At 45.5% G+C, this 228390-nt stretch carries 237 protein-coding genes, 2 rRNA genes, 1 pseudogene and 2 riboswitches (1 of these 242 running past the window's edge); of the genes and pseudogenes, 158 read left to right on the top strand and 82 right to left on the bottom strand.

The window, feature by feature from the left end; genetic code table 11:
• Positions 1-429, bottom strand: the 5' portion of a protein-coding gene (locus DMO16_RS13290; RefSeq protein WP_129477973.1) for a hypothetical protein. It extends 108 nt beyond the left edge of the window; the window shows 429 of its 537 coding nt (coding positions 1-429); its start codon is at positions 427-429; its stop codon lies beyond the left edge, outside the window.
• Positions 430-779: 350 nt separating this feature from the next.
• Between DMO16_RS13290 and DMO16_RS13285 the strand changes: the two genes are divergently transcribed.
• Together DMO16_RS13285 and DMO16_RS13280 are read left to right on the top strand one after the other, a co-directional pair.
• Complete coding sequence (locus DMO16_RS13285) at positions 780-1229, top strand: hypothetical protein (RefSeq protein WP_129477971.1); 450 nt, start codon at positions 780-782, stop codon at positions 1227-1229.
• Positions 1217-1513: a YxcD family protein gene (locus tag DMO16_RS13280; RefSeq protein WP_129477969.1), complete on the top strand. Its 297-nt coding sequence runs from the start codon at positions 1217-1219 to the stop codon at positions 1511-1513. The genes DMO16_RS13285 and DMO16_RS13280 overlap by 13 nt, the downstream gene beginning before the upstream one ends.
• A 15-nt stretch (positions 1514-1528) precedes the next feature.
• Here the strand turns inward: DMO16_RS13280 and DMO16_RS13275 are convergent, their stop codons facing one another.
• Positions 1529-2026, bottom strand: a complete 498-nt coding sequence (locus tag DMO16_RS13275; RefSeq protein WP_129477967.1) for a PaaI family thioesterase — start codon at positions 2024-2026, stop codon at positions 1529-1531.
• Positions 2027-2192: 166 nt separating this feature from the next.
• Positions 2193-3158: a helix-turn-helix transcriptional regulator gene (locus DMO16_RS13270; protein ID WP_129477965.1), complete on the bottom strand. Its 966-nt coding sequence runs from the start codon at positions 3156-3158 to the stop codon at positions 2193-2195.
• Positions 3159-3256: 98 nt separating this feature from the next.
• On the opposite strand from DMO16_RS13270, the gene DMO16_RS13265 reads away from it, so the two are divergent.
• The gene (locus tag DMO16_RS13265; protein ID WP_129477963.1) at positions 3257-3784 is read left to right on the top strand and encodes a dihydrofolate reductase family protein; all 528 of its coding nucleotides are present in this window, start codon (positions 3257-3259) and stop codon (positions 3782-3784) included.
• Positions 3785-4035: 251 nt separating this feature from the next.
• Positions 4036-4641, top strand: coding sequence for a class I SAM-dependent methyltransferase (locus DMO16_RS13260; RefSeq protein WP_129477961.1), 606 nt, complete (start codon positions 4036-4038; stop codon positions 4639-4641).
• Between the two features lie 39 nt (positions 4642-4680).
• Here DMO16_RS13260 and DMO16_RS13255 read toward each other — a convergent pair whose 3' ends face one another.
• Positions 4681-6183 carry an NCS1 family nucleobase:cation symporter-1 gene (locus DMO16_RS13255; protein ID WP_061974677.1) on the bottom strand — a complete coding sequence of 501 codons (1503 nt, stop codon included), beginning with the start codon at positions 6181-6183 and terminating at the stop codon, positions 4681-4683.
• Between the two features lie 219 nt (positions 6184-6402).
• On the opposite strand from DMO16_RS13255, the gene DMO16_RS13250 reads away from it, so the two are divergent.
• Positions 6403-7473 carry a threonine aldolase family protein gene (locus DMO16_RS13250; RefSeq protein WP_129477959.1) on the top strand — a complete coding sequence of 357 codons (1071 nt, stop codon included), beginning with the start codon at positions 6403-6405 and terminating at the stop codon, positions 7471-7473.
• A gap of 47 nt (positions 7474-7520) precedes the next feature.
• Here the strand turns inward: DMO16_RS13250 and DMO16_RS13245 are convergent, their stop codons facing one another.
• Entirely contained in the window at positions 7521-7676 is a 156-nt protein-coding gene (locus tag DMO16_RS13245; protein WP_074440614.1) for a DUF1540 domain-containing protein, read from the bottom strand.
• A 410-nt stretch (positions 7677-8086) separates the two neighbouring features.
• On the opposite strand from DMO16_RS13245, the gene ypfJ reads away from it, so the two are divergent.
• A complete protein-coding gene (gene ypfJ, locus DMO16_RS13240; protein WP_129477957.1) occupies positions 8087-8926 on the top strand; it encodes a KPN_02809 family neutral zinc metallopeptidase in 840 nt (279 codons plus the stop codon).
• 40 nt (positions 8927-8966) lie between these two features.
• On the opposite strand, the gene DMO16_RS13235 is transcribed toward ypfJ, so the two are convergent.
• The 5 genes from DMO16_RS13235 to DMO16_RS13215 all read right to left on the bottom strand — a co-directional run bounded on the left by DMO16_RS13235 (position 8967) and on the right by DMO16_RS13215 (position 13753).
• The gene (locus DMO16_RS13235) at positions 8967-10466 is read right to left on the bottom strand and encodes a sodium:solute symporter family protein (protein ID WP_129477955.1); all 1500 of its coding nucleotides are present in this window, start codon (positions 10464-10466) and stop codon (positions 8967-8969) included.
• A 1-nt stretch (position 10467) separates the two neighbouring features.
• Complete coding sequence (locus DMO16_RS13230) at positions 10468-10668, bottom strand: DUF3311 domain-containing protein (RefSeq protein ID WP_425590038.1); 201 nt, start codon at positions 10666-10668, stop codon at positions 10468-10470.
• A 403-nt stretch (positions 10669-11071) separates the two neighbouring features.
• Positions 11072-11611, bottom strand: coding sequence for a histidine phosphatase family protein (locus tag DMO16_RS13225; RefSeq protein WP_129477951.1), 540 nt, complete (start codon positions 11609-11611; stop codon positions 11072-11074).
• Between the two features lie 24 nt (positions 11612-11635).
• Positions 11636-12229, bottom strand: coding sequence for a TetR/AcrR family transcriptional regulator (locus DMO16_RS13220; protein WP_061974649.1), 594 nt, complete (start codon positions 12227-12229; stop codon positions 11636-11638).
• Positions 12230-12271: 42 nt separating this feature from the next.
• A complete protein-coding gene (locus DMO16_RS13215) occupies positions 12272-13753 on the bottom strand; it encodes an FAD-dependent oxidoreductase (protein WP_129477949.1) in 1482 nt (493 codons plus the stop codon).
• Positions 13754-13933: 180 nt separating this feature from the next.
• Between DMO16_RS13215 and DMO16_RS13210 the strand changes: the two genes are divergently transcribed.
• From DMO16_RS13210 to DMO16_RS13170, 9 genes are all read left to right on the top strand, one after another.
• Positions 13934-14875, top strand: a complete 942-nt coding sequence (locus DMO16_RS13210; protein WP_164988918.1) for a sugar-binding transcriptional regulator — start codon at positions 13934-13936, stop codon at positions 14873-14875.
• 157 nt (positions 14876-15032) lie between these two features.
• Positions 15033-15710 carry a deoxyribose-phosphate aldolase gene (deoC, locus tag DMO16_RS13205; RefSeq protein ID WP_129480391.1) on the top strand — a complete coding sequence of 226 codons (678 nt, stop codon included), beginning with the start codon at positions 15033-15035 and terminating at the stop codon, positions 15708-15710.
• Between the two features lie 39 nt (positions 15711-15749).
• On the top strand, positions 15750-16145 hold the full coding sequence (locus DMO16_RS13200) for a cytidine deaminase (protein WP_129477947.1): 396 nt from the start codon (positions 15750-15752) through the stop codon (positions 16143-16145).
• A gap of 45 nt (positions 16146-16190) precedes the next feature.
• Positions 16191-17372 (top strand): NupC/NupG family nucleoside CNT transporter, encoded by a 1182-nt coding sequence (locus DMO16_RS13195; protein WP_129477945.1) that lies wholly within the window; start codon positions 16191-16193, stop codon positions 17370-17372.
• A 126-nt stretch (positions 17373-17498) separates the two neighbouring features.
• Positions 17499-18131, top strand: a complete 633-nt coding sequence (locus tag DMO16_RS13190) for an AmiS/UreI family transporter (RefSeq protein ID WP_129477943.1) — start codon at positions 17499-17501, stop codon at positions 18129-18131.
• A gap of 91 nt (positions 18132-18222) precedes the next feature.
• Entirely contained in the window at positions 18223-18801 is a 579-nt protein-coding gene (locus tag DMO16_RS13185; RefSeq protein ID WP_129477941.1) for a YdeI/OmpD-associated family protein, read from the top strand.
• A gap of 25 nt (positions 18802-18826) precedes the next feature.
• The gene (locus DMO16_RS13180) at positions 18827-19519 is read left to right on the top strand and encodes a pseudouridine synthase (protein WP_129477939.1); all 693 of its coding nucleotides are present in this window, start codon (positions 18827-18829) and stop codon (positions 19517-19519) included.
• Between the two features lie 17 nt (positions 19520-19536).
• Entirely contained in the window at positions 19537-20406 is an 870-nt protein-coding gene (locus tag DMO16_RS13175; RefSeq protein ID WP_129477937.1) for an SPL family radical SAM protein, read from the top strand.
• A 154-nt stretch (positions 20407-20560) separates the two neighbouring features.
• Positions 20561-21499 (top strand): transporter substrate-binding domain-containing protein, encoded by a 939-nt coding sequence (locus DMO16_RS13170; RefSeq protein WP_241840568.1) that lies wholly within the window; start codon positions 20561-20563, stop codon positions 21497-21499.
• A 341-nt stretch (positions 21500-21840) separates the two neighbouring features.
• Here DMO16_RS13170 and DMO16_RS13165 read toward each other — a convergent pair whose 3' ends face one another.
• A complete protein-coding gene (locus DMO16_RS13165; protein ID WP_061974627.1) occupies positions 21841-22632 on the bottom strand; it encodes a peptidoglycan-binding protein in 792 nt (263 codons plus the stop codon).
• A gap of 388 nt (positions 22633-23020) precedes the next feature.
• Between DMO16_RS13165 and DMO16_RS13160 the strand changes: the two genes are divergently transcribed.
• From DMO16_RS13160 to DMO16_RS13145, 4 genes and pseudogenes are all read left to right on the top strand, one after another.
• Positions 23021-23683: a 5-bromo-4-chloroindolyl phosphate hydrolysis family protein gene (locus DMO16_RS13160; protein ID WP_061974625.1), complete on the top strand. Its 663-nt coding sequence runs from the start codon at positions 23021-23023 to the stop codon at positions 23681-23683.
• On the top strand, positions 23673-24851 hold the full coding sequence (locus DMO16_RS13155; protein ID WP_129477935.1) for a toxic anion resistance protein: 1179 nt from the start codon (positions 23673-23675) through the stop codon (positions 24849-24851). Before DMO16_RS13160 ends, DMO16_RS13155 begins: the two co-directional genes overlap by 11 nt.
• Positions 24852-24973: 122 nt before the next feature.
• Positions 24974-25165 (top strand): annotated as a pseudogene (locus tag DMO16_RS13150) (cupin domain-containing protein); the annotation flags it as partial.
• Between the two features lie 276 nt (positions 25166-25441).
• Entirely contained in the window at positions 25442-26314 is an 873-nt protein-coding gene (locus tag DMO16_RS13145) for a cation diffusion facilitator family transporter (RefSeq protein ID WP_129477933.1), read from the top strand.
• A gap of 42 nt (positions 26315-26356) precedes the next feature.
• On the opposite strand, the gene DMO16_RS13140 is transcribed toward DMO16_RS13145, so the two are convergent.
• A complete protein-coding gene (locus DMO16_RS13140) occupies positions 26357-28807 on the bottom strand; it encodes an SH3 domain-containing protein (protein ID WP_129477931.1) in 2451 nt (816 codons plus the stop codon).
• A gap of 240 nt (positions 28808-29047) precedes the next feature.
• On the opposite strand from DMO16_RS13140, the gene DMO16_RS13135 reads away from it, so the two are divergent.
• On the top strand, positions 29048-30607 hold the full coding sequence (locus DMO16_RS13135; protein ID WP_129477929.1) for a fatty acid--CoA ligase: 1560 nt from the start codon (positions 29048-29050) through the stop codon (positions 30605-30607).
• A 37-nt stretch (positions 30608-30644) separates the two neighbouring features.
• On the opposite strand, the gene DMO16_RS13130 is transcribed toward DMO16_RS13135, so the two are convergent.
• The 5 genes from DMO16_RS13130 to DMO16_RS13110 are packed head-to-tail and all read right to left on the bottom strand — an operon-like array spanning position 30645 to position 34455.
• A complete protein-coding gene (locus DMO16_RS13130; protein WP_061974618.1) occupies positions 30645-31109 on the bottom strand; it encodes a CBS domain-containing protein in 465 nt (154 codons plus the stop codon).
• Positions 31110-31164: 55 nt separating this feature from the next.
• Positions 31165-31584, bottom strand: a complete 420-nt coding sequence (locus DMO16_RS13125) for a hypothetical protein (RefSeq protein ID WP_129477927.1) — start codon at positions 31582-31584, stop codon at positions 31165-31167.
• 10 nt (positions 31585-31594) lie between these two features.
• Positions 31595-32122 carry an NAD(P)H-dependent oxidoreductase gene (locus DMO16_RS13120; RefSeq protein WP_129477925.1) on the bottom strand — a complete coding sequence of 176 codons (528 nt, stop codon included), beginning with the start codon at positions 32120-32122 and terminating at the stop codon, positions 31595-31597.
• A gap of 31 nt (positions 32123-32153) precedes the next feature.
• Positions 32154-33773 (bottom strand): DHA2 family efflux MFS transporter permease subunit, encoded by a 1620-nt coding sequence (locus DMO16_RS13115; protein ID WP_129477923.1) that lies wholly within the window; start codon positions 33771-33773, stop codon positions 32154-32156.
• 43 nt (positions 33774-33816) lie between these two features.
• On the bottom strand, positions 33817-34455 hold the full coding sequence (locus DMO16_RS13110) for an efflux RND transporter periplasmic adaptor subunit (protein ID WP_129477921.1): 639 nt from the start codon (positions 34453-34455) through the stop codon (positions 33817-33819).
• A 232-nt stretch (positions 34456-34687) separates the two neighbouring features.
• On the opposite strand from DMO16_RS13110, the gene DMO16_RS13105 reads away from it, so the two are divergent.
• From DMO16_RS13105 to pssA, 3 genes are all read left to right on the top strand, one after another.
• Positions 34688-35140, top strand: a complete 453-nt coding sequence (locus DMO16_RS13105) for a MarR family winged helix-turn-helix transcriptional regulator (protein WP_129477919.1) — start codon at positions 34688-34690, stop codon at positions 35138-35140.
• A gap of 48 nt (positions 35141-35188) precedes the next feature.
• Entirely contained in the window at positions 35189-35608 is a 420-nt protein-coding gene (locus DMO16_RS13100) for a MarR family winged helix-turn-helix transcriptional regulator (protein WP_061974606.1), read from the top strand.
• 102 nt (positions 35609-35710) lie between these two features.
• A complete protein-coding gene (gene pssA, locus DMO16_RS13095; RefSeq protein ID WP_061974604.1) occupies positions 35711-36418 on the top strand; it encodes a CDP-diacylglycerol--serine O-phosphatidyltransferase in 708 nt (235 codons plus the stop codon).
• An 18-nt stretch (positions 36419-36436) separates the two neighbouring features.
• Here the strand turns inward: pssA and DMO16_RS24595 are convergent, their stop codons facing one another.
• Positions 36437-36697 (bottom strand): hypothetical protein, encoded by a 261-nt coding sequence (locus DMO16_RS24595; protein WP_206738102.1) that lies wholly within the window; start codon positions 36695-36697, stop codon positions 36437-36439.
• Positions 36698-36886: 189 nt separating this feature from the next.
• Between DMO16_RS24595 and DMO16_RS13090 the strand changes: the two genes are divergently transcribed.
• The 18 genes from DMO16_RS13090 (at position 36887) to DMO16_RS25190 (ending at position 51340) form a co-directional block, all read left to right on the top strand.
• Positions 36887-37525 carry a TetR/AcrR family transcriptional regulator gene (locus tag DMO16_RS13090; protein WP_241840567.1) on the top strand — a complete coding sequence of 213 codons (639 nt, stop codon included), beginning with the start codon at positions 36887-36889 and terminating at the stop codon, positions 37523-37525.
• Positions 37526-37540: 15 nt separating this feature from the next.
• A complete protein-coding gene (locus DMO16_RS13085) occupies positions 37541-38458 on the top strand; it encodes an ABC transporter ATP-binding protein (RefSeq protein ID WP_129477915.1) in 918 nt (305 codons plus the stop codon).
• A complete protein-coding gene (locus DMO16_RS13080) occupies positions 38439-39230 on the top strand; it encodes an ABC transporter permease subunit (RefSeq protein WP_241840675.1) in 792 nt (263 codons plus the stop codon). Before DMO16_RS13085 ends, DMO16_RS13080 begins: the two co-directional genes overlap by 20 nt.
• 24 nt (positions 39231-39254) lie before the next feature.
• Positions 39255-40049 carry an ABC transporter permease subunit gene (locus DMO16_RS13075; protein WP_129477911.1) on the top strand — a complete coding sequence of 265 codons (795 nt, stop codon included), beginning with the start codon at positions 39255-39257 and terminating at the stop codon, positions 40047-40049.
• 293 nt (positions 40050-40342) lie between these two features.
• Entirely contained in the window at positions 40343-40576 is a 234-nt protein-coding gene (gene gvpJ, locus DMO16_RS13070; protein WP_061974594.1) for a gas vesicle protein GvpJ, read from the top strand.
• A 74-nt stretch (positions 40577-40650) separates the two neighbouring features.
• The gene (gene gvpN, locus DMO16_RS13065) at positions 40651-41538 is read left to right on the top strand and encodes a gas vesicle protein GvpN (RefSeq protein ID WP_129477908.1); all 888 of its coding nucleotides are present in this window, start codon (positions 40651-40653) and stop codon (positions 41536-41538) included.
• Positions 41535-42293, top strand: coding sequence for a GvpL/GvpF family gas vesicle protein (locus DMO16_RS13060; protein WP_129477906.1), 759 nt, complete (start codon positions 41535-41537; stop codon positions 42291-42293). Before gvpN ends, DMO16_RS13060 begins: the two co-directional genes overlap by 4 nt.
• Positions 42290-42520: a gas vesicle protein GvpG gene (locus DMO16_RS13055; protein WP_061974588.1), complete on the top strand. Its 231-nt coding sequence runs from the start codon at positions 42290-42292 to the stop codon at positions 42518-42520. The genes DMO16_RS13060 and DMO16_RS13055 overlap by 4 nt, the downstream gene beginning before the upstream one ends.
• Positions 42521-42548: 28 nt before the next feature.
• On the top strand, positions 42549-43376 hold the full coding sequence (locus tag DMO16_RS13050; protein ID WP_129477904.1) for a GvpL/GvpF family gas vesicle protein: 828 nt from the start codon (positions 42549-42551) through the stop codon (positions 43374-43376).
• Complete coding sequence (locus DMO16_RS13045) at positions 43373-43606, top strand: gas vesicle protein (protein WP_129477902.1); 234 nt, start codon at positions 43373-43375, stop codon at positions 43604-43606. The genes DMO16_RS13050 and DMO16_RS13045 overlap by 4 nt, the downstream gene beginning before the upstream one ends.
• Positions 43584-43847, top strand: a complete 264-nt coding sequence (locus tag DMO16_RS13040; RefSeq protein WP_240482413.1) for a gas vesicle protein K — start codon at positions 43584-43586, stop codon at positions 43845-43847. Before DMO16_RS13045 ends, DMO16_RS13040 begins: the two co-directional genes overlap by 23 nt.
• Before the next feature lie 23 nt (positions 43848-43870).
• Positions 43871-44218, top strand: coding sequence for a gas vesicle protein (locus DMO16_RS13035; RefSeq protein ID WP_129477898.1), 348 nt, complete (start codon positions 43871-43873; stop codon positions 44216-44218).
• A gap of 124 nt (positions 44219-44342) precedes the next feature.
• Positions 44343-45299 carry a 3-hydroxyacyl-CoA dehydrogenase family protein gene (locus DMO16_RS13030; RefSeq protein WP_129477896.1) on the top strand — a complete coding sequence of 319 codons (957 nt, stop codon included), beginning with the start codon at positions 44343-44345 and terminating at the stop codon, positions 45297-45299.
• Positions 45296-46057: an SDR family NAD(P)-dependent oxidoreductase gene (locus tag DMO16_RS13025; protein ID WP_129477894.1), complete on the top strand. Its 762-nt coding sequence runs from the start codon at positions 45296-45298 to the stop codon at positions 46055-46057. Before DMO16_RS13030 ends, DMO16_RS13025 begins: the two co-directional genes overlap by 4 nt.
• 44 nt (positions 46058-46101) lie before the next feature.
• Positions 46102-47391 carry a histidinol dehydrogenase gene (gene hisD / locus DMO16_RS13020; RefSeq protein ID WP_129477892.1) on the top strand — a complete coding sequence of 430 codons (1290 nt, stop codon included), beginning with the start codon at positions 46102-46104 and terminating at the stop codon, positions 47389-47391.
• Between the two features lie 40 nt (positions 47392-47431).
• Positions 47432-48433, top strand: coding sequence for a LacI family DNA-binding transcriptional regulator (locus DMO16_RS13015; RefSeq protein WP_241840565.1), 1002 nt, complete (start codon positions 47432-47434; stop codon positions 48431-48433).
• A gap of 28 nt (positions 48434-48461) precedes the next feature.
• Positions 48462-49772 (top strand): GntP family permease, encoded by a 1311-nt coding sequence (locus DMO16_RS13010; protein WP_061974572.1) that lies wholly within the window; start codon positions 48462-48464, stop codon positions 49770-49772.
• 110 nt (positions 49773-49882) lie between these two features.
• Entirely contained in the window at positions 49883-51340 is a 1458-nt protein-coding gene (locus DMO16_RS25190) for a glycoside hydrolase family 32 protein (protein WP_129477888.1), read from the top strand.
• A 318-nt stretch (positions 51341-51658) separates the two neighbouring features.
• Here DMO16_RS25190 and DMO16_RS13000 read toward each other — a convergent pair whose 3' ends face one another.
• On the bottom strand, positions 51659-51958 hold the full coding sequence (locus DMO16_RS13000; RefSeq protein WP_129477886.1) for a nucleotide pyrophosphohydrolase: 300 nt from the start codon (positions 51956-51958) through the stop codon (positions 51659-51661).
• A gap of 120 nt (positions 51959-52078) precedes the next feature.
• Between DMO16_RS13000 and DMO16_RS12995 the strand changes: the two genes are divergently transcribed.
• The 5 genes from DMO16_RS12995 (at position 52079) to fdhD (ending at position 58644) form a co-directional block, all read left to right on the top strand.
• Positions 52079-53272 carry a class I SAM-dependent rRNA methyltransferase gene (locus DMO16_RS12995; protein WP_425590072.1) on the top strand — a complete coding sequence of 398 codons (1194 nt, stop codon included), beginning with the start codon at positions 52079-52081 and terminating at the stop codon, positions 53270-53272.
• Between the two features lie 336 nt (positions 53273-53608).
• On the top strand, positions 53609-54880 hold the full coding sequence (locus DMO16_RS12990) for an L-lactate MFS transporter (RefSeq protein WP_061974566.1): 1272 nt from the start codon (positions 53609-53611) through the stop codon (positions 54878-54880).
• Between the two features lie 44 nt (positions 54881-54924).
• Positions 54925-55287: a DUF2294 domain-containing protein gene (locus tag DMO16_RS12985; protein WP_061974564.1), complete on the top strand. Its 363-nt coding sequence runs from the start codon at positions 54925-54927 to the stop codon at positions 55285-55287.
• A 200-nt stretch (positions 55288-55487) separates the two neighbouring features.
• Positions 55488-57845 carry an FdhF/YdeP family oxidoreductase gene (locus tag DMO16_RS12980; protein WP_129477882.1) on the top strand — a complete coding sequence of 786 codons (2358 nt, stop codon included), beginning with the start codon at positions 55488-55490 and terminating at the stop codon, positions 57843-57845.
• Positions 57846-57873: 28 nt separating this feature from the next.
• Positions 57874-58644 (top strand): formate dehydrogenase accessory sulfurtransferase FdhD, encoded by a 771-nt coding sequence (gene fdhD / locus DMO16_RS12975; RefSeq protein WP_241840564.1) that lies wholly within the window; start codon positions 57874-57876, stop codon positions 58642-58644.
• 185 nt (positions 58645-58829) lie between these two features.
• Here the strand turns inward: fdhD and DMO16_RS12970 are convergent, their stop codons facing one another.
• The 3 genes from DMO16_RS12970 to DMO16_RS12960 form a co-directional block, all read right to left on the bottom strand.
• A complete protein-coding gene (locus DMO16_RS12970; protein WP_129476419.1) occupies positions 58830-60047 on the bottom strand; it encodes an IS110 family transposase in 1218 nt (405 codons plus the stop codon).
• Between the two features lie 419 nt (positions 60048-60466).
• Complete coding sequence (locus DMO16_RS24320; RefSeq protein WP_164988917.1) at positions 60467-60664, bottom strand: hypothetical protein; 198 nt, start codon at positions 60662-60664, stop codon at positions 60467-60469.
• A gap of 49 nt (positions 60665-60713) precedes the next feature.
• Entirely contained in the window at positions 60714-61130 is a 417-nt protein-coding gene (locus DMO16_RS12960; protein WP_061974554.1) for a ferritin-like domain-containing protein, read from the bottom strand.
• A 275-nt stretch (positions 61131-61405) separates the two neighbouring features.
• Here DMO16_RS12960 and DMO16_RS12955 point away from each other — a divergent pair, with 275 nt between their 5' ends.
• A complete protein-coding gene (locus DMO16_RS12955) occupies positions 61406-62338 on the top strand; it encodes an aldo/keto reductase (protein ID WP_129477876.1) in 933 nt (310 codons plus the stop codon).
• A gap of 92 nt (positions 62339-62430) precedes the next feature.
• Positions 62431-62661: an excisionase family DNA-binding protein gene (locus DMO16_RS12950; RefSeq protein WP_061974550.1), complete on the top strand. Its 231-nt coding sequence runs from the start codon at positions 62431-62433 to the stop codon at positions 62659-62661.
• Positions 62662-62712: 51 nt separating this feature from the next.
• Here DMO16_RS12950 and DMO16_RS12945 read toward each other — a convergent pair whose 3' ends face one another.
• The 3 genes from DMO16_RS12945 to cidR form a co-directional block, all read right to left on the bottom strand.
• Complete coding sequence (locus DMO16_RS12945; RefSeq protein ID WP_241840563.1) at positions 62713-63111, bottom strand: hypothetical protein; 399 nt, start codon at positions 63109-63111, stop codon at positions 62713-62715.
• Positions 63084-63617 carry an acyl-CoA thioesterase gene (locus tag DMO16_RS12940; protein ID WP_164988916.1) on the bottom strand — a complete coding sequence of 178 codons (534 nt, stop codon included), beginning with the start codon at positions 63615-63617 and terminating at the stop codon, positions 63084-63086. The genes DMO16_RS12945 and DMO16_RS12940 overlap by 28 nt, the downstream gene beginning before the upstream one ends.
• Positions 63618-63852: 235 nt before the next feature.
• Entirely contained in the window at positions 63853-64740 is an 888-nt protein-coding gene (gene cidR, locus DMO16_RS12935; RefSeq protein ID WP_129477872.1) for a cidABC operon transcriptional activator CidR, read from the bottom strand.
• 77 nt (positions 64741-64817) lie between these two features.
• Between cidR and DMO16_RS12930 the strand changes: the two genes are divergently transcribed.
• From DMO16_RS12930 to DMO16_RS12890, 9 genes are all read left to right on the top strand, one after another.
• Positions 64818-65486 (top strand): hypothetical protein, encoded by a 669-nt coding sequence (locus DMO16_RS12930; protein ID WP_241840562.1) that lies wholly within the window; start codon positions 64818-64820, stop codon positions 65484-65486.
• A 278-nt stretch (positions 65487-65764) separates the two neighbouring features.
• A riboswitch (SAM riboswitch) is annotated at positions 65765-65875 on the top strand.
• Between the two features lie 124 nt (positions 65876-65999).
• Positions 66000-67115: a sugar ABC transporter substrate-binding protein gene (locus DMO16_RS12925; RefSeq protein ID WP_129477870.1), complete on the top strand. Its 1116-nt coding sequence runs from the start codon at positions 66000-66002 to the stop codon at positions 67113-67115.
• A gap of 64 nt (positions 67116-67179) precedes the next feature.
• A complete protein-coding gene (locus DMO16_RS12920; RefSeq protein ID WP_241840561.1) occupies positions 67180-68679 on the top strand; it encodes a sugar ABC transporter ATP-binding protein in 1500 nt (499 codons plus the stop codon).
• On the top strand, positions 68680-69684 hold the full coding sequence (locus DMO16_RS12915) for an ABC transporter permease (RefSeq protein ID WP_129477868.1): 1005 nt from the start codon (positions 68680-68682) through the stop codon (positions 69682-69684).
• A 151-nt stretch (positions 69685-69835) separates the two neighbouring features.
• Positions 69836-71191 (top strand): FAD-dependent oxidoreductase, encoded by a 1356-nt coding sequence (locus DMO16_RS12910; RefSeq protein WP_061974535.1) that lies wholly within the window; start codon positions 69836-69838, stop codon positions 71189-71191.
• A gap of 98 nt (positions 71192-71289) precedes the next feature.
• Positions 71290-71766 carry a DinB family protein gene (locus tag DMO16_RS12905; protein WP_129477866.1) on the top strand — a complete coding sequence of 159 codons (477 nt, stop codon included), beginning with the start codon at positions 71290-71292 and terminating at the stop codon, positions 71764-71766.
• Positions 71767-71782: 16 nt separating this feature from the next.
• Positions 71783-72844: an SDR family oxidoreductase gene (locus tag DMO16_RS12900; RefSeq protein ID WP_129477864.1), complete on the top strand. Its 1062-nt coding sequence runs from the start codon at positions 71783-71785 to the stop codon at positions 72842-72844.
• A gap of 9 nt (positions 72845-72853) precedes the next feature.
• Entirely contained in the window at positions 72854-73348 is a 495-nt protein-coding gene (locus DMO16_RS12895; RefSeq protein WP_129477862.1) for a DUF4442 domain-containing protein, read from the top strand.
• Positions 73349-73360: 12 nt separating this feature from the next.
• Positions 73361-73732: an SCP2 sterol-binding domain-containing protein gene (locus tag DMO16_RS12890; RefSeq protein ID WP_129477859.1), complete on the top strand. Its 372-nt coding sequence runs from the start codon at positions 73361-73363 to the stop codon at positions 73730-73732.
• 197 nt (positions 73733-73929) lie between these two features.
• Here the strand turns inward: DMO16_RS12890 and DMO16_RS12885 are convergent, their stop codons facing one another.
• Positions 73930-74952: an NAD-dependent epimerase/dehydratase family protein gene (locus DMO16_RS12885; RefSeq protein ID WP_206738101.1), complete on the bottom strand. Its 1023-nt coding sequence runs from the start codon at positions 74950-74952 to the stop codon at positions 73930-73932.
• Positions 74953-75142: 190 nt separating this feature from the next.
• On the opposite strand from DMO16_RS12885, the gene DMO16_RS12880 reads away from it, so the two are divergent.
• The 3 genes from DMO16_RS12880 to DMO16_RS12870 all read left to right on the top strand — a co-directional run bounded on the left by DMO16_RS12880 (position 75143) and on the right by DMO16_RS12870 (position 76692).
• Positions 75143-75553 (top strand): hypothetical protein, encoded by a 411-nt coding sequence (locus DMO16_RS12880; protein ID WP_129477855.1) that lies wholly within the window; start codon positions 75143-75145, stop codon positions 75551-75553.
• Between the two features lie 134 nt (positions 75554-75687).
• On the top strand, positions 75688-76242 hold the full coding sequence (locus tag DMO16_RS12875) for a M15 family metallopeptidase (protein WP_129477853.1): 555 nt from the start codon (positions 75688-75690) through the stop codon (positions 76240-76242).
• 15 nt (positions 76243-76257) lie between these two features.
• Complete coding sequence (locus DMO16_RS12870) at positions 76258-76692, top strand: SRPBCC domain-containing protein (RefSeq protein ID WP_061974518.1); 435 nt, start codon at positions 76258-76260, stop codon at positions 76690-76692.
• 53 nt (positions 76693-76745) lie between these two features.
• Here DMO16_RS12870 and DMO16_RS12865 read toward each other — a convergent pair whose 3' ends face one another.
• Complete coding sequence (locus tag DMO16_RS12865; RefSeq protein ID WP_061974516.1) at positions 76746-77390, bottom strand: SDR family oxidoreductase; 645 nt, start codon at positions 77388-77390, stop codon at positions 76746-76748.
• A 249-nt stretch (positions 77391-77639) separates the two neighbouring features.
• Between DMO16_RS12865 and DMO16_RS12860 the strand changes: the two genes are divergently transcribed.
• The 4 genes from DMO16_RS12860 to DMO16_RS12845 all read left to right on the top strand — a co-directional run bounded on the left by DMO16_RS12860 (position 77640) and on the right by DMO16_RS12845 (position 80848).
• Complete coding sequence (locus DMO16_RS12860) at positions 77640-78293, top strand: SIMPL domain-containing protein (RefSeq protein ID WP_164988914.1); 654 nt, start codon at positions 77640-77642, stop codon at positions 78291-78293.
• 78 nt (positions 78294-78371) lie between these two features.
• Positions 78372-79298 carry an ABC transporter ATP-binding protein gene (locus tag DMO16_RS12855; protein WP_241840560.1) on the top strand — a complete coding sequence of 309 codons (927 nt, stop codon included), beginning with the start codon at positions 78372-78374 and terminating at the stop codon, positions 79296-79298.
• Positions 79295-80395 carry an ABC transporter permease gene (locus tag DMO16_RS12850; RefSeq protein ID WP_129477847.1) on the top strand — a complete coding sequence of 367 codons (1101 nt, stop codon included), beginning with the start codon at positions 79295-79297 and terminating at the stop codon, positions 80393-80395. The genes DMO16_RS12855 and DMO16_RS12850 overlap by 4 nt, the downstream gene beginning before the upstream one ends.
• Positions 80396-80413: 18 nt before the next feature.
• Positions 80414-80848, top strand: a complete 435-nt coding sequence (locus DMO16_RS12845) for a DUF6526 family protein (protein ID WP_129477845.1) — start codon at positions 80414-80416, stop codon at positions 80846-80848.
• Between the two features lie 195 nt (positions 80849-81043).
• On the opposite strand, the gene DMO16_RS12840 is transcribed toward DMO16_RS12845, so the two are convergent.
• From DMO16_RS12840 to DMO16_RS12825, 4 genes are all read right to left on the bottom strand, one after another.
• Entirely contained in the window at positions 81044-82342 is a 1299-nt protein-coding gene (locus DMO16_RS12840) for a CitMHS family transporter (RefSeq protein ID WP_061974506.1), read from the bottom strand.
• Positions 82343-82498: 156 nt separating this feature from the next.
• Positions 82499-83182, bottom strand: a complete 684-nt coding sequence (locus tag DMO16_RS12835; protein WP_129477843.1) for a response regulator — start codon at positions 83180-83182, stop codon at positions 82499-82501.
• Positions 83182-84732 (bottom strand): sensor histidine kinase, encoded by a 1551-nt coding sequence (locus DMO16_RS12830; protein WP_347232833.1) that lies wholly within the window; start codon positions 84730-84732, stop codon positions 83182-83184. The genes DMO16_RS12835 and DMO16_RS12830 overlap by 1 nt, the downstream gene beginning before the upstream one ends.
• Before the next feature lie 313 nt (positions 84733-85045).
• The gene (locus DMO16_RS12825) at positions 85046-86704 is read right to left on the bottom strand and encodes a glutamine--tRNA ligase/YqeY domain fusion protein (RefSeq protein ID WP_129477840.1); all 1659 of its coding nucleotides are present in this window, start codon (positions 86702-86704) and stop codon (positions 85046-85048) included.
• A gap of 303 nt (positions 86705-87007) precedes the next feature.
• On the opposite strand from DMO16_RS12825, the gene DMO16_RS12820 reads away from it, so the two are divergent.
• The 6 genes from DMO16_RS12820 to DMO16_RS12795 all read left to right on the top strand — a co-directional run bounded on the left by DMO16_RS12820 (position 87008) and on the right by DMO16_RS12795 (position 93973).
• Positions 87008-88180, top strand: coding sequence for an ABC transporter substrate-binding protein (locus DMO16_RS12820; protein ID WP_061974498.1), 1173 nt, complete (start codon positions 87008-87010; stop codon positions 88178-88180).
• Between the two features lie 114 nt (positions 88181-88294).
• Positions 88295-89173 carry a branched-chain amino acid ABC transporter permease gene (locus DMO16_RS12815; protein ID WP_061974496.1) on the top strand — a complete coding sequence of 293 codons (879 nt, stop codon included), beginning with the start codon at positions 88295-88297 and terminating at the stop codon, positions 89171-89173.
• Between the two features lie 12 nt (positions 89174-89185).
• The gene (locus tag DMO16_RS12810; protein WP_061974494.1) at positions 89186-90160 is read left to right on the top strand and encodes a branched-chain amino acid ABC transporter permease; all 975 of its coding nucleotides are present in this window, start codon (positions 89186-89188) and stop codon (positions 90158-90160) included.
• Positions 90135-90914 carry an ABC transporter ATP-binding protein gene (locus DMO16_RS12805; RefSeq protein WP_129477838.1) on the top strand — a complete coding sequence of 260 codons (780 nt, stop codon included), beginning with the start codon at positions 90135-90137 and terminating at the stop codon, positions 90912-90914. The genes DMO16_RS12810 and DMO16_RS12805 overlap by 26 nt, the downstream gene beginning before the upstream one ends.
• Entirely contained in the window at positions 90914-91621 is a 708-nt protein-coding gene (locus DMO16_RS12800) for an ABC transporter ATP-binding protein (RefSeq protein ID WP_061974490.1), read from the top strand. Before DMO16_RS12805 ends, DMO16_RS12800 begins: the two co-directional genes overlap by 1 nt.
• Before the next feature lie 153 nt (positions 91622-91774).
• Complete coding sequence (locus DMO16_RS12795) at positions 91775-93973, top strand: FUSC family protein (protein ID WP_129477836.1); 2199 nt, start codon at positions 91775-91777, stop codon at positions 93971-93973.
• Here DMO16_RS12795 and DMO16_RS12790 read toward each other — a convergent pair.
• Complete coding sequence (locus DMO16_RS12790; RefSeq protein WP_129477834.1) at positions 93934-94371, bottom strand: hypothetical protein; 438 nt, start codon at positions 94369-94371, stop codon at positions 93934-93936. The two genes, DMO16_RS12795 and DMO16_RS12790, sit on opposite strands and share 40 nt — an antisense overlap.
• A 194-nt stretch (positions 94372-94565) precedes the next feature.
• On the opposite strand from DMO16_RS12790, the gene DMO16_RS12785 reads away from it, so the two are divergent.
• From DMO16_RS12785 to DMO16_RS12770, 4 genes are all read left to right on the top strand, one after another.
• Positions 94566-95513 carry a dipeptidase gene (locus DMO16_RS12785; protein ID WP_129477832.1) on the top strand — a complete coding sequence of 316 codons (948 nt, stop codon included), beginning with the start codon at positions 94566-94568 and terminating at the stop codon, positions 95511-95513.
• 57 nt (positions 95514-95570) lie between these two features.
• A complete protein-coding gene (locus DMO16_RS12780; RefSeq protein ID WP_241840559.1) occupies positions 95571-96338 on the top strand; it encodes an alpha/beta hydrolase in 768 nt (255 codons plus the stop codon).
• A 393-nt stretch (positions 96339-96731) separates the two neighbouring features.
• Positions 96732-97904 (top strand): beta-aspartyl-peptidase, encoded by a 1173-nt coding sequence (gene iadA, locus DMO16_RS12775; RefSeq protein WP_129477827.1) that lies wholly within the window; start codon positions 96732-96734, stop codon positions 97902-97904.
• Between the two features lie 264 nt (positions 97905-98168).
• Positions 98169-99530, top strand: a complete 1362-nt coding sequence (locus tag DMO16_RS12770; RefSeq protein WP_129477825.1) for an aspartate kinase — start codon at positions 98169-98171, stop codon at positions 99528-99530.
• 42 nt (positions 99531-99572) lie between these two features.
• Here the strand turns inward: DMO16_RS12770 and DMO16_RS12765 are convergent, their stop codons facing one another.
• Genes DMO16_RS12765 through DMO16_RS12755 form a run of 3 tightly spaced genes read right to left on the bottom strand, consistent with a single transcriptional unit; the run spans position 99573 to position 100588 of the window.
• On the bottom strand, positions 99573-100016 hold the full coding sequence (locus DMO16_RS12765) for a hypothetical protein (protein WP_129477823.1): 444 nt from the start codon (positions 100014-100016) through the stop codon (positions 99573-99575).
• A 9-nt stretch (positions 100017-100025) separates the two neighbouring features.
• Positions 100026-100379: an ASCH domain-containing protein gene (locus DMO16_RS12760; protein ID WP_061974476.1), complete on the bottom strand. Its 354-nt coding sequence runs from the start codon at positions 100377-100379 to the stop codon at positions 100026-100028.
• On the bottom strand, positions 100376-100588 hold the full coding sequence (locus DMO16_RS12755) for a YwbE family protein (protein ID WP_129477821.1): 213 nt from the start codon (positions 100586-100588) through the stop codon (positions 100376-100378). Before DMO16_RS12755 ends, DMO16_RS12760 begins: the two co-directional genes overlap by 4 nt.
• A gap of 301 nt (positions 100589-100889) precedes the next feature.
• Between DMO16_RS12755 and DMO16_RS12750 the strand changes: the two genes are divergently transcribed.
• The 5 genes from DMO16_RS12750 to DMO16_RS12730 all read left to right on the top strand — a co-directional run bounded on the left by DMO16_RS12750 (position 100890) and on the right by DMO16_RS12730 (position 107676).
• Entirely contained in the window at positions 100890-101585 is a 696-nt protein-coding gene (locus DMO16_RS12750) for a Na-translocating system protein MpsC family protein (RefSeq protein WP_129477819.1), read from the top strand.
• Between the two features lie 128 nt (positions 101586-101713).
• A complete protein-coding gene (locus DMO16_RS12745; RefSeq protein WP_129477817.1) occupies positions 101714-102388 on the top strand; it encodes a Na-translocating system protein MpsC family protein in 675 nt (224 codons plus the stop codon).
• Positions 102389-102565: 177 nt separating this feature from the next.
• Entirely contained in the window at positions 102566-104305 is a 1740-nt protein-coding gene (locus DMO16_RS12740) for an ABC transporter ATP-binding protein (protein WP_276203872.1), read from the top strand.
• On the top strand, positions 104286-106124 hold the full coding sequence (locus DMO16_RS12735) for an ABC transporter ATP-binding protein (RefSeq protein ID WP_129477815.1): 1839 nt from the start codon (positions 104286-104288) through the stop codon (positions 106122-106124). The genes DMO16_RS12740 and DMO16_RS12735 overlap by 20 nt, the downstream gene beginning before the upstream one ends.
• 166 nt (positions 106125-106290) lie before the next feature.
• Positions 106291-107676 carry an aldehyde dehydrogenase gene (locus DMO16_RS12730; protein WP_129477813.1) on the top strand — a complete coding sequence of 462 codons (1386 nt, stop codon included), beginning with the start codon at positions 106291-106293 and terminating at the stop codon, positions 107674-107676.
• A gap of 35 nt (positions 107677-107711) precedes the next feature.
• Here DMO16_RS12730 and DMO16_RS24315 read toward each other — a convergent pair whose 3' ends face one another.
• On the bottom strand, positions 107712-107852 hold the full coding sequence (locus DMO16_RS24315) for a hypothetical protein (RefSeq protein WP_164988913.1): 141 nt from the start codon (positions 107850-107852) through the stop codon (positions 107712-107714).
• Between the two features lie 235 nt (positions 107853-108087).
• Positions 108088-108558, bottom strand: a complete 471-nt coding sequence (locus DMO16_RS12725; protein ID WP_129477811.1) for an NUDIX hydrolase — start codon at positions 108556-108558, stop codon at positions 108088-108090.
• A gap of 407 nt (positions 108559-108965) precedes the next feature.
• Here DMO16_RS12725 and DMO16_RS12720 point away from each other — a divergent pair, with 407 nt between their 5' ends.
• From DMO16_RS12720 to DMO16_RS12705, 4 genes are all read left to right on the top strand, one after another.
• Positions 108966-110375 carry an alanine/glycine:cation symporter family protein gene (locus DMO16_RS12720; RefSeq protein ID WP_129480388.1) on the top strand — a complete coding sequence of 470 codons (1410 nt, stop codon included), beginning with the start codon at positions 108966-108968 and terminating at the stop codon, positions 110373-110375.
• A 147-nt stretch (positions 110376-110522) separates the two neighbouring features.
• On the top strand, positions 110523-112982 hold the full coding sequence (locus tag DMO16_RS12715) for an alpha-amylase family glycosyl hydrolase (RefSeq protein ID WP_129477809.1): 2460 nt from the start codon (positions 110523-110525) through the stop codon (positions 112980-112982).
• A 154-nt stretch (positions 112983-113136) separates the two neighbouring features.
• Entirely contained in the window at positions 113137-114405 is a 1269-nt protein-coding gene (locus tag DMO16_RS12710) for a sensor histidine kinase (RefSeq protein WP_129477806.1), read from the top strand.
• 52 nt (positions 114406-114457) lie between these two features.
• Complete coding sequence (locus tag DMO16_RS12705) at positions 114458-116746, top strand: ATP-dependent DNA helicase (protein WP_129477804.1); 2289 nt, start codon at positions 114458-114460, stop codon at positions 116744-116746.
• Positions 116747-116801: 55 nt separating this feature from the next.
• Here the strand turns inward: DMO16_RS12705 and DMO16_RS12700 are convergent, their stop codons facing one another.
• Positions 116802-118478, bottom strand: coding sequence for a M14 family metallopeptidase (locus DMO16_RS12700; protein ID WP_129477802.1), 1677 nt, complete (start codon positions 118476-118478; stop codon positions 116802-116804).
• A 277-nt stretch (positions 118479-118755) separates the two neighbouring features.
• Between DMO16_RS12700 and pheA the strand changes: the two genes are divergently transcribed.
• The 4 genes from pheA to DMO16_RS12680 all read left to right on the top strand — a co-directional run bounded on the left by pheA (position 118756) and on the right by DMO16_RS12680 (position 124019).
• Positions 118756-119580: a prephenate dehydratase gene (gene pheA, locus DMO16_RS12695; RefSeq protein ID WP_129477800.1), complete on the top strand. Its 825-nt coding sequence runs from the start codon at positions 118756-118758 to the stop codon at positions 119578-119580.
• A 9-nt stretch (positions 119581-119589) separates the two neighbouring features.
• Complete coding sequence (locus tag DMO16_RS12690) at positions 119590-120543, top strand: DUF1835 domain-containing protein (RefSeq protein ID WP_129477798.1); 954 nt, start codon at positions 119590-119592, stop codon at positions 120541-120543.
• A gap of 315 nt (positions 120544-120858) precedes the next feature.
• Positions 120859-122031, top strand: coding sequence for an endonuclease (locus DMO16_RS12685; RefSeq protein WP_129477796.1), 1173 nt, complete (start codon positions 120859-120861; stop codon positions 122029-122031).
• Between the two features lie 239 nt (positions 122032-122270).
• Entirely contained in the window at positions 122271-124019 is a 1749-nt protein-coding gene (locus DMO16_RS12680; protein ID WP_425590071.1) for a Xaa-Pro dipeptidyl-peptidase, read from the top strand.
• 286 nt (positions 124020-124305) lie between these two features.
• Here DMO16_RS12680 and DMO16_RS12675 read toward each other — a convergent pair whose 3' ends face one another.
• A complete protein-coding gene (locus tag DMO16_RS12675) occupies positions 124306-125862 on the bottom strand; it encodes an ABC-F family ATP-binding cassette domain-containing protein (RefSeq protein WP_129477792.1) in 1557 nt (518 codons plus the stop codon).
• A 69-nt stretch (positions 125863-125931) separates the two neighbouring features.
• Between DMO16_RS12675 and DMO16_RS12670 the strand changes: the two genes are divergently transcribed.
• Positions 125932-126189, top strand: a complete 258-nt coding sequence (locus DMO16_RS12670) for a hypothetical protein (protein WP_129477790.1) — start codon at positions 125932-125934, stop codon at positions 126187-126189.
• An 801-nt stretch (positions 126190-126990) separates the two neighbouring features.
• Here DMO16_RS12670 and DMO16_RS12665 read toward each other — a convergent pair.
• From DMO16_RS12665 to DMO16_RS12650, 4 genes are all read right to left on the bottom strand, one after another.
• Complete coding sequence (locus DMO16_RS12665) at positions 126991-127599, bottom strand: class I SAM-dependent methyltransferase (protein WP_164988912.1); 609 nt, start codon at positions 127597-127599, stop codon at positions 126991-126993.
• Positions 127600-127681: 82 nt separating this feature from the next.
• Positions 127682-128332 carry an SdpI family protein gene (locus DMO16_RS12660; RefSeq protein ID WP_129477786.1) on the bottom strand — a complete coding sequence of 217 codons (651 nt, stop codon included), beginning with the start codon at positions 128330-128332 and terminating at the stop codon, positions 127682-127684.
• Positions 128329-128616 (bottom strand): autorepressor SdpR family transcription factor, encoded by a 288-nt coding sequence (locus tag DMO16_RS12655; RefSeq protein ID WP_129477784.1) that lies wholly within the window; start codon positions 128614-128616, stop codon positions 128329-128331. Before DMO16_RS12655 ends, DMO16_RS12660 begins: the two co-directional genes overlap by 4 nt.
• A 131-nt stretch (positions 128617-128747) precedes the next feature.
• Complete coding sequence (locus DMO16_RS12650) at positions 128748-130352, bottom strand: FMN-binding glutamate synthase family protein (protein ID WP_129477782.1); 1605 nt, start codon at positions 130350-130352, stop codon at positions 128748-128750.
• Positions 130353-130473: 121 nt separating this feature from the next.
• On the opposite strand from DMO16_RS12650, the gene DMO16_RS12645 reads away from it, so the two are divergent.
• Positions 130474-131208 (top strand): hypothetical protein, encoded by a 735-nt coding sequence (locus DMO16_RS12645; RefSeq protein WP_129477780.1) that lies wholly within the window; start codon positions 130474-130476, stop codon positions 131206-131208.
• 33 nt (positions 131209-131241) lie between these two features.
• Here the strand turns inward: DMO16_RS12645 and DMO16_RS24310 are convergent, their stop codons facing one another.
• Both DMO16_RS24310 and DMO16_RS12640 read right to left on the bottom strand, forming a co-directional pair.
• Positions 131242-131397 (bottom strand): hypothetical protein, encoded by a 156-nt coding sequence (locus tag DMO16_RS24310; protein WP_164988911.1) that lies wholly within the window; start codon positions 131395-131397, stop codon positions 131242-131244.
• Between the two features lie 65 nt (positions 131398-131462).
• Positions 131463-131747 carry a hypothetical protein gene (locus tag DMO16_RS12640; RefSeq protein ID WP_129477778.1) on the bottom strand — a complete coding sequence of 95 codons (285 nt, stop codon included), beginning with the start codon at positions 131745-131747 and terminating at the stop codon, positions 131463-131465.
• A 131-nt stretch (positions 131748-131878) separates the two neighbouring features.
• Between DMO16_RS12640 and DMO16_RS12635 the strand changes: the two genes are divergently transcribed.
• Positions 131879-132049 carry a hypothetical protein gene (locus DMO16_RS12635; protein WP_164988819.1) on the top strand — a complete coding sequence of 57 codons (171 nt, stop codon included), beginning with the start codon at positions 131879-131881 and terminating at the stop codon, positions 132047-132049.
• Between the two features lie 36 nt (positions 132050-132085).
• Here DMO16_RS12635 and DMO16_RS12630 read toward each other — a convergent pair whose 3' ends face one another.
• Entirely contained in the window at positions 132086-132490 is a 405-nt protein-coding gene (locus DMO16_RS12630) for a hypothetical protein (RefSeq protein ID WP_061974425.1), read from the bottom strand.
• Between the two features lie 108 nt (positions 132491-132598).
• Here DMO16_RS12630 and DMO16_RS12625 point away from each other — a divergent pair, with 108 nt between their 5' ends.
• A complete protein-coding gene (locus tag DMO16_RS12625) occupies positions 132599-132967 on the top strand; it encodes a DUF1992 domain-containing protein (protein ID WP_425590037.1) in 369 nt (122 codons plus the stop codon).
• Between the two features lie 85 nt (positions 132968-133052).
• Here DMO16_RS12625 and bshB2 read toward each other — a convergent pair whose 3' ends face one another.
• From bshB2 to pdxK, 4 genes are all read right to left on the bottom strand, one after another.
• Positions 133053-133715, bottom strand: a complete 663-nt coding sequence (bshB2, locus tag DMO16_RS12620; RefSeq protein ID WP_061974421.1) for a bacillithiol biosynthesis deacetylase BshB2 — start codon at positions 133713-133715, stop codon at positions 133053-133055.
• A gap of 11 nt (positions 133716-133726) precedes the next feature.
• Positions 133727-134077 carry a YojF family protein gene (locus DMO16_RS12615; protein WP_129477774.1) on the bottom strand — a complete coding sequence of 117 codons (351 nt, stop codon included), beginning with the start codon at positions 134075-134077 and terminating at the stop codon, positions 133727-133729.
• Positions 134078-134219: 142 nt separating this feature from the next.
• The gene (locus tag DMO16_RS12610) at positions 134220-134417 is read right to left on the bottom strand and encodes a YfhD family protein (RefSeq protein WP_061974417.1); all 198 of its coding nucleotides are present in this window, start codon (positions 134415-134417) and stop codon (positions 134220-134222) included.
• Positions 134418-134529: 112 nt separating this feature from the next.
• Positions 134530-135342 (bottom strand): pyridoxine/pyridoxal/pyridoxamine kinase, encoded by an 813-nt coding sequence (pdxK, locus tag DMO16_RS12605; RefSeq protein ID WP_061974414.1) that lies wholly within the window; start codon positions 135340-135342, stop codon positions 134530-134532.
• A gap of 225 nt (positions 135343-135567) precedes the next feature.
• On the opposite strand from pdxK, the gene DMO16_RS12600 reads away from it, so the two are divergent.
• On the top strand, positions 135568-136074 hold the full coding sequence (locus DMO16_RS12600; RefSeq protein WP_129477772.1) for a PTS sugar transporter subunit IIA: 507 nt from the start codon (positions 135568-135570) through the stop codon (positions 136072-136074).
• A 36-nt stretch (positions 136075-136110) separates the two neighbouring features.
• Here the strand turns inward: DMO16_RS12600 and metH are convergent, their stop codons facing one another.
• Both metH and DMO16_RS12590 read right to left on the bottom strand, forming a co-directional pair.
• A complete protein-coding gene (gene metH / locus DMO16_RS12595; protein WP_129477770.1) occupies positions 136111-139554 on the bottom strand; it encodes a methionine synthase in 3444 nt (1147 codons plus the stop codon).
• Entirely contained in the window at positions 139547-141394 is a 1848-nt protein-coding gene (locus tag DMO16_RS12590; RefSeq protein WP_129477768.1) for a bifunctional homocysteine S-methyltransferase/methylenetetrahydrofolate reductase, read from the bottom strand. The genes metH and DMO16_RS12590 overlap by 8 nt, the downstream gene beginning before the upstream one ends.
• A 95-nt stretch (positions 141395-141489) precedes the next feature.
• Positions 141490-141606: riboswitch (SAM riboswitch) on the bottom strand.
• Between the two features lie 100 nt (positions 141607-141706).
• Between DMO16_RS12590 and DMO16_RS12585 the strand changes: the two genes are divergently transcribed.
• From DMO16_RS12585 to DMO16_RS12535, 12 genes are all read left to right on the top strand, one after another.
• Positions 141707-142636 carry an MBL fold metallo-hydrolase gene (locus DMO16_RS12585; protein ID WP_129477766.1) on the top strand — a complete coding sequence of 310 codons (930 nt, stop codon included), beginning with the start codon at positions 141707-141709 and terminating at the stop codon, positions 142634-142636.
• 79 nt (positions 142637-142715) lie between these two features.
• On the top strand, positions 142716-142964 hold the full coding sequence (locus DMO16_RS12580) for a spore germination protein (protein WP_061974405.1): 249 nt from the start codon (positions 142716-142718) through the stop codon (positions 142962-142964).
• Positions 142965-143004: 40 nt separating this feature from the next.
• On the top strand, positions 143005-143247 hold the full coding sequence (locus DMO16_RS12575) for a spore germination protein (protein ID WP_061974403.1): 243 nt from the start codon (positions 143005-143007) through the stop codon (positions 143245-143247).
• Positions 143248-143346: 99 nt separating this feature from the next.
• Entirely contained in the window at positions 143347-143580 is a 234-nt protein-coding gene (locus DMO16_RS24930; RefSeq protein ID WP_074440609.1) for a spore germination protein, read from the top strand.
• Positions 143581-143794: 214 nt separating this feature from the next.
• Positions 143795-144589 (top strand): serine hydrolase, encoded by a 795-nt coding sequence (locus tag DMO16_RS12565; protein WP_129477764.1) that lies wholly within the window; start codon positions 143795-143797, stop codon positions 144587-144589.
• 77 nt (positions 144590-144666) lie between these two features.
• Positions 144667-146073 carry an amino acid permease gene (locus tag DMO16_RS12560; protein ID WP_061974399.1) on the top strand — a complete coding sequence of 469 codons (1407 nt, stop codon included), beginning with the start codon at positions 144667-144669 and terminating at the stop codon, positions 146071-146073.
• Positions 146074-146262: 189 nt separating this feature from the next.
• The gene (nhaC, locus tag DMO16_RS12555) at positions 146263-147660 is read left to right on the top strand and encodes a Na+/H+ antiporter NhaC (protein WP_129477762.1); all 1398 of its coding nucleotides are present in this window, start codon (positions 146263-146265) and stop codon (positions 147658-147660) included.
• A 112-nt stretch (positions 147661-147772) separates the two neighbouring features.
• Entirely contained in the window at positions 147773-148819 is a 1047-nt protein-coding gene (locus tag DMO16_RS12550) for a phosphotransferase (RefSeq protein ID WP_061974395.1), read from the top strand.
• Positions 148816-149448, top strand: coding sequence for a phosphatase PAP2 family protein (locus DMO16_RS12545; protein ID WP_061974393.1), 633 nt, complete (start codon positions 148816-148818; stop codon positions 149446-149448). Before DMO16_RS12550 ends, DMO16_RS12545 begins: the two co-directional genes overlap by 4 nt.
• Positions 149449-149542: 94 nt before the next feature.
• Positions 149543-149770, top strand: a complete 228-nt coding sequence (locus DMO16_RS12540) for a hypothetical protein (protein WP_129477760.1) — start codon at positions 149543-149545, stop codon at positions 149768-149770.
• A gap of 119 nt (positions 149771-149889) precedes the next feature.
• Entirely contained in the window at positions 149890-150027 is a 138-nt protein-coding gene (locus tag DMO16_RS24305; RefSeq protein WP_164988910.1) for a hypothetical protein, read from the top strand.
• Between the two features lie 97 nt (positions 150028-150124).
• A complete protein-coding gene (locus DMO16_RS12535) occupies positions 150125-151135 on the top strand; it encodes a LacI family DNA-binding transcriptional regulator (protein ID WP_129477758.1) in 1011 nt (336 codons plus the stop codon).
• A gap of 311 nt (positions 151136-151446) precedes the next feature.
• Here DMO16_RS12535 and DMO16_RS24925 read toward each other — a convergent pair whose 3' ends face one another.
• Positions 151447-152088: a peroxiredoxin gene (locus tag DMO16_RS24925; RefSeq protein ID WP_240482421.1), complete on the bottom strand. Its 642-nt coding sequence runs from the start codon at positions 152086-152088 to the stop codon at positions 151447-151449.
• Positions 152089-152156: 68 nt separating this feature from the next.
• On the opposite strand from DMO16_RS24925, the gene DMO16_RS12520 reads away from it, so the two are divergent.
• Entirely contained in the window at positions 152157-152966 is an 810-nt protein-coding gene (locus DMO16_RS12520; RefSeq protein ID WP_241840555.1) for an aminoglycoside N(3)-acetyltransferase, read from the top strand.
• A 37-nt stretch (positions 152967-153003) separates the two neighbouring features.
• Here the strand turns inward: DMO16_RS12520 and DMO16_RS12515 are convergent, their stop codons facing one another.
• The 3 genes from DMO16_RS12515 to DMO16_RS12505 all read right to left on the bottom strand — a co-directional run bounded on the left by DMO16_RS12515 (position 153004) and on the right by DMO16_RS12505 (position 154127).
• Positions 153004-153291: a hypothetical protein gene (locus tag DMO16_RS12515; RefSeq protein ID WP_129477756.1), complete on the bottom strand. Its 288-nt coding sequence runs from the start codon at positions 153289-153291 to the stop codon at positions 153004-153006.
• Positions 153292-153416: 125 nt separating this feature from the next.
• Positions 153417-153878, bottom strand: coding sequence for an Hsp20/alpha crystallin family protein (locus DMO16_RS12510; RefSeq protein WP_061974381.1), 462 nt, complete (start codon positions 153876-153878; stop codon positions 153417-153419).
• Between the two features lie 24 nt (positions 153879-153902).
• Positions 153903-154127, bottom strand: coding sequence for a spore germination protein (locus tag DMO16_RS12505; RefSeq protein ID WP_061974379.1), 225 nt, complete (start codon positions 154125-154127; stop codon positions 153903-153905).
• A gap of 152 nt (positions 154128-154279) precedes the next feature.
• On the opposite strand from DMO16_RS12505, the gene DMO16_RS12500 reads away from it, so the two are divergent.
• From DMO16_RS12500 to abc-f, 7 genes are all read left to right on the top strand, one after another.
• Positions 154280-154501, top strand: coding sequence for a spore germination protein (locus DMO16_RS12500; RefSeq protein WP_129477754.1), 222 nt, complete (start codon positions 154280-154282; stop codon positions 154499-154501).
• 65 nt (positions 154502-154566) lie between these two features.
• A complete protein-coding gene (gerPC, locus tag DMO16_RS12495; protein ID WP_129477752.1) occupies positions 154567-155208 on the top strand; it encodes a spore germination protein GerPC in 642 nt (213 codons plus the stop codon).
• Complete coding sequence (locus DMO16_RS12490; RefSeq protein ID WP_061974373.1) at positions 155183-155362, top strand: hypothetical protein; 180 nt, start codon at positions 155183-155185, stop codon at positions 155360-155362. The genes gerPC and DMO16_RS12490 overlap by 26 nt, the downstream gene beginning before the upstream one ends.
• Before the next feature lie 3 nt (positions 155363-155365).
• Positions 155366-155821 carry a spore germination protein GerPE gene (locus tag DMO16_RS12485; protein WP_129477750.1) on the top strand — a complete coding sequence of 152 codons (456 nt, stop codon included), beginning with the start codon at positions 155366-155368 and terminating at the stop codon, positions 155819-155821.
• Positions 155822-155823: 2 nt separating this feature from the next.
• Positions 155824-156018: a spore germination protein GerPB gene (locus DMO16_RS12480; protein ID WP_061974369.1), complete on the top strand. Its 195-nt coding sequence runs from the start codon at positions 155824-155826 to the stop codon at positions 156016-156018.
• Between the two features lie 40 nt (positions 156019-156058).
• Positions 156059-156526, top strand: coding sequence for an Hsp20/alpha crystallin family protein (locus DMO16_RS12475; protein WP_061974367.1), 468 nt, complete (start codon positions 156059-156061; stop codon positions 156524-156526).
• 242 nt (positions 156527-156768) lie between these two features.
• Entirely contained in the window at positions 156769-158421 is a 1653-nt protein-coding gene (gene abc-f / locus DMO16_RS12470; RefSeq protein ID WP_129477748.1) for a ribosomal protection-like ABC-F family protein, read from the top strand.
• Positions 158422-158459: 38 nt separating this feature from the next.
• Here abc-f and DMO16_RS12465 read toward each other — a convergent pair whose 3' ends face one another.
• Positions 158460-158645, bottom strand: coding sequence for a hypothetical protein (locus tag DMO16_RS12465; protein WP_061974363.1), 186 nt, complete (start codon positions 158643-158645; stop codon positions 158460-158462).
• 116 nt (positions 158646-158761) lie between these two features.
• On the opposite strand from DMO16_RS12465, the gene DMO16_RS24300 reads away from it, so the two are divergent.
• Together DMO16_RS24300 and DMO16_RS12460 are read left to right on the top strand one after the other, a co-directional pair.
• On the top strand, positions 158762-158929 hold the full coding sequence (locus tag DMO16_RS24300) for a hypothetical protein (RefSeq protein ID WP_156412591.1): 168 nt from the start codon (positions 158762-158764) through the stop codon (positions 158927-158929).
• Positions 158930-159092: 163 nt separating this feature from the next.
• Complete coding sequence (locus DMO16_RS12460; protein ID WP_129477746.1) at positions 159093-159872, top strand: TIGR00266 family protein; 780 nt, start codon at positions 159093-159095, stop codon at positions 159870-159872.
• 54 nt (positions 159873-159926) lie between these two features.
• Here the strand turns inward: DMO16_RS12460 and DMO16_RS12455 are convergent, their stop codons facing one another.
• Entirely contained in the window at positions 159927-160175 is a 249-nt protein-coding gene (locus DMO16_RS12455; RefSeq protein WP_061974359.1) for a hypothetical protein, read from the bottom strand.
• Between the two features lie 192 nt (positions 160176-160367).
• Between DMO16_RS12455 and DMO16_RS12450 the strand changes: the two genes are divergently transcribed.
• On the top strand, positions 160368-162269 hold the full coding sequence (locus tag DMO16_RS12450; protein ID WP_129477744.1) for an ABC-F family ATP-binding cassette domain-containing protein: 1902 nt from the start codon (positions 160368-160370) through the stop codon (positions 162267-162269).
• A 60-nt stretch (positions 162270-162329) separates the two neighbouring features.
• On the opposite strand, the gene DMO16_RS12445 is transcribed toward DMO16_RS12450, so the two are convergent.
• Positions 162330-162638: an Mpo1-like protein gene (locus DMO16_RS12445; protein ID WP_129477742.1), complete on the bottom strand. Its 309-nt coding sequence runs from the start codon at positions 162636-162638 to the stop codon at positions 162330-162332.
• 512 nt (positions 162639-163150) lie between these two features.
• Here DMO16_RS12445 and DMO16_RS12440 point away from each other — a divergent pair.
• The gene (locus DMO16_RS12440; RefSeq protein WP_425590036.1) at positions 163151-165571 is read left to right on the top strand and encodes an immune inhibitor A domain-containing protein; all 2421 of its coding nucleotides are present in this window, start codon (positions 163151-163153) and stop codon (positions 165569-165571) included.
• Positions 165572-165956: 385 nt separating this feature from the next.
• Positions 165957-167018 carry a ribosome small subunit-dependent GTPase A gene (rsgA, locus tag DMO16_RS12435; RefSeq protein WP_129477738.1) on the top strand — a complete coding sequence of 354 codons (1062 nt, stop codon included), beginning with the start codon at positions 165957-165959 and terminating at the stop codon, positions 167016-167018.
• Between the two features lie 36 nt (positions 167019-167054).
• On the opposite strand, the gene DMO16_RS12430 is transcribed toward rsgA, so the two are convergent.
• Positions 167055-167822: a DUF3050 domain-containing protein gene (locus tag DMO16_RS12430; protein WP_061974347.1), complete on the bottom strand. Its 768-nt coding sequence runs from the start codon at positions 167820-167822 to the stop codon at positions 167055-167057.
• Positions 167823-167914: 92 nt separating this feature from the next.
• On the opposite strand from DMO16_RS12430, the gene DMO16_RS12425 reads away from it, so the two are divergent.
• Entirely contained in the window at positions 167915-168316 is a 402-nt protein-coding gene (locus DMO16_RS12425) for a secondary thiamine-phosphate synthase enzyme YjbQ (RefSeq protein WP_129477736.1), read from the top strand.
• 39 nt (positions 168317-168355) lie between these two features.
• Here DMO16_RS12425 and DMO16_RS12420 read toward each other — a convergent pair whose 3' ends face one another.
• Positions 168356-169081, bottom strand: a complete 726-nt coding sequence (locus DMO16_RS12420) for an SIR2 family NAD-dependent protein deacylase (protein WP_129477734.1) — start codon at positions 169079-169081, stop codon at positions 168356-168358.
• Between the two features lie 113 nt (positions 169082-169194).
• Between DMO16_RS12420 and DMO16_RS12415 the strand changes: the two genes are divergently transcribed.
• Together DMO16_RS12415 and DMO16_RS12410 are read left to right on the top strand one after the other, a co-directional pair.
• Positions 169195-169665 carry a low molecular weight protein-tyrosine-phosphatase gene (locus DMO16_RS12415; protein WP_129477732.1) on the top strand — a complete coding sequence of 157 codons (471 nt, stop codon included), beginning with the start codon at positions 169195-169197 and terminating at the stop codon, positions 169663-169665.
• 11 nt (positions 169666-169676) lie between these two features.
• Entirely contained in the window at positions 169677-170108 is a 432-nt protein-coding gene (locus tag DMO16_RS12410) for a GNAT family N-acetyltransferase (RefSeq protein ID WP_129477730.1), read from the top strand.
• A 47-nt stretch (positions 170109-170155) separates the two neighbouring features.
• On the opposite strand, the gene DMO16_RS12405 is transcribed toward DMO16_RS12410, so the two are convergent.
• Positions 170156-170410, bottom strand: a complete 255-nt coding sequence (locus DMO16_RS12405; protein ID WP_061974337.1) for a GlsB/YeaQ/YmgE family stress response membrane protein — start codon at positions 170408-170410, stop codon at positions 170156-170158.
• A gap of 163 nt (positions 170411-170573) precedes the next feature.
• Between DMO16_RS12405 and DMO16_RS12400 the strand changes: the two genes are divergently transcribed.
• The 3 genes from DMO16_RS12400 to DMO16_RS12390 all read left to right on the top strand — a co-directional run bounded on the left by DMO16_RS12400 (position 170574) and on the right by DMO16_RS12390 (position 172672).
• Positions 170574-171095, top strand: a complete 522-nt coding sequence (locus tag DMO16_RS12400) for a YtxH domain-containing protein (protein WP_129477728.1) — start codon at positions 170574-170576, stop codon at positions 171093-171095.
• 46 nt (positions 171096-171141) lie between these two features.
• Positions 171142-172017, top strand: coding sequence for a YihY/virulence factor BrkB family protein (locus DMO16_RS12395; RefSeq protein WP_129477726.1), 876 nt, complete (start codon positions 171142-171144; stop codon positions 172015-172017).
• Between the two features lie 172 nt (positions 172018-172189).
• Positions 172190-172672, top strand: a complete 483-nt coding sequence (locus tag DMO16_RS12390; protein ID WP_082635888.1) for a VanZ family protein — start codon at positions 172190-172192, stop codon at positions 172670-172672.
• A 410-nt stretch (positions 172673-173082) separates the two neighbouring features.
• On the opposite strand, the gene DMO16_RS12385 is transcribed toward DMO16_RS12390, so the two are convergent.
• Both DMO16_RS12385 and DMO16_RS12380 read right to left on the bottom strand, forming a co-directional pair.
• Entirely contained in the window at positions 173083-173532 is a 450-nt protein-coding gene (locus DMO16_RS12385; RefSeq protein ID WP_061974329.1) for a TlpA disulfide reductase family protein, read from the bottom strand.
• Positions 173533-173672: 140 nt separating this feature from the next.
• Complete coding sequence (locus DMO16_RS12380) at positions 173673-174857, bottom strand: MFS transporter (protein ID WP_129477724.1); 1185 nt, start codon at positions 174855-174857, stop codon at positions 173673-173675.
• A gap of 131 nt (positions 174858-174988) precedes the next feature.
• On the opposite strand from DMO16_RS12380, the gene DMO16_RS12375 reads away from it, so the two are divergent.
• Positions 174989-175372 carry an OsmC family protein gene (locus tag DMO16_RS12375; protein ID WP_129480385.1) on the top strand — a complete coding sequence of 128 codons (384 nt, stop codon included), beginning with the start codon at positions 174989-174991 and terminating at the stop codon, positions 175370-175372.
• A gap of 39 nt (positions 175373-175411) precedes the next feature.
• Here the strand turns inward: DMO16_RS12375 and DMO16_RS12370 are convergent, their stop codons facing one another.
• A complete protein-coding gene (locus tag DMO16_RS12370; RefSeq protein ID WP_129477722.1) occupies positions 175412-175828 on the bottom strand; it encodes a pyridoxamine 5'-phosphate oxidase family protein in 417 nt (138 codons plus the stop codon).
• A 102-nt stretch (positions 175829-175930) separates the two neighbouring features.
• On the opposite strand from DMO16_RS12370, the gene DMO16_RS12365 reads away from it, so the two are divergent.
• Positions 175931-177286 carry an MATE family efflux transporter gene (locus tag DMO16_RS12365; RefSeq protein WP_129477720.1) on the top strand — a complete coding sequence of 452 codons (1356 nt, stop codon included), beginning with the start codon at positions 175931-175933 and terminating at the stop codon, positions 177284-177286.
• 100 nt (positions 177287-177386) lie between these two features.
• Positions 177387-178202 (top strand): YfkD family protein, encoded by an 816-nt coding sequence (locus DMO16_RS12360; RefSeq protein ID WP_425590035.1) that lies wholly within the window; start codon positions 177387-177389, stop codon positions 178200-178202.
• Positions 178203-178235: 33 nt separating this feature from the next.
• Here DMO16_RS12360 and DMO16_RS12355 read toward each other — a convergent pair whose 3' ends face one another.
• Together DMO16_RS12355 and yfkAB are read right to left on the bottom strand one after the other, a co-directional pair.
• The gene (locus DMO16_RS12355) at positions 178236-178565 is read right to left on the bottom strand and encodes a winged helix-turn-helix transcriptional regulator (RefSeq protein WP_061974317.1); all 330 of its coding nucleotides are present in this window, start codon (positions 178563-178565) and stop codon (positions 178236-178238) included.
• A gap of 103 nt (positions 178566-178668) precedes the next feature.
• Complete coding sequence (yfkAB, locus tag DMO16_RS12350; protein WP_129477718.1) at positions 178669-179778, bottom strand: radical SAM/CxCxxxxC motif protein YfkAB; 1110 nt, start codon at positions 179776-179778, stop codon at positions 178669-178671.
• A gap of 163 nt (positions 179779-179941) precedes the next feature.
• Between yfkAB and DMO16_RS12345 the strand changes: the two genes are divergently transcribed.
• From DMO16_RS12345 to rlmD, 4 genes are all read left to right on the top strand, one after another.
• Positions 179942-180133 (top strand): SE1561 family protein, encoded by a 192-nt coding sequence (locus tag DMO16_RS12345; RefSeq protein WP_061974313.1) that lies wholly within the window; start codon positions 179942-179944, stop codon positions 180131-180133.
• 98 nt (positions 180134-180231) lie between these two features.
• Positions 180232-181776, top strand: a complete 1545-nt coding sequence (locus DMO16_RS12340; protein ID WP_061974311.1) for a fumarate hydratase — start codon at positions 180232-180234, stop codon at positions 181774-181776.
• 126 nt (positions 181777-181902) lie between these two features.
• Complete coding sequence (gene pdaA / locus DMO16_RS12335) at positions 181903-182706, top strand: delta-lactam-biosynthetic de-N-acetylase (protein ID WP_129477716.1); 804 nt, start codon at positions 181903-181905, stop codon at positions 182704-182706.
• Positions 182707-182816: 110 nt separating this feature from the next.
• Entirely contained in the window at positions 182817-184223 is a 1407-nt protein-coding gene (gene rlmD / locus DMO16_RS12330; protein ID WP_129480383.1) for a 23S rRNA (uracil(1939)-C(5))-methyltransferase RlmD, read from the top strand.
• Between the two features lie 52 nt (positions 184224-184275).
• Here the strand turns inward: rlmD and DMO16_RS12325 are convergent, their stop codons facing one another.
• The 6 genes from DMO16_RS12325 to DMO16_RS12300 form a co-directional block, all read right to left on the bottom strand.
• Entirely contained in the window at positions 184276-184503 is a 228-nt protein-coding gene (locus tag DMO16_RS12325) for a hypothetical protein (protein ID WP_129477714.1), read from the bottom strand.
• Positions 184504-184913: 410 nt separating this feature from the next.
• A complete protein-coding gene (locus tag DMO16_RS12320; RefSeq protein WP_129477712.1) occupies positions 184914-185084 on the bottom strand; it encodes a YfhD family protein in 171 nt (56 codons plus the stop codon).
• 68 nt (positions 185085-185152) lie between these two features.
• Entirely contained in the window at positions 185153-185296 is a 144-nt protein-coding gene (locus tag DMO16_RS12315) for a YfhE family protein (protein WP_129477710.1), read from the bottom strand.
• Positions 185297-185402: 106 nt separating this feature from the next.
• Positions 185403-185969, bottom strand: a complete 567-nt coding sequence (locus tag DMO16_RS12310; RefSeq protein WP_129477708.1) for a GNAT family N-acetyltransferase — start codon at positions 185967-185969, stop codon at positions 185403-185405.
• Positions 185970-186159: 190 nt separating this feature from the next.
• The gene (locus DMO16_RS12305; RefSeq protein ID WP_129477706.1) at positions 186160-187302 is read right to left on the bottom strand and encodes an amidohydrolase; all 1143 of its coding nucleotides are present in this window, start codon (positions 187300-187302) and stop codon (positions 186160-186162) included.
• 41 nt (positions 187303-187343) lie between these two features.
• The gene (locus DMO16_RS12300) at positions 187344-188240 is read right to left on the bottom strand and encodes a TIGR01777 family oxidoreductase (protein WP_061974301.1); all 897 of its coding nucleotides are present in this window, start codon (positions 188238-188240) and stop codon (positions 187344-187346) included.
• 101 nt (positions 188241-188341) lie between these two features.
• Here DMO16_RS12300 and DMO16_RS12295 point away from each other — a divergent pair, with 101 nt between their 5' ends.
• The 3 genes from DMO16_RS12295 (at position 188342) to recX (ending at position 191542) form a co-directional block, all read left to right on the top strand.
• Positions 188342-190444, top strand: a complete 2103-nt coding sequence (locus DMO16_RS12295) for a carbon starvation CstA family protein (RefSeq protein WP_061974299.1) — start codon at positions 188342-188344, stop codon at positions 190442-190444.
• Positions 190444-190647, top strand: a complete 204-nt coding sequence (locus DMO16_RS25435; RefSeq protein ID WP_061974297.1) for a YbdD/YjiX family protein — start codon at positions 190444-190446, stop codon at positions 190645-190647. The genes DMO16_RS12295 and DMO16_RS25435 overlap by 1 nt, the downstream gene beginning before the upstream one ends.
• An 82-nt stretch (positions 190648-190729) precedes the next feature.
• Complete coding sequence (gene recX, locus DMO16_RS12285; protein ID WP_129477704.1) at positions 190730-191542, top strand: recombination regulator RecX; 813 nt, start codon at positions 190730-190732, stop codon at positions 191540-191542.
• On the opposite strand, the gene DMO16_RS12280 is transcribed toward recX, so the two are convergent.
• The gene (locus DMO16_RS12280; protein WP_129477702.1) at positions 191529-192197 is read right to left on the bottom strand and encodes an SDR family NAD(P)-dependent oxidoreductase; all 669 of its coding nucleotides are present in this window, start codon (positions 192195-192197) and stop codon (positions 191529-191531) included. The two genes, recX and DMO16_RS12280, sit on opposite strands and share 14 nt — an antisense overlap.
• A 75-nt stretch (positions 192198-192272) precedes the next feature.
• Between DMO16_RS12280 and DMO16_RS12275 the strand changes: the two genes are divergently transcribed.
• Positions 192273-192590, top strand: a complete 318-nt coding sequence (locus DMO16_RS12275) for a YfhH family protein (protein WP_061974292.1) — start codon at positions 192273-192275, stop codon at positions 192588-192590.
• 116 nt (positions 192591-192706) lie between these two features.
• Here DMO16_RS12275 and sspK read toward each other — a convergent pair whose 3' ends face one another.
• Complete coding sequence (gene sspK, locus DMO16_RS12270) at positions 192707-192862, bottom strand: small, acid-soluble spore protein K (protein ID WP_061974290.1); 156 nt, start codon at positions 192860-192862, stop codon at positions 192707-192709.
• Positions 192863-192963: 101 nt separating this feature from the next.
• Between sspK and DMO16_RS12265 the strand changes: the two genes are divergently transcribed.
• The gene (locus tag DMO16_RS12265) at positions 192964-193218 is read left to right on the top strand and encodes a YfhJ family protein (protein WP_129477700.1); all 255 of its coding nucleotides are present in this window, start codon (positions 192964-192966) and stop codon (positions 193216-193218) included.
• Between the two features lie 17 nt (positions 193219-193235).
• On the opposite strand, the gene DMO16_RS12260 is transcribed toward DMO16_RS12265, so the two are convergent.
• A complete protein-coding gene (locus DMO16_RS12260; RefSeq protein ID WP_129477698.1) occupies positions 193236-194231 on the bottom strand; it encodes a metal-dependent hydrolase in 996 nt (331 codons plus the stop codon).
• A 47-nt stretch (positions 194232-194278) separates the two neighbouring features.
• Here DMO16_RS12260 and DMO16_RS12255 point away from each other — a divergent pair, with 47 nt between their 5' ends.
• Genes DMO16_RS12255 through DMO16_RS12245 form a run of 3 tightly spaced genes read left to right on the top strand, consistent with a single transcriptional unit; the run spans position 194279 to position 196445 of the window.
• Positions 194279-194590 (top strand): hypothetical protein, encoded by a 312-nt coding sequence (locus tag DMO16_RS12255; protein WP_061974284.1) that lies wholly within the window; start codon positions 194279-194281, stop codon positions 194588-194590.
• Between the two features lie 5 nt (positions 194591-194595).
• On the top strand, positions 194596-195687 hold the full coding sequence (gene mutY, locus DMO16_RS12250) for an A/G-specific adenine glycosylase (RefSeq protein ID WP_129477696.1): 1092 nt from the start codon (positions 194596-194598) through the stop codon (positions 195685-195687).
• Positions 195684-196445, top strand: coding sequence for an SDR family NAD(P)-dependent oxidoreductase (locus DMO16_RS12245; protein WP_129477694.1), 762 nt, complete (start codon positions 195684-195686; stop codon positions 196443-196445). The genes mutY and DMO16_RS12245 overlap by 4 nt, the downstream gene beginning before the upstream one ends.
• Before the next feature lie 43 nt (positions 196446-196488).
• Here the strand turns inward: DMO16_RS12245 and DMO16_RS12240 are convergent, their stop codons facing one another.
• Complete coding sequence (locus tag DMO16_RS12240; protein WP_061974278.1) at positions 196489-196713, bottom strand: hypothetical protein; 225 nt, start codon at positions 196711-196713, stop codon at positions 196489-196491.
• Positions 196714-196901: 188 nt separating this feature from the next.
• On the opposite strand from DMO16_RS12240, the gene DMO16_RS12235 reads away from it, so the two are divergent.
• From DMO16_RS12235 to DMO16_RS12200, 8 genes are all read left to right on the top strand, one after another.
• Positions 196902-197078: a gamma-type small acid-soluble spore protein gene (locus tag DMO16_RS12235; RefSeq protein WP_090237575.1), complete on the top strand. Its 177-nt coding sequence runs from the start codon at positions 196902-196904 to the stop codon at positions 197076-197078.
• A gap of 368 nt (positions 197079-197446) precedes the next feature.
• The gene (ntdP, locus tag DMO16_RS12230) at positions 197447-197974 is read left to right on the top strand and encodes a nucleoside tri-diphosphate phosphatase (protein WP_061974274.1); all 528 of its coding nucleotides are present in this window, start codon (positions 197447-197449) and stop codon (positions 197972-197974) included.
• A gap of 766 nt (positions 197975-198740) precedes the next feature.
• On the top strand, positions 198741-200489 hold the full coding sequence (locus tag DMO16_RS12225; protein WP_129477689.1) for an ABC transporter ATP-binding protein: 1749 nt from the start codon (positions 198741-198743) through the stop codon (positions 200487-200489).
• Between the two features lie 251 nt (positions 200490-200740).
• Positions 200741-201745 (top strand): ABC transporter ATP-binding protein, encoded by a 1005-nt coding sequence (locus tag DMO16_RS12220; RefSeq protein WP_241840552.1) that lies wholly within the window; start codon positions 200741-200743, stop codon positions 201743-201745.
• Positions 201726-202694 carry an ABC transporter ATP-binding protein gene (locus tag DMO16_RS12215; RefSeq protein ID WP_061974268.1) on the top strand — a complete coding sequence of 323 codons (969 nt, stop codon included), beginning with the start codon at positions 201726-201728 and terminating at the stop codon, positions 202692-202694. Before DMO16_RS12220 ends, DMO16_RS12215 begins: the two co-directional genes overlap by 20 nt.
• A 55-nt stretch (positions 202695-202749) precedes the next feature.
• Positions 202750-204351, top strand: a complete 1602-nt coding sequence (locus DMO16_RS12210; protein WP_129477687.1) for an ABC transporter substrate-binding protein — start codon at positions 202750-202752, stop codon at positions 204349-204351.
• 92 nt (positions 204352-204443) lie between these two features.
• Positions 204444-205445: an ABC transporter permease gene (locus tag DMO16_RS12205; protein WP_061974264.1), complete on the top strand. Its 1002-nt coding sequence runs from the start codon at positions 204444-204446 to the stop codon at positions 205443-205445.
• A 15-nt stretch (positions 205446-205460) separates the two neighbouring features.
• The gene (locus tag DMO16_RS12200; protein ID WP_061974262.1) at positions 205461-206372 is read left to right on the top strand and encodes an ABC transporter permease; all 912 of its coding nucleotides are present in this window, start codon (positions 205461-205463) and stop codon (positions 206370-206372) included.
• A gap of 44 nt (positions 206373-206416) precedes the next feature.
• On the opposite strand, the gene DMO16_RS12195 is transcribed toward DMO16_RS12200, so the two are convergent.
• The 3 genes from DMO16_RS12195 to DMO16_RS12185 all read right to left on the bottom strand — a co-directional run bounded on the left by DMO16_RS12195 (position 206417) and on the right by DMO16_RS12185 (position 213704).
• Positions 206417-207493: an FUSC family protein gene (locus DMO16_RS12195; RefSeq protein ID WP_129477685.1), complete on the bottom strand. Its 1077-nt coding sequence runs from the start codon at positions 207491-207493 to the stop codon at positions 206417-206419.
• Between the two features lie 178 nt (positions 207494-207671).
• Positions 207672-212132 (bottom strand): glutamate synthase-related protein, encoded by a 4461-nt coding sequence (locus tag DMO16_RS12190; protein ID WP_129477683.1) that lies wholly within the window; start codon positions 212130-212132, stop codon positions 207672-207674.
• A gap of 276 nt (positions 212133-212408) precedes the next feature.
• On the bottom strand, positions 212409-213704 hold the full coding sequence (locus DMO16_RS12185; RefSeq protein ID WP_129477681.1) for a glutamate-1-semialdehyde 2,1-aminomutase: 1296 nt from the start codon (positions 213702-213704) through the stop codon (positions 212409-212411).
• 182 nt (positions 213705-213886) lie between these two features.
• Here DMO16_RS12185 and DMO16_RS12180 point away from each other — a divergent pair, with 182 nt between their 5' ends.
• The 6 genes from DMO16_RS12180 to bcp all read left to right on the top strand — a co-directional run bounded on the left by DMO16_RS12180 (position 213887) and on the right by bcp (position 218961).
• Positions 213887-214903 carry an ABC transporter ATP-binding protein gene (locus DMO16_RS12180; RefSeq protein ID WP_129477679.1) on the top strand — a complete coding sequence of 339 codons (1017 nt, stop codon included), beginning with the start codon at positions 213887-213889 and terminating at the stop codon, positions 214901-214903.
• Complete coding sequence (locus tag DMO16_RS12175; protein WP_061974252.1) at positions 214896-215687, top strand: ABC transporter permease; 792 nt, start codon at positions 214896-214898, stop codon at positions 215685-215687. Before DMO16_RS12180 ends, DMO16_RS12175 begins: the two co-directional genes overlap by 8 nt.
• A 7-nt stretch (positions 215688-215694) precedes the next feature.
• Positions 215695-216480 (top strand): ABC transporter permease, encoded by a 786-nt coding sequence (locus DMO16_RS12170; protein ID WP_129477677.1) that lies wholly within the window; start codon positions 215695-215697, stop codon positions 216478-216480.
• 244 nt (positions 216481-216724) lie between these two features.
• Complete coding sequence (locus DMO16_RS12165; protein WP_241840550.1) at positions 216725-217894, top strand: S8 family peptidase; 1170 nt, start codon at positions 216725-216727, stop codon at positions 217892-217894.
• Between the two features lie 117 nt (positions 217895-218011).
• A complete protein-coding gene (locus DMO16_RS12160) occupies positions 218012-218431 on the top strand; it encodes a potassium channel family protein (RefSeq protein WP_061974249.1) in 420 nt (139 codons plus the stop codon).
• A gap of 59 nt (positions 218432-218490) precedes the next feature.
• Positions 218491-218961: a thioredoxin-dependent thiol peroxidase gene (bcp, locus tag DMO16_RS12155; RefSeq protein ID WP_129477675.1), complete on the top strand. Its 471-nt coding sequence runs from the start codon at positions 218491-218493 to the stop codon at positions 218959-218961.
• A gap of 33 nt (positions 218962-218994) precedes the next feature.
• Here the strand turns inward: bcp and DMO16_RS12150 are convergent, their stop codons facing one another.
• Positions 218995-219174: an H-type small acid-soluble spore protein gene (locus DMO16_RS12150; protein WP_061974245.1), complete on the bottom strand. Its 180-nt coding sequence runs from the start codon at positions 219172-219174 to the stop codon at positions 218995-218997.
• Positions 219175-219318: 144 nt separating this feature from the next.
• Between DMO16_RS12150 and DMO16_RS12145 the strand changes: the two genes are divergently transcribed.
• From DMO16_RS12145 to perR, 3 genes are all read left to right on the top strand, one after another.
• Entirely contained in the window at positions 219319-220428 is a 1110-nt protein-coding gene (locus DMO16_RS12145; protein ID WP_129477673.1) for an aminopeptidase, read from the top strand.
• 133 nt (positions 220429-220561) lie between these two features.
• Complete coding sequence (locus tag DMO16_RS12140) at positions 220562-221515, top strand: D-2-hydroxyacid dehydrogenase (protein WP_129477671.1); 954 nt, start codon at positions 220562-220564, stop codon at positions 221513-221515.
• Positions 221516-221597: 82 nt separating this feature from the next.
• Positions 221598-222041: a peroxide-responsive transcriptional repressor PerR gene (gene perR / locus DMO16_RS12135; protein WP_061974238.1), complete on the top strand. Its 444-nt coding sequence runs from the start codon at positions 221598-221600 to the stop codon at positions 222039-222041.
• Between the two features lie 21 nt (positions 222042-222062).
• On the opposite strand, the gene DMO16_RS12130 is transcribed toward perR, so the two are convergent.
• On the bottom strand, positions 222063-222431 hold the full coding sequence (locus tag DMO16_RS12130; protein ID WP_061974236.1) for a YgzB family protein: 369 nt from the start codon (positions 222429-222431) through the stop codon (positions 222063-222065).
• Positions 222432-222539: 108 nt separating this feature from the next.
• On the opposite strand from DMO16_RS12130, the gene DMO16_RS12125 reads away from it, so the two are divergent.
• The 3 genes from DMO16_RS12125 (at position 222540) to DMO16_RS12115 (ending at position 228384) form a co-directional block, all read left to right on the top strand.
• On the top strand, positions 222540-223406 hold the full coding sequence (locus tag DMO16_RS12125) for a nucleotidyltransferase-like protein (protein WP_129477669.1): 867 nt from the start codon (positions 222540-222542) through the stop codon (positions 223404-223406).
• A 275-nt stretch (positions 223407-223681) separates the two neighbouring features.
• Positions 223682-225229 (top strand): 16S ribosomal RNA (locus DMO16_RS12120).
• Positions 225230-225445: 216 nt separating this feature from the next.
• Positions 225446-228384: ribosomal RNA gene (locus DMO16_RS12115) — 23S ribosomal RNA — on the top strand.
• Together the 16S and 23S rRNA genes form the textbook arrangement of a ribosomal RNA operon.
• Positions 228385-228390 lie beyond the last annotated feature (6 nt).

Here is a 228390-nt window from a genome sequence, read left to right as displayed (position 1 = left end):
GTTTTGTTTGCCGTTATAAAAACAGATGTACCAAATTTTCACCATTTGATAAAATTCATAGTAGGCTCTGTCAGACAGGGACAAGTCCCTTGGAAAGCCGATTTCATACAGGCACTCCATGAAAAAGGCTTCAGCGATTTGATCGGTTTCTTCGGAGATTTTTCCCCGTTCTACGTGGTACCCTCGTTTCTCCAGAAAGTGGCTGAATCCATTCAGTGTATTTCCACGGCACAGGAGAAGTTTTTCATCCTTTCGCACGTTTAATTTTTCCAAAAGAGACATGATGTGCTCTTCTTTGGATGTTCTGTCTGCCGTTTCCTGTGGAAGCGGGATATAAACGGCTGCATGCTCTCCTGTTTCCATCCGTCTTGCCGCAAATACTTCTCCCAGAATCGGACACCCGTTTCCGGCGTCATCAACTTCAATCATTAAAAACTCTCCCGTTGTCAGAATATCGTTGTTAGTTGGACTCAACTCCATTATACATAATACGTTGATTAAAAAAATAAACCGGACTAAAAACACTTGAAAAAAATTCCAAAGTTAAGGGGTTAACCATGAAAAAAGCCTCTTCTAGATAGTATAGTTAAATGGATCACATTTTAGAATGGAGGACATCCATGGAACCATTAAATGACAAGGTATCCTTCGTTATTCGGTGATTTGTCTCGAAAACAAATTTTAAAATTTTGGATTAAAATGAAACTTTTTGTTATCCTTACCGTATATGATAGAGGACAAGTTTTTTAGACTATAAAATGGAAGAGGGAATATAGAACATGTTAAAAAAGATGATTGCGGCTACCTTGGTCATGACGTTTGTATTGATGCCTGTAAAAGACATTGTTTTTCATGATCATGCCCAGACTGTAAGTGCGAAAGGCTATCGCTCGGGGGTTAAATCGTTCAATTCGAACAAAGGAAGCGGAAATTCATTTTTCCAAAACAAAAGTACCCAAAACAAACAGCAAAACAGCATTTTCAGCAAAAATAAAAGCACAGCTGCAAAATCCCAAAAAGGCGGATTCTTAAAAGGCATGATGTTCGGTGGTATTGCGGGTATGCTGTTTGGCGGATTGCTTGGTAATATGGGCGGACTTGGTTCGTTGCTTGGCCTCTTTATTAACGTGATCGCCATTCTGGTCATTATTTCTCTGATTACTCGTATCTTCTCAAACATAAAAAACAGCCGCCGCAAGCGTGAGGAGTATGATCGATGGAAACGATAATGCTCTCTGAGCAGGACATTATCAACGCCCTTTGTCTGCACCTTGCCAATAAAAAGGAAGCAGCTCCAGAAGACGTTGAGGTAGAACTGCTCTTTGATGATGATTATGGGTTTTCGGCTGAAGCTTACGTTGGAGGCAGAAAACAAGTGCTGATCGAAGCGAACATTATTGAAGCACTTCGTTTTTATCTGGATACACAGATGAATATTGATCCGATTTCCGCTGGTCTGGAATTGGTGCTGGACGACGAGGAAGGCATTGTTGCCAACGTCAGGGCCCGATAAATAAAACCACCACCCCTATGAAGGGTTGGTGGTTTTTGTTTGTTTCAGGAAGGAATCGGGCATCACGACTGCCGTCACTTCTCCTTTTACACAAAGAGTCTCACCTGCAAATACCTCAGTATGTACTTTCCACTTTTTCGGATGAACTTCTTCAAGTGTCCCCACAGCTTTTAAAGGAGTGCCATGAGGGGTAGGTTTCATAAAGTCCACCTTCAGCGAGGCTGTCACAAACCGCGGCGGTTCATGGCCATCACCAGGTTCATGTCCATTTTTCCGGTGCAGGCCAAGCGAGGCAGATCCTGTTCCATGGCAATCAATTAATGAAGCAATCAGTCCTCCATAGACAAACCCGGGAACAGCCGTATGTTCCGGCTGTGGAGTATAGATCGTCTCGGTCTTATCTCCATGCCATCTTGTTTTCAATTGATGGCCCTTATCATTTAGTTTTCCGCATCCATAACACCACGAATAATCATCGGGATACACATCCTGTACGGCCGTTTTTTCTGTCATCTGTGGTCACTCACTTTCTCTCAATTAGTCAGTATCCCTTTCCACAAAAGCGATTGAAAACCTTTATGTATTTATAAAAATAACAGAAGTAGATGTAGAATAACTTGCAGCCTCTGTCACAGTGGAACTGAACCCGTCTGGAATGAATTTCAGGCGGGTTTTTGGTTTATTGGTCATTTTCCAGCATTTCGATCAAAGATTTTGCCCTCGAATAAACGATCTCTTTTAGACGCATTGGCGATACAATTCTGATTTGGTTGCCAAATCCCAAACTATATTGAGCAGCTTCTTCTTCGGTATCAAAGCAAAACGAGGCGGGAATCCATCCATTTGGAAGTGAATCCTCCAGGTGGATTTGTTGCACAAAGCGCCCGGTAAACTTGATCCGGGAGAGGATCGAGGGAGAAAGCTCTGCCTCCACCTCGTAGGTAGGCAGGGACTGAATGAATTGCTGTGATGATTGTTCCCAAAATGTGGCGAGTCTAAAGTCTGCCGGCCGTTCAAACGTTTCATCAGTGAATTGGGCAGACAAGATTCTGGACGCACGGTAGGTTCGAATATCCCGGCCGACACCTGCGATGAAATACCATGTGCTGCTTTTGGCAACCAAACCAAGAGGAGAAACTATCCGTTCCCGCTGTTCACCATCGACCCGTTCATACTGGATGAGAAGCCTTTTGTCCTGCCAAAGCGATTCTTGCAGAATGGTAAAGGCGGTAACCTTCTCGGGTGATTGCCTCCATGAATTTGTATCGATATGGATCCGGTCCCAGACATCCTGGGCTTGTCCATGAAAAGAGGCAGGAAGCGAAGCCAGCAGTTTCTCTCGGGCCGAATGCCAGTCTTCACTAATTCCAAGGTCCTTCATCAGGTGGAGAGAAGGCAGGAGAAATAACGTTTTGATTTCTTCTGCTTTTAACCCTGTCAAATTGGTCTTGTAAGATTCAAGCAGCCGCCATCCGCCGGAGGTTCCTCGATCAGCGATCACCGGAAAGCCGGCAGAACTCAGGGCATCCATGTCACGGGAGATCGTCCGCGGATTGACTTCAAGTTCATTTGCCAGTTCCTTTGTAGTCATTTTCCCCCTGTTTTGCAGCAATAAGAGTATGGAAATCAGCCGGTCAGCGCGCATTATTTACCCTCTCTTCATTCATAATAAATATGACAAAGGATGTCATTATTCATTAGTATACTCGGATTGAACAAAAAATAGTGAAAGGGGAAAAACTAATGGATCAAAAAAGAAAAGTTGTGCTCTATATAGCGACGAGCCTCGATGGATTTATTGCGGGGAAAGATGATGATCTCAGCTGGCTTTCCAGTGTGGAACGGCCGGGAGAGGACTATGGCTATGCGGAATTTGTAAAAAACGTGGATACGGTCATTATGGGAAGGAAGACATATGATGTCGTGCTTTCCTTTGGAATCGAATTTTCTCACAAGGATAGAAAATGCTATGTCCTGTCCCGGTCAAAAAGTGGAAGTGATGGCCAGGTAGATTTCTACAATGGGGATGTTCGGGAACTCATTGATCAACTGAAGAAAGAGGAAGGAAAAAATATCTTTATTGATGGCGGCGCTGAAGCGGTCAAGGTATTGAGAGAACATGATCTCATTGATGAATATGTGATCTCCATTATTCCGGTTTTCCTTGGGAGCGGTATTCGTTTGTTTCAGGAAATGGACCACGGAAAAAAACTGACATTGGAATCGTGCGAAACCTTTGAATCGGGATTAGTTCAGTTAAGATATACGTAAATAGTTAATGGGGTTTATGAAACCATACAGTGGGTAAATCATAGCTATAATGGAAAAAGGAGGATAAACAGGGGATCATTTGAAATCTCTTATCTTAAAGTTTGTCATGGTTGAAGTGATGGTTTATATTGTTCTTGGAGCCGCCATGAAAGTTTCAATTGGAGACACACAGTCCCAACCTTTAATCAATCCGCCCTCTGCTATAGCAGCCGGGGGTTTTTCTATGTACAGTAACAGATAGGAGCAGCCAGATGAATGAAAAGGATTATGATCAATTGCTGAATATCACCACAAAAGGTGAGCAAAAGGTGTATAGTGTCACTTCCCATTATCACCGATACGAGCCTACCCCTTATGAAGCGCTGGAAGGTTTATTTCGTGAATACCGATTGGAGCAGGGTGACCGGGTGGTGGACTTTGGCTGCGGAAAGGGAAGAATCAGTTTTTACATCAACCATTTCTATCAGAATGCGGTGACTGGTGTAGAGGTGAATGAGGAATTTTATAAGGATGCGATGAATAACCTGGATGCTTATGTGAAAAAACACCAAAAGAGCAGAGATCGTATCCATTTTTATTGTGCTCTGGCGCAAGAATATCCCATTCACCCGGAGGATAACCGCTTCTACTTTTTTAACCCGTTTACGATGCCAATTTTCATGAAGGTCATCAACAATATTTTGCTATCCGTGGAACACTTCCCGCGTGAGGTGGAACTGATCTTATATTATGCGACAGAAGAGTATACCTATTTTTTGGACGACCAGACAGCCTTTGAATTGAAAGAGGAAGTAAGACTGCCGGGGCTTTATGACAGCAATCCGTACGAGAAGTTTTTAATCTACGTTTTAAAATAAAACAGGACCTGTCCCGGTGGACACGTCCTGTTTTTTCTTTTATTTGGCAAGACGCTCCATGGGGTCTGGAGCCTGAATCTGGGTAATGGCTTCGTATTCTCCAGGGCTCAGTACGCTTTGATCGTTTTTCATTAAATAGGCATAAGCGAACATGGAAATAAAAAGGCCGAATGTCCAGGCGTTATCCCACAGGAATCGAAGACCCGGCACGAGAAGTCCGAGAACGGGCACGGCTACTCCGATAATAAGCGCATATACACCATTTTTATTAAATCCAGAGGAATAATTGTACCTTCCGGCTGGTTCATACAGTTCTTTCAGGGCCATTTTTCTCCGGCGGACGAGCCAATAGTCGGCAATGGCAATCCCATCAATAGGGCCGAGGAGGGCCGCATATGTACCCAGCCAGCCAAAAATGTAATTTCCGAAATTGGACATGATGAACCACGGCTGCATGAGAATGGCGAACACTCCGGTTATCAGTGCACCAATGCCAAAGGTAATGCGCTTCGGATACAAGTTCTCAATGGCACGGGCTGGCGCGACTATGTTTGCGCCAACATTGATGGTTAGAGAAGCCATGGCGATGATAATGGTTCCTAAAAAGATGATGAACGGCGGGAACTTGGCAAGCAATTGAACAGGATCCCAAATGGCTGTACCAAAAATAACAACAGTTGCTGAAGTAACGGCGATGCCGATGAAGGAGAAAATGCTCATGGTGAGGGGAAGAGAGAAGCTTTGGGCGATCATTTGTGATTTCTGGTTTTTTGCATAGCGGCAAAAGTCCGGAATATTTAAGGCCAGTGTAGCCCAGAAGGCGATGACTCCGGTCAGTGTCGGGAAGAATACTTTAAGGAACTCACCGGTTGTTGTGAACTTGGATGGTGTGGACAAAATAGGCCCCCAACCGGCGTTGGTAAATGCCCAGATCATAAGAATTAAAGCTGATAACCCGACCACGGGCGCTGCAATTAAGCTGAGAACCTTAATCGCCTGAGGCCCTTTATAGGCTACACCCACGTTTAAAGCCCAAAATAAAGCAAAGATAATAGCTGTGTGCCCGGTCAGGTTTTTCCAGGCAGGGAAGGAAGCGGATAACAGAACATCAATAGCAGTCGTACCAATCCACGTGTTGATGCCAAACCAGCCAGCGGCAACAACGGCACGGGCCATGGAAGGAATATGAGCCCCTTTTGACCCGAACCATAACCTGGCGAACACAGGATAAGGAATGCCGAATTTTGTGCCGGCATGAGAGTTTAATAGAATCGGAATAAGAACAATCACGTTTCCAAGAAAAATGGTTCCAATCGCCTGCCACCAATTCATACCGAGCGAAATCATTCCGCTGGCCATGGTGTAGGCGGGAATACAAAGGCACATCCCAATCCACAGCGTGGCAAAGTTCAAGCCGGTCCAGGTATGTTCTTTTTCGGTTGTGGGCCGGAGGTCATCATTCCATAATTCACTGTCACTTACACTCTTGGTTGCTTCATCAGTCAGGGTTACAATACCATTTTGCTCAATTTGAGTTTTCATAGCGTACCTCCCTTTTTATGGCAAACCAAATCAACTGCATAAAACCTTCGTTGAAAAAAAGCAGCGTGCAGTCCTGAATCTCCCCTTTCCGCAAATAGTTCCAAACTTCGTTAAAATTTCGCCATATGTACAATAAAAACCTTCTTAAGTAAAATGAAAGAAGGGAAGAAAATCTACCAACCGGTCATGGGGAGGATTTATTCAGTGGGAGATATCTTTATGAAAGCTTTTAAACAGGCAGACTATCATGTGAACGGCCACGGGCCAAGAAACCTTCAAGTGCTGAAGGATGCCATAGAGGATTTGAATGGCGAACTGGAAAGCGATATGTATGGCAGGGGAAAAGTAATTGAAGAATTTCAGGAAAAGATGGCCGGCGTGTTGGGGAAGGAAGCAGCGGTGTTTTTTCCAAGCGGGACGATGGCCCAGCAGATTGCACTTAGGATTTGGTGTGATGAAAAAGAGTTGAAGACGGTAGCTTATCATCCGTTATGCCACCTTGAGATCCATGAAGAAGACGGGCTTAAGGAATTGCATCACATCATGCCAATTTTGCTGGCAGACGAGCACAGGGTGATCACTCTGGATGATGTGATGAATATAAAAGAAGAGGTTGCCTGTATATTGCTTGAGCTGCCGCAGCGTGAAATCGGCGGTCAGTTGCCGGACTACCATACTCTGGAGGAAATCTCGGCGTATTGCAGGGAAAAGGGCATCTTGTTGCATCTTGATGGAGCCCGGCTGTTTGAAGTGCTTCCCTATTATAAAAAATCAGCACAAGAAGTTTGCGCTTTGTTTGATTCCGTATATATCTCGGTATATAAAGGGATCGGCGGAATGGCCGGGGCGGTTTTGGCGGGAAGCGGGGAGTTTACCGAGAAATCAAAGGTATGGAAACGCCGGCACGGGGGGGACTTAATTAGTCTTTATCCTTACATTTTGAGTGCGGATTATTACTTTGATCAGCATATACATAAGATGAACCAATATTATGAAGAAGCAAAAGAACTCGCTGAATTTTACAACCATTGTTCTGGAATCACCACTCTTCCGAAGGTGCCGGTTTCTAATATGTTTCATGTCCATATTGAGGCCCGTAAGGAAGATATGGAAGCCATACTTGCACCGCTTTATGAGGAAACCGGGATCGGACTTACCGGGCATGTCAGAGAAAATGGAGAAAACGGCAGTAGCTTTGAGGTGAGTCTGGGGGATTTGTACAGCAGAGTGCCCAAGAACAGGCTGAAAGAAGCTTTTGCCAAACTGGACGAAAAAATGCAATCAAGATAAGCATAAAAAAACGGCACTCAATGCGAGTGTCGTTTCTTTGTGTTCCGCTATTCACGGTGCTCAAAGGTTTTACAAGCTGTCTCCGCTACGTTGTCCGCTTCTTCTCCGTGCATTCCGATAACATAAATAGAGTCTGCAACACACTGGTCGCCTTCTGCCCAATACTTACAGTTTTCCACATTGCATAGAACTTCAAGTTTCATGATTGCTTCCTCCTTTAATGGTTTTGTAACTCAATACCCTTATATTCGGTGAGCTAATCATAGGTAAAAAGGAATTAATTACATATGAAGAAAGTAAAAGAATAAGAGAAAAGGCTCGTACGGATTCATGGTTCCTTTTAGAAAATAGACGAGTGATTCTTCTGAATAATAGTTCCCTGCACTATAAAGCTTCAGGTGTTCCCTACTCTGAGTTCAAAAAGGATGTGGAAGAAGATCCACTCGTCGACTGAGGGATCAGTGGTAGAACCGGATTTCAGTAAACTTATAAAATGGTCAATCATCGGCGGAAGTTTGCTTGTATTGCTGGCTCTTTTATTTCTTTTACCTTTTAATCAGAAAAAATATGGGTATATTCACTAGTAACTGAACATGCAGCTGGGAGGATGCGTATGAAATGGCAAGGTAGAAGACAAAGCACAAATGTGGAAGACAGGCGTGGAATGGGGGGGAAAACTCTGGTTGGCGGCGGATTAGGCGGGATCGTTCTTGTGCTCGTCGTCATGCTGCTTGGCGGAAACCCGAGCGATGTGCTGAACAGCTTGAGCACGACAAGTACAGATAACTCTTCTGTCCCCTATGAAGAATCAGATCAGGAAAAGGAATTGGCTTCGTTTGTGTCGGTGGTTCTTGCGGATACGGAAGATGTCTGGAAAAAAGAGTTTGAGGAAGAGGGGAAGGAGTATAAAAATCCAAAACTGGTTTTGTATAACGGCACCGTTCAATCGGCATGCGGAACTGCGGGTTCATCCGTTGGCCCGTTCTACTGTCCAGGAGATCAAAAGCTTTACATTGATTTGAGTTTTTATCAGGAGCTCAAAAACGAGTTTCATGCACCGGGGGATTTTGCCATGGCATATGTGATTGCCCATGAAGTGGGGCACCATGTGCAAAATCTATTGGGAACGATGGATCAGGGCTCACGGCAGAACTTGAGCAAAACCCAAGCGAATGCCCAATCGGTGCGTGTCGAGCTTCAGGCTGATTATTATGCAGGAGTATGGGCACATGAGGCACAAGGCATGGACCTCCTCGAAAAAGGAGATGTAGAAGAAGCGATCAGGGCGGCCAGTGCAGTAGGGGATGATACTCTGCAAAAAAAGGCCCAGGGCTATGTGGTGCCGGAAAGCTTTACCCACGGAACCTCAGAGCAGCGGATGCGCTGGTTTAACAAAGGATTGAAGAACGGCACCATCGAAGGCGGCGATACCTTTCATGCCAAGAACTTATGATAACAAAAAAAGACCACCCGGAACACCGGGCGGTCTTTTGTTAAGCTCCTTTTTTGGCAAGGGAGGCTTCTTTTTGATTTTTGTTAAATAAGAACTCTTTTACCGGGTTGGCGTTGCTCTTTGCTTTCTTCACAAAAAGCGGATTAAGCACAACAACCGCGAGGAAATTCGCAGCGAGTCCCCAGAATCCTTCGTAGATGCCATAGGAATTGCCAGTGCCGTAGACCGTAAATGTTGTGGCCAGTCCAACAAGCAAACCAATGATTGTCGCTTCTCTTGTTTGGTTTTTCCAGAAAAGGCTGATGACAATCGCCGGGAAGATTTGCACCATGCCGGAAACACCGAGCAGTTGCAGGGAAACCAGGGCACTTGGGAAGACCAGGCCGAATAAAAGGGCCAGTCCGATAACAACAAATACCATACCCCTTGTAATCATGGTAAGACGGGAAGGTTTAACCTTGGGGTTAATCCAATCACGGTAAATGTTATTGGCAAACAGGTTGGATGCCCCGATGGCCATGATGGAACATGGAATCAAGGAAGCCAGGGCAATGGTTGAATACGCCAGCCCCTGTGCGACACCGCCATAAGATGACTGGATCAGCGTCAACAGGGCAAAGCGAGGATCCGTTCCCTTCGGAAGCACAAGAAAAGCGATGAATCCAAGGAAAATAACAAGAATAAGAACGATATTATAAAGCGGCAGGAACATCGCATTTTTGCGGATTGAATCTGCACTTTTTGCTGTGAAAACGCCGGTTGCCGCGTGTGCCCACATAAACAGGGCTAACGCAGAGACGAGTGATGCAGTGATGAACCAGGGAATACCCTTTGGCCCGTCGGTTGGTATGGTTAACAGCTGCGGTGCATCCTTAACAAGACGGTCCATCATCGGAGTCCAGCCTCCAAAGTGAATCATTGGAAGAGACACGACCATAAACAGCATGATGGCCCAAACGAGAACATCTTTTATAATTGCTGTGTATGTTGGTCCTTTAATACCGCTGAAAAAGGTATAAAGCGCCACGAGCAGGAAGGAAGTGATCACCACGACCTTTACATTGATAAAGCCGGTTCCTGCAACTTGCAGCGTATCCTGGATACCGCTGAGCTGCAAACAGATATATGGAATCAGCATGAGTACGCCGACGATTGCAATAAGAATAGATAGAAGCTTACTGTCAAAACGCTCTCTTGCGTAATCAGCCAATGTTGTTAATTTATGATGATTAGCCACCTTCCAAAGCTTTGGAAGAAAAAAGTAAGAGATAAAAAAGGCGAGTACAGAATACGGAATCGCAAAAAAAGCGAGGCTTCCTCCTGTATAGGCTGTACTGGTAAGACCCAGGAAGGTGTAGGCGGTATACAGATCCGCACCTACAAGAAACCAGACGAGCAGGCCGCCGAAGCGTCTTCCGCCAACCGACCACTCTTCTACAGAGCTGCGGACTTTTTTATCACGGCCGGAAAGGAAGCCGATGAGCACTACGGTTAAAATGATAAAAATGGTGATAGACAGTGCTGTTAAATTGCCTTGCATGTTACTCCAAGCCTCCCTTTGATTTCTGAAGTTGATAGATGCCATAGGTGCATAAAGGGGTTAAAATGATCCACAAAAATAACCAGAAGTGGAAAAATGGCAACCCAAAAACGATGGGGCCAATCTTGTTGACAAAAGGCAATAATGCCAGCTGCGCAACGAAAGGAAGCAGAACCAGTATAGTTAATATCCCATTTTTCATGATGACGAGACTCCTTCTACGGTGAATTCAATGTTCATTATCATACCAGCAAAAAACTGGCAGTACAAGGGTAATTGAGTAAATTGTTAAAATATTTCGTATTGAGCGAAAATGATAAGGCTTACATTGGTGGAGGAGGAAAATAATGCTCGGGGAGTACATCATTTATATCTGGAGTCTCTGGGTGGGCTGCTACTCTTCTTTTTTTAGGAATCGGGTATTTTTATTCAGGTGAAAAGGGCAGGGCGATGGACGTGATCCTGCTGATACAGGCCATCTTTTTAATCGCTTTTACGGTTACCACTCACCTTATTACGGTGATGAAGTTCGTTGGGAAACGCAAACCAAATCAACAAAAAAACTTCTGAGTTTCGACAAGCGAAAAACAGAAGTTTCTCATGTTTCAATTCTCAAATACATAGACTTTCCCATGTTCAATGTGCCGGCCAAGCTTAGGGCCTTTGTAGCCTCGCTTCAGCAGCTCTTTGCGCATGAACATCATCACACCGCCATGGCAGACAATTAAAATATTCTCCTCCTGATGCCCGGTGATACGGTCCACCGTATTTCTGATGTGCTGGAGAACCTCTTGTTTGCCAGGGTTCTGTGAGGGATGTTTCATCAGCCAGGCCATCCGGATAAATAAGAGATGAACGGGCAGTGGAAGCTTGATGTTTGAACGAAAGAAAGGAGAAAGCCTGATTTCTCTTAATTCATCCAAAAACGTAATCTCTCCCTTAAACGCCCGCCGTGCTGTGATTTCTGCCCTTGAAAGATTGCTCGAATAGCACGTCTTCCAATCTACTCCCCCAAGGTCAACTTCTGACTCTTCGACCCCGGAAGCATCATATTCATCCACCCACTTCATCAGGTCAGACGATGAAAAAAATCCGCTGGGATACCCCCTTGTTACTTTAAAATGACGCATTAATCCAATTCTCATCCACCATACCTCTATCTCTTTTTATTAGAGACGTGTAAACATCCTCATCAATAATTCCACCCGTGGAAGTTGAAATCCTTGTGTTTTAGGGATATTTAGGGTCATCAAACCGGATATGACGGTGAAGTAGCAGGAGATCAGTTCACTGATATCTCCCTCTGCCAGTTCTCCGTTTTTCTGACCTTCTTCAAATACAGGCTTCAGCATGTCGACATATACATCCATGGATGCATATTCAAGAAGCGCTTTTGCTTTTTCAGGCACATCATCTGAGGTTCGCACTTGATGCATAAGCAAAAAATACAACTGTCCGTCTTCATCAAGAATGATTTCGGTCAGCCTTGTTAACTTCTCAAGCGGGGACCCGGGCATCTGGTGAATCTGTTTTGTTCCTTCGATGGATCCCTGTATGGCGCGTTCCACCAGGGTGATAAACAATTCATCTTTAGAAGTAAAATACCGATACATAAGGCCTTGGCTGATACCGGCTTCTTCGCTGATCATGCTCATCTTTGTACCGATCAGTCCTCTGCGGGCAAAGACCTTGAGAGCGGCAGACAAGATTTGTTCTCTTCGTTCGTCACGTTTTTGCTGAAGCTGTTCTTCGTTTAATGGCAAATGTATTCACTCCTGTGGTTGCTGGTTCTTAGGAAAAGTATATCAATTCTCGTGACGAACCTCTAATTTGTTCATTTTCTCCGGATCAAAGATTTCTTCCGAAAAATCGGGAAGGATATCCCTCAGTATGTTTTCAAGCGAATGGCCATTCTCCAATTTATCAAGCACGTTTTGGCCGGATGGGGAAGAAGACAGGACGGTTCGAACCATTTCGGGATTGAATATTGCTTTCGGGGAAACCGACAGGGTATTGACTGCCCAGTATAGTCCATACAGCTTCCAGTCCTGCTTTTCGGTGGCATATTTTAAGTAAAAATCCATATAGGTTTGACCAAATTCGATTCCTTTCAGAGGCTGGGTACCCTCGTAACCGACACCCTCCCAGCGTAAATCAGCTGCACAGTTCAGCCACCAGGCTGCCTCAATCACATGCTGGAATTTTTTCAGGATGGATTGTTCAAAACCGGTTTCAGACGTGTCATTGCGTTCCAATTCTTTATACAGCAGTTCAGCTTCCATTGCCGCGACCGTCATGCCCTGGCCAAAGATTGGGTCAAAGTTGCTATACGCATCTCCCAAAACAAGCAAACCAGCTGGCCAGTTTTTCATTTGTTCAAAATGCTGGCGGAATAAATAGGGTACACGAAAGCTTTTCGGCGGGGTAATGGGTTCCAGACCCGAAATCAACTCGGAAATAAGAGGGCTTGAAAGCCTGCTGATTTCCTTTTCAAATTCAACTGGATCACTCGGCGGAAACACGCCGTCCGGACGATAAAGGATGGTTTCGGCCACTTGGTTTTCAATAAATGAAAAGGCACCCAGGAATGTCTTTCCAGGCGTTCCGCCAACATTTACGGCCTCCCATTTTTCGGCCAGATGTTCCTTGCCGGGAGGAAGTTTATACCTTCGTGTGCTGTATCCGATGTTTGCTGTCATTTTATCCGGAAGAGGAACGTTATAACCTAGATCACCGAGCCACTCGGTTAGCTTGGAAGTTCTTCCGCTTGTATCAATGACCAATTCGGCTTCGACCGGAAAAGGCGACAGGTCAGTTTCCCGGTCACGGGCCATCACGCCTGTAATTCTGTCGTTTTCAGGGGAGACGCTGAGAGAAAGAACGTCATGCTTTTGTAGAAAGTGGATGTTATCTATTTTCCGGACCCGTTCCCGGATCACATATTCAAGTACGGCCCGGCTGAATTTAATATCGTTTCTTGGATAAGGGCTGACCATGGTGCCGAACTGGTTGTGCTGATGAATAATTTTATTAAGTGAAGAAGGGGCACCAAGTGAAACCAGATCCTGTTCATAATCAGGAAAAAAACGATCAATAATCGCTTTGCCACGCGGTGTTATACGGTGGGGATGGAAGGCCTGAGGTGTGCCCTGGCGATGTTCCGGGCCGTCCGGGAAGGCATCTTTTTCAACAACCAGTACCTTGGAACAAAAATCGGATAAAACACGCGCAGCCAGTAGGCCGCCTATACTCCCGCCAATAACCAATCCGGTTTCTAGTTTCTTCATCGATTCATTCTCCTCTCGAATTATGAATGAACGGTTCATTCATTTTTAAGATATGCTCTTTTTAAGGTTTAGTCAACCAATTTTTAGAAATAATAATTAATGAATCTTTTTACATATGTTCACTAGCTATGAAACTTTGATAATATATATAAAAGAAAGAAGAAATGGCGGTGGGATAGCGTGGAACAGGATAAATTGAAGAAGGTAATTGAAGCAGCCAAGCTTTATTATTTGCTGGACTACAATCAAAATCAAATTGCAGCGGAAATGGGAATATCACGGCCCACCGTTTCCAGAATGCTTCAGCTTGCCAAAAGTGAGGGGATCGTTCAGATCAAAATCATGGATCCCGAAAATGACATTGAACAACTGTCAAGTGAACTTGAGCAGAAGTTTCATCTGAAGAAAGCCATTGTGGCTTCCATTCCTCAATATGACAGCGGTCTTATAAAAGAAGAACTCGGTGAAAAGGCTGCGGCCTATCTTTATGAGATAACACAAGATGGGGATGTCATTGGGGTCACATGGGGAACGACGCTTTATAATGTCGCCTGCCATCTGAAACAAAAATTCGTTAAAGATGTGAAGGTTGTTCAGCTAAAAGGCGGAATCAGCCATTCGGAAACGCACACCTATCACTCCGAAGTGCTGAGCTTGTTTGGCAAAGCGTATAACACCGCGCCGATTTATTTGCCGCTTCCTGCCATCGTGGACCATGTCGTTGTGAAACAGGCAATGGAGGCAGACCGGCATATTAAACGGATCCTGGATTTGGGGAAAGAAGCCAACATCGCTGTGTTTACGATTGGCGCAGTCAAATCCGAGTCTCTCCTGTTCCAGCTGGGTTACTTTTCCGAGGAAGACCAAAAACAGATCCGTTCAGAAGCAGCAGGGGACCTCTGTTCCCGATTCATTGATGAAAATGGCGAGATCCTTAATGCCGATATTAACGAACGGACACTGGGGATTGATTTAAAAGAGCTGAAAAAAAAGGATCATTCCATTTTGGTTGCCGGTGGACAGCAAAAGGTGGAGGGAATATGCGCAGCGCTTAAGGGCGGCTATGCCAATGTTCTCGTAACCGACCAGTTTACAGCACGATCATTGCTGGATAAAAACTAGCTGTCCCTCCGGGGATTTTTTATTGGAAAAAAATAATTTTACATTTGTTCAGTTTGTTATTTACATTTGTTCAAATGCTTGGTATAGTGTTCATGCTAACTAAAAGAGCATGACTGAAAGCGTTTTATCATTTTCAAAAAAGAAAGGAACAATCAGTATGTCCAACACTAATTTAGTTCAAATGATCGACCATACATTGTTAAAAGCGGATGCTAGGCTTGAACAAATCGAAGTTCTTGCTCATGAAGCAATAGAACACAAATTTGCTTCTGTTTGTGTGAATCCGACTTGGGTGAAAACAGCAGCTGAAATTCTAAAAGATACACCGGAAGTCAAAGTATGTACGGTTATCGGATTCCCTCTTGGAGCATCAACTCCTGAAGTTAAAGCGTTTGAAACAAAAAATGCGATTGAAAACGGTGCAGACGAAGTTGACATGGTAATCAACATCGGAGCGTTGAAAAGCAAACAGTATGACGCAGTTGAAAATGATATTAAAGCCGTTGTTGAAGCTGCCAAAGGCAAAGCATTGACAAAGGTGATCATTGAAACTTCACTGCTTACTGATGAAGAAAAAGTAATTGCTTGTGAATTGTCTGTTAAAGCAGGAGCTGACTTTGTTAAAACATCCACAGGATTTTCTACAGGGGGAGCAACTCCAGAAGATATAGCCCTAATGAGAAAAACAGTTGGACCGAATGTAGGCGTTAAAGCATCAGGTGGCGTTCGCAGCCTTGAAGATGCACAAAACGTAGTAAATGCAGGTGCTACTCGTATCGGTGCAAGTTCGGGTGTTGCTATTGCAAAAGGTCAGACGTCTAATAGCTCTTATTAATCATTAAACAAAAAAACCATCTGAAATGGAGAATGCCACATGGAAACAAAAGCATTAGTTGAAAAAGCAATTGAAGCCCGTCAGAAGGCTTATGTTCCGTATTCAAAATTTCAAGTTGGCGCAGCATTGCTGACCGGGGACGATTCTTTGTTCCTCGGTTGCAATATTGAAAACGCTTCTTTTGGCATGACAAACTGTGCTGAAAGAACAGCGATATTTAAAGCGGTTTCAGAAGGCCAGCGGAAAATAAAAGCCATTGCGGTCGTCGGTGATACTGAAGGACCAATCTCTCCTTGCGGTGCATGCCGCCAGGTCATTGCAGAATTTTGCGATGAAAATACAAAAATTATTCTTTCCAATCTTAAAGGTGATATCAAGGAAACATCGATTCATGAGCTTTTGCCAGGATTCTTTTCTTCGAAGGATTTAGCGTAGTTTCTCACTTCACCTTGCCAAATAACAACTTAGGAGAAATGACTTATGACATATATTATTGCGATCCTAGGGCTTGTTGTCGTACTGGGTTTGGCACTGCTTGCATCCAATAACCGCAAACAAGTCAATTATAAGCCAATTGCCATTATGATCGTTCTGCAGCTCATTCTGGCCTACATTCTATTAAATACAAGATTTGGTCTGGTTGTCATTAAAGCGTTTGCCGGTGTGTTTGAAAAGCTGCTTAAATATGCAGCGGCCGGCGTTGACTTTGTCTTTGGCGGAATCGCCAATGATGGTCAGGCACCGTTCTTTTTGACGGTATTGCTTCCAATCGTGTTTATTTCTGTTTTGATCGGGATTTTCCAATACATTAAAGTACTTCCGCTCATTATGAGAGCCCTTGGGTTTGTCCTCAGTAAAGTAAACGGCATGGGTAAACTCGAATCCTACAATGCCATCGCTTCAGCTATGGTTGGACAATCTGAAGTCTTCATCACTGTGAAAAAGCAATTGGGACGTATTCCCGAGCACCGCTTGTACACACTTTGTGCATCAGCGATGTCTACGGTTTCCATGTCAATCGTCGGTGCCTACATGACCATGATCGAACCGAAATATGTGGTGACGGCACTTGTGCTAAACCTTTTTGGCGGATTCATTATTGCTTCCATCATCAATCCATATAAAGTTGACGAGAACGAAGATATTCTTGAAGTACAGGAAGAAGAAAAGCAATCTTTCTTCGAAATGCTTGGCGAATACATCATGGACGGCTTTAAAGTCGCCATCATCGTAGGTGCCATGCTGATTGGTTTTGTTGCCTTGATGGCAGCGATCGACAGTGTATTTGATATGATTTTCGGTGTTACCTTCCAGCACGTGCTTGGATATATTTTTGCTCCGGTTGCCTTCATCATGGGTGTGCCTTGGGCAGAAGCGGTTTCTGCCGGCGGAATTATGGCGACCAAATTGGTTACAAACGAGTTCGTAGCGATGATTCAGCTAGGAAAAGTACAAGAGGCCATGAGCCCTCGTACATTGGGTATCATCTCTGTATTCCTTGTATCCTTCGCTAACTTCTCATCCATCGGAATTATCGCCGGTGCGGTTAAAGGACTGAGCGAAAAGCAAGGTAACGTGGTTGCACGTTTTGGACTGAAGCTTCTTTACGGAGCAACGCTGGTCAGCGTCCTTTCAGCCATCATCGTAAGTTTCATTCTGTAAGTTCAATTTTAAAAGATGAAGCAGGCATATCCCTTACTGCTCCGTGCGGAGGGATCTGCTTTTTCTTTTTTAACGATTAAAAGTGAGGTGAATAGCCTGTGGGGGTTTTTTCTCACAGCAAACATTATGGGTGATGTCGGTTTATTTCTTTCAGGAGCGGCCCTATTCTTAAATAGCTTTATGCTTTTCGGTAAAGCCGATGGCAAGAGTGTTGGATATTTTAACTTGTTTGTCGGAGTGCTTCAGGTGGTTATCCCTTTTTACCTTATCGTGATCTCGGATCAACAACATTGGACCATCTTTAATTTGGCTTCGATCTTTTTATTCGGTCTGACGTATTTATTTGTTGGTGTTACGAACGTGAAAGGCCTTCACGGCAGCGGCCTTGGCTATTATTCGCTATGGGTTTCGGTTGTTGCAATTCTATATGCTGTTGTGTCGTTTCTGAAGTTCCATGATACAGTCGGCAGTTTGACTTGGGTGGCATGGGCCTATTTATGGTTCCTGTTCTTCCTTTCAGGTGCTTTAAACAAAAAGATTGACTCGTATATTGGCAAGGTTGCCTGCGTGCAGTCATGGGTGACGTTGACTTTCCCTGCTCTTCTTTCGATGGCAGGAGTATGGAAAACACAGGCTGTTTCACAGGCTTGGACATACGTGCTTATCGCATCGTTCGTATACTTTATCGTTTGCACTATTCAACTGGTATTCAGTTCACAGAAAAAAGAAAAGCGTTTGGAAGTACAGGCGGCATCTTAATTCCAAAGAAATTCTCTCGAAGGATCGGGAGGATTTCTTTTTTCTTTGACGTAGTACTTCATCAAAGAATAGAGAGTGGAGGCGGAAAAGGATGGCTAAAGAAAAGCTTGAGGCCGTATGGTTTGAAAGTCAGCAAGCATTAGAAAAATGGCTTGAAGAGCATCATGTTTCATCCCCAGGCATTCGGATTCATATTGCGAAAAAGAATTCAGGCAAGGCAACGCCGAGCTATGCTGAAGCTGTGGAAAGCGCCTTATGCTACGGCTGGATTGACAGCCGGAAGGAAAAATATGATGATCAAACATGGTTGCAGCGGTTCACGCCGAGAGGGCCAAAAAGCATCTGGTCGAAAGTGAATAAGGAGAAGGCTGAAGAACTCCTGGCGGCAGGGAGGATGAAATCTGCCGGACTCCGGGCCATTGAAATGGCGAAGGAAAATGGACTTTGGGAAAAAGCGTATTCTCCTCAAAGTGACAAGTCCCTGCCGGTGGATTTCCAAAAAGCGCTTGATCAGCGCCCAAACGCAAAAGCTTATTTTGAAGCATTAAACAGCCAGAACCGGTATGCCATTCTTTTCAGACTTCAGACAGCAAAGAAACCGGAAACCCGGATGAAACGGATGAGTCAATTTTTGGAGATGCTTGAAAAAGGCGAGAAGATTTACCCATAAGCAAAAAATAGAAAGCAGGAAAATGATGAGGATCAATCAATACATCAGTCAGGCAATGGCAATCTCCAGACGGGAAACAGACAGGCTTCTTAAAGCAGGAAGGATTACTGTGAATGGATCAGTATGCGAAATGGGACAGATTGTTGGGCCGGACGACATCGTGCGGATTGATGGGAAAACCATTAAAAATAAGGTAAAATTGGTGTACATTATCTTAAATAAACCGGCCGGCATTACGTGTACGGCCGCTTCACATATCGAAGGGAATATCATAGATTTTATTGGTTATCACGAACGGATTTTTCCTGTCGGCCGTCTGGATAAAGCTTCAGAAGGTCTCATTCTGATGACCAATGATGGTGAACTGTCTCATGCCATCTCACACGGCGATCATAAACATGAAAAGGAATACCTGGTAACACTTAATAATCCTTTTTGCAACGAATTTATTTCAGGAATGGCACAGGGGGTACAGATTCCCGGTGCGGTTACAAAGCCGTGTGTGGTAGAACGGGTGAGTGATGATGAATTTCGTATCATATTGACTCAGGGATTGAACCGGCAAATCCGGAGAATGTGCCGGGCATTTGGGTACACTGTCATTAAACTGGAACGCATCCGGATTATGGGCATTTCATTGGGGGACTTGCCAAGGGGCCAGTGGCGGCATTTGACAGAGGAAGAGGTCAGCGGCATTAATAATGGGCTGATCCTCTAAGGAAGGAGGCGTACAGGATGAAAGCACAGCTGAAGGACATTGTATCGAAAAGCATATTAACTCCCGGTGTGGGGCAACTCGATGATTTTACGCACTCCCTGAATCCGTATGCCGGTTGTACTTTTGCTTGTTCCTACTGTTATGTAAGGCAGCTTCCCATCTCCCTTTATCGGGACGAGGAGTGGGGGACTTGGGTGGATATCAAGACGAATGCCGCTGATTTGCTGCGGCAGGAGCTCTCAAAGGCCAGAAGGAAAGGGCCCGTTACCATTTTTATGGCTTCCTCCACAGATCCGTATCAGCCATTGGAGCATGAAACGAAGCTGACCCGTTCACTGCTCGAAGTCATGCTCGAACTACCACCTGATTTTCTTCATGTCCAAACCCGTTCACCGTTAGTTACACGAGATATTGACCTTTTAAAGCAATTTGGCGATCATGCGCGGGTATCGATGACCATTGAAACCGATAAGGAAGATATCAGAAAAGCATTTGCTCCCACAGCTCCGCCGATTCCGGCCAGAATGCAGGCACTCCGGGAGATTAAGGAAGCGGGCATTACTACGCAGGCGAGCCTTTCTCCGCTGCTGCCCTACTCAAAAGAATTTCCTCAAAAGCTGCGGCCCATCGCGGACCGGGTGACAATTGATGATTTTTGGATGGGAGACGGCAGCGGCGGCAAACGGACCGGGCGGCTTGGCATTTCCGACATTTACAAACGCACGGGAATGGAAAAGTGGTACAACCCTTCCGCTTATAAAGTGGTTCTAAAGATGATGCAGGAACAAATTGGCGATGAGGTAGAGGTCATGCTTTCAAAGGACGGCTTCACGCCCATTCCTGAAAAGCGGGAAGCGGGAATAGGTGAGAATTTAACCTTTTTCTAATGGTAAAAGCACAGCCTGCGCTGTGCTTTTTTTGTCGAATGCGGGACTATTTTCTTCAGACTAAATGACCATTTTATTGAATTTTCAGAAAATGTATGTACTTGCTCTTCCGCTCTATGAATAATGGATGTATCTCATAGAATGGAGGATGCATATGCGCAGCAAAATAATTTTAAAGTGGGTGGCAGTACTCACCTTCATCGCCTGTATTGCATTTGGGGGAATGAATTTTACTTCGGCAACAAAGGAAGGAGAACTGGAGTGGAACGGGAAGCAGCTTAATACCCTGGAGGTCAATGGCAAGCCGTATGTACCGGCTGATGAACTGGCCAGTGCATCAGGAAGTATGCTGCATAAAAAGCGGAACCATTATACGGTGGCTTCAAGGCTGGACCGCATTATGAAAAAAGGAGTCATTCGTGTAGGGACCACAGGGGACTATAAGCCATTTACCTTTTACAACAAGGACACGAAAACATTCGAAGGCTTTGATATTGAAGCGGCTGAGCTAATGGCTAAGGATCTCGGCGTTAAGGTCAAGTTTGTAAAAACCTCATGGTCCACGCTCATGGATGATTTGCTCGATGACAAGTTTGACATTGCAGTCGGAGGTGTAAGCCGAAATACGGAACGCCAAAAGACGGCCCAATTAACCCGTCCGTATTTAAATGAAGGCAAATCTCCATTGATCCGAGTGGAGGACAAGGACAGATTTACAAGCCTTGAAGCGATTGATCAGCCTGATGTAACGATCGGCGTCAATCCTGGTGGAACCAATCAAAAGTTTGTCGATTCTAACATTAAAAAGGCAAAGGTCGTGGTGGTTCAAAACAACCTTGATATCCCTCATATGGTTGCTGAAGGAAAAGTGGATGTGATGATCACAGACAGCACCGAAGCAATGTATTATGCCAGCAGGGATGAGAGGCTCTATGCGGCGCTTACAGACAAAACATTTACGAAGAGCCAGAAGGCGTACATGATTCCAAGAGGCGATTCCGTGTATGAAAACTGGGTAAACCTCTGGATGGATGAAATGGAACTGCAGGGTGAATTCGACCGGCTTAAAGAAAAGTATATCTTTAATAAATAATGAGGCTGATTGTTGTGCTAAAATATCGAACCAGCTCTAATGTTGCCTGCTGCTCCTTGCGGCTTCCGGTTGTAGGCGGAGAAAAATCGATAGACTTCTAATGGCAAAAGCTGACCCAGTAAATGCATCGTGGTGCATTTTATTCGGGTCAGCTTTTCTATTATTTTTTCTTCGTTTTTAGCAGGTTTGCTTCCGTATCATAAAGATAGCCTATTTTCCGGTGATTCATAACTTTAAGTTTGGTTGCCACCACATATCCCTGCTTTCAAAGACAAAATAGGCACGGGACAATAAAAAGTCCCGGGATACAACCATCAGGCTTCCCGGGATCAGGTATTGCTTTAGTTTTCATACACCGTTACTTTTACGTCTTTACGGCCCCAATTGATGGCATCTCCATGGTCAGCGATGAACACATCAAGCATTTTTCCGTTAATGCCGCCGCCAATATCAGCGGCAATGGCTGTACCATAGCCTTCAACGACTACTTTTGATCCAAGTGGAATCACATCCGGATCGACAGCAACCACTTTTCCGTTGCTGTATTTCTTAAGATCAATGCCCATTTTTGTCTTACCGGAACAGCCATCACAGTCCGCTGTGTAAGCCGAACTGTTCACCGTGAAGCTTCTGGTGGAGTAAGAAGGACTTTTTTGGCGTAGTTTTTTGTATGTACTCGGCCCTGCGATGCCATCAGCGGAAAGTCCATGGTTTTTTTGGAATGAAGCCACTGCAGATACCGTACCATCTCCATAAATACCGTCAACTGTGGAACTGTATGCGTTCCAAGCCTTTAGCAGGCGCTGAAGTTCGATGACAGGTTTGCCGATATCCCCTTTGTGCAGTACTTTTATTTTATTAATCGTTTCTGATCCTGCAACCCCATCAGCTTTAATACGGGATTGGGTTTGAAATTGCTCTACAGCGTTTTTCGTAATCGGTCCATAGTATCCTGTAGCGGTATGATACGGAAAAACACCCTTCGTCATTAAATACTCCTGAAGATCAACCACATCACTGTTATTTGATCCTTGTGACAGCATTTGGCTGCCTAGAGCGGCACTGCTATGTCCAGGAAACATGAAGCCTGTACAGAGGACTGCCGCCATGAAAAGTCCCAACCATTTTTTCATCGTATTTCTCCCCTTTATTAATTGTAATAAATCCTCTAAGTTGTTCGTCAAGAAATGACAATATAGGGGGAATTCTGGCATAAACGCTTCTATTTTCCTATAAACCTTACAATATCAGCCAAGGCCCGTTTGCTGCTTTTTCCAGGAGGGTAATTCTAGTGATGAAAGTGCCGCGATGAATCTTTCTTCTTCTGTTCCTCCTTTTTGCCTCCACTTCGGTCTTTATCTACGTCTTAGGTCTTAGGCATTTTACGTTTACAGGGCAATGGAGAAAATGGGGATAATGCGGTATGGTAAAGGCAGTGGAAAGTAAAATATTACTAAATATGAAACTCAAGTCTGTTCTGTTCGTAGTAATAGAAAAGACATGAAGTCGGGAGCGATAGACATGAACGGGTTTTTAGGTTTTGCCGTAAAAATCATCAGCGGCTTTAATACCATGGCCATCGTATGGCTGCTGTCCTTCTTTGCCTTCGACCAATCCTTTTGGCTTTCAAGCGGTTTGGCCATTGGCGGCGGGGTGGCCGGTTATTGGATGGCATCGATGCTCTGGAACTGGCGGCTGCTGAAAAAACATCAGCTCACCCGCGGTGAATATAAATACATTCAAAAAAATTTAAGAGAAGCCAAACCGAAAATTCACCGGCTGCAAAAAACGCTGTTTTCGATTCGTGACATTCCCACGTTAAAGCAGAGATTTGAGCTGACGAAAATAACAAGAAAAATATACAGTATGACCAAAAGGGAACCGAGGCGCTTTTTTCAAGGAGAGAGATTTTTCTTCACCCATTTGGACTCTGCCGTTGAACTGACAGAGAAGTATGCGTTTTTATCCAGCCAGCCAAAGAAAAACTGGGAAATTCAGGAGTCCCTTTCTGAAACAAGAAGGACGTTAAAAGAGCTTACCGAATACATTGAAGAGGACTTGTACCATATGCTTTCAGATGACATGGAAGAACTGAACTTTGAACTGGATGTAGCCAGACATTCTATGAAAATGCTGAAAGAAACCAAATTAGAAACGAAAGCAGGAGATTATCATGAGCGATAATACATCACCTCTCTATAATCAGGATGATAAATTGGATATTATGGACGACCTGCTTGCGGACCCGTTCGGTGAAACGCCGAAGGTTCCGAAGGTTCAGCAGGAAGAACCGGCCACACAGCGGAAATTAATCGATGTGCTCCCGGAGGAGAACAAAGCAAAAGCCTATCAGCTGGCCAAGCAGATCGACCCGAAAAATCATCAGGCGATGATCACCTATGGCTCCCCTGCCCAGTCGAAGCTTTTGTCGTTCTCGAACACGATGCTCGACCAGGTGAAAAAGCAGGATGTCGGACAGGTTGGCGATATCATTAACGATCTGATGAAGAAATTAAGCAACGTCAATCCGGAAGAACTGCAATCCAACAAACCTTCGTTGTTTGGCAGGGTATTCGGCAAAATTTCCGGATCGGTTCAGGAGGTGCTGTCCAAGTATCAAAAGACAGGTGCCCAGATCGACCGGATTGGTGTGAAACTCGACAGCAGTAAAAATGTACTGCTGGCTGATATCGCCATGCTGGAAAAGCTCTATGACCATAACAAAGAGTATTTTCAGGCGTTGAATGTCTACATTGCAGCAGGGGAACTGAAGCTTGAGGAAATCAACACTAAGGTGATCCCCGCACTCCGTAAAGAAGCGGAAGACACGAATGACCAGATGAAATATCAGGAAGTCAATGATATGGTACAGTTTGCCGACAGACTGGACAAACGTCTTCATGATTTGAAACTAAGCCGAGAAATCACCATACAGAGTGCGCCGCAAATCCGCCTGATTCAGAACACGAACCAGGCGCTCGTGGAAAAGATCCAGTCTTCCATAATGACGGCGATTCCGCTCTGGAAAAACCAAGTCGCGATTGCGCTTACTCTTCTTCGTCAGCGGAGTGCCGTGGAAGCACAGAAAAAGGTCGCTAAAACGACCAATGATCTGCTGCTGAAAAATGCGGAAATGCTCAAAGCCAACACGCTTGAGACCGCCCGCGAAAATGAGCGGGGCCTTGTCGATATTGAGACATTGAAGAAGACGCAGGAAAACCTCATGTCCACCCTTGAGGAAACACTCAAAATACAGGAGGAGGGCCGTCACAAGCGCCGATTGGCTGAAAACGAGCTGGCACAGATGGAGACCGGCCTGAGACAGAAGCTCTTAGAGATCAAAGGACAATAACATCGTTGACGAAAGGCCATCCCGTGTGGAACGTGATGGTCTTTTTTGAGGCATTCCTTTTTAGTCCACAGAATATAACAAGTAGGGGATAACACACGTTCAGACATGTTGGGGGACAGCTCATGACGAGATTTGGTTTTGTTCCAGACAACTCGAACCTAAAGAAAACAAGCGGAACACCCAATCTCTATTTTGATTCCAAAAGCAACGTGTTTTTTAAAAGAGATGAGGAGGCGTATGAGGTGACATCCCCCCAGCTTCCCGCCATTGTGGGAGGAGCGTTTGTTAACCTTATGCGAGAGCCCCATTCGCATCAGCTGGCGAGTCTATAGAGAATGATGGAATTACCGTCAATATCAATAATAAGTTCATCGATGTTTGATTGCAGGGCCGTGCCGCTTTTAAAGCGGGCGGTTTTTTTGTTGTTGGGGCGGTTGAGGTGGGCTTTCTTCTGGGCACAAACGTTTCATCTGACCAACACTTTTATAGGTGTATTGCTTTTATACCAGAACCCAAAATCGTTGCTATAGACCCACCCGGATAGCACCTGCTACGATATTTATGAAGAAGAATTCGGGGGATGGCTATTTATGGATGAGCAGCGTTATCAAAATTTGAAATTGGGAGAAAGAGGGGCAATCATCAGTATTGTGGCTTACATTTGTTTGTCCGTTCTGAAGCTGGTCATCAGTTACTTCAGCCATTCGGAAGCATTAAGAGCTGACGGATTAAACAATGTAACGGATATTATCGCTTCACTGGCCGTATTGATCGGGTTAAAGCTGTCCCGCAAGCCGCCGGACAAAGATCATCCATACGGCCACTGGAAAAGTGAAACGATCGCTTCGTTAACGGCTTCGTTTATTATGGCAGCAGTTGGGCTCCAGGTATTATTTGAAGCTGTATCATCCATGTTTTCAGTAGTGAAGGAATCCCCGGATTTAATCGCCGGCTGGACGGGGTTGTTCTGTGCGGCTGTCATGTATTTTGTATATCGGTATAACCGGGCCCTGGCAAAAAAAATCAACAGTTCGGCTGTAAATGCAGCAGCAAAAGATAATCTTTCGGATGCATGGGTGAGTATCGGAAGTGCGGTAGGTATTTTTGGCTCTCAGTTGAATCTGCCATGGCTGGATCCGCTTACCGCCTTGATTGTGGGCTTGTTGATCTGTAAAACGGCATGGGACATTTTTAAAGACGCGTCTCATCAACTTTCTGACGGGTTCGATGAAAACCTGATTACCTCCTATCGTGAGACGATTCAAAACGTGGAGGGGGTAAAAGGAGTCAAGGAGATCAAGGCCAGAAACTATGGCAATAATGCGGTTGTCGATATTGTGATTTTTGTAAAATCGACACTGGATATCAAGGCTGCTCACGATATATCAACCATCGTGGAAAAAACTCTGGTAAAAAAGCATGACGTCTATAATGTGCATGTTCATGTTGAGCCAAACTCATAGAAAAAGGGACATCTCTGGTAAAGAGAGTCCCTTTTGTTATTGCTATTTTTGTGCATAAACCGGTACTTCCATGATGATTTTATAAGAGGACAAGAGGCTGTAAAGATTGTGCATTTGCGTGGTCTGTTTGACAGCCCAGCCGATGTCCGTTGCGTATTGATGGGTAGCTTTTCCGCTGTTTGACGCAGCGAGCGGATTCCATCTCATTTTGTAGAGCGTGTCCTGCTCTGCCTGAATATAATCCTGGGAGATGAATTTGGCACCGCCGATGATTGCGGCTTCCGGTGTAAACCATCCTTCGGCAAAAGCTCTTGCGGCCCCCTTGTTGATCGGATCGCTGTCCACTGCACCGATACCGTACATGTTATAGACCGTTCTTCCGTTGTATTGAATCCCTGTTGCAAGCTTAGAGGCTCCGTTTCCGGTTTCAAGCAGCGCATGGGAAATCAGGTAGATTTCATTGATATGGTAGGTTTCCCCTGCTGTGATAAAGGCTGCCGCCTGTCCTTGAAGGATTCCTTTACCAGTGAGAATGCGTTGATTGACCTCATCGGCATTCAGACTGGCCGATTGTGAGAGTTTAATAAACTGATACGATTTAACCGGATCAGTTTTAAAATTGTTGGAATCCATATAGTATTTCACGTCATCAGGGCTTGCGTTGGCCCACGTTTTATAAGCGACCTGGTACCAAATTTTCCCGTCGGTTCCTTTGACACTGCCAAGAACCTTTAACTTGGTTCCGTTGTTCACTGTGCCAAGGGACCAAAAGACAGTTCCGGCACCGTTTCTGACATTCCAATTATCGCCTACCACTGTGGCAGTTGTGCCTGAGACAGTAACTGCATTCTGGTTAATATAATTTTTATATAAATCGGTTTGCGGGCTGACTTTCATCTGCATGGCAACCATATCTTCAAGGGCTCTGCCGTAAAGTGCTTCATACTCCGATGAAGGTACGGGATCTCCTTTTACGGTAAGGTAGGAGGAGCTGACATATCCCGTTTTTCCATTCGCATCGATCTTGGCCCATCCGTTTTCTTCAGAGAGTACTTTGACTGCTGTATCATGCGCCAGCTGAAGCACAACAGAATAGGAGGTTGCTGGCCCTGATCTCATATTCAAGGTGTCCGCCGTGACAAACTTAACTACTGAAACAGGTTCAGGAGTTGGTGTTGGCTTTGGAACCGGAACTGGCGCGGGCTCAGGCATTGGGACGGGTGCAGGTGTGGGCACTGGCTTTGGAGCCGGAGCAGCCGGTTTTTTATCAGTAAGGTATTTCACACTGACGTAGCCGTCCTTGCCGCTTGCTTTTACCTTTGCCCAGCCGTTCGCTTCAGAATAGACACCAACCGATGATCCGTCCTTTAGTACCGAAACGACTGCTGAATCCGTAGAAGCACTTTTTCTTAGATTCAGGTTACCACCGGATACTGTTACATATTTGGTTGTTGGTTTTGGCGGAGCCGGAGCAGGTGCAGGTTCAGGCTTTGGAGCCGGAGCCGCCGATTTTTTATCAGTAAGGTATTTCACCCTGACGTAACCATCCTTGCCGCCTGCTTTTACTTTTGCCCAGCCGTTGGTTTCGGCGTAGACATTAACGGTGGATCCGTTCTTTAGAACCGTAACGACTGCCGATCCGGTAGATGCGCTTTTTCGAAGGTTCAGGTTTCCGCCCGTCACGTATTTGGTTGTGAATTTGGGTGGTGCTGATTGTGGTGTGCTGACGACTGGCTTTTTGTCAGAAAGATTCTTGCTGCTGACATAGCCGTCTTTACCATTGGCTTTAATTTTTGACCACCCTTTCGATTCGGAGTAGACCGTAACGGCCAAACCGTTTTTAAGTGTGGCGACAATTGCAGAGGTCGAAGATGCGCTTTTGTATACGTTCAGGGTTCCGCCAGAGCTGACCACTGAATATTTCGTGGTTGTTTTTGGCGCTGAAGGTTTGGGAGCTGCAACGACCGGTTTTTTTGCTGTTAAGTACTTGAGGCTGACGTATCCGCCTTTGCCATTGGCCTTAATTTTAGCCCAGCCTTTGGCTTCGGAATAGACAGTAACGGCCAGTCCGTTTTTCAGTGTTGTTACAACGGGTGAAGCGGTGGTGGCACTTTTTCTCAAGTTAAGGTTCCCGCCTGAACCCACTGTAACATATTTGGTTGTTGTTTTTGGAGCCGTAGCTGCCTTGGCGGCTGAAGGCTTTGAAGCTGTTAGATACTTTGAACTGACATATCCCAGATTGTTGTTATATTTCAGTCTGGCCCAACCTTTGCTTTCGGAATAGACGATGACCTTGTTGCCTTTAACCAGCTTTCCGATAATGGCCGCTTTTGCAGAGGCGCTTTTGCGCAAATTCAGACTGGACGTTGCACTGACATTCACATATTTCGTTTTTGCTTCCTGAGCGGACACTGCATCCGCGTGAAGACTTTGATATAAGGCAGCTGTAGTAAGCACAGCGAAACATATCCCCGGAATAAATGATTTATTCATTTCCCTCTCCTCTATCCATGAACTGTATTTAGAATTTTGAATCTATGAAGTTTATCGGCTGGCAGAGGAAAATTTTTATTACAATCAGTGAATAATTTATAAAAATAATTTTTGATGATGAAATTCAAGGGTTTTCGTTATTTCTGGGGAAGTAGTACATATCAGAAAAAAGGCTCATCACCATTTGCGATCATATATGCAGGGCTTGTTTCTACACTAAAACGTGGGAGGAAGAACGATATGTATCCGACAATTGGAAAGCTGTTTGATCAAAGCGTCAAAAAGTATCCGAAGAAGGAAGCGCTTGTGGATGTGTCACAGGGGAAAAGATGGTCGTATGAAGAATGGAATCAATATGTGAACCGTGTGGCACAGGCCTTTATTTCATCCGGTGTAAGAAAGGGAGATATTGTTTCTGTTTTCATGCACAATACGAGTGAGTTTGCGACGGTTTACTTTGCGTGTGCCAAAATTGGTGCCGTACTGAATCCGATTAACTTTCGATTAAAATCAGGCGAAGTATCGTATATTCTTAACGATTCGAAGCCTGTTCTTTTGATTTATGAAAAAGCACTGGAAGACCAGGTAATGCTCCTGTTCGATGAGTTTCCGCTTGTGTCGTTCTGGTCGATCAGCGAAGACCAGCCGGATCAGGCGATAAGCTTCCATGAGCGGGTCCGGTCCGCAGAGGCTATGGAACCTGAAGTGGAGCTTGATGAGAATGATCTTTATGCGATTATGTATACGAGCGGGACCACAGGCCAGCCCAAGGGAGTCATGCACAGGCACCGCGACATGATCGAGCAGAGTCTGACATGCATGCAGGCGCTGCAGCTCAGGCCATCGGACAGGGGCTTAACTGCAGCCCCTATGTTCCACTGTGCAGAGCTGCATTGCGCGTTTTTGCCGCGCATACATAATGGATGCACCACTGTAATTCTTCATCATTTTGACGCGAAAAAAGTGCTGGATACGATTCAGTGTGAAAAAATCACCGTAATGTTTGGGGCACCCACGATGTGGAATATGATGCTTCAGGAGGACCTAAGTGCTTATAACCTTTCATCTATGAGGTTTGGTCTCTACGGAGGAGCTTCGATGGCGCCGGTTCTTGTACGGGCCCTGGGGGAGAAAATGGGGATACATCTGGTTCAGGCGTATGGCATGACAGAAATGGGCCCGGCCATCTCCTTTTTGTTTGAGGATGAACAGGAGAGCAAAGCTGGTTCTGCGGGAAAAGCGTGTTTCAATCATGAGATACGAGTGGTTCGGCCTGGAAGCACCGGTCCGTCTGATCCTGATGACATTCTACCACCAGGGGAACCGGGCGAAATTATTGTCAGGGGGCCGAGTGTGATGAAGGGATATTACAGTAGAGTTGAGGCGACAGAGCGTGCTCTTTATAAGGGATGGTACCATAGCGGGGACATCGGGTATATGGATGAGGAAGGCTATTTATTTGTTTCAGACCGTATGGACGATATGATTGTCAGCGGCGGCGAGAACATTTATCCCCGGGAAGTGGAGGATGTGCTGTATGAACATGAAGGAGTTCTGGATGTTGCGGTGCTTGGTGCACCTGATGACAAGTGGGGAGAACGGGTGACCGCTATTGTGGTCAAAAAGGACGAAAACCTGACGGAGCACGAACTCGACAAGTTTTGCCGGAACAGCAGCAAACTGGCCGATTACAAACGCCCGCGCAAGTTTATATTTGTACCGGAGATGCCAAGAAATGCAAGCGGAAAAATCCAGAAGTATTTGCTCCGTAACACCTATACCGAATTGCCAGCACAATAAACAGTCCCCGTAAAGGGACTGCTGCTAAGGTGTGTTTTTATAGCTGTCTAAGTATGGTCTGTTCAATCTTTCTAATTACATCTCCACGGCTGATTACACCGACCACTCGTTTTTCCTCGTTTACCACCGGCAGCTTTTTGAAGTGATGCTTTGCCAGCAGCTGCAGGACTTTTTCCATTTCATCCTCTGGAGAAACAGTAATCAGACCGTTCCGCTTGGCAATTTTAATGACGCTTACTTCTCCGAGTTCTTTAAGGAATTGCTCCAGTTCTTGTTTTTGCTCATAAATGACAAAGGTGAAAAAGTCATAGATTTGACGTTCACGCGGTTTGATGGCGCGCAGGATATCTCCGTCCGAAACCATGCCCAGCAATTTTCCTTCATCATCCACAATAGGCATACCGCCAATTTTCTTGTGAACAATAAGGCTCATGACATCCTGAAGGGTATCGTCCGGTTTTGCAGTAATGACATTTGAAATCATGAATTCTTTTACTTTCATAAGGCACCTCGTATCATATAGATTAAAAAAGATGGAAGAAAAGCCATAGAAAATTCTATGGCTTTTCAGTATCCCGTTTTTGCTGCATGGATTTCAGAGCGTTACGGTAATCATTGTCCTTCATGGACAGCTTCTCCTTCGGCTCTGCAGGAGCAGCAGGAGAAGGCTTGGTTTTTAGTTTTTGCAGGGCTTTGCGGTATTCATCGTCACCCATGGAATTGGGATCTTTTTCAGGCGATTGTGCGCTGCCCTTTGGTGATGATGGAGCAGCCGGCTCTTGCTCTTGATGCTGATCAACAGCTGCTGACGTTTCTTCCCTGAGAAAATCCCCAACGGGCTGATCTGTGTCTGGAGACTGTTTCGGTTCTTCGACAGGAGAATCCTCTTTGTTGCGGGATGAAAACGCCCTCGTGTTAATCACAATCAAAACAACAATCAAGATCACGGCAACTGCAATCAGTAAAATCGGGAGCATCTTTCATCACCTACCGTTCTGTAAATTGTCGTGCTACTGTGGCTACACGTTCTCCCAATGCCCGGCCAAGTGCCTGGTCATCTTCTGTAATAAGTTCATTCCCTTCAATCGGGCATGTTATTCCTACTCCATAATACGAACCATACAGCGCGTTTTCAGGGATATTGCCAGGAAGTCCTGCAATAATCATTCCCTGGTGAAGCATCGGTGTGATCAAATTAAGCAGGGTGGCTTCCAAACCACCGTGTGTGGTCGCAGTGGTACAAAACACAGCACCGACTTTATTGATTAATTTTCCTTCGGCCCATAAATAGCCAAGTTTATCAATCCAGGTTTTTAATCCTGAGCTGATGGTGCCAAAATGTCCGGGACAACCCCAGATGATGGCATCCATTTCGGGAAGGGTATAGACATCTGCTTCATCCACATGCTGTAGATAAACAGTGGCTCCTTCCACCTGCTCTGCTCCGCGCGCAATCGCTTCTGCAAGAGATTGAGTATGTCCGCCTTCACTATCATAGACTACACATATATTCATCAAACATTCCTCCATTTAGTAAAGTAATGCGTCAGGATACGTTTTTAGGTGCCGGCAGAAGAAGAACTTCTTCCTTCTTTTGTTCAGGGGCTGAAACATTGGCTTTATCCTTACGTACGTCACGAAGGAACAGGCTCAACACAAGACCGATTGCCGAAATAACGGTAGCCCAGATAAACGCATCATTAATGCCGGCAATGCTTGACTGTTGACTTGCTCTCCCGGCCAGAATCTGCACAGCTTGTGACTGTGCCTGTGAGACAGGCAGATGCAAGGTCATTGCTACTTTTTGTACAAATTCATGGAAGGATGCCATAAAGAACGGATCGGCTGTGTTCATTGCACCTTCCATTTCGTTCACGTGGAACGTTGTACGGTTTGTAAAAATGGTTGTAATTAAGCTGATTCCGATTGATCCGCTGACCTGACGGAGCGTATTCGACATGGATGTACCATGGCTGCTCAAATGTTTCGGCAGCTGATTCAAACCAGCCGTCATAATCGGCATCATCAGAAATGACATGCCGAACATTCGGAACATGTAAAGAACCACAATAAATGTATAGGGTGTGTCCATTGTTAACTTCGTAAAATAATACGTTGTTGCTGTTGTAATCGCCATACCGAAGATAGCGAGAGGGCGAGGCCCTACTTTATCAAAAAGAGTACCTGAAACAGGGGACATGACCAGCATGATCAATGCACCCGGCAGCAAAAGCAGACCGGAATCCAATGGAGAATATCCACGGATGGTTTGCAGATAGATCGGAAGCAGGAACATCCCTGAAAACAAGCTGATTGTTAAAACGACGTTAATAACACTGGATAGTGAAAAGATGCTGTATTTGAAAATGCGCATATCCAGCAATGGTTTTTCGATGCGAAGCTGTCGGATAACAAAAATCGCGAGCAAGACCGCACCTGCAATCATGGTAGAAAGTACTACAGCATCATCCCAGCCGTCATTTCCTGCCTCACTGAAACCATATAGCAGCAGCGCCATTCCGGCCAGTGATGTAACGACCGATGGTGCATCCACCTTTACTTTCTTGGCAGGCTGAATGTCTTTCAGGCTGAAAAAAGCAAATATCAGAACAATTGCTCCCAGAGGAACCATTCCTGTGAAAAGAAGGTGCCAGTCATAATTTTGTACCACCCAACCTGAAAGGGTTGGACCAACGGCCGGAGCAAACATCATAGCAAGACCAAAGATACCCATACCACGGCCACGGATTTCAGGCGGGAAGATAAACAGAATGATGGTCATGACGAGCGGAGCGAGAACACCACCGCCAACCGCCTGTATTAAACGACCGATTAACATAACCGGAAAACCTGTAGCTATACCGCAAATCAATGAACCAAGGGTAAAACAAAACATCGCGAATAAAAACAAGCGCCGAACCGCAAAACGTTCAATCAAGAACGGTGATAATGGAATAAGCGCTCCGTTGACGAGCATGTAGCCGGTCAATAACCATTGCGCAGTATTGGCTGAAACACCGAATTCCGTAATCAAGTGGGGAATGGCCACGTTCAGCAATGTCTGATTCAGGATGGCAAGGAACAATCCGACCATGAGGATGACCAGCAAAGGAATAAATCTTTTAATTCCATGTGCATCTTTGGGTTGTTGTAATTCATCTGTCATTCATTCTTCCTCCTTTCTTCGGAAGTAATAAGTTAATTAAAAATTAATTCTTGGAAATTTTAACTTCAGCGTTCATACCTGGTAAAACCTTATTTGAAGAATTTGTAATAGAAATTTTAACCGGTACAGTTTGTGTTACTTTCGTATAATTGCCGTCATCATTGGATTTTGGCATTAAAGAAAATAGAGAGTTTGTTGCATAACCAATTTTTTCAACACTTCCGTCAATGGTGGTATCGTCATCGCCATCTACAGTAACGTCTACTTGGTCGCCTTCCTCGATATCTTTTAGTTCATCTTCTTTAATGTTGGCAATCACATAAAGTGAGTCCATATCTACTTCGCTTGCAAGTGTTTGGCCAGCTTGAACCATTTGGTCGTTGTTGGCTTGTTTTTTGATAATGGTTCCATCAGCTGGAGTTTTGACGGACATTGATTTTTCAGCTCCGGAAATTTTTCCTAGCTCATCATCCTTGGAAACCTTTTTTCCTTCTTCAAGATTAAATGCGGAAAGTTTTCCGTCGGCAGGAGCTGTGATCGTATGAAGATCACCTGATATTTTCGCGTTATCGGTTGTCACATAGTTGTTATTTTGAATATAGTAGTACGCTCCTCCTGCGATTAAAGCAAGTACCACAACAAATGCGACGATGTTGGTCATGAGCAATCGGCCTCTTGACATTTAGTTTTCCTCCTTAATGGTTAATATTGTTAACTGTATCATACAATTAACTATTTATGAGATATACCTTTTCCTCAAAGTTTTACTTTTTAGTAAAGATACTTTATGATAAAGGTATTGTCTAAGTAAACACTTTACCACAAAGAAATGATGGGCACAATAAATATATACTTTAAATTTTTGAGTGTTATTTACCATTATATTGAACAAAGGAAGGCAAGGGGGAAAGGGTATGAACGAACAAATGCAAAAGAAGATTAATGAGCTGGACAAGATCAATGATACCTTCTTTCAATTGCGGCGTGCATTTATCGAAGACCAAATGAAGGAATTCTCATATAGCTTAACCGCAACTAAATACTCCGTACTGAAAATGCTCTTTGAGAACCATAAGTGCATGGTTGTTGATATATCGAACAAAATGAGGTTGACTTCCGGGGCCACGACCACACTTCTTAACCAGTTGGAGGATGACAAGCTGATTCAGCGGACACGTGATGAAAAGGACAGGCGTGTTGTGTGGATTATTCTTTCCGAGGATGGAAAGGCACTAATGGAAACGATTTTGAGAAAAAGGGACCATTTTTGGATGGAGATGCTTTCCACGCTGGAAAGAGAAGAACAGGAAGAATACATTCGTTTGTTGAAAAAAATAGAAGCAGGCATCCGCGCGAAGGTGAAGTAAGCTTCTGCTTCAGCCATTTTCTGCTTCAAAAGCAAGGAGATCTTATATATGAAAACCAGAGAAAAGCTCGTACAGGATTTAGTGATAAGTTACCGGAATCGGACCAAGAAGATCAGGTCTTGTTTTCATCCGCTGCTCAAAGACTATATCCCTTATAATGAGTATGCAGTGCTGAAAGTGTTGAACTGCTTTGGTGATCAGATGGTATCTGAAATTGCGGATCATCTGCATGTGACCAACAGCCACATTTCTGTTACGAGTGATAAATTGATCAACCGCGGGCTGGTGAAACGGACCCACAGCAGTGAAGACCGAAGAATCGTCTATCTGTCCCTCACATCTGAAGGAAAACGGATGGCGGAGAAAATGGAAGAAGTTCTGCAGGGTTTTTATGAAAAAGCATTTGAAGAATTGACAGAGGAAGAAATGGAAACGTTTATTTCCTTATTAAATAAAATAAAATTGTAATGGAAGTAGGAAATTAGCCGTATATTATAGGAAAAGGAATTGTAAATTCCATGAAATGCATTAGTATAGAAGGGTATAGTTTACATACAAAGGACGTGCTACATGAAGAAGCATATACCCAATTTGCTTACGCTCGGAAACCTTTATTGCGGCTTTTTTTCGATCGGCTATATTATTGACGGCGACAGCAAAAACGCAACCATCCTGATTTTTATTGCCATTATGCTTGATGCGGTGGATGGCAGGGTGGCCAGAATTCTCGGAGTAACCAATGAGATGGGGAAGGAATTGGATTCCCTTGCAGACGTGGTTTCTTTCGGAGTCGCTCCGGCGTTTTTAGCGGCCCATACGTATTTGGCGGACTTCCATTATATTTATGGTGTAGCCATGGCGGGCATATTTCCTGTGTTTGGAGCGTACCGGCTTGCACGTTTCAATGTAACCTCATCAGAGGAATCACTGAAACGGTTTACCGGCATTCCGATTACCCTCGCAGGTGCAATTGTTACATTCCTGGTACTGTTCGTAAAAACCATTCCGTTATGGGTATTTCTTCTTGCCTTTTACGGATTGGCTGTTCTGATGGTGAGTACCCTTAAGATACCGAGCTTTAAAAACATCAAGCTGCCCAAAAACGGTGTTATTGTTACCCTGTTCTTATTCTATATGTTCTACCTTTTGGCCAAAGCGAGATTTGAAAAAGTTCCCGTATTTTTCTATTTGGCCCTCGCCATTTACATGCTGTTCATCATCATCCGCTTCATCCGGGTAAAAGAACCAAAACTCCCCAGATGGAAGCGTGGAAGATAATGTGATAGACACCCATCCTTAAAAAAAGGATGGGTGTTTTTGCGTTTTTAAAGGTGGCTCATGAGAGTCGGCGATTTCCGTTCCATGATGTTCGCTTTGGCGGGGGCTGAGCGTTATCGGCGCAAACGCCTCCCTTACCGGCGCGAACGCCTTCCTTACCGGCGCGAACGCCTTCCTTACCGGCGCAAGCGCCTCCCTTACCGGCGCAAGCGCCTCCTTGGTCTCATCTGTCCCGCTTTTCCCACTGGACAAGGAATGCTTAGCCAGCTTTACATACATCGCACGAAGAAAAGGTGAAGTTCATTTTCGAGGATCTCGCACCTTACACTCCAATCAACTTTTCAGTGGGGTCCTCTTGCAGAAGACGACCTCTCTTTCGTGAGCAGATCATGTCGAAAAGATGTTGTTGACCGGAGTGGTCAATCAGCATATACTGATGTTGACCCAAGTGGTCAATAAAATGAAAAAATGAAAGAAGTGCTGCTCTTGAATTCTAAATTTTTCAGTCTCGATGACGAGAAACAAATCAAAATTTTAAATGCTGCAATCAAAGTATATGTAGAAAAAGGGTATGACCACGCATCGACCAATGAAATTGTGAAGGAGGCAGGCATATCGAAAGGACTGCTGTTTCATTATTTCAAAAACAAGAAAACGCTCTACCTGTTTTTGTTTGACCACTGTGTGGAGGTCGTAATGGAGGATTTTTATAAAAAAACGGTTATGGAGGAGCCCGACTTCTTTAAAAGGCTTCATGACATGACGCTGATCAAAATAGAACTGCTTCAAACGTATCCCGATATTTTTCGCTTTTTTGAAAAGGTGATGCTGGAGGAGTCGGAGCAGATTCGAAGCGACTTTCAAAGCCGGATTAAGGAGTTCACAGCAAGCAGTTCGACATGGCTGTTTGACGGGATTGACCATTCTCGGTTCCGGGATGACCTGGATCTTCCGAAAGCCATAAAAAGTATGATGTGGGCGTTCCAGGGACTGAGTGAAGAATATTTTATGAAAGCGAAATTGAAACAGCAGGAACTGGATTATGATGAGGTGTTTGCTGAATCGAAAGCTTATATTGAAATGTTTAAACAAGCATTTTACAAATGACGGGAGGCTGCTGCCATGAACGTGATTGAACTGAATCAGTTAACCAAACGATACGGCCAGTCAAGAGGAATCGAGGACATTACCTTTTCTGTAAAGGAAGGGGAGATCTTTGGTTTTATTGGCCCAAATGGTGCAGGCAAGTCCACTACGCTTCGAACTCTTTTGTCCATCATTTACCCGACGAGCGGCAGTGCATCCATTTTCGGAAAGGACGTTGTAAAGTATGGGCCTGAAATTAAAAAGCATATTGGATATTTGCCGTCGGAGGTATTTTATTACGACAAGATGAAGGTAAAGGACCTTCTCCATTACTCGGCCAGCTTTTACCAAAAGGACTGCAAAAAGCGAATCCGTGAATTGGCAGAGAGAATGGATTTGGACCTGAACAAACGAATCGATGACCTGTCTTATGGAAATCGGAAGAAGGTAGGGATTGTCCAGGGATTGCTGCACGAACCGAAGCTCATTATTCTGGATGAACCAACGGGCGGGCTGGATCCATTAATGCAGCAAACGTTCTTTGAACTATTAAAAGAAGAAAACCAAAAAGGAGCCACCATTCTCTTTTCCTCCCACATTCTCAGTGAAGTGCAAAAGATGTGTGATCGCGTCGCCATTATAAAGGAAGGAAAATTGATTACGGTCGAAAAAATCAGCACCCTGCAGGAAAGAAACCACAAGAAAATCAGAATTGAAACCAAAGTGCCCGTCGATGCCGGACTGTTTGCCCTGGATGGCGTTACGAAAATCGAAAGTGAAGAGGGAAACCGGATCAGCTTTTTATACAGCGGGGATATCAATCTGATCATGAGGAGACTTGTGGAAGTACAGCTTGCTAACCTGTGGGTGGATGAACCCGACCTGGAAGAAATTTTTCTTCATTATTATGAAAAGGAGGATGTTCAAGGTGAACATGTTCCTGCACGAGCTTAGAGAGAACCGGCGCCCCATGATAATCTGGACCTTTTCGCTTGTGGCGGTGACGGTTTTGTTTTTCTCGATGTATCCATCCATAGAAAAGGATGGCGATCAATTTATCAAGGTGCTGCAAAATTATCCGGAGGGTGTTTTAAAGGCATTGGGTGTGCAGATCAACAGCATCACCTCATTGCTTGGATTTTACTGCTATTTCTTCTTATATATCATGCTGTGTGGTGCCATTCAGGCGATGAATCTGGGAACTGGAATCCTGTCAAAGGAAGTGAGCGGGAAAACGGCGGAATTCATTTTAACCAAACCGGTGACACGGGTGAAAATTATGATCTCCAAACTATTTGCTGTGCTTGCGATCCTGGTGATCACCAACCTGGTGTTTGTTGCCGTATCTTATATGATGGCGAAGGCGGTGGCAGTAGAGGACTTTGATATGAGCGCCTTTTTCCTCATATCAGCTGCTAATTTATTTGTGCAGCTTATATTTGCGGCGCTTGGGTTTTTTGTCTCTGCCTTATTCACAAAGATTCGTTCGGTGCTCCCGGTATCGCTCGGTACGGTTTTTGCTTTTTTTATCATCAGCATGTTCGGCTCGGCGATCGGTGATGAAGCCTCCCGCTACCTCACACCGTTCAAGTATGTTGATCTGCCCTATATAATGAAGCACTCAGCATATGAACCCCTGTATCTGGGCATGGGAGCCGCCCTCATTGCTGTGGCTGTTGGAGCGGGCTGCCTTTTGTTTGTGAAAAAAGACATCCACACGGTGTAGGTGGATTTAAAAGAGGTGTAAACGGTGAACATCTTTTGGAGAGAGTTGAGGAATAGTCGGAAATCCATGATCTGGTGGATGGTTGGCCTTCTTTTTATGGTTGTGTCCGGAATGAGCAAGTATGACACGATGAAAAGCACAGGCCAAACTGTGAACGAGATCTTTGGAGCGATGCCGAAATCGCTGCAGGCCATTTTTGGATTGAGCTCGCTGGATTTAACCACCATCACAGGGTATTTTGGAATGCTGTTTTCCTATCTGGTTCTTATGGCTGCCATTCATGCTGCACTGCTTGGCTCCACGATGATAGCAAAAGAAGAGCGGGATAAAACGTCTGAATTTCTAATGGTCAAACCGGTATCCCGAACGAGGATTGTTGCTTCCAAGCTTGCGGCTTCTCTCATTCTGCTTTTCCTTTTTAATCTTGTGACATACGGTTTATCGGTCGGGATGGTGAATTACTACGAACCTTCAGCAGACTTAAGTGGGATTAGAAGATTGATGACAGGTATGTTAATCCTGCAGCTGATTTTTCTGTCAGTGGGAATGGCAGTGGCTGCCGTCTGCCACCGTCCCAAAATGACAGTATCCATAGCCACAGGCCTTCTTATCATCACATATATTTTATCGGTAGCGATTGAACTGAACGACAAGCTGGATGCCCTTCGCTACCTCACGCCTTTTAAATATTTCGAAGCTAAAAAGCTTATGGGCAATACAGGATTTGAAGGGGTGTATATCGGGCTGTCCGCCGTTATCATTCTGGGCACTCTCATCCTGACGTTTATGGCTTACCAAAAGAGAGATTTGAAGATATAAAAATAGATAATATTTGTGAAAAAACAGCTGAAAGGTTGTTTTTTTCTGTCTTTCCGAAACAACGAATTTACTGTCCGCTCTCACCTTGGCACAACGCTTTTATTATAAAATCTTTCAATCTCGTAAACGTTTGTCCAATCCTCCTAAATCTAGCAAACATATACTATTTTACTTCGTACTATACGGAGGAAGCTGGTTGCTGTGGCAAGGGGTTTGCCGTCACCAGAAGCAAAAATACAGAATAAGCTAAAGAAATTCCCCTTGATTCTCGACCGATGAAAGGAGGGGATTGCATGGCTGCCATTCAAAAAAGTGTAGACTCTTCCAGCTTAGCAGAGGTTATCGACCGTATTTTGGATAAAGGTGTGGTTATTGATCTATGGGCCCGGGTTTCCTTGGTTGGAATCGAGCTGCTAACGATTGATGCCCGTATTGTCATTGCGAGTGTCGATACCTGGCTTCGGTATGCTGAAGCAGTAGGCCTTCTTCAACCAAAGGAAGAAGACAGTGAGCCTGCACCACTTTAATACAGACTCGGAAAAGCCAAGGCTGTTTTGCGCCTTGGTTTTTTTAATCGATCAATGAAAGGAAGCGATGAGGAATGACAAATCAACAGGATGAATTTCTCGCTGTCCCTTTTTACCATCCGCTTGTGTCCAGATCCCTCTTGTATTTACAGACAGGTTTTCCTGTTCATTTTACCGGACCATCAGGGGTAGGCAAGACCAGTCTTGCCTTTTATATTGCCAAACAGCTGGACAGGCCGGTAACAGTGATAAGGGGACATCACGAGCTCAGCAACAAGGATCTGATCGGCCACTATATGGGTGTAAGCAAAAAGGAAGTAATCGACAACTATGTCCACTCTGTTTATAAGAAGGAACAGGAAGTCAGACCTTTGTGGATGCAGGGGCAGCTGGTTGAGGCGGTTAAAAAGGGACATGTGGTAATTTACGATGAATTTACACGTTCGCGCCCGGAAACGAATAATATATTTTTATCTCTTCTGGAGGAGAGGGTTCTCCCTGTTTATGGAAACGGAAAAGTTACCGCCATTCCATGCCATCCGGACTTTTGCATGATATTCACAAGCAACCCGGAGGAATATGCAGGAACGTTTCATACACAGGACGCATTGATTGACCGCTTGATTAACATCAGTCTGGATCTTTGTGACGAACAAACAGAAATGGCTATTATCCGAAAGAAAACAGGTATTACTGAAAAAGAAGCAGGATTGATTGTTCATTTTGTTAACCGGCTGCGAGCCTACGGCAACGGCAGCAGTCCCAGTATGAGGGCAGCCTTCATGATTGCTTCTATAGCCGAAAAAGCGTCTATTAAAATTCATCCAAAAAACCATCTGTATCAGCAGCTTTGTCTCGATGTACTGACCCATCATGTTCAGCCTTTTTTCCCCGATGAAGAGGAAGAAACGGTGCAGGAACTGATCCTGCAGGAATTGCAGAGAGAGGATGAACCGAAGTGAGCACGGAAAAAGGAATTTATGTTTTTTGTGCGATAACGGAAAAAGAAAAGAAGTCATTTGGCCAGGCAGAGTTTAATGGCAGAAAATCCGGAGTCTACACCATCCATCTGGATACGATCGCCATGGTGGTATGCAAGGTGGATGGGGAGGTGCTTCCCGGCCGTCAAAACCTGTTGACCCATCAGAATGTCATATCAGAAGTCATGAAACAGTACAGCCTGATTCCCATGAGTTTTGGCAATGTGTTTCATTCCGAGAAGGATGTCCTTCTCATTACCAAACACCTGAAAAAAGATTTTACCGAACTGTTCTCCCATCTTGAGAATAAAATTGAAGTCGGCTTAAAGGTCATCCCGAAAAAGGAATGGATCGACGATGAAATGAAAAAAGATCCAGTTTTGCTCGAGTGGAAGAATACGTCACAGGATTTAGAGGCACCTTCTGCTTTCTATGATCGTATTCAGATGGGGGAACGGGCACAATTGTTTATCCTCCAGCTTCAGGAACAGGTGGAAAAGGAAATTTACCTTCCGCTCTTAGGGCTCACTGCTGCCGGGAAGCAGAATGACACGATTCCGGGAAAAGTGTTTTTGAATGCGGCCTTCTTAATTGATCGCAACAGTGAAGCGGAGTTCGACGAGAGAGTTAACGAAATTTATGAAGTATGGAAAGATAAAGCGGATTTTAAATACACAGGTCCATGGCCGGCGTATAACTTTGTAAATATACGGCTGAGAATTGAGGGATCATCATGATTCATAAACTCTTTACTCTTCCCATTCGCTCCATTATCAAGCTGGGAGAGAAGATCCAGCAGGAAGTGGATGAGGAGCTGTACAGTATCCCGCATCTCCAGCAGGAGCTGATACAGCTTCATACGATGTTTGAAATGGAGCAAATCGATGAAGAGTCCTATTTGGCCAGGGAGCAGGAATTGCTGGATCGGTACAGGATCGCCAAAGAACGTGAAAAGCAGAATTAAAACACTGCCGGGGTGAGGAGGAGAAGGCATGGCCCAAACAGCAACAACCTTTCTCTATGTGTATGGTATTTGTGCAGCAACAGATATAGGTGAAACGGAAAAGCCGGAATTAAGAGGAATCGGCGGCCTGCCTGTAATAATCAGCATGTACAATGATTTAGCTGCGGTCCTGACGGAAGTGGACGGGGAAGTGTTTTGTCAGGAACAGATCGACCGGCAGGTGAAGGACGCCGCTTGGCTGAAGAAGCAGGCCTTTCATCATCATGAGACCGTTGCCTTCTTTCAACTCCAGTTCCCGCTATTGCCGATGTCGTTCTGCACGATCTTTGAACAGGACAACAAGCTGCAAACCTTACTTACGAACCAGCATGATGATATCTTGCGAAAACTAGACTATTTGAGAGGGAAAGAGGAATGGAATATCAAGATGTTCTGCAGCCCTGAACTCTTGAGAGATTTTGTTCAGCATAAAAATCCATCCGTGGTATCGTTGGAACAGGAAATGGGGGCCATGCCCAAAGGGAAGCAATTTCTAATGAAAAAGAAGCTCGCCATGCTGGTCGAGACCGAATTAGAACGGGAGAAAAACGAACTCTGGCTTCAAGCAATCACCCGGCTGGAACCCATGATGACTGCACAGCTTCTGCGGCAAAACTGGGGAAGAGATATGACGGATGTAACTGAAGAGATGGTTGCAAATTGCGATGTCCTGATAAAAAAAGAGGATGATGATAAATTTTTTAAAGCCATTGAAAGCATTGAGGAAGATATGAAGGAAAAAGGCTGTCTTTTTCATGTGACCGGCCCCTGGCCGCCGTATCATTTCTCCAAACTGGAAAAGGATAACGCGCAATGAAGCAATTTTCCCCTTTTGAAAATAAAGAAGTGACATTGCTGGATCTTCTTGATGGCATCATTGACACGGGAGTGGTCATCCGAGGTGAAATTTTAATCTCGATTGCAGATATTGATTTGATCATCGTAGATCTGAAGCTTCTTATTTCTTCCATAGAAAGTGCCTTTGAAAACAGCAGCCGTAAAATCATCGAGGAGGCGGTGGATCGTGGAACGCTTATCTCTGGATAAATCGGATGTAGAACAGGGATTGGCCAAACTGGTGCTCACTATAATAGAGCTTTTGCGCCAGCTGATGGAAAGGCAGGCCATGCGAAAAGTGGAGAACGATTCGCTGTCGGATGACCAACTCGAGGAGCTTGGTCTGACGCTCATGAGGCTGGAAGAAAAAATGCTGGAGCTTAAAGTGATTTTCGGACTTGAGCATGAAGATCTTAACATCGAGCTGGGACCGCTTGGAAAGCTGCTATAACATAAGGACAGGAGAGAAAAGCCATGCCCGTTCAACAGCCTGTACAATCTAGTAATCTGCTTGAAATATTGGAAAAGATACTCGACAAGGGAGTGGTCATTGCCGGTGATATTAAAATATCGCTTGCCGATGTTGACCTGCTGACCATTAAAATTCGCCTGCTGGTTGCCTCTGTTGATAAAGCAAAAGAGATTGGAATGGACTGGTGGGAAAAGGATCCTTATTATTCTTCCAAAGGGCTTATGGCTGCCGAGGAAAGAGCCCAGCTGGAGGAACGGATCAACCGTCTGGAGCAATTGGCAGAAGATAAGGAAAAAGCTTCTGAATTACCAGAAGGTCCGGAATCAGATAAAAAAGAGGAGAAAGAATAATGGACACATGGTGTTCATTATTCTTTTTTTATAAGTAAAAGCGTTTACATTTCTTGCTGATTCCTTTAAAATAAATTTTGCATACGTATTCAAAAACAAGATTATTCAGAAAGTTGGTGATTACGTGGAAAGATTAACGGTACTTGGCTGTGGTACGATGGGGCATTCCATTGCATTAAATGCCGCATGGGCGGGAATGGATGTGACCCTGCAGGGAATCGATGAACAAAACTGTGAGGCAGGCTGGAAAAGCCTTGTGAGGAAGCTGGATGTTTTGGAGGACCATGGCTTGTTCAGTGGTTCAGAAGCTCAGCAAATCAGAGGCCGCATTACCATGTCCATCTCTATCGAAGAGGCAGTCAAAGGTGCAACCTTTGTCATTGAAGCCGTCCCGGAAAATCTTGAATTAAAAAAATCAGTGTTTACCAGACTGGATGGTTTATGTGGTGAACATGTTATCCTTGCGAGCAACACTTCCGGCTTAAGTCCAACTTCGATTGCTTCAGAAGTGCGTCTGCCAGAGAGGGTTGTCGTTACTCATTTTTGGAATCCGGCTCACTTGATTCCTCTTGTTGAGGTGGTGCGCGGAGAGAAGACAAACGATGATACGGTGAAACGCAGCTTTGATCTTTTACATCAGATGAAGAAGAAACCGATTGAAGTCAAAAAAGAATTGCCAGGCTTTATTGGCAACCGGCTCCAATATGCGTTGTTCCGCGAAGCGCAGTATCTCCTGGAAACGGGTGCTGCATCCAAAGAAGATATAGATGCGGCAGTCACTTACAGTATTGGCCGCAGGCTCCCGGTTACCGGTCCCCTGCAGTCAGCAGACCTTGGTGGTTTGGATGTGTTTTCTTCGATCTCCGACTATTTGTTCAGCGATTTGTCTTCTGCCGAAGAATCGCTTCCTGTTTTAAAGGAACTGGTGAAGAAGGAAAAGCTCGGCGAGAAAACGGGGGAAGGTTTTTACAAGTGGGATGAGTCGTTTTCAGTGGAGATTCAACTGAAACGTGAAAAAGAACTGATCCGTTACTTGAAGGAAGATCTGGCGGCTGATCATGTGATGGGAGGCAAATCATGAAATACTTTCCGGATCTTGAAGGCAAAGCGGTCCTTGTGACCGGAGGCGGAAAAGGGATTGGAAGGGAGATTGCGCTGGCTTTTGCCGAGCATGGAGCGAACGTCGTAATCGTGGGACGTAATGAAAGGGATTTGGCTGAAACCACACAAGCAATGAAACAGCATCAAACTCAATGCGGCTATATTACTGGTGATTTAAGTGCGGTGGATGAAGTCCAGCGGGTGGTTGATTATGCAGCTGCAGAACTGGGAACGATTGATATCCTGATCAACAATGCTGGCATAAATATCGCCAAACCGGCGCTTGAGGTCACCGAGGAGGACTGGGACCGTATTTTGGATATTAACCTTAAGGGTGCATTCTTTTGCAGTCAGGCGGCAGCAAAAATCATGGTACCCAAAAAAGCGGGAAAAATTGTGAACATTGCCTCCCAAATGGCTTTTGTCGGGTATTTCAACCGTGCAGCCTATTGTGCGAGCAAGGGGGGTATGGTGCAGATGACAAAAGCGCTGGCTGTAGAATGGGCACAGCATAAAATCAATGTTAATGCGGTTGCTCCAACGTTTATCGAAACAGAGATGACCGGAAAAATGTTTAAGGATGAAGCCTTCAAGGCAGATGTGCTTCGCCGGATTCCGCTTGGAGAACTGGCGGAACCTTCGGATATATCAAACGCTGCACTATATCTTTCATCAAACGTCTCAAAGTTTGTGACAGGAGAAACGATCAAAGTGGATGGCGGCTGGACAGCCATATAATTTTTTGCATACGTATTCAAAAATGAAAAAGGAGAGAAAATACCATGGCATACTTTTTAAAAGAAGGAAAATCCAATCAGGAAGTACAAGAAGCGGATTCCAAAGTAAGGGACGCCGTAAGCTCAGTTATAAAAAATGTGGAAGAAAATGGAGATAAGGCGGTTCGTGAGCTTTCCGAGAAGTTTGACAAGTGGTCACCGGAATCCTTCCGCTTAAGTGAACAGGAAATTCAGGATATCGTAAACAGTGTGCCTTTCCAGGTGATTGAGGATATTAAATTCGCACAAGCACAAATCCGGAATTTTGCCCGAAAACAAAAGGAATCACTTCAGGATCTTGAAGTGGAAACACTCCCTGGCGTTGTGCTCGGTCACAAGAACATTCCGGTAAACAGCGTGGGATGCTACATTCCAGGCGGACGTTATCCAATGGTTGCTTCTTCTCACATGAGTGTTCTTACTGCAAAAGTGGCAGGCGTCAAACGAGTGATTGCCTGCACACCTCCAATTAAAGGAGAGATTCCTGCAGCAACTGTGGCAGCGATGCATTTGGCAGGAGCAGATGAAATCTATCTTCTGGGTGGCATCCAAGCGATGGCTGCAATGGCGATCGGTACGGAAACCATTGAACCGGTGGATATGATTGTAGGACCGGGTAACGCATTTGTAGCTGAAGCGAAACGCCAGCTGTTCGGAAGAGTGGGTATCGACTTGTTCGCCGGACCAACAGAAACACTTGTTATTGCGGACGAAACAGCGGATGCAGAAATGATCGCGACCGATATGCTTGGACAGGCTGAACATGGACCAACATCTCCAAGCGCTTTGATTACGACGTCTGAAACATTGGCCAGAGAAACACTGGAGGAAGTAGAACGCCAGCTGCAAGTTCTCCCAACAGCCGATATTGCCAGTGTATCCTGGAATGATTATGGTTCTGTCATCGTGGTGGACTCTGTTGAAGAAGCGGTTGTTGAAGCGGATAAATTGGCGTACGAGCATGTTGAAGTGCTAACAGAAGACCCGAGCTACTTTTTAGAGAACATGACTAACTTTGGGGCGCTCTTCCTTGGCAAAGAAACCAATGTGGCTTACGGGGACAAAGTGATCGGCACCAACCACACATTGCCTACCAAAAAGGCGGCGCGCTATACCGGCGGCTTGTGGGTAGGGAAGTTCCTCAAGACATGCACGTATCAGCGGGTGGCACCTGAAGCGAGTGCAGAGATCGGGGAATACGCATCCCGCCTTTGTGAGCTGGAAGGATTCATGGGTCACAAAGCGCAGGCAGATCTGCGTGTAAAACGCTATGGCAAAGATAAGGCAAAAATCTGATATAATCTTTTCTGTCTAGATCGGCAGGAGGAATACTATTTTGAATAAAAAAGTGACAGCGATGGATGTCGCCCGGTTGGCAGGAGTCTCCCAATCGAGCGTCTCCAGAGCGTTTAGTAAAAATGCGAGCATTTCAATTAAAAAAAGAAAATTGATCCTGGATGCAGCTGAAAAGCTGGGGTATCAGCCCAATGCGATCGCCAGAGGGCTGATTACCAATCAATCAAGAATTATTGGCATTGTTATGCGTGATGTGCAAAATCCTTTCTATCCTGAGGTGCTTGAGAAATTTTACAGCAGGCTGTCGGGAGAAGGGTATCAGATCATGTTTATCAATTCCCAGAATGATGAGATCCAGGAACATGAAGTGAGCCAGCTGATTGAGTATAGTGTGGAAGGCGTGATTATCACTGATGCGCTTTTAACCTCAGCGGCGGTTCAAAAACTCAATCGAAATGGCATTTCTGTTGTGCTGTTTAACCGCTATATTAGCGATTCTATGAGTAATGCCGTTATCTGCAACAACTTTTCCGCAGGTCAGAAGATCGGCCAATACCTTTTGGATACCGGCCACCTGCAGCTGGGTTTCATCTCCGGGCCGGCCAATACGTCCACATCCCTGGACAGGAGCAGGGGGTTCATGGATACACTGCAAAAGCAGGGAATAGAATCGATCCCGATGGAGGACGGCGCCTTCACATATCAGGGCGGGTTTGCTGCTGCGAAAAAATTAATGAAGCATCATGAGAAAATGGATGCGTTATTCTGCGCGAACGATATTATGGCATTTGGTGCCATTGATTATTTGACTACTGCCGGATACCGGATCCCTGAAGATATCTCGGTCATTGGATTTGATAATGTGACAATGGCGGACTGGTCATCATATGCCTTGACCACCTGGAAGCAGCCGGTGGATGAAATGATTCAACAGGCGGTAAAACTGATGCTGGACGATATTAGCGGACAGCAGGAGAAACCCGAAATGAATTTTGTGGATGGATGCCTCATAGAACGTGCTTCGGTTAAAGACAGACGCTGACAGGCCAAGTCTTTACAGGAGGAAAGTTATGCTGAGTATGATTGGTTTGATTGGCGGGCTTGCGCTGTTGATTCTGCTTACCATGATTGGAATGAACTTGTTGGTTGCAGGGCCGCTATCTGCATTTATTGTAGCGATTACGAGCGGGTTGCCGCTTTTCCCGCAGCTTGCAGACAAAAATGAACCAGATTTTGTGACGAACTATATGGGTGGGTTTACTGGATTTATCGCGTCCTGGTACTTTATGTTTTTAATCGGCGCCATTTTCGGCAAGCTGATGGAAGACAGCGGGGCCGCGGACAGCATCTCCAAATGGGTGACCGACCGGATTGGTGTGAAGAAGGCGGCGCTTGCTGTTGTTATTGCCTGCGCGGTGCTCACATACGGCGGAGTTAGTCTCTTTGTTGTTGCCTTTTCCGTGTATCCCATGGCATTAAGCCTTTTTAAAGAAGCAGACCTGCCGAGGCGGTTTATCCCTGCTGCTCTCGGATTTGGCTCAACGACGTTTACCATGACCAGTGCGGGTTCGCCGGAAATTCAAAACTGGATTCCCATTGAGTTTTTGGGTACGACACCTTATGCTGGCTGGGAAGTGAGCTTGGTTGTCGCCGTTTTTATGATGATTTTTGGTTACTGGTGGCTGAAAAAAATGATTAAAAAAGCCATCTCACGGGGAGAAAGATTCGAATCCCGGGAGACTGATTCAACTCAAGTGCGGGAGAAGCTGCCCAATCCTTATCTGAGCTGCATCCCTTTGCTTATTGTACTGGGTATTTCATTTTCGTTTCACAAGTCTCTTGCCCAGTCCGCATTAATTATTGCACTGCTGGGAGGATGTATTTCGGTTTATCTTATTAATCGAAAGTACTTTATCGATTTTTCGAAAGCGATTACAGAAGGGACGATTGGCGCAATTATTGCGATTGCCAATACTGCGGCAGTTGTTGGTTTTGGAGGTGTAGCCAAGGCCACCCCTGCATTTTCACATGCAGTGGATGCAATGACGAATATCCCGGGAAGTCCGCTTATTGGCGGGGCAATAGCGGTTTGTATTATCGCTGGTCTTACAGGATCTTCATCCGGAGGACAGAGCATCGCCCTGCCTCTTTTGGCCCCTCATTATCTCGACATGGGTGTCAATCCTGACGCACTTCACCGGGTTGCCGCCATTTCATCAGGATCTTTGGACTCCCTTCCTCAAGGGGGGTATGTGGTCACGACAATCAGGGCGATTGCCGGTGAGAAACATAAGGACGCCTACCCGGCTTTTGGCGCTTTGACGGTTGTTGTTCCCCTGCTTGGAGTAATATTGGCAGTTGTGTTATTTATGATTTTTTAACAGATAAAGGTCTCTTACATGAGGCCTTTTTCTTTTTAATAAAAAAATGGTGGAAAGGTATTGTAAGATAAGGGAAAGCATACATACCATAAAAAAACGGAGGTTTTTTCATGTACAACCATCCTTACCGGCCGCAGTTTCATTTTTCGCCAAAGGAAAAGTGGATGAACGATCCGAACGGTCTTGTTTATTACGATGGGGAATATCATTTGTTTTATCAGTACCATCCGGAAAGCACGGTGTGGGGTCCGATGCACTGGGGCCATGCGGTGAGCCCGGACCTTATCCACTGGGAAGAGCTTCCCGTGGCGTTGTATCCGGATGAACTTGGCATGATTTTTTCCGGGTGTGCCGTTGTTGACCGTGACAATACGAGCGGATTAAAAGAGGGAGAAGAGGATGTCCTGGTAGCCTTTTACACCCAGCACGAGGAAAACAACGAGAAACAAAGCCTGGCCTACAGCCATGACAGGGGGCGGACTTGGATTAAATATGACCAGAACCCGGTTATCGCTAATCCCGGTATGAAGGACTTTCGAGATCCGAAAGTCTTTTGGAGCCAGGAAAATGCCAAATGGATCATGTGCCTGGCAGCGGGTGACGAGATCCAATTTTACGAGTCATCCAATCTGATTAACTGGGAGTACCTGTCGTCGTTTGGAAATGATTTTGGTGCTCATGGAGGAGTTTGGGAATGCCCGGATCTGTTTCAACTGAAGGTGGATGGAACTGACACGAAAAAGTGGGTGCTGATCGTGAGCATCAATCCCGGCGGGCCAAATGGCGGATCGGCAACACAGTATTTTGTCGGCGAGTTTGACGGCAAAGCTTTTCACCCGGATGAGGGACCGGCCGATATTCGCTGGGCGGATGGCGGAAAGGATTTTTATGCGGCAGTTTCCTGGAGCAACACGGAAGTAGAGCGAAAAATCTGGATTGGCTGGATGAGTAACTGGCAGTACGCCAATGAAGTGCCTACCGATCCGTGGCGAAGCGCGATGTCCTTGCCGAGGGAGCTTGGATTGAAAATGACCGAGAGCGGCTGGTGCCTGACTCAAAAAGTCGTTAAAGAGTTTGACAATATAAAGGAAGAAAAGCTGAACACGTATGAAAATGTGGTCGTGAAAGATGAGCAGCCGTTTGTGTTTCCAAGCAAGGACGAGCTGTTTGAATTAAAGCTGAAACCGAAAAATATAGCTCCTGATACGAAGGAATGGGGCATTGTTCTTCGAAAAGGGGAAAAAACTGAAACATGTGTAACCTACAGCCGGGTAAACCGGCAGTGGAGTGTGGACCGCCGCAGAAGCGGAGCGATTGATTTTTCCGAGCATTTTCCGAGCCTGGATGCAGCGGTGGCCACCCGCCAGCACACCGATCACCACGTCCAGCTGATTTTGGACACCTGTTCGCTGGAACTGTTTGCGGGTGATGGGGAGTTGATGATGACAGAGCTTCTCTTTCCGTTTGATGAAGACTTTACCATGCAGGTCTATTCCGTTGGCGGAGAGGTGGCCTTTGAAGAAGTGAAGCTTACCCGCTTGAAATCCATTTGGAATCCAAAAGCATAAGTTAAAAGGGGCTGTCCTGAAAGTCAAAAATTGACCTTCAGACATCCCATTTTTGAGTAAAAAATCTTCAATGAAAAGTTGATTGAAGTCCGAGGGTGCGAGATCCTCGAAAATGAACACCACATTTTCTTCGTGCGATGTTTCGCTGCCGAAGCGTTCCTTGTCCTGCGGGAGCTAGCGTGACAGGTGAGACTCCCGCAGGCGCTTGCGGCAAGAGGCTCACCGCACGCCCCGCGGAAAGCGAGCGGCCTGGAACGAAAATCAACGGCTTCCAGACTTCTTGGATAGCCCGTTATTGTTTTTGTGAAAATGATGTACTTAATCCTGTTTCACCGGATACTTCACCGCATTTTTCTTCATCTTGTCTCGAATGATCTGTTCTACATCCAGATTAAGCTTGTCTGCGTGCTGCAGGGAATAAATCATAACGTCAGCAAGCTCTTCCTTAATGTTTTCCAGGTTTTCATCGACGGCTTCCTGGCTCTCTTTCCATTGGAAATTCTCGAGAAGTTCAGAAGCCTCCAGCGTAATGGAGAGAGCAAGGTCTTTGGCATGATGGTATGGTCCCCAGTTTCGCTCGTCCCGAAATTTCCGTATTTCTTCAATTAAATGGTCCATGGCAAAATGAACTCTCCTTTATGTATTAATGATTTCTTTTAGGATAAGTATTATAATGACAGAATGTGATAAAGAAATATAGAATCACCATAAAATTTGTGCATGGATTGGGTGAATGGATTGAGTATAAACGCTCGTTTGAAAATAAAATCTTCCGATAAGGGGATCAAAGGCGGATCACCGCTGATTCACAGCAACGCCGTGTCTTATGTTGATGCGGGTCTTGCTGAAGGCACGATTATTGAAGTCGTGGATGAAAAGGGCAAGTTTATCGGAAAAGGATACTACGGGAAGCAGAATAAAGGGCTGGGATGGATTTTAACCCGAAATGCTGACGAAAAAATCAATCAGTCTTTTTTTGAAAAGAAGATAAAAGCAGCGGTCGAGAGCCGGCAAAGGTTCTTTGACGATCCAAGCACTACGGCTTTTCGTGTGTTTAACGGAGAAGGAGACGGGATCGGCGGCCTGACGATCGATTATTTCGACGGTTTCTATGTAATCAACTGGTACAGCGATGGCATCTATCAATTTAAAGAAGAGGTTCTTCAATCGTTAAAGAAGGTGGACGACTATAAAGGCGTTTATGAAAAGAAGCGGTTTGCCGAAAAGGGATCATACATTGAAGACGATGATTTTGTCGCAGGAGAGCGAGCACAGTTTCCGTTGATCGTGCAGGAAAATGGCATTCATTTTGCGACCTATTTAAACGAAAGTGCTATGGTGGGTGTGTTCCTTGATCAGCGGGACGTCAGGAAGGTGATCAGGGATAAGTACGCCAATGGCAAAAAAGTACTGAACACCTTCTCTTACACGGGTGCCTTTTCTGTAGCAGCGGCTTTGGGCGGAGCAGAGAAAACAACGAGCGTGGATTTGGCCAACCGAAGCCGAAGCAAAACACAAGAACAGTTCAGCATCAACGGACTGGATTATGACGCGCACGACATTATTGTGGAGGACGTCTTCCACTATTTTAAATATGCCGTCAGGAAAAAGCTTCTGTTTGATCTGGTCATCCTGGATCCGCCAAGCTTTGCACGCTCAAAAAAGCATACATTCAGTGCCGGGAAGGATTATCCGGCGCTACTTGAACAGGCCATTGCGATTACCGAAAAAAATGGTGTGATCGTCGCTTCTTCCAACTGCAGTACATTTGATATGAAGAAGTTTAAAGGTTTCATTGAAAAAGCGTTCCGTCAAACCGGAGGAAAGTATAAGATTTTGGAAGAGCATACCCTGCCGGAAGACTTCAAGACCATCAAAGAGTTCAAAGAAGGAGATTACCTGAAGGTCGTCATTCTGAAAAAATTATCATAAAGAAGAGCATCTGCCGGGGATGGCAGGTGCTTTTTCAAAAAGAATCCTGTTAAAAAATGAAAGCGAGCTACTTGACGGGCTTGCTCGTTTACATTACTCTTAAGAAGAGAAATTTGAATATTTTGTGAACAGAATTCAAAAGGTCTTCTGGCAAGGAACAGCGAACCTGTCACCTGTTTAAAAGGACTTTTGAAAGCGTTTTAAAAATCGGTTAGGGATACCATAGCGAACCTGTGATTCTGCTGCCGCTGCATTCTTCGATCTTATAGTGGATGGAAACTATAAGGAGAGTTTGTGGCGGCTTTTTAATTTTACATAAAAGGGAGAGGATTAGGAATGAGCAAGGTTAAAAACCGCTGGCTGATTGCGCTTTCGGGAGTGGGCATTCACATCTCGATCGGATCAGTGTATGCATGGAGCAATTTTACCAATCCATTAATGGAAAAGTTCAACTGGAGTGCGAGTGAAGTTCAATTGACCTTCAGTCTGGCCATTCTGTTTCTTGGACTGTCCGCTGCCTTTTTGGGGCATTTTGTTGAAAAATACGGGCCAAGGAAATCGGGATTGCTTGCTGCGGTATTCTTTGGAGCAGGTGTGGCGGGTTCCGGTTTTGCCGTGCAAATGGGGTCACTGCCTTTATTGTATGTTTTTTATGGCATGCTTGGGGGGATCGGGCTTGGGGTCGGCTATATCGCTCCTGTTTCCACACTCGTCAAATGGTTCCCTGACCGGCGCGGGCTGGCGACGGGCCTTGCCATCATGGGCTTTGGCTTTGCTGCCGCCATCAGCTCTCCGGTCATGGACAGCCTGATCAAATCGGTCGGTATCGCCAATACGTTTTACATATTGGGAATCTCTTATTTTGTTGTTATGCTGGCGTCCTCTCTCTATCTGGAAAAACCTGCAGAGGGCTGGCTGCCTAAGGGCTTTCAGGAAAAGGTGGACAGCGGGAAAACAATCATACGAAAGGACTTGTCCCAACTCACCGCCAATCAGGCTGTGAAGACCAAACGCTTCTATTATCTATGGCTCATGCTGTTCATCAATGTAACTTGCGGAATCGCTATTCTGTCAGCGGCCAAACCTCTCGCCCAGGAAAGTATTGGCCTGTCGACGGCAGAAGCGGCAGCGCTTGTCGGTGTACTCGGCCTTTTTAATGGATTTGGCCGGATTGGCTGGGCTTCGGTTTCGGATTACATCGGAAGAACAAACACGTATACGACGTTTTTTGCGCTTCAAACGGTACTGTTTTTCCTGCTTCCAAACATCACAACAGCCATTGTTTTTCAGATTATGCTCGCCATCATCTATACGTGCTATGGCGGAGGGTTTGCTTCGATTCCTGCCTACATCGGCGATCTTTTTGGAACCAAACAACTTGGCGCGATTCATGGGTACATTTTAACCGCCTGGGCCGCGGCAGGTCTTGCCGGACCTCTGTTTGCCGCATGGGTAAAGGATACAACCGGAAGTTATGCTGAAAGCCTGACCTTCTTTGCGGCCCTGTTTATCGTCGCTTTGGTTGTCACTTTCCTCGCCCGGCTGGATATCCGCCGTCTCGAGAAGGAAAATGCTTCGGGTCAACAGTTGCAAGCCCAGAATTTCTGATTTATACTTTTTATAGCAGAATGTATAAAAAAAGGTTGTCGTTTATGAATAATTATGAAGCAGAGTTTAGTAATCTGGTAAGAGCTTTTCGTAAGCGCCACATGGGCAAGGGCCCCCGGCAAATCAAAACGACCTTTTGCAAAAACTGGGCGATTTGCGAGATGGAAGGCAATCTTTCTCCAGTCGAAAAGTTCATTTCAGGATACAGTGAGGGCAAGCAGATGCTGCGCTCCGCACGAACCGAAATGGTGAAGGACATGTACAAAAAGAACCATCCGGTTGAAATGGAAGAATTGCTGGGAGCTAAGTTTGTGGATCTTTTTGTAGATATCGATATTGAAAAGGACTTTGGAATGTCGATTTTTGTTTTTGATGAAAACCTGGAAGAAAAACTAACTAAAAAGTAAAAGCCCTTAGTGTTGGCACTTGGCAGCGATCCTGTTAAAGACTACCACCGCGGTTTCCGATTGTTTGAACACAATCGGGCTCCCGGTGGTTTTTGTTTTGTTCAAGCACTTAGCAACCTTTGGTGTTCTTGAAAGAAACATCGTCTATTACCAACGTTAATGTAGTAATCAAATAGAAAAGGGAAAAGGGGCAGAAAATCATGGGAAAAACGAAGCATCAAGGACCAATCAAGCTACCCAAAACACCAGATCCGAAAAACTGGGTCAGCCCTGTACCGTTCGGCTTGGGCAAAATAAAACCCGGGCACATCCGCGATACGGTGAAGGTGGCCTGGGAAAACCGGGATAACCTGTCTTATGCGGGCAAAATATTGACCCAAGGGGTGTGTGACGGATGTGCTCTTGGCGTTTCGGGTCTGTATGATCAAACGCTCGCAGGTCCGCATGTGTGCACGACACGACTGAATGTGCTCCGCTTGAACACAATGCCGGCCATGAAAAAAGAGATACTTCATGCGGACGTTGATGAGCTTCGCAAGTATTCCAGCGCGGAACTGAGAAGGCTGGGCCGCATTCCATATCCGTTGATCCGTCGGAGGGGTGAGCGTAAGTTTTCCCGTCTGACATGGGATGATGCCCTGAACCTGATTGCGGACAAAATGAAGACGCTTGATCCCAAGCAGGTCTCGTTCTTTCTGACGTCACGGGGTATCACGAACGAATCTTACTATGTGGCTGCCAAAGTGGCCCGGTACCTTGGTGTGAACAACATTGATAATGCTTCGCGCATTTGCCATTCTCCGTCCAAAACAGCGCTGAAGCGGTCCATTGGTGTAGGGGCCTCGACTTGCAACTACCAGGATTGGATTGGATCCGATGTTATCGTGTTCTGGGGATCGGTCGCCGCAAATAACCAGCCGGTTTCCACCAAATATATGTATGCTGCCAAACGAAAAGGAACAAAGATCATTTGCATTAACCCATACCGGGAGCCCTCCATGGAAAAATACTGGATTCCGTCCATTGCCGAGTCTGCGCTTTTTGGCACAAAGCTGGCAGATGATTTTTACCAGGTTAATATCGGGGGAGATATCGCCTTCATGCATGGCATCATGAAGCATTGGTTTGAAATGGAGGCGAAACAGCTCGGATCCGCGATCGACCATTCGTTTGTGAAAAAGCATGTCAACAACTATGAGGAGTTAAAGGCGAAGGTCCAGCAGCAAGGCTGGGGAGAAATTGAAGCCTCATCCGGAGTGAGCAAAGAGCGCATTCACGAGCTTGCAATGCTCCTCGCCAAAAGTAAATCCGGCGTGTTTGTCTGGTCACTTGGTTTAACCATGCATACCTTTGCGTCCGACAACATCTCCCAAGTAGCGAACCTGGCGTTGCTGCGCGGATTTCTGGGCCGCAAACATTGCGGGTTGATGCCGATTCGCGGTCATTCCAGTGTTCAGGGAAGCGGTGAGATGGGGGCCGATCCATTCGTGCTGCCCGGCGGTGATTTTGAACCGAACAACATCGAACGCATTGAAAAACTGTGGGGCTTTACTATTCCGAAATGGCAGGGAGACGTTCTTGGCGTGTCACTTGAAAACATTTTATTGCCCGAGGACCATGAACGGAAAATTAAAATGTACTATCTGTCGGGAGGCAACTTCCTTGAAACGATGCCTGATCCCGATTTTGTCGAGCGGGCTTTATCTTCGCTTGAATTTCGGGTGCATCAGGATATCATCTATAATACGTCCACACTGGTGGATGCGAAGGAAGCCGTCATTGTGCTCCCGGCCAAAACTCGATATGAACAGGAAGACGGGGGAACCTCAACTTCCACTGAACGCATGGTGTACTTTTCGCCTGAAATTAAAGGAAACCAGCAGCAGGTGGAGGAAGCACGTGCCGAGTGGAAAATCTACGTGGATCTGGCCAAGCGGGTGAAACCACAGCGATCTCATCTGATTAATTTTAAAAGCGGACAGCAAATACGGGAAGAGATTGCCCTGGCCAATCCCAATTATGATGGCATCCAGCATTTAAAAGAACGGGGAGACGTATTTCAGTGGGGCGGTGCCTGGCTTTGCGAGGATGGAATCTGTCCTACACCCGATGGTAAAGGAAATTTGATCCTGGTTGATATACCGGATTTGAAAAAGGGTAAAGATACGTATTATGTGACCACGAGAAGAGGAAAACAGTTCAATTCGATGGTCTATCATGAAAGTGATCCGTTCAACGGAGCGGGAAGATATGATGTCCTCATGAACGGAAATGATGCGAAGGAATTGTCCATTCATGAAGGAGAAACTATTGTGGTGTATAATCAGCATGGTGTCTTCCAGGGCCGTGCGAAATTTATCGATATTGCAAGAGGGAATCTGGAGGTTCATTTTCCAGAAGGGAACTTTCTTCTTCCGAAAGGCGTATATGAGAAATACGCCAAGATTCCAAGCTATAATGTAGCAGTCAAGGTAGAAAAAGCGGAGCGTTTTAATGCTCGCAAGGATATTAAATACCTGGAAAAGCCGATCCCGGACCAGGAAACGGAGATCAGCTAAAAAGGAGAAGTATATGATAGACAACGTCATGAAGAACATAAGCATCATCAAGTACAATGATGGCTCATTCCATGAGACAGAAGATACGGTGGCAACAGAATATGCACTGACCATCCATGTAAATGGAGAGGAATTTGCAACCATGGTCTGTACACCAACTTATCTAGAGGACCTTGTCACCGGTTTTCTTGCATCAGAAGGGGTGATTCGTTTTCCGAGAGAAATCGAATCGCTGTCCATTGATGAAGACCGCGGGTTTGCCTATGTGCAGCTGGTGAACAAGGCGCCAGTGACCAATCAGCTGCAGTCGAAACGGTTTATCGGATCATGCTGCGGAAAAAGCCGGCAGTTCTATTTTCAGAGCGATGTGAAAAATGCCAAAACGATCGTAACCAAATCAACGATTGAAGTGGAGCAATGCATCAAGCTGATGAAAGCGATGCAGGAATCCTCCGATGATTTTCACTCAACAGGCGGGCTGCATAACGCTGCGCTTTGTACAAATGAGGAGCTGTTGATTTCCCGGTCGGATATTGGCCGTCACAATGCGCTTGATAAAATTTACGGTTACTGCCTTGAAAACAAGATTACACTTTCCGATAAAGTGATTGCCTTCAGTGGCCGGATCTCTTCGGAAGTTTTACTGAAGGTTTCTAAAATCGGTGCCGGCATTATTTTGTCTAAATCTGCACCCACCACGCTGGCGCTGGAGCTCGCGAATGATCTCGGGATTACCGCCGTCGGATTTATCCGCGGCACCCGGCTCAATGTGTACACCCATCCTGAACGGATAAAATGAAAAAGGGAGCTGTCCTGAAAGTCAAAAATTGACCTTCAGGCAGCTCCTTTTCTTACGATTAGTCAATAGTTTTTTAGGGAGTCATTAAGCCTTCGGTATTGTCACTTTATTTAAGGCATTCTAAATACCCCTAGTTGTAGCTGTTTTTTAAACTAGGGGAGAATTATGATATAATAGTCAAAACATTACTTACCAGCTGCTATCTGGTAATCGTAATGCAAATTGTGTGTAATAAGGTGGAATAGGCATTTCAATAACTTATTCACACACGCGATGGACGCGACTTTATGACGTTTGTTATAAGGTTGCGTTTTTAGTTTGTCGTAGTAATCTACAAAATGGTTATCCCCAAAACGCCTCTGTTTAATCATATTTTGAATGGTAAGATACAGGATCTTTCGTAAATGTTTGTTCCCTCGCCTATTGATTTTATCTTTATACAAGATGGTGCCGGATTGAAAACGCCGAATATCAATACCGGCATAAGCGTTCAGTTGTTTGTTGGTTTTAAAACGGTGAATGTCACCAATTTCAGCGATTAAACGCACAGCTGTGTTGGTCCCAATGCCAGGAAAACTCATTAACACTTGATAATCTTTTCGTTCTTGTGAAAGGTCTGCCATCTGCTTAATCACTTCTTCACGTTGTCGCAGAATAGCCAAACAGCGTTTGGCATAGTACTTTAACTGCTCGCATCTTATATCATCTTCATCTACAGCTGGATAAGAATACTCAGCGATTTCTAGAAGTTGTATGGCTTTCTTCTCTGCCGTTTTGGGGGCAAGCTTTTTACTGGTATTGGCAAGCAACCGATTTCGAATGACCGTTTTCGATCGTTGCTTTACACAATCCGGATGAGGAAACAGTTGTAAGATGTTCAAAAACAACTCCGATTTTCCCGTAAATAGTGTTTCTATCTCTGGAAAAGTAAGCTGAAGCAGGGTATGTATACGACTTCTGACCAATTTTAATTCCTGATCCAGTTCATGATAATAACGGGAAAGAGAGCGCATTTGATCATAATAATCGTCTTGTGCGATTTTATTTTTTCTGTCCGAGGTAAAATGAGTTTGAGCGAGCCGATGGGCATCGCTTTTATCCGTCTTATGCATTCGCATAGAAGCCGTTTGAAGTTTAGATTCGAGAGGATTTAATAAGCAATAAGGAAAACCATGATCGTTCATAAATCGCTCTAATTGGCGGGAGTAAACTCCTGTGGCTTCAAAGACAATTTCTGGTGTATGTCCATCCTGCTGAACAAGTGCGACAATGCGCTGATACAGTTTCTCAAAATGAATCTTATTATGTAGTATTTCTCCTTCAAAAACACAACACCTCGAGGTGTTGTAAATCACCATATAACTTTTTCCCATACTTACGTCAAAAGCAATAATACTCATCATTACGTTCCTCCCTCAAAACGATTGCAGAAGTCCTCACCTATCCCTATCGATTCCATTTTCTTTTACACGATCTCAACGGATCCAACATACTGAAACTGATTCATATAAGGACGGTGAAGTTGGTCTGTTTTGCGTGCGAACTTAAAGTTCCGGGGCTGCCTCGACCTATTCTTCACCTCTACAAAAAAATAGTAGCACAAACCATGGCCGTGGTTTGTGCTACTAATCTTAGTATGTTTTGCGTAAAAAGCTTCCAGGAAAGTTGATTGTAGTGGAAGGTGCGAGACTCCTGCGGGACTAGCGTGACAGGTGAGACTCCCGCAGGCGCTTGCGCCAAGAGGCTCACCGCACGCCCCGCGGAAAGCGAGCGGCCTGAAACGGAAATCAACGGCTTCCAGACTTGTTGGATAGCACCTTTTTTATGCCGTGATATATTTAATCATTTGTTTGATAGCACCCAAATGGTAGGCTGAATGCGCAAGACATTCCAGAGCTTCATCTGCATAGGTTTCATCCCGGGGAAGGGTGGAGTCAAGGGTCTGCAGTAACCGTGTGTATTCCTCTTTTAATTCTTTTTGGATGTCCTTCCACCGGTCCTCATCAACGGAAGCGATCATCCAGCTCTGTTTGCAATCCTTTGAACAAAAAAAGGGGGCTCCCCCCTTTTTACTGCCCTCCTGTTAACAGGTATAAAAACCAGACTGCGTGGTTCTGTTCATCCATGGCGATCCGCTTGAACACTTCTTTTATATAATTATTGCTTGCCTGATCGGAAATCTTAAGATAAAAATCAACCGTTTCCTGTTCGTCTTTAAAGCCAGTCTTCAACCCTTCCCGATAATTGGTTGGACAAGCCTCTGTCTGTTTTGGTGTAAACGTCCTTCCCGTCAGCTGTGTATAAATGGCACTTATAACCTGATAGTGGTTGACTTCATCCTGCCGGATTTCCTGGATAGTCTTTTTACCTTCTGGATTAGGCGCCAGCAGCGACGTTTTCTCATAACAGATGATCGCACTGTATTCTCCGTTCAAGGCCTTTTCCAGATTGGCAATTTCTTGAGCATCTCGATTCCAGTTATACATAGAGCCATACCCCTTCCACTTTACTAACTCCTTTATCCTATGTATTTTTTGGGTGGGTGGTTCCTCAAAAAAAGGGCTCTTTTCTTATGGATTGTTGCCTTTGAATAAGTACTCGGTTATCTTCTTGACACGTTAATTGGAGTGTTTGCCCCATGATATTTATTCTTTTAAAAAATATATTACATTTTCAATTGAGCTGATTTTTTTCATTCGAACAGGTCTTTTGCTACGATTACAAGGAGTACAAACTTATTTTAGAAGGAGTTGAGCAATACATGGCACAGCAAACGAAACTTGGGAAAACAGACTTATTGGTGAACCCGATTGGACTGGGTACGAATGCCGTTGGAGGACACAACCTGTATCCAAATCTGGATGAACAGGCAGGCAAGGATCTGGTAAATCGGGCATTGGAGATTGGTATCAATTTTTTAGATACCGCCTTTATTTATGGACCTGAGCGTTCGGAGGAATTGGTCGGGGAAGTCATAAAAGAAACAGGCAGCCGTGATAAAGCCGTGATCGCAACCAAAGGTGCGCACAAGTTTGTTGGTAAAGACGTCGTGTTCGACAACTCGCCAGCCTTCTTAAAAGATGCGGTGGAAGGAAGCTTAAAACGGCTTCAAACGGATTATATTGATTTGTTCTATATTCATTTTCCTGATGAAAATACACCAAAGGATGAAGCAGTCGGCGCATTAAAAGAACTGAAAGACCAGGGAAAAATCCGTGCCATCGGAGTTTCGAACTTTTCCATGGAACAGCTGAAGCAGGCAAACAAGGACGGTTATGTTGATGTGTTCCAAGGAGAGTACAACCTATTGCAGCGCGATGCGGAAAAGGAATTGCTTCCGTATCTAGAGGATAAAGGAATCTCCTTTGTTCCTTACTTCCCGCTTGCCTCCGGACTTCTTGCCGGTAAATACAGCAAAGACACGAAGTTTGATGACCTGCGCAAGGACATGCCTCATTTTAAGGGGGAGAACTTTATCAGAAACCTGGAGAAAGTGGACCAGCTTCGCGGGATTGCCGAAGCCAAGGGGGCGGAAGTGGCTCACGTTGTTCTCGCATGGTATCTTAAACAGCCGGCAATCGACTCCATCATTCCAGGCGCAAAACGCGCCGATCAGGTCAGCAACAACCTGAAAACATTGGATGTTCAGCTCAGCGATCAGGAAGTTCAGGAAATCAGCAGGATCTTTTCTTAATTTCTTTAGCTCTTGAAGAAAACTCCGAATGGGTGGATAATGTGATGGATATGGTGCTGTAGACAATACTAAGCACCTGGAAAAGGTGAATCATGTATCTGACTCTAAAGGAAACGGCGGAATTTCTGGATCTGCCTGAAACGTATATTGAGAATTTGATTCAACAGAAGAAAATTCGTGCCTTTCATGACGGCAATGAATATCTCATCAATAAGGAACAGTTTAATACCCATCTTGAACAGATGGAAAAGTACAAAAAGCTTGTTGAGGAGTATATGAATGAACCAATCCCGGAAGATTGGGACGCGAAGGACGAAGATTAAGGTAAACGAAAAAAGAAGCAGATGATCGCCTGGATCGTCTGCTTCTTTCTTTTAGTTGATAATGGCTGAAGTTCCCATTAGAGATTCGGGAGACCGTCCAATCGCCAGCAAACTGATTTTTGCATAACCGGCATTATTGAACTTGCTGATCATTTTGCGAAGGGTATCAATGTTTTCGTCTGCAGTAAGCTTTTCGAGCTCACTTTTATAAAGACGAACAACAGATTCCTGACAAAATTCAGGAGCGTATCGGCGGCAATCTTCGTTCATGATCAATGTACCCATGTATTGATATTTAAATTGAAGCGCACGGGTCAAATTGATAATATGCACCCATTTTTCATACAAATCAGGGAACGAACGTTCAATGTTTTCAAGTTCTTCTTTCGCTTCTTTTAACTCATTATGGCTGACAAGGGTAATCAAACTAATGCACCTTCTTGTTGCCAAGGCTTACGCAATGAAATAACCTCGGCTAATTCTTTGCTGCGTGCTCTGCGGACTTTACGCATTTCGGCACGGTCTGCGGCTGTTTCAAACAAGAATTTTTCTTCTTCTGTTTCAGGGATGACTGCAGGTACTTCAACCGGGCGTTTGTCTTCTCCCAAAGCAACGAAGGTTAAGAATGCTGTAGCTGCAATTCTTCGTTCTCCTGTAAGAATATCTTCAGCAATAACCTTACAGAAGATTTCCATTGAGCTTTTTCCTGTGTAGGATACGAATGATTCGATACAAACAGAATCCGTTTGATGAATCGGATGCAAAAAGTCGATGGAGTCGGTTGATGCTGTAACACAGGTTTTCACACGGGCATGGCGGCGAGCAGAAAGTGATGCAGCAGCATCGAGCTTTTTCATAAGTACTCCGCCGAACAATGTATTATAGTTATTCAAATCACCAGCTAATACCTGGTCTGTATTAATAATGCGGCTTTCGCTTGTTTTTTTTGCGTTCAAAACAATCATTTCCTTTCATGATTAACGTATCTCGGCTAAAGGGACGCTGTTGTTTTCTTGCGTTTCCCTCTTACAGTTTCCTAGTGTACGCCTCCAAGAAAAGGAAGTAAAATTGTTATTTTTTATCGTTTGCATAGATGGGCTCTATGTAAATGCTTTCAGATATAAAGAATGGGCATAGAAAAATCTTGGCAAAAGGCGGCAATCCACTACAGAGAAAACCGCCTTTTATTGATTACTCAAGCTCCGCGAGCTGTTCTTTGGCGTAATTGAGCCACTCTTTGGCGGCAAACGATAAGTATTGGTCTTTGTTCCAAATAAGGGCTAAATGCCAGCTTATTGTAGGATTGACCACTTTAATGACCCGGACTTCATCGTTCAGATGGCGGCAAATGCTTTCGGGTAACAGAGAAACGCCAAGCTTGCAGATGACCATTTCTTCGATAAACGACCATTGCGAGCTTTCGGAGGTGATATGCGGATTGAATCCCGCCTGGTTACATGATGATATGATCCGGTCATGAAGCACGAAGTCCTTGTTGAACAAAATAAAGGGCTCCTCGCTGAGCTCGCTCAAATAAATTTCATCACGGTCTGCCAGCTCGTGGTCCGGATGGATGATCAGTCTCAGGTCTTCCTCTTTAAACGCAAAGTGCTGAAAGAGTTCATTGTTGGTAGGAAGCACAATAACGCCAATATCGAGCTGATGGTTGGCAACATCCTCTTCGATTCGTTTTGATCCATCCTCCACAAGCTCGAACGTAATATTCGGATACTGATCATGAAAACTGCCGATCAATTTGGGGAAGAGTCTTGGATCCAGAATCGGAGGCAGACCGATGCGAATGTGTCCCTTTTTTAACCCGAGGAGGTTATCGAGTTCCATTTCCAGATTATTAACCGCTTTATCCACGAGTACAGCTTGTTCAAAAATCGTCCGGCCGGCATCCGTCAGGGTCAGCCCTTTTCGGGATCGGTCAAAAAGAACGACACCGAGCTCATCTTCCAGGTTTTTAATCATTTTGCTGATCGTAGGCTGAGTGATAAAAAGAGCGTCAGCTGCCCGGGTAAAGCTATTGTATTTTGCCACTTCTATAAAGTACTGTAGTTGTTTAATATCCACGAATGCACCTGCTTGAGTTTTTTTGTAGTGTAACACGATCGAGAATAAAAACCAAAACCGGGCCTTTCTCATACAATGTGTTAGGAAATCAGGCGAAGGCAGGGATAGCCATGTACAGAGAGCGGCAGGTCGTCGATATGAAAAAGGGGAATGTCATCGGTGACAACTCCATCGATACCATTTATATTACTGCTGAAAAAACACCGGACAGTCCGTTTTGGGTCAATATCATGATAGTTGTGCAGGATGGAAGGACCAATCAGTATACACAAATACCACTCAAGCAAAACCAAGGATACAATCCCACGCTTTTTCTTGGTGACTTTACTGGAGACAGGGTGGAAGACATCATGGTGGTAATGGATACAGGTGGAAGCGGCGGCATGCTACATGCCTATGTTTTTGCCTATAGAGGCAGCCAGTTCAGGCCGTTGTTTGATTCTGATGTCTTTAATGACCTCTTCAAATACCGGGTCTTTTACCTCGACTACTACAAAGCTCAGGTAAACAGCTACACCACGAACCAGAAATTTATTATTGATCTAACCACCAGGGGCAGGCAGTACTTGTCAGAGATTTATTATCCCAATGGCAAGTTGAAAAAACCATCCAAGGATTTGTTTCCGGACTTTCAGGTCTTTACCCGGTCGACTTTGACCGCAATGGCACCTGCGAATTACTGGCTTACCAGAACATCGCCGGCCAGTATAACGCCGACCGGCTCGGTTATGTGCAGACCACAATGAAATGGAATGGCCAGGTGTTTGCGCCAGAGGTACAGAATGTCGTGGTTTTTGGCGGGGATATTTCTTGATGGATCCGTAGCAGCGTTGAATAAAAGCGCTGTTTTTTTATTCCCATATTATGGGGTGATATAATCATAGATGAAAGCGAGCATACTCAAACGGAAATCAGCCACTAAAAGCAACGAAGGTTTTTAAAATAACCTTTTAAAAATATATTGACTTTCCTCTCTCCGCCGATTAAAGTTATAACTATATTTTTAACTAACTCAATATTCAATCTCTTATCAAGAGTGGCAGAGGGACTGGCCCTATGACGCCCGGCAACCGTTCCATTTATGGAATTGGTGCTAAATCCTGCAAAACAGCTATGCTGTTTTGAAAGATGAGAGAGGACGAATCCTTGTCTACATAGGCGATGAAACCTCTCTTTCCGGAGAGGTTTTTTTATGTGCTCAGGGGATGGCCCTGCAGCTTTTGAGAAGAGAGAGACATACAGAAAAGGGGATAGGGGAAATGAAGAAGTTTTTAAAAAGCGCAGCAGTCTCTGCGGTCGCACTCTCATTATTGTTAACAGGCTGCTCGTCAGGCAGTAACACGGCATCATCTGAAAAGAAACATGAAAATGTGTCGTTTGATAATGTGCCAAAACGATTCGCCAAGGGGCAGGGTGCCAAAATCAAAGTTATCCGAAAGATCGGTGGAGATGATCATACGGCACAGTTTTTGGCAGGAGCGAAGGCAGAAGGGGAAGCGCTCGGTTTTACCGTTGATATCTATACGGCCAACGGAGATACAGCGAAATTCCACGATGCGATTGCCCAGGCGGCCAATGAGGACTATGACGGCTTCATTATTTCTCATGGAGATGATGCGGCAACAATCAATGATATCCAAAAACTCAGAGAAAAAGGAAAGAGTGTCGTGACTTTTGACTCTAATCCGGACCTCGCGAAGGTGGATGGCGTGACACTTACATCCCAGGACGATGAAGCATTGGCCAAGCTGGCACTGGACAAGCTTGTGAAAGAACAAAAAGGCAAAGCGAACATTGTGTACCTTTGGGTGGACGGATTCCCGCCAATGGTTCGCCGCAATGCTGTTTATAAAGAAACGTTGAAAAAGAACCCTGGCATTAAAGAAGTGGAGCGCTTTGGTGTAGCTTCAGCGGACACCTCCGTTCAAACGCAAAATGCCGTTACCGCCATGCTGAACAAGCATAAAAAGGGAGAGATTGATGCGATCTTTGCGACATGGGATGCATTTGCCATCGGAGCCGCTCGTGCCATTAAGGAAGCGGGCCGAAATGAGATCAAAATTTACGGCATTGATGTCTCCAACGCGGATCTTCAGGAAATCCAAAAGAAGGACAGCCCATGGAAATATACTGCAGCGGTTGATCCAAAGCTGATCGGTGCAGTGGATATGAGAATCCTTGCAAAAAAAATTGCCGGTGAAAAAACACCGCAAAAATATGACCTGGATGCTTCTCTCGTTTCCCAAAGGGATCTTCAAAAATCCTCCGAGGGCGTAAATATGGTTAACCTGTCCAAGGAAATTAAAGGGTGGGGACAATCGGACGCGTTTGAAGAAGATTGGATGGACACGCTGAAAGACCATTACAAAAAATAAACATACAAACACTCTCTTCGGCTAGCAGCAGAGGGTGTTTGCTTTGAATAAAGGAGACCGGCCGATGGCACTGCTCGAGATGAAGAACATAAGTATTGAGTTTCCCGGGGTAAAGGCGCTGAATGAGGTTGATTTTAAAAGTAAAACTGGCCGTGTTCATGCACTGATCGGGGCAAATGGTGCCGGGAAATCAACGCTGATGAAGGTGCTGACGGGTGCCTATACCCATTACACCGGCTCTGTTCAGATTGAAGGAAAGAACGTAGATATATCTTCACCAAAGGACGCACTGAATGAGGGCATCCAAATTGTCCATCAAGAGGTAGACACAGTTCTGGTTCCCTATTTGACGGTGGGGGAGAACATTCTCCTGCATGACCTGGTCAATGAAATGGGAAAAAAGCAGCTCGTGCGCTGGAAAACCCTCCACCAAAAGGCTTCGCATCTTTTGGAGGAAATGAACATACACGTATCCTCCAAAAAGCTCGTCAGCGAGCTGACGCTTGCGCAAAAGCAAATGGTATTGATTGCGCGGGCTGTTTCGGCTAAGTGCCGGTTTCTCATTCTTGATGAACCGACAGCTCCTCTGAGCCATGCAGAAACACGAGAACTGTTCCGGATTGTCCGGGATTTAAAAGCAAAGGATGTTGGCATTATTTTTATCTCTCACCGCTTGCCGGAGATCTTTGACATCTGCGACGACATTACCGTTATGAGGAACGGAGAAAAGGTCGCTGAGGAAGAGATTGTACAAAGCTCCATTAACCGCGTCATTGAGCAGATGCTGGGAAAAGCGCTGGACGAGCAGTTCCCGGCCGTAAATGGCAAGACAGGAGAAACCCTGCTAGAAGTAAAAAGTCTTTTCGATAAGGAGAAAATAAAGGGTTTAAGCCTGACGGCCCGTGCTGGTGAAATTGTAGGGATTGCCGGACTGGTAGGGGCAGGAAAAACCGAACTGTGCAAAACATTGTTCGGAAGCACTCCCATTACCGCGGGGGATGTTCTGCTGAAAGGCAAAAAACTGAAGCTGAAGAGCCCATATCATGCCGTTCGGCAGGGGCTGGCCCTTGTACCTGAGGAACGCCGAAAAGAAGGAATCCTTGTGGAGGAAACGGTAGCTGCGAATTTGTCGGCCGCCAACCTTGCCCAGTTTACAAAAGCGTTCGGTTTTCTCGACCGCCGGGCGGAAAAGAGAAAATCCCTTGAGATCATAAAAACGCTCGGTATCAAAACCCCGTCTGAGAAAAGTAAGGTACAGCATCTGTCGGGCGGGAACCAGCAAAAGATTGCCATTGGCAAATGGCTGCTTGCCGATGCGGAGGTTTATATTTTTGATGAGCCGACCAAGGGCGTTGATGTCGGGGCGAAACGGGATATTTTTGAACTGATTTCGGCCCTCGCCAAAAGGGGGAAAGCTGTCCTTTACGCATCGTCAGAATTTCCGGAAATTCTGGGGATTACAAACCGGGTGTACGTCATGTACGACGGGCGTACAGTAAAAGAGCTGGAAACCGCAAAAACCACCGAGGAAGAGCTATTATTTTACAGTACAGGAGGAAGGTAAATGGAGTTATCAAACCCCATACCCGCCAAAGCAGCTCCCAAAAAGAGGTTTGAGCTGTTTGAGTTTTTTTATAAATACGGAACAATCCTGACCATTCTTGTGTTAATCGGTGTGTTTACGGCTGCACATCCATCATTTTTGCAGGGACAGAACCTGATGAACATTTTACGGTCCATTTCAATCGTGACCATCATCGCGATTGGAATTACCATCTCACTGTCGGTGAACGGGTTTGATTTGTCGGTTGGATCGGTTGCTTCTTTATCCAACGCGATTGTGATTTCTATGTTCGTCTGGTTTTCGCAAAACACGGTGGTTGCGATATTTTCTGCGCTGGCTGCTGCCCTGATTGTAGGGATCATTAACTCGGTACTCATTGTAAAAGTGAAAATTCCCGATATGCTGCTGACACTTGCCACGATGTTTATTGTTCAGGGGATTGCGCTTACTTATACGAAGGGTGCGACAATCTCACAAAACATGGTGATGCCTGACGGAAGCTTTGCGACCGGGAAAATTTCTGAGGCGTTCCAAAAAATCGGCCAGGTACCGTGGATTATTCTGATCATGGCGCTTGCCGTGGTGCTCGTCCATGTGCTTCTCAACTATACAAAGCACGGCCGCTATATGTATGTGATCGGAGGAAATGAGGAGGCAGCGAGGCTTTCGGGTATTCCGGTCAAAAAGTATAAAGTAGCCGCTTACCTCTTGTCGGCACTATTTGCTTCCATTGGGGGAATTGTTCTGGCCTCTAGAGTAATGACAGCGGAAATCAATGCCGGTACGCCTTACCTCATGGACGCGGTAGCGGCCGCTTTCATCGGTTTTTCCGTTTTTGGAGCGGGAAAGCCCAATGCGTTCGGAACGCTCGTTGGCGCGATATTGATTGGCATCCTGCAGAATGGCCTCGTCATGATGTCTGTCCCGTACTATTCCATGGACATTGTGAAAGGGGCAGTACTTGCATTTGCCCTTGCTTTAACCTACTATAAATTGAAAAAATAACAGATGAAGCCGGGAAGTTCTTTTGACCTTCCTGGCTTTTTTAATGGGCTTTTTTGATCTCTTGCAAAAAAATAAGACTGTCTGTCCATTCCTGGCATACCTTATTATAGGGAGTTCTTATCTCCACTAAGCAGGGATAGAGGATAGGATTATGAAAAAACTCAATTTGAAAGGGCTGACGGGGGAAGTGGTCACCCGCTTCTCCCCTCAATATGAAGAAACGAGGCAGGAATGGAACCGTGCCGTGCAAAAGTTCCCTCTCGTTATCGTATATTGCAGCACGGTCGATGATGTCCGGAATGCCATTCTTTGGGCCCGGAAACATGAGGTGAAGATCAGGATTCGTTCAGGCGGTCATCACTATGAGGGCTATTCGGTGGGCAACGGTGTAATCGTCATTGATATCAGCCGGATGGATGGCATTGTTCTTAACAACAATGAACAACTGAAAATACAGGGCGGCGTGAAAAATGAACAGCTTTACGAGTTTGTGGGTTCTCTGGGCTACCCCTTTCCTGGGGGAACGGGTCCAACTGTCGGTGTCAGCGGGTATACCCTTGGCGGCGGTTGGGGATTTTCCAGCCGGTATCTGGGACTCGGATGTGACAGCCTGATCGAACTGGAGCTGGTGGATTATACGGGCAGAATATTAAAGGCAAACCAGCAGGTGAATCCGGACTTGTTCTGGGCATGCCGCGGAGCGGGCGGTGGCAATTTTGGTGTAGTCGTCTCCATGACGTTTGCCCTTCCGGAACCGGTCGAAAACGTTTCTTTCGTCGAAATCTATGCGCCAAAAGCGGATGCAAAGCTGCAGGAGACCTTCCTCAACGCCTGGCAATATTGGCTGGAGGATTTGGACGAGAGAATGACGGCTAATGCCAGCCTCTATAACTCGCTGGAAGAGGGAACGGCTATTTACGGCCGGGGCTTTTTTTACGGACCGCCTGAGGAAGCGGCAAAAGTGATGGAGCCGCTGCTGATCAACGGAAAGATCCAGCTTTTCGTCAGATACCTTCCCTTCATGGAGGCCGTCAGAGCCGTTGACGCCACGTATCCGGAATATGAGCGGTTTAAATCCACAGGAAGATTTGTCTACAGAAAATTCAGCGAGCGGGAAATCCGGAATCTCGTGGGGCTGATTCAGAAGCGGGCGGAAGGCTCCATATTCGCCGGATTGACGGTGTATGCCCTGGGCGGCAAGGTTAGTGACGTCAACCCGTTTGAAACGGCGTTTTTCTACCGCCAGGCGGATTATATTCTCGGCATACAAACGAACTGGGAGGATCCTGGCTTGGAACCCGAAAACATTCAGTGGATGAAAAAACGGTTTCCCTATGTTAAATCCATTACCAAAGGATCATTTGTTAATTTTCCATACAGCCCGTTACGGCATTATGAAAAAGCCTATTTTGGGTGGAATGCGCCACGATTAAAGAAAGTAAATAAAAAATACGACCCGTACAATGTGTTTTCCTTTCCACAGGGAATTAACCGGGCACCCAGATAAATCCAGCCGGACACGCTGGATTTTTTGCTTGGCGTAAAGGGGAAAAGGCTGCAGTATCGAACTTATCTAGTAGATTACTTTGATGGGAGCGATGGATAATGGAACAATACTATACGCATTGGCTGAAGCACCGGACGGTTCTGCACGAGCTTTTGGAAGAGATTGGGCCCCAGCATGTGTTTTTTAAACCATGGAGCGATGGATTTGCCCTGAGCGATTTGGCGGTACATATTGCTGGCTCTACGGATATGTTTCTCGAAACGATAAAAAACGGCCAGTTTGTGTCACCGCGCACACCCCGAGAGTTTCAGACCATGGATGAAGTTCGTGAGATCCTTGATGAATTCACCGAAAAATCAAAGCGCGATTTTCAAGAGCTGCAAACGTCCAATCTGGAAAAAGAGATCGACATCTTTAAATTTACCGCTCCGGGAAGCTACTGGCTTGAAAGCATGATTGACCATGAAATCCATCATAAGGGTCAGTTGTTTACTTACGCGCGTATGACCGGTTCGCAGAAGATGCCATTTTTCAAGCAGCTTCCTCCTCAGGCTGTAAACGATGGAGTCGAGTAACAGGGAGGGATGATGGATGAATGGCTGCTTCATAACCGGCTTTCCCGGCTTTCTGGCTTCAATGCTGCTTAAAGAAATGCTGAAGCTGTACAAAGAATGTGAGTTTGTTCTTCTTGTTCATCCCAGCCAGATTGAAAAAGCAAAAGATCTGGCAGCCAACCGGCCCAACGTCAGGTTGTTTACGGGTGATATTACGAAGGCCGGACTGCGGCTAAGCCCTGAACAAACCGACTGGCTGAAAAACCATATTACGCATGTCTTTCATCTGGCAGCGGTGTATGATTTGGCAGTCCCGGAGCAGATTGCGGCGAACATCAATATTACCGGTACACGGAATATAAATGCTTTTGTAAAGGAACTCCCGCACCTTGCGCGGTATGTTTACTTTAGTACAGCCTACGTTTCAGGGAAAAGGACCGGTCTCATTAAAGAAGATGAATTGGATGCCGCGCAGACATTTAAAAATCACTATGAATCGACCAAGTTTGCTGCAGAAAAGCTGGTGGCGGAGCTTGATGGTGTGCCTTATACCATCATCAGGCCAGGAGTGGTGGTGGGACACTCCAAAACCGGAGAGACCATCAAGTTCGATGGCCCGTATTTTATCATGCGTTTTTTGGACAAGCTGCGGTATGTACCTGTTCCTTATCTGGGAAAGTCCGAAGCGCTATTTAATGTGGTACCCTTTGATTATATTATTGATGCGACTCTCTGCCTTGCAGAGTCGGATGATGCGGTGAACAAGGTGTTCCATCTCACGGATCCTTCACCTTATGAGAGCAGGAAGCTTTACCGCATGATCTGTGAGGAACTGATCGGAAAAGCACCCTCATGGACCTTACCGCCAGCAGTTGTGGAGTTTATGTTATCTTTTTCGTTCTTCCGCCGCTTTTTTAAAGTGGAAAAAGAAGCGCTGGAGTATTTCAGGTGTGCCTGTCAGTACGATGCTGCCAATACCAGTAAGGTGCTGGCGAAAGCAGGCGTCCAATGTCCGGATTTTAAAGATTACGTATCTAGTATGGTTGCCTATTACAAGGAAAACAGAAAGGATCCGGAAAAATTGGTTTACATAAAGTAGGAGGTTGCAATGAAAGAATCCTGGAAAACCCGATGTGTCCGCTATGGCTTTAATTTGTTTCCTGCGTACCGAGGAACAGGAGCAAGGGTGATCTATATTGCTGAAGATTATTCGGAAATTACGATACAGCTTCCTTTAAACTGGCGGACCCGCAACTATGTGGGAACGATTTTTGGAGGAAGCATCTATGGGGCTGTGGATCCGATGTATATGTACATGTTTCTGAAACTGCTCGGGGATGACTATATTGTCTGGGATAAAGCTGCCTCCATTTCCTTCAAAAAGCCCGGGAAGAGTACCCTGTACGCTACATTTAAGATTACCCCGGAGGAAGTAGAAGATGTGAAGCGGCAGCTTAAAAGCAGACACAGTCTTGACCGAATATATGAGGTCGATGTGGTGGATGAAACCGGACTTGTTCACGCGGTGGTGGAGAAAACCATTTATATCCGGAGAAAGGCCAAAGCTAACTCTGAGAACATAGTTTCACTGCAAAAGTCATAAGGAGGCAGGATGATGGCAAAAGCAATGGAAGATTTGACAGTAAAGGAAACGGTAAAAAAGATTGAAGATGTCATTAACGATAACCCGGGTCCCATTGAGGGAGTTCAAGCGGTATATCAGTATGACATCCCTGATGAGGACTATTCGTTCCAGCTGCATTTAAAGGACGGAAAAGCAGAGATAAGGGAAGAGTACACGGAACGCGGAGATTGCACGATCATTATTTCTTATCCAAACTTTAAAAAGATGCTTCTCGGAAAACTGAACGGTACAGCAGCATTTATGATGGGGAAATTGAAGGTCAAAGGCGACATCGGCAAAGCGTTGAAAGTGGAGGCGTTGCTCGGCCAATATAATATGGAAGCGGAGTTTGGGAAGAGCTAAGTTTTACTTTTTGTTTATTTAAAGCGCTTTCTTTACCAAGATAATAAATGATCCCGTCCGTCTCTTCCCTAATCCCTTCTAAGCAAAGGAGAGTCAGGGATTCTTGAATGGGCGTTCGGGTACCGATCTACTAATTTAAAAGGGAATAAGTAGAGTAATAGAAAAAGCAGACGTGGTATGCGTCTGCTTTTTCATATTTAACGTTGAGTTTTCGCATTCCACTTCATGATTTCATCTTCTGCATCATAGTCCAGCGTCAGTTTTTCGGGTGGATGCTGAAGCTCCCATGCGATGGTGCGTTTTAATCCCTCTTCAAACGAAACGGTTTCCTTATATCCCAATTCACGACGTATTTTATCAGAGGTGAAAATCACATGCTGTTCCGTATTTATTCCCCAGCTATAACCCTCAGGAAGCTGATCATCTGGCAGCACAATCACGTCTCCGCTCCAATTCATAAGAGGCGCTAATTTCTCAATCCACTCTTTGGTCGTCCATGCATCTTTTTCACCAACATTGTAAATCTTGCCCGCTGCCTCTGATTTGAGGATGGACTGGACAATGGCCTCTGCCATATTTTCCACATATCCGCGGGTCCAGCGCCAGCCGGCCAGGCTCTTTGCCAGCAGGATATAGGGCCTTTGCTCACTCATTGGCTTAAGAAATGAATACCAGCGGTGCTGATGGTCATTTGGTCCGTAAACCGCAGGCAGTCTCAAGATCGTACCATCGATGCAGGGATGGTCCATAACGGTCCGCTCCACTAGTATTTTGTCATACATGCGTCTTTCTTCGGTTTCCGCAAACGCTCTTTGCGGATAGAGGTTGTGACGCAATTCTCCGTTTTCATCGATCGGAACGGGTTCAGCTTCTCCTGTTTCTGTTCTGTTCACCCGCCCGAACGCCCGGTATACGTCCTGTGAGCTCGCCACAATCACCCGGTTTACAATACCATCGAGCGTTTCAACCAGCTCTTTTGCCTGCAATTCGGTGAGACACATCATATCAAGCACCGCATCAGGATTGATCTCCTGAATTTTGTCTCGATAGGCAGGCAGATTATTTCTGTCTCCCAGCATTCGTGTTACTTCAGGAGGCAGTTCTGCTTCGGTCTCTCCTCTGTGAAATACCGTAACCTTATGGCCAAGATCAACGAACCGTCTAATAATCGCCGGGCCCATGAATCGGGTACCGCCAATGACAAAAACATGCATAATCATTTCTCCTCTCCGTTTGGAATGTTTGAAGAAACCAGTTGTTAACATAAAAATAAAGTTTTACGTAAAGTAATGTTATTACGTTGTTCTTCTTTTGTCAATATTTAACTTGAAAACGGAGACAGCCGTGCTCTTTTGTCTTACTAGTGAATAGAGTACTAGTAATTACTTTTTTGAAGAAGGTAGGACGAGCATGGCAACCATTCAAACCCGGACGCAGTTCAAATTTGCGGCGAATGACAGCACTGTCAGCCGGATCCTGAAAAAGATCGCGAGCCAGCAGATTAACATTACCGCATTTAGCCTCGTAAAGGACAAGTTTAATACAGTCTTTCTGGTTGTTGGACCAAGTGATGCCAACAATCAGAGTGACAACTGCATGGTGCGGAGGATTCTGTCAGCCGGCAATATTCCGTTTTACGAAAAAAATGTAATTCAAATCAATTTTGAAGCCGGCATCCCCGGAGTTTTTAGTAAAATCTATAATGTTCTTTACCGAAAAGTGGGGATAGAGGCCATCTATAACGGTGAAGATAATTCTCTCTACCTGAGTGTCTCAAACATCACACGTGCTATGAGGATTCTGCAAAAAATTCTTTCCTAAACTCCCTGTTTCAGGGGGTTTTTTCGATTGCCGGGAATACTTGGTTTTTTACCAATCCTTAGAGAGATGAACCGGGTTATGGTACGATAGAATAAGAGAGAAACTATTACTCGTGGAAGAGGTTTTTGTAGCGAATGAGCGCATCCAAGAGAAGATCAACGGTGAACAGCTGGATTCTTTTTCTGCTCGTGGTGGGAGCGTGCCTCTTTATCTATTATCAATCGGAAAATGTAAAGGAGAAAAAGAATGTTCCGCATCCAACCAAGCTTCATCCGGTGGTAGAAAAGGATAAAGACGAATTGATCAAAAGAGCAAAGGCTAGAGGGATTTCCATTGTTATTACCGACGGATTCCGGACGTTTGATGAACAGGATAAATTGTATGCAAAAGGCCGCAGTGATAAGGGCGATATTGTAACAACCGTCAGAGGCGGCGAATCGTATCATAATTACGGGCTGGCGATTGACTTTGCGTTAAAGACTGCTAATGGAGACGTGGTCTGGGACATGCAGCGCGACAGCAACCGCAACGGAAAAGCCGACTGGATGGAGGTGGTTGCCATTGCCAAAGATTTGGGATTCAGCTGGGGAGGAGACTGGGAGTTTAAAGATTATCCCCACCTTCAAAAAGACTTTGGCCTCTCCATTGAGAATTTGAAAAATGGCGAACGCCCTCCAGAACAAGAGTAGAGAAAGGGAACCAGAATGAAATCGTTACGAACAGAATGTGTGCTTCCATACCCGGTCGACATGGTATGGGAGGTGATCTCGGATACAGAAAAACACGCGCTGTGGAATCCGCAGATCGTTTCCATCAAAGGGGAGTGCAACAAAGGCAGCTCCTTGTCGGTATGTGTGCGGTCACCAGTTGGAGGAGGCTTGCCTTTTCGTTTTAAAGCAAGCGTAAAAGACTTTGATTCCGGAAAGAAATTGGCCTGGACAGGCGGAGTCCCTGGCATTTTGACAGGGTATCATTATTGGGAGCTCACCGAGTTGGGGGATCAGACCAGAGTGGTCCAGGGAGAGGTGTTTACAGGATTATTTACTTCGGTTTTGTCACAGAAAAGGATCGATTCTATGCTTCCGTCCTATGAATCGGCGAATACGGGGCTCCACAACTATCTGAAAAAGCTATTCTAGTTTTTGTGTCATCAAAAAGGCTGACTCCCATGAAGGGCGTCAGCCTTCTTAATTTATAAATTTTTCAGCGCGTCGCTGATGGACTGCTCTCCAGATGTCAGGTCAAATCCGCGTTTAAAGGTGTTTTCCTCGGTTAATGCCGTGAATATGGTTTGGGCCACATCCTCACGCGGGATGGAACCTCTTTCTAAGTTTTCACCCGCTTTGACTTTTCCTGTACCCGGTTCATTGAGCAGGCCGCCAGGGCGTACAATCGTATAATTGAGCTTGCTTGCTTCCAATGCCTTATCTGCATAGTGCTTGGCCACGTAATAAGGTTTGATTTTTTCGTTCCAGTTTTCCCGGTTATGCGCCTGAAGGGCACTAACCATAACGAAACGCTCCACGCCTGATTGTTCGGCTGCTTCCATTACTTTCACCGCGCCATCCAGATCGACGAGCAAGGTTTTGTCTGACCCTGTGCTTCCGCCTGATCCGGCAGAGAAAATAATGGCATCATGGCCTTTAACGGCGGCTGCGAGATCTTCCACACTGCCCTCAAGGTTGGCGGCAGCGGTTTGGGCGCCGATTTTCTCAAGGTCACCCGCTTGTTCAGGATTTCGAATCATGGCTGTAACCTCATGCTCTGAACTGTCAGCGAGAAGCTTGACCAATTTTTGTCCGATCTGCCCATTTGCTCCTACTAAAAAGACTTTCATGTATACACTCTCCTTTTTCTATAGGATTGACAACTCACCTCAAAGTATTTCAAACGAGTCTGCTTTCTTCAAACTTCCTGCTCATTGGGGCTAAAAGAGCAGGGTCGATTGTCCTGTGGGCTATAAGGAAAGCAGACGTTTGTTCAACGAATTTCTTCTTCTCTTATTTTGCATAATAATTCATCTGTAGTCATTATTCGGCTCCTGCCGCATAAACTGTGGAGTAGTTTGCGGATAGGAGGGATTTCGGTGTATTATGAGCGGCCGGATGCAGCTACAAGAAACACCATCAGAGTGTATGGGGAAGGGACTGCTTATGCCGTGCCGGACCAGACGCAGCTGACGATCGGTGTGATTACTGAAAATAAAGATGTCAGTGCCGCGCAAAAGCAGAACAATGAAGTGATGAACCAGGTGACTCATGGACTGATGACGATGGGCATTCCATCCAAAGACATCCAGACATCGCTCTATCGGATTGATCCGCAATATAGTTATGAAAACGGACTGCAGCACTTAAAAGGCTATCAAGTGAATCATCAGCTTCAGGTCACCGTTCGGGATATAAGGCAAACGGGTGCCGTTATCAATATGGCCGTAAGCCAGGGAGCCAATTCTGTTTCGTCTATCCAATTTATCGTGTCGTCTCAGGATGCCTTTTATAATCAAGCGCTAACGCTGGCCGTTCAAAATGCGCACCAAAAGGCGATGAATATCGCAAGGGATCTGGGTGTCACCATCAACCGCTACCCGGCAAAAGTAACCGAGTTACCCAAAAGTGCACGGCCTGGTCCAGTGCCTTTTCAAGGAGCCATGCTGGCGCATGCGGGACCGGTGCCTATCCAAACCGGTGAAAATGAAATCACAGCAGCCATTGAGGCGGAATTTTTTTATATGTCATAAAAAAGGAATGAGTTAGGCTCTTATTGAAGGGTTACCTAGCTCTTTTTTATGATGGAAGTTAAGAAATGGGGGATGACCTTGAGTTCTCATGAGACGATTATTAAAGCCGAGCATCTGGTGAAGCGATATGGAGACTTTTATGCGGTAAATGGTGTTGACTTTGAGGTACATAGAGGAGAAGTTTTCGGCCTTCTTGGGCCAAATGGAGCGGGGAAGACGACCACGCTTGAAATGCTGGTTGGTCTTCGAAAACCAGACGCGGGAACGGCGTGGATCGGGGAATTCGACATTCGGAAAGACCTGGAACGCATTAAAGAGGTAATCGGTGTGCAGCTGCAGTCCACCACCTTGTTTGAACTCCTGACCGTTGAAGAAATATTAAAAATGTATGCGAGCTTTTATCCGAAGCACATTTCAATTCCTGAACTGATTGAAGACATGATCCTGACGGACAAACGCAAGAGCCGGATCAAGAGCTTATCCGGAGGGCAAAAGCAGAGGCTGGCGATTGCACTCGCTCTTGTGCATGATCCGTGGATCATTTTTCTGGATGAGCCAACGACAGGTCTCGATCCGCAGGCAAGGAGGACATTGTGGGACATTGTATTGAACCTGAAGCAAAAGGGGAAGACGATCATGCTGACGACCCACTATATGGATGAAGCGCATGTCCTGTGTGATCGTATTGCCATCATGGATCAAGGCAAGATGATTGCACTGGATACCCCGGAAAATCTGGTGAAAAATCTTCAGTCGGACAGTGCGGTCGAATTCCGGGTAGATGAGAGTGCTCCTTTTCATTTGGAAGAGATTAAAGGGGTGACACAAATCGGCGGACATAAGGATGTTCAGGTTCTTTACACCGACAACCTTCAGGAAACGTTAACCAGCCTGATTGAGACGGCTTCTGAAAAAGGGTTAAAGCTGACCGATCTGCAGACGCGTACCGCCACATTGGAGGACGTGTTTATTCACATGACAGGAAGGAGTCTTAGAGAAGGATGAAGGCTTATTGGCAGTTAACGCTGGCCCAGCTGCGCATTTTCCTGCGCAACCGGCAGGTATTGTTCTGGACTCTTGCGTTTCCGATCTTCCTGATGGTTATGCTTGGCTCCTTTTTAGGAAATGGAAACGGCATGTCTGTGACGATCGGCTATGTTGACCAGGATCACTCTCCCCAGTCTAAACAGCTTGCGGATATTTTAAAGAAAAACGAGGCGATCTCGCTTGAGAAAACGTCCAGTAAAAAAGACGCGCTCGACCAGCTGAAGCAGGGGGATGTCCAGCTCGTCGTAGAGGTTCCCAAGGGCTATGAAAAGAGAATGAAGAACTCCTCACAGAACGAAAAACCGTTTACACTGCCAGTTTTTTATAATGAAACCGACATGGCCGTTTCCCAGATTGGCCAGCAGCTCGTTTACAATGCAGTGGATGCGGTAAGCAAACAAAAGGCAGATTATAAGCCAGCCGTCGTGATTAATCCAAAAGGCGTAGAGGCGCTCAATCTTCGTTATATCGATTTTCTCGTTCCAGGGATCGTGGCGATGATGATCCTGAGCAACAACATGAACGGAGTGGCAGGCCAGATTGCCTCATGGCGTGAACGGGGCATTTTGCGGAGGATGCAGGGAACCACACTGAAGGCCCACACCTTTATTGCGGCTCAGATTACTGCACGTCTTATGCTGAACGGACTGCAGGCGCTGATTGTCCTGATGGTCGCCCGTCTCGTGTTCGACGTCGAAGTCAGAGGTTCCTGGCTGACCCTTGTGAGCTTTGTTATCCTTGGAACGCTGGCATTTATGGCGATTGGATTCATTATTGCCGGTATCGCAAAAACACCGGAAAGCGCCGGTCCGATCGCAGGCTTTCTGTCGTTTCCGATGCTGTTTTTGGGCGGGGTCTTTTTCCCAATTAAAAACATGCCGGAATTTCTCCAGCCGATCGTTCATATTCTTCCTATAGCCCATCTTACAACAGCCCTGCGGGAGACGATGAATGTAGGCGCGACATTTATGAGTCTCGGTACGGAGGCGCTGGTCCTTGGCGGCTGGATCATTGGTGCCTTTATTGTGGCAAGTCTGACCTTTAAATGGGAATAAGCAGATTAGGAGGCTGACATGGAGAATCAAAGTTATAGAAATCATGCGAGGGTGCATCCTCTGTATCATTATGTACTAACCATCTTTATACTGGGTTCGCTCGGCACGGCGGTTACTTACTTCATTGGTGCATTGATTGAGTGGAGAAACATCAATCTGGCAGTGGTCCTGCTGCTGATGGCCGGATCGCTTGTCATGATTTTTGTTCTTGTTCGGATTTACCCGCTAAAAGCACAGGACCGGGCCATCCGGGCAGAAGAGAACCTGAGGCATTACGTGCTGACCGGCAAACTGCTGGATCAGCGGCTGTCCGCCAGGCAAATCGTCGCACTGCGATTCGCGAGTGATGAAGAACTTCCTGCACTGAGCGCGAAAGCTGCCGAAAACAATTGGAGCACGAAAGAAATCAAGAAGGAAATCACGAATTGGCGGGGAGATTATTATCGAATCTAGTAAAAAAACAGCTCACTGAGCTGTTTTTTGCTGATTTTTGGGTTGAGCAGGCAGGCAAGGGGCCTAGTTGAAAGGCGGTTGAGCCAAATACGAGCCAGTATCGGAAACTTACTGTCCAAACCCATATTATGGTAAACGGCCGATCTTCAATCCAACAAAAAAGGAAAGCCCGCGGGCTTTCCTTTTTATATCCTATTAAAATGGTATGATCGACAGCCCAATGGCCACCAGAATCATCACAAGGGTGGATCCGCACGCCCATTTCAGGAAGCCGCGCTGCAGATCTCCAAAGTCTTCGCCGACCATTCCCACAAGCAAATACGTGGATGGAACGAGCGGACTCAACAGGTGAACCGGCAAGCCCATCAGGGAGGCGCGTCCGATCATGGCAGGGTCGATGCCATATCCAGCAGCAGCCTTGGCAAGGAGCGGAAGCACTCCGTAGTAAAACGCGTCATTGGACATGAAGAAGGTAAATGGTGCACTGATAATGGCGGTAATGATTGCAAAGTGTGATCCCAGGCCATCAGGAATATGTGTAATCATGGAGTTGGCCATCGCATCGACCATCTTTGTTCCTGTTAAAATTCCTGTGAAAATACCGGCTGCGAACACCATGGTGACAACAGACAGTGCATTATCCGCATAGTGTGCGACACGTTCCTTCTGATCTTTTAACTTCGGATAGTTCAGTGTGATAGCGATTGCAAAGCCAACCATAAACAGCACAGTTGTTGGCAGAAGCTCTTTAATCAAGGCAACCAGCAAAAGAATGGTTAGCGCATAGTTGATCACAATAAGCTTTGGGCGTTTAAGCGCAAGAACTTCAGGATCGACAGTGGCTGCCTGCATGGCCATTGTGCTGTAGTCAATCTCTGCCACACCAATTCGTTTCCGTTCTTTTTTACCAAGAACATAGGACATGAACAGCACGAAGATGACGCCGCCGATCATGGAAGGAATGACCGGAGTAAAAATGTCGGACATTTCGAGCTTCAGAGCAGTCATCGCTCTGGCGGTCGGTCCGCCCCATGGAAGCAGGTTCATAACGCCGGAAGCAGATACGGCAATACCGGCCAAAACGAGAGGTCGCATGCCAATTCGCTTATACAGCGGAAGCATGGCGGAAATCGTAATCATATAAGTGGTGGTTCCGTCACCGTCAAGGGAAATCAGGAGAGCAAGAACCGCGGTACCAATCGCAATCTTTACCGGATCGCCTTTAGCAATTTTTAAAATTCGTGAGATGATTGGATCAAATACGCCGGCATCGATCATAATGCCGAAGAAGAGAATGGCAAACAAAATCATGATTCCTGTCGGAGCTACATCTTTTATTCCTTGAAGAGCCATCGGTCCGATATCTTTACCGAAACCGCCAATCAATGCAAAAATAACTGGGATCACCATCAGGGCGATCATGGCAGATAAACGTTTTGTCATAATTAAAAACATGAAAGTAAGGATTAATAAGAAACCTAATAATGCGAGCACGGTCTTCACCTCTTTCGTAAACTAACCACAGTGTAAACGAAATTTTCTGACATGAAAACGTTTACAAAATAAAGTTATTAACGTACTTTAGTGTCATTTTGTACATTAAGTTCACCAAGGAGGATAAGAAAGAGGTGGCTGCTGCTCAGCCACCCTTTACACAGGATAATATTTCTTCTCAGGGCGGCCGACGATGCCATAAACAACTTCAGTCCTTAGCTCATTGACCGACGACATGTATTCCAGGTAACGCCGCGCGGTAATCCTTGAGGCGCCAATGGCATTTCCGACTTCCTCGGCGGACATGCCGCTTTGCTGCGTCTCCAGCACGGCTTTCACCTTTTTTAGTGTAATTTCATCGATGCCTTTTGGGTACCCAGTTCCTTTTTTGCTCTGTTCCTGTTTGGATTTTTCGAAAATCCGGTCTACAATATCCTGGTTTACTGGGCCGTTTACGGACAGAAGCGCATGCTTTTTAATAAAGCTCTGAATCACTTCTTCAAAGCGTTCCTGAGTGACAGGCTTGATCAAATAATTGTCTACTCCATAGGCGAGCGCTTTCTCAAGGATTTCTTTGTCGGTGGCAGCGGTAATCATAATAATGGTGATTATGGGAAAACGCTCACGGATAACAGGAAGCAGCTCGGAACCCAGCATATCCGGCAAATAGACATCAAGTAAAAGCAAATCTGGATTTGTGTCCTTCAGCAATTGAAGGGTATTTTCTCCGGTCAGCGCCTTTCCCACAACGCGAATTTCGCTGAATTTCTGTAAAAACTTTTCATGAATACCGGCAATCCGAAAATCATCTTCTGCGATGGCTGCCTTGATCAATTTCATCAGCTCCCCTGGTTGTTCTTTGGAAGGTACACTGTAAATACCGTGCCGTTTTCCGGCTGGCTGTGTACCTCGATAATCCCATTCAATTCTTTTACTGCTTCATCAGCATTAGCCAGGCCATATCCCCGCGGCTTGCTTCCCGTTTTCGAGGTATAGCCCCGGTTAAAAAGCTGAGGGATTTCCTTTTCTCCGATGCCTGTTCCATTATCCTCGACTTCAAAAATGATATCGCTGCCAATATCGGTGACAAACAGCTTTACAGCAGGAGATTCCATACCCGACACAGCGTCAAAGGCATTGTCGATAATATTTCCGAGGATAACAATCAAATTGGACAGTTTGATATGCTGCGGCAGCACTTCTAGCGTACTGTCTGGCGCGATTTCGAACTGGATTTTCTTTTCGGACGCTTTTGCGAGTTTGCCCAAAAGAATGGCTTGTATTTTTGTATCTTGTATTTGCCTGAAAACGACGGAATGCTGCAGCTGAAGTAATGTGGTTTCATTTTTGATCATATCAATCGCCTCTTCATATTCTCCAAGCTGAAGAAGACCATACAGAACATAAAGCTTATTTGTATATTCATGGGTTTGTGAACGCAGATCATCAGAATACTGTTTCACTTCAGAAAGTGTATTGACCATCTGTTCGATCTCGGTTTTGTCACGGAAAGAAGCTACAACCCCGGTAATTTCACCGCTTTCATTCCGAAGCGGCGTACAGTTCACGATCACTGTTTGGCCCTTCCAGTACATTTCCTTGTCAGGCTCCGGGCTGCCGTGCTGCATGACTTCATAAAGATAATCCGACGGAAAAAGCCCGTCCACTTTCATATTTCGGACAGAACCTTCAATGTTGAGAAGCCTTTTTGCCGGCTGGTTCATGTTGGTGATTCGCCCATCCTTTTTAATCGCAAGAATCCCTTCTTTTACCGAATGGTAGACAGCATTTTTTTCCTTGTAGAGAGCTGCAATCTCATAAGGCTCCAGCCCCATTGTGTCTTTTCGGATGTTCCGGGATAACATGAAGCTTCCGATAATCGAAACGATAAGTGCAAGAAAGGAGACGACTAGTACCTTTTGCAAATTGTTCGTAATCTGTTCGTTGATATCCTCCAATAAAAAACCTACCGATACAAGGCCGATAATCTCGCCCTGTTTGTTATATATCGGAGCCTTTCCTCTTAATGAAGGTCCAAGTGACCCTTTTGCTCTTGAAACATAATACTTTCCCTGTAGAGCCCTTTTATTGTCGCCGCCCTTCATTTTCTTGCCGATTTCGGACGGCACGGGATGGGAATACCGGATGCCTTGCCGGTTTCCTACAACAATAAATTCAGCGCCGGTCGACTTGCGGATTTTTTCCGCAAGGGGCTGTATCGTTTTAGCGGGATCATCTGTATCGAACGCCTCGATTACCGAGGGCATGAAGGAAAGGGATTTTGCCAGTTCAAGGGCCAGCCTTCCTCTATTCTCTTCAATCTGGTTGCTTTCTTTATAACTAAAATAGCCGGTCAGCAGGACGATCAAAAAGAATCCAAATAAGAGCACCAGCCCGAGGATTTTGATCTGCAGCGATACTTTTACGGCTTTCAGGCGGCATCCCTCCTCTGTATCTTCTACTATTACTATACGCCAACAGTCTTGCTGTCATCAAATGGAGTGTTGGAGGGAAGGCAGACTGCATAGAGGGTGCACAGGTACTGCAATACCTGCGGAAATGGTGGATTTACCCGTCATTTTTTGAGAAATACGCGCCACCATTTCAGACAAAATACACGCCGGAACCAGATTATGTAAATTGAGCCGGGCAACAGAACATATCAAAAAAAACCGGCTCTCGTGGAAGAGCCGGTTTTCAAGTTTACAGCTTAAATGAACTTTTCAGGGAAACGATACGGTTGAACACAAGCTTTTCATGGGTCGTGTGCTTCGGATCCACATTGAAATAGCCGTGGCGGAAGAACTGGAATTTGTCCTGCGGTTTGGCGTCTTTCATGTTTGGTTCGATAAAGCCTTGTTGGATGGTTAACGAATCTTCGTTGACAAAATCGATGAACGTTTTGTCTTCACTTTCGTCAGCGGCCTTAAGGTCCTCATCACGAATCAGTGGCTCATACAGACGAAACTCAGCAGGAAGAGCTTGTGTGGCTTCCACCCAGTGCAGCGTTCCTTTAACTTTACGGCCGGTAAATCCGGTGCCGCTTTTTGTTTCCGGATCGTACGTGCAGTGCAGCTCCACGACTTCACCGTTTTCGTCCTTGATCACTTCTTCGCATTTAATGAAGTAAGCATGCTTCAAACGCACTTCATTGCCTGGGAAAAGGCGGAAATATTTCTTAGGCGGGTTCTCCATAAAATCCTCGCGTTCCACGTAAATCTCACGGGAGAACGGAATTTGGCGAGTTCCCATCTCAGGGTTTTCCGGATTAATCTCCGCATCAAGCATTTCAACCTGTCCTTCCGGATAGTTGGTGATGACAACTTTAAGCGGATCCAGCACGCCCATCGTACGCGGTGCCTTCAACTTTAAATCTTCACGTACAAAATGTTCGAGCATGGCCTCATCTACTGCACCGGAGCCTTTCGAAACACCGGTTGCCTGCACGAACTCACGAATCGCTTCAGGAGTATAGCCTTTGCGGCGCAGTCCGGAAATGGTCGGCATGCGGGGGTCGTCCCAGCCGTCCACATAGCCTTCCTCAACCAGTTGTTTCAGCTTTCGTTTGCTCATCACCGTGTTTTCGATGTTCAGGCGGCCGAACTCGATTTGCTGAGGCTTGCTTGGCATTTCGCACTCTTCAACAACCCAGTTGTACAGCGGGCGCTGTTCTTCAAACTCGGTCGTACAAAGAGAATGCGTCACCCCTTCAATCGCATCTTCAATCGGATGTGCGAATGCATACATCGGGTAGATGCACCACGTGTCCCCTGTATTATGATGAATGGCATGGGATACACGGTAGATGACAGGGTCCCTCATGTTGATGTTGCCGGAAGACATATCGATCTTGGCGCGGAGCACCTTTTCACCGTTTTGGAATTCGCCCTTGCGCATGCGATCGAACAGGTCAAGGTTTTCTTCGACTGCACGGTTGCGGTACGGGCTGTCTTTTCCAGGTTCAGTCAATGTCCCGCGGTACTCACGGATCTCCTCAATGGAAAGGTCATCCACATACGCTTTTCCTTTTTTGATCAATAGGACGGCGCGTTTGTACATTTCCTCGAAATAATCGGAAGCATAGCGGAGGTTCTCCCATTCGTAGCCAAGCCATGCGACGTCATTTTTAATGGAGTCCACATACTCCTGATCTTCCTTTAAAGGGTTTGTATCGTCAAAACGAAGATTGGTTTGTCCGTTGAACTCATCTGCGATTCCAAAATTGATCACAATGGATTTGGCATGCCCGATATGCAGGTAGCCGTTCGGTTCCGGAGGGAATCGGGTGACAACGGTATCTCGTTTTCCGGACTCCAGATCCTCTTTAATGATGCTTCTTATAAAATTGGAGTTTTCTTCCATTCCGTATCAGCCTTTCTATTAACATTTCTATCCGTACATTATATCACTCACAGCAAGGTAACAAAATTCCCGTTGGTTACCTTAGCTATTATAAACAAAAAAACAGCTTAACTCCTCATCCATTCTATGTTTTTTTTTTATTTTTATAAAAAAATTTAAGTGAAGGCAGGAAAAATGAAGTGGAAGAAATACGCTAGACTGTACATATTGAATGAGGTAAAATATTTTTCAGAATATTGTTTTTCTTTACAATGTTTAAATATTGTAGGGGATGTTCTTTATAAAAAAGAGGGGGATGGAAACATGAAGAAGAGGAAATTGGCAGGGATCTTACTTTCTCTATCATTATCCGCAGGAGTGATGGCGGGCTGCGGTGCGGCATCGACAGGAGGTTCTGGGGGCAAGGAGACCATCAAAGTAGGAGCCAACCTTGAACTATCAGGTGGCGTAGCGTCCTATGGACAGTCGATTGCCGAAGGGCTTCAGCTTGGATTGGACGAGCTGAACAAAAAGGGAATTGACGGAAAGAAAATTAAACTGGTCAAAGTAGATAATAAATCAGAGGCGGCAGAAGCGACAAGCGGATCGCTTAAACTCGTCAGCCAGGATAAGGTGGCGGCTGTTATCGGGGCTGCGACGAGCACCAATACACTTGCACAGGTGCAAATTGCCCAGAGCAACAAAGTACCTTTAATCACACCAACAGGAACGAACCCGGAAATTACAAATAAAGGCGGCAAGGTTAATGATTATGTCTTCCGGACATGCTTTATTGATCCGTTCCAGGGAACAGTGGCGGCAAACTTTGCGACAGACAAGCTGAAAACGAAAAAAGCGGCTGTCTTTATCGACAGTGCGAGCGACTATTCCAAGGGGCTTGCGTCCGCGTTCAAATCTGCCTATAAGAAAAATGGCGGATCCATTGTGGCCGAGGAAGCCTATGTGGCAAAAGATACTGATTTCCGTGCGACGCTTACCCGTCTGAAAGCAGCCAAGCCAGATTTCATCTTCCTGCCTGGCTATTATGAAGAAGTAGGCTTGATCATCAAGCAAGCGCGTGAAATCGGCATTGAGGCGCCGTTCATGGGCGGAGATGGCTGGGATTCTCCGAAACTTGTAGAAATTGCCGGTCCAAAAGCGCTGAACAATACGTATATCACCAACCACTATTCTTCAGGAGATCCGGATAAGAAGATCCAGGATTTCGTCAGTGCCTTTAAGAAAAAATACAAAGGAAAATCACCGGATGCCTTTAGTGCGCTGGGCTATGATACGGCATACTACCTTGCAGACGCCATTAAGCGTTCAGGTGATGCAAGCCCTGAAAAAATCGCAAAAGCACTTGCCAAAACAAAAGATCTTTCTCTTGTTTCCGGAAAACTGACGCTGGATAAAAACCACGATCCGATCAAATCGGCGTCCATTCTTGAATACAAAGACGGCAAGCAGGAGTTTAATACAAAGATTAATCCATAAGAGCAAGTTGGAATAGGGGGCTCCGTCCCCCTATTCTCCGTTTTAAGCTTTTATACAATAAAGTGATGCAAGTGTGCAGTGTGAAAAAATATGATTTCTCAAGGAGAGACTGAGATGGAATTGATTCAACAGCTGGTGAACGGAATCTCACTTGGCAGTATTTACGCCCTGATTGCCTTGGGTTATACAATGGTTTATGGAATCGTCAAGCTTATCAATTTTGCGCATGGCGATGTGTTTATGGTTGGTTCATTTGTTGGCTTTTATTCGATTACAGTGCTTCATCTGCCATTCATAGTTTCATTGATTCTTTCCATGGCCGTATGCGCCGTATTTGGCGTGCTGATCGAGCGCATCGCCTATAAACCGCTGCGAAATGCGACAAGGATTGCAGCGCTGATCACAGCCATCGGGGTTTCGCTCTTGATTGAATACGGATTTATCTATGTGCGCGGTGCGCAGCCGGAAGCGTATCCGGGAGATGTGCTGCCAGAGCATGCGATTCATATTTTTGGAGCTAAGATTAACAGCCAGTCGCTTTTAATTCTTGGTGTATCCGTAGCCCTGATGATTATTCTTCAATTTATTGTACATAAAACAAAAATCGGGAAAGCGATGCGTGCGGTATCTTTTGATGCAGAGGCTGCACGGCTGATGGGCATCAACGTGGACCGCACCATTTCCGCCACCTTTGCTATCGGATCGGCGCTTGCCGGTGCTGCAGGCGTTGCTTTCGGAGTTTACTATATTAAGATTGAGCCTCTAATGGGTGTTATTCCTGGTCTAAAAGCCTTCGTTGCGGCGGTGCTTGGCGGCATTGGAATCATTCCTGGGGCGATGGTAGGGGGATTGCTGCTCGGTGTTATTGAGTCACTGGTCAGTGCTTTTGGGTATTCCTTATGGCGCGACGGTGCAGCCTTTATTGTTCTTATTTTAATTCTTATTTTTCTTCCTTCAGGACTGTTTGGAAAGTACAAAAGAGAAAAGGTATAGGAGGGAACAGGAATGGCGATTTTTAAACAGGCGAAATTCTTTTGGGCATCGATTGTTGTCTCCCTCGTACTCTTTGCGGTTGTACAGTTTTTGATAACCGGGGGAATGTTGAACCTCTTTTATGTGAATACACTGGTCTTTATTGCGATTAATATTATTCTTGCTGTTTCACTGCATTTGATTATTGGTATTACCGGGCAGTTTTCGATCGGGCATGCCGGCTTCCTTGCCGTAGGGGCGTATGCCTCCGGAATCATTACGATGAAGCTGGAGCTGCCCTTCGTTACAGCACTGATCATTGGCGGCCTTGTGGCTGCACTCGCAGGTTTTATTATCGGGTTTCCGTCCTTGAGGCTGAAAGGAGATTACCTGGCCATTGCGACCCTTGGATTTGGGGAAATCGTTCGTATCTTGTTTTTAAACTTGGATTATGTCGGCGGCGCAAGTGGGATGCAGGTTAATCATTTGACCACATGGCCGTGGGTGTTCGGCTGCATGCTTGTTGCCATCCTGGTCATCGTCAATTTCACCAACTCCACTCATGGGAGGGCGTGCATCTCCATCAGGGAGGATGAAACCGCAGCTGACGCGATGGGGATCAACACAACCTACTATAAAGTAACTGCTTTTGTGATTGGTGCTTTTTTCGCCGGTGTGGCCGGAGGATTGTATGCGCACAATTTCTATATTATTCAGCCGTCCAACTTCGGCTTCTTGAAGTCATTTGATATTTTGATATTTGTTGTGCTTGGCGGGCTGGGCTCTCTGTCAGGATCGGTCATTTCCGCCATTCTGTTAACTGTCATCTCCACATTCCTTCAGGATTATCCTGAAACGAGGATGATCATCTACAGCCTTGTTCTTATTGTTGTCATGCTGTACCGTCCTCAAGGCTTGATGGGAACGAAAGAGATCACCTCTGTTTTCAGCAGAGGCCAGAAATTAAAAGGAGGGAAGAAGGATGGAAAAGGACAAACCGTTGCTTAAAGTGGAGAAAGTCGGAATCCGCTTCGGGGGCCTCCGGGCAGTCTCCGATGTGAACATTGAACTGTATCCCGGCGAGATGGCGGGCTTAATCGGGCCGAACGGTGCGGGGAAAACCACCTTCTTTAACATGCTGACAGGGGTATATGTGCCGACGGAAGGACAGATTGTTCTGAACGGTAAAAAGCTGAATAACCTGCCTCCGTATAAGATTACGAGGAACGGCATCAGCCGTACGTTTCAAAACATCCGTTTATTCGGTGAGCTTTCCGTGATCGATAATGTTAAAGTGGCTTATCATTCTCAGGCAAAGCATACACTGTTCAGTTCCATCCTTCGTCTGCCGCCCCATTTTGCGGGTGAGCATGAAATGGAAGAGAGGGCAACGGAGTTTTTAAAGATTTTCAGCCTCGACCGGTTCAAGAACGAGAAAGCCAAAAACCTGCCGTATGGACAGCAAAGGCGGCTTGAAATCGCGCGGGCGCTAGCCGCGAATCCAAAGCTCCTGCTGCTTGATGAACCTGCCGCCGGAATGAATCCGCATGAAACCAGAGAGCTCATGAACCTGATTGCCTTTATCCGGGAGCGGTTTGATCTTACCGTTCTTTTGATTGAACATGACATGCCGCTTGTCATGGGGGTGTGTGAACGCATCTTCGTTCTTGATCACGGACAGCTGATTGCAGAAGGCACGCCGGCTGAAATCAAGAACAATCCGAAAGTCATCGAGGCATATTTGGGCGAGGAGGTTTCGTAATGCTGAAAGTGGAAAACATTAATGTATACTACGGTAACATTCAGGCGCTCGACGGGATTTCCCTCGAAATTCTAGAAGGGGAGATCGTGACCTTGATCGGGGCAAACGGAGCGGGAAAGAGCACGTTGCTAAAAACCGTTTCCGGCCTGTTAAAGCCCAAGCAGGGCAATGTCATATACGAAGGCAAAACCATCAACGGTAAGGCCGCACAAACCATCGTAAAGCAGGGGATTTCCCACGTACCCGAGGGAAGAAGAGTATTTGCCAACATGACAGTGGAAGAGAACCTGCAGCTCGGAGCTTTCCTTCGCAAGGATAAAGAAGGAATCAAGCAGGATCTTGAACGGGTATACGAGCTGTTTCCGCGTCTTCTCGAGCGGCTGAAACAACAGGCAGGAACGTTGTCAGGGGGAGAACAGCAAATGCTCGCCATGGGCCGTGCCTTAATGGCGAAGCCGCGATTGCTGCTGCTGGATGAGCCATCGATGGGGCTTGCACCGCTCCTGGTCAAAACCATCTTCCGCATCATTGAAGAAATCAACAAAGCGGGAACCACAATTCTCTTAGTGGAGCAAAATGCGAATTTGGCGCTTTCCATCGCCAACCGGGCATACGTCGTGGAAACAGGAAGGATTGTCCTTTCTGGTGATGCGGCAGAACTGACCTCAAGCGAGCAAGTGAAAATGGCATATCTGGGCGGTCATTAGGCCACTTATTGAACAGACCGGTTCCTTGTGAACCGGTCTTATCGTGCTTACCAGCAACCGGAGCGGGCAAACATTACCCCCCCTTTCTTGTGCGGCACGCAGTTGTAACGTTATAATTCACAAAAAAGCTCTTTTGGCAGAGAGGAGGACGAAATGAAATATTGGTTATACCGGCTGGCGGCATCGGACCCGGGCAGAAAACGGCTTCGTACAGCGAGTAAAGTAACACTGAGTGTAATCAGCTCAGTAGGGGTTATGCTGTTGATCGTTTTAAACGCTGGCGGCCAGGTTACCGCTGCGATTTTTGCGGGATTAATCGGAATGATGGGGATTCTGGTGGTGAATGATGATACCGAAAAAGAGAAGAAGGCAACGACACTGCTCATTGGAATTTCCAGTGCGTTCTCTGTAGGTTTTGGCTCCTTACTGGCAAAATGGGGCTTTGCAGCTGACTTTTTTCTTCTGCTAGTTGTCTTCCTTGCACTGTATCTGCAGCGGTTTGGCAGCCGGTACTTTTCCATTTGCATGATCGCTTTCATGTCCTTTTACTTTGTTACCCTGTTAAAGGTCGGCTTTCCCCAGGTTCCATGGCTTCTGCTATCGATCCTGACCGGAATCACCTTTGCCTATTTATATAATTTCATCCTGATTAAGGACAATCCGGATGAAGTGCTGAAACGGTCGATGGACTCTTTTCATATTCAGGCCAATTTAACACTGTATCTTGTCAGTGATATTGTCAGGGATATCAATCTTGAAAAGAAGAGGCTCGCCAATTTGGACCGCAATGTACAAAAGCTTGGAGATTACGCACGGGTGGTGTCGAATGAGCTGGGTTCTACCGATCCTGGATGCATCTGGCCGGGACTGAGTACAACTCAAATGCGTTTGTATATCTTTGATACCGCCATGCTGATGGAAACTCTGTCTCCGACCATCCGCCGGTTAAAAGAACACCATGCCCTGCAAAACACAGCTATTCGTGCCGCGCTCTTGCAGGTCATTCAATCCATCCGTGAGGCAGAAGTTCTCAACACCAATCAGATGCACCACCTGGAAAATGCAGCGGCGAGTGTGCAGTCATTGCGCAGTCTGCTCAGAACACTGAAACCGGATGAAACGAACCGGGAATGGCTTTATCTGATCCGGAGGCTGGAGTCGATTGCCAACCATATCATTGATGGTGCATTCGAGCTTCAGCAGTCCCTGCAGCAGGAGAATAAACAAAACAATCCGGATACGGGCAAAGAGAATGATGATGAAGAGGAAAAGAAGAAAGAAGAGGAGACAGGAATTCGGCCCACAACAAAAAAAGCGATCCAGGCCATCATCGCTGGAGGGTTAGCCATTTTGGCAGGGCACCTTTATTCACCTGCACATCAATATTGGATACTGCTTTCGTGCTTTGTTGTCCTTCTTGGGACTGAAACGGTGGGAGGTACGCTTGTTAAGGCCCTGCAGCGGAGTGTGGGTACCTTTTTGGGGGCGATTGCAGGCTTTCTGATTGCCCTTTTATTAACAGGCATACAAGAAGTTATCGTACTTTTCTTTTGTGTTTTCATGGCCTTTTATTTGCTTCCGATTTCGTACACATTGATGATGTTCTGGATTACAATGCTTTTGGCTTTGATGTACGATATCCTACTTGGAGGCATTACCGAACAGGTGATGGCTGCACGTGTGATTGATACCATTGCAGGAGTGGGACTGGGTTTTATTGTATCAGCTCTTATTTTTCCACAGAAAACGAGAGATAAAGTTACTACCTCAACCACTGATTACCTGGATGCCTTAAAAGAGTACGTGAACCGCTATATCGATCGTTTTAACAAAGAGCAAACTGACTATAACCTGGCAGATCACGCCCTGGAGCTTGATCAGAAGCTTCAAACACTGATTACAGATGCAAGTCCGTTGTACAGGGGATGGTTCGGACGTACCGGTCTTCAACAGCAGTTAACTGTATTAACTGCAGCCAACTTCTATGCCAAGCAGCTTGTGGCTTCTTCAACAAGAAAGAGCCTGCTGAATACGAACAGCCATTTTGAAGAGCTGCTGGATCATGTTCAACGCTCGCTGTCTGGCAATATCGAAGCGCTCAGCTCAGCTGTCAAAGGGGAAGGCCAGGTCCGTATTGTCGATTTGGAAAAAGAGCGTGAGCAGCTCGAACGAATTCCCGAAGAGTCCAAATCCAGCGAACAGGATATGATCAATCATCTTCGTCTACTTCATAACATCCACTATGTTTGGAGAATTAATGAGTCGATCGTTTATTTGGCCAAACAGCTTGGGGCCGAATCTGAAAAAAGTGATCAGAACGCAGCAGGAGAGCGCGGGGCTGCACAATTGTAACAGGTCTTCTTGCCGGAACCCCGTTCAGGGGGATACTTAACGTTGCAGTATTGGCATGTCCGATACTGCTTTTTTCGCGCACGGATGGTTGCCACCAGTGTGTTTAAAATTCTTTCCTGGCGTTCTGTTGCAGTTGACAACTCCAGGACATGCCACTCAATCAGGTGGCGTTCAACAGGAACCGGTGGTGAACCGGAGGGGTTTTCAGACACGGAATGATAACCGATTCTAAGGCCTTCCTCTTTGCGGCAAATAAAAAAGGTCGGGTTCTGTTCACAAAAACCTTCAATAGTAAACAAAAAAACATTCCCTTCCGCCGGCTTCTCCAACGTGTCTATTTGCTCCCGCTGCATGAGGCGGGACAGCCAGCGGACAGCCTGCGCCTTGGAAGATTTCATACGCACGATCCTCTCAATTATAGTTTAATAGAACGAAAGAACTAGAAAGTTATCAAACAATTTCGACATATCGAATCAAATTTCCTTTGTTTTGAAAAGTCCTTATTTTATTTTAAGGTCTTTTAATACTGAAGGAAGGGAGTAAAGAGAGTTTAAAGAAAGATACATTAATACATAGTAAAAGGAGTCTGGTTATGAATATTATTGATTTTCATTGTGACGCATTGTTAAAGTTATACGAATCAAAAGGCACGTTAAGCTTCTCCTCAGCACCTCAACTGGAAACAAACAAGGAGAGGCTGAAGCAGGGAAAGGTGAAAATCCAATGCTTTGCCATTTTTATTGAGCCCGAAATTCCTTCTGATCAAAAATATCAGGCGGCACTGGGGCAGGTCGATTTGTTTTACAGTGAGGTATTAAGGAAAAATCCGGAGATGAAACATATTCGCAGCTGGGAAGACTTTGATCTTCTCAAGGATGGGGAAATCGGGGCAATGCTTACGCTTGAAGGAGTGGATGCCATTGGTAATGACCTGTCCAAACTGCATATTCTTCATCAGTTGGGCGTAATGTCTGTGGGATTAACCTGGAATACAGCGAACCTGGCGGCTGACGGGGCTGGTGAGCCCCGCGGAGGCGGCTTAACACTGTTTGGGAAGGAGGTCGTCCGGTTCCTCAATCAGCATCAAATGTTAACCGATGTTTCCCACTTAAGTGAGATGGCTTTTTGGGATGTTATGGAGACCGCAGACTATCCTTTTGCGAGCCATTCCAATTCCAAAGAGATTTGTAATCATCCCCGTAATTTGACGGATGATCAGGCAACATCGATGTTTGAAAGGGGCGGTACGATCCACATGGTGTATAATCCGCCGTTCATTAACACAGATCAGTATACAGCCACTATACCGGATTTGATCAGGCATATTGACCGTTTCTGTTCACTCGGAGGCGTTAAACAAATTGGGCTTGGTTCGGACTTTGACGGAATATCGACGTTTATTACCGATTTGGAGAACGCTGCTAAAAGTCAAAATCTGATTAACGAACTGTTGAAGCATTACAGTGAGGAGCAGGTGCGAGGGTTTGCCTTTGACAACTTTATGAATCACCGTCCGCCTTTAAGAGAAGCGCGAAAATAGGTTTATGCAGGAAACAGGCGCAGAATAAACGAAATGGTAGGAGAACGAATCCTTTAAATGGAAGGTGATTCTATGGAAGAACGTGCAGTGCAGTATCCAGTGCTGAAAGAAGGGGAGCCATTTTATTTTGAGGGGAGCCAGGTGGGAATCCTGGTGATTCATGGGTTCACCGGGTCCACTCAGAGCATGCGTCCATTGGGCGAGGCATACGCAGAAAAAGGGTATACGGTCTGCGGTCCAAGACTGAAGGGGCATGGGACCCACTACGAGGACATGGAGCAGACGACATACCAGGACTGGATTGCTTCAGTTGAGGAAGGCTATGCCTGGTTAAAGGAACGCTGTGACACCATTTTTGTGACCGGCCTTTCGATGGGAGGAACGCTGACCCTTTATCTGGCTGAAAGATATCCCGACATAAAAGGAATTATTCCCATCAATGCGGCAGTGGATATCCCCAGTATGGAAGAGATGAATACCGCACAGGAACCACGGTTTCTCGATGCCATCGGCTCGGATATTAAAAAACATGTAAAAGAACTTTCATATGAACGAACACCCCTGCAGTCGGTTAAGGAAATACTGAAGCTCATGGATGAGGTCAGAAACAGGCTGGATCGTGTAACCTGTCCTGCATTCATTTTTGTTTCGGAAACCGACCATGTGGTTCCTCCACTGAATTCCCAGCTGATTTTGGAACAAATTTCTTCGGAAGAAAAGACGTTGCAATATATGCCCGACAGCTATCACGTTGCAACCCTTGATCATGATCAAGGAATGATTATTGAAAAAACGCTGGAGTTTCTGGAAAACCAGTTATCCTAAATGAAAAGGAAAAAGACCGTGTGATATGGGAAATCCGGATTCCATCGGAAGCGTGGTTTATATGAACAGTTACCTTGGATCGCATATTAACACGCAAGGCTGGACAGATATGTCAGGCTTCTCTTATAAAGATGCCCGTTTCTATGAGTTTAGCTGTCGGGAATTTCCTGACAGCTTTTTTGTGTGAGATTGGATATTTAGTCATAAAAAACAAAGGAAAAGGCTAAAAAAACGGCCAAAAGGGGGAACAGTAAGTATTAGGATCGAAAAAGGGTGGCTAAAAGGAGACGCCGGCAAGATGATATCGTTGTGAGGAGAGATGAATGACAAGCTGTTTGAACACATATCTTTAGACGACGGCAGCAACTGATAAAAATTGGAGGGAACGTTGAAGTGCTTACTTTAATAAAAAATGGTGAAGTTTACAGCCCCAACCACCTCGGGCATAAGGATATTCTTCTCACGGGCAGCAAGATTGGATATATACGAAAACAGATTGATGAGCCGGAGGGATTTGTACCCATTCTGGAAATCGATGCAACGGATAAATTGATCGTTCCTGGCTTCATTGATTCGCATGTTCATATTACTGGAGGAGGTGGGGAAGGCGGATTCAGGACCCGTACACCTGAGCTGATGCTTACGGATGCTACTACTTCAGGAATTACGACGATGATTGGGCTTCTTGGCACAGACGGAACGACAAGAACATTGGAGAATCTTCTGGCTAAAGCGCACGCGCTGGAGGAAGAAGGGATTACAACATTTATACATTCAGGTTCGTACCAGCTTCCCGTACGGACCATCACCGGAAAAATAGAGGAGGATATCATCTTTATTGAAAAAATTATCGGTGTTGGTGAAATTGCCATTTCAGACCATCGTTCATCCGTGCCGACCTATGAGGAATTGGTCAAAATCGCAACGGCTGCCCGTAATGGTGGATTGTTGACTGGAAAGGCGGGTATTCTGGAGGTTCATATCGGAAGTGGAGAGTCAAGACTGAAACCGATTGAGGAACTGATTGAACGTACGAATATTCCCATTATGCACTTTCATCTTACTCATATTAACCGTACAGAAGATCTTTTCCACGACGGTGTACGATACGCCAAAAACGGAGGATTTGTCGATTTCACTACGAGTACCATTCCGAAGTTTCTTGAAGAAGGGGAAGTAAAGTGCAGTAAAGGGTTGAAGACCATGCTGGATCAAGGAGTTCCGATTGGCAATATTACCTTCTCATCGGATGGGCAGGCCAGTCTGCCCATATTTAATGATGATGGGGAGTTTAAAGGCCTGCAGGTTGGGAAAGTATCCTCGCTGTTTGAGGAAGTCAGAGATGCTGTGTTAAAGGAGGGAGTTACTCTCGAAGACGCTTTAAAAGTTATTACCTGTAACCCTGCCCAAGTGCTGAAGCTGAACAACAAAGGATATATTCATGAAAAGAAAGATGCTGATCTTGTCCTGTTGAAGAAAGATACCTTGGAAATTGATACGGTTATTGCTAAAGGAAGGATTATGGTTAAAGAGGGAGCCCCTGTTATAAAGGGAACTTTTCAATAACGCGTTTTACTGGAAAAAGGGTTCTGTCGGGAAAAACTGACAGAACCCTTCAATATTTCCCTGAAATCTAGATTATTCCCTCGGAAATAATCGAAACCCATGGAGTATTTCCCGGGGTGACTTAGTAATACCGAAACATAAAGTTCCTCTGATGTGGACATTTGTTCTTTCTGTATGGAAAAACTTCTTGCATCTTGTTTCAAAACGCGCAATAATAAGAACTAAATTTTAGCGGATAAATTCCAACAGTAGGGGATGTTAACAATGAAAGTAGTAAAGTTCGGCGGTTCATCTTTGTCATGTGCGGAACAGCTAGCAAAGGTTTTTAAAATCGTGGTTTCCGATCCGGAGCGAAAAGCTGTGGTGGTATCAGCACCAGGAAAGCGGGATGCAGAGGACACCAAAGTGACGGATCTTTTAATAGAATGTGCCGCTTCCTATTTACAGGGAAAAGAAGACAATGAGGCGTTTGAAGCCATAGTTGGCCGTTATGAAAGCATTGCCAAAGAACTTCAGCTGCCAGGAGAGGTCGTGGAAGGCATTCGTGCCAGCCTTCTGCAGCTGTTAAACAGTGATCGCAGCAACCCGCAGAAGTATATGGATGCTGTGAAGGCAAGTGGAGAAGATAATAATGCCAAGCTTATCGCTGCCTATTTTCAGTTCAAAGGAGTAGAGGCCTCGTATGTGAATCCGAAAGATGCAGGCTTGCTCGTCACAGACGAGCCGGGAAATGCACAGCCGTTGCCCGAAACCTATGAGTCTCTTTACCGGCTGAGAGAACATGCCGGTATCGTGATCTTTCCAGGATTTTTCGGATTTAATGAGGAAGGGGAAATTGTGACTTTCTCCCGCAGCGGTTCGGACATAACAGGATCGATCCTCGCCAGCGGGATGAGAGCCGATGTTTATGAGAACTTTACGGATGTGGATGCCGTCTATTCCGTCAATCCAAACATCATTCGCCAGCCAAAGGAAATCATTGAAATTACGTACAGGGAAATGCGGGAGCTTTCGTATGCAGGGTTCTCGGTCTTCCATGATGAAGCGCTTATGCCAGCTTTCAGGGCGGGGATTCCTGTTAATGTGAAAAATACAAACCAGCCTGATAAGCCCGGCACAATGATTGTGAAGGAGCGTAAGCTTACAAATGGGCCTGTGATCGGGATCGCCAGTGATGATGGCTTTTCAAGCATCTATGTCAGCAAGTATTTATTAAACAGGGAAATTGGATTTGGCCGCCGGCTTCTCAATATATTGGAAGACTTTCATTTGTCTTTTGAACATATGCCATCAGGGATTGATGACATCTCCATTATTTTAAGGCAGCAACAACTGAGCGAATCCGTCGAAGAGCAAATTGTTCAGCGTATAAAAGAAGAACTCCATGCTGATGACGTGAAAGTGCAAAGAGACCTTGCACTGATCATGATGGTTGGAGAAGGAATGAGAGAAACGGTCGGAACGGCAGCAAGGGCTTCAACCGCACTGGCGAGAGCCGGTGTCAACATAGAGATGATCAATCAGGGTTCATCTGAGGTCAGCATGATGTTTGGTGTAAAAGCCGGGGATGAAAGAAAAGCGGTTCAGGCAATGTACGAAGAATTTTTTGCAGGAGTGACGGTTTAATAGATTCAAAAAAAGAACAAAACATGAGCTGTTTTGTCCTTTTTATGTCCAAAGCTGGGGCTTGGCTACCATGAACCAAAGCATGAAGAGCATCAGCGCCAGGTAAATCCAAATGGTTCTTTTCAGCTTCGATGTAAGTTCGGCCCGTTGTTCTTCAGGGTCTTTAAATCTTCGGATCGTCGGGGAAAAGGCTCTTGCCAAAAAATACAGAGAACAAATTAGTATGACAATAGTGGTGAGCAGCCAGGAGGTGGTCCATGAACGTTTCGTGATCCACACAAGGAGCACACCGGTAACCACGAGTACGTGGCCCGCATGCTTTGCCAGCCGAACGGCAGCTCTAAACGTATCCAGATATGCCTCCTCATGACCAGGACCTGCGACCTTTAATTTCTTCAGTAAAGGCAGAAGAATGAAAAAAGGGCCGACCGACAGAATGACACTAAATATATGAAGATATAACAAAAAGGGATACACCAGATTCATTTATTGCTGTTATTCCTCTTCGACGGCCCTGAATTCATGAACCCATACCTTCATATGAGGAAGCCAGGGCATACCGGGATGAATGGATAGAATGGAATTCTTATAGCCTTCTACATCATCAAATCCTTCTTGTCGGGCATGTTCATCTGTTAATTCACCCAACGACTGGGAATAGACCTTTTCAACAATAAATTTTGCGCCGTTAAGTTCCATAATTTCTCCCACATCGGCATAGCGTCCGTTTCGGCGGGTCGCTGTTTTTTGGCCCGCAAGCACTTTCTCCACGTCCTGTGGAAGGGTGACCAGTCGCTCAATGCTGCATGTTTTTGGCGGCAGGCTGTTATTTTCAGTTTGATGGGTCATTTTTGTTCCTCCTGATTTTGCACGATTTCTTTTACTCTTCCGACTTGTCCATCTTCCAGCCGAACCTTTATTCCGTGTGGATGATGGGCGGACTTTGTCAGAATGTCTTTTACCTTACCTCTTGTGAGCTTCCCGCTTCTTTGGTCCTTCTTTAAAACGATATTCACATCCAGACCCGGAGTGATGTTTTGGCGGCTTTGGCCATTCATTGTGGGGTGCTCCTTTCCTCCAGCCTTATTTCTTCAAACTTTTGCTGTCTTTATCAGTATAGCATTCCCGCAAAAGAGAAAAAGGTTGAAAAAATTCTATTCTATATTAAAATAAAGCATGGATAAGAGAAAGAACGCTGTTATCTGGAGATTTGCATAAAATGAAGGTTTTCTTAGTCTTTAAATTAAATAGTTGGCGGTAATGAACTAGACATAGATGAGCTGGACTTGAGCCAAATAGAAACAGATATCCTCTGTTTCTATTTGGCTTTTTTAATTTTGTGAATGAAGGGCGGTTAGAATGGAAAAAACTCAAATCAACGATCTTCAAATCAAGCTTGGGAGTATGATAGGAAAAATGCTCCGGGATCGTTTTGGAAAAGGCCCTGAATCGATTTATGTTACAATCACCCCTTCATTTGTTGCTGTTGTAATCAAAAACTTCCTTTCTCCATTAGAACAGATGCTGTTGAACAAGGGAAAGGAATCGTTTGTATATCATGCGCGTGACATCATCATGGATGAGCTCCTGCCTGAAATCAGAGAACAGTTTTATTTGATGACTGGGCAGCAGCTTGTGGGAGACTTTTACTGTGACTGGAACCTGCAGAAGAAAAGCGGGTTGCTTCTTGCTGAGATCCCAGGAAACGAGCCGCTTTGGAACTCAGACGAAGTATTACAGTCGATAAATAATGTAGTAGATGAAATCAGTGAAACCGCTCAAAAAAGGCCGCTTCATATATCTTCCGTATTTTTATCGAACCGGCTGCTCCTGGTTAGACGTGAAGGGGTTCTCACACGAATAGAAAATGAACTGATACAAGATGGGTTTGTTAAAGAACTGTTCATGACAAAAAAGAAGCTGGAAAAGAATCTTTTAGAAGCTGAGATCAGCAGATTGGAAGAGATCCTTACAAAAAGAATCTCCGATATTTTTGTTGAATGGAACTTTTTACAGGACAAAAGTTATATTTTGATTGCTCTATCGGCAAAATAAGAGTAGTTGCCGGACGACGTTTATGTATTTCTTACTGGGGAATTAGAAATAATAGTTCACATAATTAGGAAAGCAAGGATAAAAGAAAGGATGCTTTTATCTTAAAAAGAATGTAGGTGTTAGGCCATATGTCTATAGAAGTGCAAATTTCGAGTTACATTGGTAAACTGTTACGGGATAATTTTGGGAAAGGGCCAGAGTCCGCCTACGTTACCATTAAGCACCCTTTCATATTGATTCACATCCGAAATTTTATTTCGCCAATGGAAAACGCCCTTCTGAAACAGGGAAAAGAATCAACGGTCGAAGAAACACGAGAGACCATGCTGTCTAGCCTGGTTCCGGAAATACAAGCCTATATCCTGGCTTTAACGGAAACGGAATATGAAAAATTTTATTACGACTGGAATACAGCCAATCAGTCCATGATGATAGCCGGGGTGGCGAAGGACAACTATCTCTCACAAGATGATCAAAACTATAAAAAAAAGAATGAAGTCGAAAAGAAAATCAACGAAATCAGCCAGCTTGTTCAAAAATGGCCGGAACGAACGGTAAGCTGGATGATTAATGACAGAGTATTGGTTAGTATCAGAAAAGGCATCCTGGTCAGCATAGAAAAAGAAATGATTCAAAAAGGATATGCAAAGCCTTTAAGGGTTACCAAACGAATTTTGGAGAAAAAGTCTTTTATCAACGATGGGATCGATACGATTCTGGGAAAAAAACTGACAGATGTCTTTTGCGATTGGGACTTTGATTCAGATACCGGTCTCCTTGTTTTTTACTTTTCACCAAATTAACAGGCGAAAAAAATAAAGAGCGGAAAGAAGGCAGTTTTAAACTGTTTTTCTTTCCGCTCTTTTTTTTTTTGGAAAAAGGTTCAAATAATTTAAAAAATTCCAGCAGCGAGGTATGATTAAGCTAGTGAAACTTACATATTGTGCTTTTTTATAGAAGATTTGGAGGGTGATGCACTCTTGAAAGTGATTCGAATTTTAAAACCTTACCGAATTCAAATTGCGGTAGCATTGCTATTGATGCTGGTTGAACTGGCGGTTGAGCTTCTGCAGCCGCTTTTGATAGCGAAGGTGATTGATAATGGAATAATAAAAAGGGATCTTGATATTGTCATGCTATGGGGAAGTGTAATGGTCGGCATTTCGCTTTGTGCCTTTATTGCTGGCATCATCAACTCCTTTTACGCCTCCCATGTCAGCCAGAATTACGGATATGATATCCGTAAAATCCTGTTTACAAAGATTCAAGCCTTCTCTTTCGCCAACTTCAGCTCTTTTCCCACTTCCTCTCTTATTACGAGAATGACCAATGACGTCACGCAGCTGCAGAATACCGTCTTTATGAGCCTCAGGGTGATGCTCCGGGCGCCCCTCTTGGTAGTGGGCGGATTGGTGATGTCCTTTGTTGTTAATCCCGAGCTGGCGCTATTTCTGGCGGTGGCCGTTCCCGTTCTGTTTGTTTTCTTGCTGTGGGTTTTAAAAAAGGGAGGAACCCTGTTCAAGTTTGTCCAGGGCTATCTGGATAAAGTGAATGGCGTGATGCGGGAAAATCTCGCGGGCATCCGGATAATCAAAGCTTTTTTAAGAAGCAGGCATGAGGTAAAACGTTTTACAGCCGCTAACACCAAACTAAAGGATCAGACGGTTTATGCCTTGCGGCTGATGGAAGCCACCAATCCGATCTTGCTGCTGGTCATGAACATTGCCATTATGTGCGTTCTGTGGTTTGGAAGCGTACAGATCAGCACTGGGAGTGCCCAGGTAGGGGATTTAGTGGCCATCATTAATTACAGTACAAGAATTACCTCCACTTTCTCCATCTTTTCCTGGATTATCATGGCGTTCTCCCGGGCGAAGGCTTCGGCCAACCGGATCACGGATGTACTGGATACAGAGATTGATCTTGTGAATCGCTCAGAATCAGAAATCATTGCTCCCGCTATAAAAGGAAAAATTGAATTTCAGGACGTGGCTTTCCGTTATCCCGGAACTCAAAAAAAGGTGCTTGAACATATTTCCTTTACTGCAGAAGCCGGACAGACGGTGGCGGTGATGGGAGCGACGGGATCAGGGAAATCTTCGCTGTTTCAGCTCATTCCGCGGCTGTATGATGTGGAGGAAGGAAAGATTTTGCTGGATGGCGCGGATATCAGCCGTATGAAGCTGGAATCCTTGAGAAATGCGATTGGTCTTGTTCCACAAGAGTCGCTGTTATTCACCGGAACTGTAGCGGAAAATATCGCCTGGGGCAAAGAAAATGCAACGCACGACGAAATCAAGACGGCGGCAGAGCATGCGCAGATTGCCGATACCATTGCCAAACTGCCAGAGCAGTACCGCACCAGGCTGGGGCAAAAGGGAGTAAATCTTTCTGGCGGACAAAAGCAGCGTTTGTCGATCGCCAGGGCATTGGTAAGACATCCAAAAATCCTTTTGCTGGATGACAGCACAAGTGCACTGGACTTAAAGACAGAGAGGAAGCTGCTGGAGGCGCTCCATCACTATCCTTCAACCCTTTTAATTATTACCCAAAAGATTGCTACAGCCATGGAGGCTGATAAAATTCTGTTAATAGACAACGGAAGGCTTTTAATGGAAGGCAAACATGAAGACCTGCTGCTGCGTTCAAGACTCTATCAGCAAATCTTTGAATCGCAGTTTGGAGAGGAGACGTTGAAGCATGCTCAAGGATTTGATTGAGCCGTTCCGCCATAAAAGGGAAGTCGTCCAGGAAGTATTGGAAAAGGAACCCCCGGCCAAAAAGAAAGTAGAAAAAGCGAAGGACTGGCAAGGGACACTGCGGCAGATTTGGATTTACCTTGCCAGAGAGAAGGGGCGATTATGGCTCGTTTTGCTGATGGTTGTTCTCAGTTCTGTATTCGGGCTGCTGGGGCCTTTCATGATCGGTAAAGCGATTGACAACTACATCATCACCCGGGATAACAGCGGGCTTTTGCGTCTGCTGGCCGGATTGCTTGGTGTTTATGTTCTAAACTCTGTTGCACTCTGGTTTCAGAATTATTGGATGATCGGAATTGCACAAAATACAGTGTTCTCCATGAGGACGCAGTTGTTTCGCCACCTGCACAAACTTCCGATTCCTTTTTTTGATAAACGCCAATATGGGGAAATCATGAGCCGGGTCATCAATGATATAGAAAATGTAAGCTCGACGCTGAATTCATCGGTGATTCAAATTATCTCAAGTGTGCTGACGCTGTTTGGAACAATCGGGTTTATGCTATGGCTGAGTCCGCTTCTGACTGCCGTAACCCTCGTCATTGTTCCGGTCATGTTTCTCGGTATGCGCTGGATCACGAAACGAACGGGAAAGCTGTTCAAACTGCAGCAAAGAAATTTGGGAGAACTGAATGGCTTTATTGAAGAAACCATTTCAGGGCAGCGCATCGTTAAAGCTTTTTCTCAGGAAGACCGGGTGATTGCAGAACTGCTGAAAAAGAATGATAAACTGAAAGAATCGGGTTTCTGGGCCCAAACCTATTCAGGCTTTATTCCCAAACTGATGAACGTGCTCAATAATATCAGCTTTGCATTAATTGCCGGAGCAGGCGGGTTTTTGGCGCTCAAAGGGCTGGTTACAATCGGTACCATTGTGATTTTTGCCGAGTATTCCCGCCAGTTTACACGGCCGCTGAACGATTTATCCAACCAATTTAATACCCTTTTATCCGCAGTCGCTGGTGCAGAGCGTGTATTTGAAATTCTTGAAGAAGAGGAAGAAGAAAAGGATGAGGAAGGCCATAAAGAACTTGGAGAAGTAAGGGGAGAAATTGAATTTGTGGATGTTTCCTTTTCTTATGAAGAAGGAGGAAATACGGTCAGCCAAATCTCGTTTCATGCAGCACCTGGCGAATCAGTCGCCCTGGTCGGTCCTACGGGAGCGGGGAAAACAACCATTATTAATCTGCTGTCCCGCTTTTATGATACGGATAGTGGAACCATCCTGCTGGATGGGCGGGATATTAAAAGCATTAAACGGGAAGCACTCCGTGCCCAAATGGGGTTTGTTTTACAGGATCCGTTTTTATTTGAAGGTACGATTATGGAAAACATACGCTACGGACGGCTGGAAGCGCGTGATGAAGAGGTTGTGAAGGCGGCAAAAGAAGCAAATGCCCACTCGTTTATCACGAAACTTCCCAATGGTTATGATACAGTTATCGAACAGGACGGCAGCGGAATCAGCCAAGGGCAAAAGCAGCTCCTCAGTATCGCGAGGGCTATTCTTGCCAATCCTGTTATCCTTGTGCTGGACGAAGCGACCAGCAGTATTGACACCATCACAGAAATGAAGATCCAGGAGGCATTACAGCGCCTGATGAAGGGCAAGACCAGCTTTATCATCGCGCACCGACTCAACACGATACAAAAAGCTGATCAAATCCTTGTTCTAAATGACGGAGGGATTTTGGAAAGGGGCTCTCATCAGCAGCTATTAAAGGAAAACGGCTACTACTCGGAGCTTTATCACAGCCAGCTTCAGAAAGAAATAGGATAACTGTTCACCCGGTCGCTTCTCAGCTTACAAAGGAATACCGGGTGTATTTTATTAGTGTAAAAACACACTGTGTTGACTTTTCAGCGGGAAGTTCCTATAGTTTCGTTGTACTAATGTTTACATTTTTAGACCTATAATCATTCAAATTCGTTATGAGGTGAGCCTGATGAAAGAGGCGTCAGCAGCGGGAATTCAACGGATTCTTCAAAACCAAAGAACCTATTTTGCGACACAGGAGACAAAATTATTGCCTTTCCGGATGGAGCAGCTGAAAAAACTGAAAGCCGGCATAAAGAAGCGCGATCATGAAGTGATTGATGCTCTTGCGCTTGATTTGGGAAAGTCAGAGCTTGAATCCTATTCAACAGAAATTGGCATTCTGTATGAAGAGATTAATTTCACAATCAAGCATCTAAAAGGCTGGGCAAAACCGAAAAAAGTAAAAACTGCGTTAACTCATGTGGGCTCAAAAGGTTCCATCATTCCTGAACCGTATGGGACTGTCCTCATAATTGCACCATGGAACTATCCGTTTCAGCTTGCTCTGTCCCCGCTAGTGGGCGCTATTGCTGCAGGAAATACGGCTATTATCAAACCCTCGGAGCTGACACCTAATGTATCGGCCTTACTTTCAACGCTGCTTCAGGAGCTTTATCCTCCATCGTATGTCGCTGTCATAGGAGGAGGTGTACAAACAAGCCAGGCACTTCTTGAAGAACGTTTTGATTATATCTTTTTCACAGGCAGTGCAGCGGTTGGTAAAGTAGTGATGGAGGCAGCCTCCAGGCATTTGACACCCGTTACACTGGAGCTGGGGGGTAAAAGTCCGGTCATTGTCCATGAGGATGCCAACATTCCGCTTGCGGCAAAAAGGATTGTATTCGGAAAGTTCATGAATGCGGGTCAAACCTGCATCGCACCTGATTATTTGCTTGTTCACTCGAAGATTAAAACTTCCCTTATTGAAGCAATGAAGGAAGTAATTCAAGCGTTTTATGGTCCCGAACCAATCCAAAGTCCCGCTTACTCAAAAATTGTGAATCAACGGCATTACAACCGGTTGTCAGGCTACCTGAAGGAAGGAACGGTTATCTATGGCGGAGAGAGAAATGACAGCAAACAAAAAATCGCACCGACCCTGATTGATAGGGTAAAGCTGGATTCCTCTGTGATGACAGAAGAAATTTTCGGCCCGATTTTTCCTGTTGTGGAATACACCTCGCTTGAAGAAGCTATTGAGCTGATCCATTCACGTCCGAAGCCCCTCGCCTTGTACCTATTCACTCAGAATAAGAATACAGCAGACGAGGTAACCAGCAGAATCTCCTTTGGAGGAGGCTGCATCAATGATACCCTCATGCACATTGCGACACCGTATCTTCCGTTTGGCGGTGTCGGGGAAAGCGGGATGGGAAACTACCATGGCAAAGCCAGCTTCGATACATTTTCTCACCGGAAAAGTGTATTGAAACAAACGAACCGTTTCGACTTCTCCTTTCGTTACCCTTCCGCCAATAATGGTTTGCAACTGGTGAAGAAACTGCTCAAATAAACAAAAAGCCGGCATCCGCTGCCGGCTGTTGTAAATTAAAAGAATGTCTTAACTTCTGTTTCTGTATGATCACAGTTGGTACATGTATATTCCAGTTCAAGCGCATCTTCCCGCACCACATGCGTGGTTTCCTGATTACAGTTGCTGCAATGCCTCTTTACCTTGCCTTCTTCCATTTGTGAGCACTTCCTTCCATGGACATCTTAAAATTAGTATTCCTCCAACCTCCTGTTATAAAACAAACTTTCTGGTTGATTTCTGTTCCTAAAGACCTGGACTAGTAAAGGAGCAGATAAACCGAAAGTGAAAGGGACCGGCATGCGCTCTTTGTGGTAGAACAAGTGACAGACAAAAGTCAGGAAAGCACGTCCAGCATTTATTTATAAGGCAGCAAGGATCTTTACACCTCCATTACAGAAGGCGCGGATCCTTGCTGTTTTTTTCCACAAAGTATTCAATGACCGGAATATCAGTCGGATTAATATTTTCAGGAAGCTCATTAAGTCCAAAGAACGCGATTTCCTCCACTTCAGTTTCATCAAGACGGGGCAATCCTTCATATTTTGTACAAGTATAGGCGGCAATCACATTATAGACCTCATCTCCATGAGGATACCTGTAATAAAAGCGTTCACCGGAGAATAAGTGCATGATCTCAAGCTCAACAGCCTTGTATCCCGTTTCTTCATGCAGCTCTCTTGCTGCTGCTTCCTCAAGCTGTTCCCCTGGCTCCAGCGCACCTCCGGGAAGGCCCCAACATCCATTGTCCTTTCGTTTTTGCATCATCAGTTCCCCTTTTATATCAACTAAAAGAACACAAGCCCCGGTCATGATGAGCGGCCGGTTTCCGACCAGTTTGCGCAACTCCATAATATAACCCATTCTCTCAGTCCTTTTTTCGTATTCTTACCTGTGATTCGGCCGAATTTTATAAAATCCTTTTTAAAACTTTTAGGGGAACACCGCGTTTGCGGAAGCTAGTGCTGTTCCGCCTTTGGGCATGGGGCTTGCTGAAACGCTCAATAAACGAAAATATAAAAAAGCTGAACAGGAAGCAGGAAAAACGCCTCTCGACACTATTTCAAGGTGTACTGTTTTTTGATTTCCAATTACTACCTTCCTAGTAGAAATGTCTCATTTATTGCATAGAATTTTGTTCTGACATTGTCATAGTACAGACCTTAACATATAATTCAAAATAGGTTTAAAATTCAGACTATATATAAGGGGGATGAAGTTTGGAGAGATTTATCGATTTTTTGAACAACAACATTTTGTGGAGCCAGCCGATGATTTACATCTGTTTGGGTGTCGGCCTGCTGTTTTCCATCATTACACGTTTTTTGCAGGTGCGGCATTTTAAAGACATGATCAAGCTGATGTTTCAGGGGAAAAGCTCTGATGCTGGTGTTTCTTCTTTTCAGGCACTTTCCATTGCGCTTTCTGGCCGTGTAGGAACGGGAAATATTGCAGGTACCGCGACAGCCATCGGGTTTGGTGGACCGGGGGCAGTGTTCTGGATGTGGGCGATTGCTTTTATCGGAGCATCCACTGCCTTTATCGAATCCACCCTTGCCCAAATTTATAAAGAAAAGCATGAGGGGCAATACCGCGGTGGGCCTGCTTTTTATATTGAAAAGGGGACAGGCTGGAGATGGTATGGTGTCTTATTTGCCCTGGCGGCCGTTCTTGCCATGGCGATTCTCATGCCAGGAGTGCAGTCGAACTCTATTGCACTGGGAATTGAAAATGCGTTTGGAATGAATAAATCGATTACTGGTCTTATTATTATTGCTCTTTTAGGAATTATAATTTTTGGCGGAGTCAAACGGATTGCGAATGTCGCTCAATACGTAGTGCCGTTTATGGCCATTGGCTATGTCGCTGTTTCATTGATTATCGTTGCGATTAATATTACAGAGCTGCCAGCTGTGTTTGCGTTGATTTTCAAAAGTGCATTCGCCGCTGATTCCGTGTTCGGCGGGATCGTCGGTATGGCGGTTCAATGGGGAGTAAAACGCGGAATTTATTCCAATGAAGCGGGTCAGGGAACTGGTGCCCATCCGGCGGCTGCCGCTGAGGTTTCCCACCCTGCCAAACAAGGTTTGGTTCAGGCATTCTCTGTATATATTGATACTCTTCTTGTATGTTCCGCGACAGCATTCATGATTCTGTTTACAGGCATGTACAACACACAGGCACCGGACAAAACCTTCCTTTATGATAATTTAAAAGGGGTGGAACCTGGACCAGGATTCACACAGGCTGCGGTTGAGCAGGTTATTCCTGGGTTTGGAGCCGGCTTTGTTGCTGTGTCGTTGTTCTTCTTTGCCTTTACAACAATTATGGCGTATTACTATATTGCCGAAACTAACATTGCTTATCTGATTCGTGGCCGGGAAAACAAGTGGGCCATTCCGCTGCTAAAAGTGGTTATTCTCGCGGCAACCTTCTACGGCACCATTAAGGAAGCAGCACTCGCGTGGAAGCTTGGAGATACCGGTCTCGGGATTATGGTATGGCTGAACCTTATTGCCATATTAATTCTTGCCAAACCGGCTCTAAAAGCGTTAAAAGATTACGAACAACAGAAAAAGCAAGGTCTTGATCCTGTCTTTAATTCCATTAAAGTCGGCATAAAAAATGCAGACTACTGGGAAAAGGACTACAAGGAACCGGACAAGGAGCAAGTATCCTAATGAAAAACAGGCGAAAGCCTGTTTTTTATTTTGTTATTTTGAATTCAATAGTAAAAAAGATTCATTGCATATTTCTGTCAAGACAGCTAAACTTTTACTAAAGGTTTATGAAAACGTTTGCACAAAGTGATAAAAGGAGGAATTTGGTTGAAAAAGAGTTTTGGCATTCGGATGTCATTGGTGCTTCTTTTGGGGATTATACTGGTACAGCTTCCACAAACAGCCGCCGCGGCAAGCTATCAAAAAGTCGTGGTAAGAGGAAGCCTGGCGCCGCTTGATTGGGGAACTGACAATAATCCGCTGACCCTTCAACAGGATGGAACATGGAAGAGCAATCCCATCCCGTTAACTGGCGGGAACAAGCTGGAGTTTAAGTATGTAAGAGACGATCAATGGATGGACGGCAGCAACCTGGAATTCGTACCGCCCCAAACAGGAAGCTATGTGTTTGTCTTTCATCCGGATGATGAAAGAAAAGTAGATATTCAGCTCGTAGAAGGTAAGGGGAAGGTCACGCTTAATGTCACCGTTCCAGCTTCTACCCCAGACTGGGCGAATGTGACGATCGGGACAAGCCTCAACAAGTACAACTACTCGCTCACCAGTCTGAAAAAGACCGGAGACAAGACCTACAGCATCCAGCTGACCGGGGAACCCGGACAATCGTTCAGCTATCTGTATGCACTCGGGGATGCCAAATATAAAGAAGTGAAAAGTGAGCCAAGAAAGGCAGCCTTTTCTGAGGCTGGCCAAACGGTCAGTGATACAGTGAAAGACTGGAGCGCCGTACCCGTTGCTAAAAGCGTAACCCACGATTTCAACTTTCAACCTTCTATCCCGGACCATAAGGATAAGGTGACTGTTAAAACCACTGTAGAGCATTACGGCCCCATCAACAAAGGCGGGATTTACTACACAACTGAAGGTTCAACGCCTGTGGGCAAGCGAGGATTGGCAACGAACGGGCGGTTTTCGCCAATGTATGTAACCTCAAAAGTGAGCCTTGGCAATGGACTGTACAAGTCAGTGCTGACTGGATTCATTCCAAAGCAAAAAAATGATACACGCGTAAAATACAAGGTTGATGTGTGGGATACAGAAGGCACAGGCTCCCAGTTTGCAGACACCAACAGCATTCTGTCTGCTGATGCAACAGAATTTGCCTATTATGTGGATGACTTCAAATCTCCTCAATGGGCAAAAGATGCATCCATCTATCATGTGTTTGTCGACCGTTTCAAGGACGGCAATCCATTGAACAACGAGCCAGTCGATCCTAACCTATCGTACGATGAAAAGCTAAAAAACTGGATGGGCGGAGACCTCCAGGGGGTAAAAGAGAAAATCAGCTATATTAAGAGTCTCGGTGTAAATGCGATCTGGATTTCACCTGTATTCAAGGGCCCGTATTTTCACGGATATCATCCGGCAGACTTTTTGAAAATCGATCCACGCTTCGGAGACAACAAGGTGATGAAGGAAGTTATTAAAGAGGCGCATAAAAACGGGATGAAGGTGGTTTATGACCTCGTTCCCAACCATACATCCAATCAACACCCATTTTTCCAGGATGCGGTAAAAAATGGAACCAAAAGCCCGTATTATAACTGGTATACGTTTACCAATTGGCCGAATGAGTATAAAACGTTTTACGGTGTCACTGAACTGCCTGAACTGAATAACGATAATCCGGCAACACGCAGCTATATGATGAACAAGGTTGTGCCGTTCTGGCTGAAGGACCTTGGCTTTGACGGGTTCCGCCTTGACTACGCCAAAGGGCCGAGCTACAGCTTCTGGGTGGACTTCAGGCATACAGTGAAAAAGCTGAAGCCGAATGCCTTTATTTACGGAGAAGTTTGGGACAGCAGGGAAAAAATCAACACGTATGCCGGCAAGCTGGACGGTGCGCTTGACTTCCCGATGCAGACTGCACTGCTTGATGTATTTGCCAAAGGACAGTCGATGCAAGAGCTCAGTGATGCGATCCGTTTGAACCAGTCAACCTATGACCCTCAGTATGTGATGGGAACATTCCTGGATAACCATGACATGCCGCGCTTTTTATTCGAGTCCAAGGGAGATGTAAACAAGCTGAAGCAAGCAGCAGCGGCACAGTTTACACTTCCGGGAGCACCTATCATTTATTACGGAACAGAAGTTGGTCTGTCTCAAAGTAAAGACCAGACAACGGTCGACGAATATCAGGACCGTTATTACCGTGAACCGATGCCTTGGAATAAAGCGAAGCAAAACCTGGAGTTGAAGAAGTATTACAAACAATTGATCAAGCTGCGAAACGATGAGCCTGCACTGCGAACCGGCAAGATCAAAGAATGGTATTCCGATGACCAAGTGCTGGTTTATGAAAGAAGCAACAAACATGACCATTTCCTCGTTGTTCTGAACAATGGAAGTGCCGAAAAAATCACGCTGCAAAAGTCTTTGGCTAAAGGCCATGAGCTTGTATTAAAGAATGTTTGGGATAAAAAAGATGTGATACATCCAGGAAAGAAAGATGATCTAAAGATTGCTTCCAAAGCAGGCGGCGTTCAGATCTACGAAATGGTGAAAGGCAAGAAATACAGTAAGAAAAAAGCTTCCTGACCAAAAATGAAGGCCGATTCTCCAAGATAGGGGAGCGGCCTTTTTACTTTTGGGGATACTTGCCACAAAAGGTCGATTTTTTCGGCAGGTGGCAGGGGAACGTCATTTCTTGTCGTAATAAATAAGATAACTAAAATCGTCAGGAGACAGGCTGATGCTGACAGAAAAACTCCTTTTACATGTGTTGATGGTTCTTGCCCCGGTTTTGGGGTACGGCTTCTTTTTTGAAAAAAAGCATTTTTTTTCGTCTCCTTACCTCTGGGGAGCACTGCAAAGCATTTGCGCTGCTTTTTGCATGATCTTTGCCCATGAGGAAGGCGGTCTGTATTGGGATTTGCGTTATGTAGCGCTAATCCTTGCCTTTTTGTACGGAGGTAAAGTTTCAGGAGGGATGGTTTTGGCAACCATTCTTGTTTGTCGTACAGCTCTTGGCGGAGAGGCCTTGTTATTTGCTTTGGCAGGAATTGTATTGGCTGCCCTGACTCCTTTTTTACTTAGTAGTACCTTCAGGAACTACCATCCTTATAAACGAGTGAAGATCGCCATGCTGGTGGGGGTATGGCCCACTGTTGTGCAAATTTTTATCCTTTTGTCCTATACGGCCTATTCGGGTGAAATCAACAGCACGCTGGTGGATTCAGTCTATCGTGTGCTGCCCTTTGGCATCATTGGCGTTCTTGGGGTGGGAACCGCTGCCCGGCTGAATGAATTGATTATTGAACGTACTCTCATGAAGCAAGAGATTGAGAAGGCCGAAAAGCTGAACACCATGGGCGAGCTCGCAGCCTCGATCGCTCATGAAGTCAGAAACCCGCTTACTGTTGTGAAAGGATTTCTTCAGCTTATGCAAAAAGACGACAAGGACCATCATTTTTCTTATATTCCCCTTGTGCTGAGCGAGCTGGGAAGGGCTGAGGTGATTATTAATGACTATTTGAATTTCGCCAAACCCGAATTTAAGAAGCTTGAACATTTCTCTTTATCTCAAATTCTTTCAGAGGTATGCATGCTTTTGAATGCCCTGGCGGTAAAGCAGGGAGTGGAGCTGAAATGGGGAGGGACGGAAGAAGCCTTCCTTTTTACTGACCGGAACCAGCTGAAACAGGCACTCGTTAACGTGATAAAAAATGCGATTGAGGCCACTCCGGGCGGAGGAACCGTTACCGTGGCACTCTCCTTATCCGGCGACCGGGCGGTTGTTTCCATTACGGATACCGGTAATGGCATGACACCAGAGCAGCTGTCCCGGATCGGCACTCTTTTTTATACCACAAAAGAGAAAGGGACAGGGCTCGGAACCACGGTTTCAGTGAAGATCATTGAGTCCATGCAGGGAAAAATCTCGTTCAAAAGCGAAACGGGAAAGGGAACCGAAGTTACCCTCAGACTTCCGCTCCACAATAAGGTGAATATCAATTATTAATCGATATATTCTGTTAAACTGTTCATAAGAGAACTTATGGAATGGTGATAACATGCCGGACATTGTAAAAGTTTCCGTTCGGGGACTGGTCGAATATGTGTACAGAGGCGGCAGTATCGACTCCCGCTTCCGTTCGGTGAGCACGATGACCGAGGGCACGAAAGCCCATCAAAAAATACAAAAAACCTATGCCGAAAATGATCAAAAAGAAGTGTTTGTCCAGACTGAGGTGGTACGGGATCAGCTTGCATTCGTGATCGAAGGCCGCTGTGACGGGTTGCTCTTTTCAGAGGGCAATGTCACCGTAGATGAAATCAAGTCCACCTCCCACGATCTGCAATGGATTGAAGAAGATACCTATCCTGTCCATTGGGCACAGGCCAAGGTGTATGCCTGTATTTATGCATCTGACCATGACTTGGATTCGATTGATGTGCAGCTCACCTATATGCAGGTGGAAACAGAGGAACAGAAACGCTTTAAAAAGACGTTCACTCAAAGTGAGCTGTCGGGTTTTTTAACCGAAACGGTGGACAAGTATGTCCCTTATGCGCAGCTGATGGTTCATCACCGCCAGGAACGTGACCGGAGCATCAAGGAGCTTCCGTTCCCGTTTGACACCTACCGGGAAGGGCAGCGAAAACTGGCCGGAGCCGTCTACACCACGATTATGGAGGAGAAAAACCTGTTCGCCCAGGCGCCAACAGGCATTGGAAAAACAATGTCCACCATGTTTCCGGCTGTAAAAGCAATCGGAGAAAATCTTCTGCAGCGCTTTTTATATCTCACGGCCAAAACAATTACGAGAGAGGCAGCGGAAGAAGCGCTAATGCTCATGCAAAAAAAGGGGCTTCATTTGCATACGGTCACACTGACCGCCAAGGAAAAAATGTGCCTGAAGGACAAAACCATCTGTCAGAAAGAGTACTGTGATTTTGCAGAAGGCTATTATGACCGTGTGAACGGTGCTGTTTTGGACATCCTGGCCAATGAAACGGTCATTCACCGCAGTGTGATCCAGGAATATGCGTTAAAGCACAGGCTCTGTCCATTTGAATTTTCGCTGGATCTTGCCTATGGCGCGGACGCAGTGGTCTGCGATTACAATTATGTATTCGATCCCAGGGTTTCGCTCAAGCGGTTTTTTGAGGAACAGAAAAAACAAAGTGCCCTGCTTGTTGATGAAGCACACAATCTTGTTGACCGCGGCCGTTCCATGTTTTCGGCAGAGCTGTTCAAGTCTGCGTTTCTACAGGTATCCAAAGAATTTAAGGGGAAAAACAGCGAGCTGCAGAAATCGGCCAAGGGCGTTAATGATTTTGCACTGGCAGTGAAAAAACAATGTGGTGAGAAAAGAAGCATGGTGCAGGAAGAGCTGCCTGAAGCGCTTATTGAACTCCTTGAACTCTTTGTGGCGGCGGCCGAAAGTGAACTGCTTCGCGGGGAGGAGGGAGAAAGCCAGCAGCTTCTTCTTGATACGTATTTTACGGCGCAAAGCTTTATCCGCATTTCAAAGCTGTATGATGAACGGTATGTCACTTATGTGGAGTATGTGAGAAGTGAGGTAAAGATCAAGATGTTCTGTCTGGACCCGTCAGTGCTGCTTCAGCAGATGAGCAAGGGATATCGCTCAAGCATCTATTTCTCGGCCACCTTCACGCCCATTGACTATTACAAGGATATGATCGGTTTTCGGGAAGACGATTATGCGCTGGCGATCCCCTCTCCCTTTGACCCTGACCAGCTGGAAGTTTATATTCAGCCGTTATCAACCAGATACAGAGACAGAGAAAACACAAAAGAACCGATTGCAGAGATGATTTTCAGCGTAACCGGAAAAAATAAAGGAAACTTTCTTGTGTTTTTCCCTTCCTATCAATACATGAACGATGTCTATGAACAGTTTCAACATCTTGATGCTCCAGTGCAGTCCATCGTGCAGTCGCCCGGCATGACAGAGGATGAGCGGGAAGCCTTTTTACAAGCTTTTCAAGCAGGCACGAACGGTACAATGGTCGGATTCGCCGTGATGGGCGGCATCTTTTCAGAAGGTGTCGATCTAGTTGGTGATCGTTTAAATGGTGTCATTGTTATAGGAGTGGGTCTTCCACAGCTTGGGCTTGAGCGGAATATCATCAAGGACTACTTTTCGTCACGCGGAAAGAATGGTTACAATTATTCCTATGTCTTTCCCGGCATCAATAAAGTGCTGCAAGCCGGCGGCAGGCTGATCCGATCCGAAAGTGACCATGGCACCATCGTGCTCGTGGACGACCGTTTCTTGACCAGGCAGTATCAGACGCTTCTGCCAAACGAGTGGAAACACTTTACCGTCATCTAAACAAAGAAAAGCAGCAGCGCAGCGGGTCGTCCCGCTGTACTGCTGCTTTGTTTATTTATTTCACATTCAATTTTTTCCCGCTCATATAACGGTAGATCGGGATTTCATCTCCTTTTTCAACCGGCAAAAAGTTAAAGGTGACATAGCTGTCCACCGATTCTGGTTCAAGAGCCAGCGAGATGAAGTTTGCATTTGGCTGTGCCATGCTGAAGACATAGCTTCCGGCCGGGAACGGATGAACATGCTCTTTTACTTCGGTTGTTACTTTATTGGTGTAGTGGCCGTTTTCAAGCTCGGTAGAAATGACTTTATCAGTCACCTTGTAGCTTTCCACAGAAAGGGAAGCTGGTCTTTTCAGCTTTTCAACCTTCACGCCGAGAACGGCAAGCTTTTTGGCAATATCATGGTACGCTGGCGGCATGATATACGCTGTTGGACGTTCTCTTTCAAGTGTTGGATACGCATCAGTGGAGTCCTCCCAGATGATGGGGATGTCCGCTTTTTTCGCAGTGGCAAGGTCCACGACCTTCAGCTTCTGATCCCGTACCCGCTTGTTTTCGCTGGTGACCACCACGTTATCCCCATCATTTGCTTTCTTACCTTTAGAGATGACGTCCTGATGGGCCGTTTTGACCAGCTTCTTTACCCTGGCCGCATTGCCTGCCGCGACTTTGATGAAATATTGCTGCGCCATGGTCTGTGCATAGACGCGGCGGTCAAAATCAGCACGGCCGATATTGATGCCCCTTGTTTCAATTAAAAAGGTCATCGTATTTTTCAGGCCGAGCGCATTTCTTCCGATTCGTGTTTCCGTGCTTCCTTCCGTAGCAACGAGTTCACTGCCTTCGGTTGCAAGCGTATAGTAAGCATGATGAGAAAGATTTTTTGCATCAAGTCCTTTATTGACATTCTTCAGAAGAAGGTTGTCAGACGCTTTTCTTAAGCTTTGCGGAATATTAAGGTTCTTCGCAGATGAAATCAACAGGTCGTAGGAAGGAAGGGAACCGCTTTCCCCGAATTTTTTGAGTGGCCCTGAATTAACCGTGTACTCGTGCGTATCAAGCACAACATCCGGCTGAAATTCATTTATTGCCTTATGTATGGCTTGAACTTCCGGGTATTCAACCTTCATGTAGTCGCGGTTGGCATCCAGGTTGGTGGCGATGTACCGTTTGAAGTAGAAAGAACCATCGGGATTGACGCGCGGCATGATCGCAATATTTACTTTATCGAGAACATTGCCCATCTTGCCCTGTGCGAGCTTTTGGGCGGTAACAAGCACAGACTCACCAGCGGCTGGTTCGTTGCCGTGGATTTGTCCCTGAATCCAGATCAGCGGCTTCTTTTTATTGGTTTTGATCTTGTTGGGATTATCGTTGCTGAAGAGGAGCAGCGGCAGCTTTCGTCCTTCAAGGGAACGGCCGATGGTTGTCAGGGAAACATTTTTGTGGTTACGGTCCAACTTTTTAATGAACGACATCATTTCTTCCTGAGAAGTAAAGGGAAGCCTTCCTTTTTCAAAGGCGGGAGTTGAAAAGCTTTCGCTGGGTTTTGGAAACAGATACGAAATGTTGTCCGGCTGGACATAGCTTGGACCATTTCCGTAGTAAGGTGTGAAGGGATCCGACGCTTCGGCAGCGGCAGCCTTTTCGGTGTGTGATGCAGGAGCAGAGATGCCGGCTGCAAGAACAAGAGCCAGAACGAAAGAAGTGGGACGCAGGACTTTTTTCATGCAATACCTCCTGTTAAATTATTTGATTATCCAATCTATATCATAGTTTTCCTGGTTGATAAATGGTTTTGGTCCAATTATCAGCAAAACAGGATATATTTACCAAGTATAAAAAATAAAATGAGAGAAGCTGAGTGATAAGGCCTATGCCGACTGGCAGGTTCTATAGGCCCTGTTTAATACGAACCGCCGGACACCTATGGTTATTCTTTCCCTAACGTGGTATAATCCTCAGAAAAGTTTCCGTATATGAAACATTAAAAGAGGAGTTTTGGCAATGAAAGTGGCATATTTGGGGCCTCATGGCACATTTTCTGAAGAAGCAGCTCATCGTTATTTTAAAGACCGGCAGATAGACTGGCATATGTGTGATTCGGTGCCTGAAGTGCTTGAGGCAGTAGGAGACGGACTGGCAGATTGGGGCATTGCACCCATCGAAAATGCGATTGAAGGAACCATTAACATGACCGTGGACAGTTTGCTTGTAAATGATTTATATATCGCTGGCGAGGTCATTCTTCCGGTATCTCTTCATTTGCTTGGCACTCCAGGTACAAAGGAGGAGGATATTCGGGAGGTTTGGTCGATTCCTCCGGCTCTTGCGCAGTGCAGGGAATACATACGAAGTCTGAAGGTGAAAACGCGGCACTTTGACAGCACAGCTTCTGCAGCGGCGGCGATCCGCGAAGCCGGACGGAATGATGTGGCTGCAGTGGCCTCCGCGTATGCAGGGGATTTGTTTGGTTTAGTAAAGGTACGCCGGAATATTGAAGAAAGCTATGAAAATCAGACCCGTTTTGTGGTCGTGACCAAAGACAAAAAGGCACCGGCTGATGCAAGGAAAACGATGCTTCAGGTGATTCCGAGCGATGAATATACCGGGGTGCTGTCTTCCATTCTGAACGTTTTTTCAGCACTGAACATCAACTTGACCTGGATCGAATCAAGGCCCACCAAAAAGAAGCTGGGCGCTTATCAATTTTTCCTGGAGGCTGGTTTTGGAGTACAGAATCCATTGATCGAAAAAGCGGTTGCTGTTCTGCAGACCTATGGACACGAAGTTAATATTCTGGGCAGCTTCACTGCCACAAAGCTTGATTAGGGGGATGGCATGAAAGTTCATATTGTCAATGGCGACATGGTTGGAAATAAGTTAACTGATCTTGAAGGTGACATGATCATCTGGAGGGAAATGTATGACTTGGGTCCTGTTGATCCCGATATGAATGACAGATTGCTAAAGAAACGGGCTGTATTCTTTGAAAATATGCTTGGCCTGCCCAATGAGCTGTTTCTTAATACGTGCCGGCAGCAGGAACAGGAGCTCCGTTCCATTCCTATCGATGCGGACATCACGCTCTGGTTTGAGCATGACCGTTATGACCAAACCATGCTGCTCTATTTGCTGAAATCTTTGAAAGAACGCGGATTAACCAATCTATATATGGTGACGGCGGATGCGTATCCTGGCATCGACCCATTTTTCGGATTGGGGCAGCTGACCGCCTCCCAGCTAACAGCACTGCATACAGACCGCATCCCGATTACTGAAAAACAAATGCAAGAAGCAAAACTTGGCTGGAATGCCTATGCATCGGATGACCCGCGGGACTTGGTGTACTGGCTGCTGCAGGGGGAATGCAGTCTTCCTTACACGAAACGTGCGTTGCGGAGGCATCTCACCTATTTTCCATCGGAGAAAAATGGGTTGAATGAAGTGGAGGAGCACATATTTCAGCTGATTCATGAGGGGATAGGCTCCTTTACAGAGCTCTATCAAAACGTAACGGCACAACGATCAGACGACGGGCTCAGCGATTTGCATTTTGCAGCTATCCTCGATCATTTGAAGCCTCTGCTCAGACTCACGGAAGGTACGCTGCCGAGCTATGATGCTGAACCGGAGGAAGCCGTTTTGGAGCTGACCTATGAAGGCATTGAAGTTCTGATGGAACGAGAAGACCGCTTCGACTATGCCGTGAGCGAATGGTGGCTCGGCGGTGCAGCTGTGCAGCATGGCGAGTGGCGCTGGGATGGAGAAAAAATCATCGGTAAACGTACGTGAAAAAAGCCAGGATGCTAGTCCTGGTTTTTTTTGTGGTTTTTGGAACTTGCCCGGAAAACCAATAAACTTGCCCGCAAAACCCCATCAATGGCAAACATTCCTCTTCACGCCGTGCCATAAGGTGCGGTTTTGTCTCTTAAATCATTCCTTCTTTGGTAACTGTGTGAATGTTTTATAACTTTGTAAAATGGAATTAACAGAAGTCTTTTAAGATAAAACTATATTCATCATACATGATGCTGCTTTTTCAGCAAGGAACCAAAACTTCAGTCAGTATGTCCAATGGATAAAATTAAGATGCGGGAGGGTATCGATATGAAAGGTCAACCGGTTAAAAGTATAAAACTGGTCTTTCTTTTATCACTTGTTTTGACCATGGTCATTGGAAGTTTGGCTTTTGTTCCAACATTGAAAGCAGCAGGGGATGGCTCAGCATCATCGCCGTATACGGTGTCACAGGCGATAGCCAATCAAAGCAACACGCTAAAGACCGTGCAGGGATACGTGACAGGCCAGCCAACAGCTGCATCGACCGTTGTAACCAGCAATTATCCAAGTGATTATGCCATTGCCCTGGCAGATGCATCCGGAGAAGCAGCGACATCCAAAATGATTTATGTTCAAGTGCCATCCTCGTATCGAAGCCAGTTCGGTCTGCAGAGCAACCCAGGACTGAAAGGCACGAAAGTAAAGGTGACCGGTTATTTAACGGCTTACTTTACCCATCCCGGCGTGAAAAACGTTACCTTGATGGAAACAGGAGGCGGAGGAACACCGTCTGATCCGCCGCCAGCCGCCGATACGGGCTCTTATTACGACAGTGCACAAGGAAAAACAGGAGCGGCGTTAAAGAGCGCGCTTCATAACATTATCGATGATCACACAGAGATTTCATATGATGCGGTCTGGGATGCACTCCGCCATACGGATGAAGATCCGAACAACAAAAACAATGTGATCCTTTTATATACAGGACGATCGCAAAGCAAAACAACCAACGGAGGCGGTGTGGACGACTGGAACCGCGAGCATGTCTGGGCGAAATCGCACGGTGATTTTGGAACCGCAATGGGGCCGGGCACCGATCTTCATCACCTTCGCGCGACCGATGTATCGGTAAACAGCTCCAGAGGCAATCTTGATTTTGACAATGGCGGAACCGAGAATTCCGAAGCAAAGGGAAACTATTCGGACAGCGACTCGTGGGAACCGAGGGATGCGGTTAAAGGTGATGTGGCGCGAATGATTTTTTATATGGCGGTCCGCTATGAAGGCGATTCCGGTGAGCCGGATCTTGAAATGAATAACAATGTGAACAATGGATCAGCACCTTATATCGGTAAAATGTCAGTTCTTCTGCAATGGAACGACCAAGATCCGGTGGACAGTATGGAACGCCACCGCAATGATGTGATATACAATGATTATCAGCATAACCGAAATCCATTTATCGATCATCCGGAATACGCGGATGTCATCTGGCAATAAGGAGCGGGCTCACCATTGTGAGCCTTTTTTATTTGGGCCAAAGGTTGCATCTCGAAAAAATAGAATGGTAACAAATTCCTGTTTTATCCATTTTTATTTAACACCTGCTAACTAACGTCTCCTTTTCAGTTATGATGAAGATACAGCAGAGTCAGTCATTTTTTAAAAAAGGAGGAGATTTATTGGTGAGAAAGTCGCTTTCGGTTACCTTGTGTTCAGCTTTACTTCTGCCCTTCATGATGGGGGCCAATGTGCAAAAAACAGTACATAGCACAGAGGCGGACGTTCAGCATCCGGTGGTGAAAAACGGAATGACACAGCCGGTTTATTCATTGGATGACGCAATTACGGAGAAGGTTTTCATAGAAACAAAGATTGATAGCGACAGGGACGGAAAGCTGGACCGGGTGCATGCGGATATCATCCGGCCAAAAGAAACGGAAGAAGGGCTCAAAGTACCGGTGATCTATGAAATGAGCCCCTATCGCGCTGGCTTGAAGGATGTACCGGTCTATGATGTGAACACCGAATTGTATGCTGTTCCGAAAAAGGGCGGAAACGGCCACCGGGAGGGTAAACCGGCGCCAGAAGCCAGTGCTGCCAACCTGCCGGGCTATTACGATGATTACTTTGTTCCCAGAGGTTATGGAGTGGTGCTGGCAGAGAGCATCGGCACAGGCTTATCGGAAGGCTGCCCGACAACAGGCGATGAGCGGGAAATTGAAGGAACAAAAGCGGTGATCGACTGGCTGAACGGAAGAGCCAAGGCGTATACGGAAGATGGAAAAGAAGTAAAGGCTGAGTGGACAACTGGCAACGTCGGGATGACCGGTGTTTCGTATAACGGCACGCTTCCCAACGCAGTAGCCGGAACTGGGGTAGAGGGACTGAAAACGATTGTTCCGATTGCAGCTATCAGCTCCTGGTATGACTATTACAGAGGAAACGGTGCGGTCATCGCTCCTGGCGGCTATCCGGGGGAAGACACGGATAATATGGCTGAAGCGATTTTAACCCGTGCCAATCCTGAGGTTTGCCGTGATGTGATGAATGAACTGACTGAAGGCCAGGACCGTAAAACGGGGGACTACAATGATTATTGGTCTCACCGTGACTATGTGAAAAATGCGGACAAGGTAAAAGCGAGTGTTTTTGTTGTGCATGGGTTGAATGACTGGAATGTAAAGACCAAACAGTTCGCCCAGTGGTGGAAAGCACTTGGCGAAAATGATGTCCCGCGCAAGCTTTGGCTGCATCAGGGAGCACATGCCAACCCGTACAGTTTCAGACGGGACGTATGGCTGCCTACGCTAAATAAATGGTTTGATTACTGGCTGTATGATGTGAAGAATGACATTATGGAGGAACCTGAAGTCGATATTCAGCGGGAAGACAAGCAGTGGCAAACCGAAAACAGCTGGCCGGCAGAAAAAACAAAGCCGGTTTCGCTGCATCTTAGTTCTGGAGTCTTGTCCAAGCTGCCGATTGACCATGGGAAAAAGCTGAGCCAGAAAATTGTGGATGATGCGACACAAAAGTCAGAGGATCTTGTTCTGAACCCGAAAACAAATTCGTTAAACCGGTTGGCGTATCTGACACCTGAGCTGCGAAAAGATGTCAGAATCAGCGGTACTCCGAAAGTGAAATTGGCAGCGAGCATTGACCGCCCCGTAGCCAATCTGACGGCTTTGTTGGTTGATTACGGACCAGAGAAAACGGAAATTGTAACACGCGGATGGATGGATCCGCAAAATCTCAAATCTGATTTCCGTTCCAAAGCATTAAAGCCCGGCAAGCAATATACGTTTGCATGGGAAATGCAGCCGGATGATTATGTGATCCAAAAAGGGCACCGTCTGGGATTGGTGTTAGTGTCGAGCGATTATAACTACACCCTCAGGCCAGCGGCAGGGACAGTGATTACAGTGAACCCGCTAAAAAGTGAGCTGATCCTTCCGGTAACTGGCGGAAGCAAAGCTCTTCAATAAAGAAAAGGCAAGTAAAAAAAGGGCGTGTCCAATAAGTGTCTTTGAAGCTCTTGAAAGTGTTACTTTCCGTTTCGGGTCGCTCGCTTTCCGCAGGGCGTGCGCTGAGCCCCACCGGCGCAAGCGCCTATGTGTCTCACCTGTCACGCTTCCCCTGCAGGAGTCTCGCACCCTCCACTCCAAGTAACTTATCAATGAAGATGATGACCCAAGCCCATCCTGCCTAATGAAAAGGAGCTTCCAGAAGTCATTTTTACTGACTTTCAGGACAGCTCCTTTTTCTCTATGCTTAAAATACTTTGGTTGTCCAGTCTTCACAGTTCCAAACTTCGGTTACCACCTCACGGTAAAATTCCGGTTCGTGGGAAATGAGAAGGATGCTTCCTTTATAAGCCTTTAAGGCACGTTTGAGTTCATCCTTCGCATCCACATCCAGGTGGTTGGTCGGCTCATCGAGAACCAGAAGGTTGGTCTCATTGTTGATCAGTTTGCAGAGGCGCACCTTTGCTTTTTCGCCGCCGCTCAGCACCTGCACCTTGCTTTCAATGTGTTTGGTGGTCAGGCCGCACTTTGCCAGCGCTGAACGCACTTCATGCATATTGAAGGAAGGGAACTCATTCCAAACTTCATCGATACATGTATTATTGTTGGTGCTTTTGATTTCCTGTTCAAAATATCCAATATGAAGATATTCACCCTGTTCAACGGTTCCGGAAATCGGCTTGATTTCGCCGAGAATGCTTCTGAGCAAGGTGGTTTTACCGATTCCGTTTGCCCCAACGAGCGCGATTTTCTGTCCGCGCTCCATGCGGAGATCCAGCGGACGGGAAAGCGGTTCGTCATAGCCGATGACAAGGTCTTTCGTTTCAAAGATCAGCTTTCCTGACGTTCGCGCTTCCTTAAAGTTGAATTCCGGTTTCGGTTTTTCCTTGGCCAATTCGATAACGTCCATCTTATCCAGCTTCTTTTGGCGGGACATGGCCATGTTACGTGTGGAAACACGGGCTTTGTTTCGCGCAACAAAATCCTTCAGCTCGGAAATTTCCTGCTGCTGTCGCTTGTAAGCCGCTTCAAGCTGCTGCTTCTTCGCGGCATGGATGTTCTGGAAGTTGTCGTAATCTCCGACATAGCGGTTAAGCTCTTGATTTTCCATATGGTAGATTAAATTAATAACACTGTTTAAAAATGGAATATCATGCGAGATCAGGATAAATGCGTTGTCATATTCCTGAAGATATCGCTTCAGCCACTCGATATGCTGTTCATCAAGGTAGTTGGTCGGCTCATCCAGAAGGAGAATTTCAGGTTTTTCAAGCAATAGCTTGGCAAGAAGGACTTTCGTACGCTGCCCGCCGGACAGTTCATGTACATCACGATCGAGACCAATGTCATCAAGACCAAGACCGCGTGCAATTTCTTCTACCTTTGCATCAATGACGTAAAAGTCATTGTTGGTCAGTGTATCCTGAAGAACACCGACATCCTCAAGAAGTTTTTCAAGCTCTTCGGGAGTCGCTTCTCCCATTTTTTCATACATGCCGTTCATTTCCGCTTCAACATTAAACAGATATTGGAACGCGCTTTTGAGAACATCACGAATGCTCATGCCCTGCTCAAGGACAGTATGCTGGTCAAGGTATCCAACGCGGACCTTTCTGGCCCATTCCACCTTGCCTTCATCTGGCTGAAGTTTGCCGGTAATAATGTTCATGAAGGTTGATTTACCTTCACCGTTTGCTCCAATTAAACCTACATGCTCTCCTTTTAAAAGACGAAAGGAAACGTTATTAAAAATGGCACGGTCACCAAAACCGTGGCTCAAATCTTTTACTGCTAATACACTCATCTATATGCACCTTTTCTTGTTTGTTACGATTCACCATTTGATTATAGTACGTTTGGCGGGGGAAACTCAATGTTTCAGAAGGATTTTTCAAATAATGTTTGTTTGGCAGGGAGATGGGAAACTTTTACTGTACCAAGCCAAAGGAGGATTGCCGAAGCGGAAAGGCTGGCAAAAGAAGATTCACCGAGCAGGGTGCTTGTTTATGATTCGAAGCTGGAGATTGAGGAAGAAAAAATCATTTTAAGAGAAAAACCCCTTTCAACTCAACAGGAAAGGGGTTTTGGCATAAAAAAAGGAGCCTTGGGACCAAGACTCCTTCAATCTTAATGCTTCTTCAACGTACGTGGTTTCTTGCGTTTCATTCGTCCTACAAACTTACATTTCTTTCACATTTCCACCATTAGATCCATCTTTTAGTTCTTCGCAAGGTTCGGAACCTATTCATTCAGCTCCTTGACAAATCACTTCAATTTGGGTCTGAATAGTGTTTATTCGATTTTCGTAAAAAGTTGCACACGTCTTTCATCCGTACAATGCTTTTACTTGCTTTACTTCCTTTTAATCATTTGCTTAAATCGCTTTTACATACTTACAAGTACTACCAGGTCCAACTCTCGGTTCTTCGCAAGGCTCGGAACCTATTCGTTCCGCTCCATGACAAATCACTCCAATTTGGGTCTAAATAGTATTTTATTCGATGTTCATAAAAAGTTGCACAGGTCTTTCATCCGTACAATGCTTTTACTTGCTTTTGCTCATTTCCCTAAATCGCTCTTACACACTTACATGTACTACTAGGTCCATCTCTTGGATCATTGCATGTCTCGGAACTGTAAACGTTCTTACCCATTGCAAACCCTCCAGTATATGACTTAGTAATGCGTAATGCATCTTACCATAGAGCTGACTTTTTGAATCATAAATCGGTGTGGCTAATTCTTCTTGCTTCTTTACTTTATTTCTGTCAAGCATTCACTATTTCGGTCCATCTCTTGGCTCATTGGATGTTTCGGAACGATTGTTCTTACTCATCACAATTCCCTCCATATGGTTGATATAGTGTTGCATAGTTTGTTTTCCCGCTCATCCAGAATTAAAACATGATTTACAATAAATTTTAAAACTTTTTTAGACTGGATTGACTGCCGTAACAATCACCGCATCCACGGGCTTTAAGTCCAAAATGGTCTCAGCGATTTGTTCAAAGTTGGCTTCTTTTAAATACAATGCAATGATCTTGCTGATTTCTTCTGTTGTTTCATCATCTGCACCTTTTTCATGAGGCTGAAGGGTTATGGCGATGCGTGCTCCGGGCTTCATTAACTGCTGGATCGTTGTAAGGTCGGCAATGGGATCTTTCCAAATAAGGATCGAGTTGACGGAATAGACACCGTCAAACTGCATGGATTTCTCAGCCGAGGCAATGGGACCGTGAAACAGTTGCACACGTCCTTCATTGATATACTCCTCATTTCGTGCGGCGGCCTGTTTTTTCATTTCCTCTGAGACGTCAAAACCAACAACATGGCAGGAAGGGTAGGTGCTGCACACATATTCAATGCCAACGCCGGGGCCGAAACCCACTTCAAGCAGATCGTCATCGTTTTTGGGCTTTAGCATGGAAATCGTTTTTTCGTTTAATTCTTTGTTTTCATTGGACATGATTCTACCGGCAAGCTTGCCAAGCAATCCCTCCGGTTTTTCAAACTGCTCTGATATCTTTTTTCGAATGCTCATACGGCACGCTCCCATTTTTAAGAATTCAATATTCAATGTACCCAAAAGGGAGCGATTCAAAAAGTTTGGAATGTGAGCAATGTTACAGGTTATTGGTGTAGTTCTGATTTTTTTTGAAAAAGTAGTAAGATGAAGCAATAGACAAAAGAGACGAAACGACGATTACAGGAAAGATCAAATAGCTTCTCCATTCGGAAGGGGCAAGCAACGAAAGGATAATAATGATACCCGTTGCGAAAAAGAGCTTGGCACTGAACCGGTGGGTCTTCTTCCAAACTTCTTCATCCGAAAGGGTCCAGGGGGTTTTTATGCCAAAGAACCAGTTTTGCTTGACCTGCTGCATATAGTTTCCAAGAATAATAAACAGACAGCCGAGTATGATGGGCATGATGAGTTTCATGGAAGGGGAGTACCCGAGTCCTGAACCAATAATCATGAGATTAATGACAAAAAACAGGGCCATCAGGCAATAATTAATGGCGGAATAGCTTCGGGAAAATTTTTTGTAGTTCTCTCTCTTTGGATCAATTTTCGGTAAAGAGTAAAGACTCAGATAAACAAAAATCAAGAGCCCGAGGCTCATGGCCATGGCTGAAAACTTGGCGGCATATCCATCGACCTCGCCGTTCGGACCCCAATGGATGGGCAATTGGGAAGGAAGCTGCGAATAGAATACGAGCCAAATAGCTGCTGCAGCAAGAATGATTAAAATGGGAAAGACATGTTTTTTCATTTTTCATTCTCTCCTTTATGAATAGGATTGCTCTGCATGACACCAAAAAACCAATTCATTACGTCTTGGAACACGGTGGTGTTGATGGAATAGATAACATACTGTCCTCGCTTTTCATCCTGGATAAGCTCTGTTTTTTTGAGCGTGTTCAAATGATGGGAGATCGTCGGTTTTGTCATTTGAAAATGATCGGAGATTTCACCTGCTGTCATATCCCTGTTTTTGAGAAGATCCAGGATCTGGCGCCGGGTGGGATCGGCTAACGCCTTAAACACCTCGTTCACAGCAACTCTCCTTTCTGGAAGAAAAAGTATTTAGATGTTTATCTAAATACTATACAAATAATAAGGAATTGTAAATAGGCGGAGATACAATTGCAAAAAAAAAAGACAGCGATGAGCTGCCTTTTTTACTATTAATGTTCTTGATGCTGCGTTCTTTTTGCAGCGTGTAAAATCTCATCCAGCGGGAACACACGGCCGAGCTTATCTTTATGAACGATATGCTTTCGTTCAAACTTGGTCGGGGAGTCAATTCCTGCAGCTGCAGCAAGGTTAAATAAACCTTCCCTCAGCGAAACCAGATAGTTGCAGACCCTGTATTGCTTTTCATCGACGATGAGTCCGTCCTGCAGCTTTTTGTTGGTGGTTGCCACCCCGACAGGGCAGTTATTCGTATGGCAAACCTGGGCCATGATGCAGCCCACGCTGATCATGAAACCACGGGCAATGTTGACCAGGTCTGCGCCCATAGCCAGCGCAATGGCGATTTTGTCAGGGGTAATCAACCTGCCGGAAGCAATGAGCTTGACCCTGTCCCGTATGCCGTATTCTTTGAGCATTTCATCCACAATGGGAAGGGCGGACTGGATCGGCAGTCCGACAGTATCGGCCAGTTCTTGGAAAGTGGCTCCGGTTCCGCCTTCACCGCCATCAACCGTAATAAAATCAGGGCCTTCTCCGCTTTCTTTCATATAGGCCACTAATTCTTCCAATGCATCCAGGTCGCCTACCACAATTTTAATGCCAATGGGTTTCCCGGACACATTTCTTAATTCTTCGACAAAGTGAATAAGGGATGCCGGAGAGTCGAACTCTTTAAAGCGGTTGGGGCTGTTAATCGTTTTTCCTGGTTCCACCAGACGTATTTTTGCGATTTCCTCGGTCACTTTTTCACCCTCTACATGGCCGCCGCGTGTTTTTGCCCCCTGTGCAAGCTTGAGCTCAAACGCTTTTATCTGTTCCATTTCACTTTTTTTCTTAAACGCTTCCCATGAAAATTCTCCATTTAGATTTCTTACTCCAAAGAGACCCGGACCGATTTGAAAGATAATGTCCGTTTTGCCTGCAAGGTGATATTGGGACAGTCCGCCTTCACCTGTATTCATCCACGTTCCTCCGGCCATGGCCAGTCCTTTGGATAAAGCGGTAATTGCGTTTTCACCGAGAGCGCCATAGCTCATGCCGGATTGGCCGATCAGTCCTTTCAGCTTAAACGGGTGCCTGCAAGTATGTTCTCCAAGAATCACGGCATTGTCATCCGTAAGAAATACCGGGTTAATAAGGCGTTCCTCGCTGCGCTCTTTTCGGGAGAATAAGTTATCACCTTCCTCGACATAAATTCTGGTTCTGATCTTGGGCTCATTATCCACTTTTAGTTCGGTTTTCAATTTAGGAAATAGGGTATTGCGGATGTAAAAGCCCTCATCACCAAAATCCCTCAGTGAGCCAAACCCGACCAGCCTGTCTTTATATTTTCCCGACTTCACTACATCCTGAAATTCCTTGCGTGAAAAAGGCTTTCCTTCATTGTCGTTGTTATACAGATACTGCCTGAGCTCCGGCCCTATCTTTTCTGTGAAGTATCTGACTTTCCCGAGAACCGGGAAGTTCCTAAGGATGGAATGCTGCTTTTGGCGGTCGTCTTTTATGTATAAATAAATGAAGAAGACAAGAGGAACCAGAAGCATGATACCAATAATGATAAGTAAGGCAATAACCAGATCGAATAGAACGTTCATCACAAACCTCCTTAATTTTGTGAACAGAATCCCTATCCTTCCTTTTCCACGAATGGTAAAAATAAAACCAGAGAAAGAACGGGTATACTGTAAAAACAATTGATGGATAAAGGAGAGGCGAATGAAGTTATTTGATCACTACCAGAGGGCGCTGCGATCCTTGCCCGTAAAAGAGCGATACAGTAAGGAAGACTTGTTGACTTCTACGTTCCTTATGGAAGAAAGCGGTCACCTTGAAATGTATTACTCTCCGCATAATGAAGCGGTGAATGAAAACGGAAGAATCATGATTATTGGAATTACTCCCGGGTGGGTGCAAATGGAACTCGCCTTCCGGACAGCGAGAAAGCTTCTTGAAGAACAGAAGGATACGGCAGAAATTTTAATTGAGGCTAAAAAAGCTGCCCAGTTTTCAGGAAGCATGAGAACCCATCTGATTGAGATGCTGGACGAACTGGGACTTCCCTCATTTTTTAATTTTACTGACGCTGCTGCTCTTTTTGAAGAAGAGCGGCAGTTGCTTCATACCGTTTCGCTCATTAAATATCCTGTGTTCGCAAACGGCAAAAACTATACAGGGCACCAGCCGCCCATCCACAAAAGCCCGTTTTTAATGAACTATGCCAGAAACACATTAGAAACAGATATCCTGCCGCTTGAACGGCCATTGATCATTCCGCTCGGAAAAGCGGTAGAAGACGTTCTTCGGGTTTTTATCGGGGCAGGAAAGGTTGAAGAGTCACAGTGCTTGCTTGGTTTTCCCCATCCTTCAGGTGCCAATGGCCACCGGCACCGGCAGTTGAGGGAAAGAAAGGAAGCGCTGCATCAAAACCTGCGAACCTTTTTTGCCACATAAAAAACCGCCGGCAAGCCGTCCGGCGGTTGATCGTTATTCTTCTTCTTTTCGATTCTTGAAGGCTTCGTTTGTTACGATATACGGATCCACTTCTGCTTTTTCTTTCCCTTGGTCAGAGGTAATGCTTCCTTCAGGAAAATTACCCGGGTGCCCTTTTTTCTTATGTTCAAATTCTTTTCCGCGAGACATAATGGAGTATCCTTTCTTTGGTTGGAATATCGTTTCATAAAGATTATGTGCCAATGAACGATATTTTAAACCATTCCCACCAGCTCTACGGAAACATCGTTGAACATCCCATTTCCGATATAGTTGCCGTCGAGGTCGAATTGCCAGTCATGGGGGCCGGCTTCAATATGTATAATGCCAGGCATAATATCCATCACGATGGAGGTGATCAAGGAAACCGAAATTTGCTCTTTCGTAAAATCATCTGCCACTTTATAGGCAACTTTCATCAAATGTTCATCTATGATATTCAAGTCTTTCTCCTCAAAAGCCATCACAACATTCACCACTGTGTATTCATATACGTTCATTCAGCTCATCCCCTTAAGCTTATTTACAACCAGTATTGCCCTAATCTATGAATCTATTCATCTCTCTTTAAAAAAGTTAAAGATAAATTTCAGGAATGGAAAAATGATCGGCAAAAGGGGAGATGTGTCAATTGGCGACTGCAGTAGAAGACTTTTATTGTGATGAAGTATTAAGCGGAAATACGGAAGTGGAAAAGGTGTGGGAAACAGAACATACGCTGGCTTATTATCATGCCCGTCCGTTTTACGAGGTACATATTGTCGGAGATCGCATCCGGTTAGTGGATGGGACATGGTGCTAACGTCATTTAGGAGATAAGAGCCCGTATCCCGGGCTCTTACTTAACGGTGGGCGTTTCTTTTACGACAATGACTGGTGTAATTTTACGCTGTACACACTCATCTAATTCTCCATAGGGGATCAGACCGAGAGTCAGGGCGGCTTCAATTTTTTGCTTATCTGGCTGTTTGGTTGTGATAATGCAATCCTGAAGATTCAGTTCTTCCAGCTTTTGAACGGTTTTATTGTTATGAAAGCTTTCAGATTTGCGGATTTGCCGCTGCAGCTTATAGTTTCCGTACCGAATTTCGCCCTTTTCGCTTTGTCCAAGAACAGAATCAAAATGAGCATTGAATTTTGTTTTTAATTCGGAAAGCTCTACGTCAATGGCTTTCGAGAGCTGATTCAGCTCGTGAAAACGTGACACCATCTCTTCGGTAACTTGTCCCACTTTTAAATCCATCCATTTACCCCCTCGGTTTTTACTTCATCTTTATGCGGCTAAGTAAAAAATAGTACGATGTAGTATAATAAAATGTGGTAAATACTCTTTGGAAAGGGGAGTTGGATTGTGGATTTTGCCTTTATGATGGCTGAGCAGCGCATTAAGGATGCGATTCAAAAGGGAGACTTGGACCATTTGCCGGGGAAAGGGAAGCCGCTTGAACTCGAAGATCTCTCCACCGTTCCCCAGGAACTGAGAATGGGCTACAAGATCCTGAAAAATGCAGGATATGTTCCTGAAGAAGTGCAGTTGAAAAAAGAAATGATGTCGATTCAGGATCTCATCGACCTTTGCCAGGACCCAGCGGAAAAAGAAACGCTCAAAAAGAAATGGACCGAGAAGTCACTGCGGTTTAATTCGTTGATGGAAAAGCGAAAGATGTCCAGTTCTTCTGCATTTGGAGCGTACAGAGATAAATTTCATAAAAAATTTTAACCGCTCCCAGTTATATGGGGGCTTTTGTTTTTACCGATTGGTCGCATAAAAAAAGCCGGCCCCATAGAAGCCAGCTTATTGCCTATTAAAATTTATAGGTCCAGAATTGCTCTTTGTTGATCCGCTTGAGCACTTCCGGTACTTTTTCCGGATTTTCTTCAGCCATCGCCGCGATGATCCATTCGGTCTGGGAACGGTGGGCTTTAATTGCTTCAAGCTTTTGGTGTGATACGGAGCTCACATCCTTGACCACATCAGGTTCACCAAGCATCTCGTAGCAGTCATTGGAGAATGCCACGCAATGAACAGTGGGACGCCGGTCTTCCGGCAGCTGTTCCACTGCCCGGATAACGGCCCGGCCTGTTGCTTCATGATCCGGATGCACACTGTAGCCGGGGTAGAAGGTAATGATCAATGTAGGCTTCAGCTCATCAATCACATTGCCGATCCTGGCGGTTAATGTTTTGGGATCCTCAAACTCTACGGTTTTATCACGCAAGCCCCACATTCTGAGGTCTTGAATATTCAGTGTATCGGCAGCTGCCTGCAGTTCTTTTTTTCTGATTTTCGGCAGGGATTCACGAGTGGCAAAGGGGGGATTCCCCATGTTGCGGCCCATTTCTCCTAAAGTGAGGCACACATAAGTGACAGGCACTCCTTTTTCGGTATTCATGGCGATCGTGCCGGATACCCCGAATGCTTCATCATCGGGGTGCGGAAATACGACTAAAACATGTTCATGTGACATATGGTAACCTCCTATTCAAACGGATGGGGGCTAAGCTGAAGTGCAACAGCCAGTTTGCCTTCTGCATCATGTCCGGCAAGCAAAAGCTGTCCGTCCTCGTTTACTTCCCAATGCGTCAGGCCCTCAGCGTAAACCCATCCCAGTTCAATTTTTAATCCAGTACGGTAAGGAGCTTTGTCTCCCGTGATAATTCCCCGCTCAATTTTCACTTTTGCATTTCGTATATAAGCGCCCACTGAAAAGAACGACTGATTAAAGTGAGAAGCGTATGCTCCGTTTGTTGTTTCCAAATGTAGGTAGACATCCTGATTCAAAAACTTGTCGATCTCGTTTTGAACCGTATCTAGTGTGATCGGCTGCAAGGTTTTCCCTCCTCGATAAGCTTCATTTCAATCATTATACTTGAACTATTGCCAAAGCGTTAAATAAACTGCCTGACCGCCACAGGGGTTTTTGCCCATAAAAAAGAGGAATTCGTTAAGCTTAATTCCTCTTTTCACCCTTTTATTTATTCCCTTCATCCTTACGAACCACTTCTGTCGGCTCGAAGCCCGGAGGCGATGTTAGTTCATATTGAGAAGTCAGTTCCTCTGCCAGCTCAGCTTCCTGATTGTCATGAACGATTTCGTATTTCGGTGTTTGAGGAAGCTTTGCTTTATTTTTGTCACGTGCTGGTTGTTTATGGCTGTTGCCTCTGCCCATGGTTACCCCACCTTTTCTTGTAAGTATAGTGGTTAGCGTCCCAATGCACGGCATTTTTTATTCGTGGAAAGCCCATCAAAAAAGAGCAGACCGGAGTCTGCTCGTGTACACATTATACATTTTTGGAGTTACGGTAAGCGCTGTGATCCGTTGGGCCGACATACTCGTTCAGAGGAAATGAATGGCGGATCGCTTCTGTAATAAAGTCCTTGGCCACAGAAATGGCTTCTTTTACCGATTTTCCTTTCGCCAGCTCTGCCGCTACAGCGGAAGAGTACGTACAGCCTGCGCCATGTGTGTAAGTGGTATCAATTCGGTCGGATTCAAGAACTTCGAACGTTTCTCCGTCAAATACCACATCCACCGCTTTTTCGTGTACGAGTTTGCCGCCGCCTTTTACGATGACATACTTGGCACCTGCAGACTGAATCTTTTGTGCGGCTTCCTTCATTTCTTCAACCGTCGTGATGGGGGGCATGCCTGCCAGGTGGGCTGCCTCAAACAAGTTTGGTGTCACGACCGTAGCGCGCGGCACAAGAACGTTTTGAAGCGTATCCGCGAGCTCGGGCTGAAGCGGTTCTGCTCCTTTGCAGACCATAACAGGATCAACCACTACGTTTTTCAATTCGTACTTGTCAATCACTTCAGCTGTTGCTTTAATGACATCAACAGAAGCAAGCATTCCCGTTTTCACTGCGTCCACACCAATTCCTGCAAGAACGGTTTCGAGCTGGGCCTTGAACAAATCAAGAGGTAGCAAAAAGACTTCATGGAACCAGTCCCGCTTCGGATCCTGGGCCACCACAACATTAATAGCTGTCATGCCGTATACACCCAGCTCCTGAAAGGTTTTTAAGTCCGCCTGAATGCCTGCTCCGCCGCTAGTATCGGAACCGGCAATGGTTAATGCTTTATACATACTCATTGTCCAATCTCCTTTTATGCCTTTTTTTATGATTATCAATAAATTTTATTATAGCAATGATCTGATCCGAGACAAAGCTTATGGCCTTCTTGGATGCTTTTTGCCCGATCATTGTTTAGTTTGCCGGGAAAACGTGAAAAGTAGTAGCAGACATTATTTCTTTGCTCCCAGCCTCTGAGTTATGGTTTACTTAGTAAATAAAAATAAAACGAGGAAGGTGTTCTTATGCTGAGAAAGTTATTTGGAAAAAAAGATCAAGAAACACTCACTGAAGAAATTGTGGTTTCACCGTTAAATGGCAGAATTATTCCTCTTGAAGAAGTGCCTGACCCCGTTTTTTCAGAAAAAATGATGGGTGACGGCGTTGCCGTTGTTCCTGAAGACGGTGAGTTGATGTCCCCGGTCGATGGCGAAGTGCTCCAAGTATTCCCGACCAAGCATGCGGTGGGAATTAAAACTAAATCAGGTCTTGAAATCCTCATTCACATTGGTCTTGAAACCGTAATGATGAAAGGGGAGGGCTTTACTTCGCTTGTAAAAGAGGGAGACCGTGTACGAACAGGCCAGCCATTGATATCCTTTAACGTGGACCTCGTCAAAGAAAAAGCGAAAAGCACCGTTACACCCGTTATTATTACAAATGGCGAGAAAGCGGGTACCGTTGAAAAGCTCAGTCCGGATCGGGCTCAGGCTGGGACGACCCAGATCATGCGGATCACGGACATTAAATAACCAGGAAAGAAGAGAAATCTTCTTCCTGGTTTTTTTTTATACTAATACGTTGAAGTACCGGGCCTGCGTATGGGAAAACACAAGGGCGGTAACTGATGCTTCCGGTTCCATCATAAAGCCCTCGGTCAGCTGGATACCGATTTCCTCAGGATCCAGAAGTTTAAAGAGCTTTGCCTGATCCTCAAGGTCAGGGCAGGCCGGGTAGCCGAATGAGAAGCGCTGTCCTTGGTATCTGGCGGAGAAGCGGTCCTGCATGGACATGCTGACAGGATCCGGGAATCCCCATTTATCACGCATTTGCCTGTGCACCAGCTCGGCCAGCCCTTCCGCTGTTTCAAGTGCCAGGGACTGAAGGGCAAAGCTTTCGAGGAAACGGCCCTCCGCTTTCAGCTGCTGCGCACGTTCACGAATGCCGCTGCCCGCAGTAACAGCGAAGAATCCGACATAATCCATCTCGCCGCTCTCTACCGGCTTTGCGTAATCTGCTAAACAGAGATGCGGGCTACGGCTCTGGCGCGGAAATTCAAAGGTCTCAATGATCCGGGATGTATCATTCGGATCGTAAATATATAATTTCTCGTCCTCAGACTGTGCAGGGAAAAACCGATACAGCGCGGCCGGAGCAATCAAGTGGTTTTCCTGGCTTTCCTTCAAAAGCTGATCCACTATTTCCTTAACTTCCAGTGCACGCTCATCTTTTTCAGCGAGCAGCCGCGATACCTTCCCCTTTACCCCTAAATGGTGACCCATCAGCATCTGTAAATTGATGTACGGAATCACAGAGGAAAGAGGATAGGACTTAAATACATGCCGCTCCGTATCTTTAGGCACAAAAACCTTTAGCGTCTGATCCACAGAAGGTCGGACTTTTACCGCGGTTGCAGTCGAAGCTGCCGTTCCTGCAGCAGGGAAATCCTCAGGCTCCTCTATGGATGTCTTAACTTCAGGCTTTTCAAACGTTTCTCCTTTTTGCAGTTTGTTCGCAAGACTTAATCCATCCATCGCATCCTTTGCGTAAAGAACGGTACCCTCATACTCGTTGGCAATCCGGTTTTCGGTGAATTTACGCGTCAAAGCGGCACCGCCTACAAGGATTGGCACAGATATACCGGAATTTTTTAAATCAGAGGCAGTGAGCACCATCTGCTGAGCTGATTTTACTAGCAGACCCGAAAGGCCGATCATATCGGGTTTTTCTTTTTGAATGGCCTGGATCAGTTCCTGCGGAGCGACCTTAATGCCGAGGTCAACCACCTCATAGCCATTGTTCCCGAGAATAATGTCCACCAGATTCTTTCCGATGTCATGCACGTCACCTTTCACTGTGGCGAGCACTACTTTTCCTTTGGTGCTCGTCGTTCCCCCCTTTTCCATGTGGGGTTCAAGATGGGCGACAGCGGCTTTCATGACTTCGGCACTCTGGAGGACCTCCGCCACAATCAACTGGTTATCGTTAAACAGCCGGCCTACTTCTTCCATTCCTGCCATTAAGGGGCCGTTAATAATATCGAGCGGTGCATCGTACTCTTTTAACGCAAGATCAAGGTCCGGGATCAGCCCTTCTTTTGTTCCTTCTACCACATAAAATGCGAGACGTTCTGCAAGGGGCAGCTCCACAACAGGAGTTTTTGCCTCTTTTTTCTTGCCGCGGTAAAACTCTGTAAATTTCGCAAGATTCTCGTCATTGGTCTCGAAAAGCAACGCTTTGGCTAGCTCCACTTCCGCCTGCGGGATGGAGGCAAAACGTTCGAGTTTTTCGGTATTCACAATCGCGTAATCCAACCCGGCCTGTGTGCAGTAATAAAGATATACCGCATTTAAGATTTCACGACCGACAGGGGGCAGACCGAAGGATACGTTTGAAATACCAAGAATGGTCTGGCATTCTGGAAGCTGTTCTTTCAGTTTCCGGAGCCCTTCCACTGTTGCATTTGCGGAGCCGATATATTGCTCATCACCGGTTCCGACAGGAAAGACCAGCGGATCAAAAATAATATCGCTTGGGGCAATGCCATATTTATGGACCAAAAGATCGTAGGAGCGCTTGGCGATTTCCAGCTTGCGCTCTGTCGTTACACCCATTCCTTTTTCATCAATGGTTCCGACAACCACGGCAGCACCGTAACGGGAAACAATCGGCGCCACTTTTTCAAACCGTTCTTCGCCGTCCTCCAGGTTGATGGAGTTGATGATCGCTTTTCCCTGCGAGTATTTTAAGGCCTTTTCGATGACCTGGTCGTCGGTAGAATCAATCACAAGCGGAACCTTTACTTTTTTGACCGCTTCTTTTATGAAATTCTCCATGTCTTCCAGTTCATCACGGTCGGGGTCTGCCAGACAGATGTCGATTACGTGTGCGCCTTTTTTGACCTGGGCACGTGCGATTTCCGAAGCTTCTTCAAATTTTCCTTCCGCGATCAAACGCTTGAATTTCCGGGACCCGATGACATTCGTCCGTTCACCAACCATGAGCGGCCTCATGGAGGGATCATCGTAAATAAGCGGTTCGATACCGGAAACCACGTGTGAATGATTTTCGGGAAGCTGTCGCGGAGGCAGGGATTCCATCGCCTCTGCTATTGCCCGGATATGATCCGGAGTGGTTCCGCAGCAGCCGCCGGCAATGTTCAGCCATCCTTCCTCGGCAAACGCGCTGATTTTCTTTGCCAGCGTTTCAGGTGTTTCATGGTAATTTCCGTCTTCGTCCGGCAGTCCGGCGTTTGGATAACAGCTGACCGCGGAGAGCGCAAGTGAAGAAAGGGAGCGAACATGGTCGGTCATAAATTCAGGTCCGGTGGCACAGTTTAAACCTACCGCAATCGGCTTCATATGCTCAAGCGAAATGTAAAATGCTTCAATCGACTGGCCGGCAAGCGTGGTACCCATGGGCTCAATGGTTCCTGACACCATGAATGGCAGCTCTTTTCCCGTCGATTTAAACGCTTGTTTAATGCCGATAAATGCGGCTTTTACATTGAGCATATCCTGACTCGTTTCCAAAAGAAGCAAGTCTGCTCCTCCGTCGATCAGACCGCGTGCCTGCTCCTCATAAGAGGCTGTAAGCCCTTCGAAGGTGGCTCCGCCAGTCACACTTAACGTCTTTGTAGTCGGGCCCATGGAACCCGCCACAAAGCGCGGCCACTCGGGAGTAGAGATCTGCTCGACAGCCTGTCGTGCAATCTCTGCTGCCACTTTATTCGTTTCGTAGGCTTTGTATCCGAGGCCATATTCATCAAGGACGATGTCTGTAGCTCCGAACGTATTGGTTTCAATGATGTCGGCTCCGGCTTTCAAATATTGAAGGTGTACACCGAGAATCACATCCGGACGGGTGAAATTCAGATTTTCGTTACAGCCTTCAAGCTCTTCGCCGCCAAAGTCGTCTGCTGTCAGGATGGCTTGCTGGAGAATGGTGCCCATCGCCCCGTCCATAATCAGTATTTTCTTCTTTAGCTGTTGTTCAAGGGTGATGTTAGACATTTTGTATCCTCCTTACGATTTGGGGAGCAATATTATATGCATATCGCGTCAATTCAACGGTTAGTTCATAGCGCATAAACGGTGTGATCAGGTAGATGCCATTGAAGAGTTCCGTGGCTGCATCAATTAATGACTTTGAAATCGCCAGTCCTTCACGAGCCGCGGCTAACGGATCATCCTTGAATTCCGCCATCCGGTTCCTTACTTCATCACTCAGCTTGATGCCGGGCACTTCATAGTGAAGGAAATCGGCATTGCGGCTTGAAGTCAGCGGCATAATGCCGACATAGACCGGAACAGGGAGGTCTTTTACCGCCTCATGGAACTGCAGCAGTTTTTCCTCGGAATAAACAGGCTGGCTGATAAAGTAGTCTGCACCGGCTTCTATTTTCTTCTCTGCGCGCTGGACAGCACGGTCGAGTGCTTTCACATTCGGATTAAAGGCCGCTCCCACGGTAAAATGTGTTTTCTCTCCGAGGTCTTTACCGGAGAGGGAGACCCCTTCGTTAAACTGCTTGATCATTTTGATCAACTCGATCGATGTTACATCATAGACGCTGGAGGCACCCGGAAAATCACCCACTTTTGCGGGATCACCAGTAATGGCCAGAATGTCATGAAGACCAAGCGTGTGAAGGCCCATCAAATGGGACTGCAAACCGATGATGTTCCGGTCACGGCAGGCCAGGTGGACGATGGGCTGGGCACCGGTCTGCGCTTTTGCAAGAGATGACAGCGAGGTGTTGCAAATTCTTGGCGATGCCAAAGAGTTGTCTGCCAGCGTAATCGCATCTGCGCCTGCTTCCTTGAGGGCTTTGGCGCCTTCGAAAAATCGCGTCGTATCCAGTTTTCGGGGAGGGTCGAGCTCCACAATGACCGATCGGCGTTCCTGCAGTATTTCCGGCAAAGAGATTTGAGGCTTTTGCCCGGATGATGCAACAGCAATCGGCTCTGGCCGCTGCCGAACATTTTTTTCGGTAACAGGTGAGAGACCGTTCAGTTCCTCTGCGAAGGCCTCTATGTGGGCCGGTGTGGTTCCACAGCAGCCGCCAAGCAGACGGACACCCTGATTTCTGAAAAGAGAAGCACTGTTTTTAAAATACTCCGCATCGCCTTCATATTGAAACTTGCCATCCACATAGGAAGGAAGGCTCGCATTGGGATAGGCGGAAAGAAAAGCATGCTTTGGAATTTCTACTTCCTCCAGGGTTTTGATCATGTGGAAAGGGCCGAGCCGGCAATTGAGGCCGACGACATCGGATCCCAACTCTTCCAGCCGCTTGATCGCCGTATTCACCGGGGTTCTGTCGTTTAAGATGCCTACCTCCTGGAGGGAAATCTGTGAAATGATCGGCAGATCGGTCTGGCTTCGGGCGATTTTAAGTACGGCCTCCAGTTCCTCCAGATCATAGAAGGTTTCCAGAAGAAGCCCGTCTACACCCTCAAGGAGAAGGCAGTACAGCTGCTCCCTGAAGCTTCTTTTTATTTCTTCAAGAGACAAAGAACTGGGGCCGGTTCCCCGTATACCCCCAATGGTTCCAAGCACGTACGCCTTGCCGCCGGCTGCTTTTTTCGCTAGAGAAACGGCTGCGCTGTTTAATTCTTTTACCTGCTCCTCCAGTCCGTACCGCTGCAGCTTAATATAGTTGGCGCTGTACGTATTGGTCTGGATCACATTTGCCCCGGCCTGAATATAAGCCTGGTGAATCGACTGGATCTGTTCAGTGTGAGACAGATTCAGCTGCTCGAAACAGCAGTCGGTTCCATAGGAATACAGCAGCGTTCCCATGGCTCCGTCAGCGATCAGAATCTTGCTTTCTAGGTCTTTCAATAATCCCATTATGAGTCCTCCTGTTGGTTCGGTATCTTCCAGTGGCCCAAAAAAATAAAAAAAGCCTTCTTAAAGAAGAAGACTTTGAACATTCGATGTCATTCTTCTTATCTTTCAAGTTCTGCAATCGAACTTGTTGGACTTAGCACCTTTTCAGCTCGTAATCGCTGAAGGTTGCTGAGGTGTCAACGGGCCATTCCCTTAACCTCTCTGGATAAGAAACCAAATTGCTATAAAATTAGTTCTTTATACCTTACAATAATTATTAGAACATTTCAATAGCTTTTTACAATCTTGCTAGGATCGGGAGGAATCCGGACGATGAAGAAGTTCGCCAACCTTGACAATATTGAAAATACACATACATTTAAAGACTTACTCCGCTGGCAGCGGGAAAGACGAAGCAATAAAAAGGATTTGACCCAACAAATTCAGCAGAGCACGAATAAAGAGCCTCAGAGATTAAAAGAAAACCGCAGCATACACTCGATTACATGGATTGGCCATTCAACCTTTCTTTTGCAGGTGGGCGGACTGAATATCCTGACAGACCCTGTATGGGCTCCAAAAATGGGATTGCAAAAGCGGCTCACAGCCCCTGGGTTGTCCGCCGGGCAGCTGCCGGACATCGATCTTGTTCTGATCTCCCACGGACATTATGACCACCTTGATTTCAACAGCATCAAACAGCTAAAAGGAAAAATCTCTTTTTATGTGCCTGCCGGACTTAAAGGTTTGTTCCGCAAAAAAGGGTATCAGGCAGTAACAGAGGCCAACTGGTGGGAGGAGTTTGTGGACAGGGGCCTGAAGATTATGTTTGTTCCTGCCCAGCACTGGACGCGCAGGAGCGCTTTTGACATGAACACTTCCCATTGGGGAGGCTGGGTAATCGAAGACCTGAAAACGGAAGAAAGCGTCTATTTTGCCGGAGATACCGGTTATTTTCGCGGATTTCGGGACATTGGAGAACGTTTGAAGCCGGATACGGTGCTTATGCCGATCGGTGCATATGAACCGGAATGGTTTATGAAGGTATCCCATATCAACCCGGAAGATGCGGTTAAAGCGTTTCTGGAAACAGGCGCTTCTCTCTTTATCCCTATGCATTACGGCGCCTACCGTCTGGCGGACGATACCGGACCGGAAGCCCTTCGGCGGCTTGAAAAAGAGTGGGAGAAACAGAGCCTTGATGAGGCGAGGCTGAAGGTTTTGTCGCTTGGAGAGACGCTTTGGAAGCAGCCGGTTTCGTAACTCGGGAGATTCTGGGGTTTTCACCTTTAAGGGACATTTATCATACACTACACTAACACTTTTAAAGGTGGAGATAGCAATGGGGTGCATGGTAAATATCTATTATTTAAAAATAAACAGCCTGGCAAGCAACAGTTCATTGAATTTGGGATCCACATTCCATAACAGCCATACAGCCAATACCAAATCGACAGGGGACAACAGTTCTGTAGGTGACCATTCCCCGGCTGATGCGGTAATGAAAAACATGGTATTTGACCCGGATGTTCACGATCAAAATGAATTTGCAAACACAGATGCAGCGTTTACGAGCCAAAACCATACGTAACCGATAAGCCTGTCATTACTCAATGAAGGGAGGCCACTTTATGCCCTACCTCTTTAACATCTTTAACATCAAGACGAACGGTGTGACCATGAACGGTAACATTGACATTGGTCCCACGGTGCATAACAGCCATACAGCCAACACGAAATCTGTCGGTTCCACGGTTTCTTTGGGTGACTTTTCACCTTCCACTGGTTTCATGGTAAACAGTAATATCGATCCGGATATCAGCGACCAGGATCAAATCGCGAATCCATCCGCTCCAATCGTCGCCCAGCCGTAATATCTGTCCGCCTGTTTTTCTCGAATGGGGCAGTCTGTCCAAGCAGCTTTTTGTTCAAGCCATACACTGAAGGTAAAGACAAAAAGGGATGGAACAGATTTGCGTTATTCTTTTAAAATCGGCAGAATCAGTGTGAACGGTGTTACGATGAACGGTAACCTTGATATTGGGACCACCATTCAAAACAGTCATACAGCCAATACCAAATCAGTGGGAGCCGTCATCTCGTTTGGCGATTGTTCGGATGCCTGTGCCTACATGCTGAATTTCAACGAAGACAACGATGTAAACGACATGATTCAGAGTGAAGGACAGGGCGGACAGCAAAAATGAATAGCAAGACGGGAAAGCGCCCTGAGTTACGTGGGGCGTTTTTTTGATGTGGAGATTGGGCTGGGTGCTGGCGTCGGGGAGTTTGTTGACATCACGAGCGTTTGGCGGTAAAAAGCGGATTATGGCGGGTATTTCAAAAACCGCACCCAAAAAGGAGTCCGCCACCCACATAAAGAACTCTATCAGGAAGACGGACACATGAAAGGAGCGGGAAATGACGTTAGACGAGCTGAAAAACAGGGTAAATGGCATTATTGACCCTCTAAATGGGGAATTTGCGTACTATATTGAAACTGAGGAAGGATACATAGGTAAAAATGAAGAGAAAGTGTTTCCGGCGGCGAGCCTGATCAAGCTGCCGATCTTGATCGAAGCCTTCCGGCAGAAGGAAGCGGGTCTTCTTGACCTGTCAATGCCTGTACATATTAATCAAAAAGACAAAGTAGGCGGAGCAGGAGTAATGAACCATCTATCGCCGGGTGCCTCTCTTACCGTTTTGGATGTGTTAACCTTAATGATTACGGTATCGGACAATACTGGAGCAAACGTGATGATTGAACATGCAGGAAGGGAGCGGATCAACGCACTGCTTACGGAACTTCAATGCGATCAAACTGTGCTCGAAAGAAAGCTTATGGATTTTAAAGCAATCGAAGCGGGGAAGAACAATTACACGTCTGCGAAAGATGTGGTTCTTCTTTTGAAGGAAATTCATCACGGTAAGCTGCTGCAAAACGAAAGCAGGAAAATGATGCTGGATATTTTACGGAATCAGCAGTTTCGCCATAAACTCCCGGGGAGCATGGACGAAGAAGCAGTTATTATTGCCAATAAGACAGGTGAACTACAGGGCACAGAGCATGATGCCGCAATATTTGAGTACAACGGAAGAATCATATTCGCAGTGGTGCTGACGAAAAATCTCACCCGCGAAGCCGATGCACGGCATAAGCTCGCAGCCGTCGGCACGGCGATCCAGGACTATTTAATAAGTGTTCAAAAAAATTAGAAAAAAAGCTTTTGGTTTTTCGACAGAAAATGATAAGATAATGAAAGCGTATACATAAAACAACAAGAGGTGAACAGATGAACAGTAATCAGAACAATCACGAACTGAAGCGCAGCATGAAGGCCCGGCATTTATTTATGATTTCTTTGGGTGGAGTGATCGGAACAGGATTCTTTCTGGGTTCCGGGATGACCATTCATGATGCTGGTCCTGCAGGTGCTGTGCTTTCCTATTTGGTTGGCGGTTTTATCATGTACTTAACGATGCTTTGTCTTGGAGAGCTGTCGGTCGCCCTGCCGGTATCCGGCTCTTTTCAGACGTATACGTCCAAATTTATCGGCCCTGGCACCGGGTTTGCGGTGGGCTGGCTGTACTGGCTGGGCTGGGCAGTAACCGTGGCTCTGGAGTTTTTATCCGCGTCTGCTCTTATGCAGCGCTGGTTTCCTCATTCGCAGCTCTGGATGTGGAGTCTCATTTTTGCCGTTGTACTCTTCGCGTTGAATGCCCTGTCGGCAAAAGCGTTTGGAGAAGCTGAATTTTGGTTCGCAAGCATTAAAGTGATTGCGATTATCCTGTTTATCGTTCTTGGCGGAGCGGCTATGTTTGGATGGATTGATATGAAAGGGGCTAGCTCTGCACCCGCATTCTCTAACTTCTTATCTGCTGGCTGGTTTCCGAACGGGCTTACCGCCCTGTTTGTAACCATGATCGCTGTGAATTTTTCCTTTCAGGGTACCGAATTAATCGGGATTGCTTCGGGTGAAAGCGAAGATCCGGAAAAAACCATTCCGCGCTCAATCAAGCAAACGGTATGGCGTACACTCTTTTTCTTTGTGCTCGCCATTGGTGTACTGGCAGCTCTGATGCCGATGGAAAAGGCAGGAAAAGTGGAAAGCCCGTTTGTTGTCGTGTTTGACAGCATTGGAATTCCTTATGCCGCTGATTTAATGAATTTTGTTATTCTGACGGCTTTACTGTCTGTCGCTAATTCGGGGCTTTATGCCGCGACAAGAATGCTCTATTCCTTGTCAAAGGAGGGTATGGCAAGTCCAAAGCTTGCCAAAGTCAACAAGCGCGGCATTCCGATGAACGCGTTGTACATTACAATCGGTGTTGCGCTATTGTCCCTGTTATCAGGCTTTAAAGCGGAAAAAACCGTTTTTGTATGGCTGCTTTCGCTTGCAGGACTTGGAGCGCAAGTGGGCTGGATCGCTATCACTGCTTCACAGCTGGCGTTCAGAAGAAAGTATATCCGCAATGGCGGCAAGGTAGAGGACTTGAAATTTAAAGTACCGCTTTATCCCATCTTGCCGATTTTGGCTACCACCTTGAACACAGGGGTTCTTGTGAGCATGGCGTTTGATCCCGAGCAGCGTCTTGCTCTTTACCTTGGAGTTCCGTTCTTTATCGGGTGTTACCTTTATTACTACCTGGTCATCAGGAAAAAAGAAAAAGCCGGAACGCTTCGGCGGGAAGTGATTTAAAGAAAAGGCAGCAAGGCTGATCAATCAGTCTGCTGCCTTTTTTGTATCATTTTCCAGTTGGAAGCTTCAGATTGACAAAAATAATCGATTTCGGTATCATAACATATTGTTACAGTACTTCAATGCATAAAAGCGTTTAAGCGTTTAAGTATGAATGAAAGTTTAATGTGCATCAGGGAGAGGTCATTCATGAACAGTAAAGTAAAATTGCCAGGAGTTATCCTGTTATTCATATTCATTGTAGTCACCATGCTTACAAGTATGGTTTTCGTAAAAGTAGAACCCCATATTCCTTTGTTTCTTTGTGTAGTGCTTACAGGCATCTTTGCACTGTTTTGGGGAGCCGACTGGAAACGGATTGAACGCGGTCTGATAGCAGGAGTGGTCAGCGGCATACAGCCACTTTTGCTTTTGATTATGATCGGTCTTGTCATCGCAAGCTGGATGATAAGCGGAGCTGTTCCAACGCTTCTGTTTTACGGGATGGATTTTATTCAACCTGAATGGTTTGCACTCAGCGCTTTGTTTATTACCATTCTCGTTTCAACATTTACAGGGAGCAGCTTTACCACGGCCAGCACAGTTGGAGTAGCACTGATGGGGATTGCCCATGTACTGAACGTCAACCCGGGTCTTGCAGCAGGTGCGATCATTTGCGGTGCTTGTTTCGGCGACAAGATGTCACCATTATCAGATTCCACCAACCTGGCTTCAGGTACAGTAGGTGTGAACTTGTTTGAACACATTCGGCATATGATGTGGACGACAGTGCCTGCGCTTGCCATTACAGCGGTTATTTTCTTTTTTGCTGGACACCAGGGTTCCGGAGCCTCTTTGGCTCAGTTGGCTGAGATGAAAAAAACGCTGGGAGACCATTTTGAAATCACTCCGGTTACTCTTATATCTCCACTGATCGTCATGCTGATGGCGTTTCGAAGACTGCCCATACTGCCTACGCTTCTTACCGGCGTAATCACGGCGGTAATTACAGCTTTTATGCTTAATGCGGATATAACCATAGCTCAGATGATGAATGCATTGGAAAATGGAATGAATCTGAAAACGGGCAATGAAGCGATCGATGCGATCGTGAATAAAGGCGGTCTCGTTCCGATGATGTGGTCGGTTGCACTCATTATCATTGCTCTTTCCCTTGGCGGTCTTCTTCGTGAGCTTGGCGTCATCGATGTCCTGTTGGGTTCAGTGGAAAAACTGCTCAAGAAAACGGGGCATTTGATTGCAGCCACAGCAGCAGCTGGTTTGGGGATCAATCTTCTCACAGGTGAAATGTACCTTTCCATCTTGCTTCCCGGACAGGCGTTTAAGAAGCATTTTGAAAAGAACGGAGTACCGCTGAAGAACCTTTCAAGAACGATGGAAGATGCCGGAACACTGATTAATCCACTTGTTCCATGGAGTGTGAGTGGCGCCTTTTTTGCCGCTACGCTTGGAGTTTCAGCACTCGATTATATTCCATATGCCTTCTTGCTTTACCTTTCTCCGCTGTTTACTTTGATTTACGCATACAGCGGAATTGGGCTCGGCATGAAAAAAACAAAATTATCAGCGGTAACAAAGGCATCCTAGGAAGCATCCGGAATTTCTCCGGATGCTTTTTTAGTTATGGGGTCGATGTTTATTTCATAAGATGAAATGAACGGCAACAGACAGACAATGTGCGAGAAAGAAGGCGGAACTTATGAAACAGGTCCGGGGCCAAAAGGTTTTTTTATCTAATGCCGTCCTGTCCTCTTTAATCAATACAAACTATGGACTAAACGTGCACTCCGTTGAGCGTATCCTCTCCATCCCGAAGGTGTATACAAACGGAGGGATTTTCGGATTTAAAAACGCAAATGAACTCAACGACTTGCCGTTTGTTTCTCAATGCATCAAATGGATCAAGCAAAACGGTTTTCCATTTATACCAAGTGTTCTGCCCTGCAAAAACGGACAAGTTTATTTTGAACATGATAACGAGCTTTATTATATGGAGGAGTGGGTAAAAGGAAAAGATATTCTTTTTGCCGATCTGCCATTGATTGAACGGATTGGATTGGCTCTGGCCCGTTTTCATCAGGCAGCAGAAGGAGCGGCTCCGCCAGCAGACAGCTTTCGTATGGAATTTGGTAAACGTGCTGAGAAATTGAACCGGATACATCAAGATATACAAAGATGGAAATCCGGTTATGAGGCTGTGCCCGAGTGGACGATGGAACCATGGATGCTCGACGTTCTGGAAATGAGGTGCCGGCTGTCTTTTTCATACCTGGATCAAGGTCAAACAGACCATGGAAGGGTCAAAGGAGTTCTGTCACACGGCAGTCTGCATCAGAGGAATATTCTGCTGAATACGGAGGGGGAAGTCTACCTGATTGATGTAGAGTCCTTGTTATTTGCAGAACGGACGTATGATCTTGCTTCATTTATTCATTATTTTGCGCCGTCATACCAATGGGTTCCTTCTGTGATGCACCGGTTGATCAAGGGGTATCACCGGGGGGCAAGGGAACCTTTGTCCTATCCGGAGTGGAGACATTTGTTCTCTTTCCTGGCTTTTCCAAGAAGGATGGAGAGCTGGTGCTATCGGCATTTTGACCATCCGACCGAATTTTCATATTTTAAATTGCTTGGAATTCTGGTTCATGACCAGGCGAAAGAAAACTTGTTCAAACAATATCACCCCGATATACTGGGACACTCCTTTCGATTGTTTGCGGAAATGGCAAAGGGGAGAAAACAGTGAAAAAAGGGTATTCAGTTTCTTTTTGGTTTTTTTGGGGCGGATTATTATCTTGTGCAGCTTTCCTTGCTTTTTCCTTGCTCATTCACTCGAATCTTGTAAATGATACAGATCATCATCAGTTACTGGCGGTATACAGCCAACGTACGCCGGAATGCACATCCGTTTTTATCTTTATCCAGCAGCTTGGCTCCAAAAATACGTTATTCCCAATCTTGGCTGCTGGAGGGCTTTATCTTATTCTGTTTAATAGACTATATGACGTAGTCTTCCTATTTTCTTCGGTATGGGGAGCGTATGTAATAAACGGCTTACTGAAGAACTATTTTCACCGTCCAAGACCATCATTCGGTATGCTTCTCCAGGAAAACAGTTTTGGCTATCCCAGTCGGCATACGATGCTGGCTGTCGCCTTCTATGGAGGAATCGGCATGTTGATATGGATGAACAAGAAGATGTCCGATTTTTTGCTGATGAAACTGGCAGTGTTAACCGCAGCCATCATCCTGTTGATCGGGTTTAGCATGGTGTATCTTGGAGCACACTTTCCAAGTGATATTATGGGGGGATTGCTGGCAGGCACATCATGGCTTTTTTTTTGCGGGGCGTGGTATCAGAAGGCAAGGAAATAGAGGCTTATAGGCAATAACATAAGCAAAACGGCAAGGTCTGGACATACAATGTACTGGATACCAAAGCTGCAGGGAAAGGAGCCTTTGGCAGTAGATGACAAACCCTCAGAATGAAATGGAGTATTATTATCGGCATTATCAGTACCATGCCGAGATGTGCAAATATTACTATCAATTAATGTTTGGTGACCAGGAGGCAACCTCCGAATATATCCTTCCTCCCAATATCGAGGTCAAGGAAAAGTGGAAGACAAAAACCTCCTATGAAAAGACGTATACTCCTATTCAAAGCCAGCCGGAAACAGAACAGCCGAACGGATGATCACCTATGATGATTATGTCTCCTCGTTACTGGTCTGGTGCTTGCGATTAGAAGAGAACATCCGGCAAGTGTCCGTCCAGTGCCGGGATTTACCTCAAAGGAATAGGTTGTCTGTTTTTATGGACCGCGTTCAAACCTTTATTGCCTATCTTTATGGGCTGCAGGAATTAAAGACACCGCATCTCATAGAACACATAGAATTTTATGCTGCATCTTTATATAACGAGTGGAGGGGCATGGACCTGAACAACCTGTAAAAGGGTTGTTTTTTTGTTGTTGAAAATGCTTACATATGGTGGTATATTGTTTTTATAAATTTACGAAAACGTTTACGTAGAGAAAGAAGGGCTTGAATTGTCCTACACGATCAAGGATGTGGCCAAAAAGGCCAATGTCTCAGTGGCTACAGTTTCCAGGATTTTGAACAATCTGCCGGGCTATTCAGAGAAAACAAAAGAAAAGGTTCTAGAGGTTATTGCGGAAATGGGATATCAGCCAAATGCGATAGCACGGGGCTTGATCAACAAAAAGACAAAAACATTGGGTGTGCTGCTGCCAGCAGTTTCTGATACCTTTGCATCGGTTGTTCTCAGCGGGATTGAAGATATGGCACATGAGCTGGATTACAGTGTAATGGTCTGTAATACGGATAAAGATGGAAAGCGAACAATGAAATATTTGCAGGCCCTCCGCGAAAAGCAAGTGGACGGCATCGTTTTTGTCAGTGAATTTTTTAAGCAAGAATACTATAATGCCATCATTGCCATGAATCTTCCAGTCGTTCTCGTATCAACTAAGTCCAAGTATGACGTTCCTTTTATAAAAGTGGATGACAAGAAGGCGGTGTTCGATGGCGTCACCTATCTACTTGAGAGAGGCCATCGTTCCATCGGGATGATTGCCGGGACAAAAGGGGATCCCATCGCCACATTACCCAGAATTGAAGGATATAAACGGGCCCTTAAGGAAAAAGGCCTCCCGGTCGACAGGAGAAAGATCGCTTTCGGTGATTTCGGATTTGAAAGTGGGATAACAGCAGCAAAGGAACTCCTGGACAAGAATGATGATCTTACAGCCATTTTTTGTTCCAGTGATGAAATGGCTGCAGGTGCTCTGTCCTATCTGTACAGAATGTCGATCCGGGTGCCTGACCAAATCTCCATTATCGGCTACGACAATACGAAGGTGGCGGAAATGGCGATTCCACCGCTCACAACAGTGGGGCAGCCGCTCTACGAAATGGGAAAAAACGCGGTAAAAGTGCTTCTGGACCGAGAAACAGGGGAACAGCAGAGTGTTTTTATGCCACACCAAATCGTGGAAAGAGAAACCGTCAAAGTGATTGAAAAGGAAGAAACAGAGTAAACCAAGGTTTGCTCTTTAATTTAACAAGGTTACGTAAACGTTTACTCCAAAATGGACATCAGCAACTATGAAGTTCTTGCGGAAGAACGTATAAACCAGATTAAACTCAAGCCATATGAAGTCAGCTTTTACTGTTTGAAGTAAGGATAGAGCCGTCCTCTGGACGGCTCTATTAGTTAACATAATAACTGTTTGGCCAGTAACGTCCTAGATTAGGACAGTAAAACTTCAAAACCCGCTTGTATTGCTGAAATCGCACCTGTTGGGACCCGCAAAAAGAACGAAAAAGCTCTGATTTCCGTTCCAGATGACTAGAATCTCCCGATGTTCTCGGTATCCATGTTGAGACCAGGCATGCCGGGAAGCCAGTTGGCTGGAACGCCTGATTGTGATTGTTCCCCAAATTGGAGGGCTTGAACGAGCCGCAGGATTTCATATGCATTTCGGCCAACTTCAGAAGGATAGATGAGTTTGCTCGCGATAAAGCCATCGGGCGCTACAATAATGGTAGCCCGGACGGATGCCCCGCTGAATACATCAAGAACCCGGTAGGCCCTGCTGATCATATGATTCCGGTCACTTACAAGCGGGTATTGCACCTTGCCGGCCAGGGGAGATACATCTTTAAACACTTTATGGGAAAAGACACTGTCTGTACTGATGCCGAGCACCTCGGTGTTCAGTTTCTTGAATTCTTCATATAAAGCGGCGACCGCCGCTAATTCTGTCGGTCAGACAAACGTGAAATCACTGCCATAAAAAAAGAGGACCACCCAGCGGCCGCGGTAATCTTCGAGCCGGACATCTTTGATTTCGCCGTCTTGAAAGGAAGCTGCAGTGAACACGGGAGCGATATCTCCGAGCCCGGCGCAGTAGGGCTGAGGTGCGCAGGTAGTAAACTGCTCAACAGATGGCTTGGGATAATGCTGATTTCCGTCAAAAGGCAAGCTCATTCAAATCCCTCCTTTCCGTTTGAGATATAGTCCAGTTATACTTATCGTATGAAGGGGGGAGTTCAAGCGTGATAAATACAGAGCAACTGGTTACCCGGTCATCGCTGGTTCAGGATTTTAAGAAACTGGGTGTCCAAAAGGGAATGACCGTCATTGTACATACATCGTTGAGTAAAATGGGTTGGGTGTGCGGCGGTGCTGTTGCCGTTGTTCAGGCATTAATGGATGTGGTGACCGAAGAGGGGAACTTGATCATGCCGACGCATTCTGCAGAACTATCGGACCCTGCAGGATGGGGAAACCCTCCTGTGCCCAAAGAATGGTGGGAAACCATACGTTCCGAGATGCCGGCATTCGACCCGGCAATTTCGCCCACTTACTTCATGGGGGCTGTCGCTGAAGTATTCCGGACCTTTCCGGGAGTCATAAGAAGCAATCACCCTACGGTATCCTTCGCAGCATGGGGTAAGGATAAAGAATGGATTACCGGGAATCACTCCCTGGATAACGGACTGGGGGAATCCTCGCCAATTGCCAGGATTTATGACCTCGATGGATCTATTCTCCTTATTGGAGTTGGACATGACAGCAACACGTCCATGCACTTGGCCGAGTACCGTGTACCTGGACAGAAACAAGTGGAAGAAGAAAGTCCTGTCATTGAATCGGGACAGCGTATATGGAAAACGTATAAACAAATTGAATATCAGGAAGAGTTGTTTGAAGAGATTGGCCGACAATATGAAGAAAACTATGGACAAGAGATAAAAATTGCCGGGGCTGGCTCCGCAACCTGCCGGCTGTTGAAACAAAAGAAGCTGGTTGACTTCACAGAAAACTGGTTGAAGCAAAACATCCAGATGTCCTCTCCTATGTAAAAACCATCCGGGAAACGGTTCCCGGATGGTTTCTCATTTATCGGCCTCCGCAGCCGCAGCCTCCGCCGCTTTGGGGCGGCTTAGTGTACTGCTGTTGCTGTGGATAGCCCGGATTTTGCGGATATCCCCCAATCACTCCCTGGCCAAAGCCTGGAACTGACCCGGTATAACCCGCTCCGGGATAACCGCCTTGTCCGTAAGCTTGGCCGGGGTAGCCGGGGAATCCTTGCTGGCCGTAACCAACGCCCGGCTGCCCATACCCCATTCCCAGGGGATAGCCATATGGAGGATACTGACCGTATCCATAAGGATTTTGCTGTCGCATATCATCGTTCCTATCTGGTAAGATTTTTGTTCCTTTTAGCATATGTAGAATTAGTATTTGTGTACAAGATATTTAACTATGAAGCTCTTATATTAAAACAAAAAGCCTGCGTTTTTTTGCAGGCTTTACTCTTCCGTTTCAGGCTGAATTTCAATAAGGTTGGCAGAAGGCTTTCGTTTGTGCACCCTGATTTTTAATACACCGTTTCCGAATGTGGCACGGACGTCCTCTTGTTTAACGGAAAAGGGAAGCGGAACGAGGCGTTCAACCCGCTTGTTCGCTTGCTTGTACTGGCTGATGTTAGTGCTGTCATTTGTGAAGCGGTTCGTTTCCGAGGCGTAGGCAATAATTTTCAGAGCACGGTCCAGCACTTCAATCTGAATTTGGTTCTGGTCATAGGATTCGAGATTTGCATACGCCAGATATTCATCTTTTGTTTCTTTAACTTCAAGCGGGAATGAGAGGGTATCAACCATTGTATGATAATGCTCAAAGCTTTTATCAATAAATTGTTCGAGTGATTTTACCCATGTACCTAACGATTTCTCATTTAAAAAGGGCAGAATAGGGCCGTCGTTTTCTGACATGATCAAACTCCTCCTTTAATCATTTTAATTGTTGCCGGCTACATTCGAATCTACGGCATCGGTGTCAAGGGTATTGGTGGCGCTGACGAACGTGACGGTTTGCATGAAATTCCCTGTATTTCCTCCACCAGAACCACTGTATCCTTTGCTCGTGCTTTTCGGATTGATGACAAGGGTGTCACCGAAATTGACAACTCCATCAGATTGAACGGCGGAAATGGTGACTGGTCCTACGATGAGTGATGGCAAGTAATACGACCTCCCTTATGACGTGCTGTCTGGATTCCTGCTGCTCTTATCAATCTATGATGATGGCAGGAATTTGGTGTGTATAAGGAGGGTGAACACCTAAGAGAAAGCTACATATGCTATGAAGAGACGGTTACGGCAGGGGGGGTTGGATGCCTGGTATCGTAGGGAGTATCAACATTGCCTCAGTTTCAAGCAGTTCGATTGTCCATATTGGGGATGTTCAGGCCATCCAACCAATCAGCAACGCGAAGACGTTTGCGGGGGCCGGATCCTTTAATACGGGCGACAACATCAGAACCAATACGGGTTATAACCTGACAAACACGTATGATATGGACCAGGTTGACAATACCAACATCGGAAATTACTAGAAGTGAAGATTTAAAAAGCAAATTTGGGATAGGTCCGGCATAAAACATAGTAAGGAGATGATGTTATGTCGGACACCTACAATCAATACTACTATATACAGCAAATGCAGGGGCAGCTTCAATGCCTCCAGGATAAAGTGTGTGAATTGGAGAAGCAGATTGAAGACTTGACGAAGGATATGAAAAAGGTAAAAGACCAGCCGACCACACAAATCCAATATTCATTCGATCAGTTGAAAATTGAAAGGCTCGACGGAACCCTGAATATCGGGCTCAGTTCTGATGCGGATGGTAAAAATATCGTGGATGATTTTACCGTGGGAGGAGAATCCATCGCTGTCCCTAATAATGGCGGAAGCCCGCCGGGATCGTTGAGCTCGAGCCGGGAATATACTGAAATTATGCGGAACCTCGAAGAGTACCTGAACGTTGAAGCAGCGGATGACATTGCCAAGATTGAAGAAGAGCATGAACATAAATTGGAAGAGACCTATCATGAGTTAATCATCAATGATATCCGGACACAACTGCCGGGAAGGCTTGAACATTACATGCAAAAGTACCCGCCTCAAAACCAGGAAGGGCTGCTTCTTGTTGAAAACAAGGTAAAGGGCGATGTCTACAAAGGAATGGAGCATTTTATCCTGAGTTTAAAAAATAATAACATCGGAGGCGAAAACCATGAAATTCCAGGTGATCAATCATGATCTCTCAATCGGGGATCTTAAGATTGTGGGGGTAAGCATCTCTTCGCTTGTATTGGTAGGGGATGCCGGCCACATCGCGCTTGCGGCTGCCTTTGACACACCTCCTGAAACTCTGACGGTCGGAACCGCCCTTGTTCCTTTATCGGTCGTATAAAAAATGATTCCGCGTACATCGGAAGTGAACCACATCCATATTCGCTCGGTTTTATTTTCTTCCATCGTCAATGTGGGAGATACGGATGAACATACGGCGTTTTCAAGGGCAATTGCCATTCAAAAATACGAACCTGAATTTAATCCCACACTCAACAACCTGCTCGATTTTCCAAGGTATCAGATATTTACCATGGTACGCCCTCCAGCAATTCCACCAAAAGAGGTGGTCATGGAATCCTACCACGATCCAGCGTTCATTAAAGTGAACTCGATTGATATTTTTGGTATTTCCACCGCTGCTATGCTTCATATCGGCGGTATCCAGAACATCGATTTGGAATCAAGAGTAAAGCATGTCCGTGATTACCGGACGAATCCCGATCCCAAAAATTTGTCCATCGTTCCTTTTGAACCTGTATCACGAAATCACCGGGAACCAAAGGGAAGGGAGGAATAGCTGTGAATCTTTTTGTCAACCAAACGATTACCATTTATCAATTAAAGGTGCAGGGGATTCAGAATTCCTCTGTTATGCAGATTGGAAGCGCTGGTATGATTCGGCCGGTATCGAACCTGTATAACACCGGGGGCTATACAGGAGCAGCGCCGCCGCTCGCCGCCCTTCCGACAGTGGAACTTCCGGCTCCATCCTGATCTAAGTCATCAACCTTGCAAGAAAGGAGGGAATCACTCCGTGGACTCATGGAAACAGATGATGGAATGGAAGAAGTTCGCCGATCAGTATCTCGGGCAAAACTTCTTTTCGCCTTATGGGCAGCAGGATGAGGCACAAAGGAACCAGCCTGCCGAGCCTGCAGAGGAAAAAGGATTTCCGGCTGTTAATATTTACGAATCCGATAATGAGCTTTTGTGCATTGCAGCCATTCCGGGCTTGGAAAAAGCGGAAGACGTAGATGTTTATGTCGACGACAGAAGTGTTCATATAAAAGGAAAGACCAACCTTGTCGGGGGCAAGTACAGAATTGCCAAGCAGGAGTTTGGCTCCGGAAGTTTCAGCAGGGAAATTGAGCTGCCTTACAGAGTCCGTAGTGATGCCATTCAGGCAACGTATAAAAAAGGATTCTTATATCTCAGGCTCTATCGGCTGCCGGCTGACCGGCAAAAACCGAAAAAAGTAGACATCCGCCGGTTTGACGATTGATATTGACAAGATACCGGAGCGGCTCTAAACTAAAAGAGAAGTAAAATCTGGAAAGGAAAAGGTATATCGTCCAATGCGCAACTAACTCCTATTTAACATGAACTTTATCTTCTTTTTTGAAAATAAACTTCAGATAGGATTAGTTTGCCCATTTTTATACCCTTTTTCTTTTTGCGTGATCTGCAATGATCGGGTGTTTTTTGTGCAGCTAATTCCTCTCTGATTCTCAGGGAGGTTTTTTTATGCTTTTATTGGAAACAACAGATCTTGAAAAATCGTATCAGGACAAGCTGATTGTTCAGCTTAAGGAACGGCTGTTAATTCATAGCGGCGACCGGATCGGCGTGGTCGGACAAAACGGTGCAGGGAAATCCACACTGATGCATATGCTTGCCGGAGAAGAGGCGGCGGATAAAGGAGAAGTCCATGTTTACGGAAAAATTGCATCCGTATTTCAATTCGTCCGCGAAGCGGAGACACTGCCATCAGAAAAGGTACAGAAGAAGTGGGGCGTAAACCTTAAGGCGTATACATCCATGAGCGGAGGAGAAAAGACCCGCCTGTTCCTGGCGGCTGCACTTGAGAAGGAACCCGATTTGCTGTTTATGGATGAACCTACGAGCCACCTTGATCTTGATGGAATCCAGCAGTTGGAACAAGAACTGTCTTCTTTTAAGGGAGCCGTAGTCGTCATCTCTCATGACCGTGCGTTTCTTGATAAGGTATGTACAAAAATGATTGAAATTGCGGATACAGTTCCTTCGTTTTACACGGGTAATTTTTCGTCTTATCAAAAGCAGAAGGAGCATAATCTGACACGGCAGCAATTCGAGTATGAAGCCTATACAAAAGAAAAGCAGCGGCTGAAGGAAGCGGCAAGTGCAAAAACGCAAAAAGTGAAAAGGATGAAAAAAAAGCCGTCTCGGATGAGCGATAGCGAAGCAAAACTTGGAAAAGGCAAGGTGAAAAGCAAGCAGGCCGCCATGATGAAAAATGTAAAGGCCATGGAAAAGCGGATGGAGCAGCTGGAGAAAAAAGAGAAACCGAAGGAAATGGAAATCGTTCAGTTTGATATCGCAAAATTAAGCCCGGTACATGCGAGATTCGCGTTACAAGTAAAAGATATGGAGAAAACGGCTGGACAGAGGAAGTTGTTTCAAGAGGTTTCTTTTGCTGTAAAACCTGGAATGAAAGTGGCATTGACGGGGCCGAACGGGTGCGGAAAGACTACTATGATGAACATGATTCTTAAGGGGCATTCGTCCGTAACCGCCTCCCGGGCATTGAAGATCGGATATTTCCATCAAAATTTAGAGATTGTGGACGGAGAACGTTCTATTTTGGAAAATGTTTCGGAACAGAGTCCATACAGCAAGATGTTTATTCGGACGGTGCTTGCGCGGATGCTGTTTAAACGGGAAGATGTACACAAAAAAGTGAAGGTGCTGAGCGGAGGCGAACGAGTAAAAACAGCACTGGCCAAGATATTTCTCGGAGACTTTAACCTGCTTTTGCTGGACGAGCCAACCAACTATCTGGATATTTTTACGAGAGAGGCATTGGAGCATGTCTTGTCCGTTTTTCCGGGTACCATTTTGTTTGCTACCCACGACCGCCAACTGATGAACACCGTTGCGGATCATTTGTTGATATTCAGGGAGGGTAGATGTCTGTTTTTCAAAGGCAACTATGCTGCCTTTGAACAGCAACATGCAAAGGAAATCCAACAGGAACTATTTGCTGGACAGGAAGAGCTGTTAGCGCTGGAGCTTGAACGCGCAGATCTGATTGGAAGACTGTCCATGCCAGGAAAAGGCGATCAGAAAGAAGTGCTTGAGCTGCGGTATCAAGAGCTGCTGAAATCCATACAGCAGATCAAACAACACATGAACTGATTAAAAAAAAGCAGGGAGTCACGAGCTCCCTGCTTTTGCTATTTCTTGTCTTCTTCCTGCCGGATTGGCGGTTCTTCCTCTTCACCTATTTCGGTGGAATAGCTGATTTGATTCAAATCATACTCATGGGCCACTGTTCCCCCGGCCATCCCTTCATTGATCATCCGGTCGATGTCGAGGTAAAGCTTTTTCTTTCCTTCATAGTCGGTTTCTTTTTCTGACATCTCATAACCCTCCTTTTTACGTAGTCTGTCCCAAATCTATCCGTAAATATAAGCTTAAGAACAAAGTAAAGCGGGTAATAGAGAATATTATCTGTAATTTTGAGGAGGAGCATCACATGGCAGACTACAGCCAGGTTGTGGAAAAGTACTTTTTTATCATCAGGAAGAAACACTTACAGGGCGGTTTAAATATAAATGAGTACAACAAAAAGGTAGAACTCATCAATTTGTGGTTTATTCGGCACACCTTGCGTTCCGGGCTGACAAAAAAAGAAGTACAATAAACATTCAAATAGATCCAATGTGATGAACTTCCGAAAAAATTTCGGAAGTTTTTTTATAAAAAGGAATATCCATGAAAAAAGCCGTATTCTTATTATTGAAACCTTTGGCAGCATGGATGCGTAAAAGGAGTAGTGATTTTTAATAGTTTAGGAGGAAGAAAAGATGAATAACCATGAAATTGATTATAAAATTTATGGGGATGACATGCAGTTTGTTGAAGTGGAGCTGGATCCCAGTGAAACGGTTGTAGCTGAAGCAGGTGCCTTGATGATGATGGAGGATGGCATCAGCATGGAAACCATCTTCGGAGACGGCTCTTCCCAAGGATCGGGTTTGATGGGCAAGTTATTCAATGCCGGAAAGCGCATGCTGACAGGTGAAAGCCTGTTTATGACGACCTTTACAAACGATGGATCAGGAAAAAAACACGTTTCCTTTGCTTCTCCTTATCCCGGAAAGATTATTCCAATGGATTTGAGTGAGTATGACGGAAAAGTTGTTTGTCAAAAGGATGCCTTTTTGGCCGCTGCGAAAGGGGTATCTGTCGGCATAGAACTGCAGCGAAAGCTGGGAACCGGTTTTTTCGGCGGTGAAGGATTCATCATGCAAAAGCTTGAAGGAGACGGGATGGCCTTTGTTCACGCAGGCGGTACCATTCATGAAAAAACACTGCAGCCGGGAGAAGTGCTTCGTGTGGATACCGGGTGTCTCGTTGCCATGACAAGAGACGTCGACTACAGCATCGAAATGGTGAAGGGAGTCAAAACGGCATTGTTTGGCGGTGAAGGATTGTTCTTTGCGACACTTCGCGGTCCGGGAGCAGTCTGGATCCAATCCCTGCCGTTTAGCAGGCTGGCAAGCAGGGTCTTTGCTGCCATTCCTCAATCCAAGGATGAGGGAAGTATAGCGAAAGGGCTTTTTAACCTCTTTGATGGAGATTGATTGAAAGATAAACAAAAAAGGATGGCGCCACGGGCGCGATCCTTTTTTTGCGGGTTATGTACGTTCTTCCTCTGTTCGGTAACGGTTGATTTCATGATTGGATTGAAGCTGGATCAGCCGTTCCAGCTGCTCGTTTCTCAAGCGGTCGGCTTCCAATTTCCGTTTCATAAAGCCCATGGCCTTAAATAAAAAGATGATGGTTAAAACGACGATAAAAATTGTTACGATAAAGGACAGTAAACCAAAGATGCCCATTAACGCACCAATGGCATCCAACGGACCACTGGGCTGCATAGGATCCATCTCAACATTCCCCCTTTTTAGCTTCCATAGTTACATAGCCTTATCTACCTTTGTCTAAACCATTTATTGAATAGGGACCATTTAACCTTTATTATCATAACAGACCCCACTTTTTAAATCACGATCGTACGGGTTGTTCAGCAATTTTTGTTACAATAAAAGAAGATAACTATAGATCTGAGGTAGGAGCAAATGAGTTTATTATCGGTTGAACAACTTTCAAAAAGTTACGGAGATAAAACCCTGTTTCAGGATATTTCCTTTACAATCAGTGAAAAGCAGCGGATCGGCATCATAGGTGTCAATGGAACCGGCAAGTCAACTTTGCTTAAAATAATTGCGGGATTGGAATCGGCGGACACAGGAGAAATCATTCACGCCAATGATTTTCACATCGAATACCTTTCCCAGACTCCTTATTTCGAAGAAGGTGTAACGGTTCTCGAGGCTGTATTTTACGGGAATTCTCCCCTTATGCAGCTGTTGCGCGAATATGAAAGAGCGATCAGCAGCCTTGAAGCAGATCCACAGAATGAAAAGCTTCAGAACAAGCTGTTTTCCCTTCAGCAGAAAATGGATGCCATGGATGCATGGGATACGAATACAACCGCAAAAACAGTGCTCAACCGGCTCGGCATCACAATGCTCGAACAGCAAGTGAGCATGCTTTCAGGCGGACAGCAAAAACGAGTGGCTATTGCCCGTGCTCTCATCCAGCCAGCTGATCTCCTCATACTGGATGAGCCGACCAACCATATTGATAATGAAACGGTGGAATGGCTTGAAGATTTTCTTGCCAAATACAGAGGCGCCCTCCTGATGGTGACACATGACCGTTACTTTTTAAACCGTGTAACGAACCGTATGATTGAGCTTGAGGCCGGAAATCTGTATACGTATGAAGGAAACTACGAAATGTTTCTGGATAAGAAGGCAGAGCGCGAAGAGCGCGAAGCGTCATCCGAACAAAAACGTCAAAATCTGCTTCGCCGGGAGCTGGCCTGGCTTCGACGGGGAGCCAAAGCCCGCACAACCAAGCAGAAGGCAAGAGTTCAGCGTGCAGAAGCATTAAAGGAACAATCGGGTCCAGCCCAAAAAGGGCAAATGGAGGTCGCGATTGGTTCTGCGAGGCTCGGCAAGAAGGTGATTGAGATTGAGGAGATATCCAAGTCGTTTAACGGAAAGGTATTGTTCAGAGATTTCAGTTACTTGGTTATGCCGGATGACAGGCTGGGCATCATCGGTAAAAACGGAAGCGGTAAAACCACGCTTTTAAATATCCTTGCCGGCAAAATGACTCCGGATACCGGGCAGGTGGAAACAGGCCCGACTGTTAAACTGGGCTTCTACACCCAAAATCATGAAGAAATGGATGAGAACCTGCGGGTCATCGAGTATATACGCGAAGCGGCAGAGGTCATTTATACGAAAGACGGCCAGCCCATCACAGCATCGCAAATGCTGGAACGGTTCCTTTTCTCTCCAAGTGCGCAATGGACATATATTTCAAGACTTTCAGGAGGGGAAAGGAGGCGTCTGTATCTGTTGCGGGTATTGATGGATGAACCGAATGTCCTCTTCCTGGATGAGCCGACAAACGATCTGGATATTGAAACACTATCGGTTCTGGAAGATTACCTGGAGCATTTTCCGGGAGCAGTCATCACGGTATCCCATGACCGGTATTTCCTTGACCGCACGATGGAACACCTTTTTGCCCTTGAAGGAAATGGCAGTGTGGAGCGGTTTGATGGTGATTACTCGGAATACCTGGAGCAAAAAAGAAAAGATGAAGAACAGATAGCAGCTTCGAAAACAGCTGCTTCTCCTGAAGATTGGAAACCGAAAAAAGAAAAAGCCCGCCGCCTTTCCTATAAGGAACAAAAGGAATGGGAGACCATTGAGGACACCATTGCAGAATTGGAAGAAAAGCATCAAGAAATAGAGTCCCAGATTGCTGCAGCCGGAAGTGATTTTGGCAAGATCGATGGCTTGTTCCGTGAACAGCAGGAAGTTGCAGCCCGGCTTGAAGCGGCGATGAACCGCTGGGAAGAGCTTTCTGTGCTCGTGGAAGAGATTGAAAAAAATAAATAAAAAAAGGAAGAATGAAAACCGCACTTTTGTAATGGGACCTCCAAAGTCTGGAGGCGGCTGTTACAGGTGCGGTTTTTCTATTTTTTCTTTTTTGAATGCCTTCCCTGTAAGGATGTTCCTGACATACCAGACAGGACCGACAAGAAGGTAGACCGGATTTTTAAGAAACGAAGGTTTTTTTCCTTCAACAAGGTGCCCGATAAATTGAAGGATCCACCCAACGATAAATAAGGCCAGCGCAAGTTTCCATCGCCAGAAAAAGAGAGGCAGCGAAACAACGATCAGCGGTATGCCGATCGAATGGGTCAGTTTGTTTATGGGATGCTGATGATCCTCTTTATACTTTTCAATGAAAGATTGATTGGCCATCTTTTATTCCTCCTTATGAGAACCCTATTCGTGTTTTTGGGTGTCCATTCCTTCTATCTCCGGCATGAAAATATGGAATCCATACAGCATGGACAGTTGTATTTTTTTAATAGTATAAATATTCTAATAATAGTAGCATAGTCCCGTTTCAAAAGGCTCTTGTTATGATATTTTTAGTAAGCAACCATTTACAGTAGTTTACAGAAAGGTGGGATAAGGCCATATTTTCTCTGCGATAAATAGACCATTTGCCCGTTCTTCACTTTATAGTTAAAAGAGAGGGCAGAGGCGAGATAAGCAGATTGGCATAAATAGTAAGCTTGAATCAATTGGTCAAAACGTACGCTGTTTTGTCATTTTTCAGGTTTGTATAGGTCTTAAGGATCAAAATGATTTATGAAAAAATTGCTATTTTAGTAAATTAGTATAATCCTCTTTAGCTTAGTATTATGATACCTTTAAAAAGAAAGTATACAGAAAATTCATGCTGTTCAAAAACAGGAGGGGTTACATTGGGAAATTGGTCAAAAAAATTGGGCTCAACGCTCTTGATTGGAGGACTCTCTTTGAGTCTGTTGTCACCATCGGCGTTTGCCAGCGATGTACAGCCGTCTAAAGGGAAAACGTCTGAGTTTGCACCAATAGACATGAACGTTGTCGATCAGGACCGACTGGCAAAGGCGTTGAAAGATCGTGGGCTGATCGCCAAGAGTGCATCAAAAGCGGCTACAGCCAAGGCAGTACAGAAGTACATAGAACGTAAAAATGAAAAAACAGGCGGAACCGAAAACGTCGCTGCTTCATCTTCATCGAGCAAGAAGAGTTTCGACCAAAAAACAAAGGCTTTCCTCAACAAGCAAAAGGAGCAGTTGTCCAAGAAGTTGAACAACAGCCATGCTCAGTTGAAAAAAGGCGGATCGTCTGACGGTTTTGTCAAAGTTAAACCGGCAAAAGGAAAAAAATATAACGGTCCTGTAAGAAAGGACAAAGTGCTTGTGCTTTTGGCAGAGTACTCAGATTTCAAACACAATAATATTGAGCAGGAACCAGGCTATATGTGGTCTGATGACTTCAACCAACAGCATTATCAGCAAATGCTTTTCGGGGACAAGCCATTTAAACTATTTGACGGCTCAAAGGTAGAAACCTTCAAACAGTACTATGAAGAGCAGTCAGGTGGAAGCTACACTGTAGAAGGAACGGTTTCTCCATGGCTTACGGTTCCAGGTAAAGCCGCAGACTATGGTGATGATTCACCAGACGGCGGAAATGACAATCAGGCACCGATTGGACCACGTGATTTTATCAAGGATTCCTTGAATGCTGCGGTTAAAGCAGGTATTAATCTAAAAGACTATGATAATCTTGATATTTATGATCTTGATGGTGATGGCAACATTAACGAGCCGGACGGATTGGTTGACCATTTGATGGTCATCCATGCAGGTGTTGGACAGGAAGCCGGCGGAGGAGCGCTTGGAGACGATGCGATCTGGTCACACCGCTGGAATCTAGGCGGTGTGTATCCAATCCCAGGTACGAAATCTAATTCAGAACGCTGGAACGGACAGATGGCGGCCTTCGACTACACAGTTGAGCCTGAAGATGGAGCTGTTGGTGTATTTGCCCATGAATTTGGCCATGACCTAGGGTTGCCGGATGAGTATGACACTCAATATACAGATGATGGTGAGCCGGTTGCTTCATGGTCCATCATGAGCGGCGGAAGCTGGAACGGGGAAATTGCAGGAACAACACCTACAAGCTTCTCACCACAAAACAAGGATTTCTTCCAAAAAACAATTGGAGGAAACTGGGCCAACATTCAGGAAGTAGATTACAAGAACATTAACAAGCTCGGTCTTCTAACTACCATTGACCAGTCTGTTACAAAGTCCAAAAATCCAGGAATTGTGAAAGTAAACCTTCCTGATAAAAAGGTACAGGGACTTAAACCTGCATTTGGTCAGAAATACTATTACAGTGAAAAAGGCGATGATTTGAATACAACAATGACAACGCCTGAGTTTGATCTTACCAATGCAAAATCTGCAAAGTTTAATTTTAAAGCAAACTACGAGGTTGAGTATGGTTATGACTATATGACTGTAAAAGCAGTAACAAACAGTGGATCTGAAAAGGTTATTGATGTCATTGGTGATGAAAATACAGACAAAAGCGGCTCTGAAACATCAAAAGGTGAGTGGGTCGACAAGGATTATGATCTTTCTGAATTTGCCGGCCAAAAAGTGAAACTCGTCTTTAACTATGTTACAGACGGCGGATTGGCATTGAACGGATTTGCCATGGACAACCTTTCATTAACGGTTGATGGCAATGTAGTCTTTACTGATGATGCTGAAGGCACTCCTAAATTGACGTTTGCTGGCGGAGCGAAAGCAACCGATGGTATTGACTTTAAGAAAAACAACTACTACCTTGAGTGGAGAAATTATGCTGGTGCGGATAAAGCGCTTGAATTTGCCCGCGGTGTAAAATACAACACAGGTATGATGGTATGGTATGCAGATGACAGCTATTCCGATAACTGGACTGGCCCTCATCCAGGCTATGGATTCCTTGGAGTGGTAGATTCACACCCTAAGGCAATCGTTGGTACGCTTAACGGCAAGCCAACCATTGAAAATTCCACTCGCTACCAAGTTGCAGATGCTGCCTTCTCCTTTGACAAGGCTCCATCCTGGTACATCAACTCTCCATCCCGCGGTATCTTTGACTACAAAGGGCTAAAAGGTGTAAGAACGTTTGATGACTCCAGACAGTATATCGACTGGACGGACTACAACGGTGCTGAAGAAGATGGTGTCATTGCTGATGCAGGACGCATCCTTCCGAACCTTGGATTACAGTTCCATGTACTTGGTGAAGCAAGTGACAACTCTGCCGGTACCATCTGGATCCGCAAAAGATAATGATTAAAGAAACCTGAGTGGCTTTGGCCATTCAGGTTTTTTTTGAATCTTTTGAATAACATGTTTACAAATCCTGCATACTTATACTATAGTTAAGAAATTAAAGAGTCTTTAAGGAGGTATGTTTTATGAACATCGCTATTGTATCTGCCATCATTGTTGTTAATTTCATATCACAGCCCTCCGGTAAACTGGACCTTAAGTTTTTTTGATGCAACGTTTGTGTAACTTTCAATGGTTAAGTGTAGATTCCCGTGGGCTGTGTAATATGCTCACGGGTTTTTATTTTGTATGGAAGGCTGTTGTTTAAGCGGCTTCTTACAGACCGGTGACACGGTCTTTTTTTTTCTGCAAAAAAACAACTTATCCCATTGGAGGAATCACATTGAATTTAAAACAATTAGGCTGGGAATCTTTTTTCGAACATCATTTTACCGATTATGATCAAGAACAATTCACGGTGGGAAGAGTGGCTCTCGAGCATAAGAGAATGTACCGCTTGTTTACCGAGCATGGTGAACTTCTTGCCGAAGTCACAGGAAAGCTTCGTCATTTGGCAACGCAACGCCAGGATTATCCTGCGGTTGGGGACTGGGTCGTGATCTCAGCAAGACCAGAGGAACAGAAAGCATCCATTCACGCCATTTTGCCACGAAAAAGCAAGTTTTCAAGAAAGGCTGCGGGAGTCACGACTGAAGAACAAATTGTGGCAGCCAACATTGACACGGTTTTCCTTGTCAATGCTCTGAACACCGACTTTAACCTCCGCAGAATGGAGCGCTATTTGCTCATGGCCTGGGAGAGCGGGGCAAATCCGGTGATTGTTCTGAGCAAGTCTGATCTTTGTGAGGATGTTTCACGAAAGATAATGGAAGTGGAGAGCATCGCGATGGGAGTGCCAGTCCATGCGATCAGTGCCGAAAATGGAGAAGGGCTGGACCAGCTGTCTTCGTATCTCGAATGGGGTCAAACGGTGGCGCTGCTTGGTTCCTCTGGAGCGGGAAAGTCTACTTTAACGAATGCACTTTTTGGTGAAAAGAAACAGGAAGTGAAAACCATCCGGGAAGATGATGACAAAGGCCGCCATACCACGACCCATCGGGAGCTGGTATTGCTTCATGATGGAGGAGTAGTTGTTGATACTCCTGGAATGAGGGAGCTTCAGCTATGGGAAGCGGATGAAGGGGTAAGCCAGAGCTTTTCGGATGTAGAAGCATTTGCCGGTCGCTGCCGGTTCAGAGATTGCAGGCACACAACAGAGCCAGGATGTGCTGTGCAGGCCGCCATTTCAGATGGTACATTGGATCAAGAACGTTATAACAGCTACGTTAAGCTGCAAAAAGAGCTGGCGTTCCTCACCAGAAAAGAGGATCAGCGTGCCGCGCTGGCGGAAAAAAATAAATGGAAAAGAATCAGCGGGGACCGCACACGTGTGAACCGCAAATAATAAGAAACGCAGCCGGGATTCTCCGGCTGCGTCTTTTTAAGCCTGAACGTCTTTTATTTCTTCTAACACGCCATCCCAAAGCTTGATGCGCATTTTTAGAGATTGGATAGCAGCCTGCTTTGCCTGCTGCAGCTTTTCCGGGTCATCAGCGCAAAGCGAAAGCAGCAGTTTTTCCGCAAGCGGGCCATGCTCATCCCCATCCAACTCAATGTGGCGGTTCAGATAATACTTTAATGTTTTTGCGTCCACTCCATGTGAGGAAACTTCATCAACAAGCACCTGAAACATGTCGGGAATCAAGTCTTCTCTTCCAAAAAAGAAAGCCGCGGCTACCTCATGTACTTCTCCATGCTGGGCAAGCTTTAGACTTTGATGTGTAAAAGCAGCAGCGCTTCTTGGAATTTCATCCGACTCAAGCGCAAGAAGCGGGTCTTCTCCTTCTTTTATCCTTGTAAGATAAGTCACAATGGGATTTGTATCTGCTTTTACCTCTTTCATTCCTTTCAAATAAAGCTCAAAGTGGCTGATAAATCCGCCTTCCCCATCTTCATCCGTTTCTTCCCCGAGTACAATTTCATTAATGAACCGGGCATATTCAGGGTGAGGTGCCGGCATCCATGGCAAGGACACACATGTAAGTTTAATTTGGAGCTTTTTTAAAAGACTCATAAAATCCCACACAGCAAAAACATGGTGCTTCATCAGGATTTTCACTCGTTCGGCATTGGTCAGCTGTTTGTAGAGAGGATGTTGAATCAGTTCCTCACGCACTTCTGTCAGGTCATTAAATACGTGGTGTTCCATAGTAAGTAAGCATTCCTTTCTTCGGTGTTTGATGATTTGCCAGAATGGTAATGGTTATAAGATAACGGAAAAATATAGCGAGGTGATCAGTTTTGCTGCAAAGATTCACAATACAGACACATAACCGGGACGAAATGCTGGATATAACGGAGACGGTCAGGGCCTATATCCAGGAACAAGGTGTGCAAGATGGGGTTCTTTATGTATATTGTGCCCATACAACGGCAGGGATAACAATTAATGAAAATGCCGATCCGGATGTTAAATCGGATATGTTGATGAGGCTCGATGAAGTTTATCCGTGGGAGCATCCGAAGTACCGCCACGGGGAAGGGAATACTGCCTCCCATTTAAAAGCAAGTACTGTAGGTTCCTCCCAGATGGTCATTATCAACGAAGGAGACCTGGTACTCGGAACATGGCAGGGCATCTATTTCTGTGAATTCGATGGTCCACGCACCCGGAATTATTTTGTAAAAGTGATCCCTGATTAAGCAAAAAATCCTCTTTCATTTGTGAAAGAGGATTTTTTGCTATCTTTTAAGACAAAGCTGCTCTACTTCTAACAAAGTGTCTTTTGCGCTGCTGTAAATGGAAAGGTCAAAAAGATAATCCATCGATGTGGGCTCACGGTTGATTAATACGGTCTTTCCTTTCGCCATGGAAGGAAGCTGGTTTACTGGATAAACCTGCAGGCTCGTACCAATGATCAGGACCAAATCTGCCTGGCGAATAGCCGACATGGCTTGGTGCCATACCTCCTCAGGCAGCAGTTCCCCGAAAAGAACGATGGATGGACGAAGTTTCCCTCCGCAGGAACAGGTCGATCCTTTTTTAAAATCTTCAGCTGAATGCACTTTGTTGCAGGTGTGGCAGTAAATGTTATGGAGTGATCCATGAAGTTCATAGATATTCTTTCCTCCAGCTCTCCGGTGGAATCCGTCAACATTCTGGGTAGCAATTGCATGTATCAATCCATTTTGCTGTAATCTTGCTAATGCTTCATATCCCTCATGAGGATTGCAGGTCTCAACATCCTGCAGTCGAAGGGAGTAAAATTCATTAAACAGATCGTAATGATTGTCCAGGGCTTCGACAGATGAAACATAGGCAGGATCAAAGTTTTTCCATAATCCATTATGTGACCTGAAATCGGGGATTCCGCTTTCGGTGGACATCCCGGCCCCGCTCAAAACGACAGTGAAGGAAGAGTGGTTTAACCAGGAAGCCAACTGTTCAATAGCCTGTTGATCCGTCATCAGGCATCACTCCTTTTAGTACTCATTATAGTACACTTAAGGTCTTCTTCTTATTTTTTTGCCCGAATAACGGTATACTTTAAAATAGCATTGAAAAGATGGGGGAGTCATGGATGATTAAAGTGCTGTTTGTATGTCTCGGCAATATCTGCCGTTCACCAATGGCTGAAGCGATCTTCAGGGATATGGTAGCCAAGCGAAAGTTGGAGGATAAAATTTCAGTAGATTCTGCCGGAACCGGAAACTGGCATGTAGGTGAACCTCCTCACGCCGGAACCCAAAAGCTGTTAACCGATAAAAAGATTTCATTTGAAGGGCTAAAGGCCAGGCAGATCACAGAGACCGATCTTTCGGCGTATGATTATGTCATTGGGATGGATGCTGAAAACATCGGAAATCTTCAGCAGCTCGCAGGCAATACACCTGTGGAGCATGTAGCAAGACTCATGGACTATGTTCCTGGAAGTGAGGTACAGGATGTTCCGGATCCTTATTTTACAGGCAACTTTGATGAAGTTTACGCCATGGTAAAAGAAGGATGCACTCATTTGCTTGAAGAGATTGTGGAGCGAGAAAACCTATAGGAGGAATGGGAATGGGCATTGTTCGGGAGCTTTCAACACGTGTTGAAGTAAAAGAAGCGTTTCCAGTAATGAAGCAGCTGCGTCCCCATTTAACGGAAGCGTTGTTTCTCTCTTTATATGAAGAAATGAGAACGAGCGGCTATACCCTGCTTGCCTGCTACGATGATGAGACAATTGTTGCTGTGGCCGGCTTTGCCATGTTGACCAACCTTTATTACGGGAAACATGTGTGGGTCTATGATCTGGTTACCGATGACCAGGTCCGTTCAAAAGGACACGGGGAAGAGCTTCTTTCGTTCATTGAATCGTTTGCGGCGCAAAATAACTGTAATTGTGTAGCTCTGTCGTCGGGCACAGCACGAACAGATGCCCACCGGTTTTATGAAGCAAGGATGGGATATGCCCGGGTCAGCCATGTATTTAAAAAAGACTTTGCAACATAAAAAAACCGTCGCGCCTTTTGGCGTAACGGTTTTTTTAGTATGGAGTGTTATGCGTTTCTTCGCATACCACGCAGGATAGCACTGACAATCAATACAACGACAATCGCACCGATGATCGCTGGTATGATAGCGAAACCTGCAACGTCAGGACCCCAGTCACCAAGAACTAGTCCTCCAAGCCAAGCTCCAACAAAACCTGCGATAATGTTACCAATGATTCCGCCAGGAACGTCACGTCCTGTGATTACTCCTGCTAACCATCCAATAATACCACCTATAATAAGTGCCCAAAGAAAACTCATGTGTGTGTTCCTCCTTAAAAGTTTTTTGTTTTATTGTGTTGTACCGTTAAGATACCCATTGCTAAATAAAAATAAACAAAATAAAAAAATGTTTTTTCATGCCAAGCATCGGGAATGTAATCCGTACACTCACGCAAATACTTATTATAAGGAGAGATGCAAAATGGCTTACCAAAGTTATGAAACGTATCAGAAAGATGACAGTAAATTGTTAAAAGGCATCTTGATCGGAGCTGCCCTTGGAGCGGCGGTTGCCATGCTGGACCGTTCAACAAGACAATCCATGAAACAGCGGTCAATCGGGGTAAAAGATACTACCATGAACATTGCTAAAACCGTTAAAGACGATCCACAATCTCTGACAAGCGGCATGAAGGAAACGTTTCAATCGGCATCCACAGCAGTAAATGATGTAGTAGAAGATGTAAAACATCTTATGAACACAGTGGACAGCGTAAAAAACACAGGGATGCAGGCTGTAGAACAAGTAAAAGGAGCAGGAAGTGAAGTCGCTAAAATCGGCAGCAAATTAAAGGACGCCGGACAGGATGTAAAAGAGCACAGCAAAGATACAGTAGCCGAAATTTCAGATAAAAATTCTACTTCACCCACTTCCACTTCAGGTCCGTCCTATGCGGATTTAGACAATAATCCACATGTAGTTGGAAGGAATCAGGGCAACTAATCGTTGCCCTTTTTTTCAATGGGCTCAAACAACGAGGTGAACCTATATGAATTTATTTAGCCAGCTTAAAGACATATCTCCAAAATCATTTGCAGTGGAGTTTATGCACAGCTTTAAGAAAAATGATGTGCCGGACTTGGCAGCCCAGCTTGCCTACTATTTTCTTTTGTCCCTCTTTCCATTTTTGATCTTCCTGATTACGCTCGGCGGGATTTTCATCTCTCCGGAAGATGCGGTTAAAGTGTTAAACAATGTGGTTCCTGGTGAATCGATGAAGGTCATCAGGGAAAACCTGCAGACGGTCATTGAATCCAAAAAGGGAGGACTGCTTTCTTTCGGGATCATTGCGACACTCTGGTCCGCTTCTAATGGCGTAAATGCGGTGATTAAGGCATTGAATGAAGCATACGGCGTCGAGGAATGCCGGTCGTTTATTATGGCAAGAACCCTTGCCGTGTTTCTTACCATTGGACTCATCCTTACCATCGTTGTTTCTCTTGTCCTTCCCGTCTTTGGGAAAATGATTGGTGAATTTATTTTCTCCTATCTCGGACTGGATCAGGTCTTCCTCAGCATATGGGGATTGATGCGCTGGCTGATTAGTTTTCTGTTCATAGCGGTCGTTTTTTCTGTTCTTTACTACATGGGACCTTGCAAAAGACTGAAATATCGTGAAGTATGGTATGGCGCAATCTTTTCTACAGTTGCCTGGCTGATTGTATCTTTGTGCTTCGCATTTTATGTCGACAGCTTTGGAAATTATTCAGCTACTTACGGAAGCCTTGGAGCTGTAATTGTCCTCATGCTGTGGTTTTATTTGACAGGACTGGTTATTGTCCTTGGCGGTGTTATCAATGCGACACTGCATAAATTTAAAATCGATCAGGCTTATGAAAGAGGCCTGCTGACAAAAACAAGATAGCGTTTCTAAAAAGACCGCATTAGGCGGTTTTTTTTTTGGGACAAATTCACCCCCGAATTGCATGATTTCCTGTCGACCTCATATGGTATAATGAATGGGGCTTTTTTTGAACGGAGGATAAGTTGGATGTTCTGCAATTGGCCGGGATCAAGCGATTGAATGGAGAAGGAATATGACCAAGAATAAAAACGTAACTAAGAAAAAGGCCCGGTTAAAGTGGAGAAATATTGGCTGGCTCCTGTTTTTAATTTATTTTACGGTTCTGATATACGTCACTCTCTTTACCTATAACCATTATGTGTACGGTAAATCACTGAACCTTGTGCTGTTTGACAGCATAAGACTCATGTGGAAAAGCGGCGATTACTGGCTGATCTTCAAAAACGTCATTGGCAACGTCGTATTGTTCTTTCCTCTGGGATTCTTGCCACCCCTTATCCACCGCTTCCTTTCAAAATGGGCACTTATGTTCTTCATCGGGTTTGGGACAAGCTCAATCATCGAAGTGCTTCAATATAGTTATGCTCACCGCATTTTCGATATCGACGACATTTTATTAAACGGATTTGGCACCATGGTCGGGCTTGCTGTGTTTAAATTTTGCGCCCTTATCTACAGAATTATTGAAAATAACATACTAAAGAGAAAAAGGTAGCTCCCGCAGCTGCCTTTTGGCCAGTTTTTGGGGTTGTTTTTGGAGGTGAAAGAGAGGCGGTAGGGGAATTAGTTGCGGTTCGACAAAAATTAGTTGCATATCAAGTCTTTTTCGTAAAAATGAGCCGCCTGACAGATGATCAGGTGGCTCTTCAAGATTTAAAGGTGTCCAGCTTCATGACCTAGCTCCTCGACCGTTTCACTCCTTCAAAGCAACACAAAAGAAGTGTTGCCATTCAGGAGTTCCAACGTTTTTCGGTGCTAAACAGGTCATTCAGCATTTCTTATGATCCAGCTTCAGAGCCCAAAAGCTCGGCCGTTTCACTCTTTCAACACAACACAAAAAGCGTGTTGTATGTTCAAGAGTTCCAACGTCTGCCGCTTTTAAACGGGCTCTTCAGCTTTTCTTGTTTACTTCGTTTCTTTTCCTAGTACGCGGTTGACGCGTTTGGTTAGCATTTTCATGCCTTCGCCGCCAGCCTGGAAATGGCGAAGCTTTCCTTCTGCATCAAAAACGTAATAGGCTGGAACGTATTGGTTTTCGAAGGCATCAGTAAGGTTGTGTTGGTTATCAACAAAGATGGGTTGTGAAATGTCGTGTTCTTTTGCTACTTCTTTGATTTGGTCAAGGTCTAAATCTTTTTCAGAACGAGGCATGTGTACGGCAACGACATTCAATTCATCTTTATAATCGTCCCGGAATTTGTTGATGTTTGGCATAGCTTCTTTACATAGTCCGCAGCTTACAGACCAAAAGTGAATAAGGGTTGGTTTGTTGCCGATTAGATCTTCTTTTTTAACTTCTCCGTTAATCCATTCTGTTGCGCCGTTTAGTTCCGGCATTTCATCACGTAATCTCATGAATAGGTGGCTCCTTTGCTAATTGGTTTATTTATAATTATTATTATTTAATTTCAATTATAAGTATAAGGAATTTCAGCGCAGAATGCAAAAATATTGCCTTCACTAGTATGCATTCTGACAGCTTATATTATTGGTTCTCAGACGACGTTTTTTTGCGACTCATTTCTTTCTCCGGTTCCTTTATGAAAATAGGTGACAAGGAGGAGTACCAGCAGCATGCCGCTGATCGCGTAAACAAATGCGCCTGATTGGAAGGCTTCAATAAACCAGCCGCCAACAAGAGGGCCTGTCATGCTTCCGGAGCTAAAGGCGATTCCGGCCAGGATATTGCCCACAGGCAGAAGGTGCAGCGGAAGGAGATCGCTCATATACGTGATTCCAAGTGAAAACAGGGAACCGACAAACATTCCGGCTATGAAAAAAAGAAGTAAATAAATCCACATGTGGCTGCCGGCCAATAAAGTACCTGTAAAGGCCAGAAAACCTACGAAAAGGCATACGAGAAGCACCTTTCTCCGGCCAAAGCGGTCACTCCATAATCCAAGTGGCAATTGAAAGACAAGGCTTCCCACAACAAAGGATGGCAGTAAAACGGACACCCAATTCACTGGTATGCCATGCCGCAATGCATAAACAGGGAAAGAACCGTTTAGCGAAGCCTCCAGGAATCCGTAGCCAAAGGCAGGCAACAGGGCGACCCAGGCTGCCCGCATAACTTCCCGGTAGCGTCCGAGTGTATTCATTCCTGCTTCTTTTACACCTTCAGATGACGGAAACTCATTTTGGATGAACGTCATAATAAAGAATGATATCAGGCAGAAGGTTCCTGATATAAGAAAAGGCAATGCCTCGCTCACGGAAGCGAGTCTGGTCATAAGCGGTCCGATTCCAAAGCCCGCGCCAAACGCAATACCATACAGCGCAATGTTTCGGCCACGCTTTTGGGCCGGGCTGTTGGACGTGACCCACACTTGTGTGGAAAAATGGAGCATGTGATCTCCTACACCGATCACCAGGCGTAGCGCGAACCAAAACCAGAAGGCTTTCCACCAGGGGAATAAAAAAAGCGAAACAGTAACAAGGACAAGCCCTGACAGGATTATTTTTTTATAGCCAAATCTTCTCATCGGTTTTTCAATAAAAGGGGAAGCAAGAACAATACCGATATACAGGGCGATAGCATTTAATCCATTTAATGTTGAAGAAGTGCCCGCCTCTTCCAGCAGAATGGCGATCAAAGGCAGCAGCATGCCTTGAGAAAATCCTGAAATAAAAACAATACTTACTAAAATGGAGAATTTTGATCGTGTCAATACAGTCATTATATAACCTATCCTTTGCATCAAATCTATCCCCATTTTACAATGAATAGCCATGTCATGGACAGGAAATCGCAATTTTTGTAAAAACCATGGAAAGTTGTATAAACTGTAAGGTATACGAGGTGATAATGATGGAATTTACGATGAGAGAAAACGGGTTTCAAACACAATTTGAATATGGATCCCTTGATGTTTCCGGAGATGCACACTATGGATTCAGACCCTATCAGCTGATGGTGTCATCGGTTGCGGTTTGCAGCGGGGGAGTACTCCGAAAAGTACTCGCAAAAATGCGGCTGGACGTGGAAGATATCAAAATTAAAGCAGATGTGGTCAGAAACAAGGAAGAGGCGGACCGGATCGAAAGCATTCATATGCATTTTATTTTGAAAGGCAATGGCCTGTCACCAGAGAAAATTGAAAAAGCTCTGCGCGTTACAGAGAAAAACTGTTCAATGGTTCAGTCGGTGAAAGGCAGTATCCGCATCAGTGATTCATTTGAACTGATTGCATAAAGAAAAGCATTCCTTTTGGGGAATGCTTTTCTTGATTTATTACATTTCCAAAGTAACGGGCTCCTTTTCTTTTGAATTCATCAGACGGAATGATGTTGGTTGAATCTCAAGGATGATTAAATCAGGATCATCCTTGCCTGTAAACCAGTGCTTCATCATATCCTGCCAGAATTCCTCTTTAATGACTTCTTTCTCACGAACCCTGATGGTTCCCTGCATTTCAATATATGGGCTGTCCCAGTCTGTGTAGCCCAAAAGAACATGAACGTTTGGATTCTCTTCAATTTCATCCACTTTATGTGTTTGTTTACTTGTTGCGGTTAACAGGGTAATATCATCACGTTGGAAGTACATATATCGTGCGTTTGGTTTGTTTTGTGAAACGGTGGAAAGGGTGCCAACAGGATTTGAGTCCACAATATCTTTAATTTTTTGTTTAAATTCCTCCTGATTCATAAATAATTCTCCTTTCATTTTTCACCTTTTAAAAAACAGTTCCACAAATTTGTATCGAGTAAACACAGAACCCGATTTTAGAACAAGGAGAGGAGCAAGGACATGGCGCTTAGCCACGATTTTACAAAAGGCAATCTGTTCAAAAGCATGATTTTTTATTCCTGGCCCATCTTCCTGAGCAATCTCCTCCAAGTTTCCTTTCAGATCATTGACAGCTATTGGGTGGGAAACCTTCTTGGAAGCAGGGAAGTCGGATCGATTTCGATATCGTCCACGGTCATTTTTGCTGTATTGTCGTTTATTATTGGGATCAATGGAGCAGCACTCACGGTTCTTTCGCAGCAAAAAGGAGCGGATGATGCTGAAGGGCTGACAAAATCGGTGAATGCCTTTGTCACTCTTTTGGGATGCTTGGCCATTTTGCTTGGCATTATTGGATTCTTTTCATCACAGTGGCTGCTTCAGCTTCTCGGAACACCGAAATCCGTCATGCCCATGGCGGTAAACTATCTTCAGATTAATTTTGCGGGAATCTTGTTTTTGTTTGGCTATAATTTTATTTCAACCATCCTCCGGGCAATGGGAGACAGTAAAACACCGGTACAGTTTGTCGTGATTGCTGTCATTTTAAATGCCATTCTGGATCCTTTGTTCATCAGCGGATTTAACATGGGATTGGACGGTGCCGCATATGCCACTATTTTTTCACAAGGTGCCGCTTTCTTGTATGGGGTATATCATTCTGTTAAAACCGGCAAAGTGCCTTTTGAAATTCCTCATTGGCCAGAAAGATATTATCTAAAAACGGTAACGGCACTTGGACTTCCGGCAGGACTGCAGATGCTGTTAATCTCGGGAGGAGTGGCCGCTATCATGAGTGTGGTTGCTTCTTTTGGGGAAGATGTGGTGGCCGGGTTTGGAGTCGCCCAGCGGATGGACAGTTTGATCATGCTGCCCGCCATGACGCTCGGCTCAGCTGTAAACAGTATGGCAGGCCAGAATATTGGTGCGAACAAATGGGACAGGGTTTCATTGGTCGCGAGAAACGGGATTTATCTTATTTTGAGTGTGACCCTTTTGATCAGCGCAATTGTAGTTGCAGGGGCTTCCTGGTTTATTTCCCTGTTTGTAAAAGATGCAGAAACGATTGAATTTGGTGCTCAATATTTAAGAAGCATCGCCTTCTTTTATCCGTTTCTGGGTATTAATTTTGTATTGAACGGCGTTGTCCGGGCTTCAGGCGCCATGGTGCAGGTGCTGATCCTGAACCTCATTTCATTTTGGATTCTTCGATACCCGTTGACCTATTTATTTGCTCAGTGGTTTGGAGAACGAGGAATTGCCTACGGAATGTCCGTCAGCTTTATCATCAGCAGCGTTTTCGCCATTTTGTATTACAAGCTGGGAAAATGGAAGGATATCCGAATATTAAAGCAAGACAAAGAAAAAGACGCCTGAATTTCCAGGTGTCTTTTTTGTGTAAAAATTTGTTATTCGCTCAGCATGGATAAATTTCTACAACAAGAAAAAAATAGGGATATAAAAGGAGGAAAAACACATGAAACGGAACACTTTGGGGTTGGGTTTAAATCGGAACTCAGCCGCCTTATTCCTTGTTATAATTATGATTTTTTCCCTGGTTGTCCAGCCGCATTCCGCTGCGGCCGCAGGTGTAAGGGTTCCGGGATCGGTTGTGAGTATTTCTAAAGAAAACACCTATCCTAACTCTGCACAGGACCTTCCTTATCTTGAACCGAGCAAATTGGCAAAGTCAATGCTGAAAACATCCAACGTGGCTATAACCAACCCGGATTTAATTCGTATGTTGAACGAGTCTGTCATTCATCCGTCAAAATTGGCTATTGGTTACAGAGCCAAAATCTTTCTTGGAGTGTGGCCTCTTTCGTATCAATCTACAGAATCAGCCGTCAATTGGGAATATCAGCAAATCAATTTGAACAGGCTTGATAACCGGGGAGGCAAGTCGCTTGCTCAGCTGCGCTATCATCAACAGATGCATAAACGAGTAACCGGAGGGCTTACCGCTGAAATCCCTAACAGCGAAGCGGTAAAGAAAATGATGATGATTGCTGCAGGAGAAAAAACCAAACTCCCACTTTCATTTCAGACGAATATTGGGGCGGGTACCAAGAAAAACAATGTTTATAATATTGCTCCCAAGCAGGTTGGGTACTTGGCAAGCTATGTTCCAGCTGTGAATGAAAAAGGGAGGGTCACCTACGGTGAAGTCTATATTGTTCTAAAAGGCAGTAAACGAAAAATTGAAGTACAAAATGTAACCCAACAGGGAATCGGAGCATGGATTCCGGTGCAGGAACACGTTTCTTTCAGATTTCATTCGTCGAATATGTAAATAAAAAAGAACCAGCTTTTAGCTGGTTCCTTTTTATTTTTGAAGTTCGCATTCTTCAACCCATTGTTCACTCCAAGATTGAATAGATTCAATAATGGCTCGTAGGGATTCTCCCTTTTCGGTCAATGCATACTCGATGCGGACCGGGGTTTCAGGATAAACATGGCGTGAAACAATGCCAACGGATTCCAATTCTTTCATGCGCTCCGTAAGCATGCGGTCACTCATCTCGGGGATTTGCTTTTTAATATCCTTAAAACGCCTTGATCCTCCCAATAAAACACGGATGATAAGACCCGTCCATTTTTTTCCTATAATATCTATCGCTACTTCATATCTGGGACACATTGTGTTGTAATCCATACAATTCACCTCATTGTATTGATCTTTCGACGACTAATTATAGTCTTTCCTATGATGATACTCCCAAAACTTACTATTGTAAAGTTTATAACTTTTTAATTAGTCATATATTGGAAGAAAGTGTCGTGAAATCAACTTCTTTGTAATACGTATCTTTCACCAGCAAATTCGGACCAAGACATTTTACAGCCGGACAATGGCAATTCACTGATTTCGCTGCAGATGTGTTCAGCCATGCTTCATAGGCTTCAGGAAACGAGGTGGTTTGTATATTGCCAAGTGAGGGGGTGTCTCCAAAATCAGTGACAATAATTTCACCATCAAATAAATTGACGTTCAGACGGGAACGACCATCGGGGTCATTCCGGACCGTCACATTTTTTTCAGCATAAAGCCGGTTTAATAATTCCAGGTCCTCGTTTTCAGCAGAACATGGATAAAAAGGCAGGGTGCCAAAAAGCATCCAAACGTCAGGATTACGGACATCAAGCAGTCTGTGAATGGCCGAACGTGTATCCTCAAGTGACAGCACCTGAAGCGAGCTGGCAAAGTCACTCGGGTACATAGGGTGAATTTCATGGCGTTGGCAGCCCATTTCCTGTATGTGATTGTGGATCTTTTCCAGGTAGGGCAAAGTCGTCTTGTTCAGCATTGTTTCAGCAGAGACAAGGACACCTCTTTTTGTGAGCTCCTGTGCATTATGTACCATTCGGTCAAACAATGCGGCCCGCTGCTCCATCGAAGGCTTCCTCTCCATTTGGGCAAAACCGATCTCGGCAAAATCTTCGATGGTGCCCCAATTGTGGGAAATATGAAGAACATCCAAAAAAGGAAGAATAGGCTCATAACGTTCAAGATCCAGTGTAAGGTTAGAATTAATCTGTGTTCTTGCTCCACGCGAAGTGGCATAGCGGAGCAAAGGCACCACATAGTTCTCGACAGATTTTTTTGACATCATCGGCTCTCCGCCGGTGATGGAAAATGACCGAAGTTCGGGAATTTCATCCAATCGACCTATTAGAAGCTCAAGCGGCAGAGGTTCTGGATCCTTAACATTCAGTGTGTAACCGACAGCGCAGTGTGCACAGCGCATATTGCAAAGCGTGGTTGTCGTGACTTCAATATTCGAAAGCCGCATGGTGCCGTGCTTTTCAACATCCAAATAAGCTTCCCAGGGATCATTCTGGATGGAAATTGGGTTTTTTACCATCATAAAAAAACTCCTTTATTAATAAAACGGGTAAAAACATAACGTTTCCGCAATCTATAAATACACCATATGATAACGCAATCGCCGTAAAAGAAAAAGGGCTGCGGGGATTTTATTGGCAGAGATTCAATCCTTTGATACAGTATGAAAGAAAGGAGAGGTATATGTGGGTAAATCAGTAGAAGATAAGTCATCTCAAAAAGAATACATTATGAACCGGATTGACATGCTGCTGCAAGTGCTGGATTCAATTGATGCAGAAACAGCAGGTGTGGAAGAAATTGACCGTATCATTGGGATGCTTGATGATCTTGAATTCAAATGCAAACAATTCCGAAATAATTGGGAAAAAGAATAAATTGGAACGAAAAGTAAGCGCTCTTTTATCCTTTTTGTTATAATGGTATTGGTTTAAAGCGATACAAATTATTTTTAAATAATAAAAGGGGTTAGAGCATGGAAAAGTTTCAGGAGAGCATGTATAAGCTAATCGTGGAAACATCAACAAACTTGCCAAAGGATGTCCGCAGAGCCATTGCCGCAGCGAAAATTCGCGAAAATGCAGGCACCCGTGCAGCAATGTCGTTAGACACTATTACAAAAAACATTAAAATGGCCGACGATAACGTTTCACCGATCTGTCAGGATACGGGACTGCCGACCTTTAAAATTAAAGTACCAGTTAACGTGAACCAAATTGAAATGAAAAAGGCGATTAAAAAAGCGGTGGCTGAGGCAACAAACGATACCAAGCTTCGTCCCAACTCCGTGGATTCGATCACTGGCGATAACAGCGGTGATAATCTTGGTGAGGGAACGCCTGTTATTAAGTTTGAACAATGGGAAAGCGATTATATTGATGTCCGTTTGATTCTTAAAGGCGGCGGATGCGAAAATAAAAATATTCAATACAGCCTGCCAGCTGAACTTGAAGGACTTGGCCGTGCGGGACGCGACCTTGATGGCATCCGAAAATGCATCATGCATTCCGTTTACCAGGCGCAAGGTCAAGGGTGCAGTGCAGGTTTCATCGGTGTAGGAATTGGTGGAGACCGTACAAGCGGTTACGAGCTTGCCAAGGAAATGCTGTTCCGCTCGGCAGATGATGTTAATCCAAACGAAAATCTTCGCAAGCTTGAAGAGTATGTAATGGAAAATGCCAACAAGCTTGGCATCGGAACCATGGGCTTTGGAGGGGAAACAACTCTTCTTGGCTGTAAAGTGGGCGTTATCAACCGAATTCCTGCCAGCTTCTTCGTTTCTGTAGCCTACAACTGCTGGGCATACCGCCGTTTAGGCGTTAAGATTGACCCGGTTTCTGGTGAAATCCAGGAATGGCTGTATCAGGAAGGCGAAGATGTCGACTTCGACAAAATGAAGGAAGAAGCGGCTGCAGCACTTGAAGAAAAAACGGAAGTTCGTCAGGTGACCCTGGAAGCCCCGATCACAGAAGAACAAATTCGCGAACTGCGCGTAGGGGATGTTGTGACCATTAACGGTATGATGCATACCGGACGCGACGCCATTCATAAATATTTAACCGATCATGATGCACCCGTTGATCTGAACGGACAAATCATCTACCATTGCGGTCCGGTTATGGCAAAGGATGAGGAAGGCAACTGGGTCGTTAAAGCTGCTGGTCCAACCACCTCAATCCGTGAAGAGCCTTACCAAGGCGATATCATGAAAAAATTCGGTATCCGTGCAGTCATCGGCAAGGGCGGAATGGGGAAAAAGACCCTTCAGGCGCTTGGCGAGCATGGCGGTGTTTATTTGAATGCCATTGGCGGAGCCGCACAGTACTATGCGGAATGCATGCAAAAAGTAGAAGGCGTTGATTTGATGCAATTTGGTATTCCGGAAGCCATGTGGCACATTAACGTTAAAGGATTTACAGCCGTTGTTACCATGGACTCCCACGGCAACAGCCTTCATCAGGATGTGGAGAGCTCCTCACTTGAAAAACTTGCGCAATTTAAAGAACCTGTTTTTAAATAAAACTCCTGAAAAAAGGCCGGCCAACTGCCGGTCTTTTTTTCATGGCAAAGACTTCCTCGTATGCTTTTAATTCATCCATAAACACTAAAGGTAAGGATGAATTCAGCAAGGAAGGAGAGATACACCATGAAAAAATGGGGAATATCTGCACTGTTTATTGGTGCTATAATGCTGGTAACTACCCATACCGCTTTTGCTTTGCAGCCTTCTAATACCCGGCATGAGTGGTATTTTCAAAAGAAAGGGAATGAAGTGCCGCCGACGACCGACCAGCGCTATTTGCAGCTGATGGAAAAGTACGACGGTCTGTTTTTAGGAGATCCAAAGAGAAAAGACATTTATCTTACCTTTGATAATGGGTATGAAAATGGCTATACCGATGATGTCCTGAATACGTTAAAGGAGAAAAAGGTGCCTGCCGCGTTCTTTGTTACGGGACATTTTATCAACACTCATCCAGACCTGATCCTGCGTATGGCAAAGGAAGGCCATATTATCGGAAATCATACGAACCACCATCCGGATATGACACAAATCACTGCAGGGCGCATGAAAGAGGAACTGGAATCGGTTAAGCAAAAATACCGCAAAATCACCGGAAAGAACGACATGCAGTTCCTTCGTCCTCCAAGAGGGGTGTTCAGCGAGCAGTCGATTGCTGTTTCCAAGCAACTGGGATACCGCCATGTATTTTGGTCGCTGGCGTTTGTTGACTGGGAAGTGAACCGGCAGCGCGGCTGGCAATATTCGTACAACAACATCATGAAACAGATTCATCCGGGCTGTATTCTGCTCTTACACACAGTTTCAAGGGATAATGCAGAGGCGCTGGGCAAAGCCATAGATGATTTGAGAAAGCGGGGCTATACGTTCAAAAGCCTTGATAACCTTAAAGTGGATAACCAGACAAAGAAATCACCAGTCCAATAAAAAAAGCCTTTTTATAAGGCTTTTTTCTCTGTTTCGGTGTTGTAGTTGGGAACAAGCGGGAAACAATGCTATAATGGGACGTAAAAAAATTTTGAGAGAAGTGAATGGCTATGCCAAAAGAAACAGCCAACCACAAACAAAAAACCGTTTTAACCAAAGGACAGACCATCCCGCTCAACATTAAGCGTCTTGGCATTAATGGAGAGGGAGTTGGTTTTTTTAAACGCACCGTGGTTTTTGTACCAGGAGCCCTTCCCGGTGAAGAAATCATTGCGCAAATAGAAAAGGTTTATCCTAACCGTGCTGAAGCTGTGGTAAAGCGCATCAAGAAAAAATCGCGTGACCGGGTGGTGCCCCCATGTCCATTATATGATGAATGCGGAGGCTGCCAGCTGCAGCACCTAAGCTATGAAGGTCAATTGAAGGAAAAGCAGGATGTCGTTCGCCAGGCCTTTGAGCGGTATACAAAAATAAAACCGGAGAAACTGCCACTCCGTCCGACTGTCGGAATGCAAAACCCTTGGGAGTATCGAAATAAAAGTCAGCTTCAGGTGGCCAAAGAGAAGGAGAAGGTTATTGCTGGCCTTTATGGCATTAACTCGCACCGGATCATTGATCTCGAACAATGCATCGTTCAGCATCCGGAAACTGTGCGTGTAACCAACGCTGTTAAACGGATTCTGGAGGATCTGAATATTCCGGTTTATCATGAAAAAACACGAAAAGGGATTATCCGTACCATCGTGGTAAGAACCGGGTTTGAAACAGGTGAAACCCAGCTGGTTCTTGTGACCACTCAGGAAAAAATTCCGCGCAAAGAACTTTTGATCGCCGAAATCCAAAAACGGATTCCCGAGATCAAATCCATTGTGCAGAATGTGAATGACAAAAAAACTTCGATTATTTTCGGAGAAAAAACCATCCCGCTTGAGGGTCCTGAAACGATTGGGGAGAATCTCGGCAGTTTATCGTTTGAGCTTTCAGCAAGAGCGTTCTTTCAGCTGAATCCGCAACAGACGGTAAAACTGTATGATGAAGCCAAAAAAGCAGCGAAGCTCACCGGAAAAGAAAAAGTGGTGGACGCCTACTGCGGAACCGGGACGATTGGGCTCTGGCTGGCCCCGGACGCTGCAGAAATAAGAGGAATGGACGTCATTGAAGAATCCATCCTAAATGCAAAAGAGAATGCAAAACGGCACGAATTTACAAATACGCATTACGAAACCGGAAAAGCGGAAGTGATCCTTCCAAAGTGGCTGAAGGAAGGATGGAAACCGGACGTTATTGTGGTGGATCCACCCCGAACTGGATGCGACCAGGCTTTCCTGAACACTGTTGGAAAGATAAAGCCAAAACGGATGGTGTATGTGTCCTGTAATCCATCTACCCTGGCAAAAGATGTCCACATGTTAATAAGTCACGGATTCGTATTGGAAAATTTAACGCCTGTGGATATGTTTCCGCAAACGGCTCATGTTGAAGTTGTGTGCACGCTCGTACAAAAGAATGAAGGATGAACAAAGAGAGAGGGGAGCGGTTCCCTTCTCTCTTTTTAAAATTATGTACAGGTTAGTCGCCTCCGTCACTGCAGCTGTCTCCGAAAGACCCGCTATCTGTCCCTGTATCGCTCCACCACAACCCTGAAGTGGCGACTGCCGCACTTTTGTCTTTTCTACCTTTTTTTCGTTTTTTCTTTGATCTTCTGGCTGCTGCTTTCGCCTTTCTTGCTTTTTCCGCCTTCATGTAGGAACCGAAGATCAGCCAGTAAATCCCATAGCCGGCAACACCAACAATCATGCCTTTCCAGGGATGAGGACTGGCTATTCCGAGAAAGGCAATCGAATATATCCAAATAAATAGATCTTTTTGAAGGTTCTCATACGTGATTACGTCCGTTTATGAAGCCTTTATTCACCGATTGAATCATTTCCATGTTCACGTCCTTTGCTTGTCTAGTCTATAGTAGATTAAATGAAAAGTGTGGTACTAATCATTATTTTCAGACATATACACACAATCCACAGGGTTATCCACTGGTTGTGAATATTTATAATAATGAAAAATTTATATAAACATCATGATACGTTTATTTATTTTACAAATCCTTAATAAGCAGGTAAGTTATCCACATTATTAACATCCTGTGGATAAAGTTGCCCACAGAAAAAAGAAAAAGCCCTTCCGATTAGGAAGGGCTTTTTTTATTCTTATTTATCAAGCTGGCGATGGTCTGCTTTTTCTGCGCGCGCCATTGCTTCACGGTCATCCGCATCGGCAACTTCAGAAGAATATTCTACATCTACACCTTCAGGCTGCTTTAGATCCGCTTCGGTCAAACCGTCCTTTTCATTTTCCAACTGGTTCTTTTCATTGTCCATGGGTATTCCTCCTTTAGCAGTATAGGTCATCATGGAGAGGTTAACGTTGTTTTTTTCTGTATATGGAACTACTTGATTTGTGAAGAGGTTTGGGATGTATATTCATTTTTTTCCCTGCCGTTAGCTGACTTAAACTCTTCTTTGTAAAGCACTTCCTGCATTTTGGTCAAAGCAGCATTGCGCTCCTCAGCCTGCCGTTTTTTACTTTTCATGCCTTTCTCCCCCTTTAAAAGAAATAAAAAAAGAAGATCACCCGGCAAGCAACAGAACTTACTGAGTCATCCCCTTTATAGTTTTTCCTTTAATGGCGCGAAATATTTAAGCCTCTTTCAGCTGGTTGTCGTCAAACATCTCGTGTTGATGCTGAGTTCTTAGCTGATGAAGCACATAGTTATCTTTTTCGATTTGATACAGGTTATACACATCTCCATCACGGTTCAGTTGCTGATAAATGTCTGGACGGGTTTCATTGGCCAGCGTCACATAAGGAATCTTTTCAGCCGCCTTTTGGGAGCGTGGGTTCGATTTTCGAATCCGCATAAATACGGTATTAATGTTATGCTCATAAAACAATTCAGAAAAGAAATGTTCTTTCGCAAGCTTGTTATAGCCCTTTCCAAAGTACGGCTGTCCAATCCAGGTGCCTAAAAAACCACACCCGTCATGTATGTCGTACAGGCTGATCGCTCCAATCGGATTATACCACTCATCCAGAATGGTCCTGGAGATCGTTTCTCCGCGTTCTTCTTCTTCAATCGTCTGTTTGGTGAGGAACATAAATTCCTCGAGACATTCGGTTTTTTGCCGAACAAAAGGAAAAACTTCCGGGTGCGCCATTAAATTGAAAAGAACATGACAGTCGTTTAAATCACGCTTTTTTAACAATTTAATCCCTCCTGGAGGGCAGAAAAATCCCACCCTCGAATTAAGAATAAAAATTAATTCGGGGTGGGAATCGAACCCACTAGGACCAGAAAATCTGGTGGCGCACCAATTGCCTTCCCTATGGTTTTTGCTTATTCATTTATACTTGAATCATATGATATTTTACCGAAAAAGAAAATAGTTTTTTTGTTTATTTTTTATAAAAAAAACGCTTATTTTTGTAAAGAATTTTACCTTGAATCATGGTCATAACAGGGAGGGAGGAAAAATGGAACGGATGCTCCGACCACAGGCTGAGATCCCCGTCCTTTCCAGGTTCTAAACTTCCGATCCGCTGGTCCACTCCAAGGTTTTTTGCCGGGTTGATGGTGATTCCTCTAAGTGCATTTTCTTCGCTTAATCCTTCCCGTACGGAAAGAGCTGCGCACACATTCAAGTACTGGATGGGTGTATAGGGATGATCAGTGGTGATTGAAACCTCAATCCCGTGGTCAGCCAAAACTTTATAGGTTTCCCATGTTTTATTTTTCAGTTCGATTTTTGACCTTCTCGTGAGCGTGGGACCGACTGAAACCTGAAGGCCGCGGCCGGATAAATCGTTGGCTACCAAGTGACCTTCCGTGCAATGCTCGATTCTTAAATCGAGGTTGAATTCGTCAGCCAGTCTCACTGCAGACAGGATGTCATCTGCACGGTGAGCATGAATACGGACCGGGATTTCCCGTTCCAAAGCGGCCAGAAGAGGGGAGATTCTTAAATCGTCCTTAAAAGTTGAAGCATTTGCGTGATAAAACGCTTCACGCAGCATTCCCATAATGCCCATCCGGGTAATGGAATTATTTTCTCTTCCGCTGTGAATCCTTTTTGGATTTTCCCCAAGAGCCACTTTCAGTCCTGCAAGTTCTTTCACGAGCATATCACGAATATCTGTGCCGGCAGTCTTAATGACCGATGTGGTTCCCCCAATGACATTGGCACTGCCCGGCATGATGTGGACGGCTGTGATTCCATGTTGAATGGCATCACGAAATCCGCTATCGAGAGGGTGGCATCCATCGATAGCGCGAATATGGGGAGTGAGAACTTCATTGGTTTCATTGGCATCATTGCCTGCCCAGCCCGTTCCTTCGTCGTAAAGCCCTAAATGGGTATGAACATCAATCAGGCCTGGCAAGAGGTGGAAGCCCACCGCTTCGATAACTTCCATGTCTGAAGAGGGCTCAATGGCCGGAGCGAGATGGAGAATCTTGCCGTTCTGGATGAGAATATCCCCTCTTTTCATGACTGGGGATGTTATGGGGTAAACCTTGGCACCTTTAATGAGCGTTTTCAACTGCATCACCTATTTTTCTTTTTATATATATATATTGCAGATTACTTAAGCAAATTCTCCAGCGCCTCTTGAGCCCGCGGGTAATGGTAGGTAAATCCTTTTTTTACCGCCTTTTCCGGGTAGGCGTGCTGTCCTTCCAGGACCAGTACACTCATCTCTCCAAGAAGGCTTTTGATGGCGAAGGAGGGAGCAGGAAGCCAGTGGGGCCGTCCAAGTGTTTCTCCGAGCTCTTTGCCAAAATCACTGTTCTGTACGGGATAAGGTGCCGTCACATTAACGGGTCCTACCATGCCTGGCTGCAGGCAAAACTCAATAAGCCTGGCCGCATCCTCAAGATGAATCCATGATACCCACTGTCTGCCTGAACCGATTCTTCCGCCGGCAAAAAATTTATAGGGCAAAGCCATTTGGGAGAGAGCACCGCCTTTTTCACTAAGAATAACGCCAAACCGCGCAAAAACGGTGCGAATTCCCAATTCATTGGCATGACTTGCTTTTTGCTCCCAGAGCCGGGCCACTTCCGAGAGAAAATTTTCGTTTTTCGGTGTGGAGCGTTCAGTGAAATGCTCTTGTTCCGATGTTCCGTAATAACCGACAGCGGAGGCATTGAGCAGCACGGACGGTTTTTCGGGGAGCTCAGACAGGATACGCAGTACTTCATCCGTGGCCTTCATTCGGCTGTCCATAATTTTTTTCTTTTTCTCATCGGTCCATCTTCCGTTGATGCTTTCACCGGCCAGGTTAATTAAGGCATCGATGCCTTGAAGCTCATGTTCCGGTGTACTCTCATTACCCAGCCATGGCACATACCTGAGCTTTGGATGGTCGGATTTCTTGTCAGAACGCGTCAGTATGTACACTTCATGGTTCTTCGACAGCAAAAGCTTGGTGATGGCCGAGCCGATGAGTCCGGTACCGCCTGTGATTGCAATTTTCATAAAAACCTCCTGTTGGTAATTTTCCAGAAAAGTTATTTAAAAATTAAGAATATTTGTTATAATTGCACTGTAATTATATCAATGTTTTGAGGGGGAGCCTAATGGAAACACAGCCGAGCACGATTAGAAAGAAAAGTAATCCGGTCGCAAAGGCCTTGATCTGGATTGCTGTTGCCCTTGCTGGAGGCATTAGCTTATCTGTTATTGCCCTGCAGAGGGACGAACACATTAATGCCATCTGGTTCGTGGTGGCATCTCTCGCAACATACGCAGTTGCTTATCGCTTTTATTCCCGTTTTATCTCCAATAAAATCTTCGGATTGGACAAGAGGCGTGCGACGCCGGCTGAAAGGTACACGGACGGTAAGGATTATGTGCCAACCAATAAATGGGTCCTTTACGGTCATCATTTTGCTGCAATTGCTGGTGCGGGTCCACTGGTGGGGCCCACCCTGGCTGCCCAGATGGGATATCTTCCAGGAACGATCTGGATTGTCGCGGGAGCTGTTCTTGCGGGCTGTGTCCAGGATTTCGTCGTCTTGATTATTTCCATGAGGCGAAAAGGTAAATCGATCGGGGAGATAGCAAGAGAAGAGATCGGTCCTGTCGGAGGATACCTTGCACTCGTTGGTGTATTTGCCATCATGATCATTTTGATTGCAGTTTTGGGGCTTGTCGTTGTAAACGCTTTAAAAGCGAGCCCATGGGGAATGTATACCATTGCGATGACGATTCCGATCGCCTTGTTCATGGGAATCTACATGAAATTTTTGCGGCCGGGAAGGGTGGGGGAAGCTTCAATCATCGGGTTTGCTCTGTTGATTTTTGCACTTGTCAGCGGTCAATGGGTGGCAGATTCTGCCACACTGGCCCCGATGTTTACATTCGAAGGAAAAACGATCGCTATTATGATGATTGTTTACGGATTCCTGGCTTCCGTGCTTCCAGTCTGGCTTTTGCTCGCTCCGCGTGATTACTTGAGCACATTTTTGAAGGTTGGGGTCATCGGTTTGCTGGCTGTCGGCATATTCATTGTTATGCCGGAAATCAAAATGCCTGCGCTGACCAAGTTCGTGGACGGAACGGGTCCGGTATTCTCGGGGAATCTGTTTCCATTTTTGTTCATCACCATTGCCTGTGGAGCAGTCTCGGGATTCCACTCTTTGATTTCTTCCGGTACAACGCCAAAGCTGATTGCCAATGAGAAACATGCCAACATGATTGGATATGGCGGAATGCTGACTGAATCCTTTGTAGCGGTAATGGCTCTTGTTGCAGCTACCCTTTTATCTCCAGGCGTGTATTTTGCAATCAACTCGCCGGGAGCGGCAATCGGCACAGATGTAAGCGCTGCCGCATCGACGATCTCCTCCTGGGGATTCTCGGTCAGTGCGGATGAAATCAATTCGCTTGCCCAGCAGGTGGATGAAGAGAGCATTCTTTCACGGACAGGAGGTGCTCCGTCATTAGCCGTCGGAATGGCACACATTTTTTCCAAAATGGTCGGTGGACCTCAGCTGATGGCGTTTTGGTACCATTTCGCCATCCTCTTTGAGGCAGTCTTCATATTAACGACGATTGATGCAGGAACGAGGGTCGGGCGTTTTATGCTTCAGGATTTACTCGGCAACATTTGGAAGCCGATCGGAAAAACGGATTGGATGCCTGCCGTTTATATTACAAGTGCCATTGTAGTTGCGGCATGGGGTTATTTCCTTGTCGTAGGTGTCACTGACCCGCTGGGCGGCATCAACACGCTCTGGCCGCTCTTTGGCATAACAAATCAGATGCTGGCAGCCATTGCTCTGATTGTGGCAACAACAGTCATCATCAAGATGGGCAAAACCAAATATTGCTGGGTCACGCTGGCCCCGCTTGCCTGGCTCATGATTGTGACGTTTACGGCCGGCTGGCAAAAAATCTTTTCTCAGCTTCCGAAAATTGGCTTCCTGAAGCAGGCGGAAGTGACAAAGCAGGCGTTAACTGCAGGAAAGCTGCCACCGACCATACCGACTGAGGAAGCAGCCAAACAGATTATCTTTAACAACCAGTTAAATGCGGTGCTTACCGGCATCTTTATGCTTCTTATTCTCGGTGTTCTGATTGATGCCCTGAGGATTTGGGGAAAAGTGTGGTTTAAGAAAGAAGAACTGCCGACAAGTGAGGATCCGTTTAAACAGACGAAAATCAGCGAGGTGTCCTGATGAGAACTTTTATTCAAAAAATCAGGCAGGGGGCCGGAGTTATCCGCAAGATCGGGAAGGGAGTATCAAATCTTCCAGATTATGAGTCCTACGTCGCTCATATAAAAATACATCATCCCGAGGTGGCCCCGCCTACAGAGGCTGAATTTTTCAATGATTTTTTGGACAAAAAATACGGAGCATCCGCCAGGAGATGCTGTTAAAAAACGAGAGTCCGCATAAGGTTATGCGGGCTCCTTTTCTGGTCTTATATGTTAATATAAAAGTATTAGCGGGGTGAGAAATATGACAGTCATTACAAAGATCACAACTCAAAAAAAGAATGCGGACCGTTTCAATATCTACATCGACCAGGGCACAGGAGAAGAGTATGGCTTCAGTGTTGATACTGATATTTTGATTAAATACAAATTGAAAAAAGGACTGAAAATTGATACAGAGGAGCTAAGAGACCTCCTCTATGAAGATGAAATCAAAAAAGGATTTAACACCTCTCTTCAATATCTTTCATTTCGAATGAGGTCTGTGAAGGAAGTCCGGGACTACTTGAAAAAGAAGGAGTACGACGATAATGCCATCGAAGAGGTGATCAAGCGGCTGCTGGAGTACCGATATCTTGATGATGCCGAGTTTGCCCTGATGTTTGTACGGACAAGGAAGAATACCACATCAAAAGGGGTGGGGGTCATAAAAAGAGAGCTGTCACAAAAAGGCATTCCCGAACCTGTTATTGAAAAAGCATTAAAGGAATATCCGCTTGAAGAGCAAGTTGAGACGGCTGCTTCTTTCGCTCAGAAAAAGGCAAACCAAAATAAAGACGTGTCCAGTAATGAAAGGAGAAATAAAATATCCCAGCAGCTCCAGCAAAAAGGATACTCCTGGGATGTGATTGAAGAAGCTCTGCGAAATATTGACCTGAAAAGCTCAAGGGATGAAGAAAGGGACGCTTTGTTAAAGCAGGCCAACAAGGCCCATAAGCGCTATAAAAAGTTTTCCGGTCTGCAATACCGCAACAAAATGAAGCAGCATCTATATGGGAAGGGATTTCCTGTGGATATGATCGATGAAGTGCTTAATTCTGATTTTACCGATCAATAAAGATTTCTGCTTTTCCGGTGTCTTCAGCTGCAATTTGCACAGCCACCTGCTCAGGTGTTTTAAACCGCGATTTGTCCTTCACATGGTCGCTGTCCTCCCAAAACGGCGTATCCATTCCTCCCATGTAAACCGCTGTTACGCTGATGCCGGTTCCGTCCAGTTCTTTTACCAGACTTTCCGTAAATCCTCTCACGGCAAATTTGCTGGCGCAATAGACGGATTCATTTACTTTGCCCCGAAGTCCTGCGGTGGAAATGATGTTCATGATTTGGCCTTCTGCTTTTTCCTTTAAATAAGGCAAAGCCGTCATCGTAGTGAATAGTGGGCCTTTTACATTGACATCCAGCAAAAGGTTCACTTCCTCCTCTGTAAACTTTTCCAGGGGCCCAAAGATCCCCGAGCCGGCATTATTGATCAGCATATGTATGTCCTCTTGCTGAAAAAGCTGTCCAAATACGTGTTTTACTTCCTCCATGGATGTTACATCACACGCATAACAATCCGCGTGCAGCCCTCTTTGCACCAGCACATCTTTCACCATCGTCAATTTCATTAAGGTACGTCCGATAAGGATTACTTTATACTTTTTTGCATATTCTTCCGCGAGCGCCGCTCCAAGTCCTGAGCCGCCCCCGGTAATGATCACTGATTTCATGGGATCATCCTTTCAATACGTTTGGATTCTTATACAATGTTTATTATACTAAAAGCAGAAGAATGGAGGCTCATCATGGAAAAAAGATATAGTGAAATGAACAAGACAGAACTACAGAACGAAATTGCTAACCTTCATGCAAAAGCGCAAAAGGCGGAACAAATGGGAATGGTCAGCGAATTTGCCGTGTATGAGCGGAAAATTATGATGGCAAAATCATATATGATGGATACAGCCCTGTTTGATCCCGGAAAAACATACGGCGTAGAGGGGGATCCCGGATCTTCCTTTAAAATATTGTATATGAATGGGATTTTTGCCTGGGGATACCGAGACGAATCGCAGGAATTGGAAGCTTTCCCGATCGCCATGCTGCAGCAGCCCGGCCAATAATTGAAAAAAGAAGCGGAAAGGGCCGCTTCTTTTTCCGGCACTACTAACGCTTGCGTGTTTGGATGTAAGCCGCTTGGCATCGCTGATTGTTTCAGCAACATCCATAACCGCAAGAGCTATTGATCATCCCGGTGTCGATTGGATTGAAACATTCGTTCCTCTGGATGGTCACGAATGGATCCGTCTGGCCGCTTGGAAGAGAATTCTTCTTTGGCTCTCGGCTCACCTGAGAAGGAGATCCGATTAGGAAAGTTTTTTGATTTGTTTCGCATGTTTAGCCCTCCTTTTAATCGGTTCCCATCTAGTATGGTTTGAATAAAAACCTTTAATGTGAACAGAAAACGGCAAAATAATGGATAAGGAGGAAGAAAAAATGGAGGATAGATTTGACCGCCTTGCCCGTGTGCTCATGTCCAAAAATGAACATCTCACCTATGACGATGCCAGAAGCTGGATCGAAGGATTGTGGGAAGATTTTGAATCATCCCGTGCGCGTGCGGGATACAAATATGGCGGTAAAAATAAAACAGAAGAAATGGTTGTGCAATGGATCAACAGCTTTGGTCCCAAGCTCCATGAATACGAAACAACCAATCCCAAATTTAAACACTTGAAAAAAAAGAAGTGATGAAGGAGTTTCCTTCATCACTCGTTTTTTAATACACCCGGTGTATAATCCAGTTTTTTTCGCAATCTGTCCTCACTGTATACCCAGCCGGTATAAGACGTTATGATATTTAATTCTTCATCCAACTGGACAATGGCGACAAAGGGATAATGCCCTTTGCTTCTGTAGCGAAGGTCGATAAAACGGACTTCATGTCCATGGCTGTTCTTTTCCACCTCCCACCGGTAAACCGGTGAAAAGGAAAGGAACGCCGAAAGGTTTTTGTCTTTCTTGGCGGCATGAATAACGTCTGTATCGGGCACTTCTACACGGTCAAAGGTGTCGAGCACCCTGAAACGGCCTTGTTTCATGTTACCTACAAAGAATTGATGTTTTGTTTTAATGGCCAGATGGTACTGTCCCCATTTGATGGTGGGGGATGCGATGACTTCAATGGTTTCCGGTATGTGATGCCGGACCACCTGGGCAATCCGGTGACGGTTCCAGATCCTGAGCAAATAATAACCAGCCAGGATAATATAGGTTACTGCAAACGTCCTTCCTGGATCAAAGCCTCCGTACCATAATGCCAATCCGAGCAAATGAAGGATGAAAATGAATGGGTCAAAAATGCTGATGACACCCAGAGCGACCCACTTCTTTGAAAAAGGATAGAGAGCCTGTGTGCCGTAAGCATTAAATATATCGACAAAAACATGGAGAAACACTGCCAGGGACGTCCAAAGCCATAAATGCAGACCATTGGCTCCGGGGCTCAGTCCATAAATAATTAATGACAGTACAGCCGGCCAAATAAACAGGGCAGGTACGGAGTGGGTGATTCCCCGATGGTTGCGGATGTAAACGGCATTGTTTCTTAATTTTAAAATGGTGTCAAAATCGGGTGCTTGTGAACCGATCAGTGTACCCAGAATAACAGCATGGGCAGTGATGGAATCGGAAGAGACGGCCGGATCAAGCATTGCCAGCCCGCCAAGCCCGAGCCCCATTACGACATGGGTTCCAGTATCCAATTTACACACCTCCTAACGTGTTTAGTGGGTGAATGGAGGATCTTACCTTGAATGATAAACTAACGGTTTTTATTGAATATAAAGTAAACACCGATCAGGTCGGTGAATACGAAATGTATATGAAAAAAGTGCTTGATGCATTAATGAAAGATGGTGTGTCGACGCCTGTCTGGATGAAAGCCATCGACCAGGATTTTCTGTATGTTGAATGTTTTGATGTCAGTGATCCACAAGCTTACAACTCCATTAAAGAAAAGCGACTGTCCACAGAGCATACCGTTTATGGAGCGCTGGAGCAAATGATTTCCGGCGGCCTGTCAAAGCTCCATTGCTGGGCATTTGAAAAGAAAGGTGAATAAGCATTTTGAATTCTTATACTGACGATTTTTCGATTTTAAATTTTCAGCGAGACCTGGTGGACTGGTACAAAATGAACCAGCGTGATCTGCCATGGAGAGCAGATCAGGATCCCTATAAAGTATGGGTCTCGGAAATCATGCTTCAACAAACCCGTGTGGACACGGTTATTCCCTACTTCAATCGGTTCCTTGGCCTTTTCCCAACGCTCGAAGCGCTTGCCGAAGCAGATGAAGAGAAGGTGTTGAAGGCATGGGAGGGTTTAGGTTATTATTCCCGCGTTCGCAATTTGCAAACCGCAGTAAAAGAGGTTGCCGAGCAATATGGAGGAAGAGTCCCCGATACACCGGAGGAAATATCCAAGCTAAAAGGTGTCGGGCCCTATACCGCTGGAGCGATACTGAGCATTGCCTATGGCGTCCCGGAACCCGCGGTGGATGGCAATGTTATGCGTGTACTGTCACGGATTCTGCTCATTGAAGAAGATATTGGAAAGGCGAAATCGCGGACTTTATTTGAAAAGGCGGTTCGCGAGCTTATTTCAAAGGAAGATCCTTCCTCATTCAATCAGGCACTGATGGAGCTTGGAGCACTGATCTGCACACCAAAATCTCCGGCTTGCCTGATTTGCCCTGTTCATGAGCACTGCCGTGCCTTTGAACAGGGAAGGCAGCGGGAACTTCCTGTAAAGGAGAAGAAAACAAAAGTTCGTCATGTGGATATAGCTGCTCTTATTTTGCGGAGAGAAGATGGGAAATATCTCATTCACAAACGGCCCAAGGAGGGCCTGCTCGCTAATTTGTGGGAATTTCCGAATGTTCCGGTCAAAAAAAGAGGGCAAAGTGAAATTGAAGATCTTAAAGTTTTTCTCGAAGCCGAATGGGGAATATCAGCAGAAATCGGAGACCATATCAGTAACCTTGACCACGTATTTTCCCATCTGAAGTGGGATATTCAATTATTCGAAGGGCGATGCATCTATGAAATTGGAGACAAGGATGACCTCAAGTGGGTAACCTTTGAGGAAATGAAAGCTTATCCTTTTCCGGTCTCACATCAAAAAATTATAAAATTGGCGAAAGAGGTGGCAGTCTTATGAATTTAGGTCTTGATCAGAAAAGAGTATTAATTACCGGAGGTTCCAAGGGCATTGGAAAGGGAATTGCCAAGCTGTTCCTGGAAGAAGGAGCATTTGTCGGCATTTGCGGACGACAGGAGGAGACGCTGACAGAAGCGAAGGAAGAATTGGGCCAAGCCCTTTTTACCATGAAGGGGGATGTGACGTCACCTGAAGACCGGGAACGCATTCTTCAGGAATTCATCTCGCATTTTGGAGGCATCGATATCCTTGTTAATAATGCGGGAGGAAGCAATGGATCGGCTGTAATGGAAACCACAATGGACCAATTTGAAGAATCGGTGCATTTGAATTATTTGTCCGCGGTTGGGATGAGCAAGATGGCAGCGGAAAAAATGGTAAAGCAGGAAAAGGGCACAATTCTTAACCTTTCTTCCATCTTCGGCCGAGAGTCGGGTGGAAAGCCAACCTACAATGCCAGCAAAGCAGCTCTCATCTCGTTTACAAAGTCCTTTGCAGATGAAATGATATCCCAGGGCGTGAGGGTTGCGGGAATTGCGCCGGGTTCTGTATTGCATCCAACGGGTAACTGGCAGCGCCGGCTGAAAGAAACTCCGGAGAAAATCAACCAGTATATTCAGCAAAACATTCCAGCCCAGCGATTTGGAACGGTAGAGGAAATTGCCAACACGGTTGTATTTTTGGCATCTGACCGGGCTTCTTGGGTGGTTGGTGCCACGTTGAACGTTGACGGCGGGCAATCGTACAGTAATTTTTAAATGAAAGGTGATCCTGAACGTTCAGGATCACCTTTTGTGTGTTTTAGTCCACTTTGGGGGTAGTGCCTCTCTCATAACTCGCTTCATCGCTTTTCAGACCGCCCCTGGCTTCAATTTCCTTGATGATTTCTCGATGTATGGTCACACCTTCTTCGTTTAAATAAGGTGTAATCTGCTGGAAAGACTGGTGAAAGTGTGCCAGTTCACTGTCCTTCCATTCCTTTTTATCCATCATATCCAGCTCGCTCATGTCTCTTCCTACATACATGATGTTACCTCCCAGTGCCAGTTTTGGTGCATACGCACCACGCTAAAAAGCTTTTTTAGTTTTTCATCCCGTTTGCAATCCTATACCCGGTCTGGGGATGCCGCAACCACGGAAAATATTCATCAAAAAAAATTTTTTTGCTCACATAAAAACATTTGATGAGGGTTAAATTAATTTTCGTGGAGGTGATACACATGGACAAACAGTCAAAAACAAACGCACAGCAAGTTAGACGTCAAAACCAACAGTCTCAAGCTGGCCAAGGTCAATACGGTGCTGAGTTTGGAAGCGAAACTGACGCTCAACAGGTTCGTCAGCAAAACGCTCAATCTCAACAACGCAAAGGCCAAGGTAACCAACAGTAACCTCTATCCATTAATGCTCCCTGCTATACGCAGGGGGCATTTTTGGTTTTCTGGGTTTTTTGACTACATACAGGGGGAAAAGAACTAGGCAATGAAAAAATGGGCGAGCTTTTTTTCAATAAACAGGGTAACTATCATTTCCAAACTATTCTTAAAACGATATACTATAGAAGAGAAAATAACGTAAAGTAACTGATCTTGGGGATGATGAACGCCGGGCAGGGCTAGAATAGTGATGAGACGACACAATGAACGTATTTTGCAACGAAGCTGGTGAATTACCTATATGTATTATTTTAAACGGAAAGGAGTAACCCCATAACTGGTAAACCATTGGCTTCCGGAATCGCGAAGGAAAGGAGAGGCATATGAGTTTTCCCACACCCGGAAGTATTATTGATATTCAGAGCTACAAACATAATGGATCCCTCCATCGAACCTGGGAAGATACGGTTATCCTGAAAGGAAGCTCGTCAGTTGTTATTGCGGGGAATGACCGTATTCTGGTAACAGAATCAGATGGCAGGCAGTGGCGGACACGAGAACCGGCAATCTGCTACTTTAACGCTAAACAGTGGTTTAATGTCATCGGCATGATCCGGCAGGATGGTTTTTATTACTATTGCAACCTGGGGACACCGTATATTTGGGATAATGAGGCGCTAAAATATATTGATTATGATCTGGATATAAAAGTTTTTCCTGATATGTCCTATATACTGCTCGATGAAGATGAATACAGCCTGCACCGACAGATCATGAAATACCCGCCAGAGCTTGATTACATTATCCAAAAGAACCTAAATGATTTAATTTCCATGATCAATCAGAGAAAGGGCCCGTTTGAACCTGGCTTTATAGAGCAATGGTACGAGCGGTATTTGGAATTCAGATAAGAAAAAACCTGTTGAATCAAGCATTCAACAGGTTTTTCTGCCCATAAGGATGTATACTATAGATGTTTGCGATGGACGCCTTGGCTGGATCCGGACGGGATCTTTCCTCAGGCGTTATTTTGGTATGAAAGCGTGTTAAACGGCCGCTTCAGCATTTCTTGATCCAGCTTCAGCGACCAAAAGCTTGGTTGTTTCACTCTCTCACAAAATACAAAAAGCGTATTTATGTTTGAGAGTTCCAACGCCTTCGCTTTTAAACGGCCGCTTCAGTATTTCTTGATCCAGCTTCAGCGACCAAAAGCTTGGTCGTTTCACTCTCTCACAAAATACAAAAAGCGTATTTATGTTCGAGAGTTCCAACGTCTTCGCTTTTAAACGGCCGCTTCAGTATTTCTTGATCCAGCTTCAGCGACCAAAAGCTTGGTTGTTTCACTCTCTCACAAAATACAAAAAGCGTATTTATGTTCGAGAGTTCCAACGCCTTCGCTTTTAAACGGCCGCTTCAGCATTTCTTGATCCAGCTTCAGCGACCAAAAGCTTGGTTGTTTCACTCTCTCACAAAATACAAAAAGCGTATTTATGTTCGAGAGTTCCGACGCCTTCGCTTTTAAACGGTCGCTTCAGCATTTCTTGATCCAGCTTCAGCGACCAAAAGCTTGGTTGTTTCACTCTCTCACAAAATACAAAAAGCGTATTTATGTTCGAGAGTTCCAACGCCTTCGCTTTTAAACGGTCGCTTCAGCATTTCTAACTAGGGTGTGATGTTTTGGATAGTATCAAACGGTATTTGGGTTTTGTTAAACCTTATAAAAAACAGATCGGATGGACGATTGTGATCGGGATTTTGAAATTTGGGATTCCGCTCCTTATTCCGCTCATCTTAAAATATGTGGTGGACACGATTATTGGCGGGGAAGGATTATCGACCAGTGAAAAAATGGTCAAACTGTTCTGGTTGATGGGAGGAGCATTCTTTATTTTTGGAGTGCTGCGGCCGCCGATTGAATATTACAGACAGTATTACGCCCAATGGGTAGGCAGTAAAGTTTTATACGATATAAGAGACAAGCTGTATCAGCATATTCAGCGGCTCTCCTTGCGTTTTTACTCCAATAATAAATCGGGAGAAATCATCTCCAGGGTCATTAATGATGTGGAGCAGACCAAAGATTTTGTCATTACCGGGTTAATGAATGTCTGGCTGGACATGTTTACGATTGTGATTGCCATCGTGATTATGGCCACCATGGACGGCTGGCTGACGGTAGTGGCACTGGCCATGCTGCCGTTCTATGGCCTATCGGTTAAATACTTTTATACAAGGCTGCGCGGACTGACCAAACAGAGATCGCAGGCGCTTGCCGAAGTTCAGGGGCATTTGCACGAGAGGGTGCAGGGAATGTCCGTGATCCGGAGTTTCGCTCTTGAAGACTATGAACAGGTTCAATTTAATAAAAGAAATTCCCATTTTCTTAACAAAGCGATGGATCAAACGACATGGAATGCCAAAACGTTTGCTGTGGTGAACACCATTACAGATATTGCTCCGTTGCTTGTTATTGGCTTTGCGGCCTACCGGGCCATCGGAGGGCATATTTCCATCGGGGAAGTGGTGGCTTTTGCAGGCTATATGGACAGGCTGTACAATCCTCTACGAAGACTGGTGAATTCATCCACCACGCTGACACAGTCCCTGGCTTCCATGGACAGGGTCTTTGAATTTATGGATGAAGAATATGATATCTATGACCAGCCAAAAGCCAGAAAACTGAACGGAGTAAAAGGGCAGCTTTCATTTGATAACGTGTACTTCCGTTACAATGAGAGTGAACCTTATGTATTAAAAGGAATCAATCTGGAAGTGGAACCTGGTCAGACGATCGCCCTTGTGGGAATGAGCGGCGGCGGAAAATCATCCCTCGTCAGTCTGATTCCAAGGTTCTATGATGTTTCCGAAGGCAGCATTCAACTGGACGGGGAAGACATCCGCAACTTTAAGGTACGTTCGCTGAGGGATAAAATCGGCATGGTTCTGCAGGATAACATTTTATTCAGTGAGTCTGTAAAAGCCAATATTCTCATGGGAAATCCTGATGCGTCTGATGAGGCAGTGATATCTGCGGCAAAAGCAGCCAACGCCCATGACTTTATCAATAGCCTCCCGGAAGGATATGACACAAAAATCGGAGAGAGGGGTGTCAAACTTTCCGGCGGCCAAAAGCAGCGGCTCGCTATTGCCAGGGTTTTTCTTAAGAATCCCCCGATTTTGATTCTTGACGAGGCAACATCCGCTCTCGATTTGGAAAGTGAACACTTGATCCAGGAATCGCTCGACAAGCTTGCAAAGGAACGGACGACGTTTATTGTCGCCCATCGATTGGCGACGATTACTCATGCCGACCGTATTGTAGTGGTGAATAATGGCGAAATTGCAGAAAGCGGAACCCATCAGGAACTTATGGCTCGACAAGGAGTTTATTATAATCTGTTTACGGTTCAGCAGCTTGGAGATTAAATGGGTAAGTCTAGGAATAAAGTTGTGATGTGTGAAACAGAAAACTAAGGAAAAGGGCGGTGTACACCATGTGCACCGCCTCTTTTTTTTATTAAAAAAGACCCGCATTTAACAAAAAATTGTTATTTCTTTTAAATTTTTAAAAATTTTCATATTGTCAAATTATCAGACTAGTGTCATAATTCGAAGTAGAGTGTCCTACTAAATGTTCACGCAGAAAGAAAAAAGCATCATAGAAAGGGGTTGGGTTAGTGAGCAGTCCTGTCTTGGAAGTTAAAGGATTAAGGACCTCCTTTATGACAGATGATGGTGAAATTTCTGTTGTTAATTCCATTGATTTTCAGGTGAATTCCGGAGAAGTGCTCGGAATCGTCGGAGAATCGGGATGCGGCAAGAGTGTTACCTCTTTATCTGTTATGGGACTTGTGCCTTCACCCGCGGGAAAAGTAGAGGGAGATATTCTGTTTAATGGGGAGAATCTTGTTTCAGCATCGGAAAAGAGAATGCGACAAATCCGCGGAAATGAAATCGCCATGATTTTTCAGGAGCCGATGACAAGTTTAAATCCGGTTTTCACCATCGGCAGCCAGCTGATCGAAGCTTTGCAAATACATAAAAAATGGCCAAAGAAAAAAGCTCAGGCACATGCCGTTGATATGCTGAAAATGGTTGGTCTTCCACGTGCGGAAGAATTAATGAAAGATTTTCCGCATCAATTATCTGGAGGAATGCGCCAGCGGGTAATGATTGCCATGGCCATGATCTGTGCTCCGAAACTGCTGATTGCAGACGAGCCGACGACGGCTCTTGATGTAACGATTCAGGCACAGATTCTTGAGCTGATGAAAAAACTCAATGAAGAGACAGATACAGCCATCATGATGATCACGCATGACCTTGGTGTGGTGGCAGAAATGTGCCAGCGTGTGGTTGTTATGTATGCAGGTAAAGTGGTGGAAGAGGCAGATGTCAAAACCATCTTTACATCTCCTAAGCATCCTTATACAGTAGGACTAATTCAGTCTGTTCCGGATATGAGGGATAAAAAAGAGAGACTGTACTCCATTCCAGGAAACGTACCAAAGCCCGGCTCGGTAAAAACGGGATGCCAATTTGCGCCCCGGTGCGCCCATGCGTTTGACCGCTGTATCAGCGAAACGCCTGCGCTGGAAAGCCTTGGAGGCAGCCAAAGGGTCCGATGCTGGCTGTACGAGGATGAGAAAGGGGTAGACATCGTTGACCGAACCATTAGTTAAAGTTGAAAATCTTAAGAAACATTTTCCGATAAAAGGCGGTCTTCTTGGAAAGACCATTGGTGAAGTAAAGGCTGTAGACGGAATATCTTTTACCATCCAAAAAGGGGAAACACTGGGCCTTGTAGGGGAGAGCGGCTGCGGCAAGTCGACGACAGGACGCATGCTGCTGAGGCTTCTGGAACCAAGTGAAGGAAATGTTTTTTTTGAAGGAAAAGATGTTCTCGGCCTGTCTTCAAATGAAATGCGCAAAATGCGAAGAGAAATGCAAATGGTGTTTCAAGACCCCTTTGCTTCACTCAATCCGAGACATACCGTTGAGAAAATTTTGGAGGAGCCGCTGCTCGTCCACGGTGTGAAAGATGCAAAGGAACGAAAGAAACGGGTGAAGGAGCTTCTGGAGGTTGTTGGACTGAACAGCTACCATGCCAATCGCTATCCCCACCAGTTCAGCGGCGGACAGCGCCAGCGGATCGGGATTGCACGCGCACTGGCTGTAAACCCCAAACTGATTATTGCCGATGAGCCTGTATCTGCATTGGATGTTTCCATCCAATCTCAGGTGCTCAACCTTTTGCAGGATCTTCAAAAGGATTTTGGTTTAACCTACTTGTTTATTGCCCACGATCTGGGTGTGGTCAGACATATCAGCGACAGGGTGGGGGTCATGTATCTCGGCAGGATAGTAGAGCTGTCAGACAGTGAACCGCTTTATGATAATCCACTTCACCCTTATACCCAGGCTTTGCTATCGGCGGTGCCTATTCCGGACGTAGAAATCAAGAAGGAACGCATCATACTTAAAGGGGATGTACCAAGTCCCTCCAATCCGCCAAAAGGCTGTGCATTTCATACCCGCTGCCCACAGGCAATGGATGTGTGTTCTGCCAGACGGCCCGAATTTAAGGAAGTGGATAAAGGCCATTACGTAGCTTGTCATCTTTATGAATGACAGCTCGTACACATAAATAGAGGCAAAAAAACTATATGAAAATGGGGGAAAGAACATGAAGAAAAGTTCATTAACAGTTTTGGTGTTACTCTTGGTTCTCTCACTGGGGCTCGCCGGCTGTAAGTCTTCAAGTGAAGGCGCCAGCAGCGATGGAAAAGAAAAAGGCGGCGGCGTCATGATTTATGGACGAGGCGGCGATGCGGTTGGACTGGACCCGGCTCATGAAACAGACGGTGAATCTTTTATCGTTACAGAGCAAGTATTTGAAACATTGACAGGCTATAAAAAAGAAAATACAGATGTTGTGCCTGAGTTGGCAAAGAGCTGGGATATTTCCAAGGACGGCCTTAAATACACGTTCAAACTTGAAAAAGGAGTTAAATTCCAGGATGGCACCGATTTTAATGCAGATGCTGTTGTGAAAAACTTCGAGCGCTGGGTGAATGGCGACGCTGCCAAATTCCCTTACTATGCTTCCATGTTTGGCGGATTCAAGAACGATCCTGGCCAGGTGATTAAAGAAGTAAAAGCACTTGATGATTCTACAGTTGAATTTACGCTGAAACGCCCGCAAGCGCCATTCCTTAAAAACCTTGCGATGAGCCCGTTTGCGATTTCAAGCCCTGCTGCGATTGACAAATATGGCGATAAATACGGAGAGCATCCTGTAGGAACAGGACCTTTCAAGTTTAAAGAGTGGAAGCGTGGAGACACGATTTCTGTGGTTAAAAACGATAAGTACTGGAAAAAAGGACTTCCTAAGCTTGACGGTGTTACGTTTAAAGTCATTAAAGACAACTCTGCCCGCCTCAATGCGTTGACCAAGGGCGAAGTGGACTTGATCGACGGAGTAAACCCAAGTGACATTGATAAAATCAAATCGGATAAAAATCTCCAAATTTTTGAGCGTCCTTCCATGAACGTTGCTTACTTCGGTTTCAATACGGAAAAAGCACCATTCAACAAAAAAGAAGTACGCCAGGCGATCAGCCATCTTGTAAACAAAGATGATTTGATCAAAAACTTCTACAATGGAACAGCTGAACCTGCAATAACGCCGCTTCCATCTTCCATTGCCGGACAAAATAAGGATGTAAAAGACTATGCTTATGACGAAGCAAAAGCAAAAGAGCTTCTGAAAAAAGCAGGATATCCAAACGGTTTTAAGATGGATCTTTGGGCAATGCCGGTATCACGTCCTTATATGCCAAACGGACAAAAAATTGCTGAAGCCATCCAGGCAAACCTTGCAAAAGTTGGAATCAAAGCAAACATTGTAACGTTTGAGTGGGGTACGTACCTTGAGAAACTGCGTAAAGGCGAATCACCTGCTTTCTTGATCGGTTGGACAGGGGATAACGGAGATGCGGATAACTTCTTGTATACGCTTCTTGATAAAGATACGATCGATTCCAATAACTATTCCCGCTATAAGAGCGAACCGGTTCATAAACTGTTGATTGAAGCACAATCCACAGCTGATGAAGCAAAACGTGAAGAGCTATACAAAAAAGCACAGGAAATCATTCACGAAGATGCACCATGGGTTCCTCTTGTACATGCTAAGCCACAGCTTGCTGGTGTGAACACGATTAAAGGTTTCTACCCGCATCCTAAAGGCTCTCAATCATTTGTTGATGTTTCCATGTCGAAGTAATGAAAAAACGGGGGAGTATCTTGCATGCTCCCCTTTTGTTTTGGAGAAAAACATCAGGATGTAACACAACTATGCGTAAATGAGGTGTGGACATGTTTTCTTATACAATCAGAAGGGTTGGTTTGCTGATACCCGTACTTCTTGGCATGACGTTCATTGTATTTATGATGATTCGCGCGATCCCTGGTAATCCTGCGCAATTGATCCTGGGCCAGCAAGCGTCAAAAGACGCGATTGAAACACTGACAAAACAATTGGGCCTCGATCAGCCTTGGTATACGCAATTCGTTCATTACTTAGGCGGACTGTTCCAGGGCGATCTGGGGATGTCATTAAAAACAAGATCTCCGATCAGCGATGAAATCTGGCCGTATTTAGCAGCAACCATCGAACTGTCGCTTGTAGCGATTTTAATTGCTGTCATTGTCGGTGTGAATGCGGGCATTATTTCCGCCTGGTTTCAAAACTCATGGTTTGACTATGGGGTTATGCTGATTGCACTTATTGGGGTTTCCATGCCCATTTTCTGGCTCGGTTTAATGGAGCAATATTTTGTATCTATTAAATGGGACTTGCTTCCGACAACAGGACGGGACAATATACGGATGCCCGTGGAAGCCATCACGCATTTGTACTTGATCGATACGCTGATAGAGGGAAGGTTTGACCAGTTCATTGAAGTGGTGAAGCACTTAATCCTGCCTGGTATTGCCCTTGGTACCATTCCTATGGCGATCATTGCAAGGATGACCCGCTCCAGCATGCTTGAAGTCATGAGATCTGATTACATCCGTACAGCACGGGCAAAAGGATTGAAAATGTTCTGGGTGGTGTACAAGCACTCCTTGAAAAATGCGATGATTCCGGTTGTTACTGTCATCGGTCTGCAGACGGGGCTTCTTCTTGGAGGTGCCATTCTGACGGAAACCATCTTTGGATGGCCGGGAATCGGAACTTATATATACGATGCCATACAGTCACGTGACTATCCTGTGATCCAGTCCGGGATACTTGTAGTGGCGACATTGTTTGTTCTTATAAATCTGTTCGTTGATATACTGTATGCGGCCATTGATCCGCGCATTAAGTACTGATAGGGGGAGTTTAGTATGGCAGAATTGGCACAGAGCACACCACCGTTAAACAACCCGCCGGTGATGGAGCAAAGCGATGACAAAGTGATCTCGCCCTGGAAAGATGCGTGGCGCTCCTTTAAAAAGAATAAACTTGCAATGGTTGGATTGGGAATCGTTGTTTTTTTCATCTTGATCGCGATCTTCGCTCCGTTGTTGGCACCATACAGCTTTTCGGACCAAAAACTGGCGGACAAGCATCTTGCGCCTTCAGGCGAGCATTGGTTCGGTACGGATGAGTTTGGCAGGGATATTTTCAGCAGGGTACTCTACGGAGCAAGAATTTCCCTCTGGGTAGGATTTGTTTCCGTAGCCGGATCTGTTATTGTCGGCTCGGCCCTGGGAATTGTCGCGGGCTATTACGGCAAAATCGTGGATGGAATTATCTCCCGAATTTTTGATATTCTGCTTGCATTTCCGAGCATTCTTTTGGCCATCGCTGTTGTATCCGTTCTTGGGCCATCCCTGAGAAACGCATTGATTGCCATTGCCATCATTAACGTTCCGATATTCGGAAGACTTGTTCGTTCACGCGTGCTGAGTGTTAAGGAAGAAGAATACATTACAGCGGCAAAGGCGATCGGCATGAAGGATTCCAGAATCCTGATTCACCATGTACTTCCCAACAGTATGGCACCGATCATCGTTCAAGGGACACTAGCCATCGCGACAGCCATTATTGAAGCCGCAGCTCTCGGTTTTTTGGGTCTTGGAGCCCAGCCTCCAACTCCGGAATGGGGGAAAATGCTGGCGGATTCAAGGGATTTCATTATTCAGGCTCCTTGGACCGTTATCTTTCCGGGCCTCGCCATCATGCTGACCGTTTTGGGCTTTAACCTGATGGGGGACGGCCTCCGGGATGCACTCGATCCTAGAATGAAGAGCTAAAGTGCAAAAAACTCCTGACGTTTGTCAGGAGTTTTTTTATGGTTTTAATTGAGGTTCTCTTCTTTTATCGTCAGTTCATTATCATCAGTATGATGATTCTTAAAGCTTTCAACCAGGCGGTTCAAATGCTCCAACTGGTCACTGTAATCAATAATCAGCGCAAATACGGGAAACCATTGCATCCATTGATCATTTTCAACTTCGTTATAATAGTTCATGAAGGACTTCATTAACGAGCTCTTATTCTCATAAAGCTCATCAAGCATCCCTGTTGAATGCTGGGACCTGATTTTGCCTGTATATTTCAGCAGAACCTGTTCATGATAACTGGTCAGGCGTTCCACTTGTTCGGTGATCAGCTCCCGCAGCTCTTCGGGCATGCATAGCAATTCATTTTCATGACGGTGCAGGTTTCGCAGCAGTTCAAGCAGTTTCTTGGTTGTATGGATCATCTGCCGGTAGAGTACAAGCTTCCGGCCTTTGGTAAACTGATTGTTTTTAAGATAAGTGCGGTCCTCTTTGTATAAAAGATAGAGCTGATCCATCTTGATGCTGTTTTCCTTCATTGTCCCAATGTCATCTTTAATGGCCGAGTAGTCAGAGGCATGACGGTTAATCATGCGCATCCATTTAATAATGTCATCAGTTAAATTCGAAATGCTGAAATACAGCTTTGTTTCATGCTTTGGGGGCATAAAAATTAAGTTTACGAGAAAAGCGGATACGACGCCCAGCATAATGAGCAAAAACCGTCCAAGGGCAAACGAGAAAAAGTTTGGCGTCTGGCTTTCCATAATGACAATCACCGTCACGATGGCAAGGGGGATGGTCTTCTCCACATTGATTTTCAAGTTAACGGCGATAACGATAACTACGACAAATCCGATGACAAACGGACTGTTTCCGAGCAGGAGCACTCCGACAATGGCGAAGAATGCACCGATGATATTGCCCTGGATCTGTTCAATAATGGTTTGAAAGGATCGGTATATTGAAGGCTGAATCGCAAACGTGGCTGCAATTGCAGCAAAAACAGGTGTATTCAAATTAAAAAGCATGGCTAGATAAATGGCCATGGTGATGGCCAACCCCGTTTTTATCATTCGGGCTCCAAGTTTCATCTGAAAAGGTGTTCCCTTCTGTAATTAAAATTAGATCACTAATAATCCTGACAACTATACAATGATTCCCCGTAATAATCAAGTATTCATTTGTAACAAATTCTCGAATCACAATAAACAGCAAAAAACCATCCATCATGGGGATAATTCCCCATATTGGATGGTTTTAATAGTCTATTTACTCAGTAGAAACATCCGGATCGGCTTGTTCCTTAACCGGGATCACCTGAACAAAATGCTCAAGCGGATGTTCAATTAAGTGTTTGATTTCAGCCGCCTCTTCGAACTGTTCGGATTTCACAAGAGCTGCCATGTACTTTGTCAGCAGTTCAGAGATGTCTTCTGCGCCTTTAAATCCGATAGGCTCGAGGGACACCTTAGCGCCCTTTGCAATTCTGGACTGCAGTACTTCTGTCGTAAGGCCCAGCTCTGGCTGGAGACGGAGGTAGACCACACCGCCTGTCATGCCGGCACAGATCCATGGGCCCGGATCGCCAAGAACAAGCCCTCTTCCATTGGTCATATATTCGAAGGCGAATCCTTTGATATTCGCGTTTATACCGACATTGCCGCGGTCCGTAACAACCGGACCGGTCAGCTTTCCGCCAATGATGAGGTCTGCACCGGACAGGCGGATACCCGCTCTGGCATCGGCATTTCCCTGGATCATGAAGAGCCCTTTTTGGGCGCCATAGGCAACCCCTTTTCCGACGGAACCGTTATAGTAGTTGCCGTCTTTTCCTTTGGCCTTCAAAATGGTAATCGATCCGCCAAACGCAGTCTTGGCCAGACCGTCCTGTGCTCCGCCTTCTACCTTGATTTTAATTCCTTTTGACGTGTAGGCGCCAAGACCGTTTCCGGGAATGGAGCCGCTTTTAAAGTTAAGCGTAATGTCAGGCTTTTTGCCGGTTTGCTTTGAACGAACGTTGTACCCGGAGACACGGCTGCCAAGCACGCGTTGCTCCGCGGTAACAAATTGAAACTCTCTGGACTGGGTGAGCTGGGCAACGTCATTATCCAGATACTCTGCTCCTGCAGCCATTGTGACAGCTGCGAGCAATTTTTCCTCCGCTTGAGGCACCGGGATCATTTCTTCCACGACCGAGATCTGAAGCAGTGTGGATAAGTCGATCTGTTCCTGGCCGCGGGCTTGAACAAGTAAATCGGACTTTCCAACGAGCTCCTGAGCCGAAGAAAAACCAAGGGAGGCGGTGAGCAAGCGCAATTCCTCTCCAAATGCACTAAACAGTCGCACAAGTCCCTGAACAGCCGGGTCAAACTTTCTTGGCACAAAGCGGCGAAGACCATGATCAATGGCTTTTTGTTCGGAATCAATTTGAGTGGCAATTCCCACATGGCATGTATCCAGGTGACAGCCCCGGCAGGTCGTACATCCGATCGCTACCATGGACAGGGTACCAAAACCAATCCGGTTCGCCCCAAGCAGCATCATTTTTACTGCATCGAGGGCACTGCGGATTCCTCCATCAGCCCAAAGCTCAACCTTGTGGCGAAGCCCTGATTCAAGCAAGGCCGTATGGGCGGCTTTTACACCGATTTCAGCAGGCAAGCCAACATGCTGCAGTGCATGAACTCTGGCTGCGCCCGTACCGCCGTCAAAACCGCTCAACGTAATAATATCAGCTCCTGCTTTGGCAATACCGACAGCGATGGTGCCGATATTGGGAACAACCGGAACTTTTACCGATACCTTTGCCTGATCGTTCGCGGTTTTCAATTCCGTAATCATTTGCGCCAAATCTTCGATGGAGTAAATATCATGGTTGTTGGAAGGGGAGATCAAATCCGATCCAATGGTCGCATTCCGTGCCTCGGCGATTTTATTTGTCACCTTGGAGCCAGGCAAATGACCGCCTTCACCTGGTTTTGCTCCCTGGCCAATTTTAATTTCGAGCAGGTTGGAAGAATTGAGCAATTCGATATTGACGCCAAAACGTCCGGAAGCAATTTGCTGTCCCCGTGTTTTTGGATATTTTCCAATCATATCCTTGATCTCTCCGCCCTCGCCGTTCAGACTGATCATATTCAGAACATCTGCGGCTTCCGCATATGCTCTGAATGCGGTTTCGTTTTGCGAGCCAAATGACATCGAGCTGATGACAAAAGGAAGGCTGTGGTCTTTAACGCCTATGTCCACTTGAGCAGGATCAACAGGAGTCTGTGACGGAATCAAATCGGTCAGATGGCGAAGAGCGATCGGATTTTTCAACTCTTGTTCCGATAATTTCTCTGCATAGCTTCTGTAGTCGGCCTTTCCGCTTGCAATATCTCCGATGGATTTCCAAACGCGCGGAAAGAGGCGGAAACTTTTGCTAGGTCTTGCATTTTCCTGTTTGAAAACTTCCATGCGGGCAAAACTGTCTTCTTTCAGTGCCGAGAAATTATAGCTTAGGTTTTCTGAACCGAAAAAGTTAACGATGTTCAGTGTTTCGGCAATTTCCTGGCTCAGCCCGATACTGGAGAAGAGGCGGTCATAGCCTCTCAATTCATGGATTCCGATAGTGGAAATCACTTTCTCCAGTCCTTTGTTCAACGCTTCAAACAATTTGATTGCCGGAGTGGTATCCTCTGGCTCCGTAACGGTTTCAAAGAGCAGATAAGGACTGACCGCATCCGCTCCCAGCCCGATCGCCAGGATAATGTCGTGAAGCGACCGAATGGCGGCGGATCTTAAAATAAGGGATGCACTGCGGCGCAGCATTTGTTTTCTGAGGCTTTGATCCACAGCCGATAATACGAGGTGGGGATCGAGCCATAAATGCATACGGTGTGCCTGATTGTCGTCCAATATAAGGATGGTCGCCCCGTCCTTAATGGCAGTTGCCGCTTCAGTGCAAAGCCGCTTTAAGGCCTCTTCCACTGTTTCTTCGTCTTTCATGATGGTGTGAAGAATATATTTTTCGTTTCTTGCTTCAAAGTAGGCGCTTAATTGCTCATATGAAGGGTGGGGGTTTTGTTTAGAAAGCTCGTTTCCGTCCTTTCCTTCCACCAGCAGGGGAGTCAGCAGCTCGACCGTTCCAAGTGACTCTTCTTTTTCAAAAAGGGAAGGCCGTTTCCCCAGAACGGTACGTGTAGAAAAATGCTCTGTTTCACGGTCTCTGTCAATGGCCGGATTGGTAACAACAGCCACACTTTCTTTAATAAAATCCGCAATGTTTTGACGTTCCGGATGAAGGGCAGCCAATGGGGAGTCGTGCCCGAGTGATTGGATTGGCTCAACCCCTTTTTCCGCCATCTGTTCGAGCTGATGGATTTGTTCTCGGTCCCATCCGTAAGCGGAATACCAGCCATTGTGCTTCTTGAGCGGGGCACGGACATAACCGGTATCAAAGGCTTGAGTGTGCAGTTGCTTGCGGGCGCCGTCCACCTTAATTCGTTCTTTCATGGAAGAGAAGACAGCTTCCTGGTAACCGTTATGATCATAGTAAACCAGGCGTCCGTCCTCTTCGCGCTTTAACCCTACTTTTTCCCCGGGCGCGAAACATTTGGGCTCTGCCATAAATTCATTGTTTGATAGAATGCCCTGTTCGGAGGAGAAGTAAAGGGAGGTTTCCGTTTCAAGCTGCCAAATCGGACGAAGCCCAAGCGCATCTACGCTGAATACCGCTTCCCGTCCAAATCTTGAAATAATACCCGCAGGTCCCTGTGCAAAATGGCCCCATGCTTCCCTTAAGTAGGTATAGAGATCCTGAAGATGATGAGGATAGGATTTAATTTCATGTACGATAGGAGGAAACAGTACATCCATCGCTTCAAACAGGGTAAATCCATCACGTAGGATCAATGTTTCGATGACCCGGTTTAAATCCTGCGAATCACTTCCGCCGACGGTGACCGGAATACCGACAATTTCAGCTTCCTCCCGTAGCTTGGCAATCGTATTAAGTTCTCCGTTGTGGCCAAGTACACTGAACGGCTGCACCCTGAAAAACGTAGAAAGCGTGTTGGTGGAATAGCGATTATGCCCGAGTGTAACAGTCGATGCAATCAGCGGATTGTTCAGGTCATGGTAATAGGCAGGGAGGGTCTCTCCAGATCCCATGACTTTATAAACTGCATGATGGTTGCTTAAGGACGCAACATGAACAGAAGGTGACACTTCAATATCAGTCAGCAGGTTATACAGCGTACAGTCGAGGTCCGCCATTACTTTCTTCGGATGGAGGGCCACCTGCCAGAATACAGGCTCTTCACCTCTGGCGATCGGACCAAGTGCTTCAGACTTTGTCACAGATGTGGTTTCAAACAGCAGTTCAAAACCATGTGTCCCAAACAACTTCTTGATTTGAGTCATTTCTGACAGACTGTCCGCATTTTTATCAATAAAAATATGTCCGACGGTAAATTGGTCCGATTCCACGGCAGCATAAGGGAGACCTGCCCGGGTCAGCTTTTCTTTCCAAAGGGTCTTTGGAATATCAATATTAATCCCGATGCCGTCTCCTTCGTTTTCGATAAAACCTGCTCTGTGGTTCATTGTGATCAATGCAGAAATGGCATCATCCACGTTCTTTTTTGTAGGAATGTTCTCCTTTTCTATGACCGAAACAATTCCACAGCTGTCAAACTCTTGCTTCCTGTAATCCTTAAATTGCGCAGGACTCCATAACTTAACCATCCGATCGCCCCCTTACCTCCAAGTTTTAATATAAGACATAAAAAAACCAAATCGATAGATATGGTTTTATCTCTTTGCCAATGTATTTTTCGAGAAGTTATTTTTTCTCCGTTCTTATCATAGTATCATTGTTTAAATAGTCAGTCAATTATCTTTATTCAAAATTGCGAATATTGCGTATCGGAAAAGACAACAGAACGAACCTTATAATTTAAGTAAGCGCTTACATAATGAGATGAAAAAAACAGAGTGATTATTCACTCTGCTTAATAAAAATTACATTTCGGCAAGTTTTTTAAATGAAGACTCCACCGCTTTTAATGTTTCTTCAATATCCTGTTCGGTATGGGCGGTGGTAAGGAACATCGCTTCATATTTAGATGGTGCGAGATTGATTCCCTCTTCAAGCATGGCTTTAAAGTATTTGCCAAACAGCTCGCCGTCCGTGTTTTCTGCCTGTACATAATTGGAGATTTTCTCATGAGTAAAGTAAACCGTCAATGCTCCTTTAAGGCGGTTAATCGTAATTGGCATATTGTATGTTTTTGCATGGGCGAGGATGCCTTCTTCGAGTCTTTGCCCGAGTTTATCCATTTTTTCGTATACGCCCTCTTCCCGAAGCACTTCAAGGCAGGCGATCCCTGCTGATATGGATGCCGGGTTTCCTGCCATGGTTCCGGCCTGATAGGCAGGTCCAAGAGGCGCCACCTTTTCCATAATCTCTTTCTTCCCGCCGTAAGCTCCGATTGGCAGTCCGCCGCCGATAATTTTTCCGAGGGCAGTCATATCAGGTTTCACGTTCAAAAGGTCCTGTGCTCCGCCATACATAAATCGGAACGCTGTGATCACTTCATCATAGATAACGAGGGCTCCTGCTTCATGGGTCAGATCATTTACTGCTTCAAGGAATCCTTCCTTCGGTTCAACAATACCGAAATTGCCGACGATGGGTTCGACAAGAACAGCGGCGATCTCATCGCCCCATTTTTGCAAAGCCTCCCGATAGGAATCAATGTCATTGAACGGAACGGTGATCACTTCCTGGGCGATGCTTTTTGGAACACCGGCAGAATCGGGAGTGCCAAGCGTGGAAGGTCCTGAGCCTGCGGCTACAAGAACGAGATCAGAATGGCCGTGATAGCAGCCGGCAAACTTAATGATCTTGTCTCTTCCTGTGTACGCACGGGCCACGCGGATGGTAGTCATGACAGCTTCTGTTCCTGAATTAACAAAACGGACTTTTTCCATGGCAGGCATGGCTTCCTTCAGCATTTTTGCAAATTTCACTTCGAGACTTGTAGGTGTACCAAAAAGAACGCCGTTTTCGGCCGCTTTTGTGATCGCCTTTGTGATATGGGGATGGGCATGTCCGGTGATGATTGGCCCATAAGCCGCGAGGTAATCTATGTACTTGTTACCGTCCACATCCCAAAAGTACGCTCCCTGTGCTTTTTCCATAAACACCGGTGCACCGCCGCCAACTGCTTTAAACGAACGCGACGGGCTGTTTACGCCTCCGACAATATGCTCCTGTGCGTCTTTATATAGTAATTCTGACTGTTGATGCTTCATGAATTGTCCTCCTTGCTGTTTACAACCTAGTTAAAAACCATCCTTTATTGTAGCACGTTTTGGGCTATACAGCTGAAGAAACGCCCGAAGTTCAGGATGAAACAATTGTGGTCCTTGGTGAGTTAGGATAAACTAGTTCAGGTGCTAATCACGAGAACGAGGTTTTTTGGAGGAAAATAATAATGGACTATATTATAGATGTAAAAGAGTTGCGCAAGGAATTTACGTCTCATTCCAGCCGCTCCGGGCTTAAGGGAGCGTTCCGGGATTTATTTACAAGAAACTATACCATCAAGACAGCAGTCGATGATATTTCCCTTCAGATTAAAAAGGGGGAGATGGTCGGTTATATCGGCGAAAACGGCGCCGGAAAATCAACAACGATCAAAATGCTTACCGGAATTTTGACTCCGACATCCGGACACGTCCGGGTAAACGGGATGAATCCGCATAAGGACCGTGAACAATTTGTTCGGAGCATTGGCGTGGTATTCGGCCAGCGGTCCCAGTTATGGTGGGATATCGCAGTTCAAGAATCGTTTCGGCTGTTAAAAAAAGTGTATAACGTTCCTGACGATTTTTATAACACACATATGGCAGATGTCATCGAGACACTCGCTATTGAACCGTTGCTTGATAAACCGGTGCGAAAGCTGTCTTTGGGACAGCGTATGAGGTGTGAGCTCGCGGCTGCACTTATTCACAATCCGCCGCTTTTGTTTTTGGATGAACCCACGATCGGACTGGATGTGCTCGTAAAGCTCAAGATTCGCGAGTTCCTGAAAGAGATCAATGCGAAGTACGGAACGACCATTCTTCTTACCACCCATGACCTGTCTGATATCGAAGCACTTTGTGAGCGGGTCATCATGCTGGATGAAGGGAAAATCATTTATGATGGAGCACTTCGGCAGCTGCGTGAAAATTGGGGTGAAGGGAAGCAGATTCAATTTGCTTTTGCTGAAGAGGCAACACATGCCGAACTGCAAAGCTTGACTCATGATCATTTAGTGGTGTGGGAGCAGGGCAGCAATGCCAGCAACTGGACGGTCAGCGTTGAAAACAACGAGGATATTATTTCCGCTGTGATCGGCCAAGTAGTTGGTGCGAAAAAAATAGCCGACCTGAAAATTGTAGAAATTACGACAGAGGAAATCATACGAAATATCTATGAAGAAGGAGTCATCCGGAATGGCTAAATATATGGAAATGATTCGCATTCGTTTTTTAATGATGCTTGCCTACCGGACCAACTATTACAGCGGTATTTTAATCTATAGCATCAACATTGGCGCGTACTATTTTTTGTGGAGCGCCATCTACGGTGACAAATCCTCCATTCAGGATCTTTCCATTGTACAGATGACGACGTATATTGCGGTTTCCTGGATGGCACGGGCGTTTTACTTTAATAACATCGACCGTGAAATTGCTCTCGAAATTAAGGAAGGCAAAGTTGCGATTGAGATGATCCGTCCTTATAACTACCTGGGGATGAAGATGATGCAGGGCCTCGGTGAAGGGTTATTCCGGATTTTGTTTTTCTCGGTGCCAGGAATGGTGATCGTTTACTTTATTTTTCCGATACAATTCACCACACATCCGGCCACCTGGGGTTATTTTTTAATTTCCATTCTTTTGAGCTTTATTATCAATACACAAATAAACCTGCTGACAGGTATTGCTACGTTCTTTTTGTTTAACAATGATGGGCTGATCCGGGCGAAACGGGTGGTTATCGACTTGTTTTCCGGCCTGATTCTCCCGATCAGTTTTTTCCCGGTCTGGGCTCAGAGTGTCATGGATTATTTGCCGTTTAAAGGAATCAGTTATATACCTAGCATGATTTTTACAGAGGGATTTCAAGGAAACGAAATTTTACATGGACTTATGAATCAGACGGTATGGGCACTGGTTCTCTTTATCCCGATTCAGTTGCTTTGGACGACGGCAAAACGGCAGCTGATTGTGCAGGGAGGATGAGGGCAGAATGTCGTATTTATCTATCTTTTTTCAATATGCAGGACAGTATTTAAAAACAAGGCTCACTTATCGAGCTGATATGCTGGTTGAGATCTTTTCCGATTTGCTTTTTCAGGCTGTAAATCTAATTTTTATTTTGGTTGTTTTTGGACATACCAGCCTGCTGAGCGGCTGGAGCAAGGATGAAATGGTTTTTATCTATGGTTTCTTTCTTGTACCCTTTGCTATATTCGGTGCCTTTTTTAACATTTGGGACTTTACGGACCGGTATATTGTCAAAGGGGAGATGGACCGGATTCTCACCCGGCCCATTCACAGTCTGTTCCAAATCATCCTTGAAAGAATGGAATTGGAATCCTTGTTCGGGGTTATTACAGGACTTGGTATCATGTTTTATTCCGGCCGCCAACTCGGTTTAAGCCTTCACTGGTACGATCCTTTCGTTTTTGTGGTGCTTGTTGCCGGCGGGGCGCTCGTTTATGCGGGTATCTTTGTTGCCTTGGCAAGTATCGGGTTTTGGTCCGACAGCAAAACGGATATTATGCCGATGATGTACAATATCGGAAATTACGGCCGTTATCCGGTCAACATCTATAACCGTATTATTCGTTACGTGCTGACATGGATTCTTCCCTTTGCCTTTGTCGGAGTATATCCGTCTGCTTATTTTCTCGGCAGGGACGAATGGTATGGATATGCGTTTTTCACTCCGGTGATCGGCGTCATCTTCTTCGGACTTTCGGTTGTGTTATGGAATTACGGCGTTACCAAATACCGGGGAGCAGGAAATTAACGGATAATAGACACCTCGAATGGAGGTGTCTTTTTTATGTCTTTTATTCAGACGGCATCTAAGGTAGCAGGAAAAAAGGATTATTTTTTTTACAGTAATTTTCTAGTTAATTAACCTTACAAATGTTAGGAATGTGAAATTATTGGTATATAGTATTCATCTTTCTACAAATATGTAAAATTTTCTTTATCTTCTGCTAAATTGCTACTATGCTAAAAGTATCCCAAACAAAGGAGTGATCGATTTGATCAAGAAGTTCATGGCAGTAGCCGCTGTATTACCGATTGTTGTGTCTTTAGCATCCCCTGCACAAGCCGCAACACAAGTTTCACAAAAAACAGCTGTGAAAGCAGAAGTAGCCCCTAACGAAATTATTGTAAAATTTAAAAAAGGTGTTTCTTCAGCCAAAACAAAAGCGATCCACGCAAAATCTGACGCTCAGCTTGTTGAAAAGGAAAATGGTTTTCAAGTGGTTAAAGTGAAGGATGGCGATGTAAAAGGAGCCATCAAGGAGTACAAGAACAATGCAAACGTAGAATATGCAGAACCAAACTATACATACAAAGCAACCTATACACCAAATGATACGTATTTTTCTTCCTATCAATATGCGCCTCAAAAGGTGGGAGCGCAGTCCGCATGGGATGTTACAAAAGGATCGTCATCTGTGAAAGTGGCGATTGTCGATACAGGCGTGGACTACAACCATCCGGACTTGGCAGGTAAAGTAATCAAAGGATACGATTATGTGGACAATGACAGCGATCCAATGGATCTTAATGAGCACGGCACACATTGCGCAGGTATCGCGGCAGCGGTAACCAACAACAGCCGTGGTATTGCGGGCATGGCGCCAAACGTTTCGGTTTTGGCAGTTCGTGTGCTTGATGCAAACGGAAGCGGTTCCCTTGATGACGTGGCAAGCGGTATCCGGTATGCGGCTGATCAAGGAGCTAAGGTTATTTCTCTCAGCCTTGGCGGGCCAAGCTCTGCGTCCACTCTTCAAAGCGCAGTAAGTTACGCGGCAAGCAAAGGATCTGTAGTGGTCGCTGCTGCAGGTAATGAAAGCACTTCTGCTCCAAGTTACCCAGCTTATTACTCTTCTGCTATCGCGGTTGCGGCAACAGATCAGAATGACCGGCTTGCTTCCTTCTCCAATTACGGTTCTTGGGTAGATGTAGCGGCTCCAGGTGTTAACATCCTTTCCACAATACCTGGCGGAAATTATGCTTACCTTTCCGGAACAAGCATGGCCACTCCTCTTGTGGCTGGTGTAGCCGGTCTGCTGGCTTCACAGGGAAGAAGCGCTTCACAGATTCGTTCCGCGATTGAGAACACTGCGGCCAGAATTTCGGGTACCGGAACCTATTTCTCCAAAGGACGTGTGAACGCAGCGAATGCTGTTCGTTATTAATCAAATTGCAAAAGGCAGCGGCGATAAGTACCGCTGCCTTTTTTTATGAAAAGGTCTGACCTGTCCTAATCGTTCCCTGTGAAGCATAAACTGCTACCAAGGGATGGTGGACGGAGTATGTATGTTGCGATTCTTTTTTTATCAGGGTTTATTGTGTTCAAAAGCCTGCAGTCCCTTTTTTCCCATCCGGTAATGAAGTATCAGCTTATGTCACTGAACCACCTATTGGTATTAATCACCGTTTATATGACCATTATTTTGGGTTTTGGCTTGATGTACACCTCACTGCTCTTGATGGACATCCATGTCCTTGAGAAAGATGGGTTGGTGATCGGTCATCAACATTTTTTTCACGTAGTTGATGATGCGATGTATTTCAGCTCGATGACGATGCTGTCTGTCGGGTATGGAGATCTTACACCAATGGGTTTTGGCAGGTGGCTTTCAATTCTGGAGGCGCTCATCGGGTATCTGCTGCCGGCCGCATTTGTCCTGAATTCTGTCATTGATCGCAACCCTCCATCAAAAAGGTTGTAGGAAGGCACAGAATTGGTTACCCTCTTTATATGGAAACAACTTAAGCAGGAGGGATACAAATGGCTGTTGCCGAAGGAGAAAAAGCGCCGGATTTCACATTGCCGGCAAGCAACGGAGAAGAAGTAACGTTATCAGATTTCAAGGGGAAAAATGTCGTTCTTTATTTTTATCCAAAAGATATGACGCCCGGCTGTACTACCCAGGCTTGTGATTTCAGGGACAAGCATGAGGAATTTCAGGATTTGGATGCGGTGATTCTTGGCGTTAGCACGGATCCGCTCGCAAGGCATGAAAAATTTATTGATAAGTACGGTCTGCCGTTTTTGCTGCTCGCAGACGAAGACCATAAAGCAGCCGAGCTGTTTGATGTTTGGAAACTCAAAAAGAACTTTGGGAAAGAGTATATGGGGATTGAACGATCCACATTTATCCTTGATAAGGAAGGTACGCTTGTAAAAGAATACAGAAAAGTGAAGGTCAAAGAGCATATAGAGGAAGTGCTGAGCTATATCCGGGAAAACTTAAAATAAAATAAGGGTGCTGCAATTGATGCAGCATCCCTTTTAATGTTCCTCAAGATCCGAAACAGGGACTTCCATATCATGAGTCGGGTTATCATTCGGGTGTACCCATGCGGTTCCGCTTGCAGCGTTTATCGATTCAATCCATACAGGTTTTCCATAGTAGTGAACTTCAATTTCGCCAGGGGAAGTAATAATTTGTTTTGCTCGGTCTGTATTCATGATTATTTGCTCCTTTTTTTGTTTAGTATTGGACGTATAACGGGCGTGTATACGTTAGGATGAAATCTAAGCATGGTGAAAGAAATCATGATAATATTAAATTGTTGGAATTTTTGTAAGATACATAGAACAGGGGGATTTTACATGATTGATCAGAGAGTGGTTACTCTTGCGAAAACACTGCTTCACCATTCCGTTCAATTAAAGAAGGGGGAACGGGTGCTGATCACTTCACCGCTGACGGCCCGCCCATTAATAAAAGCACTAATCGAAGAAGCTTATGCAATGGATGCTTACCCGTATGTTAACCTTTACGATGATGAAATAAACCGGTATTTGTATACGGGGTATGAAGCGGAACAGCTCGAAACCTCCATGCAATGGGACTTAAAGAGGGTGAAGGAAGTGGATGCGTATATCTCCATTTCAAGTTCTGAAAACGATGCTGAACTTTCTGATGTGCCTGGAGAGAAGTTCCGCCTGCGCGGTGAATACTTTAAGCCGGTACAAAAAGTGATCATCAACGACCGCAAATGGGTATTGTTAAATTATCCGACGCAGGGTCTTGCCCAAAAGGCGAAGATGAGCTATGAGGCGTTTACAAATTTTCTTCTTGATGTCTGCAATGTGGACTATGAAAAAATGGACCAGGCCCAGCAGCCTTTAAAGGAATTAATGGAACGCACCGATAGAGTAAGGATTGTGTCTCCGGGTACGGATCTGACATTCTCCATTAAAGGCATTCCTGCCGTGAAGTGTGCAGGGGAAAACAACATTCCGGATGGGGAGGTATTTACAGCTCCGGTCAAAGATAGTGTCAACGGAACCATCACCTACAATACTCCTTGTCCATACCGCGGAACGGTATTTAACAATGTAAGTCTTACATTCAAGGACGGAAAAATTGTAGAAGCAACAGCTGATAATTCAGATAAAATCAATGAGATTTTTGAGACGGATGAAGGAGCGCGTTTTGTCGGTGAGTTTGCGATTGGCGTAAATCCGATGATTTTGCACCCAATGGGAGATATCCTGTTTGACGAAAAAATAGCAGGAAGCATTCACTTCACTCCGGGTGAGGCCTATGAAGATGCGGACAATGGAAACCGTTCTTCCGTTCACTGGGATATGGTGCTCATCCAGCGACCTGAGTATGGCGGGGGAGAGCTGTATTTTGATGACGTTCTTGTTCGAAAGGATGGATTGTTTGTCCTTCCTGAGCTTGAAGGGCTAAATCCTCAGCATTTAAAATGAAAAATTTAACAGAACAGTTGGTACCGCAGATTCGAAAATGCATAGAATTTAGTAATAACTCTTCCAATTAGTGCGGGATTCATTCCCGCACTTTTTACTTTGACCACCTTTTTAATCCTTGGGAGGAAACAGCATGTACATTGTGACATCAGCAAAAATCAGACAAGACCTTCAGAAAGCACTTTTGGACCGTTTTCCCAATGAGAACTTTTATTTTCATGAAAACATAAACGAAGCACAAACGAATTTAAAAAACGCAGAAATTTTAATAACGCTTGGGGAAGACTTAAGTAGAGAGCATATTGAAGAAGCTGTTCATCTAGAATGGATTATGGTCATATCCGCCGGAATGGACAGGATGCCATTTCACGCCATCAAGGAAAAGGGGATATTGGTGACGAATGCAAGAGGCATCCATAAAACCCCAATGGCCGAGTATACGATGGGCATGATATTGCAGACGGCAAGACAAGCTAAAATCCTGATCAAGCACCAGGAGCAGGGCATTTGGGACAGAAGTGTTCCGATGAGTGAAATATCTGGCCGTACGATTGGTATTTTGGGAACTGGGGCTATTGGTAGTGAAATCGCCAGGCTCGCCAAGGCATTTGGCATGACGACGCTTGGGTTTAACAGAAGCGGGGAGCATGCTGAATACGTGGACAGAATGTATTCGAAAGGGGAGGAGCTGGCATCCGTCCTCAAGGAGAGCGACTACCTTGTCTCTGTGCTTCCGACTACAGAGGAAACAAAGGGCTTTCTTTCGCTCGAGCATTTTCGGCGCATGAAGAAGTCTGCAGTATTTCTTAACATCGGGAGGGGAACAACGGTTGTTCAAGATGACTTAATTTCGGCTCTTCGGCAGGGGGAGATTGCCCATGCGGTTCTCGATGTGTTCGAAGAAGAGCCTCTTCCTGCAAACAATCCGCTCTGGAACATGAAGAATGTTACCATTACTCCCCATCTTTCCGGGATCTCTCCTTTATATCAGGACAGGGCCATTCAGCTGTTTGCAGAAAACCTGGAGAAATATAAGAAGAAAGACCCCCTTTTAGCCAATATCATCGCAGTAGAGCGGGGCTATTGATTGACAAATGCAGGCATTCCGAGATACACTATTTATAAATATTACAATGTAAGAATATCTTTTGAGAGCGAGGTGCATGACGATGTCTGAAGTACGCATTAATGAAGCAATTGACACATTAAAGCAGTTTGGAGTCCGCATTACTCCTCAGCGTCATGCGATTCTGGAACATCTGATACAATCAATGACCCATCCGACCGCAGATGAAATATATAAGTCCTTGGAAGGCAAATTTCCCAATATGAGTGTAGCGACGGTTTATAACAACCTTCGTGTATTTAAAGAAGTTGGTCTCGTTAAGGAATTGACGTACGGAGATGCCTCCAGCCGTTTTGATTGCGTCACCACCGAACACTATCACATCATTTGTGAAGGGTGCGGAAAAATTGTGGATTTCCATTATCCAGGACTGGATGAGGTGGAAGCGCTGGCCGAGTCCGTTACAGGTTTTGATGTTGGCCATCACCGCATGGAGATCTACGGTACATGCCCGGAATGCAGAACCAATAAAACAAAAATAAGCTGAACCAGCTTGGCTGGATTCAGCTTATTTTTTTGATGCTTGTTTCATTGCGCGTCTGGAGTTGTATTTTTCATCAAATTCAAGGCCTTCGAGATTTTTATCAAGTGTCAATGGCTGATTGCAGGACATGCAGGCATCCGCTCGCCCCAGAACCTTTGTTATCTTATTGCAGTTCGGACAGACCACCTGAACCGCATTGGTTGAGATCATTCCGATCCAAAAATAAACTCCAGCACTGGCGAGGGTTGCAAGAAATCCAATTAACATAAATAATGACATTAGTATAAAATGGCTTCTGAAGTACAGGCCGGCGTACATAATAATAATTCCGATAAACACAAGACTTAGAGCAAACGTACGTATTTTATTAATCTTGCTCGTATATTTTATCATGATTGTCCCTCCTAACTTACAGTATACAAGGACTTGGAAAAAAAGAAAGGATTTTCAGACCTTGCGTTGAATTGGTTGGAGACCGAAATCAGAACGGGAGTTGAAGGCATGGAAGACTTGTTACGCCCGCTTTATCAAGAAAGGGCGAGTAACGAAAACACATTGGGAGTACTGTTAATCGAGAGCAATAAACCGTTTAGCCCATTAACAGACAACTTTGACAGCATCCTCTTTATTATTGTGACAAAAGGGGAAAAACCATGGAGCGTTAAACATTACGAATATGGTGATAAAATCGCAGCTTTACATATTGTAACGGAAGATCAGCTGAACCAATGGCTTCTTCTGGGTTCGAACCGCCGTGTGGTTGATTGGGTTGTAAACGGAAAAGTTCTATTTAACCGAAACGAATATATTACGGAGCTTCGTGACCGATTGGACAAGTTTCCCGTACCGGAACGATCCAAGAAAATAACCATTGAGTTCGGCAAGCTGCTCCGCCGTTTTTCCGATGGAAAGGAATTGTTTCACAGCGGTCAGTACCTTGATTCATTCAACCATATTCTGCATGCCTTGCATCACCTGGCCCGTCTGGCTGTGATCGAACGCGGATTTCACCCGGAAATTACGGTCTGGAATCAGGTGAAGGTGATTGAGCCCCAAATTTACAAACTATATGAAGAACTTATTACCGGGAATGAACCGATTGAAAAAAGGATTGAACTTCTCTTAATTGCCAGCGAGTTCTCCATTAGTTCCAAAACAAAGCTTGGGGCCGGACATTTGCTGAGCGTATTTCAGGAACAAAACGAATGGTCTGTTGCCGAATTAATGGAGCATCATGAGGTGGCCGATTATTCTATTGACCTGACCGTCCTTCTTGAGCACCTGATCGAAAGGGGAATCATCCATGTGATCAGGCAGGAAACCAAGGGGAAACACTTGTATCATCGCCACTACACCACTAAATTCTAAAAAAGAACAACTTTTTTCGAAAAAGGTGTTGACCACTTTCTAACTAACATGGTATAGTACTACTTGTCGCTGAAACGACACGGCAAATAAACGAAATAAACAAAGCAAAAAAGTGGTTGACACCTTTCGTCAAAGGTGCTATCATAAGAAAGTCGCCAAAACGAGCGGCATCGACAAAATGTTCTTTGAAAACCAAACAAAAGCCAGAGTAAGTCAGGGATTTTACAATCCCATCAATTTCTTATTTTTAAACATTAAGAGCTATATCAAACACTTTATTGGAGAGTTTGATCCTGGCTCAGGATGAACGCTGGCGGCGTGCCTAATACATGCAAGTCGAGCGAATGACGAGGAGCTTGCTCCTCTGATTTAGCGGCGGACGGGTGAGTAACACGTGGGTAACCTGCCTGTAAGACGGGGATAACTCCGGGAAACCGGAGCTAATACCGGATGATAACGAGAAGCGCCTGCTTCTTTTTTGAAAGTCGGTTTCGGCTGACGCTTACAGATGGGCCCGCGGCGCATTAGCTAGTTGGTGAGGTAACGGCTCACCAAGGCGACGATGCGTAGCCGACCTGAGAGGGTGATCGGCCACACTGGGACTGAGACACGGCCCAGACTCCTACGGGAGGCAGCAGTAGGGAATCTTCGGCAATGGACGAAAGTCTGACCGAGCAACGCCGCGTGAGCGATGAAGGCCTTCGGGTCGTAAAGCTCTGTTGTCAGAGAAGAACAAGTACCGGAGTAACTGCCGGTACCTTGACGGTACCTGACCAGAAAGCCACGGCTAACTACGTGCCAGCAGCCGCGGTAATACGTAGGTGGCAAGCGTTATCCGGAATTATTGGGCGTAAAGCGCGCGCAGGCGGTTTCTTAAGTCTGATGTGAAAGCCCACGGCTCAACCGTGGAGGGTCATTGGAAACTGGGAGACTTGAGTGCAGGAGAGAAAAGTGGAATTCCACGTGTAGCGGTGAAATGCGTAGAGATGTGGAGGAACACCAGTGGCGAAGGCGGCTTTTTGGCCTGTAACTGACGCTGAGGCGCGAAAGCGTGGGGAGCAAACAGGATTAGATACCCTGGTAGTCCACGCCGTAAACGATGAGTGCTAGGTGTTGGGGGGTTCCACCCTCAGTGCTGACGTTAACACATTAAGCACTCCGCCTGGGGAGTACGGCCGCAAGGCTGAAACTCAAAGGAATTGACGGGGGCCCGCACAAGCAGTGGAGCATGTGGTTTAATTCGAAGCAACGCGAAGAACCTTACCAGGTCTTGACATCCTCTGACCACTTGAGAGATCAAGCTTTCCCCTTCGGGGGACAGAGTGACAGGTGGTGCATGGTTGTCGTCAGCTCGTGTCGTGAGATGTTGGGTTAAGTCCCGCAACGAGCGCAACCCTTGACCTTAGTTGCCAGCATTCAGTTGGGCACTCTAAGGTGACTGCCGGTGACAAACCGGAGGAAGGTGGGGATGACGTCAAATCATCATGCCCCTTATGACCTGGGCTACACACGTGCTACAATGGGTGGTACAAAGGGTTGCGAAGCCGCGAGGCCGAGCCAATCCCAAAAAGCCACTCTCAGTTCGGATTGTAGGCTGCAACTCGCCTACATGAAGCCGGAATTGCTAGTAATCGCGGATCAGCATGCCGCGGTGAATACGTTCCCGGGCCTTGTACACACCGCCCGTCACACCACGAGAGTTTGTAACACCCGAAGTCGGTGGGGTAACCTTTTGGAGCCAGCCGCCGAAGGTGGGACAGATGATTGGGGTGAAGTCGTAACAAGGTAGCCGTATCGGAAGGTGCGGCTGGATCACCTCCTTTCTATGGAGACATGAGCACTCAGGTGCCTCATGAATCTTACTCTGAGCTTTTGTTTGGTTTTGAAAGAACATCGTTTCTTTCAATTCATAAAGGTTACACATTTGATGTGGCCATGTTCCTTGAAAACTAGATAACGAAACATCCAAACAAGCCAACTAATTCATTAGTTGTGCGCTGATTTAGTGATTTTTTTACGATCTTACGATCGTGTTTAAAGGTTAAGCTAGAAAGGGCGCACGGTGGATGCCTTGGCACTAGGAGCCGAAGAAGGACGGGACGAACACCGATATGCCTCGGGGAGCTGTAAGTAAGCGTTGATCCGGGGATTTCCGAATGGGGGAACCCACCATCCGTAATGGGATGGTATCCATATCTGAATACATAGGATATGAGAAGGCAGACCCGGGGAACTGAAACATCTAAGTACCCGGAGGAAGAGAAAGCAAATGCGATTTCCTGAGTAGCGGCGAGCGAAACGGAAACAGCCCAAACCAGAGGGCTTGCCCTCTGGGGTTGTAGGACACTCTACATGGAGTTACAAAGGAACGGGGTAGATGAAGCGGTCTGGAAAGGCCGGCCAAAGAAGGTAACAGCCCTGTAGTTGAAACTTCGTTCCCTCCTGAGTGGATCCTGAGTACGGCGGGACACGTGAAACCCCGTCGGAATCCGGGAGGACCATCTCCCAAGGCTAAATACTCCCTAGTGACCGATAGTGAACCAGTACCGTGAGGGAAAGGTGAAAAGCACCCCGGAAGGGGAGTGAAAGAGATCCTGAAACCGTGTGCCTACAAGTAGTTGGAGCCCATTAACGGGTGACAGCGTGCCTTTTGTAGAATGAACCGGCGAGTTACGATAACGTGCAAGGTTAAGCCGAGAAGGCGGAGCCGCAGCGAAAGCGAGTCTGAATAGGGCGCCATAGTACGTTGTCGTAGACCCGAAACCGTGTGATCTACCCATGTCCAGGGTGAAGTTCAGGTAACACTGAATGGAGGCCCGAACCCACGCACGTTGAAAAGTGCGGGGATGAGGTGTGGGTAGGGGTGAAATGCCAATCGAACACGGAGATAGCTGGTTCTCCCCGAAATAGCTTTAGGGCTAGCCTCGCGGCTAGAGTCCTGGAGGTAGAGCACTGATTGGACTAGGGGCCCCCACAGGGTTACCGAATTCAGTCAAACTCCGAATGCCAGAGACTTATCCGCGGGAGTCAGACTGCGAGTGATAAGATCCGTAGTCAAGAGGGAAACAGCCCAGACCATCAGCTAAGGTCCCAAAGTATACGTTAAGTGGGAAAGGATGTGGAGTTGCCCAGACAACCAGGATGTTGGCTTAGAAGCAGCCACCATTTAAAGAGTGCGTAATAGCTCACTGGTCGAGTGACTCTGCGCCGAAAATGTACCGGGGCTAAACGTATCACCGAAGCTATGGATTGTACCATCAGGTACAGTGGTAGGGGAGCGTTCGAAGTGCGGTGAAGTCAGACCGGAAGGACTGGTGGAGCGCTTTGAAGTGAGAATGCCGGTATGAGTAGCGAAAGACAAGTGAGAATCTTGTCCATCGAAAGCCTAAGGTTTCCTGAGGAAGGCTCGTCCGCTCAGGGTTAGTCGGGACCTAAGCCGAGGCCGAAAGGCGTAGGCGATGGCCAACAGGTTGAAATTCCTGTACCACCTCCTTTCCGTTTGAACGACGGGGGGACGCAGGAAGGTAGGGAGAGCGCGCGAATGGAAATGCGCGTCTAAGCAGTTAGGCTGATTGTGAGGCAAATCCCGCAATCGTGAAGGCTGAGCTGTGACGGCGAGGGAAATTACAGTACCGAAGTCCCTGATCCTACACTGCCAAGAAAAGCCTCTAGTGAGGAAAGAGGTGCCCGTACCGCAAACCGACACAGGTAGGCGAGGAGAGAATCCTAAGATGATCGGGAGAACTCTCGTTAAGGAACTCGGCAAAATGACCCCGTAACTTCGGGAGAAGGGGTGCTCTGGTAGGGTTTATCGCCCGAGAGAGCCGCAGTGAATAGATCCAAGCGACTGTTTAGCAAAAACACAGGTCTCTGCGAAGCCGCAAGGCGAAGTATAGGGGCTGACACCTGCCCGGTGCTGGAAGGTTAAGAGGAGGGGTTATCCCTTAGGGGAGAAGCTCTGAATTGAAGCCCCAGTAAACGGCGGCCGTAACTATAACGGTCCTAAGGTAGCGAAATTCCTTGTCGGGTAAGTTCCGACCCGCACGAAAGGTGTAACGATTTGGATACTGTCTCAACGAGAGACCCGGTGAAATTATAGTACCTGTGAAGATGCAGGTTACCCGCGACAGGACGGAAAGACCCCATGGAGCTTTACTGCAGCTTGATATTGGATTTTGGTACAGTTTGTACAGGATAGGTAGGAGCCTGAGAAGTCGGAGCGCCAGCTTCGATGGAGGCGTCGGTGGGATACTACCCTGACTGTATTGAAATTCTAACCTGGAACCGTGATCCGGTTCGGAGACAGTGTCAGGTGGGCAGTTTGACTGGGGCGGTCGCCTCCTAAATCGTAACGGAGGCGCCCAAAGGTTCCCTCAGAATGGTTGGAAATCATTCGCAGAGTGTAAAGGCACAAGGGAGCTTGACTGCGAGACCTACAAGTCGAGCAGGGACGAAAGTCGGGCTTAGTGATCCGGTGGTTCCGCATGGAAGGGCCATCGCTCAACGGATAAAAGCTACCCTGGGGATAACAGGCTTATCTCCCCCAAGAGTCCACATCGACGGGGAGGTTTGGCACCTCGATGTCGGCTCATCGCATCCTGGGGCTGAAGTAGGTCCCAAGGGTTGGGCTGTTCGCCCATTAAAGCGGTACGCGAGCTGGGTTCAGAACGTCGTGAGACAGTTCGGTCCCTATCCGTCGCGGGCGCAGGAAATTTGAGAGGAGCTGTCCTTAGTACGAGAGGACCGGGATGGACACACCGCTGGTGTACCAGTTGTTCCGCCAGGGGCATAGCTGGGTAGCTACGTGTGGACGGGATAAGTGCTGAAAGCATCTAAGCATGAAGCCCCCCTCAAGATGAGATTTCCCATCACGTCAAGTGAGTAAGACCCCTTAGAGATGATGAGGTTGATAGGTCTGGTGTGGAAGCGTGGTGACACGTGGAGCTGACAGATACTAATCGGTCGAGGGCTTATCCTTAAAAAT

Origin of the sequence: Fictibacillus sp. S7, from assembly GCF_004127935.1 — a bacterium.
Lineage (GTDB): Bacteria > Bacillota > Bacilli > Bacillales > Fictibacillaceae > Fictibacillus_C > Fictibacillus_C enclensis.
This window is presented reverse-complemented; position numbering and strand designations above follow the sequence as displayed.

What these genes read in the sequence shown, in the direction of transcription:
- DMO16_RS13285 (WP_129477971.1), top strand. Translation starts at nt 780, where the DNA reads ATGTTAAAAAAGATGATTGCGGCTACCTTGGTCATGACGTTTGTATTG.
- DMO16_RS13280 (WP_129477969.1), top strand. Translation starts at nt 1,217, where the DNA reads ATGGAAACGATAATGCTCTCTGAGCAGGACATTATCAACGCCCTTTGT.
- DMO16_RS13275 (WP_129477967.1), bottom strand. Translation starts at nt 2,026, where the DNA reads ATGACAGAAAAAACGGCCGTACAGGATGTGTATCCCGATGATTATTCG.
- DMO16_RS13270 (WP_129477965.1), bottom strand. Translation starts at nt 3,158, where the DNA reads ATGCGCGCTGACCGGCTGATTTCCATACTCTTATTGCTGCAAAACAGG.
- DMO16_RS13265 (WP_129477963.1), top strand. Translation starts at nt 3,257, where the DNA reads ATGGATCAAAAAAGAAAAGTTGTGCTCTATATAGCGACGAGCCTCGAT.
- DMO16_RS13260 (WP_129477961.1), top strand. Translation starts at nt 4,036, where the DNA reads ATGAATGAAAAGGATTATGATCAATTGCTGAATATCACCACAAAAGGT.
- DMO16_RS13255 (WP_061974677.1), bottom strand. Translation starts at nt 6,183, where the DNA reads ATGAAAACTCAAATTGAGCAAAATGGTATTGTAACCCTGACTGATGAA.
- DMO16_RS13250 (WP_129477959.1), top strand. Translation starts at nt 6,403, where the DNA reads ATGAAAGCTTTTAAACAGGCAGACTATCATGTGAACGGCCACGGGCCA.
- DMO16_RS13245 (WP_074440614.1), bottom strand. Translation starts at nt 7,676, where the DNA reads ATGAAACTTGAAGTTCTATGCAATGTGGAAAACTGTAAGTATTGGGCA.
- ypfJ (WP_129477957.1), top strand. Translation starts at nt 8,087, where the DNA reads ATGAAATGGCAAGGTAGAAGACAAAGCACAAATGTGGAAGACAGGCGT.
- DMO16_RS13235 (WP_129477955.1), bottom strand. Translation starts at nt 10,466, where the DNA reads ATGCAAGGCAATTTAACAGCACTGTCTATCACCATTTTTATCATTTTA.
- DMO16_RS13230 (WP_425590038.1), bottom strand. Translation starts at nt 10,668, where the DNA reads ATGAAAAATGGGATATTAACTATACTGGTTCTGCTTCCTTTCGTTGCG.
- DMO16_RS13225 (WP_129477951.1), bottom strand. Translation starts at nt 11,611, where the DNA reads ATGAGAATTGGATTAATGCGTCATTTTAAAGTAACAAGGGGGTATCCC.
- DMO16_RS13215 (WP_129477949.1), bottom strand. Translation starts at nt 13,753, where the DNA reads ATGAAGAAACTAGAAACCGGATTGGTTATTGGCGGGAGTATAGGCGGC.
- deoC (WP_129480391.1), top strand. Translation starts at nt 15,033, where the DNA reads ATGTCCAACACTAATTTAGTTCAAATGATCGACCATACATTGTTAAAA.
- DMO16_RS13200 (WP_129477947.1), top strand. Translation starts at nt 15,750, where the DNA reads ATGGAAACAAAAGCATTAGTTGAAAAAGCAATTGAAGCCCGTCAGAAG.
- DMO16_RS13195 (WP_129477945.1), top strand. Translation starts at nt 16,191, where the DNA reads ATGACATATATTATTGCGATCCTAGGGCTTGTTGTCGTACTGGGTTTG.
- DMO16_RS13190 (WP_129477943.1), top strand. Translation starts at nt 17,499, where the DNA reads ATGGGTGATGTCGGTTTATTTCTTTCAGGAGCGGCCCTATTCTTAAAT.
- DMO16_RS13185 (WP_129477941.1), top strand. Translation starts at nt 18,223, where the DNA reads ATGGCTAAAGAAAAGCTTGAGGCCGTATGGTTTGAAAGTCAGCAAGCA.
- DMO16_RS13180 (WP_129477939.1), top strand. Translation starts at nt 18,827, where the DNA reads ATGAGGATCAATCAATACATCAGTCAGGCAATGGCAATCTCCAGACGG.
- DMO16_RS13175 (WP_129477937.1), top strand. Translation starts at nt 19,537, where the DNA reads ATGAAAGCACAGCTGAAGGACATTGTATCGAAAAGCATATTAACTCCC.
- DMO16_RS13170 (WP_241840568.1), top strand. Translation starts at nt 20,561, where the DNA reads ATGCGCAGCAAAATAATTTTAAAGTGGGTGGCAGTACTCACCTTCATC.
- DMO16_RS13165 (WP_061974627.1), bottom strand. Translation starts at nt 22,632, where the DNA reads ATGAAAAAATGGTTGGGACTTTTCATGGCGGCAGTCCTCTGTACAGGC.
- DMO16_RS13160 (WP_061974625.1), top strand. Translation starts at nt 23,021, where the DNA reads ATGAACGGGTTTTTAGGTTTTGCCGTAAAAATCATCAGCGGCTTTAAT.
- DMO16_RS13155 (WP_129477935.1), top strand. Translation starts at nt 23,673, where the DNA reads ATGAGCGATAATACATCACCTCTCTATAATCAGGATGATAAATTGGAT.
- DMO16_RS13145 (WP_129477933.1), top strand. Translation starts at nt 25,442, where the DNA reads ATGGATGAGCAGCGTTATCAAAATTTGAAATTGGGAGAAAGAGGGGCA.
- DMO16_RS13140 (WP_129477931.1), bottom strand. Translation starts at nt 28,807, where the DNA reads ATGAATAAATCATTTATTCCGGGGATATGTTTCGCTGTGCTTACTACA.
- DMO16_RS13135 (WP_129477929.1), top strand. Translation starts at nt 29,048, where the DNA reads ATGTATCCGACAATTGGAAAGCTGTTTGATCAAAGCGTCAAAAAGTAT.
- DMO16_RS13130 (WP_061974618.1), bottom strand. Translation starts at nt 31,109, where the DNA reads ATGAAAGTAAAAGAATTCATGATTTCAAATGTCATTACTGCAAAACCG.
- DMO16_RS13125 (WP_129477927.1), bottom strand. Translation starts at nt 31,584, where the DNA reads ATGCTCCCGATTTTACTGATTGCAGTTGCCGTGATCTTGATTGTTGTT.
- DMO16_RS13120 (WP_129477925.1), bottom strand. Translation starts at nt 32,122, where the DNA reads ATGAATATATGTGTAGTCTATGATAGTGAAGGCGGACATACTCAATCT.
- DMO16_RS13115 (WP_129477923.1), bottom strand. Translation starts at nt 33,773, where the DNA reads ATGACAGATGAATTACAACAACCCAAAGATGCACATGGAATTAAAAGA.
- DMO16_RS13110 (WP_129477921.1), bottom strand. Translation starts at nt 34,455, where the DNA reads ATGTCAAGAGGCCGATTGCTCATGACCAACATCGTCGCATTTGTTGTG.
- DMO16_RS13105 (WP_129477919.1), top strand. Translation starts at nt 34,688, where the DNA reads ATGAACGAACAAATGCAAAAGAAGATTAATGAGCTGGACAAGATCAAT.
- DMO16_RS13100 (WP_061974606.1), top strand. Translation starts at nt 35,189, where the DNA reads ATGAAAACCAGAGAAAAGCTCGTACAGGATTTAGTGATAAGTTACCGG.
- pssA (WP_061974604.1), top strand. Translation starts at nt 35,711, where the DNA reads ATGAAGAAGCATATACCCAATTTGCTTACGCTCGGAAACCTTTATTGC.
- DMO16_RS24595 (WP_206738102.1), bottom strand. Translation starts at nt 36,697, where the DNA reads ATGTATGTAAAGCTGGCTAAGCATTCCTTGTCCAGTGGGAAAAGCGGG.
- DMO16_RS13090 (WP_241840567.1), top strand. Translation starts at nt 36,887, where the DNA reads ATGAAAGAAGTGCTGCTCTTGAATTCTAAATTTTTCAGTCTCGATGAC.
- DMO16_RS13085 (WP_129477915.1), top strand. Translation starts at nt 37,541, where the DNA reads ATGAACGTGATTGAACTGAATCAGTTAACCAAACGATACGGCCAGTCA.
- DMO16_RS13080 (WP_241840675.1), top strand. Translation starts at nt 38,439, where the DNA reads ATGTTCCTGCACGAGCTTAGAGAGAACCGGCGCCCCATGATAATCTGG.
- gvpJ (WP_061974594.1), top strand. Translation starts at nt 40,343, where the DNA reads ATGGCTGCCATTCAAAAAAGTGTAGACTCTTCCAGCTTAGCAGAGGTT.
- gvpN (WP_129477908.1), top strand. Translation starts at nt 40,651, where the DNA reads ATGACAAATCAACAGGATGAATTTCTCGCTGTCCCTTTTTACCATCCG.
- DMO16_RS13055 (WP_061974588.1), top strand. Translation starts at nt 42,290, where the DNA reads ATGATTCATAAACTCTTTACTCTTCCCATTCGCTCCATTATCAAGCTG.
- DMO16_RS13050 (WP_129477904.1), top strand. Translation starts at nt 42,549, where the DNA reads ATGGCCCAAACAGCAACAACCTTTCTCTATGTGTATGGTATTTGTGCA.
- DMO16_RS13045 (WP_129477902.1), top strand. Translation starts at nt 43,373, where the DNA reads ATGAAGCAATTTTCCCCTTTTGAAAATAAAGAAGTGACATTGCTGGAT.
- DMO16_RS13035 (WP_129477898.1), top strand. Translation starts at nt 43,871, where the DNA reads ATGCCCGTTCAACAGCCTGTACAATCTAGTAATCTGCTTGAAATATTG.
- DMO16_RS13025 (WP_129477894.1), top strand. Translation starts at nt 45,296, where the DNA reads ATGAAATACTTTCCGGATCTTGAAGGCAAAGCGGTCCTTGTGACCGGA.
- hisD (WP_129477892.1), top strand. Translation starts at nt 46,102, where the DNA reads ATGGCATACTTTTTAAAAGAAGGAAAATCCAATCAGGAAGTACAAGAA.
- DMO16_RS13010 (WP_061974572.1), top strand. Translation starts at nt 48,462, where the DNA reads ATGCTGAGTATGATTGGTTTGATTGGCGGGCTTGCGCTGTTGATTCTG.
- DMO16_RS25190 (WP_129477888.1), top strand. Translation starts at nt 49,883, where the DNA reads ATGTACAACCATCCTTACCGGCCGCAGTTTCATTTTTCGCCAAAGGAA.
- DMO16_RS13000 (WP_129477886.1), bottom strand. Translation starts at nt 51,958, where the DNA reads ATGGACCATTTAATTGAAGAAATACGGAAATTTCGGGACGAGCGAAAC.
- DMO16_RS12990 (WP_061974566.1), top strand. Translation starts at nt 53,609, where the DNA reads ATGAGCAAGGTTAAAAACCGCTGGCTGATTGCGCTTTCGGGAGTGGGC.
- DMO16_RS12985 (WP_061974564.1), top strand. Translation starts at nt 54,925, where the DNA reads ATGAATAATTATGAAGCAGAGTTTAGTAATCTGGTAAGAGCTTTTCGT.
- DMO16_RS12980 (WP_129477882.1), top strand. Translation starts at nt 55,488, where the DNA reads ATGGGAAAAACGAAGCATCAAGGACCAATCAAGCTACCCAAAACACCA.
- fdhD (WP_241840564.1), top strand. Translation starts at nt 57,874, where the DNA reads ATGAAGAACATAAGCATCATCAAGTACAATGATGGCTCATTCCATGAG.
- DMO16_RS12970 (WP_129476419.1), bottom strand. Translation starts at nt 60,047, where the DNA reads ATGATGAGTATTATTGCTTTTGACGTAAGTATGGGAAAAAGTTATATG.
- DMO16_RS24320 (WP_164988917.1), bottom strand. Translation starts at nt 60,664, where the DNA reads ATGATCGCTTCCGTTGATGAGGACCGGTGGAAGGACATCCAAAAAGAA.
- DMO16_RS12960 (WP_061974554.1), bottom strand. Translation starts at nt 61,130, where the DNA reads ATGTATAACTGGAATCGAGATGCTCAAGAAATTGCCAATCTGGAAAAG.
- DMO16_RS12955 (WP_129477876.1), top strand. Translation starts at nt 61,406, where the DNA reads ATGGCACAGCAAACGAAACTTGGGAAAACAGACTTATTGGTGAACCCG.
- DMO16_RS12950 (WP_061974550.1), top strand. Translation starts at nt 62,431, where the DNA reads ATGTATCTGACTCTAAAGGAAACGGCGGAATTTCTGGATCTGCCTGAA.
- DMO16_RS12925 (WP_129477870.1), top strand. Translation starts at nt 66,000, where the DNA reads ATGAAGAAGTTTTTAAAAAGCGCAGCAGTCTCTGCGGTCGCACTCTCA.
- DMO16_RS12920 (WP_241840561.1), top strand. Translation starts at nt 67,180, where the DNA reads ATGGCACTGCTCGAGATGAAGAACATAAGTATTGAGTTTCCCGGGGTA.
- DMO16_RS12915 (WP_129477868.1), top strand. Translation starts at nt 68,680, where the DNA reads ATGGAGTTATCAAACCCCATACCCGCCAAAGCAGCTCCCAAAAAGAGG.
- DMO16_RS12910 (WP_061974535.1), top strand. Translation starts at nt 69,836, where the DNA reads ATGAAAAAACTCAATTTGAAAGGGCTGACGGGGGAAGTGGTCACCCGC.
- DMO16_RS12905 (WP_129477866.1), top strand. Translation starts at nt 71,290, where the DNA reads ATGGAACAATACTATACGCATTGGCTGAAGCACCGGACGGTTCTGCAC.
- DMO16_RS12900 (WP_129477864.1), top strand. Translation starts at nt 71,783, where the DNA reads ATGAATGGCTGCTTCATAACCGGCTTTCCCGGCTTTCTGGCTTCAATG.
- DMO16_RS12895 (WP_129477862.1), top strand. Translation starts at nt 72,854, where the DNA reads ATGAAAGAATCCTGGAAAACCCGATGTGTCCGCTATGGCTTTAATTTG.
- DMO16_RS12890 (WP_129477859.1), top strand. Translation starts at nt 73,361, where the DNA reads ATGGCAAAAGCAATGGAAGATTTGACAGTAAAGGAAACGGTAAAAAAG.
- DMO16_RS12885 (WP_206738101.1), bottom strand. Translation starts at nt 74,952, where the DNA reads ATGATTATGCATGTTTTTGTCATTGGCGGTACCCGATTCATGGGCCCG.
- DMO16_RS12880 (WP_129477855.1), top strand. Translation starts at nt 75,143, where the DNA reads ATGGCAACCATTCAAACCCGGACGCAGTTCAAATTTGCGGCGAATGAC.
- DMO16_RS12875 (WP_129477853.1), top strand. Translation starts at nt 75,688, where the DNA reads ATGAGCGCATCCAAGAGAAGATCAACGGTGAACAGCTGGATTCTTTTT.
- DMO16_RS12870 (WP_061974518.1), top strand. Translation starts at nt 76,258, where the DNA reads ATGAAATCGTTACGAACAGAATGTGTGCTTCCATACCCGGTCGACATG.
- DMO16_RS12865 (WP_061974516.1), bottom strand. Translation starts at nt 77,390, where the DNA reads ATGAAAGTCTTTTTAGTAGGAGCAAATGGGCAGATCGGACAAAAATTG.
- DMO16_RS12850 (WP_129477847.1), top strand. Translation starts at nt 79,295, where the DNA reads ATGAAGGCTTATTGGCAGTTAACGCTGGCCCAGCTGCGCATTTTCCTG.
- DMO16_RS12845 (WP_129477845.1), top strand. Translation starts at nt 80,414, where the DNA reads ATGGAGAATCAAAGTTATAGAAATCATGCGAGGGTGCATCCTCTGTAT.
- DMO16_RS12835 (WP_129477843.1), bottom strand. Translation starts at nt 83,182, where the DNA reads ATGAAATTGATCAAGGCAGCCATCGCAGAAGATGATTTTCGGATTGCC.
- DMO16_RS12825 (WP_129477840.1), bottom strand. Translation starts at nt 86,704, where the DNA reads ATGGAAGAAAACTCCAATTTTATAAGAAGCATCATTAAAGAGGATCTG.
- DMO16_RS12820 (WP_061974498.1), top strand. Translation starts at nt 87,008, where the DNA reads ATGAAGAAGAGGAAATTGGCAGGGATCTTACTTTCTCTATCATTATCC.
- DMO16_RS12815 (WP_061974496.1), top strand. Translation starts at nt 88,295, where the DNA reads ATGGAATTGATTCAACAGCTGGTGAACGGAATCTCACTTGGCAGTATT.
- DMO16_RS12810 (WP_061974494.1), top strand. Translation starts at nt 89,186, where the DNA reads ATGGCGATTTTTAAACAGGCGAAATTCTTTTGGGCATCGATTGTTGTC.
- DMO16_RS12805 (WP_129477838.1), top strand. Translation starts at nt 90,135, where the DNA reads ATGGAAAAGGACAAACCGTTGCTTAAAGTGGAGAAAGTCGGAATCCGC.
- DMO16_RS12800 (WP_061974490.1), top strand. Translation starts at nt 90,914, where the DNA reads ATGCTGAAAGTGGAAAACATTAATGTATACTACGGTAACATTCAGGCG.
- DMO16_RS12795 (WP_129477836.1), top strand. Translation starts at nt 91,775, where the DNA reads ATGAAATATTGGTTATACCGGCTGGCGGCATCGGACCCGGGCAGAAAA.
- DMO16_RS12790 (WP_129477834.1), bottom strand. Translation starts at nt 94,371, where the DNA reads ATGAAATCTTCCAAGGCGCAGGCTGTCCGCTGGCTGTCCCGCCTCATG.
- DMO16_RS12785 (WP_129477832.1), top strand. Translation starts at nt 94,566, where the DNA reads ATGAATATTATTGATTTTCATTGTGACGCATTGTTAAAGTTATACGAA.
- DMO16_RS12780 (WP_241840559.1), top strand. Translation starts at nt 95,571, where the DNA reads ATGGAAGGTGATTCTATGGAAGAACGTGCAGTGCAGTATCCAGTGCTG.
- DMO16_RS12770 (WP_129477825.1), top strand. Translation starts at nt 98,169, where the DNA reads ATGAAAGTAGTAAAGTTCGGCGGTTCATCTTTGTCATGTGCGGAACAG.
- DMO16_RS12765 (WP_129477823.1), bottom strand. Translation starts at nt 100,016, where the DNA reads ATGAATCTGGTGTATCCCTTTTTGTTATATCTTCATATATTTAGTGTC.
- DMO16_RS12760 (WP_061974476.1), bottom strand. Translation starts at nt 100,379, where the DNA reads ATGACCCATCAAACTGAAAATAACAGCCTGCCGCCAAAAACATGCAGC.
- DMO16_RS12755 (WP_129477821.1), bottom strand. Translation starts at nt 100,588, where the DNA reads ATGAATGGCCAAAGCCGCCAAAACATCACTCCGGGTCTGGATGTGAAT.
- DMO16_RS12750 (WP_129477819.1), top strand. Translation starts at nt 100,890, where the DNA reads ATGGAAAAAACTCAAATCAACGATCTTCAAATCAAGCTTGGGAGTATG.
- DMO16_RS12745 (WP_129477817.1), top strand. Translation starts at nt 101,714, where the DNA reads ATGTCTATAGAAGTGCAAATTTCGAGTTACATTGGTAAACTGTTACGG.
- DMO16_RS12735 (WP_129477815.1), top strand. Translation starts at nt 104,286, where the DNA reads ATGCTCAAGGATTTGATTGAGCCGTTCCGCCATAAAAGGGAAGTCGTC.
- DMO16_RS12730 (WP_129477813.1), top strand. Translation starts at nt 106,291, where the DNA reads ATGAAAGAGGCGTCAGCAGCGGGAATTCAACGGATTCTTCAAAACCAA.
- DMO16_RS24315 (WP_164988913.1), bottom strand. Translation starts at nt 107,852, where the DNA reads ATGGAAGAAGGCAAGGTAAAGAGGCATTGCAGCAACTGTAATCAGGAA.
- DMO16_RS12725 (WP_129477811.1), bottom strand. Translation starts at nt 108,558, where the DNA reads ATGGGTTATATTATGGAGTTGCGCAAACTGGTCGGAAACCGGCCGCTC.
- DMO16_RS12720 (WP_129480388.1), top strand. Translation starts at nt 108,966, where the DNA reads ATGATTTACATCTGTTTGGGTGTCGGCCTGCTGTTTTCCATCATTACA.
- DMO16_RS12710 (WP_129477806.1), top strand. Translation starts at nt 113,137, where the DNA reads ATGCTGACAGAAAAACTCCTTTTACATGTGTTGATGGTTCTTGCCCCG.
- DMO16_RS12705 (WP_129477804.1), top strand. Translation starts at nt 114,458, where the DNA reads ATGCCGGACATTGTAAAAGTTTCCGTTCGGGGACTGGTCGAATATGTG.
- DMO16_RS12700 (WP_129477802.1), bottom strand. Translation starts at nt 118,478, where the DNA reads ATGAAAAAAGTCCTGCGTCCCACTTCTTTCGTTCTGGCTCTTGTTCTT.
- pheA (WP_129477800.1), top strand. Translation starts at nt 118,756, where the DNA reads ATGAAAGTGGCATATTTGGGGCCTCATGGCACATTTTCTGAAGAAGCA.
- DMO16_RS12690 (WP_129477798.1), top strand. Translation starts at nt 119,590, where the DNA reads ATGAAAGTTCATATTGTCAATGGCGACATGGTTGGAAATAAGTTAACT.
- DMO16_RS12685 (WP_129477796.1), top strand. Translation starts at nt 120,859, where the DNA reads ATGAAAGGTCAACCGGTTAAAAGTATAAAACTGGTCTTTCTTTTATCA.
- DMO16_RS12680 (WP_425590071.1), top strand. Translation starts at nt 122,271, where the DNA reads ATGGGGGCCAATGTGCAAAAAACAGTACATAGCACAGAGGCGGACGTT.
- DMO16_RS12675 (WP_129477792.1), bottom strand. Translation starts at nt 125,862, where the DNA reads ATGAGTGTATTAGCAGTAAAAGATTTGAGCCACGGTTTTGGTGACCGT.
- DMO16_RS12670 (WP_129477790.1), top strand. Translation starts at nt 125,932, where the DNA reads ATGTTTCAGAAGGATTTTTCAAATAATGTTTGTTTGGCAGGGAGATGG.
- DMO16_RS12665 (WP_164988912.1), bottom strand. Translation starts at nt 127,599, where the DNA reads ATGAGCATTCGAAAAAAGATATCAGAGCAGTTTGAAAAACCGGAGGGA.
- DMO16_RS12660 (WP_129477786.1), bottom strand. Translation starts at nt 128,332, where the DNA reads ATGAAAAAACATGTCTTTCCCATTTTAATCATTCTTGCTGCAGCAGCT.
- DMO16_RS12650 (WP_129477782.1), bottom strand. Translation starts at nt 130,352, where the DNA reads ATGAACGTTCTATTCGATCTGGTTATTGCCTTACTTATCATTATTGGT.
- DMO16_RS12645 (WP_129477780.1), top strand. Translation starts at nt 130,474, where the DNA reads ATGAAGTTATTTGATCACTACCAGAGGGCGCTGCGATCCTTGCCCGTA.
- DMO16_RS24310 (WP_164988911.1), bottom strand. Translation starts at nt 131,397, where the DNA reads ATGTCTCGCGGAAAAGAATTTGAACATAAGAAAAAAGGGCACCCGGGT.
- DMO16_RS12640 (WP_129477778.1), bottom strand. Translation starts at nt 131,747, where the DNA reads ATGAACGTATATGAATACACAGTGGTGAATGTTGTGATGGCTTTTGAG.
- DMO16_RS12630 (WP_061974425.1), bottom strand. Translation starts at nt 132,490, where the DNA reads ATGGATTTAAAAGTGGGACAAGTTACCGAAGAGATGGTGTCACGTTTT.
- bshB2 (WP_061974421.1), bottom strand. Translation starts at nt 133,715, where the DNA reads ATGTCACATGAACATGTTTTAGTCGTATTTCCGCACCCCGATGATGAA.
- DMO16_RS12610 (WP_061974417.1), bottom strand. Translation starts at nt 134,417, where the DNA reads ATGGGCAGAGGCAACAGCCATAAACAACCAGCACGTGACAAAAATAAA.
- pdxK (WP_061974414.1), bottom strand. Translation starts at nt 135,342, where the DNA reads ATGAGTATGTATAAAGCATTAACCATTGCCGGTTCCGATACTAGCGGC.
- DMO16_RS12600 (WP_129477772.1), top strand. Translation starts at nt 135,568, where the DNA reads ATGCTGAGAAAGTTATTTGGAAAAAAAGATCAAGAAACACTCACTGAA.
- metH (WP_129477770.1), bottom strand. Translation starts at nt 139,554, where the DNA reads ATGTCTAACATCACCCTTGAACAACAGCTAAAGAAGAAAATACTGATT.
- DMO16_RS12590 (WP_129477768.1), bottom strand. Translation starts at nt 141,394, where the DNA reads ATGGGATTATTGAAAGACCTAGAAAGCAAGATTCTGATCGCTGACGGA.
- DMO16_RS12585 (WP_129477766.1), top strand. Translation starts at nt 141,707, where the DNA reads ATGAAGAAGTTCGCCAACCTTGACAATATTGAAAATACACATACATTT.
- DMO16_RS12580 (WP_061974405.1), top strand. Translation starts at nt 142,716, where the DNA reads ATGGGGTGCATGGTAAATATCTATTATTTAAAAATAAACAGCCTGGCA.
- DMO16_RS12575 (WP_061974403.1), top strand. Translation starts at nt 143,005, where the DNA reads ATGCCCTACCTCTTTAACATCTTTAACATCAAGACGAACGGTGTGACC.
- DMO16_RS12565 (WP_129477764.1), top strand. Translation starts at nt 143,795, where the DNA reads ATGACGTTAGACGAGCTGAAAAACAGGGTAAATGGCATTATTGACCCT.
- DMO16_RS12560 (WP_061974399.1), top strand. Translation starts at nt 144,667, where the DNA reads ATGAACAGTAATCAGAACAATCACGAACTGAAGCGCAGCATGAAGGCC.
- nhaC (WP_129477762.1), top strand. Translation starts at nt 146,263, where the DNA reads ATGAACAGTAAAGTAAAATTGCCAGGAGTTATCCTGTTATTCATATTC.
- DMO16_RS12550 (WP_061974395.1), top strand. Translation starts at nt 147,773, where the DNA reads ATGAAACAGGTCCGGGGCCAAAAGGTTTTTTTATCTAATGCCGTCCTG.
- DMO16_RS12540 (WP_129477760.1), top strand. Translation starts at nt 149,543, where the DNA reads ATGACAAACCCTCAGAATGAAATGGAGTATTATTATCGGCATTATCAG.
- DMO16_RS24305 (WP_164988910.1), top strand. Translation starts at nt 149,890, where the DNA reads ATGGACCGCGTTCAAACCTTTATTGCCTATCTTTATGGGCTGCAGGAA.
- DMO16_RS12515 (WP_129477756.1), bottom strand. Translation starts at nt 153,291, where the DNA reads ATGCGACAGCAAAATCCTTATGGATACGGTCAGTATCCTCCATATGGC.
- DMO16_RS12510 (WP_061974381.1), bottom strand. Translation starts at nt 153,878, where the DNA reads ATGTCAGAAAACGACGGCCCTATTCTGCCCTTTTTAAATGAGAAATCG.
- DMO16_RS12500 (WP_129477754.1), top strand. Translation starts at nt 154,280, where the DNA reads ATGCCTGGTATCGTAGGGAGTATCAACATTGCCTCAGTTTCAAGCAGT.
- gerPC (WP_129477752.1), top strand. Translation starts at nt 154,567, where the DNA reads ATGTCGGACACCTACAATCAATACTACTATATACAGCAAATGCAGGGG.
- DMO16_RS12490 (WP_061974373.1), top strand. Translation starts at nt 155,183, where the DNA reads ATGAAATTCCAGGTGATCAATCATGATCTCTCAATCGGGGATCTTAAG.
- DMO16_RS12485 (WP_129477750.1), top strand. Translation starts at nt 155,366, where the DNA reads ATGATTCCGCGTACATCGGAAGTGAACCACATCCATATTCGCTCGGTT.
- abc-f (WP_129477748.1), top strand. Translation starts at nt 156,769, where the DNA reads ATGCTTTTATTGGAAACAACAGATCTTGAAAAATCGTATCAGGACAAG.
- DMO16_RS12465 (WP_061974363.1), bottom strand. Translation starts at nt 158,645, where the DNA reads ATGTCAGAAAAAGAAACCGACTATGAAGGAAAGAAAAAGCTTTACCTC.
- DMO16_RS24300 (WP_156412591.1), top strand. Translation starts at nt 158,762, where the DNA reads ATGGCAGACTACAGCCAGGTTGTGGAAAAGTACTTTTTTATCATCAGG.
- DMO16_RS12460 (WP_129477746.1), top strand. Translation starts at nt 159,093, where the DNA reads ATGAATAACCATGAAATTGATTATAAAATTTATGGGGATGACATGCAG.
- DMO16_RS12455 (WP_061974359.1), bottom strand. Translation starts at nt 160,175, where the DNA reads ATGGATCCTATGCAGCCCAGTGGTCCGTTGGATGCCATTGGTGCGTTA.
- DMO16_RS12450 (WP_129477744.1), top strand. Translation starts at nt 160,368, where the DNA reads ATGAGTTTATTATCGGTTGAACAACTTTCAAAAAGTTACGGAGATAAA.
- DMO16_RS12445 (WP_129477742.1), bottom strand. Translation starts at nt 162,638, where the DNA reads ATGGCCAATCAATCTTTCATTGAAAAGTATAAAGAGGATCATCAGCAT.
- DMO16_RS12430 (WP_061974347.1), bottom strand. Translation starts at nt 167,822, where the DNA reads ATGGAACACCACGTATTTAATGACCTGACAGAAGTGCGTGAGGAACTG.
- DMO16_RS12420 (WP_129477734.1), bottom strand. Translation starts at nt 169,081, where the DNA reads ATGACGGATCAACAGGCTATTGAACAGTTGGCTTCCTGGTTAAACCAC.
- DMO16_RS12415 (WP_129477732.1), top strand. Translation starts at nt 169,195, where the DNA reads ATGATTAAAGTGCTGTTTGTATGTCTCGGCAATATCTGCCGTTCACCA.
- DMO16_RS12410 (WP_129477730.1), top strand. Translation starts at nt 169,677, where the DNA reads ATGGGCATTGTTCGGGAGCTTTCAACACGTGTTGAAGTAAAAGAAGCG.
- DMO16_RS12405 (WP_061974337.1), bottom strand. Translation starts at nt 170,410, where the DNA reads ATGAGTTTTCTTTGGGCACTTATTATAGGTGGTATTATTGGATGGTTA.
- DMO16_RS12400 (WP_129477728.1), top strand. Translation starts at nt 170,574, where the DNA reads ATGGCTTACCAAAGTTATGAAACGTATCAGAAAGATGACAGTAAATTG.
- DMO16_RS12395 (WP_129477726.1), top strand. Translation starts at nt 171,142, where the DNA reads ATGAATTTATTTAGCCAGCTTAAAGACATATCTCCAAAATCATTTGCA.
- DMO16_RS12390 (WP_082635888.1), top strand. Translation starts at nt 172,190, where the DNA reads ATGACCAAGAATAAAAACGTAACTAAGAAAAAGGCCCGGTTAAAGTGG.
- DMO16_RS12385 (WP_061974329.1), bottom strand. Translation starts at nt 173,532, where the DNA reads ATGAGATTACGTGATGAAATGCCGGAACTAAACGGCGCAACAGAATGG.
- DMO16_RS12380 (WP_129477724.1), bottom strand. Translation starts at nt 174,857, where the DNA reads ATGACTGTATTGACACGATCAAAATTCTCCATTTTAGTAAGTATTGTT.
- DMO16_RS12375 (WP_129480385.1), top strand. Translation starts at nt 174,989, where the DNA reads ATGGAATTTACGATGAGAGAAAACGGGTTTCAAACACAATTTGAATAT.
- DMO16_RS12370 (WP_129477722.1), bottom strand. Translation starts at nt 175,828, where the DNA reads ATGAATCAGGAGGAATTTAAACAAAAAATTAAAGATATTGTGGACTCA.
- DMO16_RS12365 (WP_129477720.1), top strand. Translation starts at nt 175,931, where the DNA reads ATGGCGCTTAGCCACGATTTTACAAAAGGCAATCTGTTCAAAAGCATG.
- DMO16_RS12360 (WP_425590035.1), top strand. Translation starts at nt 177,387, where the DNA reads ATGAAACGGAACACTTTGGGGTTGGGTTTAAATCGGAACTCAGCCGCC.
- DMO16_RS12355 (WP_061974317.1), bottom strand. Translation starts at nt 178,565, where the DNA reads ATGGATTACAACACAATGTGTCCCAGATATGAAGTAGCGATAGATATT.
- yfkAB (WP_129477718.1), bottom strand. Translation starts at nt 179,778, where the DNA reads ATGATGGTAAAAAACCCAATTTCCATCCAGAATGATCCCTGGGAAGCT.
- DMO16_RS12340 (WP_061974311.1), top strand. Translation starts at nt 180,232, where the DNA reads ATGGAAAAGTTTCAGGAGAGCATGTATAAGCTAATCGTGGAAACATCA.
- pdaA (WP_129477716.1), top strand. Translation starts at nt 181,903, where the DNA reads ATGAAAAAATGGGGAATATCTGCACTGTTTATTGGTGCTATAATGCTG.
- rlmD (WP_129480383.1), top strand. Translation starts at nt 182,817, where the DNA reads ATGCCAAAAGAAACAGCCAACCACAAACAAAAAACCGTTTTAACCAAA.
- DMO16_RS12325 (WP_129477714.1), bottom strand. Translation starts at nt 184,503, where the DNA reads ATGATTGTTGGTGTTGCCGGCTATGGGATTTACTGGCTGATCTTCGGT.
- DMO16_RS12320 (WP_129477712.1), bottom strand. Translation starts at nt 185,084, where the DNA reads ATGGACAATGAAAAGAACCAGTTGGAAAATGAAAAGGACGGTTTGACC.
- DMO16_RS12315 (WP_129477710.1), bottom strand. Translation starts at nt 185,296, where the DNA reads ATGAAAAGTAAAAAACGGCAGGCTGAGGAGCGCAATGCTGCTTTGACC.
- DMO16_RS12300 (WP_061974301.1), bottom strand. Translation starts at nt 188,240, where the DNA reads ATGAAAATTGCAATCACAGGCGGTACCGGACTCATCGGCTCGGCCATC.
- DMO16_RS12295 (WP_061974299.1), top strand. Translation starts at nt 188,342, where the DNA reads ATGGAAACACAGCCGAGCACGATTAGAAAGAAAAGTAATCCGGTCGCA.
- DMO16_RS25435 (WP_061974297.1), top strand. Translation starts at nt 190,444, where the DNA reads ATGAGAACTTTTATTCAAAAAATCAGGCAGGGGGCCGGAGTTATCCGC.
- recX (WP_129477704.1), top strand. Translation starts at nt 190,730, where the DNA reads ATGACAGTCATTACAAAGATCACAACTCAAAAAAAGAATGCGGACCGT.
- DMO16_RS12280 (WP_129477702.1), bottom strand. Translation starts at nt 192,197, where the DNA reads ATGAAATCAGTGATCATTACCGGGGGCGGCTCAGGACTTGGAGCGGCG.
- DMO16_RS12275 (WP_061974292.1), top strand. Translation starts at nt 192,273, where the DNA reads ATGGAAAAAAGATATAGTGAAATGAACAAGACAGAACTACAGAACGAA.
- sspK (WP_061974290.1), bottom strand. Translation starts at nt 192,862, where the DNA reads ATGCGAAACAAATCAAAAAACTTTCCTAATCGGATCTCCTTCTCAGGT.
- DMO16_RS12265 (WP_129477700.1), top strand. Translation starts at nt 192,964, where the DNA reads ATGGAGGATAGATTTGACCGCCTTGCCCGTGTGCTCATGTCCAAAAAT.
- DMO16_RS12245 (WP_129477694.1), top strand. Translation starts at nt 195,684, where the DNA reads ATGAATTTAGGTCTTGATCAGAAAAGAGTATTAATTACCGGAGGTTCC.
- DMO16_RS12240 (WP_061974278.1), bottom strand. Translation starts at nt 196,713, where the DNA reads ATGTATGTAGGAAGAGACATGAGCGAGCTGGATATGATGGATAAAAAG.
- ntdP (WP_061974274.1), top strand. Translation starts at nt 197,447, where the DNA reads ATGAGTTTTCCCACACCCGGAAGTATTATTGATATTCAGAGCTACAAA.
- DMO16_RS12210 (WP_129477687.1), top strand. Translation starts at nt 202,750, where the DNA reads ATGAAGAAAAGTTCATTAACAGTTTTGGTGTTACTCTTGGTTCTCTCA.
- DMO16_RS12205 (WP_061974264.1), top strand. Translation starts at nt 204,444, where the DNA reads ATGTTTTCTTATACAATCAGAAGGGTTGGTTTGCTGATACCCGTACTT.
- DMO16_RS12200 (WP_061974262.1), top strand. Translation starts at nt 205,461, where the DNA reads ATGGCAGAATTGGCACAGAGCACACCACCGTTAAACAACCCGCCGGTG.
- DMO16_RS12195 (WP_129477685.1), bottom strand. Translation starts at nt 207,493, where the DNA reads ATGAAACTTGGAGCCCGAATGATAAAAACGGGGTTGGCCATCACCATG.
- DMO16_RS12190 (WP_129477683.1), bottom strand. Translation starts at nt 212,132, where the DNA reads ATGGTTAAGTTATGGAGTCCTGCGCAATTTAAGGATTACAGGAAGCAA.
- DMO16_RS12185 (WP_129477681.1), bottom strand. Translation starts at nt 213,704, where the DNA reads ATGAAGCATCAACAGTCAGAATTACTATATAAAGACGCACAGGAGCAT.
- DMO16_RS12180 (WP_129477679.1), top strand. Translation starts at nt 213,887, where the DNA reads ATGGACTATATTATAGATGTAAAAGAGTTGCGCAAGGAATTTACGTCT.
- DMO16_RS12175 (WP_061974252.1), top strand. Translation starts at nt 214,896, where the DNA reads ATGGCTAAATATATGGAAATGATTCGCATTCGTTTTTTAATGATGCTT.
- DMO16_RS12170 (WP_129477677.1), top strand. Translation starts at nt 215,695, where the DNA reads ATGTCGTATTTATCTATCTTTTTTCAATATGCAGGACAGTATTTAAAA.
- DMO16_RS12160 (WP_061974249.1), top strand. Translation starts at nt 218,012, where the DNA reads ATGTATGTTGCGATTCTTTTTTTATCAGGGTTTATTGTGTTCAAAAGC.
- bcp (WP_129477675.1), top strand. Translation starts at nt 218,491, where the DNA reads ATGGCTGTTGCCGAAGGAGAAAAAGCGCCGGATTTCACATTGCCGGCA.
- DMO16_RS12150 (WP_061974245.1), bottom strand. Translation starts at nt 219,174, where the DNA reads ATGAATACAGACCGAGCAAAACAAATTATTACTTCCCCTGGCGAAATT.
- DMO16_RS12145 (WP_129477673.1), top strand. Translation starts at nt 219,319, where the DNA reads ATGATTGATCAGAGAGTGGTTACTCTTGCGAAAACACTGCTTCACCAT.
- DMO16_RS12140 (WP_129477671.1), top strand. Translation starts at nt 220,562, where the DNA reads ATGTACATTGTGACATCAGCAAAAATCAGACAAGACCTTCAGAAAGCA.
- perR (WP_061974238.1), top strand. Translation starts at nt 221,598, where the DNA reads ATGTCTGAAGTACGCATTAATGAAGCAATTGACACATTAAAGCAGTTT.
- DMO16_RS12130 (WP_061974236.1), bottom strand. Translation starts at nt 222,431, where the DNA reads ATGATAAAATATACGAGCAAGATTAATAAAATACGTACGTTTGCTCTA.
- DMO16_RS12125 (WP_129477669.1), top strand. Translation starts at nt 222,540, where the DNA reads ATGGAAGACTTGTTACGCCCGCTTTATCAAGAAAGGGCGAGTAACGAA.